The sequence below is a fragment of the Micromonospora sp. NBC_00858 genome (assembly GCF_045207365.1).
In the GTDB taxonomy this organism is placed as follows: Bacteria; Actinomycetota; Actinomycetes; order Mycobacteriales; family Micromonosporaceae; genus Micromonospora.
On sequence record NZ_CP108828.1, the window covers coordinates 912,098 to 1,141,526 of the forward strand.

Annotated in this window: 208 protein-coding genes and 17 pseudogenes (2 of these 225 cut by a window edge); 121 read left to right on the forward strand and 104 right to left on the reverse strand. The window is 69.2% G+C overall.

Annotation, left to right across the window (positions count from 1 at the left end; all coding sequences use genetic code 11):
- Together OG990_RS04220 and OG990_RS04225 are read left to right on the forward strand one after the other, a co-directional pair.
- A protein-coding gene (locus OG990_RS04220) for a S8 family serine peptidase (RefSeq protein WP_406079047.1) crosses the window boundary here: on the forward strand, nt 1-1,022 show its 3' portion. 448 nt of this gene lie to the left of the window's left edge; 1,022 of the gene's 1,470 nt are visible here — the last part of the coding sequence; the start codon falls outside the window, past its left edge; it ends in the stop codon at nt 1,020-1,022.
- 26 nt (nt 1,023-1,048) lie between these two features.
- Nucleotides 1,049-1,525, forward strand: a complete 477-nt coding sequence (locus tag OG990_RS04225) for a DUF6668 family protein (protein WP_406079048.1) — start codon at nt 1,049-1,051, stop codon at nt 1,523-1,525.
- Between the two features lie 229 nt (nt 1,526-1,754).
- Here OG990_RS04225 and OG990_RS04230 read toward each other — a convergent pair whose 3' ends face one another.
- The 4 genes and pseudogenes from OG990_RS04230 to OG990_RS04245 form a co-directional block, all read right to left on the reverse strand.
- Complete coding sequence (locus OG990_RS04230) at nt 1,755-3,416, reverse strand: ricin-type beta-trefoil lectin domain protein (protein ID WP_406079049.1); 1,662 nt, start codon at nt 3,414-3,416, stop codon at nt 1,755-1,757.
- A gap of 430 nt (nt 3,417-3,846) precedes the next feature.
- A complete protein-coding gene (locus tag OG990_RS04235) occupies nt 3,847-5,064 on the reverse strand; it encodes a family 16 glycosylhydrolase (RefSeq protein WP_406079050.1) in 1,218 nt (405 codons plus the stop codon).
- A gap of 516 nt (nt 5,065-5,580) precedes the next feature.
- A pseudogene (locus tag OG990_RS04240) lies at nt 5,581-5,842 on the reverse strand (IS5/IS1182 family transposase); the annotation flags it as partial.
- Between the two features lie 481 nt (nt 5,843-6,323).
- On the reverse strand, nt 6,324-6,524 hold the full coding sequence (locus OG990_RS04245; protein ID WP_406079051.1) for a hypothetical protein: 201 nt from the start codon (nt 6,522-6,524) through the stop codon (nt 6,324-6,326).
- A gap of 10 nt (nt 6,525-6,534) precedes the next feature.
- Between OG990_RS04245 and OG990_RS04250 the strand changes: the two genes are divergently transcribed.
- Nucleotides 6,535-6,783, forward strand: a complete 249-nt coding sequence (locus OG990_RS04250; RefSeq protein WP_406079052.1) for an AraC family transcriptional regulator N-terminal domain-containing protein — start codon at nt 6,535-6,537, stop codon at nt 6,781-6,783.
- 278 nt (nt 6,784-7,061) lie between these two features.
- On the opposite strand, the gene OG990_RS04255 is transcribed toward OG990_RS04250, so the two are convergent.
- Nucleotides 7,062-7,280, reverse strand: coding sequence for an MBL fold metallo-hydrolase (locus tag OG990_RS04255; RefSeq protein ID WP_406079053.1), 219 nt, complete (start codon nt 7,278-7,280; stop codon nt 7,062-7,064).
- Between the two features lie 254 nt (nt 7,281-7,534).
- On the opposite strand from OG990_RS04255, the gene OG990_RS04260 reads away from it, so the two are divergent.
- Both OG990_RS04260 and OG990_RS04265 read left to right on the forward strand, forming a co-directional pair.
- Nucleotides 7,535-7,846, forward strand: coding sequence for a hypothetical protein (locus OG990_RS04260; RefSeq protein ID WP_406079054.1), 312 nt, complete (start codon nt 7,535-7,537; stop codon nt 7,844-7,846).
- A gap of 204 nt (nt 7,847-8,050) precedes the next feature.
- Nucleotides 8,051-8,616, forward strand: a pseudogene (locus OG990_RS04265) (transposase family protein); the annotation flags it as partial.
- Between the two features lie 436 nt (nt 8,617-9,052).
- Here the strand turns inward: OG990_RS04265 and OG990_RS04270 are convergent.
- Nucleotides 9,053-9,913 (reverse strand): hypothetical protein, encoded by an 861-nt coding sequence (locus tag OG990_RS04270; RefSeq protein WP_328373126.1) that lies wholly within the window; start codon nt 9,911-9,913, stop codon nt 9,053-9,055.
- 707 nt (nt 9,914-10,620) lie between these two features.
- Nucleotides 10,621-11,469, reverse strand: coding sequence for a sulfurtransferase (locus tag OG990_RS04275; protein ID WP_406079056.1), 849 nt, complete (start codon nt 11,467-11,469; stop codon nt 10,621-10,623).
- Between the two features lie 213 nt (nt 11,470-11,682).
- On the opposite strand from OG990_RS04275, the pseudogene OG990_RS04280 reads away from it, so the two are divergent.
- From OG990_RS04280 to OG990_RS04290, 3 genes and pseudogenes are all read left to right on the forward strand, one after another.
- Nucleotides 11,683-13,051, forward strand: a pseudogene (locus tag OG990_RS04280) (IS1380 family transposase).
- 302 nt (nt 13,052-13,353) lie between these two features.
- On the forward strand, nt 13,354-15,270 hold the full coding sequence (locus OG990_RS04285) for a peroxidase family protein (protein WP_406079057.1): 1,917 nt from the start codon (nt 13,354-13,356) through the stop codon (nt 15,268-15,270).
- Between the two features lie 426 nt (nt 15,271-15,696).
- Nucleotides 15,697-16,452 carry a hypothetical protein gene (locus tag OG990_RS04290; protein WP_406079058.1) on the forward strand — a complete coding sequence of 252 codons (756 nt, stop codon included), beginning with the start codon at nt 15,697-15,699 and terminating at the stop codon, nt 16,450-16,452.
- Between the two features lie 199 nt (nt 16,453-16,651).
- Here OG990_RS04290 and OG990_RS04295 read toward each other — a convergent pair.
- A pseudogene (locus OG990_RS04295) lies at nt 16,652-16,897 on the reverse strand (transposase); the annotation flags it as partial.
- 49 nt (nt 16,898-16,946) lie between these two features.
- Here OG990_RS04295 and OG990_RS04300 point away from each other — a divergent pair.
- From OG990_RS04300 to OG990_RS04310, 3 genes and pseudogenes are all read left to right on the forward strand, one after another.
- Nucleotides 16,947-17,078 carry a hypothetical protein gene (locus tag OG990_RS04300; RefSeq protein ID WP_406079059.1) on the forward strand — a complete coding sequence of 44 codons (132 nt, stop codon included), beginning with the start codon at nt 16,947-16,949 and terminating at the stop codon, nt 17,076-17,078.
- A 27-nt stretch (nt 17,079-17,105) separates the two neighbouring features.
- Nucleotides 17,106-18,377: pseudogene (locus OG990_RS04305) on the forward strand (NF041680 family putative transposase); the annotation flags it as partial.
- 1,061 nt (nt 18,378-19,438) lie between these two features.
- Nucleotides 19,439-20,629: pseudogene (locus OG990_RS04310) on the forward strand (IS256 family transposase); the annotation flags it as partial.
- A 110-nt stretch (nt 20,630-20,739) separates the two neighbouring features.
- Here OG990_RS04310 and OG990_RS04315 read toward each other — a convergent pair.
- On the reverse strand, nt 20,740-21,576 hold the full coding sequence (locus tag OG990_RS04315) for an IS5 family transposase (protein WP_406079060.1): 837 nt from the start codon (nt 21,574-21,576) through the stop codon (nt 20,740-20,742).
- Between the two features lie 615 nt (nt 21,577-22,191).
- Here OG990_RS04315 and OG990_RS04320 point away from each other — a divergent pair.
- From OG990_RS04320 to OG990_RS04335, 4 genes are all read left to right on the forward strand, one after another.
- Complete coding sequence (locus tag OG990_RS04320) at nt 22,192-22,473, forward strand: SDR family NAD(P)-dependent oxidoreductase (RefSeq protein ID WP_406079061.1); 282 nt, start codon at nt 22,192-22,194, stop codon at nt 22,471-22,473.
- Nucleotides 22,389-23,060 carry an SDR family NAD(P)-dependent oxidoreductase gene (locus OG990_RS04325; RefSeq protein ID WP_406081649.1) on the forward strand — a complete coding sequence of 224 codons (672 nt, stop codon included), beginning with the start codon at nt 22,389-22,391 and terminating at the stop codon, nt 23,058-23,060. Before OG990_RS04320 ends, OG990_RS04325 begins: the two co-directional genes overlap by 85 nt.
- Before the next feature lie 226 nt (nt 23,061-23,286).
- Nucleotides 23,287-23,754 carry a sigma-70 family RNA polymerase sigma factor gene (locus tag OG990_RS04330; protein ID WP_406079062.1) on the forward strand — a complete coding sequence of 156 codons (468 nt, stop codon included), beginning with the start codon at nt 23,287-23,289 and terminating at the stop codon, nt 23,752-23,754.
- A gap of 106 nt (nt 23,755-23,860) precedes the next feature.
- Nucleotides 23,861-24,751 carry an alpha/beta fold hydrolase gene (locus OG990_RS04335; RefSeq protein ID WP_406079063.1) on the forward strand — a complete coding sequence of 297 codons (891 nt, stop codon included), beginning with the start codon at nt 23,861-23,863 and terminating at the stop codon, nt 24,749-24,751.
- Here OG990_RS04335 and OG990_RS04340 read toward each other — a convergent pair.
- The 3 genes from OG990_RS04340 to OG990_RS04350 form a co-directional block, all read right to left on the reverse strand.
- Nucleotides 24,673-25,434: a hypothetical protein gene (locus OG990_RS04340; RefSeq protein WP_406079064.1), complete on the reverse strand. Its 762-nt coding sequence runs from the start codon at nt 25,432-25,434 to the stop codon at nt 24,673-24,675. The genes OG990_RS04335 and OG990_RS04340 overlap by 79 nt on opposite strands.
- 548 nt (nt 25,435-25,982) lie before the next feature.
- Nucleotides 25,983-27,209, reverse strand: a complete 1,227-nt coding sequence (locus OG990_RS04345; protein ID WP_406079065.1) for a CapA family protein — start codon at nt 27,207-27,209, stop codon at nt 25,983-25,985.
- Between the two features lie 85 nt (nt 27,210-27,294).
- Nucleotides 27,295-27,435: a hypothetical protein gene (locus tag OG990_RS04350; RefSeq protein WP_406079066.1), complete on the reverse strand. Its 141-nt coding sequence runs from the start codon at nt 27,433-27,435 to the stop codon at nt 27,295-27,297.
- A gap of 516 nt (nt 27,436-27,951) precedes the next feature.
- On the opposite strand from OG990_RS04350, the gene OG990_RS04355 reads away from it, so the two are divergent.
- Together OG990_RS04355 and OG990_RS04360 are read left to right on the forward strand one after the other, a co-directional pair.
- Entirely contained in the window at nt 27,952-28,371 is a 420-nt protein-coding gene (locus OG990_RS04355) for a hypothetical protein (protein ID WP_406079067.1), read from the forward strand.
- A gap of 3 nt (nt 28,372-28,374) precedes the next feature.
- A complete protein-coding gene (locus tag OG990_RS04360) occupies nt 28,375-31,206 on the forward strand; it encodes an AfsR/SARP family transcriptional regulator (RefSeq protein WP_406079068.1) in 2,832 nt (943 codons plus the stop codon).
- Nucleotides 31,207-31,497: 291 nt separating this feature from the next.
- On the opposite strand, the gene OG990_RS04365 is transcribed toward OG990_RS04360, so the two are convergent.
- Nucleotides 31,498-31,971: a molybdopterin-dependent oxidoreductase gene (locus OG990_RS04365; protein WP_406079070.1), complete on the reverse strand. Its 474-nt coding sequence runs from the start codon at nt 31,969-31,971 to the stop codon at nt 31,498-31,500.
- Nucleotides 31,972-32,066: 95 nt separating this feature from the next.
- On the opposite strand from OG990_RS04365, the gene OG990_RS04370 reads away from it, so the two are divergent.
- From OG990_RS04370 to OG990_RS04380, 3 genes are all read left to right on the forward strand, one after another.
- Complete coding sequence (locus OG990_RS04370) at nt 32,067-35,057, forward strand: AfsR/SARP family transcriptional regulator (RefSeq protein ID WP_406079071.1); 2,991 nt, start codon at nt 32,067-32,069, stop codon at nt 35,055-35,057.
- The gene (locus OG990_RS04375; RefSeq protein ID WP_406079072.1) at nt 35,047-36,291 is read left to right on the forward strand and encodes a cytochrome P450; all 1,245 of its coding nucleotides are present in this window, start codon (nt 35,047-35,049) and stop codon (nt 36,289-36,291) included. Before OG990_RS04370 ends, OG990_RS04375 begins: the two co-directional genes overlap by 11 nt.
- A 195-nt stretch (nt 36,292-36,486) precedes the next feature.
- The gene (locus OG990_RS04380) at nt 36,487-36,657 is read left to right on the forward strand and encodes a hypothetical protein (protein WP_406079073.1); all 171 of its coding nucleotides are present in this window, start codon (nt 36,487-36,489) and stop codon (nt 36,655-36,657) included.
- Between the two features lie 234 nt (nt 36,658-36,891).
- Here OG990_RS04380 and OG990_RS04385 read toward each other — a convergent pair whose 3' ends face one another.
- Together OG990_RS04385 and OG990_RS04390 are read right to left on the reverse strand one after the other, a co-directional pair.
- Nucleotides 36,892-37,569 (reverse strand): transposase, encoded by a 678-nt coding sequence (locus tag OG990_RS04385; RefSeq protein ID WP_406079074.1) that lies wholly within the window; start codon nt 37,567-37,569, stop codon nt 36,892-36,894.
- Between the two features lie 80 nt (nt 37,570-37,649).
- Nucleotides 37,650-37,727: pseudogene (locus OG990_RS04390) on the reverse strand (transposase); the annotation flags it as partial.
- 57 nt (nt 37,728-37,784) lie between these two features.
- Here OG990_RS04390 and OG990_RS04395 point away from each other — a divergent pair.
- Together OG990_RS04395 and OG990_RS04400 are read left to right on the forward strand one after the other, a co-directional pair.
- Nucleotides 37,785-38,072, forward strand: coding sequence for a transposase (locus OG990_RS04395; protein WP_406079075.1), 288 nt, complete (start codon nt 37,785-37,787; stop codon nt 38,070-38,072).
- Nucleotides 38,069-38,959 (forward strand): IS3 family transposase, encoded by an 891-nt coding sequence (locus tag OG990_RS04400; RefSeq protein ID WP_406079076.1) that lies wholly within the window; start codon nt 38,069-38,071, stop codon nt 38,957-38,959. Before OG990_RS04395 ends, OG990_RS04400 begins: the two co-directional genes overlap by 4 nt.
- A gap of 49 nt (nt 38,960-39,008) precedes the next feature.
- Here OG990_RS04400 and OG990_RS04405 read toward each other — a convergent pair.
- Nucleotides 39,009-39,421: pseudogene (locus OG990_RS04405) on the reverse strand (transposase); the annotation flags it as partial.
- Nucleotides 39,422-39,698: 277 nt separating this feature from the next.
- Between OG990_RS04405 and OG990_RS04410 the strand changes: the two are divergent.
- Together OG990_RS04410 and OG990_RS04415 are read left to right on the forward strand one after the other, a co-directional pair.
- Entirely contained in the window at nt 39,699-40,634 is a 936-nt protein-coding gene (locus OG990_RS04410) for an IS110 family transposase (protein WP_406079077.1), read from the forward strand.
- Between the two features lie 670 nt (nt 40,635-41,304).
- On the forward strand, nt 41,305-41,661 hold the full coding sequence (locus tag OG990_RS04415) for a hypothetical protein (protein WP_406079078.1): 357 nt from the start codon (nt 41,305-41,307) through the stop codon (nt 41,659-41,661).
- 443 nt (nt 41,662-42,104) lie between these two features.
- Here the strand turns inward: OG990_RS04415 and OG990_RS04420 are convergent.
- Nucleotides 42,105-42,405: pseudogene (locus OG990_RS04420) on the reverse strand (transposase family protein); the annotation flags it as partial.
- Nucleotides 42,406-42,640: 235 nt separating this feature from the next.
- On the opposite strand from OG990_RS04420, the pseudogene OG990_RS04425 reads away from it, so the two are divergent.
- A pseudogene (locus OG990_RS04425) lies at nt 42,641-43,552 on the forward strand (IS256 family transposase); the annotation flags it as partial.
- Nucleotides 43,553-43,601: 49 nt separating this feature from the next.
- On the opposite strand, the pseudogene OG990_RS04430 reads toward OG990_RS04425, so the two are convergent.
- Nucleotides 43,602-44,864: pseudogene (locus OG990_RS04430) on the reverse strand (IS256 family transposase).
- Between the two features lie 275 nt (nt 44,865-45,139).
- On the opposite strand from OG990_RS04430, the gene OG990_RS04435 reads away from it, so the two are divergent.
- The 4 genes from OG990_RS04435 to OG990_RS04450 all read left to right on the forward strand — a co-directional run bounded on the left by OG990_RS04435 (nt 45,140) and on the right by OG990_RS04450 (nt 49,830).
- A complete protein-coding gene (locus tag OG990_RS04435) occupies nt 45,140-46,060 on the forward strand; it encodes a LysR family transcriptional regulator (protein WP_406079079.1) in 921 nt (306 codons plus the stop codon).
- A gap of 94 nt (nt 46,061-46,154) precedes the next feature.
- The gene (locus OG990_RS04440) at nt 46,155-46,706 is read left to right on the forward strand and encodes a hypothetical protein (RefSeq protein ID WP_406079080.1); all 552 of its coding nucleotides are present in this window, start codon (nt 46,155-46,157) and stop codon (nt 46,704-46,706) included.
- Between the two features lie 134 nt (nt 46,707-46,840).
- Nucleotides 46,841-47,941 carry a YeiH family protein gene (locus OG990_RS04445; RefSeq protein WP_406079081.1) on the forward strand — a complete coding sequence of 367 codons (1,101 nt, stop codon included), beginning with the start codon at nt 46,841-46,843 and terminating at the stop codon, nt 47,939-47,941.
- 191 nt (nt 47,942-48,132) lie between these two features.
- Complete coding sequence (locus tag OG990_RS04450) at nt 48,133-49,830, forward strand: amidohydrolase (protein WP_406079082.1); 1,698 nt, start codon at nt 48,133-48,135, stop codon at nt 49,828-49,830.
- Between the two features lie 369 nt (nt 49,831-50,199).
- Here OG990_RS04450 and OG990_RS04455 read toward each other — a convergent pair whose 3' ends face one another.
- Entirely contained in the window at nt 50,200-52,380 is a 2,181-nt protein-coding gene (locus OG990_RS04455; protein WP_406079083.1) for a serine/threonine protein kinase, read from the reverse strand.
- A gap of 316 nt (nt 52,381-52,696) precedes the next feature.
- Between OG990_RS04455 and OG990_RS04460 the strand changes: the two genes are divergently transcribed.
- Nucleotides 52,697-53,665, forward strand: a complete 969-nt coding sequence (locus OG990_RS04460) for an alpha/beta hydrolase (RefSeq protein ID WP_406079084.1) — start codon at nt 52,697-52,699, stop codon at nt 53,663-53,665.
- 239 nt (nt 53,666-53,904) lie between these two features.
- Here OG990_RS04460 and OG990_RS04465 read toward each other — a convergent pair whose 3' ends face one another.
- Genes OG990_RS04465 through OG990_RS04475 form a run of 3 tightly spaced genes read right to left on the reverse strand, consistent with a single transcriptional unit; the run spans nt 53,905 to nt 56,496 of the window.
- Complete coding sequence (locus OG990_RS04465) at nt 53,905-54,906, reverse strand: recombinase family protein (protein WP_406081650.1); 1,002 nt, start codon at nt 54,904-54,906, stop codon at nt 53,905-53,907.
- Nucleotides 54,797-55,174 (reverse strand): recombinase family protein, encoded by a 378-nt coding sequence (locus tag OG990_RS04470; protein ID WP_406081651.1) that lies wholly within the window; start codon nt 55,172-55,174, stop codon nt 54,797-54,799. The genes OG990_RS04465 and OG990_RS04470 overlap by 110 nt, the downstream gene beginning before the upstream one ends.
- Nucleotides 55,162-56,496: an integrase core domain-containing protein gene (locus tag OG990_RS04475; RefSeq protein WP_406079085.1), complete on the reverse strand. Its 1,335-nt coding sequence runs from the start codon at nt 56,494-56,496 to the stop codon at nt 55,162-55,164. Before OG990_RS04475 ends, OG990_RS04470 begins: the two co-directional genes overlap by 13 nt.
- On the opposite strand from OG990_RS04475, the gene OG990_RS04480 reads away from it, so the two are divergent.
- The gene (locus tag OG990_RS04480; protein WP_406079087.1) at nt 56,489-56,893 is read left to right on the forward strand and encodes a hypothetical protein; all 405 of its coding nucleotides are present in this window, start codon (nt 56,489-56,491) and stop codon (nt 56,891-56,893) included. The two genes, OG990_RS04475 and OG990_RS04480, sit on opposite strands and share 8 nt — an antisense overlap.
- Before the next feature lie 625 nt (nt 56,894-57,518).
- Here the strand turns inward: OG990_RS04480 and OG990_RS04485 are convergent.
- Together OG990_RS04485 and OG990_RS04490 are read right to left on the reverse strand one after the other, a co-directional pair.
- Nucleotides 57,519-58,538, reverse strand: a complete 1,020-nt coding sequence (locus OG990_RS04485; protein ID WP_406079088.1) for a coiled-coil domain-containing protein — start codon at nt 58,536-58,538, stop codon at nt 57,519-57,521.
- 61 nt (nt 58,539-58,599) lie between these two features.
- Nucleotides 58,600-59,982, reverse strand: a complete 1,383-nt coding sequence (locus OG990_RS04490) for a YibE/F family protein (protein WP_406079089.1) — start codon at nt 59,980-59,982, stop codon at nt 58,600-58,602.
- 558 nt (nt 59,983-60,540) lie between these two features.
- On the opposite strand from OG990_RS04490, the gene OG990_RS04495 reads away from it, so the two are divergent.
- The 8 genes from OG990_RS04495 to OG990_RS04530 are packed head-to-tail and all read left to right on the forward strand — an operon-like array spanning nt 60,541 to nt 68,782.
- Entirely contained in the window at nt 60,541-60,864 is a 324-nt protein-coding gene (locus OG990_RS04495) for an NADH-quinone oxidoreductase subunit A (RefSeq protein WP_328426721.1), read from the forward strand.
- Complete coding sequence (locus OG990_RS04500; protein WP_406079090.1) at nt 60,855-62,129, forward strand: hypothetical protein; 1,275 nt, start codon at nt 60,855-60,857, stop codon at nt 62,127-62,129. Before OG990_RS04495 ends, OG990_RS04500 begins: the two co-directional genes overlap by 10 nt.
- Nucleotides 62,122-63,060 (forward strand): NADH-quinone oxidoreductase subunit H, encoded by a 939-nt coding sequence (locus OG990_RS04505; RefSeq protein ID WP_406079091.1) that lies wholly within the window; start codon nt 62,122-62,124, stop codon nt 63,058-63,060. Before OG990_RS04500 ends, OG990_RS04505 begins: the two co-directional genes overlap by 8 nt.
- A gap of 3 nt (nt 63,061-63,063) precedes the next feature.
- Nucleotides 63,064-63,627, forward strand: a complete 564-nt coding sequence (locus tag OG990_RS04510; RefSeq protein ID WP_406079092.1) for an NADH-quinone oxidoreductase subunit J — start codon at nt 63,064-63,066, stop codon at nt 63,625-63,627.
- A complete protein-coding gene (locus OG990_RS04515) occupies nt 63,624-63,926 on the forward strand; it encodes an NADH-quinone oxidoreductase subunit NuoK (protein ID WP_406079093.1) in 303 nt (100 codons plus the stop codon). The genes OG990_RS04510 and OG990_RS04515 overlap by 4 nt, the downstream gene beginning before the upstream one ends.
- Entirely contained in the window at nt 63,923-65,866 is a 1,944-nt protein-coding gene (locus OG990_RS04520; protein WP_406079094.1) for a proton-conducting transporter membrane subunit, read from the forward strand. The genes OG990_RS04515 and OG990_RS04520 overlap by 4 nt, the downstream gene beginning before the upstream one ends.
- A 3-nt stretch (nt 65,867-65,869) precedes the next feature.
- On the forward strand, nt 65,870-67,360 hold the full coding sequence (locus OG990_RS04525) for a NuoM family protein (RefSeq protein WP_406079095.1): 1,491 nt from the start codon (nt 65,870-65,872) through the stop codon (nt 67,358-67,360).
- Between the two features lie 3 nt (nt 67,361-67,363).
- Nucleotides 67,364-68,782 (forward strand): NADH-quinone oxidoreductase subunit N, encoded by a 1,419-nt coding sequence (locus tag OG990_RS04530; RefSeq protein WP_406079097.1) that lies wholly within the window; start codon nt 67,364-67,366, stop codon nt 68,780-68,782.
- A 171-nt stretch (nt 68,783-68,953) separates the two neighbouring features.
- On the opposite strand, the gene OG990_RS04535 is transcribed toward OG990_RS04530, so the two are convergent.
- The gene (locus tag OG990_RS04535; protein ID WP_406079098.1) at nt 68,954-70,528 is read right to left on the reverse strand and encodes a multicopper oxidase family protein; all 1,575 of its coding nucleotides are present in this window, start codon (nt 70,526-70,528) and stop codon (nt 68,954-68,956) included.
- Between the two features lie 479 nt (nt 70,529-71,007).
- Here OG990_RS04535 and OG990_RS04540 point away from each other — a divergent pair, with 479 nt between their 5' ends.
- Complete coding sequence (locus OG990_RS04540; RefSeq protein WP_406079099.1) at nt 71,008-73,215, forward strand: heavy metal translocating P-type ATPase; 2,208 nt, start codon at nt 71,008-71,010, stop codon at nt 73,213-73,215.
- An 82-nt stretch (nt 73,216-73,297) separates the two neighbouring features.
- Here OG990_RS04540 and OG990_RS04545 read toward each other — a convergent pair whose 3' ends face one another.
- A complete protein-coding gene (locus OG990_RS04545) occupies nt 73,298-74,146 on the reverse strand; it encodes a F510_1955 family glycosylhydrolase (RefSeq protein ID WP_406079100.1) in 849 nt (282 codons plus the stop codon).
- A gap of 263 nt (nt 74,147-74,409) precedes the next feature.
- Here OG990_RS04545 and OG990_RS04550 point away from each other — a divergent pair, with 263 nt between their 5' ends.
- The 8 genes from OG990_RS04550 (at nt 74,410) to OG990_RS04585 (ending at nt 82,691) form a co-directional block, all read left to right on the forward strand.
- Nucleotides 74,410-74,805: a DUF2752 domain-containing protein gene (locus OG990_RS04550; RefSeq protein WP_406079102.1), complete on the forward strand. Its 396-nt coding sequence runs from the start codon at nt 74,410-74,412 to the stop codon at nt 74,803-74,805.
- 153 nt (nt 74,806-74,958) lie between these two features.
- Nucleotides 74,959-75,357 carry a hypothetical protein gene (locus tag OG990_RS04555; RefSeq protein ID WP_406079103.1) on the forward strand — a complete coding sequence of 133 codons (399 nt, stop codon included), beginning with the start codon at nt 74,959-74,961 and terminating at the stop codon, nt 75,355-75,357.
- A gap of 74 nt (nt 75,358-75,431) precedes the next feature.
- Entirely contained in the window at nt 75,432-76,073 is a 642-nt protein-coding gene (locus OG990_RS04560; RefSeq protein WP_406081653.1) for a DUF305 domain-containing protein, read from the forward strand.
- A gap of 313 nt (nt 76,074-76,386) precedes the next feature.
- Nucleotides 76,387-77,055 (forward strand): C39 family peptidase, encoded by a 669-nt coding sequence (locus OG990_RS04565; RefSeq protein ID WP_406079104.1) that lies wholly within the window; start codon nt 76,387-76,389, stop codon nt 77,053-77,055.
- A gap of 176 nt (nt 77,056-77,231) precedes the next feature.
- Nucleotides 77,232-77,558, forward strand: a complete 327-nt coding sequence (locus tag OG990_RS04570) for a BlaI/MecI/CopY family transcriptional regulator (protein WP_406081654.1) — start codon at nt 77,232-77,234, stop codon at nt 77,556-77,558.
- Nucleotides 77,555-78,475, forward strand: coding sequence for a M56 family metallopeptidase (locus tag OG990_RS04575; protein WP_406079105.1), 921 nt, complete (start codon nt 77,555-77,557; stop codon nt 78,473-78,475). Before OG990_RS04570 ends, OG990_RS04575 begins: the two co-directional genes overlap by 4 nt.
- A gap of 735 nt (nt 78,476-79,210) precedes the next feature.
- Nucleotides 79,211-80,572, forward strand: a complete 1,362-nt coding sequence (locus OG990_RS04580; protein WP_406079106.1) for an NlpC/P60 family protein — start codon at nt 79,211-79,213, stop codon at nt 80,570-80,572.
- Between the two features lie 691 nt (nt 80,573-81,263).
- On the forward strand, nt 81,264-82,691 hold the full coding sequence (locus OG990_RS04585) for an MFS transporter (protein ID WP_406079107.1): 1,428 nt from the start codon (nt 81,264-81,266) through the stop codon (nt 82,689-82,691).
- A gap of 595 nt (nt 82,692-83,286) precedes the next feature.
- Here the strand turns inward: OG990_RS04585 and OG990_RS04590 are convergent.
- Entirely contained in the window at nt 83,287-83,589 is a 303-nt protein-coding gene (locus OG990_RS04590) for a metal-sensitive transcriptional regulator (RefSeq protein ID WP_269683478.1), read from the reverse strand.
- Between the two features lie 150 nt (nt 83,590-83,739).
- On the opposite strand from OG990_RS04590, the gene OG990_RS04595 reads away from it, so the two are divergent.
- Genes OG990_RS04595 through OG990_RS04605 form a run of 3 tightly spaced genes read left to right on the forward strand, consistent with a single transcriptional unit; the run spans nt 83,740 to nt 87,226 of the window.
- On the forward strand, nt 83,740-83,949 hold the full coding sequence (locus OG990_RS04595; protein WP_406079108.1) for a heavy-metal-associated domain-containing protein: 210 nt from the start codon (nt 83,740-83,742) through the stop codon (nt 83,947-83,949).
- A gap of 39 nt (nt 83,950-83,988) precedes the next feature.
- Nucleotides 83,989-84,960, forward strand: coding sequence for a hypothetical protein (locus tag OG990_RS04600; RefSeq protein ID WP_406079109.1), 972 nt, complete (start codon nt 83,989-83,991; stop codon nt 84,958-84,960).
- A gap of 13 nt (nt 84,961-84,973) precedes the next feature.
- On the forward strand, nt 84,974-87,226 hold the full coding sequence (locus tag OG990_RS04605; protein WP_406079110.1) for a heavy metal translocating P-type ATPase: 2,253 nt from the start codon (nt 84,974-84,976) through the stop codon (nt 87,224-87,226).
- Between the two features lie 286 nt (nt 87,227-87,512).
- Here the strand turns inward: OG990_RS04605 and OG990_RS04610 are convergent, their stop codons facing one another.
- The 12 genes and pseudogenes from OG990_RS04610 to OG990_RS04665 all read right to left on the reverse strand — a co-directional run bounded on the left by OG990_RS04610 (nt 87,513) and on the right by OG990_RS04665 (nt 95,813).
- Nucleotides 87,513-88,127 carry a transposase gene (locus tag OG990_RS04610; protein WP_406079111.1) on the reverse strand — a complete coding sequence of 205 codons (615 nt, stop codon included), beginning with the start codon at nt 88,125-88,127 and terminating at the stop codon, nt 87,513-87,515.
- Nucleotides 88,128-88,129: 2 nt separating this feature from the next.
- Complete coding sequence (locus OG990_RS04615) at nt 88,130-88,585, reverse strand: hypothetical protein (protein ID WP_406079112.1); 456 nt, start codon at nt 88,583-88,585, stop codon at nt 88,130-88,132.
- Nucleotides 88,586-88,841: 256 nt separating this feature from the next.
- Nucleotides 88,842-89,825: pseudogene (locus tag OG990_RS04620) on the reverse strand (IS30 family transposase); the annotation flags it as partial.
- A gap of 36 nt (nt 89,826-89,861) precedes the next feature.
- Nucleotides 89,862-90,824 (reverse strand): transposase, encoded by a 963-nt coding sequence (locus OG990_RS04625; protein WP_406079113.1) that lies wholly within the window; start codon nt 90,822-90,824, stop codon nt 89,862-89,864.
- A gap of 38 nt (nt 90,825-90,862) precedes the next feature.
- Entirely contained in the window at nt 90,863-91,294 is a 432-nt protein-coding gene (locus OG990_RS04630; protein WP_406079114.1) for a transposase, read from the reverse strand.
- An 80-nt stretch (nt 91,295-91,374) separates the two neighbouring features.
- Nucleotides 91,375-91,569: pseudogene (locus tag OG990_RS04635) on the reverse strand (IS30 family transposase); the annotation flags it as partial.
- The gene (locus tag OG990_RS04640; protein WP_406079115.1) at nt 91,491-92,267 is read right to left on the reverse strand and encodes an IS3 family transposase; all 777 of its coding nucleotides are present in this window, start codon (nt 92,265-92,267) and stop codon (nt 91,491-91,493) included. The gene OG990_RS04640 and the pseudogene OG990_RS04635, both read right to left, overlap by 79 nt.
- Before the next feature lie 23 nt (nt 92,268-92,290).
- Complete coding sequence (locus tag OG990_RS04645; RefSeq protein ID WP_406077291.1) at nt 92,291-93,376, reverse strand: IS110 family transposase; 1,086 nt, start codon at nt 93,374-93,376, stop codon at nt 92,291-92,293.
- Entirely contained in the window at nt 93,348-94,220 is an 873-nt protein-coding gene (locus tag OG990_RS04650; protein WP_406081656.1) for a transposase, read from the reverse strand. Before OG990_RS04650 ends, OG990_RS04645 begins: the two co-directional genes overlap by 29 nt.
- Before the next feature lie 29 nt (nt 94,221-94,249).
- Nucleotides 94,250-94,795 carry a transposase family protein gene (locus OG990_RS04655; protein WP_406079116.1) on the reverse strand — a complete coding sequence of 182 codons (546 nt, stop codon included), beginning with the start codon at nt 94,793-94,795 and terminating at the stop codon, nt 94,250-94,252.
- Nucleotides 94,782-95,033 carry a hypothetical protein gene (locus OG990_RS04660; RefSeq protein ID WP_406079117.1) on the reverse strand — a complete coding sequence of 84 codons (252 nt, stop codon included), beginning with the start codon at nt 95,031-95,033 and terminating at the stop codon, nt 94,782-94,784. Before OG990_RS04660 ends, OG990_RS04655 begins: the two co-directional genes overlap by 14 nt.
- A 429-nt stretch (nt 95,034-95,462) precedes the next feature.
- Nucleotides 95,463-95,813, reverse strand: a complete 351-nt coding sequence (locus OG990_RS04665; RefSeq protein WP_406079118.1) for an SHOCT domain-containing protein — start codon at nt 95,811-95,813, stop codon at nt 95,463-95,465.
- Between the two features lie 91 nt (nt 95,814-95,904).
- Between OG990_RS04665 and OG990_RS04670 the strand changes: the two genes are divergently transcribed.
- The 4 genes from OG990_RS04670 (at nt 95,905) to OG990_RS04685 (ending at nt 98,946) form a co-directional block, all read left to right on the forward strand.
- Nucleotides 95,905-96,402 carry a hypothetical protein gene (locus OG990_RS04670; protein WP_406079119.1) on the forward strand — a complete coding sequence of 166 codons (498 nt, stop codon included), beginning with the start codon at nt 95,905-95,907 and terminating at the stop codon, nt 96,400-96,402.
- Nucleotides 96,403-97,059: 657 nt separating this feature from the next.
- On the forward strand, nt 97,060-97,278 hold the full coding sequence (locus OG990_RS04675) for an SHOCT domain-containing protein (protein WP_406079121.1): 219 nt from the start codon (nt 97,060-97,062) through the stop codon (nt 97,276-97,278).
- Entirely contained in the window at nt 97,275-97,892 is a 618-nt protein-coding gene (locus OG990_RS04680; protein ID WP_406079122.1) for a hypothetical protein, read from the forward strand. Before OG990_RS04675 ends, OG990_RS04680 begins: the two co-directional genes overlap by 4 nt.
- A gap of 25 nt (nt 97,893-97,917) precedes the next feature.
- Nucleotides 97,918-98,946 (forward strand): chromate transporter, encoded by a 1,029-nt coding sequence (locus OG990_RS04685; RefSeq protein WP_406079123.1) that lies wholly within the window; start codon nt 97,918-97,920, stop codon nt 98,944-98,946.
- 155 nt (nt 98,947-99,101) lie between these two features.
- Here OG990_RS04685 and OG990_RS04690 read toward each other — a convergent pair whose 3' ends face one another.
- Both OG990_RS04690 and OG990_RS04695 read right to left on the reverse strand, forming a co-directional pair.
- Nucleotides 99,102-99,386 carry a sulfurtransferase TusA family protein gene (locus OG990_RS04690; RefSeq protein WP_406079124.1) on the reverse strand — a complete coding sequence of 95 codons (285 nt, stop codon included), beginning with the start codon at nt 99,384-99,386 and terminating at the stop codon, nt 99,102-99,104.
- On the reverse strand, nt 99,383-100,045 hold the full coding sequence (locus OG990_RS04695) for an ArsR/SmtB family transcription factor (RefSeq protein WP_406079125.1): 663 nt from the start codon (nt 100,043-100,045) through the stop codon (nt 99,383-99,385). The genes OG990_RS04690 and OG990_RS04695 overlap by 4 nt, the downstream gene beginning before the upstream one ends.
- Before the next feature lie 81 nt (nt 100,046-100,126).
- Here OG990_RS04695 and OG990_RS04700 point away from each other — a divergent pair, with 81 nt between their 5' ends.
- The 6 genes from OG990_RS04700 (at nt 100,127) to OG990_RS04725 (ending at nt 104,853) form a co-directional block, all read left to right on the forward strand.
- Nucleotides 100,127-101,476: a rhodanese-like domain-containing protein gene (locus tag OG990_RS04700; protein WP_406081657.1), complete on the forward strand. Its 1,350-nt coding sequence runs from the start codon at nt 100,127-100,129 to the stop codon at nt 101,474-101,476.
- The gene (locus tag OG990_RS04705) at nt 101,473-102,720 is read left to right on the forward strand and encodes an MFS transporter (protein WP_406079127.1); all 1,248 of its coding nucleotides are present in this window, start codon (nt 101,473-101,475) and stop codon (nt 102,718-102,720) included. Before OG990_RS04700 ends, OG990_RS04705 begins: the two co-directional genes overlap by 4 nt.
- Nucleotides 102,721-102,919: 199 nt before the next feature.
- Nucleotides 102,920-103,213 (forward strand): ArsR/SmtB family transcription factor, encoded by a 294-nt coding sequence (locus OG990_RS04710; RefSeq protein WP_406081658.1) that lies wholly within the window; start codon nt 102,920-102,922, stop codon nt 103,211-103,213.
- Entirely contained in the window at nt 103,213-103,926 is a 714-nt protein-coding gene (locus OG990_RS04715; RefSeq protein ID WP_406079128.1) for a cation transporter, read from the forward strand. The genes OG990_RS04710 and OG990_RS04715 overlap by 1 nt, the downstream gene beginning before the upstream one ends.
- 31 nt (nt 103,927-103,957) lie before the next feature.
- A complete protein-coding gene (locus OG990_RS04720) occupies nt 103,958-104,083 on the forward strand; it encodes a hypothetical protein (RefSeq protein WP_406079129.1) in 126 nt (41 codons plus the stop codon).
- A gap of 26 nt (nt 104,084-104,109) precedes the next feature.
- Nucleotides 104,110-104,853 (forward strand): helix-turn-helix domain-containing protein, encoded by a 744-nt coding sequence (locus OG990_RS04725; protein ID WP_406079130.1) that lies wholly within the window; start codon nt 104,110-104,112, stop codon nt 104,851-104,853.
- Nucleotides 104,854-104,870: 17 nt separating this feature from the next.
- Here OG990_RS04725 and OG990_RS04730 read toward each other — a convergent pair whose 3' ends face one another.
- Nucleotides 104,871-105,002: a hypothetical protein gene (locus tag OG990_RS04730; RefSeq protein ID WP_406079131.1), complete on the reverse strand. Its 132-nt coding sequence runs from the start codon at nt 105,000-105,002 to the stop codon at nt 104,871-104,873.
- Between the two features lie 15 nt (nt 105,003-105,017).
- Between OG990_RS04730 and OG990_RS04735 the strand changes: the two genes are divergently transcribed.
- The 3 genes from OG990_RS04735 to OG990_RS04745 all read left to right on the forward strand — a co-directional run bounded on the left by OG990_RS04735 (nt 105,018) and on the right by OG990_RS04745 (nt 106,512).
- Nucleotides 105,018-105,692: a class I SAM-dependent methyltransferase gene (locus tag OG990_RS04735; RefSeq protein WP_406079132.1), complete on the forward strand. Its 675-nt coding sequence runs from the start codon at nt 105,018-105,020 to the stop codon at nt 105,690-105,692.
- The gene (locus OG990_RS04740; RefSeq protein ID WP_406079133.1) at nt 105,689-105,943 is read left to right on the forward strand and encodes a glutaredoxin family protein; all 255 of its coding nucleotides are present in this window, start codon (nt 105,689-105,691) and stop codon (nt 105,941-105,943) included. Before OG990_RS04735 ends, OG990_RS04740 begins: the two co-directional genes overlap by 4 nt.
- A 287-nt stretch (nt 105,944-106,230) precedes the next feature.
- Entirely contained in the window at nt 106,231-106,512 is a 282-nt protein-coding gene (locus OG990_RS04745; protein WP_406079134.1) for a hypothetical protein, read from the forward strand.
- A 2-nt stretch (nt 106,513-106,514) separates the two neighbouring features.
- On the opposite strand, the gene OG990_RS04750 is transcribed toward OG990_RS04745, so the two are convergent.
- The 4 genes from OG990_RS04750 to OG990_RS04765 all read right to left on the reverse strand — a co-directional run bounded on the left by OG990_RS04750 (nt 106,515) and on the right by OG990_RS04765 (nt 116,041).
- The gene (locus OG990_RS04750) at nt 106,515-109,253 is read right to left on the reverse strand and encodes a cation-translocating P-type ATPase (RefSeq protein WP_406079135.1); all 2,739 of its coding nucleotides are present in this window, start codon (nt 109,251-109,253) and stop codon (nt 106,515-106,517) included.
- 331 nt (nt 109,254-109,584) lie between these two features.
- Nucleotides 109,585-111,522 carry a heavy metal translocating P-type ATPase gene (locus OG990_RS04755; protein ID WP_406079136.1) on the reverse strand — a complete coding sequence of 646 codons (1,938 nt, stop codon included), beginning with the start codon at nt 111,520-111,522 and terminating at the stop codon, nt 109,585-109,587.
- Between the two features lie 103 nt (nt 111,523-111,625).
- A complete protein-coding gene (gene fdhF / locus OG990_RS04760; RefSeq protein WP_406079137.1) occupies nt 111,626-114,304 on the reverse strand; it encodes a formate dehydrogenase subunit alpha in 2,679 nt (892 codons plus the stop codon).
- On the reverse strand, nt 114,305-116,041 hold the full coding sequence (locus OG990_RS04765) for an NAD(P)H-dependent oxidoreductase subunit E (RefSeq protein ID WP_406079138.1): 1,737 nt from the start codon (nt 116,039-116,041) through the stop codon (nt 114,305-114,307).
- A 221-nt stretch (nt 116,042-116,262) separates the two neighbouring features.
- On the opposite strand from OG990_RS04765, the gene OG990_RS04770 reads away from it, so the two are divergent.
- From OG990_RS04770 to OG990_RS04790, 5 genes are all read left to right on the forward strand, one after another.
- On the forward strand, nt 116,263-116,532 hold the full coding sequence (locus OG990_RS04770; RefSeq protein WP_124772422.1) for a metal-sensitive transcriptional regulator: 270 nt from the start codon (nt 116,263-116,265) through the stop codon (nt 116,530-116,532).
- Nucleotides 116,533-116,673: 141 nt separating this feature from the next.
- Nucleotides 116,674-118,074, forward strand: a complete 1,401-nt coding sequence (locus OG990_RS04775; RefSeq protein ID WP_406079139.1) for a rhodanese-like domain-containing protein — start codon at nt 116,674-116,676, stop codon at nt 118,072-118,074.
- 132 nt (nt 118,075-118,206) lie between these two features.
- The gene (locus OG990_RS04780; RefSeq protein WP_406079140.1) at nt 118,207-118,809 is read left to right on the forward strand and encodes a rhodanese-like domain-containing protein; all 603 of its coding nucleotides are present in this window, start codon (nt 118,207-118,209) and stop codon (nt 118,807-118,809) included.
- On the forward strand, nt 118,800-119,696 hold the full coding sequence (locus OG990_RS04785) for a sulfite exporter TauE/SafE family protein (protein ID WP_406081659.1): 897 nt from the start codon (nt 118,800-118,802) through the stop codon (nt 119,694-119,696). The genes OG990_RS04780 and OG990_RS04785 overlap by 10 nt, the downstream gene beginning before the upstream one ends.
- Before the next feature lie 331 nt (nt 119,697-120,027).
- A complete protein-coding gene (locus tag OG990_RS04790) occupies nt 120,028-120,387 on the forward strand; it encodes a hypothetical protein (protein ID WP_406079141.1) in 360 nt (119 codons plus the stop codon).
- A 12-nt stretch (nt 120,388-120,399) separates the two neighbouring features.
- Here OG990_RS04790 and OG990_RS04795 read toward each other — a convergent pair whose 3' ends face one another.
- Nucleotides 120,400-120,561 (reverse strand): hypothetical protein, encoded by a 162-nt coding sequence (locus OG990_RS04795; protein ID WP_406079142.1) that lies wholly within the window; start codon nt 120,559-120,561, stop codon nt 120,400-120,402.
- A gap of 273 nt (nt 120,562-120,834) precedes the next feature.
- Between OG990_RS04795 and OG990_RS04800 the strand changes: the two genes are divergently transcribed.
- The gene (locus tag OG990_RS04800) at nt 120,835-121,860 is read left to right on the forward strand and encodes an Acg family FMN-binding oxidoreductase (protein ID WP_406079143.1); all 1,026 of its coding nucleotides are present in this window, start codon (nt 120,835-120,837) and stop codon (nt 121,858-121,860) included.
- A 150-nt stretch (nt 121,861-122,010) separates the two neighbouring features.
- Here the strand turns inward: OG990_RS04800 and OG990_RS04805 are convergent.
- The 3 genes and pseudogenes from OG990_RS04805 to OG990_RS04815 form a co-directional block, all read right to left on the reverse strand.
- A pseudogene (locus tag OG990_RS04805) lies at nt 122,011-122,469 on the reverse strand (DDE-type integrase/transposase/recombinase); the annotation flags it as partial.
- 676 nt (nt 122,470-123,145) lie between these two features.
- Complete coding sequence (locus tag OG990_RS04810; RefSeq protein ID WP_406079144.1) at nt 123,146-123,721, reverse strand: flavoprotein; 576 nt, start codon at nt 123,719-123,721, stop codon at nt 123,146-123,148.
- Nucleotides 123,718-124,599: pseudogene (locus tag OG990_RS04815) on the reverse strand (hypothetical protein); the annotation flags it as partial. The gene OG990_RS04810 and the pseudogene OG990_RS04815, both read right to left, overlap by 4 nt.
- Before the next feature lie 121 nt (nt 124,600-124,720).
- On the opposite strand from OG990_RS04815, the gene OG990_RS04820 reads away from it, so the two are divergent.
- From OG990_RS04820 to OG990_RS04845, 6 genes are all read left to right on the forward strand, one after another.
- Nucleotides 124,721-125,839 (forward strand): IS630 family transposase, encoded by a 1,119-nt coding sequence (locus tag OG990_RS04820; protein ID WP_406081661.1) that lies wholly within the window; start codon nt 124,721-124,723, stop codon nt 125,837-125,839.
- 214 nt (nt 125,840-126,053) lie between these two features.
- Nucleotides 126,054-126,347, forward strand: coding sequence for a hypothetical protein (locus tag OG990_RS04825; protein ID WP_406079145.1), 294 nt, complete (start codon nt 126,054-126,056; stop codon nt 126,345-126,347).
- The gene (locus tag OG990_RS04830; protein WP_406079146.1) at nt 126,344-126,994 is read left to right on the forward strand and encodes an FtsX-like permease family protein; all 651 of its coding nucleotides are present in this window, start codon (nt 126,344-126,346) and stop codon (nt 126,992-126,994) included. The genes OG990_RS04825 and OG990_RS04830 overlap by 4 nt, the downstream gene beginning before the upstream one ends.
- 185 nt (nt 126,995-127,179) lie before the next feature.
- Nucleotides 127,180-129,300 (forward strand): hypothetical protein, encoded by a 2,121-nt coding sequence (locus OG990_RS04835; protein WP_406081662.1) that lies wholly within the window; start codon nt 127,180-127,182, stop codon nt 129,298-129,300.
- A 270-nt stretch (nt 129,301-129,570) separates the two neighbouring features.
- A complete protein-coding gene (locus OG990_RS04840; protein WP_406079147.1) occupies nt 129,571-129,861 on the forward strand; it encodes a hypothetical protein in 291 nt (96 codons plus the stop codon).
- A 421-nt stretch (nt 129,862-130,282) separates the two neighbouring features.
- On the forward strand, nt 130,283-130,876 hold the full coding sequence (locus OG990_RS04845; protein WP_406079148.1) for a flavoprotein: 594 nt from the start codon (nt 130,283-130,285) through the stop codon (nt 130,874-130,876).
- A gap of 7 nt (nt 130,877-130,883) precedes the next feature.
- Here the strand turns inward: OG990_RS04845 and OG990_RS04850 are convergent, their stop codons facing one another.
- On the reverse strand, nt 130,884-131,105 hold the full coding sequence (locus tag OG990_RS04850) for a transposase (protein WP_406079149.1): 222 nt from the start codon (nt 131,103-131,105) through the stop codon (nt 130,884-130,886).
- A gap of 797 nt (nt 131,106-131,902) precedes the next feature.
- Between OG990_RS04850 and OG990_RS04855 the strand changes: the two genes are divergently transcribed.
- Together OG990_RS04855 and OG990_RS04860 are read left to right on the forward strand one after the other, a co-directional pair.
- Nucleotides 131,903-132,214, forward strand: coding sequence for a transposase (locus OG990_RS04855; protein WP_406079150.1), 312 nt, complete (start codon nt 131,903-131,905; stop codon nt 132,212-132,214).
- Entirely contained in the window at nt 132,211-133,137 is a 927-nt protein-coding gene (locus OG990_RS04860; protein WP_406079151.1) for an IS3 family transposase, read from the forward strand. Before OG990_RS04855 ends, OG990_RS04860 begins: the two co-directional genes overlap by 4 nt.
- Before the next feature lie 210 nt (nt 133,138-133,347).
- Here OG990_RS04860 and OG990_RS04865 read toward each other — a convergent pair whose 3' ends face one another.
- The 5 genes from OG990_RS04865 to OG990_RS04885 form a co-directional block, all read right to left on the reverse strand.
- Nucleotides 133,348-133,683, reverse strand: coding sequence for a hypothetical protein (locus tag OG990_RS04865; RefSeq protein WP_406079152.1), 336 nt, complete (start codon nt 133,681-133,683; stop codon nt 133,348-133,350).
- A gap of 495 nt (nt 133,684-134,178) precedes the next feature.
- Nucleotides 134,179-134,646 (reverse strand): helix-turn-helix domain-containing protein, encoded by a 468-nt coding sequence (locus tag OG990_RS04870; RefSeq protein ID WP_386983584.1) that lies wholly within the window; start codon nt 134,644-134,646, stop codon nt 134,179-134,181.
- Nucleotides 134,647-134,986: 340 nt separating this feature from the next.
- Nucleotides 134,987-135,952, reverse strand: coding sequence for an alpha/beta fold hydrolase (locus OG990_RS04875; protein ID WP_406079153.1), 966 nt, complete (start codon nt 135,950-135,952; stop codon nt 134,987-134,989).
- 508 nt (nt 135,953-136,460) lie between these two features.
- A complete protein-coding gene (locus OG990_RS04880) occupies nt 136,461-137,660 on the reverse strand; it encodes a low temperature requirement protein A (RefSeq protein WP_406079154.1) in 1,200 nt (399 codons plus the stop codon).
- A gap of 107 nt (nt 137,661-137,767) precedes the next feature.
- Nucleotides 137,768-138,178 (reverse strand): hypothetical protein, encoded by a 411-nt coding sequence (locus OG990_RS04885; protein WP_386983578.1) that lies wholly within the window; start codon nt 138,176-138,178, stop codon nt 137,768-137,770.
- An 87-nt stretch (nt 138,179-138,265) separates the two neighbouring features.
- Here OG990_RS04885 and OG990_RS04890 point away from each other — a divergent pair, with 87 nt between their 5' ends.
- Complete coding sequence (locus tag OG990_RS04890; RefSeq protein WP_406079155.1) at nt 138,266-138,490, forward strand: hypothetical protein; 225 nt, start codon at nt 138,266-138,268, stop codon at nt 138,488-138,490.
- A 430-nt stretch (nt 138,491-138,920) separates the two neighbouring features.
- Here OG990_RS04890 and OG990_RS04895 read toward each other — a convergent pair whose 3' ends face one another.
- Nucleotides 138,921-139,097, reverse strand: coding sequence for a hypothetical protein (locus OG990_RS04895; RefSeq protein ID WP_406079156.1), 177 nt, complete (start codon nt 139,095-139,097; stop codon nt 138,921-138,923).
- 27 nt (nt 139,098-139,124) lie between these two features.
- Between OG990_RS04895 and OG990_RS04900 the strand changes: the two genes are divergently transcribed.
- From OG990_RS04900 to OG990_RS04910, 3 genes are all read left to right on the forward strand, one after another.
- On the forward strand, nt 139,125-140,765 hold the full coding sequence (locus OG990_RS04900; RefSeq protein WP_406079157.1) for a RecQ family ATP-dependent DNA helicase: 1,641 nt from the start codon (nt 139,125-139,127) through the stop codon (nt 140,763-140,765).
- Between the two features lie 327 nt (nt 140,766-141,092).
- The gene (locus tag OG990_RS04905; protein ID WP_406079158.1) at nt 141,093-141,965 is read left to right on the forward strand and encodes a hypothetical protein; all 873 of its coding nucleotides are present in this window, start codon (nt 141,093-141,095) and stop codon (nt 141,963-141,965) included.
- Nucleotides 141,966-142,442: 477 nt separating this feature from the next.
- The gene (locus tag OG990_RS04910) at nt 142,443-144,113 is read left to right on the forward strand and encodes a phosphotransferase (RefSeq protein ID WP_406081663.1); all 1,671 of its coding nucleotides are present in this window, start codon (nt 142,443-142,445) and stop codon (nt 144,111-144,113) included.
- 527 nt (nt 144,114-144,640) lie between these two features.
- Here OG990_RS04910 and OG990_RS04915 read toward each other — a convergent pair.
- Nucleotides 144,641-145,006: a hypothetical protein gene (locus tag OG990_RS04915; RefSeq protein ID WP_406079159.1), complete on the reverse strand. Its 366-nt coding sequence runs from the start codon at nt 145,004-145,006 to the stop codon at nt 144,641-144,643.
- A 561-nt stretch (nt 145,007-145,567) separates the two neighbouring features.
- Nucleotides 145,568-146,161, reverse strand: coding sequence for a hypothetical protein (locus OG990_RS04920; RefSeq protein WP_406079160.1), 594 nt, complete (start codon nt 146,159-146,161; stop codon nt 145,568-145,570).
- Between the two features lie 345 nt (nt 146,162-146,506).
- Here OG990_RS04920 and OG990_RS04925 point away from each other — a divergent pair, with 345 nt between their 5' ends.
- A complete protein-coding gene (locus OG990_RS04925; protein ID WP_406079161.1) occupies nt 146,507-146,761 on the forward strand; it encodes a hypothetical protein in 255 nt (84 codons plus the stop codon).
- A 488-nt stretch (nt 146,762-147,249) separates the two neighbouring features.
- Nucleotides 147,250-147,513 (forward strand): hypothetical protein, encoded by a 264-nt coding sequence (locus tag OG990_RS04930; protein WP_406079162.1) that lies wholly within the window; start codon nt 147,250-147,252, stop codon nt 147,511-147,513.
- On the opposite strand, the gene OG990_RS04935 is transcribed toward OG990_RS04930, so the two are convergent.
- Nucleotides 147,488-148,573, reverse strand: a complete 1,086-nt coding sequence (locus OG990_RS04935) for an integrase core domain-containing protein (protein ID WP_406079163.1) — start codon at nt 148,571-148,573, stop codon at nt 147,488-147,490. The two genes, OG990_RS04930 and OG990_RS04935, sit on opposite strands and share 26 nt — an antisense overlap.
- Nucleotides 148,574-148,953: 380 nt before the next feature.
- Here OG990_RS04935 and OG990_RS04940 point away from each other — a divergent pair, with 380 nt between their 5' ends.
- Complete coding sequence (locus OG990_RS04940) at nt 148,954-149,232, forward strand: hypothetical protein (RefSeq protein WP_406079164.1); 279 nt, start codon at nt 148,954-148,956, stop codon at nt 149,230-149,232.
- A 344-nt stretch (nt 149,233-149,576) separates the two neighbouring features.
- Here OG990_RS04940 and OG990_RS04945 read toward each other — a convergent pair whose 3' ends face one another.
- Nucleotides 149,577-151,265 carry an LVIVD repeat-containing protein gene (locus tag OG990_RS04945; RefSeq protein ID WP_406079165.1) on the reverse strand — a complete coding sequence of 563 codons (1,689 nt, stop codon included), beginning with the start codon at nt 151,263-151,265 and terminating at the stop codon, nt 149,577-149,579.
- A 360-nt stretch (nt 151,266-151,625) separates the two neighbouring features.
- Between OG990_RS04945 and OG990_RS04950 the strand changes: the two genes are divergently transcribed.
- Entirely contained in the window at nt 151,626-152,330 is a 705-nt protein-coding gene (locus OG990_RS04950; RefSeq protein ID WP_328418402.1) for a DUF305 domain-containing protein, read from the forward strand.
- A 74-nt stretch (nt 152,331-152,404) separates the two neighbouring features.
- Here OG990_RS04950 and OG990_RS04955 read toward each other — a convergent pair whose 3' ends face one another.
- Nucleotides 152,405-152,671, reverse strand: coding sequence for an integrase core domain-containing protein (locus OG990_RS04955; protein ID WP_406079166.1), 267 nt, complete (start codon nt 152,669-152,671; stop codon nt 152,405-152,407).
- A 46-nt stretch (nt 152,672-152,717) separates the two neighbouring features.
- Nucleotides 152,718-153,386 carry an integrase core domain-containing protein gene (locus OG990_RS04960; protein ID WP_406079167.1) on the reverse strand — a complete coding sequence of 223 codons (669 nt, stop codon included), beginning with the start codon at nt 153,384-153,386 and terminating at the stop codon, nt 152,718-152,720.
- A 142-nt stretch (nt 153,387-153,528) separates the two neighbouring features.
- Here OG990_RS04960 and OG990_RS04965 point away from each other — a divergent pair, with 142 nt between their 5' ends.
- The 5 genes from OG990_RS04965 (at nt 153,529) to OG990_RS04985 (ending at nt 164,736) form a co-directional block, all read left to right on the forward strand.
- Nucleotides 153,529-154,188, forward strand: coding sequence for a hypothetical protein (locus OG990_RS04965; RefSeq protein ID WP_406079168.1), 660 nt, complete (start codon nt 153,529-153,531; stop codon nt 154,186-154,188).
- A 388-nt stretch (nt 154,189-154,576) separates the two neighbouring features.
- The gene (locus OG990_RS04970; RefSeq protein WP_406079170.1) at nt 154,577-157,693 is read left to right on the forward strand and encodes a hypothetical protein; all 3,117 of its coding nucleotides are present in this window, start codon (nt 154,577-154,579) and stop codon (nt 157,691-157,693) included.
- A gap of 90 nt (nt 157,694-157,783) precedes the next feature.
- Nucleotides 157,784-160,861 carry a TIM-barrel domain-containing protein gene (locus tag OG990_RS04975; protein WP_406079172.1) on the forward strand — a complete coding sequence of 1,026 codons (3,078 nt, stop codon included), beginning with the start codon at nt 157,784-157,786 and terminating at the stop codon, nt 160,859-160,861.
- Between the two features lie 21 nt (nt 160,862-160,882).
- Nucleotides 160,883-163,771 (forward strand): hypothetical protein, encoded by a 2,889-nt coding sequence (locus OG990_RS04980; protein WP_406079174.1) that lies wholly within the window; start codon nt 160,883-160,885, stop codon nt 163,769-163,771.
- A 143-nt stretch (nt 163,772-163,914) separates the two neighbouring features.
- The gene (locus OG990_RS04985; protein WP_328418388.1) at nt 163,915-164,736 is read left to right on the forward strand and encodes an IclR family transcriptional regulator; all 822 of its coding nucleotides are present in this window, start codon (nt 163,915-163,917) and stop codon (nt 164,734-164,736) included.
- 145 nt (nt 164,737-164,881) lie between these two features.
- Here the strand turns inward: OG990_RS04985 and OG990_RS04990 are convergent, their stop codons facing one another.
- From OG990_RS04990 to OG990_RS05015, 6 genes are read right to left on the reverse strand one after another with little or no spacing between them, the layout of a single operon-like run.
- Nucleotides 164,882-166,069: a mandelate racemase/muconate lactonizing enzyme family protein gene (locus OG990_RS04990; protein WP_328418387.1), complete on the reverse strand. Its 1,188-nt coding sequence runs from the start codon at nt 166,067-166,069 to the stop codon at nt 164,882-164,884.
- Nucleotides 166,066-167,031, reverse strand: coding sequence for a glycoside hydrolase family 88 protein (locus OG990_RS04995; RefSeq protein ID WP_406079177.1), 966 nt, complete (start codon nt 167,029-167,031; stop codon nt 166,066-166,068). Before OG990_RS04995 ends, OG990_RS04990 begins: the two co-directional genes overlap by 4 nt.
- Entirely contained in the window at nt 167,028-168,311 is a 1,284-nt protein-coding gene (locus OG990_RS05000) for an extracellular solute-binding protein (protein WP_328418385.1), read from the reverse strand. Before OG990_RS05000 ends, OG990_RS04995 begins: the two co-directional genes overlap by 4 nt.
- Nucleotides 168,312-168,337: 26 nt before the next feature.
- Nucleotides 168,338-169,183, reverse strand: coding sequence for a carbohydrate ABC transporter permease (locus OG990_RS05005; RefSeq protein WP_328418384.1), 846 nt, complete (start codon nt 169,181-169,183; stop codon nt 168,338-168,340).
- Entirely contained in the window at nt 169,180-170,127 is a 948-nt protein-coding gene (locus tag OG990_RS05010; RefSeq protein ID WP_406079179.1) for a carbohydrate ABC transporter permease, read from the reverse strand. Before OG990_RS05010 ends, OG990_RS05005 begins: the two co-directional genes overlap by 4 nt.
- Nucleotides 170,124-170,930: an IclR family transcriptional regulator gene (locus tag OG990_RS05015; protein ID WP_328418382.1), complete on the reverse strand. Its 807-nt coding sequence runs from the start codon at nt 170,928-170,930 to the stop codon at nt 170,124-170,126. The genes OG990_RS05010 and OG990_RS05015 overlap by 4 nt, the downstream gene beginning before the upstream one ends.
- Nucleotides 170,931-171,044: 114 nt before the next feature.
- On the opposite strand from OG990_RS05015, the gene OG990_RS05020 reads away from it, so the two are divergent.
- The 11 genes from OG990_RS05020 to OG990_RS05070 all read left to right on the forward strand — a co-directional run bounded on the left by OG990_RS05020 (nt 171,045) and on the right by OG990_RS05070 (nt 185,692).
- A complete protein-coding gene (locus tag OG990_RS05020; protein WP_406079180.1) occupies nt 171,045-174,302 on the forward strand; it encodes a hypothetical protein in 3,258 nt (1,085 codons plus the stop codon).
- Nucleotides 174,302-175,462: a mandelate racemase/muconate lactonizing enzyme family protein gene (locus tag OG990_RS05025; RefSeq protein WP_328418380.1), complete on the forward strand. Its 1,161-nt coding sequence runs from the start codon at nt 174,302-174,304 to the stop codon at nt 175,460-175,462. The genes OG990_RS05020 and OG990_RS05025 overlap by 1 nt, the downstream gene beginning before the upstream one ends.
- Nucleotides 175,463-176,359 (forward strand): dihydrodipicolinate synthase family protein, encoded by an 897-nt coding sequence (locus OG990_RS05030; RefSeq protein ID WP_406079182.1) that lies wholly within the window; start codon nt 175,463-175,465, stop codon nt 176,357-176,359.
- Nucleotides 176,356-177,078, forward strand: coding sequence for an SDR family NAD(P)-dependent oxidoreductase (locus OG990_RS05035; protein WP_386983523.1), 723 nt, complete (start codon nt 176,356-176,358; stop codon nt 177,076-177,078). Before OG990_RS05030 ends, OG990_RS05035 begins: the two co-directional genes overlap by 4 nt.
- Nucleotides 177,075-177,917, forward strand: coding sequence for an SMP-30/gluconolactonase/LRE family protein (locus tag OG990_RS05040; RefSeq protein ID WP_406079183.1), 843 nt, complete (start codon nt 177,075-177,077; stop codon nt 177,915-177,917). The genes OG990_RS05035 and OG990_RS05040 overlap by 4 nt, the downstream gene beginning before the upstream one ends.
- Nucleotides 177,918-178,054: 137 nt before the next feature.
- On the forward strand, nt 178,055-178,807 hold the full coding sequence (locus OG990_RS05045) for a DUF4386 domain-containing protein (RefSeq protein ID WP_406079184.1): 753 nt from the start codon (nt 178,055-178,057) through the stop codon (nt 178,805-178,807).
- A gap of 391 nt (nt 178,808-179,198) precedes the next feature.
- Nucleotides 179,199-181,928, forward strand: coding sequence for a LuxR C-terminal-related transcriptional regulator (locus OG990_RS05050; protein WP_406079185.1), 2,730 nt, complete (start codon nt 179,199-179,201; stop codon nt 181,926-181,928).
- Nucleotides 181,929-182,136: 208 nt separating this feature from the next.
- Nucleotides 182,137-182,424, forward strand: coding sequence for a hypothetical protein (locus OG990_RS05055; protein ID WP_074307876.1), 288 nt, complete (start codon nt 182,137-182,139; stop codon nt 182,422-182,424).
- A gap of 1 nt (nt 182,425) precedes the next feature.
- Nucleotides 182,426-183,196, forward strand: coding sequence for a DUF4386 domain-containing protein (locus OG990_RS05060; protein WP_386983515.1), 771 nt, complete (start codon nt 182,426-182,428; stop codon nt 183,194-183,196).
- A 234-nt stretch (nt 183,197-183,430) separates the two neighbouring features.
- A complete protein-coding gene (locus OG990_RS05065; RefSeq protein WP_386983513.1) occupies nt 183,431-183,880 on the forward strand; it encodes a hypothetical protein in 450 nt (149 codons plus the stop codon).
- 306 nt (nt 183,881-184,186) lie between these two features.
- Nucleotides 184,187-185,692, forward strand: coding sequence for a protein kinase domain-containing protein (locus tag OG990_RS05070; RefSeq protein ID WP_406079186.1), 1,506 nt, complete (start codon nt 184,187-184,189; stop codon nt 185,690-185,692).
- 72 nt (nt 185,693-185,764) lie between these two features.
- Here OG990_RS05070 and OG990_RS05075 read toward each other — a convergent pair whose 3' ends face one another.
- The 3 genes from OG990_RS05075 to OG990_RS05085 all read right to left on the reverse strand — a co-directional run bounded on the left by OG990_RS05075 (nt 185,765) and on the right by OG990_RS05085 (nt 189,504).
- Nucleotides 185,765-186,601 (reverse strand): DUF4352 domain-containing protein, encoded by an 837-nt coding sequence (locus tag OG990_RS05075; RefSeq protein ID WP_406079187.1) that lies wholly within the window; start codon nt 186,599-186,601, stop codon nt 185,765-185,767.
- Between the two features lie 180 nt (nt 186,602-186,781).
- Nucleotides 186,782-187,837: an ATP-dependent DNA ligase gene (locus tag OG990_RS05080; protein WP_406079188.1), complete on the reverse strand. Its 1,056-nt coding sequence runs from the start codon at nt 187,835-187,837 to the stop codon at nt 186,782-186,784.
- A gap of 371 nt (nt 187,838-188,208) precedes the next feature.
- Nucleotides 188,209-189,504, reverse strand: a complete 1,296-nt coding sequence (locus OG990_RS05085) for an alkaline phosphatase family protein (protein WP_386983505.1) — start codon at nt 189,502-189,504, stop codon at nt 188,209-188,211.
- Between the two features lie 56 nt (nt 189,505-189,560).
- Here OG990_RS05085 and OG990_RS05090 point away from each other — a divergent pair, with 56 nt between their 5' ends.
- The gene (locus OG990_RS05090; protein WP_386983503.1) at nt 189,561-189,821 is read left to right on the forward strand and encodes a helix-turn-helix domain-containing protein; all 261 of its coding nucleotides are present in this window, start codon (nt 189,561-189,563) and stop codon (nt 189,819-189,821) included.
- Between the two features lie 172 nt (nt 189,822-189,993).
- On the opposite strand, the gene OG990_RS05095 is transcribed toward OG990_RS05090, so the two are convergent.
- The 3 genes from OG990_RS05095 to OG990_RS05105 form a co-directional block, all read right to left on the reverse strand.
- A complete protein-coding gene (locus tag OG990_RS05095; protein ID WP_406079189.1) occupies nt 189,994-190,404 on the reverse strand; it encodes a hypothetical protein in 411 nt (136 codons plus the stop codon).
- Between the two features lie 281 nt (nt 190,405-190,685).
- Complete coding sequence (locus tag OG990_RS05100; RefSeq protein ID WP_406079190.1) at nt 190,686-191,402, reverse strand: IS6 family transposase; 717 nt, start codon at nt 191,400-191,402, stop codon at nt 190,686-190,688.
- Between the two features lie 160 nt (nt 191,403-191,562).
- On the reverse strand, nt 191,563-192,966 hold the full coding sequence (locus OG990_RS05105) for an alkaline phosphatase PhoX (RefSeq protein ID WP_406079191.1): 1,404 nt from the start codon (nt 192,964-192,966) through the stop codon (nt 191,563-191,565).
- A gap of 317 nt (nt 192,967-193,283) precedes the next feature.
- Between OG990_RS05105 and OG990_RS05110 the strand changes: the two genes are divergently transcribed.
- The 4 genes from OG990_RS05110 to OG990_RS05125 all read left to right on the forward strand — a co-directional run bounded on the left by OG990_RS05110 (nt 193,284) and on the right by OG990_RS05125 (nt 195,010).
- Nucleotides 193,284-193,580 (forward strand): helix-turn-helix domain-containing protein, encoded by a 297-nt coding sequence (locus OG990_RS05110; RefSeq protein ID WP_406079192.1) that lies wholly within the window; start codon nt 193,284-193,286, stop codon nt 193,578-193,580.
- Nucleotides 193,577-194,170, forward strand: a complete 594-nt coding sequence (locus OG990_RS05115; protein WP_406079194.1) for a CoA-transferase — start codon at nt 193,577-193,579, stop codon at nt 194,168-194,170. The genes OG990_RS05110 and OG990_RS05115 overlap by 4 nt, the downstream gene beginning before the upstream one ends.
- 39 nt (nt 194,171-194,209) lie before the next feature.
- A complete protein-coding gene (locus OG990_RS05120; protein ID WP_386983491.1) occupies nt 194,210-194,422 on the forward strand; it encodes a hypothetical protein in 213 nt (70 codons plus the stop codon).
- A gap of 120 nt (nt 194,423-194,542) precedes the next feature.
- Nucleotides 194,543-195,010, forward strand: coding sequence for a YkgB family protein (locus tag OG990_RS05125; RefSeq protein ID WP_406079195.1), 468 nt, complete (start codon nt 194,543-194,545; stop codon nt 195,008-195,010).
- On the opposite strand, the gene OG990_RS05130 is transcribed toward OG990_RS05125, so the two are convergent.
- Together OG990_RS05130 and OG990_RS05135 are read right to left on the reverse strand one after the other, a co-directional pair.
- The gene (locus OG990_RS05130) at nt 194,917-196,284 is read right to left on the reverse strand and encodes a S8 family peptidase (RefSeq protein ID WP_406079196.1); all 1,368 of its coding nucleotides are present in this window, start codon (nt 196,282-196,284) and stop codon (nt 194,917-194,919) included. The genes OG990_RS05125 and OG990_RS05130 overlap by 94 nt on opposite strands.
- A 160-nt stretch (nt 196,285-196,444) precedes the next feature.
- Complete coding sequence (locus OG990_RS05135; protein WP_406079197.1) at nt 196,445-197,188, reverse strand: MBL fold metallo-hydrolase; 744 nt, start codon at nt 197,186-197,188, stop codon at nt 196,445-196,447.
- Between the two features lie 384 nt (nt 197,189-197,572).
- Here OG990_RS05135 and OG990_RS05140 point away from each other — a divergent pair, with 384 nt between their 5' ends.
- Complete coding sequence (locus tag OG990_RS05140) at nt 197,573-197,713, forward strand: hypothetical protein (RefSeq protein WP_328415114.1); 141 nt, start codon at nt 197,573-197,575, stop codon at nt 197,711-197,713.
- Between the two features lie 632 nt (nt 197,714-198,345).
- On the opposite strand, the gene OG990_RS05145 is transcribed toward OG990_RS05140, so the two are convergent.
- A complete protein-coding gene (locus OG990_RS05145; protein WP_386983479.1) occupies nt 198,346-198,582 on the reverse strand; it encodes a hypothetical protein in 237 nt (78 codons plus the stop codon).
- 794 nt (nt 198,583-199,376) lie between these two features.
- Here OG990_RS05145 and OG990_RS05150 point away from each other — a divergent pair.
- Entirely contained in the window at nt 199,377-200,078 is a 702-nt protein-coding gene (locus OG990_RS05150) for a hypothetical protein (protein WP_386983477.1), read from the forward strand.
- A gap of 82 nt (nt 200,079-200,160) precedes the next feature.
- On the opposite strand, the gene OG990_RS05155 is transcribed toward OG990_RS05150, so the two are convergent.
- On the reverse strand, nt 200,161-200,433 hold the full coding sequence (locus OG990_RS05155; protein WP_406079198.1) for a hypothetical protein: 273 nt from the start codon (nt 200,431-200,433) through the stop codon (nt 200,161-200,163).
- Nucleotides 200,434-200,662: 229 nt separating this feature from the next.
- On the opposite strand from OG990_RS05155, the gene OG990_RS05160 reads away from it, so the two are divergent.
- Nucleotides 200,663-201,079, forward strand: a complete 417-nt coding sequence (locus tag OG990_RS05160; RefSeq protein WP_386983474.1) for an ASCH domain-containing protein — start codon at nt 200,663-200,665, stop codon at nt 201,077-201,079.
- Nucleotides 201,080-201,281: 202 nt separating this feature from the next.
- Here OG990_RS05160 and OG990_RS05165 read toward each other — a convergent pair whose 3' ends face one another.
- The 3 genes from OG990_RS05165 to OG990_RS05175 all read right to left on the reverse strand — a co-directional run bounded on the left by OG990_RS05165 (nt 201,282) and on the right by OG990_RS05175 (nt 203,307).
- The gene (locus OG990_RS05165; protein ID WP_386983472.1) at nt 201,282-201,647 is read right to left on the reverse strand and encodes a siderophore-interacting protein; all 366 of its coding nucleotides are present in this window, start codon (nt 201,645-201,647) and stop codon (nt 201,282-201,284) included.
- Entirely contained in the window at nt 201,631-202,995 is a 1,365-nt protein-coding gene (locus OG990_RS05170; protein ID WP_406079199.1) for an NAD(P)/FAD-dependent oxidoreductase, read from the reverse strand. Before OG990_RS05170 ends, OG990_RS05165 begins: the two co-directional genes overlap by 17 nt.
- Nucleotides 202,996-203,064: 69 nt before the next feature.
- Nucleotides 203,065-203,307: a hypothetical protein gene (locus OG990_RS05175; protein ID WP_406079200.1), complete on the reverse strand. Its 243-nt coding sequence runs from the start codon at nt 203,305-203,307 to the stop codon at nt 203,065-203,067.
- Nucleotides 203,308-204,126: 819 nt separating this feature from the next.
- Here OG990_RS05175 and OG990_RS05180 point away from each other — a divergent pair.
- Complete coding sequence (locus OG990_RS05180; RefSeq protein ID WP_406079201.1) at nt 204,127-205,056, forward strand: alpha/beta hydrolase; 930 nt, start codon at nt 204,127-204,129, stop codon at nt 205,054-205,056.
- A 102-nt stretch (nt 205,057-205,158) separates the two neighbouring features.
- Here OG990_RS05180 and OG990_RS05185 read toward each other — a convergent pair whose 3' ends face one another.
- Complete coding sequence (locus OG990_RS05185; protein ID WP_406079202.1) at nt 205,159-205,680, reverse strand: hypothetical protein; 522 nt, start codon at nt 205,678-205,680, stop codon at nt 205,159-205,161.
- A gap of 128 nt (nt 205,681-205,808) precedes the next feature.
- On the opposite strand from OG990_RS05185, the gene OG990_RS05190 reads away from it, so the two are divergent.
- Entirely contained in the window at nt 205,809-206,396 is a 588-nt protein-coding gene (locus tag OG990_RS05190; RefSeq protein ID WP_406079203.1) for a hypothetical protein, read from the forward strand.
- Nucleotides 206,397-206,473: 77 nt separating this feature from the next.
- On the opposite strand, the gene OG990_RS05195 is transcribed toward OG990_RS05190, so the two are convergent.
- From OG990_RS05195 to OG990_RS05205, 3 genes are all read right to left on the reverse strand, one after another.
- Nucleotides 206,474-206,632: a hypothetical protein gene (locus OG990_RS05195; RefSeq protein WP_406079204.1), complete on the reverse strand. Its 159-nt coding sequence runs from the start codon at nt 206,630-206,632 to the stop codon at nt 206,474-206,476.
- 399 nt (nt 206,633-207,031) lie between these two features.
- Nucleotides 207,032-207,811, reverse strand: a complete 780-nt coding sequence (locus OG990_RS05200; RefSeq protein WP_406079205.1) for an FkbM family methyltransferase — start codon at nt 207,809-207,811, stop codon at nt 207,032-207,034.
- A 328-nt stretch (nt 207,812-208,139) separates the two neighbouring features.
- On the reverse strand, nt 208,140-208,355 hold the full coding sequence (locus OG990_RS05205) for a hypothetical protein (RefSeq protein WP_406079206.1): 216 nt from the start codon (nt 208,353-208,355) through the stop codon (nt 208,140-208,142).
- A gap of 843 nt (nt 208,356-209,198) precedes the next feature.
- Here OG990_RS05205 and OG990_RS05210 point away from each other — a divergent pair.
- Nucleotides 209,199-209,678, forward strand: a pseudogene (locus OG990_RS05210) (site-specific DNA-methyltransferase); the annotation flags it as partial.
- 28 nt (nt 209,679-209,706) lie between these two features.
- Complete coding sequence (locus OG990_RS05215) at nt 209,707-210,024, forward strand: hypothetical protein (RefSeq protein ID WP_406079207.1); 318 nt, start codon at nt 209,707-209,709, stop codon at nt 210,022-210,024.
- Here OG990_RS05215 and OG990_RS05220 read toward each other — a convergent pair.
- The 3 genes from OG990_RS05220 to OG990_RS05230 are packed head-to-tail and all read right to left on the reverse strand — an operon-like array spanning nt 209,983 to nt 211,754.
- Nucleotides 209,983-211,098, reverse strand: a complete 1,116-nt coding sequence (locus OG990_RS05220) for a hypothetical protein (protein ID WP_406079208.1) — start codon at nt 211,096-211,098, stop codon at nt 209,983-209,985. The genes OG990_RS05215 and OG990_RS05220 overlap by 42 nt on opposite strands.
- Nucleotides 211,095-211,529: a hypothetical protein gene (locus OG990_RS05225; RefSeq protein ID WP_406079209.1), complete on the reverse strand. Its 435-nt coding sequence runs from the start codon at nt 211,527-211,529 to the stop codon at nt 211,095-211,097. The genes OG990_RS05220 and OG990_RS05225 overlap by 4 nt, the downstream gene beginning before the upstream one ends.
- 48 nt (nt 211,530-211,577) lie before the next feature.
- Nucleotides 211,578-211,754, reverse strand: coding sequence for a hypothetical protein (locus tag OG990_RS05230; RefSeq protein WP_406079210.1), 177 nt, complete (start codon nt 211,752-211,754; stop codon nt 211,578-211,580).
- Between the two features lie 120 nt (nt 211,755-211,874).
- Here OG990_RS05230 and OG990_RS05235 point away from each other — a divergent pair, with 120 nt between their 5' ends.
- The 3 genes from OG990_RS05235 to OG990_RS05245 all read left to right on the forward strand — a co-directional run bounded on the left by OG990_RS05235 (nt 211,875) and on the right by OG990_RS05245 (nt 214,461).
- Nucleotides 211,875-212,015, forward strand: a complete 141-nt coding sequence (locus OG990_RS05235; protein WP_406079211.1) for a hypothetical protein — start codon at nt 211,875-211,877, stop codon at nt 212,013-212,015.
- Between the two features lie 928 nt (nt 212,016-212,943).
- On the forward strand, nt 212,944-213,354 hold the full coding sequence (locus OG990_RS05240) for an FxLYD domain-containing protein (protein WP_406079212.1): 411 nt from the start codon (nt 212,944-212,946) through the stop codon (nt 213,352-213,354).
- 888 nt (nt 213,355-214,242) lie between these two features.
- The gene (locus OG990_RS05245) at nt 214,243-214,461 is read left to right on the forward strand and encodes a hypothetical protein (RefSeq protein ID WP_406079213.1); all 219 of its coding nucleotides are present in this window, start codon (nt 214,243-214,245) and stop codon (nt 214,459-214,461) included.
- Here OG990_RS05245 and OG990_RS05250 read toward each other — a convergent pair.
- The 4 genes from OG990_RS05250 to OG990_RS05265 all read right to left on the reverse strand — a co-directional run bounded on the left by OG990_RS05250 (nt 214,428) and on the right by OG990_RS05265 (nt 218,432).
- Nucleotides 214,428-215,957 (reverse strand): hypothetical protein, encoded by a 1,530-nt coding sequence (locus OG990_RS05250; protein WP_406079214.1) that lies wholly within the window; start codon nt 215,955-215,957, stop codon nt 214,428-214,430. The genes OG990_RS05245 and OG990_RS05250 overlap by 34 nt on opposite strands.
- Before the next feature lie 51 nt (nt 215,958-216,008).
- Nucleotides 216,009-216,389 carry a hypothetical protein gene (locus OG990_RS05255; protein WP_406079215.1) on the reverse strand — a complete coding sequence of 127 codons (381 nt, stop codon included), beginning with the start codon at nt 216,387-216,389 and terminating at the stop codon, nt 216,009-216,011.
- A gap of 353 nt (nt 216,390-216,742) precedes the next feature.
- Nucleotides 216,743-217,657 carry an aminoglycoside phosphotransferase family protein gene (locus tag OG990_RS05260; protein WP_406079216.1) on the reverse strand — a complete coding sequence of 305 codons (915 nt, stop codon included), beginning with the start codon at nt 217,655-217,657 and terminating at the stop codon, nt 216,743-216,745.
- Nucleotides 217,658-218,210: 553 nt separating this feature from the next.
- Nucleotides 218,211-218,432: a recombinase family protein gene (locus OG990_RS05265; RefSeq protein WP_406079217.1), complete on the reverse strand. Its 222-nt coding sequence runs from the start codon at nt 218,430-218,432 to the stop codon at nt 218,211-218,213.
- A 71-nt stretch (nt 218,433-218,503) separates the two neighbouring features.
- Between OG990_RS05265 and OG990_RS05270 the strand changes: the two are divergent.
- Nucleotides 218,504-219,016: pseudogene (locus tag OG990_RS05270) on the forward strand (glycosyltransferase); the annotation flags it as partial.
- Nucleotides 219,017-219,096: 80 nt separating this feature from the next.
- Here OG990_RS05270 and OG990_RS05275 read toward each other — a convergent pair.
- The 4 genes from OG990_RS05275 to OG990_RS05290 all read right to left on the reverse strand — a co-directional run bounded on the left by OG990_RS05275 (nt 219,097) and on the right by OG990_RS05290 (nt 222,303).
- Nucleotides 219,097-219,264: a hypothetical protein gene (locus OG990_RS05275; RefSeq protein WP_406079218.1), complete on the reverse strand. Its 168-nt coding sequence runs from the start codon at nt 219,262-219,264 to the stop codon at nt 219,097-219,099.
- A 52-nt stretch (nt 219,265-219,316) separates the two neighbouring features.
- Nucleotides 219,317-219,949, reverse strand: coding sequence for a TMEM175 family protein (locus OG990_RS05280; protein WP_406079219.1), 633 nt, complete (start codon nt 219,947-219,949; stop codon nt 219,317-219,319).
- 192 nt (nt 219,950-220,141) lie between these two features.
- Nucleotides 220,142-221,317 carry a zinc-dependent alcohol dehydrogenase gene (locus OG990_RS05285; RefSeq protein WP_406079220.1) on the reverse strand — a complete coding sequence of 392 codons (1,176 nt, stop codon included), beginning with the start codon at nt 221,315-221,317 and terminating at the stop codon, nt 220,142-220,144.
- Entirely contained in the window at nt 221,314-222,303 is a 990-nt protein-coding gene (locus tag OG990_RS05290; protein WP_406079221.1) for an SRPBCC family protein, read from the reverse strand. The genes OG990_RS05285 and OG990_RS05290 overlap by 4 nt, the downstream gene beginning before the upstream one ends.
- Nucleotides 222,304-222,775: 472 nt before the next feature.
- Here OG990_RS05290 and OG990_RS05295 point away from each other — a divergent pair, with 472 nt between their 5' ends.
- The gene (locus tag OG990_RS05295) at nt 222,776-223,072 is read left to right on the forward strand and encodes a hypothetical protein (protein WP_406079222.1); all 297 of its coding nucleotides are present in this window, start codon (nt 222,776-222,778) and stop codon (nt 223,070-223,072) included.
- A gap of 84 nt (nt 223,073-223,156) precedes the next feature.
- Here the strand turns inward: OG990_RS05295 and OG990_RS05300 are convergent, their stop codons facing one another.
- Nucleotides 223,157-224,014, reverse strand: coding sequence for a helix-turn-helix domain-containing protein (locus OG990_RS05300; protein ID WP_406079223.1), 858 nt, complete (start codon nt 224,012-224,014; stop codon nt 223,157-223,159).
- 139 nt (nt 224,015-224,153) lie between these two features.
- Between OG990_RS05300 and OG990_RS05305 the strand changes: the two genes are divergently transcribed.
- Nucleotides 224,154-224,837 (forward strand): SDR family NAD(P)-dependent oxidoreductase, encoded by a 684-nt coding sequence (locus OG990_RS05305; RefSeq protein ID WP_406079224.1) that lies wholly within the window; start codon nt 224,154-224,156, stop codon nt 224,835-224,837.
- Nucleotides 224,838-224,952: 115 nt separating this feature from the next.
- Here the strand turns inward: OG990_RS05305 and OG990_RS05310 are convergent, their stop codons facing one another.
- Genes OG990_RS05310 through OG990_RS05320 form a run of 3 tightly spaced genes read right to left on the reverse strand, consistent with a single transcriptional unit; the run spans nt 224,953 to nt 225,600 of the window.
- Entirely contained in the window at nt 224,953-225,156 is a 204-nt protein-coding gene (locus tag OG990_RS05310) for a hypothetical protein (RefSeq protein ID WP_406079225.1), read from the reverse strand.
- Nucleotides 225,132-225,281 carry a tetratricopeptide repeat protein gene (locus tag OG990_RS05315; protein ID WP_406079226.1) on the reverse strand — a complete coding sequence of 50 codons (150 nt, stop codon included), beginning with the start codon at nt 225,279-225,281 and terminating at the stop codon, nt 225,132-225,134. Before OG990_RS05315 ends, OG990_RS05310 begins: the two co-directional genes overlap by 25 nt.
- A gap of 13 nt (nt 225,282-225,294) precedes the next feature.
- A complete protein-coding gene (locus OG990_RS05320; RefSeq protein ID WP_406079227.1) occupies nt 225,295-225,600 on the reverse strand; it encodes a hypothetical protein in 306 nt (101 codons plus the stop codon).
- Nucleotides 225,601-225,742: 142 nt separating this feature from the next.
- Here OG990_RS05320 and OG990_RS05325 point away from each other — a divergent pair, with 142 nt between their 5' ends.
- The gene (locus OG990_RS05325; RefSeq protein ID WP_406079228.1) at nt 225,743-226,090 is read left to right on the forward strand and encodes a hypothetical protein; all 348 of its coding nucleotides are present in this window, start codon (nt 225,743-225,745) and stop codon (nt 226,088-226,090) included.
- A 488-nt stretch (nt 226,091-226,578) separates the two neighbouring features.
- Here OG990_RS05325 and OG990_RS05330 read toward each other — a convergent pair whose 3' ends face one another.
- The 3 genes from OG990_RS05330 to OG990_RS05340 all read right to left on the reverse strand — a co-directional run.
- On the reverse strand, nt 226,579-227,382 hold the full coding sequence (locus tag OG990_RS05330; RefSeq protein ID WP_406079229.1) for a patatin-like phospholipase family protein: 804 nt from the start codon (nt 227,380-227,382) through the stop codon (nt 226,579-226,581).
- 444 nt (nt 227,383-227,826) lie between these two features.
- On the reverse strand, nt 227,827-229,365 hold the full coding sequence (locus OG990_RS05335; RefSeq protein WP_406079230.1) for a bifunctional 3-(3-hydroxy-phenyl)propionate/3-hydroxycinnamic acid hydroxylase: 1,539 nt from the start codon (nt 229,363-229,365) through the stop codon (nt 227,827-227,829).
- Nucleotides 229,362-229,429: the end of a DoxX family protein gene (locus tag OG990_RS05340; RefSeq protein ID WP_328418371.1), read on the reverse strand. It continues 289 nt past the right edge of the window; the window shows 68 of its 357 coding nt (coding positions 290-357); the start codon falls outside the window, past its right edge; the stop codon is at nt 229,362-229,364. The genes OG990_RS05335 and OG990_RS05340 overlap by 4 nt, the downstream gene beginning before the upstream one ends.

The window sequence follows — 229,429 nt, forward strand, 5'->3', positions numbered from 1 at the left end:
TCGTCGCGGTCGTGGACACGGGAATCGCCGCGCACGTGCCGCAGCTCGCCGGGCGAGTGCGGCCCGGTGTGGACGTCACCAACCGCCGAGCGGGCGCGAACACCGACTGCGTTGGCACCGGTACCACCATGGCGAGGCTGATCGCGGGCCGGTCGACGAGCGACACCGCTCCTAGCGGCGTCGCTCCGGATGCCTCCGTGTTGCCGATCCGGATCACCTCCGCCGGAGCCAAGGCGACGGCCGCCCACCAGATCGCCGCGCTCAGGGCGGCGACGGCGGCCGGCGCGACCGTCGTGGCGCTGGGCCAGGCTGTGGACCTTGCGCAGCCGGGCTTCAGAGAGGCCGTTGCTGAGGCCACCAAGAAGGACATCGTCATCGTCGGCGCCACGGTCGGCGAGAAGCGGCAGCCCGGTCTGCTCCGAGCGGGCGGGGTGGGCGTCGAAGGGAAAACTGTCGTCGACTACGCCAAGGATGCGGTCGACGTCGTCGCACCCGGCGTCATCGGCTCCGGACCCGAGGGCGGCGGTACCCACATCGCCGTCGCCCATGTCGCGGGAGCAGTTGCCCTGGTGCGCGCCGCCTATCCGGATTTGACGGCTGAACAGGTCTGTGACCGCATCATGGCCACGGCGGATCCGCTCAGCGATGGTCTGTCCCCGGACGAACGTTACGGCTGGGGGATGATCAACCCCGGTGCGGCCGTGGCGCAGGATCCGCCGGACAGCGGAGGTCCCACGAGGTCGGCGGGATCGAGCGACGCGGAACTCTCCGGCCAACGTACTTTGCTCCTCTTCGGGGTCCTGCTCGTCATGCTGCTCGTCACGGGTCTGCTGGCCCGGTGCCTACGCCACATCTGGACGTCGGACCACGACCCGTTCAACGACCCAGAGCTCACGCAGATTCAGCGCATCCCGCTCGCGGTCGGTGGCGACGGCGGGGAAGGCCCCCACTGGACCGACGACGGGACCGGGCCGTTGCCCGCCGGGCCACCACCCGAGTACGCGGACTCCGCGCAGACGTGAGTCGATTCAAGAGTGAGGTGACTGACATGGAAAGCGGGTCCACCACCACCGCAACGCTGACCACCCGTAAATCGGCCCTATCGCGTACCGGCCTGAGCTGGGTTGCGGCCCACGGTGGTGCCGGTACCAGCACGCTGGCGGCGGCTCTGGGCGGTGACGACCTCGGGTGCCGGTGGCCGGACGAATCGCGCGCCGAGCCCGGCCGGATCCTGCTCGTCGCCCGTACCCACAGCGGCGGACTCCAGTCGGCCGCGCGGGCGATGGGTGCTCTGCGCGAGGGCCGGCATCCGCCGGGGATGGAACTTCTGGGCCTGGTTCTGGTGGCGGATGCGCCGGGATCACTGCCGCGCCCGCTGGCGCGGCGAGTCCGGGTCCTGCGGTCGGTCGCGCCGGTCTGGCGCGTGCCATGGATCGAGCCATGGCGTATCGGCGCGGAGGCCCGCCAGGTGCCGAAGGCTTTGCTGCGCCTGGCCGCATTCGTCGAGTCCGGCGGCAAGGTCTGATCGTTCGCGGAATGGGCGTCCGTTGCACCCCGGGCTTCAGCGCGAGGTGATGGGCCCGGTGCCCGGCGAGAAAGCCGGGGCACCGGGCCCATTTGGCCTTTCCTTCAGAGGCCCGGTCGCTCAAACGTCCGATTCAGCCTGCCGGATCAGCTCGTCGTGCGGTACGGACGACTCCCCCACGATGGCTCTATCATGGGGGAGTCGTCCGTACCGTGGCGGGAGCTTGGTGTCAACGACTCCACTTCTGGTTGTCGGTGCCGGCGCAGTCCCAGAGCTGAAGCTTGGCGCCGTTGTCGGTGCCCTTGTCGATGACGTCGACGCACCTGTCCGCGCGGACGTTCACCAGGTCGTGCGAACCGTTGAGCGTGAATCGCTGGGCGGCGCTGCCGGAGCAGGTACTCAGGATGACTTTCGTCTCGTTCTTGGTCGCCCCGCCTTTCGCGGTCATGCACCGCTCGAAGGCGCGAATAGTGCCGTCGGAGTAGAAGGTCCAGGCCTGGTTGGGCCCGCCGTTGCAGCTCCAGATCTGCAGCTGCGGATTGCTGCCGTACGCGCCGTCGGTGACGTCGAGGCAGCGGCCGCTGGAATGCACGACGATTTCGTGCGGCCCGCTTACCGGCTTGGCGGCCGGGGGCTTGGTGGGCGTGGGTTTCGCGGGGGCGGGCTTAACGGGGGCGGGCTTAACGGGGGCGGGCTTGCCCGCGGACGTGGTGCGATCCGGCGAGGACGTGACGATAGGGCCGGATGCCGGGCGGCGCCCCGGGCCCGCCGCCAGTAGCCCTGGGTTCGTCGGTGAGATGCTGACCGGAGGCCGGGGGGCCACCGGCCCGTGGAATTGCTCGACGGGGGCGGGCCCGGTGGGCGGGTTCTCGCTCAGTCGAGGATCGGCCTGATAGACGGCGGCGTAGGTGTAGACCTGAACGAGAAACTGGGGCAGCACGGCGGAATCGGGCACCTTCCGCGCGCGTTTGACCGCGTCCGGGCCTCGGCGAAACGCCGCCAGCGCGAGGTCGTACGAATCGACCCCGGGTTCTTTGAGCTGTGCGACCAAGGTGCACATCACCGCACCGAGTGCTTCGATCGCCGGCCGCGGTGTCCACGGGGACGACCCCGGGGCAGCCGGGACATATTGTTTCCAGATCGAGGGCAGGAACTGAGCGACACCCTGGCCGCCGTCCGGGCCGTGCAGGTTGGGATCGAACGCCGACGCTGCCATCAGCTGACCGGCGACTCGAGCGGGGGTCACTGCCTCGCACCGTCGACCGGCGGCCAGGACGGCCGCGACGTATTCCTCCGGCACGGGGACGGCTTTGGTGGCGGCGTCGCGCACCTCGGACGACATCCGGGGGACGGGAGCCAGTTCTGGCTGACGGGCGTACCATTCGGCGTAGGCCGAGACGCGCTTGACGTATGGCCGAGCCCGCTCCGGAATGCCCCGGACGGCACGAACGCTGTCCAGCCCGGACTCGTGCGCGGAGAGTGCCAGTTTCCAGCCGTCGCCGCTGATACCGGCCGCTCGCACCTGTCCGGACAGGTCGCACATGTAACGAGCCAGCGCGACGACACCAGCGGTCGCATCGGTCCGGCTGGAGGACGCCGCCGGGCGCCAAGCGCGCCAGGCATCGTCGGACAGCCCGGCCACGTCCCAGGGTGCGTCCGTCTTTCCGCCATTGAGGTCGAACCCGGACGCCTCCATCACCTGAGCGGCGAGCCTGGCCGGGGTCAGGACCGGGCAGGAAAGCGCCGCCGCCGGAATCGCCTGCACCAGACTGCGCGGCACCGGCACCGCGTGCCGCACGTCCCTCGGGGACGCTTGATCCGTCATGACCGACAACGAGATCACGGCGGTGGTCGCCAGGGCCACGACAACCACCAGCACCGCCGCGACCACAGCGCGGGGTCTGCGCCTGCCACCCAACATGTAAAGACGCCTCCTGAAATGCCAGATCGCACCAACGGGTGCGGAGATTTCCGGGACTGCTCGCCGGCAGCCGTTCGCACGAATGAGCGGACTTTCCTTGTTCCCGTTCCCCCGCAATCAGGTCTTTCAGAAGTCCCGACATCGCCACTGACGAGACGAATGAGTGTTCGTTCAACTTCACGCGATCAAATCGGGTCTCGCCAAAGCGGCCGTGTCTGTATGACCGGGGTCATGGAGGGCGAGTCGTCCGGTTGAATGTTCGCTATCTGCCCAACGCGACGGTGCTGGATCAGTGGTTGGCATTCGATTCCCATGTCCGAACGGTGCTCCGGTTCCCTCGCTATAGGTAGCGAGAGAACCGGAGCTTAGTTCACGGATTGTGCTGCGCACGATTTTCGAATCAGCCGCGGCGCCATTTCTGGTTGGCGCCGCCGATGCGCCGCCAGATCTGAGGTAACGCCCCGTCTGCGTTGACCCGGTCGCGGACGTCGGCGCACTTGCCAGACCGCAGGTTGGCCAGGTCGCCGGCCTCGTTGAGGAGGAACTGCTGGGTCATGCTGCCGTTGCACGTGGCGAGCTTGACGTCGGTTCCGTTGGTGGTGGATCCGTCCACAAGGTCCATGCATTTCCCGAGCGCCTGGATCGTGCCGTCGCCGGGCATGTTCCACGCCTGGGCGGCCGTGCCGTTGCACTTCCAGATCTGTGGTTGAACTCCGTCGGCGGCGATGGCTCCCGGTACGTCGATGCAGCGATCGCCGTACCCGAGGATGCGGTCGCCGACGGCCGTGCCGCCCTCGTGGCCGGACCAGACCCGGACGTAGTCGACCAGCAGGCGCTGCGGGAACTGCGTACTGTTGTCGGGATGTCCGGGCCAATGGCCGCCGACCGCCAGATTGAGGATCATGAAGAAGGGGTGGTTGAAGACCCATGGTGCGCCGCCGAGATCTTCCGGTGTCTTCTCGGCGTACGTGACCCCGTCGACGTACCAGCTGATGGATTTTGGCGCCCAGTCCACGCCGAAGGTGTGGAATTCGTCGGTGAAGGCGCGGTCACCGGGAAGCACATAGCGGGAGCTGATGGCGCCGCCGCCGGAGTAGCCGGGCCCGTGGAGCGTGCCGTGAACGTCGCGCGGCTCGCGGCCGATGTTCTCCATGATGTCGATTTCACCGCGGTCCGGCCACGACATGCCGCCGAGCATCCAGAACGCCGGCCACAGGCCCTGCCCGCGGGGCAGTTTCATACGCGCTTCGAATCGGCCATATTTCTGGGTGAACAGGCCTGCGGTGAGGAGTCGTGCGGAGGTGTATTCGCAGCGCCCGTAGTGGCATCGCAGATTGCCGGAGTTCTCCCGGCGGGCGGTGATCACGAGATTCCCGTCGCCGTCCATCGCGGCGTTGCGGTTGCTGTCGGTGTAGTACTGTCGCTCGTTGTTGCCCCAACCACTACCGCCGATGTCATGCCGCCATTTGCTGCGGTCAGGGCCGCTGCCGGCGGGTTCGTTGAACTCATCGCTCCAGGTGAGGGTCAGAGTCTGCGGCTCGGCGCGGGCCGTAGTGGGCGTGGGTCCGACCACCGCCAGAGCGGTGACCGCGCTCAAACCGAGCAGCGCGATGGCCACTGCAACTCGCTGCTTGCCTTTGTGAAGCATCGACGGAGACTTCCCCTCACGCTAGAACTCCCGGTGGGTACTCGGAACCCAAATGTGCAACGGGCAGGATCGGCATCCGGTTCACGGTTGTCGGAACAGTCCTGCGAGCTCGTGTATCGGACTATCCGAATTACACCGGATGCACTTGGGCTGTCGGCTCACAGTTCGTGCCGGGCCACCACGGACGTCAGCAGTGACTCCAGGCCAGGGTCATTGCGTTATAGCGCTACTGCTGGTCACCGTGTCGTGTGGTCGTGTGGTCGTCGATTGGCACGGGCGATGTTGGTTTCGCGTTTGATGCTGTGCCAGCCGATTGCGGTGTTACGCAGGGTGGCCATGGCGGAGGGGCCGGTACCGGTCCGGGCCTGATGTTGGTCTTCACGGAACGTGACATCTCTGACGTTATGTACCTGAGGGATGTCTCGTAACCCTGGCGTCTGTCTCGTGAGGATGGTCGGGCAGGATGCCCGGGGTGCAGGTGATCACCGCGGCCCGGTCTGAGTGGATCTTGCCGTCCAGGATGGCGTACGCCAGTTGGCGGATGCGCACCATCGCGGTGGCCAGGTCATCGGCGGCTGTGCTGAGCAGGATTATCGCCTCCTGAACGTAGCGCCGGCGGTAGCGACCCGATCTCGAAACCGGCCGCGAGGCGGGTGGAGGTGTCGCCGTTGCGCAGATGGGCCAGCTGCCGGCGCGCGGCGGTCGCCGCGGCTGGTCTGCGCGGTCGCCGTGAATGCACCCGCTCGCCGACGCACTGGGCGCAGATGACGGCGTGTATGACGTTCACCGCGCCGACGGCTCGTGCCTGGACACCGACGGAGGCCTGTGGGTGGCTGACGCCATCGGTTGACGTGTGATCCGGGTCATCGAGGGCGGGCAGATCACCGACGAGATCCGGCCAGGCGCTAACGCCTACGCCTGCGCCCTCGGAGGCGAGACCGGACGGACCCTGTTCATTTGCACGGCCCCCGACTTCGACGAGCACGCCCGGCGCGCCGCCCGCGAGGGCACAATCGTCGCCGCCGCAGGGCGGACGCCTGATCTGGTTCACGCACGCTGTGTTCAATGCAGCCGAGAGCGCCGAGAAGCTGGCGTAATCCGCGGCCGGCATGCGCCGCGCAGGGGTCGAACTAGCGGCCCTGCCGTCGGCTGACAACATCGTCCGGACCTGTCTGGACGTTCCACCGGTCGGGCTGAAGAAGGTCACCATCCTCGCCGACGGACCCGGCTCAGTCCTTGTGCTCGGGGCTGGCATTCAGGACGCGGGCGAGCCAGTCGGCCTGGGTACGCCGTGCCGCGGCCGAGACGCGGATGTGCGGGAACAGCGCCGAGATGCCGTGGAAGCCGCCGGTCCACAGGTGCAGCTCCGCCTGGCCACTGGCGGCCCAGAGTCGGGTCGCGTACGCGACGTCCTCGTCGCACCCGCCCACGATCGCGGAGATGCTGCTGCAGGCCGCGCCGGGCGACCTGCCGCCCCTGGCCGGCACGACGCGGTCGGGGATGGTGGTCAGCGACGCTCCCGACGAATCCGGCGATGTGGTGATCCGATTGCTGCGGCTGCTGGACCGGCCCCGGGACGTCAGGGTGCTCGCGCCCCTGATCAAACGTCGCCAGTTCGGCGCGCCTCCCAGCCAGGACGCCGCCCGCCTGCACGGCATCACCCGGGCCGAGGTGCCGGCGGTCGTCTGACCGCCGGCGTTCGCGCGGCCTCCACAGCTTCCCAGGCTCCGAAGCTGGTGCGGCGTCAGGGAAGGCCCGCCACCAGGGGGGCGACTTCGGGCGGGGTGCCGGCGTCGACGGGCCGATCTGCATCAGCGTCACGTCGAAAAGACCATGCCGCTCGCCGACGTCGGCGAGCCGTCGAAGGAACCGGAATCGCCGGTGTAGAAGACCAGCCGATGCTGCCGACGATCACCCACGAACTCCACAGGGTTTCGTTGCGGCCAATGAACGCGCGACCTGAGTGGCTAGACTCGGTGGCGGCGAGGGTGAGCCACGAGTATCGCCTCCTGAGTGTGGTTGAGTGCCCGGATCGTCGGCATGTCGAGGTAGCCGTAGTGGTCGTGCGAGATGACGATCGCGTCCAGCCGGGGCAGGTCGGCCAGCGCCACCGGCATCGGCAGCAGCCGCTTCGGACCGACGCCCGGGACCTGCGATCCCGGGTCGCTCCACAGTGGGTCGAGCACTATGCGGCGACGTTCGATCTCGACCAGAACCGTGGAGTGGCAGCGAAGGCGTCGGTCGGGTCGCCCGGCGCACGCGTGCTACGTATCAGTCAGATGAACGAGCCACTTGCTCAAGAGTGGCGGTCCCTTGCCCGTTCCTGCCGCATTTCACCGCAGCTGTGTCTTTGCCTCCAGAAGATTGCACAATCAACTGCACGTGGCGCGAACCCGTCTGCGTATGGATGTAGTGGAGGTTATCTATGACCAGGGCGTCAATGAGGATCGGGTCGGCGCTGATTGCGTCCGTCCTCGCCGTCACCGGGCTCAGTTTGGCAGCCTCGCCCGCCTCGGCTCAGCCGTCGGGCCTCACCTTCTACAGCGGAGCCTTCACCACCGAAGTCGCAAACTTCCCGGCAGCCCCCATCGCCTGTGCGGCGCTGCCTCTGACGGCGGACGGCCACATCGGTCGGAGCGGCTTCCGCGACGTCATCTTCTACCGCACCACAGACTGCACCGGTCAAGCGACCGGCGTGGGGACGCTCCGCACCTACGAAGCCGGGAGCTGGCTCAGCTTCCGCGCCTTCTGACTCACGACGACGGGGCAGGTGGTCGTCCGCGCCCGCCTGCCCTCGACGCGTTTGTCGTCCGACGGAATGACCCCGGGCGCTCAACCATGAGCCCTTTTCATCGTGATGTGCCTGGTCACGGTGGGCGCAGAAGATTGTTGGTGTCGACATAGGACGGGGCACCCGGTGAGACAGCAGTCCGATGCCCCAACCGGGAGCCTCGCTGTGCTGTCGTACCCGTCCGCGATCGCGCTGTCCAGCCGCGCCCTGAACCACCTGGCCGACCTCCTCCGCGCCGAACGCGCGCGGCGCCGAGGTCGGTGGTGGCGCCTCGACGCCGGCCGGCAGGCCCTGCTCGCCTTGGCCCAGCTCCGCAACGGTGACACCATCACCCGTCTGGCCTGCGGCTGCGCGGTCAGCGTCACCACGGCCTGGCGGTACGCCCGGGAAGCCATCGACCTACTCGCCGTACACGCCGAGAACCTGAACGTGGCCATACGGCGCGTAGGCCGGCTCGCCTACGCGATTCTCGACGGCACCCTGATCCCCATCGACCGAGTCGCCGACCAGAGGCCGTACTACTCCGGTAAACACCAGCGCCACGGGGTGAACGTGCAGGTCATCGCGGACTGCAAGGGTCGCCTGATCTGGGCCTCGCCCGCACCCACGGCCTGACCAACGCGCTGAGCAGCGCGAACGTCATGACCTTCGCCGACAAGGCATACCAAGGCGCCGGCGGCACCCTTCGCACGCCGTTCAAACGCTGTCCGCACCGGCCCCGACTGTCCCGACGGTCCCGACGGCCGGGCACGGTGGCACCCGCCGGTGGAGACGACAGGGCAGAGATCAGCGATGATGGTGACGCGGGCATGGCTCACTTCGGATAGATCAACAAGGCCTCGAGAACCTCGATGATCTTCTGAAACGGTCATGCCCGTCCTGCTGCCACCAGCAAGGGCGCGTCTTCACCAATCACCCCAAGCCGGACACGCTCACGACTTTGCCGAGGCCCTGACAATGCCGTCCATCCTCAGCGCCTACCGCCAGTCAACGTGGGAATAGCGCAAGGTTCACCGACGCGGGCACGTACCGACAACCCGGGCAGATGCCGACGAGCGCCGACAGGCTCGGTAGCACCTCGTCGTCCCACCGGCGGGCAGCAAACCGCCCCGGGTCCGAACACGATGCCTACTGCAGAAGAGCCAACCGGCCAACCTCGTGGGGGCCCTACGCGCTGGACGCGTTCCGCACCTCGTCGCGGGTGACGGCGTTACCGAGGTGCGGCCAGTCGAGGACCGCGCGAGCGGCATGCCGGTCGAAAGTCGCGAGAACGTCGACGACGTTGCCGAACGGCTGGGCAGGTCCCCGCAGGAGAGCGACGACGCCCCGCAGAGCGGTCGTGTCGGCCGACTCCCACAGCCGGCGCGCGAGGATCTGCAGTCCGAATTGGAACCAGACATAGTTTGTGCCGTCGCCTGCCAGCGAATCCGCCATACAGTGGAGATCACGCACCGGCCAGGGACCAGGCCCCGTCTCCCAGATCACGTCGTAGACGGTTTCCAGCACGGGCATCGATTCCGGCTCGACCTCCGCGACGTACCCGTGCAGACACAGATTCGCCGCAAGCTCGCGCAGCCAGAAGCCGACCGAATGGCCTGGCCAGCCCTCGCCGTGGGTCACGTGGCCCAGTTCGTGCACTACCAGTAGATCCGCGAAGGTGCCGAGATCCGGTGGCTCGCCGTAGACCGCGGCAAGCCGTTGCCGCGACTCGGCAGGCAGACCGGGAGCGGCAGCGTCGAGAAGGGTCTGCCAGAAAGGCCCCGGACGCTGCCCGACCACGATGCGCCCGTCCTCGACGTGCGGCATGCCGTACGGCAGACCGAGGGCGATCCCATCCCACTCCTCGGGGCCCACCACGAACAGCGCCGGAACCGACGGCGTGCCCACTTGTCCGTCGAGCCACGCCACAGCGCGTTCCATCCGCTGCGCTACCGCACGAGCACGCGTCTCACCGCCTGCGGTGCAGGAGACCGGAAACGCGAAGCCGTCGAGACCGGAAAGCCGGTGCTCTTCGCCACGTTGGGACACGAGATCTCCGTTCGACGTTGTGGAGAAGGCCGCTAATGGACACCAACGGACTTCGAGTTGGATGATTCAACCCGGCTGTCGGCAGCGGGGCGGGTGGCGGCCCTACGGGGATGGCCGCCACCCGATCTCTACAACGTCACCACGACCGGTGTCTTCAGTCAGGCGCTACGAGACGTCTATGAACGAGGTCACAGCCGCCGCGGTGCCGAGTGTTGGAGGTCAACGACTCCACGAGGGTCCCCAGCGTGGCGTTCGAAGCCACCTAGTCGAGGTTGAAAACAACCAGTCCTGCACCCAGGCACCGACGCACAAGCTCGCGAAGCACCCTGCGTCCGAGGCCACGTTGCTGCCATGCGTCGGCAACCATGACGGCAAAGCCGGTGACTGCGGGTTTGCTGGATCCCAGCCGCACTCCGCGAGCGCGACCAGCCGATCTCCATCGATCGCCACCTGCCCCATCCAACGGCGCCCGCGCTCGGACATCTGCCCCGACACCCTGAGATGGAGCGGCCGCAAGCGACGATCACCAGCAAGGAAGCGCCGAGGGTACGTCTCGGGCGAGAAGATCGACTCGGACGCCTGCAAAAGGTCCAGGTCATCGTGCCGCCACGGCCGTGTCTTCAGATTGTCAGCTCTGTCGATACAGAAGGATGGCGACGGCCCGAGCTCAGTCTGACCACCGAAAATGGACGTCGACGTGTCCGGCGTCACGCCTTCCCGGGCTCGTCACCGATGGCGATCGGTACGCCGATGAGCGAACCGTACTCGGTCCACGAACCGTCATAGTTCTTCACATTGGCGTGGCCAAGGAGTTCCTTGAGCACGAACCACGTGTGCGAGGAACGCTCACCGATCCGGCAGTACGCGATGGTGTCCCTGCTACCGTCCAGGCCGGCGGCGCCGTAGATCTCGGCGAGCTCATCGTCGGACTTGAACGTGCCGTCCTCGTTGGCCGCCTTGCTCCACGGCACACTGATCGCGGTCGGGATATGCCCACCGCGCTGCGACTGCTCCTGCGGCAAATGCGCCGGCGCGAGCAGCCGCCCGGCGAACTCGTCCGGGCTGCGTACGTCGACCAGATTCTTCATCCCGATGGACTGCACGACCTCGTCGCGGAACGCGCGGATCGACAGATCCGGCGCCGATGCCTGGTACCGCGTCACCGGCCGGCCCGCGACGTCCGTCGAATACGGGCGGGCGTCCAGTTCCCAATTCTTGCGGCCACCGTCGATCAGCCTCACGTCGCGGTGACCGTAGAGCTTGAAGTACCAGTACGCGTACGCCGCGAACCAGTTGTTGTTACCGCCGTACAGGATCACGGTGTCGTCGTTGGCGATCCCCTTCTCCGACAGGAGCTGGGCGAACTGCTCCTGGTCGACGAAGTCACGCCGGACCGGATCCTGCAGGTCAGACTTCCAATCGATCTTGATCGCGCCCGGAATATGGCCGCCGTCATAGGCGGTGGTGTCCTCATCGACCTCGACGAAGACGATCCCGGGCGTATCGAGATTCTTCTCGGCCCATTCGGCAGAGACGAGTACGGTGTCGCGGCTCATCAAATTCCTCCTCTAGCGGTCCCTACCGTGAGAAGACGTAAGGATGAAGCCAAGCTTCACCGGCGCCGCACGTCACGACCGATCTCCGGTCGGTGTGGGCGGAGAGCGAAGAAGAGCCTTCTGATCAGGGAAAATAGGGCTTGTCGAGAGTCCCATGTTCCTGTCACGGAAGGCACTTGCTGGGTGAAGGTTTCCGCAACACGTCCGAAGATCATGGTGACCGGAGACGGGCAGGGCGTGGTCGGTCACGCTGGTGCCCGGCTGCTCACTGATCTGGCCGATGCGACTGGTCTGAACAGCGCGTTCAGCCAAGCCTTCGCGGGGCTGCGGCAGCGCCCGCGTGGGCACGACCCGGGCCGGATCGCGGTGGATCTCGCGGTGATGCTCGCCGACGGCGGTGAGGCCATCGCTGACCTGGCAGTCCTGCGAAACCAGCAGGCACTGTTCGGGTCGGTCGCGTCGGATCCGACCGCATGGCGGCTGTTGTCACAGCTCGACGAGACAGTGCTGGCCGAACTGCGATCCGCCCGGGTGCAGGCGCGGGAGGTCGCCTGGGCCCAGCATGCCGAGGTCCGCAGCGGGCTGCCGCAGCCGTTGGTGGCTGGCCAGCAGGTCGATGGTCTGGTCCTGGACATCGACGCGACCATCGTGATCTGCCATTCCGAGAAGGAATCGGCGACCCGGGCCTGGAAGAAGACGTTCGGGTTCCAACCGCTGCTGTGCTTCCTGGACAACACCGGCGAAGCCCTCGCCGGCTTGCTGAGGGAAGGCCGGGCCTGATCCAACACCACTACCGACCACATCACCGTGCTCGACCAGGCCCTCACCCAGATCCCCGACGCCCACCGGCACGGCACCCCGATCCTGCTGCGTGCCGATTCGGCCGGTTCCAGCCACGGCTTCCTCGCTCACATCCGCAGCCCGCGCGAGCAGCACCTGGACATCCGGTTCTCCGTCGGCGCCGCGATCACCGAACCCGTGCGGGAGGCGATCCGGGCTGCGACCGGCTGGGTTCCCGCCGTCGACACCGATGGTGACCTACGAGAACATGCCGAGGTCTGCGAGATCACGGGCCTGTTCGACGCCACCGGCTGGCCGGAGAGCACCAGGTTCCTGGTCCGCCGGGAACACCCACACCCCGGCGCCCAGCTGTCCTTGTTCGACACCATCGAAGGCTGGCGGCATCAGGTCGTGGCCACCGGCACCCCATCCGGCGGCGGCAGCATCCAGTACCTCGAGGCCCGCCACCGCGCCCACGCCCGCGTCGAAGACCGCATCCGCACCGGCAAGAACACCGGCTTCGGCCGGTTCCCGTCCCGGGTGTTCGCGATCAACCAGGCATGGCTGCAACTCGCTCTCACCGGCATCGACCTACTCGCCTGGACCCAGGCCCTACTCCTGGACGGCGACCTCGCCACCGCCGAACCGAAGAAGCTACGTTACCGACTCCTGCACGTCGCGGCCCGGATCACCCGCACCGCCCGCAGGACACGACTCGCCATCGCCGCCAACTGGCCCTGGACCGACGGCCTGACCAGCGCATTCAACCAACTCGCCCGCCCTACCCCGGCCCGCCGGCTGACCTGCAGCCCACGCCCCGACCAGCACCACGGAGGAACCCGGCCCAGCGCCGGACCTTCGGGATGCCAACAAAGTAGCAGCAAAAGCCCGAATCAGCTTCATCGAACAACAGCTATGGACCCACACTCAAGTGAAAGACCGAGGTTAGGCCCCACCCACCGCGAGTAGAGATGGACTTGTGAACCCGTGACTGAGCGAGCCGGGCCCGGGCCCTCCGCAGGTTGACCATCAAGCTGTTGAAGGGACTGTGGAGTTATCCGTCGTAGTGGGCAACGTACTTCGATGGAAGGGGATCTCGTGTCCATGACGAGACGACGATGGACGGCCGCGGTGAGCGTGTCGCTCGTGGCGGCATTGCTGTGTTCGGTGCCTGGCTCGCCGGCCGCGGCGGACGACAACGCCGGCCGCCGGAGCCCGCTCGACGGGGTAGAACTGCAGACCCTGGACGGCAGCGGCAACAACCGGGCGCACACCCGCTGGGGACGGGTGGGGACCGAGTATCCGCGGGTGGCGCCGGCTCGCTACGTCGACGGTGTGGGGGAGCCGGTCGGCGGGCCGTCACCCCGGTACGTGAGCAACCGCATCTTCAACGACACCGGGCAGCAGTTGTACTCCGAGCGCGGCGTGAGCCAGTGGGCCCAGGTCTGGGGGCAGTACGTCCTGCACACCGTCGGCCTGCGGGAGGACAGCGACGAAGCCCTGAACATTCCGTTGGACGTCACGGATCCGCTGGAGACCGCCGAGACCAACATCCCGTTCGTCCCGGCCGGCCGCAGTAAGGTCGTTCCCGGCACGGGCGTCACCGGTCCGCGGGAGCCGGTGAACTTCAACAGTTCATACCTCGACGCCTTCGCGGTCTACGGCGGCACCGCGGAGCGGCTGGAGTGGATGCGGGAGGGCCCGGTCGACGGTGACCTGGGCAACAACGGCGCCCGGCTGCTGATGCCGGGCAACCTGCTGCCCAGACGGGACGCGCGGGGCGATGCCGGCTCAGCGCCCATTGTGGACTCGCCTGGCGCCCTCCTCCTCGAGAAGGGTGTGGTGGCCGGCGACATCCGGGCCGGCGAGAACGTCGGGCTCACCGCGGTGCAGACCCTGTTCGCCCGGGAGCACAACCGGATCGTCGCCGAGCTGCCGTCCACGCTGAGCGAGGAGGAGAAGTTCCAGATCGCCCGCCGCGTGGTGATCGCGACCGAGCAGTACATCACGTACCAGGATTTCCTTCCGGCGATGGGCGTGCGGCCGGCCGAGTACCGCGGCTACCGGCCACAGGTCAACGCAGGGCTCGGCAACGAGTTCGCCACGGTGGGATTCCGGGCACACAGCATGGTCCGTGGCGACTTCGCGGTTCGGGTTGCCGAGAAGCGCTACTCGGCGGCGCAACTCGACGCCTTCCGCGCACGTGGCCTGGTCGTCACCGCCGACCACGGCACGGTGACGGTGACGGTGACCGTGCCGCCGCAGGCCGCCGCGTTCAATCCCGAGTTCGTCGGTGAGCTCGGCCTCGGCCCCCTGTTGCAGGGCCTGGGAGAGCGGCCGCAGGGCAAGAACGACGAGCAGATCGGCGACATCACCCGCAACATCCGGGTACACAACCCGGTCGGGTGCGAATTGCCGTCGGCGGGCTGCCAGATCTTGATCTTCGACATCTCCGCGATCGACATCGCCCGGGGACGGGATCACGGCATGCCGTCCTACAACGAGCTTCGCCGAGCGTACGGACTGGCGCCGAAGCCGACGTTCCGGTCGATCACCGGCGAGGCGAGTGAGACGTTCCCCGCGGACCCGGAGTTGAGTCCCGGCGATGAGATCAACGATCCGGACAGTCTCGACTTCCTTCGTGTCCTCGACCGCGAGGGCAACGCGGTGCCGCCCGGCAGCGAGCGTGCGGTGGCCGGGGTACGGCGTACAACTCTTGCCGCCCGGCTCGCCGCCATCTACGACACGACGGCCGACCTGGACGCCGTCACCGGCATGGTCTCGGAACCGCACGTGCCCGGCACCGAGCTGGGTGAGCTGCAGCTGGCGATCTGGAAGCGGCAGTTCGAGGCGACACGTGACGGCGACCGGTTCTTCTACCTGAACGACCCCGCGCTCACCAAGATCCGGCGGGCGTACGGGATCGATTACCGCAGGACGCTGGCCGATCTCATCGTGCTCAACACCGACGTGCAGCGTGCCGAGCTTCCCCGCAACGTCTTCCTGACCGGCCGTCACTGAAAGGCCCCTTCCGGCTACTTCCCGGCGCCGCCCGAGGCGCCGGGAAGCGGACCGGCGTCGACGGATGTCAACCCCGAACACGCCCTTTCCGGGGGCCACCAGCGCCTGCGCCGGAGCCCGGTCGGCACCAGTCCGAAAGCGGCCGTGGTATCGCCGCACCCGGCGGGTGGCCGGGCAATCTTTCGATTGCTGCACCTCGTTGAGCCCAGTCGGTTTGAAGGCCCGCGCCCGTCTCGCGTTCGTCCAGTCGGGCGACACCGTCCACCTGTCGAGTCCGGGGAGTGAACTGCCGCTCTTCGTGGGCGGGTACTTCCTGGGGCCCCGGCTCGGACGGCCAGAACGATCTCCAAAGGACGCAACATATAGGCGGATCGACGACCATCAACACAAATTGCGTAAGGTATAAGCAGCAGCGAAGGGAGCGCCATGGACCCGCAGTATGGAGACTACGCCGAAGCTCCGCCACCCCCCATCCGCAGCGTTGCGGAGGTCACAAGCGAAATGATTGAGGACTTCCGTGTACACCGTCTAGAGATGTACCATGCCAACATAGCTGGAGATCCCTTTATCGGTAGTGGCGAACGGAGCCCTATCCAGTTCGAAACTCGCACAAAATTCCGAGAAAAACTCAAGGACCATGCGGTCGAGCTTGGCAATAGTCCGAACGGTTTCGTCCTTGCTGCCGCGCAGCTCGGCGCGCAAATCAAAGGAAAGCCGTTCGGTTTTCTCGGCGGTGAACCTACCCAAAAGTCGATTTTCGTCACTGAGCTAATGGCCGCCTTGGAATCCGAAAAGGTACGTGCCAGAGGGGAGGAATTTACGGAAGAATCGGACAAAACTTTCCGCAACGGACTGAAGGGAACTAAGCGTACGACTGATTTTGTAATGAAAACGGCAGGAATCCTGTCACAGCTAAACACTATGGTGAGACCGCGGAAGAATCAGGAGAGAGAGGCAGCAGCAGCCGTGAGCCGATATGAGTCGCAAACAGTAGAAGAAGCCGTGGCGAGACGGGGAGATCGCCGCTCAGCGCTACCCAACTATGGTCAATCACAAGCTGCGGCCTCGATGAGCACGCTTTACGAGGGAGCAAGCACCAGTGGTAACCACGGTCGCTCCGGAAATCGTCCCAGCCGCCGTGCTCGGGGCCAGCAACAAGGACAAGCGCCAAGCCAGAGTTAAGTACGTGAGCAAAGGTTCTGCGCGTAATGGCTCCGGCTGGAACATGCTCGGCTAGCCTTGGTCTTTCGCTTGACCGCCGATTCATAGCCGTCATTTGATGAATCGGGTTTGCGTTTTCGGTACCGTTTGTTGGCATGACGAGGGCCCGGCGCGGGGCCGGGTTTCCTCCGTGATCGCTGGTCGGAACGTGGGCGTAAGGTCAGCGGGCGGGCTGGGGCAGTGCGGCGAGTCTGCTGAATGCGCTGGTCAGGGCATCGGTCCACGGCCAGCCTGCGGCGATGGCCAGGCGGGTCCGCCGGGCGGTGCGGGTGATACGGGCGGCAACGTGCAGCAGCCGATAGCGCAGCTTCTTCGGCTCGGCGGTGGCAAGGTCGCCGTCCAGGAGCAGGATCTGGGTCCAGGCGAGCAGATCGATGCCGGTGAGGGCCAGTTGGAGCCAGGCTCTGGTTCACCAGCTGGCGGCGTTGCTCGCGGGTTGGTGGACGGTGGCGGAGGTGCGTGATGCCCTGGCCGACGTCGACGCGGGCCGGGCGGCGGACGCGTCCGCGCAGGAGAAGTTGTGGCGGGCCGCGCTGAAACGCGCCAACCGTGCCCGTAAGAACACGGCAGAGTCACACGGACCGTGACGGCAGGCGGCCGGGGTGGAGGTGGTCGGCCAGCTCCACCCCGGACTCGCGTGCGGGCGGCTGGACATCGATCGGCTGCGCACCGCCCTCGCGGCGGTGCCGTTGCCCAGGGCGGCTGACGGGCGTCTGGTCCTGGCGGTTGACATCACCTGCTGGCTGCGGCCGGACGCGCATACCTCGTCGCAGCGGATCCTGTGCCACACCTATGGGCGCGGGAAGGACCAGACGATCATGGTGCCGGGCTGGCCGTACTCGATGGTCGTGGCCTTGGAGTCGGGCCGCAGTTCATGGACCGCGCCGCTGGACGCGGTGCGGCTGGCCCCCGGTGCTGACGCCGCCACGGTGACCGCCGGGCAGTTGCGGAACGTCGTGGGGCGGCTGGTCACGGCTGGTCACTGGCGGTCCGGTGACCCGGACATCCTTGTCGTGGCCGATGCCGGCTACGACGCGCCCCGGCTGGCGTTCCTCTTGGCCGATCTGCCCGTGCAGGTCCTGGCGCGGATGCGCTCAGACCGGGTACTGCGCCGGGCGGTGCCGCCCCGACAGCCCGGGACGACCGGACGTCCACCCCGCCACGGCGGCGAGTTCGTCTTCGGCGATCCCGCCACCTGGGGTGAGCCCGACGCCGCCACCGTCGCCGACACCCGCCTCTACGGCACCGCGACAGCGCGAGCCTGGGACCGGTTGCACCCACGGTTGACCCACCGATCCGCCTGGATCGACTCGACGAAAGTGCTGCCGGTCATCGAGGGAACCGTCATTCGCCTGGAAGTCGAGCACCTGCCCAGCGGCGCGACCCCGAAGCCGGTCTGGCTGTGGTGGTCCGGCACCGACGCCACCAGCGCCGACGTCGACCGGCTCTGGCAGACGTTCCTCCGCCGCTTCGACATCGAACACACGTTCCGCCTGTTCAAACAGACCCTCGGCTGGACCTGCCCCAAGATCCGCACCCCACAAGCAGCCGACCGCTGGACCTGGATGATCCTCGCCGCCTACACCCAGCTCCGGCTGGCCCGCGCCCTCGCCACCGACCTACGCCGCCCCTGGGAGAAACCCGCACCACCGCAGCGTCTGTCACCCGCCCGCGTCCGCCGAGGATTTCGGCACCTGCGCGCGAAGGCCACCTGCCCGGCCGGTGCACCCAAACCCTCCCGACCAGGACCAGGGCGACCACCCGGCCGCCGCAACAACCACCCCACCCCGCGCCACGACGTCCACACCGCGACCACCACGACCGCCAAGACACCGGCCGGAAAAAAGACGAAATCCGTCAATCCCCGTCCACGCCGCACAGGTTAAAGATCAAGTTAGGTCTTGACTCGTGGTCTGTCGGCACATCGCCTTGACCTTCCGCGTGATGTTGGCCAGGGCCGTCTTCGACGGGTAGGTGTAGACGTAGCGCCGATCTGTGGTGCCTTTCTTGGCGTGACGCTGGATTTGCCAGCCAAGGAAGTCCAGACCATCCCCCCTTAAGTTCGAAGAGCCCACATCACGCCCCCGCGCGCTTATCGCCGGGTTACCTCGCGGGTCCCTCTGGGCCGCGTTGTTGCTGACGCGGCAAGTTCGCCTGGGCGCTCGGCCGCACGGACGCTCCGGACGCGGACGGCACTGGGACATATGTGGTGGTCGCTTGAGCCGCTGCAAATTGACTCAATGCGCGGGGATCGTTGTGCTGAACCGCCGCACCCACGGAAGATATCGGCAATGGGAGATTTCCCGAAGAATCAGGATAGGAGTTCGGCAACATGGAACGAGTGTAATCTCCCGATGCTGCCCAGGGCTGCGCGAAAGGATTGGTATCGGTGGAAATAGGGGGCGTCTGAGTCGCTTCCTGAGTCGCTTCCTGAGTCGCTAGATATCGCTTCCATGCGCCGGGATCGTTGTGCTCAACCGCCGCGCCCACGGAAACGTTAGGCCCTGGCCCGCCTTGAGCTACGGACTGAAACGGGGTAGCAGCCCAGGGCTGTGCGTAGGGGTTAGGAATAGGCTGGGCGAACGGATTAAGAGGAGCGACAGTATCACTAGATGAATTGTTGCCGGCTACTAAGCCGCCCGGTTCGGAATTTTCTGCTGAGTCGTGCGCATTCGTAATGCTTTGAACGTTACTGGGGTTCGGGAGGCTTGGCGAGCTCACGGCGAGTCCTTTCGAGACTGGCACCTTGATAGAGGTGCAACTACATCTCGGAACGGATGCCTGGCCACCTCGGTTCACCCGCCACAATTTCAGTGGGTGTTTTGGAGGGGTTGCGTCCACGGGAGTGGTGTACGACTTGCCCGTGATGGGCGTGTTGCGTAGATGAGAGACGGCCACCGCGCGATCCTTCGAGACGGCTAAGTCGAACGAAGGAGAGTGATGCGCGATGGCCGCATCTGAGAGTGCGAACCCTGTTGAGCTGCTGTGCGAGCAGATCGCGGGCGCGTCGCCTGATGTGTTGCAGGCGATGATCAAGGCGTTCGCGCAGGCGGTGATGTCCGCCGAAGCCGACGCGATCTGCGGCGCCGCGTATGGGCAGCGCAGCGACGAGCGGGTCAACTCCCGCAATGGATACCGAGCCCGGGAGTGGGACACCCGGGCCGGGACGCTCGACCTGGCGATCCCGAAACTGCGGCAGGGCAGCTACTTTCCCGACTGGCTGCTGACGCACCGGCGGCGGGCCGAGCAGGCCCTGGTGTCGGTGGTGGCGACCTCGTATCTGCTCGGGGTGTCGACCCGCCGGGTGGAGAAGCTGGTCGAGCAGCTCGGCGTCCGGCAGTTGTCGAAGTCGCAGGTCTCCGAGATGGCCACGCACCTGGACGCGCAGGTCGAGGCGTTCCGCAACCGGCCCCTGGACTCAGAGCACTACACGTTCGTGTGGATGGACGTGCTGACGATGAAGGTCCGCGAGCACGGGCGCACCATCAACGTCCACGCGCTGATCGTGGTCGGTGTCAACGCCGACGGACAACGCGAAGTCCTCGGCCTCGACGTCGCCTCCGACGAGGACGGCGCCGGCTGGCTGGCGTTCCTACGCTCATTGACCGCCCGCGGGCTGTCCGGTGTCCAACTGGTCATCTCCGACGCCCACGCCGGCCTCGTGCAGGCCATCGGCGCGGCGATGCCGGGAGCCTCATGGCAACGATGCCGGACCCATTACCTGCGGAATCTGCTGACCAAGGTGCCGAAGTCAGCGCAGCCATGGATCGCCACCCTCGTCCGGACCATCTTCGACCAGCCCGACGCCGACGCCGTCCACGCCCAGTTCCAGCGGGTCGTGACCACGATCGAGGCGAAGTTCCCCGCAGCGGCCGAGCACCTCGACGCCGCCCGCGACGATCTCCTCGCCTTCACCGGTTTCCCCCGCGAGATCTGGCGCCAAATCTGGTCAAACAACCCGCAGGAACGCCTGAACAAGGAAATCCGCCGCCGCACCGACGTCGTCGGCATCTTCCCCAACCGACCCGCGATCATCCGACTCGTCGGCGCCGTCCTGGCTGAACAGACCGACGAATGGACCGAAGGCCGCCGCTACATGGGCCTGGAACTCCTCGCCAAAGCCCGAATGATCGTTGTCCAGCCCGACCAACACGACACAGACCAGACCAGACCCGACCCCGATCGCCGCCTAACATCAAACCGGATCCGACGGTGGCCGTCTCTTAGAGCGTGTTTGAGAGGACTTGATCAGGTCCAGATGAAGGTGCGCTTTGCCTGCCGTCGGGCTGGCCGGCCGCGAGTGGTGCGGCGGGTCATGCCGGCGATGGCGGCCCACCTGACGATGCCTTCGGAGATTTCAGGGTGGCGTTCGTAATCGCGGGCCAGCCGGCGGCAGGCGGTGAGCCATGCCAGGGTCCGCTCCACGACCCACCTGCGCGGGTGCACGGCGAAGCCCCGCTGGTCAGCGGGCTTCCGCACGATCTCCAGCGTGATCTTCAAGGTGTCACGGGTCCAGTCGACGAGACGGCCCGCGAAGCCCTGGTCGGCGAAGACGTGCCGGATCGGGGTGGCCAGATAAGCGCTGAGCAGGGCGATCTTCGCGCCGTCGCGGTCCTGCCACGACGCCGCCATCACCGCCACGGTGACTAACAGCCCGGCGGTATCGGTGATGATGAACCGTTTCCTGCCGTTGACCTTCTTACCCGCGTCGTAGCCACGCGTCTGCCGCCCGACGGTGTCGGCGCCCTTCACTGACTGCGAGTCGATGATCCCCGCCGAGGGCTCCGGATTCCGCCCGTCCTGCACCCGCGCCTTGACCCGCAGCGTGGCCAGCAGGTTCTCGGTCACACCGGCGTCTTCCCAGCGCACGAAGTACCAGTACACCGTCTGCCACGGCGGCAGATCCGCCGGCAGGTACCGCCACGGACACCCCAAGCGGACCACGTACAAGATCGCGTTGACGATCTCCCGACGAGGGTGCTTCTCCCGCCGCCCGTCCGTGCTGGGCTCCGGCAACAACCCTTCGATCAACGCCCACTGGGCATCGGTCAGGTCCGACGGGTATCCACGACGAGGCGACGACACCCGGACACCCTGCCCGCCCCGGCGGCCATCGTCACGCCGCCACACCGTCCATATTGGGCCTTCTCAAACACGCACTTACACCACCAGCGCGGACGTGACCAGTTGAGTGCCGGCATCGGGTAAAGCCGGGCCGGCTTTTCCTACTGATCAGATCCCCCGACCTTTGCCCACCGACAGCTCTCCCGTGCTCGCGTCCCACGACTCGTGCCTGAAACTTCCCCTGATGAGCCGGGCCCTCAACCTTGGTTACGCCCAGCAGGTGACCGGAGCCGTGGCGCACCTCCTCGCGGCCCACGCCGACCATGATGAGTGACTTAGCCCCGCCCGGCCCCTGGCGACGTCTCCGACGTCCTCGGCACGCTCGACCCGAGGGTCAGCCGGGCCGTCCTGAAGTGGCCCAACCTCGCCCGGTGACATGAATCTCGGCCCGCTCAGCACGTCTGCATTGATGACCCCCCACCCCACCGTGCGGAGATCCACGATGATCAGCAACGATCCGGCAGCCGGAGCCCGGGGCGGCAGACGCTGGACGGCCCTGGTGATGGAGCCGACGTCGCGTCCGATCAGGTCGGCAGCCAGGCCGGCCCTCGCGCCCGACAACAAGGAGAACACCTCATGACCAGGCTTGCCCGGTACCGATTCGACGGCCGCACCGGGGTGCTCACCGGCGCCGCGAGCGGCATCGGTGAGCAACTCGCCTACCTTCTGGCCACCCGCGGCAGCGACCTCGTGCTGGTGGACATCGACGAGCGCCGGCTGACGGCCGTCACCCGGCGGATCCACGCGAACCACCCGAGCGCAACGTCGAAGCGATCGTCGCCGACCTCTCCGACCGCGCCGAGGTCGACCGCGTCGCCGTCACGGTCCTCGCCCAGTACCCGTCCGTGGGACTGTTGATCAACAACGCCGGCATCGCCCTCAGCGGCCGGTTCGACCAGGTGACAGTCGAGGAATTCGACAGGGTGATGAACGTCAACTTCCAGGCCCCGATGCTGCTCACCCACCAACTCCTGCCCGCGCTCACCGCCACACCCGGCAGTCACCTGGTCAACGTCTCCAGCCTGTTCGGACTGATCGCCCCGGCCGGGCAGAGCGCGTACAGCGCCAGCAAGTTCGCCCTTCGCGGACTCAGCCAGGTGCTGCACAGCGAACTCGCGGACAACGGCGTCGGCGTCACCACCGTGCACCCGGGCGGCATCCGGACCCGCATCGCCCGCAACGCGCGCATCGGCAGCGGCGTACCGACGGCAGAGATCGAGGCACACGGCCGGCGCGCGGCCGCGTTGCTCACCTATCCCCCGGAAAAGGCCGCGTGGCAGATCCTCGACGCCGTCGCCAGACGCAAGGCCCGCCTGCTCATCGCCGGCAGCGCGAAAATGCCCGATGCCCTGGCCCGTCTGTTGCCGGTCGGTCACATCTCGCTGATGCGGGCGGTCACCTCCACCTTCAGCCGGACCAGCAAGTCGGACACCCTCACTGGATGAGCCTGCGGGCGGCCCGTTCCGCGATGCCTACGACACGTTGTTGTTACACAAAATCAGTGGCCCATCACAGAATGCGACGTCACTCATTCATCACAAGAAGGTGTGTGCCTTCTCCTTAGCTTCTGCGGTGAGCCGCAATCCGTCGGCCGTTCACCAACGACAGGAAGCACCTTCGATGTCTTGTTTGGCAGCAGCTCAACTCAATCCCGATACCCGGATACGGCACATGCTGGCCGAGCACGGCACGCCATTGACCCGGTTCGTCTACGGCTTGACGCGGGGCCATCGTCAGACGACCGAAGACGTCGTGCAGGAGACGATGGTTCGCGCGTGGCGGAACCTCGACACGTTCCCGTCCGACGAAAACGGCAGCCGACGGTGGCTCTTCACGGTGGCTCGCCGCCTGCTCATCGATGAGGTACGCAAGCGCCAGGCTCGGCCCGCAGAGGTCGCCTCACTGGAGAACGACCTCGCCGGCACAGGCGACGGGACGGCCTCAGCGGCGCTGGCGAACCACGCCCTTCGCGAAGCAGTCGCGAACCTGAGCGAGGCGCACCGCGACGTGTTGCGCGAGGTGTTCTTCGAGAATCGCACGATTCCCGATGTCGCGGTCCGACTGGGCGTGCCGGTCGGCACCGTACGGTCGCGAATTCACTACGCTCTCCGGTCCCTGCGGGAAGCCGTATTGGCATGAGCATCGAACGTGGCGACTTGCGATACGTCGCCACCTGAGCATTACAAAAGAGAGAGGACTAGCGATGCCCAGCTGGCGCGACACCCTGATGACGACCGTCCGATTCATGACGGTGAAGACACTGCGTACGACATTCGGCATGCTCGAACGTCTCGCCCCGGCAACCGGCGCGGCGCTGGCCGAGCGCCTGTGGAGCACCGTCCCTCAGGGGCCGGTCCGGCCGACCGATCCGCCTGGTCACCGTTTCGAGATCCCGGTGAACGGCCACTCGGTGTCCGCCCAGAGCTGGGGCGACGGACCCGCGGTGTACTTGATGCACGGTTGGGGCGGCTGGAGCGGTCAGCTGGACGTATTCGTACCCCCGCTCGTCGGTGCCGGCTTCAAGGTGGTCGCCCTCGATGCGCCGAGTCATGGCGCGTCGGCGCCCGGAGTCCTCGGGCGCCGACGGGCGCTGCAGCCCGAGTTCAGCGACGCGCTCACCGCAGCCGTCCGGGCGGTGGGACCCGCGTACGCGATCGTCGGGCATTCGGCCGGTTCAGCCGCGACGGCGGTGGCGGTGCTCGACGGCCTGCCCGCCGAGCGACTGGTACTCGTCGCCCCGGTGGCGGATCCACGGACCTACACCCGGCAATTCGCACACCTGATGGGCTTCCGCGACCGCGTTCACGATGGCCTGGTACGGCGGCTCGAGGAGCGGTCGGGTCGCCAAATGTCGCACTTCGACCTCGTTGCCCGGGCGGCGGGCCGGACCGACCTGCCGCCCCTGCTTGTCGTGCACGACAGGAAGGACAAGGAGGTCCGGTACAGCGATGGACAGGCGATCAGCGGCGCGTGGCCCCATGCGGAGCTAAGGACCACCTCGGGGCTGGGCCACCGGCGCATCCTCCGCGATCCCGCCACGGTGGCGGCTGTCGTGGACTACCTGTCCAAGGCGCAGGTCACCAACACCGCTGTTGCCGAGGATGTCTCTTCACCCGCTGGCGGGCCGGTGCGCTGATCGAACGGGACGGGACCGGTCACCACCGTCACCAGGACAGCGGCGGCCGCGGCCATCAGCAGGGTGACGGTCGCGGCCGCGATGCGCGGCAGATACTTGGTGATCGACATAGCAGAGGCCCTTCCGGAGGAACGGGGTTCATGTGCGGTTCCGTACGGCGGCGGATCAGGAACGCTGACCCGGCGACGGCTACGGCGGCGACGCCGAGGGCCGCGCCGGCGGGCAGCGCCACCCGGCCGATCCCACCGGTCTTCGCCACCGGTCGTCGGCGGCTGTTCGCCGGACACGACAGCGCTCACCGCGGCGTCGGGGTCGACGGTTCCCCAGCCGATGCGGCGATCGGGTACGCCCGCCGAGGCGCCGTCGGCGGTGGCCTTGATGCGGTGCGCCGCCGCCGCATCGAGGTTGGGATAGGCCGACCGGACCAGCGCGGCCGTACCGGCGACGAACGCGACGGCGTACTCGAACCGCTGCGCGACCGCGGTTTGGCCGCGGCCGGGCGTCGAGGCCGGCGCCAGCACCGCCACGTCGTGGGCGGTCGCGGCCCGGACGGCTGCCGCCACCGCGACGTCGGACAGGTCGGCGAACGCACCGAGCGCGATGACCCGGGATCCTGCGGTCACCGCGATCTCGATGGCCGTGGCGACCTGGGCCGAATCGGCCCGCGGCAGATCACCGACCACTCGCAGGGGCAGGATGGTCGCCGCCGGCGCGATCCCGGGCGTACCGGCGGCGGCGATGCCATGGCCGTGCCCGAGCCGAGCGGTCGCGGTTGCCGGGAGCCGTCCCCGACGTCACGTCGGCACCGAGGGCAACCCGTCCGGGCATCCACACAGGAGTCGACGATCGCGACCATCACGCCTTCGCCCTGCGTCCTTGTCCACGCCTGCGCGGTGGTGATGCGTTCGCCTGCCAGTCGGAGCGCGGACCGGGTGCCGGGACCGGCGTTGCGCAGGCCGGTCCTCCGCCGGAGCGTGGGCAGGGGCCCGACGATCCGGCGGGCAGAGCATCGATCCGGACATCGTCGCCGGCCGCGTCCCACGGAAGCACGAGCAGCCACTGCGCCCGCAGTTGCCGGGTGTCCAGCAGCGCGCGCCCGTCCGGCTGCCGCCGCCCCGCGTTCAACCGGTAGACCTCCTCGGCGCGCGCGGGTGAGCCGAGCAGCCGCCCGGCGATCTGCGCCAGGCCGTCCGGGGCGGTTCCAGGTACGACGTGCGGCGGCGCGGCTGGTTCAAGGGAAGACGTCGGCTTCTTTACCCGTCGATCGGGTTGTCCCGTCCGGCGGCAGGAGTTGGACGCAGCCCGGCGGCAGCCCAGAGCTCGCCTCGGGTGTGCCGAACCTGACCCGTAGGCCCTGGCTCGTGCAGCATTCCTTCAGGTAGTCGAGGACTCGGCGTCCTTCGTCGCTGTCGGGTGCCACGGTGATGGGTTCATTGGCCTGGTTGATGACGGCCGGCGCGAAGCCCACGGCGCCCACGCCATCTCGACCGGCACGGACTATGGCGACGCCGGTGAGCCGGCCGTCGGGATGGAAGGGCAGCAGCGGATAGCCGGCGCGATGACCGAGCCGGTAGCTGCCCGAATACCGGTCCAATCCGGCGTCGTCGGCTGGCCCGATCGGGGGAATGGCGTCACCGTCTGCGGCTATCCGCTTCTCGATGTCGGGCAGGTCGAACAGGTGGTGGCCGAGGCCGTACCAGATCGGCTTGCCTCGATAGAACTCCATGCCGCGCCACATGTGGTGGTGGTGCCCGAGCACGACATCGGCGCCGGCGTCGATCACGAGTCGCGCGATGCGCCGCTCGTGGTCCCGCAGCACGAACGGCTTGTACATGTCGCCCCAGTGCACGCTCACCACGACCACGTCGGCCCGTTCGCGGGCGGCCGTGATGTCGTCGATCAGGGCCTCGGCGTCCTCGGGGACCTCCTCAGTGGTGATGCTTGGCGCGGCGCCCGGGTCCCAGAGATTGCCGGTCGGCGGGTTGTAGTGGGTATAGGAGCGGATCGGAGCCAGCCCCGGCACCGATCCCCGCGCCTCGTAGCCGTAGGGGAACACGCTGGCGTAGGCGAGGAAGCCGACCCGGATCCCGTCCCGTTCGACGATGGCCGGGCGGCGCGCCTCGGCGATGTCACCGCCGGCCCCCACAGTCGCTATGCCCAGGCCGTTGAGCGCTCGGATGGTGTCCCGCAGGCCCCTGTGACCGCCGTCGCCGATGTGGTTGTTGGCCAGGGACAGCACATCGAATCCGGCCCGCGCCAGCGGGTCCGCGTTGCTGGCAGGTGCTACCACCGGCGGTCCCGAGCTGGGCGCGCGATCCCAGTCGTCGCTGAACACCCCTTCGCAATTGCCGAACAGGATGTCGCCCCGTCGCAGATATCGGGCACCGTCGCGGTAGGCCTGTTCAGGGTCGGGCCGGTCGATGAAGACGTCACCGACCGCGAAGAGAGAGATGCTCATGTCGGGAGCTCCTTGCCGCGTGGGTAGGGTACACACCATAGGACGGACAAGGTTCCCGCAGGTTCATCTGACAGCCGGACCTGATTCACCAACGCACGCCGTTGGAAGCAGATTGCACGACACCCGAAATCCCGACTGGCCCGAGCATTTCGCGGGCGAACAGCTCGGCGCCTTCAGCAGTTGGTGACGTCCACGGCGCGGTCAGCCGCCATTCGACGTCGGGCACCACCGTTTCCTCGTGCCGTGGTGGCCGCGTGCTCGCCTCGCCTTGCTTGATGGCAAGGCGAGGCAAACCTCACGGCGGATGAGTTCGGCACATTCGCTGCCGGAGTAGCTAAACAGCCTCCACACCGTACTTGCGGAAAAGGCCCAACATGCGCTCGTCGAAACGCTCGGGTCCCCAGTTGTCTACCTGCACACCCGGCCGGGGTTCATCTCCCCCCTCTACGAAGAGTCCCTCCGCGCCGCCGGGCGTTCGGCCGCACCTCCGCGACCATCCGCACCGCCCGCTCCCGCAACTCCTGCGGATACGGCTTCATACCTGCCATCCCTCGAACCTTCCCAAACCGGGAAGTCTCAACAAGATCCGGGGCGGTTCAGTGCAAGCGACTCAGCCTTCGGTAGAGGCCCTCGATGGGTTCCCGGCTGACCGTATTTCGAGAGCCATCTGAAGAACACGGTCCTCTCTGCGTCAGCACAGGTGAGGGGTGCGCCGGGCATCCACCGTCGGGAGAGGTTGTCCGTGGCCGAGACGCGCGTTCTGGTGCAGGCGGCCGATGCGCTGGTGGGAGCGCCGATCGCGGTCCCGGCCGAGTACGCCCCGTCCGCCCGCGCCACGTCACTGTGGGAGCCCCTGCCCGCCATCGAGGCGCTCGGCGCGGTCATGTGCGCGTTCGTGGCGCAGCAGGCTCGGTCCGGCGCTGACGCGTACGACCTGGCGCTGGCCGCCTTCCGCTGGGGGCCGGACGCGGTGCAGCGGGCCGGGAAGATGCCGCAATCGGCGGCGCTGCGCGGTTTCGTCGCGCTGGACCACCGGTACGCCGACACCTATCAGGCAGACCCCCGGCTGGGTGGCCGGTCACCCAGCGGGCCCGCGGCCCCGGCACCGTCGGCCGGCCGTCCTGCGCCGGGCGGGCCGTCTGCCGGGTCGAGCGGGGGTTGAAACGTGCAAACGGCCGGGCGGGACGAGCTGCGCTTCGCGGTGCTGGGTCCTGTGCGCGCCTGGCGGGGCGCACGGGAGGTCGAGCTCGGGCCCCGGCAGGCGCGGCTCATGCTCGCCCTGCTGCTCGTACGGTCCGGCGGCACCGTCACCCGCGAGGAGTTCGCCACCCTGCTGTGGGGCGAGGACCCGCCCGAGACCGCGGCGAACGTGGTCTACCGCCACGTCGGTGCCCTGCGGCGGCTGATCGAACCGGGACTGCCGGCCCGGGCGTCCGGCCGGTGGATCACCTCGGAGGGCGGGGCCTACCGGCTGGACGCTCCGTCGTCGGATCTGCGGCAGTTCCACGCGTACACACAAGCGGGCCGGCAGGCGACCGCGGACGGTGACCAAGCGACCGCCTGTGCGCAGTATCTCGCCGCCCTGCGCACCTGGACCGGACATTGTGCAGCCGGGCTCGATCCCGGTCCGGAGCTAATGCCGGAGTTCGCCGCGCTGGACCACCAGCGCGCCGCCGTGGCCTGCGCCGCCGCGGACGTGGCACTCGCCCGCGACGACGTACGCGACCTCGTGCCGCTGATCCGGGAGGTCGCGGACCACCACTCGTTCGACGAGGCGTTGCAGGCACGGCTGCTGCTGGTGCTCGCAGCCGACGGCAAGCAGGCGGAGGCGGTCCGGGCGTTCGAGAAGGTACGGGCCGGCCTCGCCGAGCACCTCGGGGTGGACCCGGGCCCGGAGCTGCTGACGGCCTACGACCGGGTGCTGCACCAGGACACCGCCGCCGCCTCCGGACGGGGGGGCGGAAGCGCCGCCCGCCCGGCGCCGCCCGAGCCGTACGTCGTGCCGGCGGTGGTGCCGCCGGGCACGCGGTTCTTCAACGGACGGCGCAACGAGCTGGATCGGCTGTCCGCGCTGCTGCCCGACGAGGCGTCGCCGGCGGTCGTCACCGTCACCGTGGACGGACTGCCCGGGGTCGGCAAGACCAGCCTCGTCGTGCACTGGGCGCACCTGGTCGCCGACCGTTTCCCGGACGGGCAGCTCTTCATCGACCTCCAGGGCTTCGACACCCGGGAAGCGCTGGAGACCGAGCGCGTACTGATGTGTTTCCTCAATGCGCTCGGGGTCCCGCAGGCGGACGTCCCCGCGAGCCTGGGGGCGCAGGTCAACCTGTACCGGACCCTGATGTCCCGGCGGCGGATGCTGGTGATCCTCGACAACGCCCGCGACGCCGAGCACGTCCGTCCGCTCCTGCCGGCCGCGCCGGGCTGCTTCGTCCTCGTGACCAGCCGCAACCGACTCGCCGGCCTGATCGCGCAGGAGGGCGCCCACCACATCGCCCTGAATCCGCCGTCGGTGGACGAGGCACAAGCCGGCCTTCGCGTACGGCTGGCCGCCAGCCGGGACGCCGGCGACCTCGCGGCGCTCGACGAGATCATCGAGCGATGCGGCCGGCTGCCCCTGGCGATGGCCGTCGTCGCCGCCCGGGCCGCCGCCTTCCCGGAGTGGCGGCTCAGCGAGATCGCCGCCGAACTGCGCGACTCGCAGACCCTGGACGTGCTCAGCGGCGACGAGCCCCGGACCGACCTGCGCAGCGTCTTCTCCTGGTCCTACCGGATGCTGACCGAACGGGCCGCGCGGCTGTTCCGGCTGCTGGCGCTGCACCCCGGGCCGGACTTCGGTCTCGCGACGGTCGCCAGCCTCGCCGGTCTGCCAAGCGAGCAGGCGCGGGTGCTGATCGCCGAGCTGACCCGGACCCGGCTGATCACCGAGCACCGCTACAAACGGTACGTCTTCCACGACCTGATCCGACGCTACGCCATCGAGCTGTGCGAGGCGTTCGACAGCCCCGCCGAGCGTGACGAGGCGGAGGCCCGGGTGGTCGATCACCTGCGGCAGACGGCCCACGCGGCGAGCCGGCTGCTGATGCCGCCGGTGCTGGACACGCCGCCGCCGGTCCGGGACGGCGTCACCCCGGGGCGGCCGGACGACGTCGCCGAGGCCATGGCCTGGTTCACGGCCGAGCTGGAGGTGCTGGAGGCCACGATCGACCAGGCCCGGCCGGAGCTGCGGGCCTGGTCGCTGGCGGAGTGCCTGCTGCCGTTCTACCAGCGCCGGGGCATGTACCACTCGTGGGGAACGGTGGCCGGCATGGCGCTACGGGCCGCCCGCGACGGCGACGACCGGGAGGGCCAGGCGCGCATGCACCGCATGATCGCCGGCGCGAAGAACGCCTCCGGCCGCCGGATCTCGGCCGTCAACCACCTCGAGCGGGCGCTGATCCTCTTCGCGGAGCTGGGCCGGCCGATCGAGCGGGCGTACGTCTTCAGCAACCTCGGCTGGGTCCGGTACAGCCAGGGCGACATCGGCCGGTCCAAGGAGCACTACGAGCAGGCCGGCGCCGTCTTCGTCGCTGAGGGGCACGAGCCGGGACAGGCCCATGCGCTGCTCGGCATCGGCTACTGCCTGGTGCGCACGGGCGAACTGGCCGAGGCCGTACGCGTGCTGCGCCGCGCGTCGGAGATCTGCGACCGGCTCGGCGACTACAACAGCGGCGCCGACTGCGCGTCCGTGATCAGCGACGCCCTCGACGGCCAGGGCCGGCTCGACCAGGCCATCCAGTGGCGCCGCCGGGCCCAGCGCCTGTTCCACCTCGCCCGCAACGAGATGGAGGTCGCCGAGAACGGGCGGGCACTCGGCGACGTCTATCTGCGCGCGGGGCGCTCCGGCGAGGCCGCCCTGGCCTGGCAGGAGGCCCGGCGCATCTTCGTCGCGCTGGGCTCCGAGGAGGACGTGCGGACGATGGACACGCGGCTGGACCGGATCGCGCTGCCGCGGTGAACCGATCGGGGCCCGGTCCGTCAATGAGGGTATGAAAGATGTCATGCAGCAGGTGAAGAGTGCCGTCGACGTGGCCGCGCGTGGCTGGCTGGACGCCATCGCGATGTTCGCCGAGGTACAGCCGGGCGGATCCGCGCGGGTGACCGGCCGGGCGCGGCCGAGTTCGTCACGGGCATTCCGTTCCCGACCATGAACGGGGTCGTCGGCATCACCCGTGACCCCGACCCCGGCGAGTTCGCCGAGTTCGCCGCCTCGCACTAGTCGGTGTTCCTGCCGGAGGGGTGACGCGGATCAGGGACGCGCGCCGCCGCCGGGGAACGGTGCGCTGAGGTGGAGGCGGACGAGGCCGGCTACGTAACGGCCGCCGCACTTGTCGCCGGGCACGACGACGCGGGGGCGCCCGCCCTCGGCCGGCCGCCCGTCCTCGGTGAGGGCGACGAGCACCGCGCGGCCCGCGAAGTCCGGGTCGATCTCGGCCCAGGCGAGGGTGGCCTGCTGCTGGTCGCTGCCGGTGGCGGTGATGACGTACCGGACCGGGTCGGCCTTGATCCGCGGGTCGAACCGCGGCTCCGCCTGGTGCAGCACGTCGAGCAGCAGCGGTCCGGCGTACGTGTGGGTTCGCGTGCCGGAGCTGCCCCGGAAGGTGCAGGTGACGGTCCGCTGCGGCAGCCGGCCCAGGTCGTGGGCCGTCAGGCGCGACGGCCGGGTGACCGCGCCGTCGACGAGGACACCGTCCCGGCCGGGGTCGTTCGATGCGTGTTCCACACCACCCTCCAACGGAAATCCGGTCCCGGCGTTCAACCCGCGCCGACGGGTACTTTGGGGCAGGATCATCCGTCGGCCAGTAGTGAGGAGCGAGGGTGCGCTTCGCCGTGCTCGGACCGGTCCGCGCCTGGCGCGCGAATGAAGAGCTCGACCTGCGGCCCCGGCAGCTCCGCCTCATGCTGGCCCTGTTGCTGGTGCGCGCGGGCCGCCCGGTCGCGGTCGCGGATTTCGTGGCGCTGCTGTGGGGCGAGGACCCGCCGGCCCGGGCCGTGAACATCGTCCACCGCCACATCGGGGCGCTGCGGCGGATCCTAGAGCCCGGCCTCGCGCCGCGCGCGCCCGGCCGGTGGGTGGACGGGCAGTGCGGCGACTACCGCCTGCACGTGGACGCGGAGTCCTCGGATGTGATGCGGTTCCGCGCCCGGGCCGACGCGGCCAGGCAGGCCGCCCGGGCCGGTGACCGGGACGCCGCCGGAGCCCACTACCTCGCCGCGCTGCGCACGTGGCACGGGCACTGCGCCGCGGGCCTGGATCCCGCGCCGGCGCTGTTGCCCGAGTTCGTGGCGCTCGACCACGAGAGGTCCGCCACCGCGTGCGCGGCCGCGGACGTCGCCCTGGCCGGCGGGCGGGTGACCGAGCTGGTGCCGCTCCTGCGGCCGATCGCCGACCGGCATCCGTTCGACGAGGCGTTGCAGGCGCGGCTGCTGCTGGTGCTCGCGGCGGACGGCAAGCAGGCGGAGGCGGTCATGGCCTTCGAGAAGGTGCGGCTCGGTCTCTCCGGCCAGCTGGGCGTGACTCCCGGCGCGGAGCTGCGGGCGGCCTACGACCAGGTGCTCCGCCAGCAACGGGCGACGGCCGGGCCGGCAACCCCGCAAGAGCCGGTTTCCCGTACGCCTCCGACCCAGGTGCCGTTGAGCACCCGGTTCTTCAGCGGGCGGGAACGCGAGATCGGCTGGTTGTCCGACGTGCTGTCGGCCGCCGGCCGGGCGCCGGCCGGGCCGGTCACGGTGGCCGTCGACGGCCTGCCCGGCATCGGCAAGACCAGCCTGGTGCTGCACTGGGCGCACACCGTCGCGGAGAGCTTCCCGGACGGCCGGCTCTTCATCGACCTTCAGGGCTACGACGCCAAGGAGGCGGTGGACACCGAACAGGCGCTGACCTACTTCCTCGGCGCGCTCGCGGGCCCTCGCGCGGAGATTCCGGCAACGGTGGAGGCGCAGGCCGCGCTCTACCGGACGCTGACGGCCGGCCGCCGGATGCTCGTGATCCTCGACAACGCGCGGGACGCCGAGCAGGTCCGCCCGCTCCTGCCGACCTCACCCGGCTGCTTCGTCGTCGTGACTAGCCGCAACCAGCTCACCGGCCTGGTGGTGCACCAGGGCGCCCACCGGCTGGCGCTGGAACTGCCCACCCTGGACGAGTCGCGCGCCGGGCTGCGCACCCGGCTGGGCGCCGGGCGCGACGCCGACGATCCCGCCGCCCTGGACGAGATCATCGAGGGTTGCGGCCGCCTGCCGCTGGCGATCGCGGTCGTGGCCGCGCGGGCGGCGGCGTACCCCGACTGGCGGCTCGGCGAGATCGCACGGGAGCTGCGCGACGCCCGGTCGCTGGATGTCTTCGACGGTGACGACCCCCGCAGCGACGTGCGCAGTGTGTTCTCCTGGTCGTACCGCATGCTGACCGGGCCGGCGGCGCGCCTGTTCCGGCTGCTGGCGCTGCACCCTGGCCCGAGCTTCGGCCCCGCGACCGCGGCCGCCCTCGCCGGTGTTCCGCCGCGGGAGGCGCAGGCGCTGATCGAGGAGCTGACCCGGACCCGGCTGCTGATCCGCCACCAGGCGCGCCGGTACGTCTTCCACGACCTGATCCATCTGTACGCCGTCGAGCTGGGCGAGCAGGTCGACGGCGCGGCGGAGCGTCAGGCCGCCCTCGCCCGGTTGCTGGACCACCTGCGGCAGACGGCGTACGCGGCCGGCCGTCTGCTGATGACGCAGCTGCACTCCCGGCCGCCGGATCCGCGGGACGGGGTCACGCCCGAGCCGATCACCGGCCCCGCCGAGGCGATGACGTGGTTCGCCACCGAGCGAGCGGTGCTGGAGGCGGTCGTGGCGGAGAACCCGGTCGCGGACTTCCCGGCGTGGCGGATCGTGGAGAGCATGCTGCCGTTCTATCAGCGCTCGGGGATGTTCCGGGTGCTGGAGACCGTGGCCGCGTCCGCGCTGCGCACGGCGCGCTCCCGCCACGACCGCGAGGGCCTGGCGCACATGCACCGGATGATCGCCGGGGCGAAGGTGTTGCAGGGACGCGGCTCGTCGGCGATCAACCACTTCGAGCGCGCCCTGGCGATCTTCGACGAGCTCGGCAAGCCGTTCGAGCGGGCGTTCGTCCTCTGCAATCTGGGCTATGCCTGGCTCACCCACGGATCGACCGCCGATTCCCTGCGCTACTACGAGCTCGCGTGGGAGTTCTTCGCGCGTGAGGGTGATCGGCAAGGCCAGGCAATGACGCTCTTCGGGATGGGCGACAGCTTCGCCCGTGCGGGCGACGGACAGGAGGCTGTCGAGCGACTCCGCCGGGCGTCGGGCATCTTTGCGGAGCTCGACCACCCCAACGGCGTCGGTGGCTGCGCCATGGTGATCGGCAAGGCCCTGGAGGACATGGGACGCCTCGACGAGGCCATCGAGTGGCGCCACCGGGCCCGCCGCCGGCTCGGCGAGGCGCGCAACGAGTGGGACGTCGCGAACAACGAACGCGCGCTCGGTGACCTGTATCTGCGGGCCGGCCGGCCGCTCGAGGCGATCCGGGCCTGGCAGGAGGCGCGGCGGATCCACGTCGAGCTGGGCTCCGGCGGATGGTTGCTTTCGCCCATCGACGAACTGCTGTCCGCGGCCGGCGGGGGTAGAGCGGTAGCAGCCGCGCCAGTTTCGCTTCGACGTCCGAGGTCTGCGGCAGCGGCAACCGGCGCAGCATCTCGAGCGCGGATCGGCTCGTGTGACACCTGCCACGGCGGCGAATTCCGGCGGCCGCGTCCCGTCAGCCCCAATGACGGACGACCCCCGCCTGAACGAAGGAGACCCCATGTCGGGTGACGTGACATCCACGCCGGTGCTGACCTTCACGCCCGAGTTCAAGACCCACTCGCCCCGCCGGCTGGCCGAGCTGCGGGCGCTCGGCCCGGTGCACCGCGCCCAGCTCGCGAACGGGTTACAGGCCTGGATGGTGCTCAGTGAGCAGGAGGCCCGGCAGGCGCTGACGCATCCGGCGCTGCGCAAGGACGCGTCCCCGGCCGAGGAAACGCTCGCCGCCGTCGGATTCACCGCCAACCGGCCCGGAGTCGGGCTGGGCGGCAACATGCTGGAGTCGGATCCGCCCGCGCACACGCGGCTGCGGCGGCTGGTGGCCGGCGCGTTCAGCCCCGCGCGTACCCGGCAGCTCGCCCCGCGCATCCAGCAGATCGCCGACGAGCTGCTCGACGCGATGGGGGACGAGGTGGACCTGGTGGAGGCGTACAACGCGCCGCTGCCGATCGCCGTGATCAGTGAGTTGCTGGGCGTGCCGGAACACGACCGTCACCACTTCCGGGAGTGGACCGCCGCGGCGCTGAGCCCGCCCTCCGACGCGCAGCGGGCCGGCGCGCTCAGCCTCAACCGATACATGAGCGACCAGATCCAGCTGCGCCTCACCGAGCCGAGCCCCGCCCTCGAACGACGGCGCGCCGAACGGGGCGACGACCTGCTCAGCGCGTTGGTCGAGGCGCGGCTCCGGGGCGACGAGGCGCTGTCGGACGAGGAGCTCATCGGCACGGCCGTGCTGCTCGTGGTCGCGGGCCACGAGACCACGGTCAACCTGCTCGGCACCATCATGGTCAGCCTCCTCCGCCGGCCGGACCAGGCCGACCTGCTGCGCGCCCGGCCGGAGCTCATGCCCGGGGCGGTGGAGGAGTTCCTGCGGTTCGACCCCTCGGTGGAGCAGACCACCATGCGTTACGCCGCGGAGGACTTCGATCTCGGCGGCACCCGGATCCGCCGGGGCGACGTCGTGGTGGTCATGCTCGGCTCGGCGAGCCGCGACATCGCCCAGCCGGACGGCGGCGACCCGGATGTCCTGGACGTGGCCCGGGAGGGCGCCCGGCACCTGGCGTTCGGCTACGGCATCCATCACTGCCTGGGCGCGCCGCTCGCCCGGCTCGAGGCCCGCATCGCGATCGGCTCCCTGCTTCGGCGTTTCCCCGAGCTGCGCCCGGCCGTACCGCTCGACGAGGTGCCGTGGATCCCGGCGGGGATCATGCGCGGCCCGCGCAGCCTCCCGGTCCGGCTCCGCTGACGGTCCCGGCGCGGCCGCCCGCCAGCGGTCCCGCGGGCCGCGCCGGGAAGCCGTCTGCGTCGGTGACGACCAGCACGGGCGGTTGATGTTGCCTTCGACGGGGCCGGAGCTTTGCGGCAGGGTCAGGCCGTTGCGGACGGCGTCGAGGTCACGGCGGAGGTTGCGGGCGAACCCGGCCAGGGGTGTGAGGGTGTCGTGTTCGACGGTGCTGATCCACTGCTCGAGGCGCTCGCCGTGGCGGCCGGTCATCATGACGGCGAAGGCTCGCACGTGTGTGACCAGCCGGTTGAAGTCGCTGTCGCGGCTGCGAACTTCGCGCAGCTTGACCATGTCGCGGGGGTCGAGGTGGTCGGGGGTGAGTCATGATCCATGAGGTGACCTGGCGCACCGATGGTGGTTTCGGGCCGAGGTGCGGGGCGTGACCGAGGCCCTTGCGGAAGCGGCGCAGGTAACGCTGAACGGCGAGTTCTCCACCGGGATAGCCCTGCTCTTTGATCTCGCGAAACAGTTGGGTGGCGTTGCGTTCTCCCTCGTTCCAGCGCTGGTGCCGGTAGGCAATGTAGTCGTCGACCAGGTGCGCGCGTTGCTCGGTCACGGCGGTCAGCTCGGCGACACTGGCGAGCAGCCAATTGGTGAACGGCGGTGTGGTGTTTCACGAAGACGGGTAACGATTTTCTTCTCGGGTAGCGGCTGCACCTCGGCGGGCATGGTGTCGTCTGCCGGCGGCGGTGCTGGTGCGACGAGCCGGACCCGGTGCGCGTTTACGGTCTTCTCGACCGCCTGGCCCAGGTTCTGCCAGAGGTGGAAGCGGTCCGCGACCTGCACCGCGTCCGGGGCGCCGGTGCGGGCGCCTTCGCCATAGCCGCCGGCGCGGTCCCGGCAGATCACTCCAACTTCGGGGTGCTGCCGCAGCCACGCGGCGAGGCTGTCGCCGTCACGCCCGTCGAACATGTCGACCGGACGATGGCTGATCATGTCGACCAGCACGGTGCCGTAATGACGCCCTCTGCGGAAGGCGAAGTCGTCGACACCAAGGACCGTGATCAGCGTCTTCGGCGGGTCAGGTAATGCCTTGACCATACCTGGAGCAGCAGCACCATCCCCGCTACCGCGACATCCCGCAGCCGCCGCTGATACCACCCATGAATCCTGACCGCTGCTGGCAGCGGCCGCACGCGCAGTCGCGGCCCGAGCCCGACCCGACAGCACCACGACGCCGTCGCGCTGCTCTACAACTTCGATCGACAGACCCGACAGATGCGGCAGTAGCTGCTCCACAAGTGAACACGCTGAACATGGTCAACGAAGCTGGCGCAGCCGTGACAGGACCGTCCACATCACAAGATCAGCGACAGAGCCCGCACCTTGACCACGATGGCGTCGATGAACACCGCCGCGTAGATCTCATCCAGGGGCCGGTGGGACCAGTCGGTCATGAGGTTCCCCCGTTAGCGTGGAGGCCGGACCTAAGGGGATAGATGGTCATGGCTGAAATGAGGAGACGGTTCGACCGGGAGTTCCGTGACGGGGCGGTGCGGATCGTGCGGGAGACCGGTAAGCCGATCGCGCAGGTCGCTCGGGATCTGGGGATCAACGACGGCACCCTGGCGAACTGGGTGGCGCAGGACAAGCGGGCCCGGGGTGAGGCCGCCGCCGGCGGTCTCGGCGAGGACGAACGCGCCGAGCTGGCCAGGCTGCGCAAGGAGAACGCGGAGCTGGCGATGGAGCGTGACGTGCTCAAGCGATCCGTGGTCCTGTGGGTCAAGGAGGCGACGAAGTGAGCGTGGCCGGCTTCGTCGCTGCTCAGAGGACCGAGCACGCGGTGCCGCACGCGGTCGCCTGCCGGGCGCTTGGGTTGTCCGAGTCGTGGTTTTACAAGTGGCGCGACCGGCAGCCCACGGCGCGGCAGACCCGCCGCGATGAGCTCGATGAGGCGATCCGGATCTCCTTCGACGCCTCCGGGGGTACGTACGGGTCGCCGCGGGTGACCCTCGACCTGCACGCCGGCGGGTGGCAGGTGTCGGTCAACACCGTCGCGGCGCGGATGGCCGCGCTGGGCCTGGCCGGACGCACCCCACGGCGCCGACGCAGCCTCACCAAGCAGGGCAAACGCCCCGTGGCGCCGGACCGGGTGCGGCGGCAGTTCACCGCGGTCGCGCCGGACGTGTTGTGGTGCGGCGACATCACCGAGATCACCACCGACGAAGGCAAGCTGTACCTCGCCACCGTGATCGACCTGTACTCCCGCCGGCTGCTCGGCTACGCGATGAGCGCCCACCACGACGCTGAACTGACCGTCGCCACCCTGAGCATGGCCGCCGCGACCCGCGGCGGCGCCATCGGCGGGGTGATCTTCCACAGCGACCGCGGCACCGAGTACACCGCCGCCGACTACACCAAGGCGTGCCGGCGGTTGGGCATCCTGCAGTCGATGGGTCGCGTCGGCTGCGCCCTGGACAACGCCGCCGCCGAGGCGTTCAACTCCACCATCAAGGTCGAGTACATCCACCGGCAGCGGTTCCGCACCCGATCCGAGGCCCGACTCAAGATCGCCACCTGGATCGTCGACTTCTACAACGTCCGCAGACGTCACAGCGCCTGCGACGGTATGTCACCCATCGACTACGAACACTTCATCGCCGACGCCCGCCGGGCCCAGGCAGCTTAAACAACCCTCCACGGTTCCAGGGGATTGACAGTCATCTCCTCGATCACCTTGTCAGCAAACCTTTGGCATACAGCGACAACACCACCTCGTCGACCCCGGACAGGCGACGCTGACGCTTACGCACGATCCGCGGCTCGAACGTGCCGGCCCGGTCCCGCGGCACATCAATCTGCACCGGCACCGACGAGTCGGTCAGCACCGTCTTCGACCGGGCGCCAGTGCGGATATTGCCCGAGCCGCCACTAGCCGTTTGGTGTTTCTCGTAGCCGAGGTGCTCGGTCATCTCCTCGTTCAACGCGGTCTCCAGGACCGTCTTGGTCAACTGCTTCAGCAGCCCATCCGGGCCCGTCAGTGACAGACCCTGTTCCTGGCCGCCCGGACCAACTCGGCCGCGGCCTTCGCCTCCGCCGACGGCTCGGGCCGCTTCTTCCGTCCAGTCGCGTCGTTCAGTGTCGCGGTCATCACGGCACGCTCCTCACCAGGCACAACGCCCGGCAGGTCAGGCCAGAAACACCAACTTGTTGAATTGGCAGCGGAGGTCAGGGTCTGCAGCCATGATCTTCGAGGTTGTGGTCGGGGTCGCTCGGGAAACACCTGCCGCCCACGGGCTGGCCCTCGAACGGCCTGCGCCCCGGCCACGACCGCCGGCGAGAGTGGCTCGAGAGAGGTCTGTTTAGCCCGAAGTTGGTTTGCCCTCCTCGCCGGATCCCCCTTCCCCCGGCCCCCCGATGAGACCTCCGTGGCCCCCGCCCTGCCTTCAGCACCAGCTCCGGTCATCATCGCGGTTGATCCCCATAAGGCGTCCTGGACCGCGGTCGCGGTCGACAACCGACTCCAGCCCCTGGCCGCGATCCGCGTCGAGGTCAACCGCGACGGCTATCGGCAGCTGCGTCGCTTCGCCAGCCGCTGGTCACACGCCTCACGGGCAATCGAAGGCGCCACCGGCCTCGGCGCCGCGCTGACCGCCAAACTAGCCGCCGACCACATCGACGTGGTCGATGTGCCCGCGAAGCTCGCCCGCCGCGTCCGGATGCTCTCGACCGGACACGGCCGCAAAACCGACCAGGCCGACGCCCTGTCGGTCGGCATCGCCGCGCACACCGCCACCCGTCTCAACACCGCTGTCATCGACGAAGCGATCGCCGCCATGCGATGCCTCACCGACCACCGCGACGACCTGGTCCGCACCAGAACCCAGACCATCAACCGGCTGCACGCGCTGCTCGCCCAGCTCATCGCCGGCGGACTGCCCCGCGCGCTGACCGCCGAGACCGCAGCCGCCGCGTTGCGCAGCATCCGGCCCCGCGCCGCGCTGGCCCGCACTCTGCGGCAGGTCGCCGTGGACCTGCTCAGCGAAGTCCGCCGCCTCGACCGGCGCATCACCGAGGCAACAGCAACCCTGTCCGCCGCCGTCACCGCCTCAGGCACCACCCTGACCGAACTGCACGGCATCGGAGACGTGACCGCTGCGAAGATCCTGGCCCGCGCCGGCGCCGTCAGCAGATTCCGATCGGAGTCCGCCTTCGCCTCGTACTGCGGTGTCGCGCCGATAGAAGTCTCCTCCGGTGACATCCAACGGCATCGCCTCTCACGGGCCGGTGACCGGCAGCTCAACTACGCCCTGCACGTCATGGCCATGGCCCAGATCAAACGACCGACCCCGGGCCAGGACTAGTACCAGCGCAAAAGAGCTGCCGGCAAGACCCACAAAGAAGCCATGCGCTGCCTCAAACGCCGCCTCGCCGACGTCGTCTACCGAACCATGATCAAGGACACGGAGACCTCTCTGTTGCCAACGCCTTGACACAGAGAGGTGCCGTTAAATCCACAGACCCCCCAATCATCTAGAGTGTTCGATGAGTCGGCCCTGATGAAGTGTGGGAACTACGAGAAGACGATGATCGTCCTGGCCGCGAACCGCTTGGACTTCCGTTTCCTCCAGAGGGGCTGGTATGCGGGGCGGCAGTGCTCTGCATGGAGGCGACAGCGGAGACTGAAGAGACTCGCGCATCGTGGCCTTGCGGACGGTTCATCGATGACTGCTCCGCCGCGACTTGGCTCCAAACCTGCGCGGCAGCTTGCCAGGCGGTCGGCCGTTGGTCGGGCGAAGGCTGCGCCAAGTCGGGGAGCTCAGGTCGAATTCCGATGGTTTGCGAAATCGTGGCCCATTGCCTGAAATTGCTATTTGCTTCGGAGGTTCGCCCTGAATCGTAGAGCTCTATGCCCCGGCCGAGATGTTCGTTTGCCTCACGCTCATAGTGAACATTCCTCCAAACCTGCGCAGCAGCCTGCGAGGCGGTCGGCCGTTGGCCGGGCGAAGACTGCGCCGAGTTGGGGAGCCTAGGTTGAATTCCGTTGTCCTGCAAAATCGTGGCCCATTGCCTGAAATTGCTATCTGCTTCAGAGGTTCGGCCTTCATCGTAGAGCGCTATGCCCCGGCGGAGATTTGTGTTTGCCGCCTGGCGCGCCTCGAGAACGTTCTCCCAAACGTGCGCAGCAGCCTGCCAGGCGGTCAAAGGCTGGCCGGTAAGGGGTCGATCCAGGTCGATTCCGGGCCCAATCCCCTGCTCCTGAGACGTTACGGCCCAGTCGTGAAAGTGTTCTCGTGCCGCCTGAAATTGGTTTTGTTCATAGGCCGATACGCCTCGCTGAAGCGCATCCGCAGCAAGGTATTCGGCGTTTTGTCTGGCGAATTGATCTAGGCCTTCTTGGAAATTTGATGCGTTGCCATGCCGTCGCAGCATGGTAACTTCCGTCCAGATAGCATCAGCGTAGTACTCGACGGTTGGCTGCGAGTTGGGCGGAACTTCTTCTTGCCGAGGAAATGGCCGATCCAAGTTATGGTGCTGGCGATGTATCGCCCAGGCCAGAAGAGGCGCCCTCGCCCCTTGGGCGCCTCGACGTTCGAGGGCCCGTTCGGCTAGGGACCAAAGACGTTGGGAAACTTCTTCATTAGGATCTGTCGGCGCATCTATCGGCAAAGCCACTTCGCTGCTCCTCGCGGATGGGGTTGCGGTTGCCACTCAGCTATAGAACGGCTCTGTCCGCCAGGGCGTTCGCAAGGTAGAGGTATGTCCGTTTAGTCGAGTCCGAGTAGTTCTACGGATCGGTACGGGTTCCGGCCGTTTCGCCGTAGGGTTTGCGCGATCGCGATCTGCTCGACCGGCCGCTTACGCACCGGCGCCAGGGCCAGCAGCGGCGCGCGGGTATCGATGACCCGGTATGCCGCGGAGTGCGACACCCCGAACAGCGGGCCGATCTGGCGCATCGTCAGGTTCGTGGGCCAGTAGCTGGCCACCAGCAACACCCTGTCGGCGAGATCAAGGGCCCCACTGCCGGCCCGGCCGACCGTCGGCGATGCCGTCACCGCCACGCTCGGCCACCAGCCGGATCAGCTTCCGGAACTGAGCGGGCTGCCGCGAGGTCCAGCGGTCACGAGCGGGCACGGGTGGTAACCGGGACCGGTCGCCGCGAGCAGCCGTTTCGGGCATTGCGACCGGTTGAGCCTTCTCCCCGTCGAGGGTGACCCCGATCGCGGCGTAGAACGGGGTTCGGGGACTGTACAAATAGCGGCTGATCGACCGATCAAGGGAGAGACGCCAGATGACGACCGAGATCACCTCGGGGCAGGAGCCGACCGGCGGGTCGGTGGGTGCGGTCACGGATGAGCAGTTGATCGCGATGCTGGTCGATCGGGCTCGTGGTGACGGGCTGAACCTGACCGGCGAGGGTGGGCTGCTGCAGCAGCTGACCAAGCGGGTACTGGAGTCGGCTCTGGACGGTGAAATCACCGACCACGTCGGCTACGACAAGCACGACCCGGCAGGTCGGGGCAGTGGAAACACCCGTAACGGCAGCCGGACCAAGACCGTGCTCACCGACGTCGGACCGGTCGAGGTCCGCGTTCCCCGCGACGCGGCGGGCACGTTCGAGCCGCAGATCGTGCGGAAACGGCAGCGGCGCCTGACCGGGGTCGACGACATGGTCTTGTCGCTGTCGGCCAAAGGGTTGACGCACGGCGAGATCGCCGCCCACTTGGCCGAGGTCTACGGCGCGGACGTGTCGAAGCAGACCATCTCCACCATCGCGGACAAGGTCATGGACGGCATGGCCGAGTGGCAGAACCGACCCCTCGACCCCGTCTACCCGGTCGTGTTCATCGATGCCATCAACGTCAAGATCAGGGACGGGCAGGTCGCGAACCGACCGATCTACCTCGCGATGGCGGTCACCGTCGACGGCCACCGCGACATCCTCGGTATCTGGGCCGGCGACGGCGGCGAGGGCGCGAAGCACTGGCTGCACGTGCTCACCGAGCTGAAGAACCGCGGCGTCGCCGACGTGCTCATACTCGTCTGCGACGGCCTCAAGGGCCTGCCCGAGGCGGTCGAGACGGTCTGGCCACGCACCATCGTGCAAACGTGCGTGGTGCACCTGCTGCGCAACTCGTTCCGATACGCAGCCCGGCAGGACCGGGACAAGATCGCTAAAGCGCTCAAGCCGGTCTACACCGCTCCCACCGAGGACGCCGCCACGGAGCGGTTCATGGAGTTCGCCGACGTCTGGGGCAAGAAATATCCGGCGATCGTGAAGCGGGAGTGTGTCGATTTCCGTGTTTGGGCCTGTGATGTGATCGAGGTTGTTAGATGACGATCCGGTCGCCGTAGGCGAGGATCAGGGCGTTGAGGGCCTTGGCCCAACCGTAGACCCGGCCGGTGATGCTCCCGCCTCCCTTGCGTTTCTGCTGGACGACGAGGTAGAGGACCTTCATCGCGGCTTGCTCGGTCGGGAAGTGCCCGCGCCGGCGGGCGGCCTGCCGGAACCGCGCGTTGAGGCTCTCGATGATGTTGGTGGTGTAGAGGACCTTGCGGACCTCGTGGTCGTAGTCGAGGAACGGCACGAACTGCGGCCACGACTGGCACCAGAGCCGGATAACGGCGGGGTATTGGTCGCCGAACTCGGTGGCGAACGCCTCGAACCGGGCCTCGGCAGCCGCGACGGTGGGGGCGGTATAGATCTCCCGCAACGCCGGGGTGATCTTCTGCCAGTCCTTGCGATTCGTGTAACGCAGGCTGACCCGCACGAGGTGCACGACGCACTGCTGGTGCACCGCCTGCGGCCAGACCTGCTCGATGGCGTCGGTCATGCCTTTCAGGCCGTCGGAGCAGACCATGAACACGTCGGCGACACCGCGGTTGCGCAGTTCGGTGAGGTAGCCGGCCCACTGCTTGGCACCTTCCCCGCCGGTGCCAGCCCACATGCCCAGCACGTCGCGTTCCCCGTCGAGGCTGATACCGACCACAACATAGACGGGCCGGTTCGCGACCTGCCCCTAGCGGATCTTCATCACCAGGGCGTCGATGAACACCACCGGATAGACCCTGTCGAGCGGCCGCTGCCGCCAGGCTTCCATCTCCTCCACAACGCTGTCGGTGACCCGGCTGATCAACTCCCGGGACACGTCGGCGTCATACACATCCGCCAGATGCGCGGAGATCTCCCCGGTCGTCAGGCCTTTGGCATACAGCGACAGGATCGCCTCGTTGAACCCGTCCAACCTGCGGACGTGCTTGGGCACGATTCGCGGGGCGAACGAACCCGCCCGGTCCCGAGGAACCTGAATCCGCACCGGCCCCACCTCGGTCTGCACCGTCTTCGCCCCGTGCCCGTTACGAACGTTGGCCCGCCGGCCCGACACCCCGTCGACGCCCACCTCGTCGAGGTGCGCATCCAACTCCGCATCAACCGCTGATTCCAGGACCGTGCGGGTGATCCCCGCCAGCAGCCCTCCCGGCCCGACCAACGAAACTCCGTCGGCCTTAGCCCGCTCGACCAACTGCTGCGCGAACTCGACCTCAGCCGCCATCGGTTCAGGAAGCTGAACCGCCTTCTTCTTGTCTGCCATGACGTGGTCCTTCCCGGACAGGATCAACGTCCTGTCCAACGGACCACACCCAGGTCAAACACGGAAATCTACGCAGTCCCAGGCGGCGCCGTCGCATCGTCATGTGACCGCTTACGCAAATCTTCTGAGGTAACCGGTTGAACGGCCAGGGTGATCGTACGTTCTCCCAGGTAGAGGAGTGGGCGCTGTGCTGCAATGCGAGCCTCCGGATGTGAAATCCGAGGCCGACGTTCTCCTCATATCGGCTACTCCAGGAACTGGACGGAATCCTGATCGTGTTTGACTCTCGCCATATCAGGACGTTTCAAGAAGTGGTGCGTACTCAGTCGTATACGGCGGCGGCACGGACCTTGGGCTATACCCAGCCCGCGATCACTCAACAGATGAAGGCGCTCGAGCGCGCGGCCGGTACTCCGTTGTTCACCCGGGCCGGGCGAGGGCTTCGGCTGACCGACGCGGGCGAGACACTGGCTCGTCATACGGAGAACATCCTCGGCAGCATGTCAGTCGCATGGGAGCAGATGACGGCAATCGCACGGCTACGTACTGGCCGGGTCCGGGTGTGCGCGTTCCCCAGTGCCAACGCGACACTCATCCCGGAGGCCATGGCGCTGCTGGCTGTCGAGAACCCCGGGATCCGGGTGGAGCTGCTGGAGGACGAGCCGCCCGACTCGCTGCGGCGTGTAGCGCAAGGCGAGAGCGACCTCACGCTGGCCTTCACGTACCCCGGTCTTCAGGATGAGACGCCGGACGACCTGGTGGAGATTCCGTTGCTGGAGGACCAGCTCACAGTCCTGCTGCCCGTTGGGCACCCCATGCTTGAACGTCGTGCGGTCAAACTCGCGGACCTCGCTGAAGAGCGTTGGATCGCCGGGTGTCCGCGGTGCCGCACGAACCTTCTGCACGAGTGCGCCCAGCTTGGATTCGTACCCGACATCATGTTCACCATCGACGACATCCTCACGATCCAGTCACTGGTCGCTCATGGCCTGGGTGTCGCGATGATGCCCGGATTGACTCTCTCGTTCCTTCGCCGTGACACGGTCATGGGCCGCTCATTGTCGCCCACCTCCCGGCGCCGGGTGTCCGCTTACGTCCTGCGCGAGCACTTGCGCATCCCCGCGACAGCCCGAGTACTGGAGGCGTTGTCGTCGGTTGCCGGACGCAAGACCATTCCCTCGGACGGATTTTCGTGAGGTGGCGCGTTGCCGGGCATGCATAAGCAGATCTTCGCTACTGCCCAAGTAACTGTTGTTGGACGTAATCGATCGGAATGGGCAGGCTGGATTCATGACCGCTACGGAAGCCCTCTCAGGCACGTCCACCGCTACACCCCGCCTTGCCCGGTACATCGAAGAAGCCCGCAAAATCGTCGACGCCGGCATGCCACCCGGCTTGACGGCCCGCCTGGTGGGAGAACAACTCGCCGCTCACCTGGGGGCGGCCGATCTGCTCACCGCTCAGCAGAGTGAAGGTCATCCAGATCGATACCGTCAGCACCTGCTGCACACCGAGCGCGGGCTCTCAGTCGTGGCCCTTGTCTGGCTCCCCGGACAGAGCACCGAGATCCACGACCATCTCGCCTGGTGCGTCACCGGAGTCCATCAGGGCGAGGAGCAGGAGCAGCGCTTCAGCGTGGCCCCGGGCGACACCAGTGCGCTCGTTGCGACCGAAAAGGTCGTCAACCGGCAGGGCGACGTATGCGGCTTCGCACCGCCGGGCGACATTCATCGGGTCTGGAACGGAGGGAACGGCAAGGCGGTGTCTCTGCACATCTACGGAGTAGACATATCCGCCCGCGGGTCGAGTATCCGTCGGGTGTACGGACCAGCACACCAATGAGTCGCGAACAGAACCCGAATGCCTGCACAGAGCCGACAAGGGCGACCGTAGTCCAACCTCCGGGCAGGCGCGTATCTGCCGATGCCCACGGACAGGTGGACCCAGACCGCACCGCTACGGCCGGCGACGGCCGGGTGGCGGTCGCCGAGGACCCGATCGTCGCGACGGGCACCTCGATGAGGGCGTCTTGCCGGCGTACCTTCCCGGGTTCGATGACGCGCCTCGTGCCGGGGCTGACGGCCGCGTCAGTAGGCGCTGCTGCTGCCTGGGCGGTGCATTGGGCGCTGCCCGCCGTGCCGGCGTTGACCGCCGTTATGGTGCTGGGTGTCGCGGCCGCCCACCTTCCCGTCGTCCGCGACGGCGTGCGCGGCGGCGCTCGACCCGGACTGAGCGTCGCGAGCAAGCGGCTGATGCGGCTGGCGGTCGTACTACTGGGGGCCAACCTGAGCCTGCGGGAACTGCGCGAGGTGGGGCTGCCGACCACAGTAATGGTCGTCGGCGTGGTGGCTGTCACCTTCATCGGTACCTGGTGGCTGGGCCACCGTATCGGACTGCACGGTGACCAGCCGCTGCTGATCGCCTCCGGCTATGCGATCTGCGGGGCCTCAGCGATCGGAGCGGTCAGCGCGGCGACGGGCAGTGACGAGGATGACGCCGCAGCCTCGCTAGCTGTGGTGACGCTGTGCGGCACGCTGGCGATTGCCGTGCTTCCGTTGCTCCAGCATCCGCTTGGACTCGATGATTTACAGTTCGGGCGCTGGGTGGGGGCAAGCGTGCATGACGTGGGACAGGTGGTCGCGACTGCGAGCACCGCCGGACCGCTGGCCGTCGGCGACGCCATCGTGGTGAAAATGATGCGGATCGTGCTACTCGCTCCGCTGGTAGCCGTGGTGACCTTATCGCTGCGGCGCCGCCGGGTCCCGTACGCCAACAGGTATGTGCCGGATTCCGCCGGCACCGGACCGCACGGCAAGAGGCCGGCGCTCGTTCCCGTTTTCGTCATAGGCTTCGTCGCGATGGTTGGCCTACGAAGCACCGGTTGGTTGTCCGAAGGTGTGCTCGTCGGTATGGAAGTGGCGCAGCAGATCCTGCTGTCCGCGGCGTTGTTCGGGCTCGGCACGGCGGTGCACTTACCCACCTTGGCGCGGACCGGGGGCCGGGCAGCCGTTCTGGGGCTGAGCGCGTGGATTGTTGTCGCTGGGGTGTCGTACGCGGGTGTGTTGGTGACAACCTGAGCCCAGCCGAACCACCCGCCCGCGATGCGGGGGCAAAGAGGACACTTGGTTGAACTGAAGCCGCCTTGACATGTTGGGCTGAGAGGGCGGAGACCGCTCCATCTCTCCACGCCGGCAGTTTCGGTCCCGGTGGCCATTCTTTCCCCGGCGTGACGGCTGAACCCGGCCTGTCGGCGTCCGTCGATACGGGTATGAACGAATTTGGGACAGACCGCCGCCGGGTGCTCAAGATGTTCGGCCTGAGCGCCGGCGCGACGACGGCGGCGATGATGGCCGCCGATCCGGTGCTCGGTGCGACTCTCGGATACGACGAGCGGACCGGGTTCGATCCGGTCACCTACCGGGCGCCGACCGGACTGGCGAAGGCGGACCCGGCCAAAGACACCGCCTTGGGGTGGATCACCGCGAACTCCGCCGCACTGATCCGCCTCAGCGACCGGATCTGGGAGCTCGCCGAGCTGTCGCTGCGCGAGTGGGAGTCGTCGCTGGCCACCGCGGACCTGTTGCGTCAGCACGGATTCCGGATCCAATGGGGTGTGGCCGGGCTACCCGCGGCCTTCGTCGCCACCTACGGCTCCGGCGGCCCGGTCCTCGGCTTCAACGCGGAGTACGACGCACTACCAGGGCTCTCGCAGAAACGTAACGTCGGCAGACACGACCCGCTGGTCTACAACTACGACGCGTACGGCCCGACGGTGGGACCCGGCCACGGCGACGCCCACAACACCCTGGGTGCCGCGTCGGTAGCGGCAGCGATCGCCGTCAGCAAGGCCATCGCGGCGCACGGACACCGGGCCACCGTCAAGGTCTTCGGCTCGACCGGCGAGGAACAACTGGTAGGCAAGCCGTACGCGGTGAAGGCCGGCGTCTACGACGGCCTGGACGCCTACCTGGACTGGCATCCCTTCAACGTCACCACGGCGACCTGGAACACCACCAGCGCCCTGATCTCCGCCACCTTCACGTTCCTCGGAGCGGCAGGTCACGGCGGCTCGCCACTGGGTAACAAGAGCGGCCTGGACGGCGCACTGATGCTCGCCACCATGGCGGAGTACCTGCGCGAGAAGAACGTAGGCCCGGCCGGGCGCTTCCACTACGCCATCATCAACGGCGGCGGCGCACCCAACGTCACACCGGACACCTGCTCCGTCTGGTTCTTCGTCCGCGAGGGCAGTCCCGCCCGCGCCCGGGTGCTCTACGACAAAATCACCACCGCCGCAAACGCGGCAGCGACCGCCAGCCAGACACGCCTGCTGCACAAGTTTCATACTGCGACGTGGAACTCGCTCGGCAACAGGGCCGGCGCCGAACTGGCCAACGACAACATGCAGCACATCGGGCCATCGCAGTTCACCGAAGCCGACCAGAACTTGGCCCGACAACTGCAAGGTGCTCTTGGCAAGCCGCAGATCGGGCTCCCCACCGCCGTCGTCCCGTTGAGCCCTCCTCCGGCCGCGTTCCTGGGCGGCCCCTCCACCGACTCGGCGGACGTCAGCTGGCGTACCCCAACGGTCTTCATCCTGACGGCGGCCTTCCCGCCCGGCGTGCCACACCACAACTGGGCCGTCACGGCCGGCGCCGGTGCAGGAATCGGCCACGCAGCCGCTGTTGCCTCCGCGAAATACCTCGCCGCTACCGCGATCGACCTCATCACGCAACCCGACCGCTTGGCCGCCATGAAGGGCGAATTCACCAGCCGGACCGAAGGAACCCGTTGGGAGAGCCTGATCCCGGACGGCGCACAGCCGCCACTCTACGAACCTCCGGCGAGCTTCCTGAACGCCACCGGACAGCCATGGCCACCGCCCGGCGTCACCTGGCCGGTCGAGCGGGTCGTGGCCGAGGAACACCTGGGCAATCTCGGCCCGGACCTTCCCCCGGTGACGTAAGCGACCACCCGCGGGACCTGAGGCGTATGCGTGGTTGCTTCCGGCACGGGGGAGCCGGAAGCAACCACTACCGCCTACAACGAAACGATGAGGCGCGCGTTCACGCGAGCCGTGAGGTTTGTGACTGTGATCCACCTTGCCCGCGACAATCCATAGGCCGGCTCCCCAGCTTCCGGCTTCTTTCGACGACGCCGAAGACTGTGCTCGTTCGGTCTCTCGCTCGCTCGCACGGGCCGCGCCGACGCTTGACGGATCGGTCCGACGAACGAACCGAGAGGCTGATTCTTTTCAAGGTCCGTAGCCGCGAGGCGGACCCAAGAGACAGATTTCCTGGGTCACTACCTCCCCGCCCCGGCTGCCTACGCCCCCTTACCCACGCCGCCATTTCTGGTGGCCCGCTTGCATGTTGCAGGTCCACTGCTGAATCGGGGTGCCGCTCTGGCTCCCCCAGTCAGTCACGTCGAGACATTTCCCGCTGCCGCTGTTGACCAGTTGCCGTTCAACGTTGAGCGTGAACCTTTGGGCGGACCCGCCGTTGCAGGTGGTGAGCTGGATGACCGCTCCATCTTCGGTCGACGCGTTGGCCACGTCCAGGCACCTGCCAGCCAACCGGATGCTGCCGTTCGCGCTGAAGGTCCACCGCTGGCTCCGGGCTCGGGCATCGTCGCAGTCCATAATCCGGACGCGGAGTGTAACGGCCGAGTCCGGGTCACCGATGTCCAGGCAACGACCGCTCTCGACGCCGACGATCCGGTGCCCGGGCAGGCGAGAGGGCGCGGTACTCGGCGTCGTCGAGGGCTTGGCCGCTGGCGGGCTCGCCGAGGTGCTGCTCGGCCGGGGGGCCTCAGCGGGCCGGAAGCCATCGACCACCTTGCGGAAAGCCGCCTCGCTGACAGCCCAAGCCGACTCGGGCGTTGACCAGACTATCGTGTACGCCTTCCGCTCCCCGGTGATGAAGGAGCGCTGCCGTACGTGCGTCACCCGACCGGGGCCGGCGGTGTGCGTCCACTCCCAGTCGGCCGCACTGCGCTGGTAGTTCACCGCGACGATGCTGATCCGGCGATAGTCCCGGTACCGGCCGGAGGCCGACAGATCCTTCTCGCGGGCGGTCAACTCGGCTACTGGATCGGACGGTGGCGTGTCGGTCTGGCGAACGACGAGCACCCGGTCGCCGTTCGGCTCTCGAAACTCAGCCTGGCCGCCCTTGCGGGCGACCTTCCACCCCTTGGGTACCGGCATCGTGAATCCGCTGCCGTCCCGATAGTTGGACCAGCTTAGTGCGGTTGCCGGCGCCCTCGGATCGGAGACCGTAGATGCGGACACCTCGGGCAATGGTCCGCTCGCCAGGGGCGCTCCCTCGGTGCTGTCAGCGGCCTCGTCGCCGAGCAGGGGAACCCCGACCCCGATGCCGAGCGCGATCAGCAGAACCGCGAGCGCCGCAACCAGCCGGGCCCGTCGCAGCCGGTGGGACGAGGCACCCAGCGGCATGGCCACATCCGCCTGGCCGGGTGCACCACCCGCGGGCTCCTTTGCCTCCGGCACTGCGTTCCTTGTTGAAGACTTCGTCGAATGGTCGTCACGCCGTCCGCCTGAGGGGTCGGCCTCGCTCCCCGGTTCGACCCGGAAGACGGGCCCGCCGGGTGCCGGCGTCGCATGGGCTTCGGTATTGTCGGCGGCCACACGGGGTAGGGCACTGCCACCGGCCAGCCAGGCCGCACCGGCCGGACCGGCCTCGACCACCTCACGCAGCAACCGTTCGACGGTTTCGGCATCCAGCCGTTCGGCCGGATCCTTACGGAGCAAGCCTTCGATGACCGGCGCCAGCAGGCCGGCGCGCTTCGCCACCGGCGGCGGTTCGGTGACGAGAGCGGTGAGGCTCATCAGACTGGACGGTCGGGCGTACGGCGCCTGACCCTCGACCGCCGCGAACAGGGTGGCACCGAGCGACCAAAGATCCCCCTCAGGCCCTGCGGTGCCACCCCTTGCACGCTCCGGGGAGAGGTAGGCGGGCGAGCCCAGCACCATGCCAGTGAGGGTCAGGCTGGTGTCGTTGGCGGCGGTGGCCAGGCCGAAATCAGTGAGCACGATTCGGCCGTCGGAGCCGAGCAGGATGTTCGCGGGTTTGACGTCACGGTGCACGACCCCGGCGCGGTGAGCTGCCCGTAGCGCGCTCAGCACGGCCAGTCCGATGGCCCCCGCCTGGGTCGGCGAGACGGGGCCCTCGGCGGAGAGTTGTTGGGCCAGCGCCCGGGACGGTACGTACTCCATCACGATCCACGGGTCGCCGCTCTCGCCGATCAGCACGTCGAACACTCGGATGGCGTGGACGTGATCGAGCCGGGCGATCGCCCGTGCCTCGCGTAGCGACCGTACCCGCAACTCCTGCCGCGCCTCGTCGGTCAGTCCGGGTGGGGGAAGGATCTCCTTGACGGCCACGTCACGCTCGAGCATCGTGTCTCGGGCTTTCCACACCCGACCCATTCCGCCCTGTCCCAGCAGGCCGGCAAAGATGTACCGATCGGTATGAAGAGATGACAGATTCTCCGGCATGGCGCGCAGGTTATCCCGCTGACGGAAACCAGCAATGGGGCAGTCGTCGCTATTCCATCGTAGCCGGATGGTGGCGCGTGCACACCCGTAACAACCGCTGATCGGCGACTCTCGTTTACGCTACTTCGTCCGAAATGCGGGGTCCGTCAGTCGGGTCAATCCCTACGGCCATATCCACGGTGAACTCAACTCGCCGAAAGTTGCGGCTGTCACCAATGACACACCGTTGAACCGGCGGCACCGGGCCACGTTGTAGTAGCCGACGTACTCAATATGCGGCGAGCGCCGTCGCCTGCCTGCCGAACACCGGAGTCTTGTGTCCTTCCGTGCATCCCTCTTTGCCCGCCGACTGGTCATCACACTGGCCACCATTGTCGCGCTCGTCGCGATCGCCGCCGGTGCGGTATACACCTGGCCGCTCGACGATGACGAACTGACGCCGGCTTCGCAGCGTTTCACCTTCGCCGCCGCGACCGCACGTATCGCAGCTCAAGCCAGAGCGGAAGAGGCAGACCTCGGAATCCGCGCGGAGTGCCGTTCCCGTGCACTGCTACATCCCGAGGTCACTGCCAAGGCGGTTCTCATGCTGCACGGATATCTAGGCTGCCCCGCACAGTTCGCGGAGCTGGCGATGCGTTACCACGAGCACAGTTACAACGTGTACATGCCGTTGTTGCCTCGACACGGCACGGTCGATCCCGACGGGCACACGGCGCTGACCGCGCAGGAGCTGACGGCATTCGCGGGATCGGCCATGGACGTCACCGCCTCCCTTGGCAGCGAGGCCGGTGTGGCCGGTAGCTCTGCCGGCGCCCTCTTGGCGACGTGGTTGACGACCACGCGGCCGGAGCAGGTGCATCGGCTACTCGCCGTGGCGCCGTTCTACCGGCCGAGTTCCGAGCAGGCTCCGTCGGTGTTCGTCAAACCGATGGCGGTTCTGTATGGATTCCGCATCCTGCCGGATCGTAGACACCCGGTCGGCTTCTCCTACGCCGTACTGGCGCAGTTCATGCGCCTGTCGCTCCTGCTGGATATCAATCCGACGCTGCCCGCACTGCGCGACGTAGCGGTGGTGACGTCGCCACGTGACCGTTTCATCGATTTGAAACGCGCCACATCCGTGCCGGCCGCGATAGCCGAAGCGAACGGGATCTGCCTCCGGTCGTATGAAATTCCGCCCGAGGCGAACGTCGGCCATGAGGCGATCGACCTAGCGTCTCTCGGCCCGGCCAAGGACGCCTTGTACCTCCGATACATCGACCTCTACGAGGCTGCTGTTCGGTGATCCCTGAGGCTGGAGCGTGTCGGCGATGAGGCGGAGTTGTTCCCGGGACCGCTCACCTCCGTAGCGGCGGTAGGTGTGCGATCCAAGGCCGACGAGGACGTCGTCGAGGTTCGGTTTCGACGCGGTGCACGCCGGGGAGCGCGCCGTACCGGTGCAGGTGGTCGCCGTGGGCGAGGCGCCGTGACAGCGCATTCTCTGTGATGACCTCTTTGGCAGATCCGAAGAGGCCACCACCGCAGCTAGGTTTGCGTGAGCTTCAGCGTTGCGCCGAGCGTCAACGGCGGTGGGGCAGCGGTATCGATCGCCCCTCGGACACGAACGATAACCCCACGGTGCGCGCTGAGATCCACTGCAGCGCGCACCGTTTGCGTTTCTGTCTGGTAGGTCAGCCGGAGACCTAGCTGCCGGTATACCTCGGCTTTGTCGTCGGGGTCGGCGTCGCGCAGCACGGTGACGATGTCGCCGAGCGCTCGAACCAAGCCGGCGATCTGGGAGCGGCTCATCCGGCGTGGCTCCGCTCGCTGGCTCGATTGAAGATCGGCTTCGGCTCGTGCCCGTTCGGCCTGGGTCTGGGTGATCCAGCTGGTGACCACCATGGGATCTGCGCCGGCGTCGAGGGCAGACCGGTATTGCGCGAGCTTTGTGTCACAGGCCGCGATAGTGGCCCGGGCTGCGGCCGTAACTGGCGTGAGTTGATCCACGGGCTGGGCGTCGGCCATGGCGGTGATCGTTTGTTCGAGGTAGTCCGGGGCGAATGCGGACGCCAGCCACTGGTCAAGCGGGTCGCTGAGGGCGTCCTCGCGCAGGTAGACGTTGCGGGGGTGTTCCACCTCGTTGGCGAGGGCGTACTCCTGAGGAAAACGGCAGCGGTAGTAGGCGGCACCGTGGTTGTACTGGCCTTGCATACGGCGCTGGCAGGCGGCGCAGTAGATCATCCCGCGGAAGACATAGGGGTTGCGGGTGCGGCGTTGGCGTTCCTGACGGTCGACGGCTCGCGCGCGACGGCTGAGCAGGGCTTGGACTTGCCCGAAGGTGTCGTCATCGATCAGGGGTGGGTGTGTGATGTCTGTGGAGATCACCCACTTGTCACGGGTGTTCCAGCGCATGACCCCGGTGTGGCCCAGTGCTACGTCATCGACGTCGAGGAGGACTTCGCCGGTGCGTTGTTTGTTCCATACCTGCCGGCCGGTGTAGCGGGGGTTGGTGAGGATGACGCGTATGGCGCTCTTGGACCAGGCGATGCCGCTGCGGTGTGGATTCCGTGCGCGGTCGTGCCGAGGGGCAGGGGACGTGGTTGGCGGTGAGTCCTTCGGCGATGGCGAAGAGCCCGTAGCCGGCGAGGAACTCGTCGAAGATCCGACGGACGACGAGGGCGGTCTGGGGATCTGGGGTGAGTCCGCGAAGGTTCTTGCCGTCGGCCGCCTTGGCGGGGTTGGGGTGAGGGGCGAGTTCCCGCAGTGTGTAGCCTGTCCCGTTCGGAAACTCGTCGCTGCTGGTCAGGCCGCATATCTGTACTCGTTGATGACGCCGCCGAGTGTTCTGGTTCGTAGGAGTCGGTGAGAAGTCAGGTCGATCACGGGCGCCGGGTGCTCCTCGGCGAGGGGAGGGAGTTGTCCTCGAGCCTGATGCGGGCGATGGCGGTTGTAGTGGCGGGCGTAGGCGCCGAGGACGTGCCGGGCGTGGGTCTCGTCCCAGATCAGCAAGTGGTCGAGCGCTTCGCGCCGCAGGGTTCCGATGACTCGTTCGCAGTGGGCGTTCATCCGAGGAGCCCGTGGCGCGGTCCTCACGACCTCGATGCCGTCGGCCGCGAAGACCGCGTCGAAGGGCTCGGTGTACTTCGCGTCCCGGTCGCGGATCAGAAAGCGCAGCGGGTTGACCTGTACGCCCAACTCGGCGGCTAGGTTTCTCGCCTGCTGCACCGTCCAGGATGCCGTCGGATGCGCGGTCACCCCGGCGACGTGCAGTCGGCGGGTGCCGTGTTCGAGGAACACCAGCGCGTATACCCGGCGCAGGTCGACCAGGTCGATGTGTACGAAGTCGCAGGCGATGAGGCCTTCAGCTTGCGCGGTCAGGAACTCGCGCCATGTCGGGCCGTTGCGGCGCGGGGCCGGATCGATGCCGGCCGCGGTAAGGATCTCCCAAACTGTCGTGGTGCCGATGGGATGCCCGAGGCGAACAAGTTCTCCCTGGATCCGACGGCACCCCCAGCGCGGATTTTCCCGAGCCAGCCGTAGCACCAGCGCCTTCACCGCGCTCGCGGTCGGCGGCCTGCCGGGTTTGCCCCGGCGCATGCTGTAGTCCCACTTGTTCGCGATGAGTCTGCGGTGCCAAGCGAGCAGGGTCGCGGGCGTCGCCGGGAACACCTGCGCCCACCGGCGTCGGGGTATGAGCGAGGACAGCGCCGTGAACCACAGTCGGTCCGCCGGCTCGTACCGCACCGGTCTCGTGAGCTGCCTGCGCAGCACCGCGTTCTCATGCCGCAGCACGAGCAGTTCGGCATCCTTGGCCGTGTCCCGGCGTAGTAGGACCGCCGGGACCGCGACCAGCTTCCGCGCCACCTGGTACAGCAGTGAGATGATCACCTGGATAGAGTTGCAGCTGGCCGTCGTGGCGCGCCACACCAACTCCGAGCAGCAGCGATGAGTTTCCGAACAACACAGGGGCCGAGAGTCCGCCGCGCCGGTCACCGAAAGCCCCACCGCGGAAAGCCGCGGAAGCTCCGCTTTGCCGACGGCCAAGTCCACCCCCAAGGCGAAGGCGAAGGCGACGTCGAAGCCGAAGCCCAAGCGGGTCGTTCCGGTCGCGGGGCTGGACCAGGCCCAGATGAACAACGCGAAGATGATCGTGCGTGCCGGCGAGGAGATGGATGTGCCGCGCCGGGCGTTGGTGATCGCGGTGGCCACGGCGATGCAGGAGAGCAACCTTTACAACTACGCCAGCGGAGTGCTGCCCGAGTCGCAGAACTACCCACACCAGGCCATCGGCTGGGACCACGACTCCGTCGGGCTCTTCCAGCAGCGGCCCAGCACCGGCTGGGGTGCGGTGCGGGACCTGATGAAGCCGGAGTATGCGACCCGGCAGTTCCTTAGCGCATTGCTGGCGATTCCGGGTTGGCGGGACCTCCCGCTGACCGTCGCGGCCCAGTCCGTGCAGGTATCGGCGTTCGGGTGGCTGTACGCCCAGCACGAGTGGCGTGCCAACCAGGTGGTGAACGCCATCCTCGCCTGACCGTGGCTGCTGACGCCGGGCTCCTCAGCGCACGGGGAACGCGGTGTCGGGGAACGTTTGCGTCGCTATCGATTTCGGCGGTTGCGGGCGGTCAAGTCCGGTAGGCCAGCGTGGCGATCCCAGTCTCAGCGCGGTAAGCGTTGTGGCTGGGCCGAACCAGCGCACCGGGTGGTCAGGGTCGAAGTCAAGGGGTCACCGTCTGGTCGGGCACGACGATCACGGTGTCCTTGCGGACACCGCCGCCGACGACGGCGAGGGTGTGTCCGTGCAGGTGCATGGGTGGAACCTAATGTCGGTCGCCACGATCGTGGTGGCGCTCAACGCTCAGCTGCTGCGGCGGGTCCGCCTGACCCCGCAGCCTCGAAAAGGACGTGACGGCGGCCGGTTCGGGTGTCGAGGGTCAGCGGATGGGCGAGGGTCACGACAGCGAGTTAGAGCCGCTGGGTTCGCGGCCCTGCCGCGTACCCGCCGGGCTACAGCCGGCCCCGGCACAGGTGCCGCACCTGGGCGCCGTGGCCGGCAAGTCGCCAGCGCCCGTCCCGTTGATCATCCGCGGCTGACCGGGGCCGTATGCGACAAGGACGCGCCAACCGGCGGGCCAGTCCGGTGCTCGCCGCGGTTGTGGCTAGAGCAATGACACATGGACGTGGTCGGTGTGGTTTGACGGTCCGCTGTAGGACTTCCAGCCGGTTGCCGGGAACCAGATCTGCCGGTTCCAGATCACGTAGTAGACGCCGAGCCGGTCGGCGTTGCGGATCAGGAACGCGGCGAGGTTGTTCCCGTACATCCGGGTGTCCTTACTGCGCCAAGGGCTGAAGCCGCTGTTCTGCAGCGACCAGTCGCAGGCGAGGCCCTTGGGGTGCTCCCACGGACCGCCCGGCCGGTAGCAGCCGACGAACCGGTTGAAGCCGGCCCGCTTAACCTCCTTGTACATGTGCAGCGTGCGCGGTGTGACGCAGCCGGCGGTGGTGGGGTCCTTCTCGCTGCACCCCTCGGACTTCCAGTCGCCGTCGGAGGTGCGGCCAGGGGCGATCCGGGCAACCGGCGAGGTGGCCGACACCAGGCCACCGGTGAAGCCCTGCCCGCCCACGAGCGCGAGCGCCTTCTCCGCCTCGCGCTTGTCCCGGGCCATGTCATTGGTGAGCTTCTGCTGCTCACGCACCTCGGCGTCGAGCGCCAGCTTCGCCTGCTCGGCGCGGGTCTTGACGACGTTGACCTCGGCGAGCTTCTTGGCATTGACCATGTTCAGGTCGTCCAGCGCGACAGCGCGCTGGACGAACGAATCAGGGGCGTTGCTGTCCAGCAGTATGGCGGCCGCACCGAGCCGACCGGTTCGGTAGGACTGCATGGCGATATGACTCACCTGCGGCCTCAAGGCGTCCAGCTCAGCCTGGGCGCGGTCGACCTGCAGCGCGAGCTCGAGCTGGCGCTTCCTGGATTTCTCCAGCTTCGCCTTGGCCCGGGCGTAGGCGCGGTTCGCCCCCTCGATGACGTCGTTGAGCAGCCGCGGCTCGCCGTCATCCTCGTGACCCGATGGCGTCGGCGTCGAAGGCGCAGCCGTCGCCGGGGCGGGGCCGATGACGATGGCGAGAACGGTCAGCGTGGCCACCACCGGTGTCATCCAGCGGCGCAGGCGTGCCGTCACAGGTCTCCTTCCGACTGATCAGCGTTCTCATGATCAGGTGCGTCACGGATGATGGCGGTAATCACCATTCAGTATTCCGGCGTCCCTGCGGGTCGAGCCCACTCGGCGCTGGGTCGCTGCCTGGACCGGCTCGCCCATCGGTGGGATCACCCCCGCTCAGGGCCTCGAGCGCGACGTTCCGCCCCGACGGCCACTGCCTTGCGGACCGCTCCTGTGGGATACGAGATTGTGGAATGTTCCCACCATCGACGGCGTCGACTGCGGGGCCGCGCCCAGCCGTGGTGACCAGCGCCGCCAGTGCGGTGGTCAGCGGTACGGCGGCGATCAGGCCGAGTGTGGCGACCACGCTGCGGACGATCTCCTGGGCCAGGAACTCGCTGGTGATGATCTGGCTCACCGACCGGGAGTCGGCGGTGAGCAGGAGCAGCAGCGGCAGCGAGGCGCCCGCGTACGCCAGCACGATGGTGTTGACGGTGGAGGCGATGTGGGCCCGGCCGACCCGGGTCGCCGCGCGATAGAGCTGGAGCCGGGACAGCGCCGGGTTGGCGTGCGCCAGCTCGGTGACCGTGGCCGCCTGGGTGACCGTGACGTCGTCGAGAACGCCGAGGGAGCCGATGATGATCCCGGCCAGTAGTAGGCCGTGCAGGTCGACGTCGGCCTGGAACATCGACAGCGTGGTGGCCTCCTCACTGCCATACCCGGTCAGGTGGGCGGCGGCGGTGGCCAGGGTGCCAAGCAGGCCGGTCAGCACCAGGCTGCCCAGCGTGCCGAGCACCGCCACCGACGTCTGTGCGGTGACGCCGTGGGTCAGGTACAGCACCACGAACATGATCAGGGCCGAGCCGGTGACCGCGATCAGCAACGGCGAGCCGCCAGCGGAGATGCCGGGCACGACGAAGGCGAGCAGGATCGCGAAGGTCGCCCCCAGCCCGGCTAGCGCCGCTAGCCCCCGCAGCCGTCCGAACGCCACGATCGCGGCCGCAAAGAGCGCCACCAGCCAGATCAGCGGCTTGCCGCGCTGGTGCTCGGCGATGTTGTAGGTGCTTACCGTCGGGTCGGCCGGGTCCATCAGCTGAACAAGGACGACCTCATCCCCGACCGCGACTTCGGGAGCGCCCGGGCCAGACGGCACGGGCATCTCCACCTGCTCTCCGTTATCCGGGCCCTGCTCGACCTGGACGGCGACCGTTCCGCACGGCCCGTCCTGCGCGGCCGGGCTGCCCTCCGGTACCTCTGACGCTGGCGGGCAGGGTTCCGTCACCACCTTCGTGACCGTGCCGTGGTAACGGGGAACGGGGTCACTCTGCTCCCCGTCGGGGGTATCGCGCGGCCAGAGCACCAGGGTGGCGATCACGGTGATGACGAAGAGGGGGACCACCGTCGCGACGAGGATCCGTCGCACCCGCGGGGTGGACGGGGCGGGACGGCTGTGGTCAGCACCCACTGTGAGTCTCCCAACGGTTGAGGCGGCCGGTGTCGGCGACTGGCCTGATTCCTGGTTGGAGTGCCCACCTCGACGCGCGCGGCTCGCTGGGCATCACCTGTAGCGGCACTGCAGGCGGCGCCATCACACACCGCGACCGAGAACGCGCTACTCCTGCGCCGTCAAACAAGAGCCCCAAGGTGTGTTGATGTAGGCCGTTGGCCGACGGTGGCCCTGTGGCACCAACCTGCTGCGACACGCCGTCCTCGGATGCACTGCAACCCCCGTCTACCGCACCGCCTACTATCAGTAGATAGTAGGCGGCAGGAGCGTCAATCCGCGGCGGGGGTGGCACCTCATCGTTGCCGACAGAGATGGCGTCACCGGGCGAGCGCCGTCCGCTGTTTCTAACCGTGCTACCGGCTGTCCTTGCGCTACGCCTGCTTGTGGCAGCTCGGTGGCCGGCTGATGTCTCTGGCGCACGCCTCACCTTCGGGCGGATATGCGGCCATTGATCCTCCCGGACGGGCATGCTCGTAATGATCAGGAGGAGGCGAAATGTATGCAGGAGCCGCCGCGATGGCACTGGTGGCGGTTGTCTTCGTCGCCGGGTTGTACGGCCTGCACCGCCTGCTCGCCCTCGCGCCCGACCCCCTCGCGGTGCTGCCGTTCCAGTCCGGGTGGAGGCCCGAGGAACACGCGCTGTCCCGGTACCACGTCCGGTGGTACCTCTCGACCCTGCTGTTTCTCGCATTCGACGTGGAAATGCTCTTTATGTACCCCTGGGCGGTCGTCGTTGCCGAGATGGGCGCCACGGCGATCGTCGAGATGTTCCTCTTCCTCGGTGCGGTCTTCGTCGCGGTGGTGTGGGCCTGGAGGGAGGGGGCTCTGCGGTGGGTCTGAGCAACGCGCTGGCCAGGTACGCGGTTAACCACGCCCACGTCCTCCTCGTGGAGGTGCCGGGACACTGGCTGACGCGCGCCGCGGCCGAGCAGCACCTCCTTGCCCGGGGCTGGCTGTTCGCCTCGTCGCCCGCGGACGCGGACGTGCTGGCACTCTGCGGCACCCCGGGTCCAGAGATGGCAGCGATTGCCGCAAGGCTGTGGGAGCAGTTGCCCAGGCCACGCGCCCGGGTCCAGATCGATGCACCGCACCTCGCGGCGGCGGCGTTTGAGAGCGCCGCCGCCAAGCTCCTCGATCTGAGCCTGCAGCGCGACGACAGCCAGGATCGATCGGCCACGCCTGATGGCGAGCAGCCCCGTGACAACGAACCGGAGGGGCGCGACGGCGGCCACGAACACGGCCGCCATGGCACTCATGTCGGCAAGGGCGAGATGGACGACGGCGGTCACGCTGAACACAGCGCAATGGACCATGGCGAGGCCGGAGGTCATGGCGAAAGTGGCGATCGCGGTGGCATGGGCCACGGCATGGACATGGGCCACGCCGGCATGGGTCACGGCGGGATGAGTCACGGCGGCATGGACATGGCGCCGGCCGGGATCCCGATGGCTCGCGGAGGCGAGGACCGCGACGGCCTGGAGCTGGACGTCCTGCACCTTCGTCTGGGTCCGGTGCTGCCGTATTGGCCGACGGGCCTTGTCCTACGCTGCTCGTTGCAGGGCGACCTCATCGTCCACGCAGAGGTCACCCTGGTCGACGCCCACGACGCGCGCCACCACGCTGGCGTGAGGCGCACTCACCATCGTGCGGCGCGTCGCTGCGACAACGCCGCAGGACTGCTCGCCCTCACGGGTTGGCAGGACGCGGCCGGCCGCGCCCGGCGTCTGCGTGACCGGCTGTTGAGCGACGGGGACCGGCGGACGACGGCCCGGGACCTCGACCGGCTGCATCGCCGCGTCAAGCGTTCGTGGCTGCTGCGGTGGTCGCTGCGAGGAGTCGGGTACCTTTCTGCGGCTGACCTCGCGCGTCTGGATCTTCCCGGCCATCTGCGCGGAGACACCCACGACCGCCTGCTTTCCATGATCCAGCGAGCGGCCGGTGACATCGCCGGCTCTGACAGCGGGAGCAGCGACGCCAGCGAGCACGTGCCGATCGTCAAGGTCGGTGATGTGGTGCAGGGGCTGGACATCGCCACTGCGCGGTTGGTCGTCGCCAGCCTTGACCTCGACCCGCTGTCGGCGGCGAGCGGGGTGGCGCATGCCTGACTCGACCGTCACGACGATTTCCGCCGGGTGGGCACTCGCTGCGGCAGCGATCTTGGGTCTCCTCGTGGCCTTCGCCGCGGTTCTTGACGGGCTTTTCTCGGCGCGGACAGCGGGCGTCGGGCCGTCGGGGATGACTCGACCGCTGGGGGAGACGGCGCGGCTTGTTCGGCAGCGGCGCAGAACGACTGTCGCGGCCGACACCTTGCTGTGGCGGATCGGCAGTTCCGGTCTGCTGTTCATGGCGTTGATGATCGTGACGGTCGTGCCACTGGGGCAGTGGACGCTGTTCGACCTCGACGTGGGGGTGGTGTGGTTCAACGCGATGGACGTCCTGGCGTGGGCGTTCGTGTGGCTGACCGGGTGGGGCGCCAACTCCACGCACTCGCTGATCGGGGGCTACCGCTTCCTGGCTCACGGACTGGCCTTTGAACTCCCGCTGATGTTCGCGCTCGTGGCGCCGGCGGTCGCCGCATCGAGCCTCAACGTCGGGGCGGTTGCGGCAGCGCAGGCGGGCCTGTGGTTCGTGGTATGGATGCCCGTCGCGTTCCTCGTCTTCTGCACTGGGGTAGTCGCGATTGCGGTCTGGGGACCGTTCACGCCAGCGCTGGGCTCCGACATCGCTGGCGGCGTCACCACGGAGTTGTCCGGCGTCGACCGGCTGGTGTTCCAGGGCGGACGCTATGCCTTACTGGCCGCGGGAGCCGCGTTCGCCGTACCGATGTTCCTGGGAGGTGGCAACGGTCCGCTGCTGCCCGGCTGGGCCTGGGTGCTGGTAAAGACGGGCGCCCTGCTCGCTGTCTTTGTGTGGCTGCGCCGCCGGCTGCCCGCTCTCCGGCCGGACCTGTTCATGGAGGTCGGGTGGGTGGTGCTTCTACCCGCCGTGCTTGTCCAGGATCTACTCGTCGCCGTCGTCGCAGTGTGGAGAACCTGAACGATGATCACCGCCATCTCGTTCTGGGTGCTCGCCGTCGTCGCCGTGCTCAGCGGGGCCGCCGTTTTCTGGGTCAACTCGATGGCCCGGGCCAGCTATTCGCTCGCGCTGTCGTTCATCGCGGTCGGGGTGCAGGTGCTGCTGCTTCAGCAGAACTACATCGGTGTGGTGACGATCCTGATGATGGTGATGGAGATGGCCGTGATGGCCGTCTACATGGTGATGTTCATGGGCATGAACCCGGCGCTGATGCCGATGAGCATGGTCCACGACAAGCGATACGCCCTGGCTGTGGCCGTCGGTGTGTTTGTCGCCCTGACCGCCGGGGTGCTGCTCGTTCCGTGGCCGGCCCGCCGCGGCGCCCCTGCCGAGGACGTGACGGCCGCGCTCGGTGAGGAGCTGATGGGCCCGAAGATGCTGGCGATGATCACCGTCGGCGTGGTCATGGCGGTCACGATCGTGGCTGGCGTGGTGCTGGCAGCGCACCGTACCCGCTACGACCGCTTCGGTGACGATCTGCGCCGCCGTCCCGCACACGACCCGCAACCGGGTGGGGTCGGCCGATGACCCTGCAGACCGTGCTGCTGGTGGCGGCGGCCCTGTTCAGCGTGGGCCTGTACGGCGCGCTGTCCCAGCAGGTCGTGGTGATGGTGATGATGGGCCTCGAGCTGATGCTCAACGGTCTCATCCTGGCCGCCGCCGGTTTCTGGTGGTTTCTCGCCCCGGATCCATCCGGGCAGGTGCTGCTGTTGGTGATCATCGCGGCGATGACCGTGGAGATGGCGATGGGCTTCGCGGTGGCCACCCTGTTGCACCGGTTACGCCGGGCCGATATGACCGACATGGCTGCGGACCTTTCCGGATGAGGGATTTGGCGCAGGTGTGCCTGTGGCTGCTGGTGGTCCTGCCGGCAGGCGTCGGTGCTCTGCTCGCCGCCGCCCGGCGGGCGAACCGAGTCGCCGTCCCCATCTCCTTGGCGACCGCCACCGCGATGGTGGGCCTGTCGGCGGTGGTGGCAGCCGCCCGCCCGGCGGTGTCGGTGCCCTTCCTGGCCGGCACCGACCTCGCGCTGGCCGTCGACGGGCTCGCCGCCCTGATCCTGCCCACGCTCACCGTGGTGACCCTGCTGGTGCTCCTCGCCTCGACCGGGGAGATCCACGCGTCGACCGCCCGGTTCCACGGGCTGATGCTGATCTTCGCCGCCGCGGTCGCGTTCACCGCGGCGGCGGCGACACTGCCGGCGCTGCTGCTGGCGTGGGAGATCATGGGTGCCGCGTCGTACGCGTTGATCGGTTTTCGGTGGCGCGACGAGGACCGGATGTCAGCCGGCCTCACCGCATTCCTCACCACCCGCGCCGCCGACCTGGGCCTCTACGCCGCCGCCGGGGCAGCGCTCGCCGGCGGCGCGGGCCTGGCCCTGGCGGATTTATCACAGAGCAGCCCGGGATGGCGGCACGTGATCGCCGCCGGCATCCTGGTCGCCGCGTTAGGCAAGGCCGCGCAGCTGCCGTTCTCGTTCTGGCTCTCCCGGGCGATGGCCGGCCCGAGCGCGGTGAGCGCCCTGCTGCACTCGGCGGCCATGGTGGCGATGGGCGGCTACCTGCTGCTGCGGGTCCAGCCGCTGCTCGCCGCCACCGGGTGGGCGGGCCCGGTGACCACCGGGTTCGGTGCCGCGACCGCGCTGCTGCTCGCAGCGGTGGCGGTGGCGCAGCGGGACCTCAAGCAGCTGCTGGCCGCCTCCACCGCCGCCCAACTCGGCTTCGTGGTGATGGCCGCTGGCGCCGGAACGGTCGCCGGCGGCGCCGCGCACCTCGTCGCGCACGCCGCGACCAAGGCGCTGCTGTTCCTGGCCGCCGGGGTGTGGCTGACCGCGTTGGGCACCAAGCGGCTCGCCGGCCTGCGCGGGGTCGTCGGGCGGTGGCGGCTGGTCGGCTGGTCGGCCACGGTCGGTGCGCTCGCTCTCGCGGGGATCGCACCGCTGTCGCTGTGGGCGACCAAGGACGCCGTCCTCACCGCCGTCGGCGAGCAGTCGCCCTGGCTGTATGCCACCGGCCTCGCCGCGTCGGCGCTGTCCGCCGCCTACGCCGCGAAGATCCTCGTCGTCATCTGGCCGCGGGTACCCGCCGACCGCCGGGCCGAGGTGGAGGCCCACTTCGACGAGGAGGAGCGGGGCAACCGGCGCGTGACGCTGCTGCAGCGAGTACCTCTGGTGCTGCTGGCGGTGGGCGCCGCGTACGCCGGTCTGCTGGCGCTCCCGCCGCTCGCCAGCACCGTCGCCCGGGCCGTCGGCGAGGCCGGCGGCTTTCACGCCTCTGCCCGGGAGTTGGTCGTGTCGGCGGCTGTCACCCTCGGGGTCCTGATGGTGGTCCTCGCCCGCCGACGGTTGCCGGAGCCGCGCTGGGCGCTGCGCTGGATGGGGCTGCAGGCGGCCGCGTCAGTGCTCGTGACGCGCCCCACGCTGCGCTGCGCGAACGCCCTGGCCCGGTTCGACGACCGGGTCGTGGACCGCGCAATCACCGGCGCCGCTCGGGCCGTGGTGTCGCTGAGTCGCCGCGCCGCCCGCTTCGACGACCGGGTTGTTGACCGTGCCGTGACATCAACCTCCGAACTGTCGATGCGGGTCGCGGCGCGCGCGGCGCGGGCCGATGACCGGTGGCTCGACGAGGCGGTGGAACACCTGGCCGCCAGGGTGCGTCGGCTGGGTCGGCTGGCCCGCCGGCCGCAGACCGGCCAACTGCACCACTACTACCTGCAAGCCGTCGTGGTCCTCCTCGTCGGCGTCGTCCTCCTCGTGGCGTTGGGGTGAGCCGTGCTCAGCGTGATCATTTTTCTGCCCCTCGTCGCCGGTTTGATCCTGGCCGTCCTCCCGCGGCTGAGCGACCGGATCGCCCGCTGGGCGTGGGTGGCGGTCACCGCCGTCGACCTCGCGCTGATCGTCGGGCTCTGGCTGCGCTACGACACCCCGGCACCCGGTGGTCTGGCCTTCGAGGAGCAGGCGGCATGGATCCCCGGCGTGAACAGCAGCTACCACCTGGGCGTCGACGGTCTGTCCCTACCGCTGGTCGCGATGACCACGGTGATCTTTCTGGCCTGCGCGGTGTACGCGCTGCGCAACCGTCACCGCCCGCGCGTGCAAGCCGCGCTGTTCCTGTTCCTGCAGAGCGTCAGCCTCGGTCTGTTCATCGCCGCCGACCTGATCCTCTTCTTCGTCTTCTTCGACCTGTCCATCGTCGGCATGTACTTCGTAATCGCCGGATGGGGCCACGGCGACCCGGGGCGCTCGGCGATGAAGTTCTTCCTCTACACGTTCCTCGGCTCGCTGGCGCTGCTCGTCGGATTCATCGGCCTGTACGTCGCCGCCGATCCGCACACCTTCGACATGCCGGCGCTCGCCGCGGCCACACCGTTGGCCGGGCGGCCCCTCGCCGGCGGGCTGGTGCTCGCCGCGATCCTGATCGGCCTCGCGGTGAAGACCCCCACGGTTCCCTTCCACACCTGGCTGCCGCCGGCACACACCGACGCCCCCGCCGTCGGCTCGGCGGTGCTGGCCGGGGTGCTGCTGAAGATGGGCACCTACGGCTTCGTGCGCATCGCCATGCCGATGCTGCCCCAGTCGTGGCGCGCCTGGGCCTGGGTCATCATCGTCGTGGGCGTGGTGTCGGTGCTCTACGGAGCGCTCGTTGCCCTGGCCCAGACCAACCTCAAACGCATGATCGCCTACACGTCGGTCAACCACATGGGCTACATCGTCCTCGCCGTCGGCGTCGCGGGCCTGGTAGCCACCGACACCGCGCAGGCCCGGACAATCGCGGTGACCGGCGCGGTCACCCAGATGGTCAGCCACGGCCTGATCACCGCCGCGCTGTTCCTGCTCACCGGCGTCCTACGGGACCGCGCCGCCAGCTACGACATGCGGGAGTACGGCGGACTCGCCGCCACAGCACCCAGCTTCGCGGCGCTCTTCGCCGTCGGCGCGTTCGCCTCCCTGGGCCTGCCGGCGTTCACTGGCTTCATCGCCGAGTTTCAGATCTTCACCGGCAGCGTCGCCGCCGCCCCAGCCACCGCCGTGGCGATCCTCGGCATCCTGATCACCGCCGCGCTGTTCCTGCGCGCGCTGCAACGCGTCTTCACCGGCGACACCAGGGGCCATTCGGTCGGCTTCACCGACCTGCACCCCGCCGAGGTGTGGTCGGTCGGCCCGCTGCTACTGCTCTCCCTGCTGTTCGGCGTTCTGCCGCGTCCGCTGCTCGACGTCATCGAACCCGCCGCCGCCAGCGTCATCGACCTCGTCGGGAGGTAGCCGGTGGAGACGGAGATGATGCGGCCGCTGTTGCTGCTGCCCGAGATGCTGCTCGTCGTCGGAGCGCTCACCGCCCTGCTCGGCGGCTCGTTCGTCCCCCGACACCAGCAGTGGATGATTCGGGTCCTCACCGCCGGCGTCCTCCTCGCGGTCATCGTCACCGCCGCGATAGGGATGGCCGGGCCCGCACGGACAGCCTTCGATGACAGTTACACCGTCGACACCGCCACCGGCGTGGCCCGGATCCTCGCCTCGGCCGCGACGCTGCTGGTGCTCATGCTGGCCGCCGACGAAATCGCCGGAACGGCACGGGAGAGCGAGACCTGCGCGCTGCTGCTCTTCGGCGCCGCGGGAACCGTGCTGCTCGCCGGCGCCCACGACCTGCTCGTCCTCGCCGCGGGTTTCCTCCTCGCCACCATCCCGCTCTACGGGCTCATCGGTCTCGTGTTCACCGCCCGAGGCGCCGAGGCAGCGATGAAGACGTATCTCATGGGGGCGCTGTTCGGCATCCTGCTCCTACTCGGCGTGACGATCCTGTCCGGACTCACCGGTAGCACCGGCTACGCCGAACTCACCAACGCTCTGGCTGACGTGCCACCGGCGGCGGTGACCGGGGCCCTCGTCGCGCTCGTGGCCGGGCTGATGTTCAAAGCCGGCGGGGTACCCGGCCACTTCTGGGTGCCCGACGCGGCGCAGGGTGCCAATGCCACAGCGGCGACGTTCCTGACCACGGTGCCCAAGATCGGAGCGATGGTCGCGGTGTACCGCCTGGTCGGCATCCTGCCCGACGCGGTGCCCTGGCCGGCGTTGATCGCGACCGTCGCGGTGGCGAGCATGACCCTGGGCAACCTGGCGGCGTACTGGCAATCCGACCCGCGGCGGCTACTCGGCTGGTCGACGGTCAGTCAGGTCGGGTTCGTGCTCGTGCCCGTGGTGGTGGCTGGCAACAGCGACCTGGCGCTGCCGTCGCTGCTGGTCTACCTCACCGCTTACACGGTGACGAACATCGCCGCCTTCGCCGTCACCGCCGCCCTGCCCGACCGCCGGGATCTCGGCGATTACCAAGGCCTGGCGACCCAGCGCCCATGGCTCGCCGCCGCCCTGGTCGTGGCGCTCCTCGGACTGGTTGGCACCCCACCCACCGGGGTGTTCGTCGGCAAGCTCACCACCGCCACCGCCGCCTGGGACGGCGGCCACGGCTGGCTCGCCGTCGTCGTCTTCATCAACACCCTGCTCAGCCTGTTCTACTACCTGCGCTGGATTGTCCCCACCTACCGTCAGCCGCAACGAGACGCGTCCGCGCGAGGAGAGACCCGCTTTCGGCGGCAATGGTCTCCGATCACCGCGGTCACGGCCGCCGCCCTCAGCCTTGCCGCCGGTCTGGCCGGGGGAGTGGTGTGGACCGTGGCCAGCGGCCCATAGGGGCAAGCCGGCGGGGATCCACATGCGGCCGCCCGCGTCCCGGACGAGGATCGCCACGACTGCGGCAATGGTTGGCGCGGGGCGGGAAGGCCGGGGGTCAGGCGGTTTCTCATTGGCCTCGCCACGAGCAAAGGCCGGTGCTCCGCGTCCATCGTTGGGCGGGACGGGCTGTCACCGCCGGTACGCCAAATTCGCCATCATGCCCGCCTGCCCGTGGTAGACGTTGTGGCAGTGGGTCATCCACTGACCGGGGTTCGTGGCGTCGAAGTCCACGGCGACCGTCCGGTGCGGGGTGACGATGACGGTGTCCTTGCGGGCGCCGCCGCCGGTTACGGCGAAGGTGTGCCCGTGCAGGTGCATGGGGTGGAACATCGTGGTGCGGTTGACGAATTCGAGCCGCACCCGCTCGCCTCGCTCGACCAGGAGCGGGTCAGCGTGGTCAAAGGTCACGCCGTTGATCGTCCATCGGTAGGGCGTCATCGACCCACCCAGCACCAGCCGGTGCACCCGGTCCGGTCGCTGCCCAGTCAGCGCCACGCTGTCCGCGGCCCGCAGCGTGTGGGTGAGGAGCACACGCCGGTCCAGTTCGACCGGCCGGTCCATAGCCGAGGGCGGGTCCCCCGCGCAGGTGCGCACCAGGGCGAGCCCTCGCCCACGCTTTCCCTCCGCGGCGGCGACCAGCGGGAACACCCCGTCAGCGAGTTCCGCTGTGACATCGACCCGCTCGCCCATCCCGAGCACGAGCGCGTCGGTCGTCGTCGGGACGACAGGGAAACCGTCAGTGTGCGTCACGGTCATCCGATGCCCACCCAGCGCCACCCGGAACGCCGTGTCGGAGCCGGCGTTGACCACCCGGATCCGCACCCGCTGCCCCGGCCTGGCGCGGAAGGTGACCGGTGCGGCGGGGACACGGCCGTTGATCAGGTAATGGGGGTAAGCGACGTCCCCGGCGCCGCCCAGCAGCGGCGAGGTCATCGTCTCCATCCCGGCCATATCCCCGTGCCCGCCCATGTCGCCCGGGCCCGTGCCGTCCATGGCGCCGTCGCCCACGCCGGGCATGTCGCCCCGGCCGCCATGATCCATTTCCGGCATGTCACCGTGGCCGGACATCGCGGTTAGCGCGGCGAGCACCTCCTCCGGGGTGCGGCCGGTGCCGTCGACCCAGTCGTCGAGCACCACGATCCACTCGTGGTCATAGCCGCCGGCGTCGTGCGGGTCGTCAACGACGAGAACCCCGTACAGCGCCCGGTCGAGCTGCAGCCCGGAGTGCGGGTGGTAGAAGTACGTGCCCGGGTCGGGGACGATGAACTCGTAGCGGTGCTGAGCGCCGAGGGAGATCGGCGCCTGGGTGAGACCGGGAACGCCATCCATGTCGTTGCGCAGCGCGATGCCGTGCCAGTGAACACTGGTGTCGGCGGGCAGTCCGTTGAGCACATCGACCCGGATAAGGTCACCGGCGCGAGCCCTGATCAGAGGGCCAGGCAGGTCGTCCGTGTATCCCCAGGTCCGCACCCGCGGTCCGCCCAGGTCGACAGTGACCGGCCGTGGATGCAGCGTCGCGGTCACCGTGCCCGCGCCGGGCCGCCGACGGCCCACCTCGACGCGAGGCACCAGGTCATCATGCGGAGTCACGACCGGAGGGCCGACAGCGCCGTCGGCCCAGGCGGCGGTGTCGGTGCTTGCAGCCACCCCCACCGCGCCCGCCAATCCGACGAGCAACCGACGGCGGCTGATGGCGGGCGTCATGACAGCTCCTCGGTCCGAAACGGCGGCCGAGCGGTCGTCGGCCTGGGCCGTGATGTCATGTGCGAGTCTCGCCGCGGCGGCGCGGAACATGGGGGGATTTCACGAGTGTGTGCCCTGTTTGGGTGGCTATTTGGTGTCTCGGCGCCCGAAGCCGCCATCCCAAGAGTTGCCCGCCGCACTGAGTGCCTAGTGCCCTGATGACCACAACGGCCAGTGCAATGGCAGCAATGCCTAAGTGTAGGCCTGTCCCTGCCGTCCCGTTCGGCCGAGCAATTCAGCCCGCTGCACCGTGGATTCGTCAACACGCAAGGAGCCCGCCGGGCAAGGCTGCAGCATCCATACGGGTCCCGGGTAGGGGTACCTGTTCACACCCCACCTCACTGCGCAAAACTGCGTCGCCGCAGGTAGCGGCCCTTCGCCACGTGACTGGTTGCCGGATACCCCTAGGGGGTATATGGTACCGGTTGGAGGTGGACGGCATGAGACACGAACACACGACCCACACCGAACCGACGGTCATCCCCGCTGAGGCGCGACACGATGGACATCAGGTGCAGGTGAGCGAGCAACCCACGGGCGGATCGCATGGCGGGCATGCCGGCGGTGCCCGACCCACGGACAGCCACAAGGGCGGGCACCACGATCATGGGGGGCACGGATCCTCTGGGGGGCACGGGGGTCATGACAAGCACGCGGGGCACGACCCGGAGCAGTTTCGGCGCAAGTTCTGGCTGAGCCTCGCGCTGACGGTTCCGATCGTGGCGACCAGCCACATGGTGATGGACTGGTTCGGCTACACGCTCGACTTCCCCGGCATGAGCTGGGTTGGCCCGGTTCTGGGGTCCGTGGTCTTCTTCTACGGAGGCTGGCCGTTCCTGCTCGGCGGCGTCCGCGAGGTCCGTGACCGGGCTCCGGGGATGATGCTGCTGATCTCGATGGCGATCACGGTGGCCTACATCGCGTCGCTGGCCACCAGCCTCGGCGCGTTCGATCTGGACTTCTGGTGGGAGCTGGCCGCGCTGGTCACCATCATGCTGCTGGGCCACTGGCAGGAGATGAAGGCGATCGGCCAGGCACAGGGCGCCCTCGCCGCGCTGGCAGCACTGCTGCCCGACGACGCCGAACGGGTCGACGACGACGGCGCCGTGCATCGGGTGCCAGTGTCCGAGCTGAGGGTCGCCGACGTGGTACTGGTTCGCTCTGGTGCCCGGGTACCGGCCGACGGCCGGATCGTCGACGGGACCGCGGAATTGGACGAGTCGATGATCACGGGGGAGTCCCGGCCGGTGCCGCGGGGCGTCGGGGACCGGGTCGTGGCCGGCACGGTGGCGACCGACTCCGCGCTACGGGTCCAGGTCGACGCCGTAGGGGACGACACCGCTCTGGCCGGCATCGGTCGGCTCGTGGCGCAGGCACAGGCCTCCAGCGGCCGGGCGCAGGTGCTGGCTGACCGGTTCGCCGCGATGCTCTTCTACGTCGCCACCGCCGCCGCGCTGGTCACCTTCGCTTCATGGTGGGCGCTGGGTGATCTCGACCAGTCCGTGGTGCGGACGGTGACGGTCCTGGTCATCGCCTGCCCCCACGCACTCGGGCTGGCGATCCCGCTGGTGATCGCACTGTCCACCGCGGTGTCGGCGAAGGCCGGCATCCTGATCAAGGACCGCCTCGCCTTGGAGCGGATGCGCACCGTCGACGCGGTGCTGTTCGACAAGACCGGCACCCTGACAAAGGGCGCGCACACCGTCACCGCCACCGCCGCGGCCAGCGGCGTCAACGAGAACGACGTGTTGCGCATCGCCGGCGCGGTCGAGGCAGACAGCGAACACCCCCTCGCCAAGGCTCTGGTCAAGGTCGCTCAGGACCGCGGGCTGCGGGCGAGCGCCCGCGACTTCCGATCCCTGACCGGTAGAGGAGTCCAAGCTGTCGTCGACAACGCCACCTGGGCGGTGGGCGGCCCAGCTCTACTACGGGAGCTTGGCGCCGCGGTCCCCGACGAGCTGGCGAGCGCAGCGCAAGGTTGGTCGGCGCGCGGCGCGGCGGTGCTGCACCTGATCCGCCTGCCGCAGGCCGGTCAGGCGACCGCGGTCGGCGCGTTCGCCCTCGAGGACGAGGTCCGTCCCGAGGCTCGCGAGGCCATTGCCGAGCTACGCGAACAGGGCGTCAAGAAGATCGTCATGATCACCGGAGATGCACGCTCGGTCGCCGAGGCGGTCGCCGCCGACCTGGGCTTCCGGCCCGGGGTGGACGAGGTGTTCGCCGAGGTGCTGCCCGCCGACAAGGACCAGGCGGTCGCCGACCTGCAGGCCCGGGGTCTGACCGTGGCGATGGTCGGCGACGGCGTCAACGACGCTCCCGCCCTGGCCCGCGCCGACGTGGGCCTGGCCATCGGGGCCGGCACGGACGTCGCGATCGAGTCCGCCGGGGTGATCCTGGCATCCTCGGACCCACGTGGTGTCACCGGCGTGATCCGGCTGTCCCGGGCGTCGTACCGCAAGATGACCCAGAACCTGGCCTGGGCCGCCGGGTACAACGTGGTGGCCATTCCCCTCGCGGCTGGCGCGCTGGCCTGGGCCGGGGTCACACTCAGCCCGGCGGTGGGAGCGGTGCTGATGTCCGTCTCCACCATCGTGGTGGCGCTGAACGCGCAGCTGCTGCGCCGGGTCAAGCTCACTCCCGGGCAGCACTGACCAGGCAGAAACGGCGGCCCGATCGGAATCATCCGACCGGGCCGCCGGCACAACGGCGGGGGCAAGCCACCTGGGCCCCGGCTCAGGGCAGCATCGACTGCCACGTCACGCCCGCGTCGGGGCTACGCAGCACCCGGCCGTCCCGGGTGGCCAGGTAGATCACGTTCTCGTGCACGGTCAGAGCGGCCGCGGCACCTGGTGCCCGGCCAGGGGCGGACGACCAGGTCGCCGCCGCGTCGACGGAGCGCACCGGCGTGCCGTCCACCGTGATCGCCACCAGCTCCCGCGAGGACCAGTGCAGCAACACCGCAGGCGGGCCGCCGGCCGGCGTCCAGGTGCGGCCGCCGTCGATCGAGCGGCGCAGCCCCTGATCGGTGCTGGCCAGCAGGGTTCCCGGGCGGTGGGGATCGACCGCCAAATCGTGGGCCTCGAGCGTGGAGCGGTTCTCCCAGGTCATCCGGTCACTGCTGGCCATCAGGGCGCCGCTGCTCGAATCGAGGCCATACACCACGCCGCCAGAGAAGCGCAGCAGGTGAAAGTCGGCCTGCCCGGCCAGAGACAGACCCTGCCAGGAGCGGCCGGCGTCGTTGCTGTGGATCAGCCCCAGGCGCGCCGGCCCGTCCTCGTCTGGGGCTGGGTGACCGGAGGCGAGGAACTCGTTAGGGCCGCTCACCGTGAAGCCCATGGTGTCCTGTCGGCCGTCCCCGACCCGGTCCGCCGCCATTTCGGAAAGCCGGAATACTCCGTGGTGGGTGGCCACATACAGCTGCCCATCGGCGGGATTCACGCCGATCCCGTGCACATGACTGAGCCGGCCGTTGTCCGACGCCGTCGAGGCGGTCGACGGGGCGGGGTCGTCACGCCAACCGGCCGCAGTGGCCGCGGCCGTGACGAGCAGGAGGACGCCGACGGCGACGCCAATCCACGCCATCCGATTCTGCCCCTTGAGGGCCACACCCGCTCCCTTGCCTCGATTCGATGATCCGCGGCGGCAACGCATGCCGATCCCGCAGCTGCCCCCCGATCATAAGCCATCTACTATTGCCCGATAGTAGTAGCGTCGGGAGCGTCACGGTGCAGACGTGGCAGCGACGCTCGGGTGGGCGCCTTCCGGATGGCGCGGCGAGGAGGCTACCGGTGCATCAGGTCACGGCAGCACCTGACCGGACGATGCGGCGCGCAGCCTCAGTGGCGATGGCTGCGGTACTGGCCGCGGCGGCGGGATTCGTGCTGCGCTTCGATCCCACCGACCGGCTCGCCGACCCGACCGGACCGTGCCTGTGGCACTCCCTCACCGGCATCAACGGCCCCGGCTGCGGCGGCACCCGCATGGTCTATTACCTCCTGCACGGCGATCTCACCCAGGCCGCCCGCCACCACCTGGCCGCGCTGGTAGCGGTGCCATTCGTGGCCTACCTCGGCGTCCGCTTCGTCGCCTCGGCCTGGCTCGGACGCGAACTGCCCGCGCTACGCCTGCCCACCTGGGCCTACGGGACCTACATCGCCGGCTTCCTGCTCTACACCACCGTGCTGCGCAACCTGCCGTGGGCGCCGTTCTCCTGGTTCAACATCCCCAACCTGACGCCGTAAAACCCGCCCCTCACCCGCCCCGACCAGAGAAGCCGCCATCCCGCACCGCTTTCCTCCAGCACGGCTGGTCGCCCCTTATGCCACCTTCTATCCTGGATTGGTATGAACAGGACAGCACGCCAGCGCCCGGGCAGGTTCGTCAGCCTGCCGCGGGTGCTGCTGCTCGTCCTGCTGGCCCTCGGCGTCGCCGGAATGCACACCTTCGGCCACGGCGACGGCGGGCACACCACGAGCGGCCACGACGCCACAGCGGCGGTCATGCCGCACGACACGCTCTCCGGTCCTGGTCAGGATGTTTCCGGTCGCCTGAGTCTGATCGCCCAGATCCGCGAGCCGCGCCCCAGTGGCAGCGCGGATTTGGGCCTCTTCTCGGTCTGCCTGGCTGTGCTCGGCGCGTTCGGACTGGCCGTCGGACTGGCACTACTGCGGGTGCGATCCCACGGTGAACGCTGTGATGCACGGACGCATCTCGCAGTTCACGGCGGCGGGCGCAGCCCGCCCGCACTGTTGCTCGGCCTGCGCGTCGCCGCGGTGTCGGTGCTGCGGATATAGGAAACGCCGCCGGTCAACCGACCGTCGATCCCTTATTCGCACACCAACAACCTGAAAGGCATTCCTTCACCATGATGCGCACCATCGTGATGCGTCGCGCCCTGCTGACCGGCGTCACCCTGTCCGCTCTCCTCGTGACCACCGCGGCATGTGGCGACGATATGAGCGGCATGGACCACGGCAGCGGCAACAGCCCAACGGTCACCGCTTCAGCGTCGGCGCAGGCCACCGCCACCGCCAACGACGCCGACGTCATGTTCGCCCAGATGATGATCCCGCACCACCGCCAGGCCGTCGAGATGGCCGATCTGGCGCCGACCCGCGCCAACGATCCTGAGTTGAAGGAACTCGCGGCGAAGATCAAGGCCGCGCAGGACCCGGAGATCGTGACGATGACGGGCTGGCTGACCGCGTGGGGCAAGCCCACCGCCGCGCCCGAGGGGCACGACATGCACGGCACGAGCTCGTCCGGCACGTCCGCGATGGCGGGCATGGCCAACGACGGGCAGATGAACGAGCTCAAGGCCGCTAAGGGCAGCGAGTTCGACAAGATGTTCGCCCAGATGATGATCGCCCACCACAACGGCGCCATCGAGATGGCCAAGACCGAGCAGGCCAACGGCAGCAATCCGGAGGCCAAGGCCCTCGCCGCGCAGATCGAAGCGGACCAGGCCGCAGAGGTGCAGACCCTGCAGAAAATCCTCGACCGCCTGTAACCACGAAAGGACGGCGGCCGGACCCACATCGGGTCCGGCCGCCGCTCTGTGGGCCACGACACCTGGTGCCGGGAACGACTCGCCGTATCGGCCAGCCTGCGACGACTGCCCAATCCTGTACGGCCCCGGGACGTCGCCGCAGCCTTCCCCCGCCATGAACGCGGAATGCGGGCCGGCCGTCGCCGGTTGCGCCGGTGTACGCCGGAGCAGCACGCCCCGGCGTTCGCCATATCCGGCCCCTGGAGGCCAGATGGCGTGTCCCCGTGATGCCAGCCCGACATCGGTCTGGTCACCCCGAGGAAAGGTGACAACGATGAACACGCTCACGCAATGGACCGCGGCTCGTACCGCAGTCGCTCGCAAGAGCGCGCGCGCAGTGGCCGGAGTGGCCCTCGTCGCCGCCGGCGTCGCCGCACCGGCGACCAGTGCGCTCGCCGCGCCGACGCAGGTACCTGCGGTGCAGATGGCAGAAAAGCAGTCGGACAAGCGCGTCGACTACCGCTTCCAGGAGCAGCCGAACATCTACTTCTGCGGCCCGGCGTCGACCCGCATCGCGCTCAGCGCCCAAGGCAAGATCCAGAGTCAGGATGAACTGGCGGCCAAGCTAGGCACCACCGTCGCCGGGACGGCCTCGGCGTTCGACATCACCCGTGTCCTCAACCAGGAACTCGGCAAGGACGTCTACAAGACCGGCGAGATCCCCAACGACACAGCCACCACCGACGAGGTGCAGCGCCTCAAGGCTGACCTGAGCACCGCGATCGACAACGACCGCGTTGCCGTGGTCAACGTCATCGGATCCGGCACCGACGTCGACGGGCTGTCGCGCGACTTTCCGGTCGGGCACTACGTGACCGTCGTGGCCTACGACGGCGACCAGGTAAAGATCGCCGACCCGTGGCAGCCGGTGGGCGACGGCACCTACTGGATGTCCGTCGGCGAGCTGGCCGAGTGGGCTGCTTCCCGCGGCTACTCGGCCTGACGTGGGCACTTGAGCAACGCGGCGGTCCCTGAAGCACAAATCAGGGACCGCCGCGTTCGTCCTGACGCCGCGCTACCCGCAGACTGCGTCACGGCGACGCGGGCCCAGCGTAGGCTGGCGGAAATGTGGGAGGCGGTGTGTCGGTGAACGGTCTGGGTGAGCTGGAGGCCGCCGTCATGGATGTGCTGTGGCAGGCGGACGAGCCCCTGCGCGTACGTGAGGTGCTGGATCGACTGACCGGACGCACCCTGGCCTACACGACCGTCATGACCGTGCTGGACAACCTGCACCGCAAACAGTGGGTGCTGCGCGACAAGACCGGCAAGGCCTATCACTACCGGCCCGCCGGCAGCCGGGAGGAACTCGTCGCCCGGGCCCTGCGGCGCATGCTGGAGACCAGCCTCCAACCGGATGTCGTGCTGCTGCACTTCGCCCGCTCGGCCTCCGATCGGGAACTGGCGGTGCTGCGGCAGGTACTTGACGAACGGACCGACTCCCGGTGAGCCCCGCCCTCGCCCTCATCGTCGGGGCGCTCGCCGTGGCCTGGCTCGCACCAGCGCTGCTGGAACGGGTCGTCGGCCCGGTCCGTGATCCGATCGCGGTGCTGCTCGCCTGGTGGGGCACCCTGGCCGCCGTGCTGCTGACCTTCGCCGCCGGCGTCACCTTGCTGCTCGCACCGGTCGACCGTCTGGGGGACTGGGCGGAGCATGTGGCGCACCACTGTTGGTTCGCGGTCCGGCATGGCCAGCTGCCCGCCCAGGATGAAGTCCTCGGCGTGGCCGGCGCGGTGGCGGTCTGCGCGCTGGCCACACGATCAGTGGTCGTGGCGGTTCGGCAGTGGCGTGCCCAGCGCGAGTCTCGCCAAGCGCACCATGACCTGGTGACGCTGCTCGGCGAAACCGTTACACCAGAACAGGAACCGGTGCTGCGGGTTCCGCATCCCGCACCGCTGGCCTACAGCGTCGGTGGCCGCCGAGGAATGGTCGTCGTCAGTGCTGGCGTCCTGCGACTACCGCCGGCGCAACGCGCGGCCGTGCTGTGTCACGAGCGGGCGCACCTACGCGGCCGGCACCATCTGATCGTCGCCATCGCGGAGGTCCTCGCCGCGGCCGCACCGTGGGTACCACTGACCCGCCGCGCGCCGCGCGCCATGCGGCTACTGGTCGAGCTGTGCGCCGACGCGGCTGCCGTCCGCACTTGCGGCGTGCCTGCGGTCCGCGGAGCGCTGATCGCCCTCAGCGGTGCCGCGCACCCCGCGCACGCCCTGCCCATGGCCGGAGCCGACGTGCCAACGCGGCTGCACCGCCTGCAGACAGCCACACCGCACCAGCGGATCGCGGCCCGTGTCGTACTTCCGCTGGTCGCGGCAATCGCGCCGGCAATGATCGGCGCCGTCACCGCTGTCGTCTTCTGCGCCTGACTCCGGCGAGGCGGCCAGCGCGCCGGCGGTCAAAGAGGAGCAGGTGTCCATCGCCGATGCCGTCCCTGGCGCCACGCGATCGGTCCCTCAAACGGCAGAGCGACAGGTGGGCCCCAGAGCCACCGATCGCCCAAACGTGCTGTCCACAAGTGTGTCCCGGGCGCCGGGCGCCGGGCGCTGATGACCGACCTAGACCAGAGCCATCGATCGCCAAACGTGCTGTGCACACAAGTGTGTCCCGGGCGCCGGGCGCTGATGACCGACCCAGACAGGTGGCCCCACCGCCCGTGTTGGCCATCGCGACGACAGGGATGACCCTTCACCTGCGGCACCTGCTGGCCATCTCCCACGAATCCGTAGCCGGTGGCGGGTCGCCACCCGGCGGCGGCTGTCACCGTATGAGCCAGCGGTTGCGGCAGCGTTCATCCCCGCCGCGCCCTGCTGACCGGTCAAGCGCTCGTCGATCCGATGCGGACACGTGCTCCCACTGATCGGCGCCCACAATCTCCCACCCCAGGCCCCTTCTACTATCGCCGCATCGTAGATACCCGCTATTGTCGCTCCGTTACTGCTTGACGACAGGCCCCGAACACATGTCGCCGCTGTAGTTGATGCGGCGCGTACTCCGGGCGGGGAGCGAGATCGATGAGTAACGGGTCTAAGCGCTCCAGGCGGTACGAGGAGAGCTTGGCAGTCCTACGTCCGGTCGCATGGTCCGCTCTACTGGCCGCCGCGGTGACGGTGGCGTTCGCCAGCCCGGTGCACGCCGATCCGCCACTGCCCAATGTCGTCCCCGACACGGGGACGCGACCATCACCCGCTGGCTCTGTACAACTGCCCGGCGGCCAAGCGCCGACAGCGCCGGCCCCCGGCGGTCCGATCTCCTCGCCGCCGGCGAATCCGCTCGCAGGGCAGATCCTCGCCCTGGAAACCGAGGTAGCGACCCTCGGCGAGCAACTGCTTCTGCTGCGGCAGGACCAGACACGTGCGAGCCTCTCCCTGCAGGATTCCGAACGGCAGCTACGCGAGGCGCGCGACGGTCTCCAGCAGGCACAGCAGACCGTCGTGCCCGCTGCCGCCGACGCCCTCAAGCGAGCCGCCGCCGTGCCACCCGGCACCGTCGGCGCCGACCTGCACGAACTGGGCGAGCTGGCCCGCGCCTACCGCGGACAGCAGGACGACGGCGATATCGACGACGCCGCCCGCGAGCTACGCCAAGCGCAGGCCGTAGAACAGGTGGCCTACACCCGTCACGGTGCGGCAGTCGCGGCTGAAGAGGCGGCCCGCGGCCGATACGCCTCCTTAGAGACGACCTACAAGCAACGTGAAGCGGCGTTGCTCGCGCTGAAACGACGCAACGCTGATCAGCTGGCCGCGATCGAGCGGCAACGCGAAGCCGCCGAGCAGCGCCTCGGCGCTGATGTAACCGTAAGTCGCAGCATCGGGGGGAAGGCGGCGCACCCGCGGGCCCTGGCCGCCGTGCGGTTCGCCCTCGCCCAGCTTGGCAAGCCCTACGAGTGGGCCGCCGAAGGTCCGGATCGTTACGACTGCTCCGGACTGATCTGGGCCGCCTACCGCTCCAAGGGCGCCGACTACGACCAGCTGCCCCGGGTGTCACGCGACCAGTACAACGCCACTCGCAGCCGCACCGTCGACCGCAACTCCCTGCTCCCCGGTGACCTGGTCTTCTTCGCCTCCGGTACCAGTTGGAGCAGTATTCACCACATGGGCATGTACATCGGCAACGGCAAGATGGTTCAGGCGCCGACCACCGGTGACGTCGTCAAGGTCTCTACCGTTTGGTGGTCACGGTTCTTCGCCGCCACCAGGGTCATCCAGGAGGTGCCGGCCCCCACCACACCCCCCGTCAAGCCCACTCCCAAGCCCACGGAATCCAAGCCACCAACCCCACGGCCCACCCCCACCCCAACCCCACGCCCGACCTCGAGCACGACGCCGAAGCCCACTCCCACGAACACCAAGCCCGGTCCAACGGCGACGCCCAGCCCCACGACCACCCCCAGTGCGACCACCACCAGCACACCGAGCCCCACGCAGACCAGCGGTTCAATCACGGCGACTCCGTCCCCATCGTGATCCATGCTCACCGAAGATCCGGCCGGCCTGCAGCGCGTCCTCACCTCTGACCGCCCGACGGCATAGCTTGCGGCAGCATCGGGAGCAGTGACTGAAGGGCTCTGACGGCCCATGCCTGTCGAGTGCGCATGCACCCGCCGTCCTGCTCATCCCGCGCCTGGGTTGGCCACGTCTGCAACTGCGCGCCGAATTGAGCCATTGGCGTGAAGGAAGCCGCACCGCGATCCAGACTCCGCGAAACGGGACCGGCCCGGCCACGACGTGAAGCCGACGTCGACTTGCGCCGCGGTAGGCGTTCCTGCCAGCCGATGTACGCCGGTCGCTAAGTGAAGCTGCCTCTCGCCGGGTGAGGTGGCTCCGCAGGTCCTCATCCGTGGGCTCAACCCTCGGGCCACAGCAGCGTGGGCTTCGTCGGCGGCCGTGGCGCAGACGCCGGACCAGCGCTCAACCACCCGCGAACCTGTCCCTCGGTCCGCCGAACCTGCGGTGTCCCGCCCGATCCGCCCAGTGCCGGTGCGCCGTCACAGGCCGCCTTCCTCAGTGGACGAATGCCACACCCCGGGGGCGAGTGCACCGCGAGGAGGCGCATGTCCGGGCGTCGTAGACGTCGATCACTTGACACCACATACCCCCGGGGGGTACACATCTACCACTTACCCATACCCCCTAGGGGCATTAAGGAGTGGTTGTGATGTCACACGGATCCAAGCGGTGGTGGGCCCTCGGCCTCATCGCGCTCGCCCAGTTCATGGTCATCATGGACACCTCGATCATCGGCGTCGCACTACCTCGGATGCAGGCCGATCTCGGCTTCTCGCCGGAGAACCTGTCCTGGGTATTCAACGCCTACGTCGTCGCCTTCGGCGGCCTTCTGCTGCTGGGTGGCCGGCTGTCGGACTTGTTCGGCGCCCGCCGCGTGTTCACCGCCGGCTGGTTGCTCCTCCTGGTCGGCTCGGCCGCGGCAGGCCTGGCCGACAGCGTCGCCGTGGAGCTGGCCGCCCGCGCCACCCAGGGCGCCGGCGCCGCCCTCATCGCACCCTCAGCGCTGACCCTGCTGATGATGCTCTTCGGCGCCGAGCCGCGAGAACTCACCAAAGCGCTGGCCCTCTACGGGGCGGCCGCACCCGCCGGTGGCACTGCCGGCGTCTTCCTCGGCGGCGTCATCACCGAGTACGTCAACTGGCCCTGGGTGTTCTACATCAACATCCCGATCGCCCTGCTCGCCGTCCTCGCCACCCCGGCGCTGATGCCGGCCGGCGGCGCCCGCCGCGGCTCCCTCGACGTCGCCGGGGCGCTCACCGTCACCGCCGGTCTCGGCGCCGCCGTCTACGCCATCGTTCGCGCTCCCGAGGTCGGCTGGACCTCTGCCCAGACGTGGACGGTCCTCGCGGGCGCCGTCGTCGCGCTGGCGGCGTTCCTCGCCATCCAGGCGGCCCGTCGTGAGCCGCTGATGCGGCTATCCATCTTCCGCGCCCCGAACCTCGCCGCCGCCAACGTCGCCCAATTGCTGCTCGGCGCGGCGTGGATTCCGATGTGGTTCTACCTCAACCTGTATCTGCAGCAGGTCCTCGGCTACAGCGCTTTCCCCAGCGGAGCGGCGCTGCTGCCGATGACCATCCTCATCATGGTCGGAATGATCGGCCTGGCTCCGCGCGCCATCAACCGGTTTGGCCCCAAGCCCCTGGTGGTGACCGGCCTCGCGGTCCTCGCCGCCGGCCTCGGATGGCTCGCGCTGATCCGTCCCGACGGCACGTTCCTCGCCGACGTCCTGCCCGCGTCACTTGTCGCGGCGCTGGGCATGTCGCTCGCCTTCATTCCATCCCTGGGCACGGCGATTTCCAGCGCTCGCCCCGAGGAGGGCGGGCTGGCCTCCGGCATCGTCAACACCAGCTACCAGGTCGGCTCGGCCCTCGGTCTGGCCGCCATGACCGCGGTCGCCGCGTCTCACGGGGCCGACCGGCTGGATAATCTGACGGCCTTGACCGACGGCTACTCCGCCGCCTTCATCGGCGCCGGCGTCATCGCCGCCGTCGGAGCTGGCATCGCCGCGATCACCCTACGAACCGCCGCGCCCCGTCCGCAGAACATCGCCGACGCCGAAGCCGCCCGGGTCCACTGACGGCTCGGCTGTGGCACCCATCGCGATCGACCCGGCCTCGAGAAAGAGACCGCTATGTGCAACCTTCGGCCCGCACATACGACCACGCGACGAACGCCAGAACCGCCAACGGCGCCGCCGCCGTGAATGACAAGACCGGAGGGCAGTGCCGTCCTCGTCCCGCCGTCTGATCACAGTGCTGGGGCGCCGGCCCTTACGGCCGGCGCCCTAGTGTGTGCAGTGCACCGAAGTCGCAGCTCTTGTTGGACGACTTGGCAAGCTGGCTCTACTCGACGTTAGCGTCCGCCCTGCCGCAGCATCTCACGTCTTCCGGGCAGGGCGTTGAGGTGAGATTGCTAAGACGCACCCGCACTGCCTCACCTGACTTGGCGATCGACGCGGTGTCTCGGAATGCGCCAGGACGTGCCCCGTGCGGTCGTGGGCCCGATTGCATGCCCGGCTCCAGTCGGCCCAGGGAAGACCCACCACAACGAGCAGCGGCGACAGATGCCTGTTGCGGCATCTGTCCGCTGGTCCGCCTCCCTGCACAAGGCCGCCCGGTCGGCGCGGCGGCGGTCGGTCACTCAGGGCAGGTGAGGCCGACGGTCGGGCTCGATCAGCCGCGCTTCATCAGCCGGCCGACGGCGGCCATCATCTCACTGGCCATCTCGTCGGCGCGGCCCTCAGCCGCCCCCTCGTGCATGCAGTGCCGGGCGTGCCCGTCGAGCAGCCCCAGCGCCACCTTGTCCAGCGCGGCCTGGATCGCGGAGATCTGGGTGAGCACGTCGATGCAGTAACGGTCGTCATCGACCATCTTCTCGATGCCCCGGACCTGCCCCTCGACGCGGCGCAGCCGCGCGAGCAACTGGTCCTTGCTGGCGGTGTATCCCCGGGTCGGGGTCGGCGTGGGTGTGGTCATGCAGCCAAGGATAGCGTACCCCTTGGGGGTATGCTACGGTCGTCGGGACGGATACCCCCTCCCGGTATGTAGAACGTCAAGGGCGGGGAGTGTCCTTCCCGTAACTACCCCCCGGGGGTATATCGTGAGCGTGTGCGAGAGGGGAATTGCATGATCACCACCACGTACCAGGTGCAGGGGATGACCTGCGGGCACTGCGTCAACTCGGTCAGCACGGAGATCGGCGCCATCTCCGGCGTCAGCGACGTCACGGTGGACCTCGCCAGTGGGCAGGTCACCGTGACCAGCGAGGCGCCCCTGGACCCGGCGGCCGTACGGGCCGCCGTCGACGAGGCCGGCTACGACCTCGTCAACGCCTGACAATTCCCACCCACGCCGCAGAACCGAGGTGCCAATCACATGAACACGGCGACAAAGTTGAGTGGTTTCGCCCTCGGCCTCACGGTGGTGTTCGGCGCGGCGTACGGGGTCGGCCAGGTAGCCGACCCCGTCGCGCCGGCCGCCGAGAGCCGCCACGACACCGCCGGGCACGACGACGCCAGCCACGACGACACTGGATCCGAAGCTGCCCGGCAGACCCCCGGCGGGCTGCTGGTCTCCGACCGGGGCTACACCCTGACCCCCGTCACCGCCCCAGCGAACGAGTTCGCCTTCCGGATCACCGGCCCCGATGGGCGGGCCGTCACGACCTTCGACGAGGCGCACGACAAGCGAATGCACCTGATCGTCACCCGGCGTGACCTCTCCGGCTTCCGGCACGTACACCCCGAGATGGCCCCGGACGGCACATGGCGGGTCGCCTCGCCGCTCGGAGAGCCCGGCACGTGGCGCGCCTTCGCCGACTTCACGCCCAGCGGAGCCCAGCCGTTGACCCTCGGTGTGGACGTGCCCGTACCCGGCCCGTTCACCCCCCGCCCGCTGCCCGCCCCCGCGACCAGCAGCAGCGTCGGCGGCTACACCGTCACCATCGACGGCGCCCTCCAGCCCGGCCGCACCGCCAAACTGACCCTGACCATCAACCGCGACGGCGCTGCCGTGACCGACCTTCAGCCCTACCTAGGGGCATACGGGCACCTGGTCGCGCTGCGTCAAGGCGACCTGGCGTACCTGCACGTACACCCGGACGGCGAGCCCGGCGACGGGCGGACCACCTCAGGCCCGCAGGTCACCTTCTTCGCCGAGGTCCCATCCGCCGGCACATACCGGCTGTTCCTCGACTTCCAGCATCAGGGCACCGTCCGTACCGCGGCGTTCACCCTCACCGCTGGCGACGCCGCGGGTGCGGCCGGACCCGCCGCACCCGCGGCGCCTGCCACGCCAACCCCGTCAGAGAGCGCCGGGCACGGCGAACCCGGCCATGGCCACAACTGAAGCGGAGCTTGTCATGACCTCACCCGCCAAGCCGCTGAGCGTTGCGCCGAACCAGATCGAACTGGCTATCGGCGGGATGACCTGCGCCTCCTGCGCCGCCCGCATCGAGAAGAAACTCAACCGCCTGGACGGCGTGAGCGCCACCGTCAACTACGCCACGGAGAAGGCCACTGTCCGCTACGACGACACCCTCACACCGCAGGACCTGATCGCGACGGTCGAAAAGACCGGCTACACCGCGGTCCTACCCCCACCGCCCTCGGCCAAGTCGTCCGACGCCGCCGAGCCGGTGGACGAGCTGCACAGCCTGCGGACCCGGCTGTGGGTTTCGGTGGCGCTCAGCGTGCCGGTGATCCTGCTGGCCATGGTCCCGGCCTGGCAGTTCGACTACTGGCAGTGGCTGTCGCTGACCCTGGCCGCCCCGGTGGTGGTCTGGGGTGGGCTGCCCTTCCACCGGGCCGCCTGGACCAACCTGCGGCACGGCGCGGCGACCATGGACACCCTGGTCTCGCTCGGCACCCTCGCCGCGTTCGGTTGGTCGCTCTGGGCGCTCTTCCTCGGCGACGCCGGGATGCCCGGGATGACGCACCCGTTCCGCTTCGACATCACCCGCACCGACGGCGCCGGCAACATCTACCTGGAGGCGGCCGCCGGGGTGACGGTGTTCATCCTGGCCGGCCGCTACTTCGAGGCCAGGTCCAAGCGGACCGCCGGCGCCGCCCTGCGCGCCCTGCTCGAACTCGGCGCCAAGGAGGTGGCGGTGCTGCGCGACGGGGTGGAGACCCTGATCCCGGTGGAGCAGCTCGCCGTCGGCGATCGGTTCGTGGTCCGCCCCGGCGAAAAGATCGCCACCGACGGGGTGGTCGACGAGGGCACCTCGGCCGTCGACGCCAGCATGCTCACCGGCGAGTCGGTGCCGGTCGAGGTCGGCCCGGGCGATGGCGTGGTCGGCGCCACGATCAACGCGGGCGGCCGGCTGGTCGTCACCGCCACCCGGATCGGCGGGGACACCCAGCTCGCCCAGATGGCCAAGCTCGTCGAGCAGGCCCAAACCGGCAAGGCAGCGGTGCAGCGCCTCGCCGACCGGATCTCCGGCGTGTTCGTCCCGATCGTCATCACGCTCGCCGCCGGCACCCTCGGTTTCTGGATCGGCAACGAGGGTGGCCTCACCGCCGCGTTCACCGCCGCCGTGGCGGTACTGATCATCGCCTGCCCCTGCGCGCTGGGCCTAGCCACCCCGACCGCGCTGCTCGTCGGCACCGGCCGCGGCGCCCAACTCGGCATCCTTATCAAGGGACCCGAGATGCTGGAATCGACCCGGCGGGTGGACACCGTGGTGCTGGACAAGACCGGCACGGTCACCACCGGGAAGATGACCCTGGTCGACGTGGTCCCCGCCAACGGGCAGGACGCTGACGAACTACTGCGCCTCGCTGGCGCGCTGGAGGCCGCCAGCGAGCACCCGATCGCCCAGGCGGTCGCCGCTGGCGCCGCCAAGGCCGGCGCGCTGGCGCCGGTGGCTGGCTTCGCCAACGCCGAAGGGCTTGGCGTGAGCGGCACCGTCGACAGCCGCGAGGTACTGGTCGGTCGGCTTCGGCTGCTACGCGAGCGCGGCCTGGACGTACCGCCCGAGGTCGAGCAGGCCGCGGCCGACGCGCAGACGGCAGGTCACACAGCGGTTCTGGCAGGCTGGGGCGGTCGGGCCCGCGGGGTGCTGGTGGTCGCCGATGTGGTCCGGCCGACCAGTCGAGCCGCGATCGGCCAGCTCCGGTCACTGGGGCTGACCCCGGTGCTGCTCACCGGCGACAACACCGCCGTCGCCCGGACCGTCGCGGCGGAGGTCGGCATCGATGAGGTGATCGCTGAGGTCATGCCGGCTGACAAGGTCGACGTGGTCAAGCGGCTGCAAGCCGACGGCAAGGTTGTCGCGATGGTCGGTGACGGAGTCAATGACGCCGCCGCGCTGGCCCAGGCCGATCTGGGCCTGGCCATGGGCACCGGCACCGACGTGGCGATCGAGGCATCGGATCTGACCCTGGTCCGCGGTGACCTAACGGCTGCCGTGGACGCCATCCGGCTCTCCCGCCGAACCCTGCGCATCATCAAGAGCAACCTATTCTGGGCCTTCGCCTACAATGTGGCCGCTCTGCCGCTGGCCGCGGCCGGTCTGCTCAACCCGATGATCGCTGGCGCGGCAATGGCCTTCTCGTCGGTGTTCGTGGTGGCCAACAGCCTCCGGCTGCGCCGCTTCCAACCCGGCAGCTAGCACATCGCACACGAGGCGCAGCTGCCCGGCACTGTGCCCGAGATCAGCAGGTCGAGCTGCCCGAGGACCAGGGCGGCGTCGGCCCCGCCGATCCTGGCGTCCCAGGAGCCACGACCGGGACCCGCTCCGATGGTGACCGGAACACGGATACGGCCGATGTGGCAATTCGCCACATCGGCCGTATCCGTGCCTGGGTATCTCCGTGGGTCGCCACTCGAAGCGGGCCTTCCCGCCGTGTGCGCCAGAGAAGACTGCCGCAGCAGGCCGTTGGACGCTCCTATGTTTGTCAAGCTCCGTGCGGGAGGTTGGTGGAGGGTGTCGGCTGGCGGGTCGCGGCTTGGATGCGGCGGTAGAGCCGGCGGGCAAGGATGCGTTTGAGGCTGCGACGGACGTCGCGGTGGGTTTTGCCCTGGACGGTGCGGTTGGCTTCGTAGTCGCGTGACTCTTGGTGGCAGCGTAGGCGGGTGATCGCGATCGTATGGAGGGCGCGGTTGAGGTCACGGTCCCCGCCGCGGTTGAGCCGGTGGCGGGTGCGTTGCCCGCTGCTGGCCTCCAGAGGGGCGGCGCCGGCGAGGGTGGCGAACGCGGCCTCGCTGCGGACCCGGCCGCGGTGCGACCAGCTCACCAGCAGCTGGGCGGCGACGACCGGACCGGCGCCGGGTTCGGCGAGCAGGACCGGGCCCGCGGGGTGGCTCTTGACGAGGGCGAGCAACTCGGGGTCGAGCTCGGCGGTCTGGGCGAGTAGGAACCGGATCCGGGCGGTGATCGACTGCAGGGTCAGAATCGTGATCCGGTGCTCGACGCTCGCGCCAGCGGGGCTGCGGAGCTGTTCGACGCGGGCCAGTTGCTTGATCAGTCGAAGCCCTCGCAACTGTGCGCGTAGATGCTCGGGCGCGACCACGATCAGACTCTTGAGTTCGTTGATCGCTTTGGTTCGGCTGACCAGGACTGCCTGCCGGGTAACGAGAATCTGACGCAGCGCTTCACGCAGGCCCCGTTCACGGGGCGCGGCTTGGTCTTCCTGGCCAATGCGGTTCGAGCGGCCTGGACTGCGTCGATACGGTCGTTCTTCGCGCCGCGGGATCGCTTTCCACCGGTGATCTCCACGATGTCTTCGCCTGCTTCGGCCAAGACCATGACCAGTCCGGCGGCGAAGCTGCCGGTGCCCTCCAGCGCCCAGACCCGACGGCCGGGCGCGTGTTCGCGGGCCCAGGCCAAGAGCCGCAGGTAGCCGGGTCCATCCGCTCGGTCGGCGAGGTGGCCACGGACCCCGCCGGTGACCGTGTCGAGGATGGCCAGGTCGATCGTGTCGCGGTCGGGGTCACCACCGATGACGAAGTCGTAGTGCTCTGCCAGCATTACCATCCGGTTGTCCTTCCCGAGGGCGAGCGCCGGTCGACGCCGACCTGGGAGAGGTCACCTGTCGCGGCAGCACTGTGAGGAGTCACGCCTGCGGGCGGACAAGCTCCTGATCAAGCCAAGACGAGTGGGTCAGGCCGGTGTCGGCTGCTCGGGGGACGGGTCCAACGCAAGGCACACCTGTCGGTGGCCAGTGTTCTCGAGAGTCACCTCATGCAGCCGGCACCAGCCTGCCGGTCTGACCCTCCCGGGCCACCAACAGACTCACAGTGTTTTCGTTGGTGCCGCGTTGCCAGGGGCTGTGGGGGTCGGCGAAGAACACCGGGACTCCGGTTTCGACCGTGAAGCGTGCGTGCGCAGACAACTCTTTGCCCCGGTCCCAGGTCAGCGATCTGCGGAGCTGCTCGGGCAGCTGGTTGATCGTCGCCGCGAGGGCTTTGCTCATCGTGATCGCCCCATAGCCGGCGAGAGCAGGGCCGTTCTTCGTCCGCGGGATCACCCCCCAGCCGGCCTCGCGAGGCAGGTGGATCAGCATCGTGAACCTCGTCGTCCGCTCGACCAGTGTCCCGATCGCGGAGCGCTGCAACCCGATGATCAGATCCCCTTCCCAGTGCCCGGGGACGGCACGGTCGGCGACTTCAGCGGGCCGTTCACTGATCAGCGTGTCGCTCGTGACGTGCGCCCACGCGCGTTGTTTCGCGCGGGCTCGGGGGACGCGAAGCGCCCGCCCGGTCCGCAAGCAGGTGACGAGTTCGCGCTTGAGGGCGCCGCGGCTCTGGACGTAGAGCGCCTGGTAGATCGCCTCGTGGCTGATGCGCATGGACTCATCTCCCGGGAACTCGGCCCTGAGCCTGCGGGAGATCTGCTCCGGGCTCCACCCGGTCGTCCATGCCCGGTCGCCGCGGTGGGGTTTGTTGCGGCCCTTCCACTGCGGGCCCTGCGGCCCAGCGACCGGCCGGCCGTCCGCTGTCCGAATCACGCCCGCAAGTCGTTGCTGGACGTACTCTCGGAGCCGCTCATTGGCCAGCAGCTTCGCGGTCTTCGGCCGGCGGGCTCGACGCTCGGCGTGCCACTGCGCGATCGTGGCCTTGTAGTCCAACCGGTACGTCCTGGTCGATGCGTTGCGCCGCAACTCCCGCGAGATCGTCGACGGGTCCCGGCCGAGCCGGCGTGCGATCTCACGAACGCCCATGCCCTTCGCCCGCGACAGAGCGATGTCCTCGCGTTCCCTGAACGACAGACGGTAGTTGTCAAGTCAACGTGAGACAGGTTGTCGTTAGCGGGTGGGTTGTTCTTGCCGGGCCGGGTTGTTGATCCAGGCGATGTCGGGTGCCCGGGTTGCTTGTGGGCGGCGGGTGAACCGGTCGGGGTGGGTGGCGTAGGCCTGGTCGAGGGTCGTCTGGCGGTGCGCCCGGATCTGCTCGGCGGTGCCGAAGTGGACTGACGCCGGGGTGTGCAGGCCGATGCCGGAGTGGCGGTGTTCGTGGTTGTAGGCGGTGAAGAAGCTGTCGCAGAAGGCGCGGGCGTCGGCGAGGGATCCGAACCGGTCGGGGAAGTCGGGCACGTATTTCATCGTTTTGAACTGGGCTTCGGAGTACGGGTTGTCGTTTGAGGTTCGGGGCCGCGAATGCGAGCGGAGCACGCCGAGGTTCACGAGCATCTCGGAGACGGGTTTCGACACCATGACGCCGCCGCGGTCGGCGTGGATGGTGTGCGGCTCGACGCCGTTGCGGGTGACCGCGTCGGAGAGGAAGTCCCGGGCCAGGACCGCGTCTTCGCCGGCTGCGACGAGCCATCCGGTGACGTAGCGGGAGTAGATGTCGATGATGACGTAGCAGCGGTACCAGGTTCCGTTGACGGGTCCTTTCAACGCCGTGATGTCCCAGGACCAGACCTGCGACGGCCCGGTCGCGACGAGTTCGGGGCGCACCCGCGGTGGGTGCGTGGCCTGCCGGCGTCGTTCCCTGACCTGCCCGGCGGTGCGGGCGATGCGGTACATAGTCGACAGCGAGCACCAGTACCGGCCGTCGTCGAGTTCCCGGGCCCACACCTGCGGGATCGCCAGATCCGCATACGCGGGGCTGTTCAACACCTCGAGGACCCGGACCCGTTCGGTGTCGCTCAACGCCGACGGTGGAGGGGTTCGTGGCAGCCACGGCCCGTGCACCGACCCAAGACCATTCTTCCGCCGGTAGTGCGTCGCCCGTGACGTTCCGGTCAGCGCACAGCAACGCTGCACCGACAGCTCGGCGGACCGCAGGTCGGTGAAGGCGGTGGTCAGGATCTGCTCGACGGCGGACCGTTGTCCGCGCTCTCGGAGAGTTCTTCCAAGAGCGCGTGTGCTTTTCCCATAATGTCCAACGCCATCCGGGTCTTCTTCAAATCCGCCTGCAGTTTCTCATTCTCCCGGCGTAGCTTCTCCAACTCGACCTGCTCGGCGGTCTTCCGCAGCCGAGAAGCCGGAGACGCCTTCTCGCCGCCGCCGGTGAGGGCGCCCGCGTCACGGGCTCGGGCCCACTCGATCAGATGCGACGAGTACAAGCCCTCGCGGCGAAGGACCGCGGCCTTCTCCCCATGCGGGGCGTTCTCGTACTCGGTCAGGACCGCGAGTTTGAACTCCGGGCTGAACGCCCGCCGAGACGGCCTCGGCGCCGGATCAGACCCGCCCGGCACACCCTGCACGGGCTGGTCCTCAGAAGATGTCGACACGTACACCAGGATCTCCGATCCCGCCCTCGGTCAGCACCCCGCACTCACACGCGGTGTCTCACCCCATCCTGACCAAGAGGGAGATACCGGCCCGACACACTTGCGGGCAACGCAGGATTCACGCCGCCAGCGTGCCGGAACCACCGGAACCCGACCGGCGACGACACGCCCGCCGCCGCGGCGGCATCCTCGGTCATCACACCAGATCGGATCGCAGCCCAGAACTTGACCCGGTCCTCGCGCCACGCCACCGTCGGCCGTCCCGGCGAAGGCATCTGACCCCGATACTCCCGAACCCGCTTCTGCCCTGGCCCGTAAGCCATCGCTCCACCTCTCCGACAAGGTGTTGCGACGGCCGGTTGAATCCGCCCTGACAGCCGCGGTCGCTGTGAAAGATCACCGGCTGGTCGGGGCGGCGGCTGGTCACGGCGTTGGACAGCGCCTGAGCGGGCAGGTCGGTGCGCAGATGATCGGCGGTGGCCCAGCCGACGACCCGACGGGAGGCCACGTCGATGACGGTGGCCAGATACATCCAACCCTCCCACGTGTTGATGTAGGTGATATCTCCGCACCAGCGGGTGTTCACCGCCACGGCTGCGGTGGTGAAGTCCCTGGCGATCAGGTCAGGGCGCGCGGGCGCCGCCGGGTCGGGCACGGTGGTCGTCCGCCACCGTTTCGGCGCCCGACCGCACCGGCCGGCCGCTTGCATGAGCCGGGCGATCCGCTTGCGGGAGTGCCGGCGGCCCTGGGCGCGCAGTTCGGCGTGCACACGCGGGGAGCCGTAGGTTCCAGCGGAGGCGTCGTGCACCTCGATGATCTTCTCGGTGAGTTCGACGTCCTGACGGACCCGCGTGGACGGGCCGGCGCCGGGGTGCTGGTAGTAGGCGGACCGGGAGACCTCCAACAGCTCGCAGGCACGCTTCACATTGCCCTGCTGCGCCTTCTCCGCCTCGATGAACGGATACACGTTCACCGGGTCTCCTTGATGCTCCTATGTCAAGCCGCCGCCGTCATCACGGTTGTCAGGTTGGTAGGAGGCAACGGCGTGACGGTTCGGGCGGACTGGGATGCGCGGCGTTCGTCGGCGAGGAGGGCGGTGAAGACCCGGTCGGACAGCCTGCGGCGCAGCAGCCGCAGCGCTTCGGTGCGGGTCTTGCCAGCGGCGAGCTGCTTGTCGACGTAGTCCTTGCCAGGGCCGACGCCGCGGGCCTGCGTGACGGCGATCATGTGCAGGGCGGTGTTGACGACCCGGTTGCCGCCACGGTTGAGCCGCACCCGCACCGTGTTGCCTGACCAGACCGGGATCGGGGCCGTGCCGTTGAACCGGGCGTAGGCGTGCCTGGAACGGAACCGGTCGGCGCCGGCGGTCTCGCCCAGGATCATCGCCGCGCCGAGGACACCGCAGCCGGGAACTGCAAGCAGGCTCGGCGCCAGGACGCGGACCAGGTCGCGTAGTTCCCGCTCCAAGCTGTTGATCTGCACCGTCAGCTCCCGACACCGCACGAGGAGGTCCCGGGCGATCCGAGCCACCGTGCCCTCAGCCCCGGCGAGCCGGTCGTTGAGGTCGTCGATGACGCAGTAGCGGCGCAAACCTCGAGACGGGATGTGCAGGCCCGGGTCAAGTTCGTGCAGATGCCACCGCAGCCGGTTGACCAACTTGGTCCGCTCCGCGACCAGGTCCCGGCGGTGGTCAGACAGGAGTTTCACCTGCCGGGCTGGGCCGTCCAGCCGGGCCACCGGCAGGTCCGGTTCGCGAAGCGCCGCGTGCGCCACCGCGAGCGCGTCAATCGGATCGGACTTGCCGGCCTGCCGCGAACTCCGACGCGCCGCGGCCATCAGCCGGGTCGGCACCCGCACCACCTGGTGCCCGGCGCGCAGCAAATCGCCTTCCAGACGGCGGGTCAGGTGCCGGCAGTCCTCCAGCGCGAAGCGGACCTGCGGCCATTGCGCGGCCCACTGCACCGCCTGCAGATGCCCATCGCTGGTCGTTCCGACCGTTCGTTCGCCGAGCTTGCGGCCCAACTCGTCCGCCGCCACCAGCGTGTGGCTGCGCTTATGCGCGTCGACCCCGATCACGACCATGCCGTCTCCCTCGCCTTGAGCAGCTGAAACCTTCAGCCGGGCAGCGGGGGCACGCCTTCATCGAGCATCGGCACGCACCTATCAAGCCACACCGCGGCCCGGTGCAGGATCCGGCGGGGCCGCACATCAACGAAAAGCCACCAGCCGAAGGCCGGGGCAGCAAAGAAACGAGCGAACCCCGCCGGACCACGATCAGGCTGGCATGAACGCGAAGAAAGCCGTCTCGGGCTTGGTCATGAGCCAGGAGACCAGGCGGCGCGGTGACGGCGGGGCACATTCCGCGTCGGCGCGGCCCTGGTTGAGGTAGCGCACCAGAAGGTTGGCGCTGCCGGCATAGCCCTGTGCGCGGATCTCGGCCAGCAGCCGGGGTCACCGGAACCTGAGGGTCTTGGGCACGTCGGCGGGGCAGGTGAGCCCGGAACGGGTCGACCAGGGTTTCGCGGTAGCGCGGTGGCCGCTGCAGGTCCTCGGCGGTGGTCGCGCGGGCGTACCGCTTCACCGTATTCAGCGCCCAGCCCAGCCGACGGGCGCACTGCAGTAGCCCGATGCCCTGGTTGAGAAGGGTATGCACGGCCGTGTGCCGTTCGCGGGTGCGCTCATCCAGAGGCCGGTCCGGGCGGGCTGGACTGTCATGCCAGCAGCGGCTGTGCGCGATCACGGTCTTCTCGACCGCCTTGGCCAAGTTGTGCCACAGATGCCACCGGTCGCTGACCTGCACCGCATGCGGTGCGCCGGCGCGGATCGCCTCGGCATACGCGGCGGAGCCGTCGCGGCAGACCACCTCCACCTCCGGGTGCTCCCGCAGCCACGCGGCCAGGGTGGCTGCCTTGCGGTCCGGCAACACGTCGACGCGGCGGTGGGTGACCGCGTCGATCAGCAAGGTCCATACCGTCGGCCACGTCGCAGCGCGAAGTCATCCACGCTCAGCACCGCTGGCGCCGGCCCCGCCGGGGTGGGCATGGCCATCAAGACCCGCAGCACCGTGGACCGCGAGATCCGAATACCCAGCCGGGCCAGCACGGCTGCTCCGGCACGACCGGCCACGACCACCGCCAGGTCACCGATCAACCCGCCCAACTGGCAGGTCCGCCTCGCCCACCGACACGTCAGCGCGGGAACCTGTTCCCGGAACGTGCGCCGTGGACAGGACGTATTCGGGCAGCGCAGCCGCCGGACTTGCAAGTCGATGATAACGGCTCGACCGCCGACGGGCAGGTCAGCCAGCCGGCGCTGGTGATAGGCGTGCACCCGCTCGGTCGGCTGACCGCACTGCGGGCACGCCACCACCGTCCCCGGTGTCCGGGCGCGCACCCGCAGGACCAGCCCCTGCTCCACCACCTCGTCGATGACCAGCGAAGACAGCTGAGGGAACAAGGCCTTGATCAGGTTGCAAGTCACACCGGCGTCAGCCTTCCACATCACGACAGGCTACTGAGGACGGACCCACCACCGTTTCTGCGCCAGAGCCGTTCTTCTTACAGACCCCCATGTGGCCGTTGGTCATCACGGTGACGTGCTGGTGGTCGTGGTGCTCGCGGTGCCGGTTCGGTTTATCGGCCGTGACTTCGCTGATGGCGGCGCGGGTGGAGGACTCGCCGGCGATGGCCTTGCCGTCGGCGAACGCGGTGATCAGCGCTTGAATCGCGAGGTTGCTCACGGCGCGGGGGTGGCCGCGGCTGGATTGGTGGATCGCAGCGGCACGAAGTACACCGCCATGGCGATGCACGCCGCGCCTCGTCGAGGAAGTCGCACGAGGACATGGCTTCGTCGAGGGCTGGGGCATGGCACTGGACCATCTGGTCGAGGTCGCGAAAGTCTCTCTGACGGACGAACGCGTGGTCATCTGAGTTGACGGACTGCGGCCGGTCAGGGTCGTCGGATCGGGCAGCGGCGGTGGTGGTGGTTCGCAGCGGCGGCCCTGGGTTTGACGGTGTCTGCACCAGCGAGGGCGATAGGCGGCCGACCGCCCACGCGAATCCTCGCTTGGCACGTCAAGGTCGGCTATCGAATGTAGACGGCTGTGGTCGGGGCCGGCTGCGGGCACCCGTGATTCCGCGGCATCGAGTCGGCGCTCGCCGGCGCCGTGTCAGAGTTCGTCGAGGATCCGCTTGCGCTGTTCGGCGTACTCTTCGGCCGTGATCACACCCTGCGCTTGGAGCTCTTCGAGCTTCTTGAGACGTTCGGGAACGCCCGGCTCCGGGAGTCCGCCGATCTTCGTGCCGCCGAACCGGGCCGTGAAGCGGCCGACGACGGCGGCAACCAGGTAGGGCGCGCCCTGCACCGCGAGGTCGACGACCGTCTGCGCGACGGAGAGATCCTTGTATTCCATTGGCGGCTGGTAGTCGACCTGCAGACCCTCCGCGCGCAGCATCTGCGCGAGCGCACCCACTTGGGCGGGCGGGCCTTGGTAGGTCAGGTGCATCGTGTCGTCGTTCACGGAGGAAACTGTAGTAGCGCTGCGCCACGATCCGTCGCTTCAAGCGGGTTGCGCGGTTTAGCACCCGGTCTGTGCATTCGGCCCGCACGCTGTGGACGAACCGTTCCGCGTAGCAGTTCGCCCGAGGCGTCCTCGGTGGAGTCCTGACCACTTCAACCCCCTCGGCGGCGAACACGGCGTCGAAGCTTCCGGCGAACTTGGCGTCGCGGTCGCGGATCAGGAACCGAAACGCGGTGATCCGGTCGCCGAGGTCCATGACCAGGTTGCGAGCCTGCTGGTTAGTCCACGCAGCTGTCTGGTATTCGGTGACGCCGAGGATGTGTACGCGTCTGGTCGCGATCTCTATCACGAACAGGACGTACAGTCTGCGCAGGGTGATGGTGTCGAGGTGGAAGAAGTCGGTGGCGAGCAGTCCGGATGCCTGCGTGCGCAGGAAGGCGCGCCAGTTGGTGTCGACCTCACGTGGCGCTGGGTCGATCCTGCCGGCGGCGAGGATGCGGCGGATAGTACCGGCGCCGACGCGGTGGCCCAGGCCGACCAGTTCCCCCTGGATGCGGCGGTGCCCCCACCCAGGATTTTCCCGGGCTAGGCGCACGACGAGGTCACGTACCTCGTCGCTGATCCGTGGCCGGCCCGGCCGGTTCGGATAGGTCCAGTGCCGGCTGACGAGACGTCGGTGCCAGGCCAGCAGCGTGGCCGGGGTGACGATCCGATGCTTCCACAGCTCGCGTGGTACGGCACGGACCAGCGCGGACAGCACCGCCCGGTCCGGCCATGACAGGCGCGGTCTACCGACTTGGCGCCGAAGCACGGCGACCTCATGGCGCAGCACCAACAGCTCGGCGGCCATCGCGGACTCGCCGAGCGTGATCTGCGGCAACCAGCTGAATATCCGAATCGCGGTCAGGTACAGCAGCCGAACAACCCTGCAGGCATCCTGCTCGACAGCCACGAAAGGCCAGCTCACACCTTGTGCGAACAGTTCTGGCACGGCACACGCATGCTGGCCAGTTTCGCGGTTCTCATCAGCTCTCGGACGGCTCGGCGCGGTCGGTAGCCAAGGCTCGGGGCGGGTCGGCCCGTACACCGTGGCCTGGTGCCGCTGCCGCTGCCGCGGCTGCCAGAGGACCCCCGGAACGAGACCAATGCCCCTGACAGCACGCCGTCCGGTGAGTGACCATGGAGGCAAGGCGTACCCGTCGGAGGTGGCACGATGATGTGGGGATATGGGCCGGGTTGGGCTTGGATGATGCTGATGCCGCTGTTGTGGGTGGTGCTCATCGCCGTGATCGTCTGGGCCGTCATCAGGCTTGTCCGGCGTCCCGACGACGGCGAGCGTGGTCGGCAGGGTCGGGAGACGCCGCAGGAGATTCTCGACCGCCGGTTCGCCAGCGGCGAGATCGACGTCGAGGCATATAGGCAGGCCCGGGCCCACCTGGCCGGGCGGGAACCGGGCTCGTCATGACCTGGCTGGGGCGCAAGTGGATGCCCCTCTCGGTGCTGGTCGCTGCGACCGCCGCCCTGGTCGCTTCCGTCGTCTGGACCGCAGGCAGCGCCGCCTGGCGGCCGACGGCCGGGACGATGGGGCCCGGGCTGCGCGGTGAGGGGCCGGTGCGGAATATGGTCGATGCCGACCGCGCCGCCGGGCGGTTCGCCGAGCGGTGGGGGCTGCACGTCGGTGAGGTGATGCAGTTCGACAACGGCTTCTACGCCGAACTGGTCGACCCGGCCGGCAACGGCGCCACCGAGGTCCTCATCGACCCGCAAAGCGGCGCGGTCCAGATCGAGCTCGGGCCAGCGATGATGTGGAACACCGCGTACGGCATGCACCCGGCCCGCGGCGACCGCACCGCGACGGTCGGGCTGGATCAGGCCCGGAGCATCGCCGACCAGTGGCTCCGCGACAACCGCCCCGGCGAGCACGCCGACCAGGCCGAAGCGTTCCCCGGCTACTACACCCTGCACACCATGCGCGGGGATCAGGTCGTCAGCATGCTGTCCGTGCACGCCACCTCGGGCGCGGTCTGGTACCACAGCTGGCACGGACGCTTCCTGCGGATGCAGGAACACCCCGACTGAAACAGCTGTGCGTCGAACGCCGGCTTTGCTCGACGACACCGAGTTCGAGGACGCGGTCGCCGCGTGCAACCTGCTGCCCGGCCCGGTGTCCACCCAGCTGGCGATCTTCTGCGCCTGGCGGGTCCGCGGCCGGGTCGGCGCCCTCGTCGGCGGGGCGGCGTTCATCGTCCCCGGCCTGATCCTCATCCTCGCCCTGGCCGTCCTGTTCCTGGCCGGCACCCCACCGCTGTGGGTCAAAGGCGCCGGCGCCGGTGCGGGTGCGGCCGTCGCGGCGGTCGCCGTGCAGGCCGGGTCCAGCCTCATCCCCGCGAGCTGGCGGCGCGCCCCGCAGGCCAGCAACGGGCTGCGCTGGTCGCTGTACCTGGCCGCTGGTATCGCGGCCGCGGCCACCGTCGGCCCCTGGCTCGTGCTGGTCCTGCTCGCCTGCGGCCTGATCGAGACCGTCGCCGAGCGGGTCGGACGCAACGAGCCCGACACCGCCCCCAGATTCTCGCTGCCGCTGTTGGCCGCTGGCGGGTTCGGTGGCGGTGTGCTGCTCTCGATCGCGTGGGTCGCCCTGAAAGTCGGTGCCCTGTCCTACGGGGGCGGCTTCGTGATCATCCCGCTGATGCAGGCCGACGCCGTTAACCACTACCACTGGATGAGCAACGCCCAGTTCCTCAACGCCGTCGCGCTCGGCCAGATCACCCCCGGCCCGGTCGTACAGACCGTCGCCGTGGTCGGCTACGCCGCCGCCGGCATCGGCGGTGGCCTGCTCGCCTCCGCGGTGGCGTTCACGCCGTCGTTCGCGTTCATCGCGCTCGGCGCGCACCGTTTCGACCGTCTCCGCACCAACCAGCGGGTCCGGGCGTTCCTCGACGGCGCTGGACCTGCCGCGATCGGCGCGATCCTCGGCTCCGCGATCATCCTCGCCACCGCGTTGACCCGACCATGGCAGTACGCCGTGCTCGCCGGCGCGGCGATCCTGCTGCTACCGCTACGCCGACCGACCCTGCTCGGCGCCGGCACCATCGGCGTCATCATCGCCCTGGCCGGCGGACCGCTCCCACACTGACCAACCAGCCGGGGTAGCCGAAACGACGAGGTCCCAGCAAGCCGCCCCGCAGGTCACCCGGCAGCTAGCGGTCGGACCACGACGCCGGCTGATGGCGCTGTTCGCCGGGCTGCCGGCCACTCAGATGCTGCAGGTCCTCGCCACGTTGGACGTGCTCATGGCGCGGTTGGCGCCGGCCGCCATGGACGGTCCGGGTCGGTTGCGGCGGCGTCGGCGGTGACCTGGATCGCGTAGGTCGGTCGGGTGGTCGCGGGCAGCGGACCCAGGTAGGTGTGCCCGGTGAGGTGGCACCAGGCGGGCAGGTCCAACGGTGCGGCGGGGTCCGTGGCGATCAGATGCACGACGGTGCCGGCCGGTACCTGCAGGGTCAGGCGCCGCAGCTCGAGGAGCAGCTGCACGCAGCGGCGGTCGCCGCCGTCGAGCACGACCGGGGTGTTCACGTGGCGGCGTCGACGGGCAGGTTGGCCAGGCGCCATTCGAGCATGCCGTCGACCAGGCGAGCGGCGCGACGGCCGCGGGCGGCGAGGAGCCGGACGGCGTCGTGGGCGAGTACGCAGTACGCCCCGCGGCAGTAGGCCACGACCTCGACGTCGTCGGGGAGTTCGGAGAGCCGGTCGGTGAGCTGTTCCAGGGGGATGGACAGCGCCCCGGGGATGTGGCCGGCGGTGTACTCCTCGGCGGGGCGCACGTCCACGGCGATCACCTGCCCGGTGGCGAGTCGCCGCTGCAGTTCGTCGCGGTCGACGGCCTCGGTGTCATCGGCGCCGAGGTAGCTGTCACGGGCGGCGGCGGCCTGCGCCGAGTGTGTGCCGGCGACGTCGCGCAGCAGCGCGTACAGGGCGGCCACGTCCGCACCGGCGAGCCTGTAGTGGATCTTGGTCCCGTCGCGGCGGGTCGCGACCAGTCCCGCCTGCCGCAGGGTTTGCAGGTGCGCGGAGCAGGTCGTGATCCCGACGCCGGCAGCTCGGGCCAGAGCCTCGACGCTGCGCTCACGCTGGGCGAGCAGGTCGAGCAGCTCCAGGCGCGTGCCGCTACCGAGGGCCTTGCCGACGCGGGCGAGGGAGTCGAACAGCTCGGCCTTGGCGACCGCATCACCCATGACACTCCTCCAATATTCTGTGGAATATTGTAGTAGGAGTTGGGCGGGGAACGCGTCCCGGGTCGGAGGGTTGTGGTGCAGATGGAGCGAGAGCGGCTGGTCCCGCTGGTGGACGAGGGTTTGGGCAACAGCGCCTACCTGCTCGACGTCGGTGACGGCCGGGCCTTGGCGGTGGACCCGCCTCGGGACCTGCGGGCGTTGCGCGCCGCGGCCGGCAAGCGGCGGCTGACGGTGGCGTGGGCGGCGGACACGCACCTGCACGCCGACTTCCTGTCCGGGGCGGTACAGCTCGCCGCGACCGACGGCGCGCAGATCCTGGCCTCGGCCGCCGGGATGCGGGCGTTCGAGCATCGCGGCCTGACCGACGGCGACGAGGTGGACCTCGGCGGGCTCACCCTGCGCGCCCTGGCCACGCCGGGGCACACGGACGAGCACCTGACGTTCCTGCTGCTCGACGGCCCCACACCGGTGGGGGTGTTCACCGGCGGGTCGCTGATCGTCGGCTCCGCGGCCCGCACCGACCTGCTCGGCGAGGACCGCACCGTCGAGCTGGCCCGGGCGCAGTACGCGTCGCTGCACCGTCTCGCCGCGCTGCCGGACGCCACCGGCGTGTGGCCGACGCACGGTGCCGGGTCGTTCTGCTCCGCTCCGCCCGGCGCGGCGCGCACCAGCACGATCGGCGCCGAGAAGGCCGGCAACCCGCTGCTGGCCGCCCCGGACGCCGACGCGTTCGTCGACCGGCTCGTGGCGTCGCTGGGCTCGTACCCGGCGTACTTCCGGTGGCTGGCCGAAGCCAACCGGCGCGGCCCCGCCGTCGTCAACGGCCTGCCGCACCTGCCCGGCCTGTCGGCCGCCGAGGTCCGGCGGTTCCTCGCCGACGGCGCGGTGGTCGTGGACGTGCGCCCGGTGCCCGACGTCGCCGCCGGGCACATCCCCGGCGCGATCGCGATCCCGCTGCGGGCGCAGTTCGCGACCTGGCTCGGCTGGCTCGTCGACCCGGGCACCCCCGTGATGATCGTGCGCAACGGCGACCAGGACCCGGCCGACATCCTGTGGCCGGCGCTGAACATCGGCGTCGACCACCTGGTCGGCGAGCTCACCGGCGGGATGGCCGCCTGGACCGGCGAGGTCACCACCACCCGCCTGGTCCGCCCGGACCAGGTCGACGCCCCGGTGCTCGACATCCGTCAGGCCGGTGAATACACCGCCGGGCACCTGCCCCACGCCGTCCACCTCGAACTCGGCGACCTACCCGCCACCGCGCACGCCGCACCGCACGGGCCAGTGGTGGTGATGTGCGGGCACGGCGAACGCGCGATGACCGCGGCCACGCTGCTTGAGCGCACCGGCCGCCACGACCTGGCCGTGCTGGTCGGCGGAGCCGAGGACTGGGCCACCGCCACCGGCCGCCGCCTGCAGGAGGGATCATGAGCACCACCATGACCGGTACGCTGCGGCTCGGACTCGCCGCCAACGCCGCCCAGTTCACCCTGCTCGTGGTCGTCAACGCCCTCGTCGGCGGCGTGCTGGGCTCCGAACGCACCGTGCTGCCGCTGCTGGCCGAGCAGGAGTTCCACCTCACCGCCTACACCGCGGCACTGACCTACATCCTCGCGTTCGGCGCGACCAAGGCCGTCACCAACTTCTTCGCGGGCACCCTGTCGGACCGCTACGGCCGTAAACCAGTCCTGCTGGCAGGCTGGCTGGTCGCCATTCCGATCCCGGCCATGCTGATCTGGGCACCCAGCTGGGGGTGGATCGTCGCGGCGAACGTGCTGCTCGGGGTCAACCAGGGCCTGGCCTGGTCCACCACCGTCATCATGAAGATCGACCTCGCCGGGCCGGGCCGGCGTGGCCTGGCGATGGGCCTCAACGAGGCCGCCGGGTACGTCGCCGTCGCCGCCACGGCGATGGCCACCGGAGCCCTCGCCGCCGCCAACGGGCTGCGACCGACGCCGTTCCTGCTCACCGCCGCCTACATCGCCCTCGGCCTCGGCCTGTCCGCGGTCTTCGTGCGAGAGACCCGCGGCCACGCCCGCCACGAAGCCGCCATCCACACCATCGGCGAGCACCATGCGGGCCTGTCGACCCGGCAGGTGTTCGCGTTGGCCAGCTGGCGGGAACCCGCCCTGTCCTCGGCGAGCCAGGCCGGCATGGTGAACAACCTCAACGACGGCCTGGCCTGGGGCCTGTTCCCGATCCTGTTCGCCACCGCCGGACTGTCGCTGACCGAGATCGGCGCCCTCGCCGCCCTGTACCCGGCCGTGTGGGGCCTCGGGCAGCTCGCCACCGGCCCGGCCTCGGACCGCTACGGACGCAAACCGTTCATCGTCACCGGGATGCTGCTGCAGGCGGTCGCCCTGGCCGTCATCGCCCTCGCCGACGGCTTCACCGCCTGGGCTGTCGCCGCGGTGCTGCTCGGCGCCGGCACCGCGATGGTCTACCCCACCCTGCTCGCCGCCATCAGCGACGTCGCCCACCCCGCATGGCGGGCCCGCGCCGTCGGCGTCTACCGGCTCTGGCGCGACGGCGGCTTCGCCGTCGGAGCCCTGCTCGCCGGCATCGTCGCCGACCTCGCCGGGATCCGCGCCGCGACCTGGGTCGTCGCCGCCCTCACCGCCGCGTCCGGCCTGCTCGCGTGGGGGCGCATGTACGAGACACACCGCCGGGCCTGACAGTCCGCAGTCTCTCCCTGCTCGCCGGAATACTCGCCCGGGCCATCATCCGCTGATCATCCGGTGGCGCACCGCCGAACCACGGCATGACCCCGACAACGCGCTGCACCGCCCCGGCACATCGGTCACCACGGACCACCGGCACCATGCACACACCCTCGCCAGCGCGAGAGACATCGATACATCATAGGCTGAATACATTAGCCATGCCCTGTCCGATCCGCTGCGGGCCCGGCTGCTGCTCGCGCTGCGCGAAGGGCCCGGGTATCCGGCCGACCTCGCTGAGCTGCTCGGCACGAGCAGGCAGAACCTGTCCAACCACCTCGCCTGCCTGCGCGGCTGCGGCCTGGTCGTCGCCGCACCCGAAGGCCGGCGTACCCGGTACGAGCTGGCCGACGCCCGGCTGGCGCACGCCCTGGGCGACCTGCTCGGCCTGGTCCTGGCCGTGGACCCGGCCGCATGTCCCGATGTCGCGGACAAGGACTGCTGCTGATGAACCTCCCGCTGCTGCCGGTCACGCCGGTCGGACCCTCGCCGCAGCGACGGGCGACCCTCGCCCGTCGGGTGCGGCTGCTCGTCGCCGCCACGATCGCCTACAACACCGTCGAGGCCGTCGTCGCGATCACCGCCGACACCCTGGCGTCCTCCACCGCGCTGATCGGCTTCGGCCTGGACTCGGTCATCGAGGTGTCCTCGGCCGCCGCCGTGGCGTGGCAGTTCTCCGGCACCGACCACGAGAAGCGCGAACGCACCGCGCTGCGCATCATCGCTGTGTCGTTCTTCGCCCTGGCAGCGTACGTGACGGTGGAGTCGGTGCGGGCACTGCTCGGCGCGGAGCGCGCCGATCATTCGACGATCGGTCTGGTGCTGGCCGCCGTATCGCTCGCGGTGATGCCGGCGCTGTCCGCGCTGCAACGCCGCACCGGCCGTGAACTGGGCTCGGCCTCGGCGGTGGCCGACTCCAGGCAGACCCTGCTGTGCACCTACCTGTCCGCAGTGCTGCTCGGCCTGGCGGTCAACGCACTATTCGGGTGGTGGTGGGCCGACCCGGTCGCCGCGCTGGTCATCGCCGCCGTGGCGCTCAAGGAAGGCCGCGAGGCCTGGCGCGGCGACGCCTGCTGCGCCCCGACCGCCGCGCTGGCCACCGGTGCAGCGGCGACGGACGGCTGCGCCGACGGGTGCTGCATCCAGGAACCACCCCGGTGACCGCAGCCCTCGCCGTCCACTGCTGCGGATCATGGTCACGATCCTGGCGGCCGAGCAGGTCCTGCATCGTTTCGAGGTCCGCACCGGCCTCGTGGGCAAACCCTTGGCTCGGCTGTTCGCCGACCCGACCTGCACCCCCAGACCGCCTATTGACTGACCCGGTCGGTCGGTTATTGTGGAGATGTGGCTCGCTCGATCCCTGCCGACCGGTTCGCCGTCGTCGTTGACGCTGCTGCGCGGGTGTTCATCGCCCACGGCTACCGTCGCACGCAGGTCCAGGACGTCGCGGACGCGCTGGGCCTGGCCAAAGGCACCCTCTACGGGTACGCGCAGAACAAGGCGGCCCTGTTCGCCGCCGCCGTCCGCTACGCCGACGGTCACGAGCCCCTGCCCGCCGTGACCGACCTGCCGGTGCCCGCACCGGCCGACGCCGAAGTCGCCGCACTGGTCGCGGGGCGGCTCGGCGCCGAGATCGCCGACCTGCGCCTGCACGGTGCCCTCGCCGAACCGGCGCACGGCACTGCCGACACCGATCCCGACGAGCTGGGTGGGATCGTCACGGACCTCTACCAGCGGCTCGCCCGGCACCGGGTAGCGATCAAACTCGTCGACCGGTGCGCCCCCGAACTGCCCGACCTCGCCGAGATCTGGTTCGGCACCGGCCGCCGCGCCCACGTCGACGCGCTCGTCGAGTACCTCACCCGCCGCGCCGACACCGGCGCGATCGCCCTGCCCGGCCCGGCGACACTGCTCGCTCGTACCATCGTGGAACTCGTCACCCTGTGGGCCGTGCACCGCCACTTCGACCCCGCACCGCCCACCGCCGGCGCGGCAGATCCGGCAGCCGACGACGCGACCGTCACCGCCATGCTCGCCGCGCTGCTCAACCGAGCCACCGCACCCGCATCGCCGCACCGTTCAAGGTGACCGCCGTGCCACCACCCTCAACCCTCCGCGCCGGGCGTTCCGCCGGTCGCGAACCGGTCCATTAGCAGCTCCAGCGTCGTGGTGAACCGCTCCACATCACGCAACGACAGATCGGCGAGCAGCCGCGCCGACGCCGCCGCACCACCCACCTGAAGGGATCACTGATGTCGCCGCAACAGCCCACACCGCGGGTGTCGCACCCGATCTTCGCCCGCGTCTACCAGCGGCTCAGCGTCACCATGGACCGGGCCGGCGGCGCCGAACACCGCCGGGCCCTCGTCGCCGGCTTGGCCGGCCGGGTGATCGAGGTCGGCGCGGGCAACGGCCGCATGTTCGCCCACTACCCACCCACGGTCACCGAGGTCGTCGCCGTGGAGCCCGAACCGCGGCTACGCGCCGCCGCACTCGCGGCTGCCGCGAGCGCCCCGGTACCGGTCCGGGTCCTCGACGGCGTCGCCGAAGCGCTACCCGGCGGCGACGGCGAGTACGACGCCGCAGTCACCGCCCTCGTGCTGTGCACCGTCCCGGACCAGACCGCCGCCCTGGCAGAGATCCGCCGGGTCCTGCGCCCGGGCGGGCACCTGCGGTTCTTCGAACACGTCGCCGCCGAACACCCCGGGCTGCTGCGCCGCGTCCAACGCGCCGCTGACGCCACCCTCTGGCCGCTGCTGCTCGCCGGCTGCCACACCAGCCGCGACACCGCTGCCGCCATCACCGCCGCCGGGTTCGTCGTCGACGAGCTGTGCCGGTTCACGTTCCCGGCCACCGGACCGAGCAGTCCCGCGGCCCCGCACATCCGCGGTACGGCCACCGCGCCGGTGGAAGCGGCGAAACCGTGAGCACCGCGCGACCGCACGCACCGGTCACCGTCTATACCCGGCCCGGCTGCCCGTACTGCTTCCTGCTGCGTCGTGGGCTCCGCCGGCGCGACATCACGTTCGCCGAAATCAACATCTGGGCCGACCCCGACACTGCCGCCGCCGTCCGCGCGGTCGCCGACGGCAACGAAACCGTCCCCACCGTCCACGTCGCCGGACAATGGCTGGTCAACCCCAGTGCGGCGGTGGTGGACCAGCTCGCCCGCAACTGACCCTTCACGACCACCACCGAACCGAACAACACCGCCCCTGGCACGGAGCCGACGCCCTTCCCTGCATCGCCGCCATCCGAGGCACCGTCCCTTCCGGCGCCACATCCTCCACGTGCGTGGCAAGCCGACAGGACGCCGGGCCAGCTCCGCCAGCTGCGACACGATCGGCGCAGCGTGTACCGGCCGAAATCCTCGCCGCGGGACTTGCATCCGGTACCCAGGTACAGGCTTACCGTCGAGAGACAGCGCCCGATGGGGCGCTGCACCGCCTGCTCAAGGAGCCTGTGATGTCGTTCGTGGTCCCTGATGCCTGCACGCTGCCGACCGTCGAGCAGCCGCTGCGGCTGGCCGAGTTCGACGAGCTGTTTGCCACCGCCGTGCGCCGGGTCGAGACCCTCACCGCGACGCACGCCCGCATGACGCTGATCGGCGAGGCCGGCCTGACGGCGGCGGCGGTCCGTGACCTGACCGCCCGGGAGACGGGGTGCTGCTCGTTCTTCACGTTCACCATCACCGAACCGGCCGACGACGGTGAGGCGCTGATCCTGGTGCGGACCACAACGAGCTGACTTCAGCGTCTTCGGGTGTGGCGTAGTAATGCTCGCCGTAGCTCGTCCGGTGCCCATACGAGTATCGGAAAGGCGATCAGGATGGCAAGCATGAGGGGGTCGGGCGGGGCGGTGCCGAAGATCGCCTGTAGCGGCGGCACGGTGATGATGGCGGCGGCGAAGGCGAGTTCGAACGCGATTCCCCACAGCAGGAGTCGGTTGGTAAGGAGGCCGACGGAGCGGAGTGAGGCGCGGTCGGTGCGGGCGGCGAGGGCAGTGCCGATCTGGCAGGCGACGATGCCGAGGAAGGTCATGGTGGTGGCCTGTTGGTAGGTGTGGTGTAGGGGGGTTCCGGGGCCGGTGGGGTCGCCGGGTTGCCAGCCTGCTCGGTAGAGGGTGAGGAAGAAGCCGGCCATGACGAGGATGGCGGAGATGATGCCGAGGTAGCCCCAGGCTCTGATCAGCATGTGTCTGTCGATGATGGTGCTGCCGTGTTTGCGGGGTGGTCGTTTCATGAGTCCGGGCTCGGGGGTTTCGCGGCCGAGTGCCAGCGCCGGGAGGGTTTCGGTGCCGAGGTCGATGGCGAGGATCTGCATGACGGTCAGTGGTAGGGGGACGGTTCCGCCAGAGAGGGCGAAGATGAGGAACGGTACGACCTCGGGTGTGGCGTGGGCGAAGATGTAGAGGATGAATTTGCGGACGTTGTCGTAGACCTGTCTGCCTGATTGGACGGCGGCGACGATGGTGGCGAAGTTGTCGTCGGTGAGGATTAGGGTGGCGGCTTCGCGGGTGACGTCCGTGCCGGTGCGTCCCATGGCCACGCCGATGTCGGCGCGTCGCAGGGCGGGGGCGTCGTTGACGCCGTCGCCGGTCATGGCCACGACGTGGCCGGTGTCTTGCAGGGCTTTGGCGATGCGAAGTTTGGCCTCGGGTGAGGTACGGGCGAAGACGAGATCCGGGGTCCGGACGAGGAGTTGGGTCAGTTCGTCGTCGGGCATGGCGTCGACGCGGTCGCCGTTGACGACTGTTGGGTTGGGCTGTGTGATGCCGACCTGGGTGGCGATGGCGGCGGCGGTGAGTCCGTGATCGCCGGTGATCATGATGATGCGGATACCGGCGGTGTGGCAGCGGGCCACCGCGTTGGCGACCTCGGGACGAGGCGGGTCAAGCATGGCGACCCAGCCGAGGAGGCAGAGGTCGCGTTCGACTTCGTCGCGGGTGGCGGGGACTTCCGGGACGCGGCGGCGGCCTGCCGCGATGATCCGCGTGCCCTTCGCGGCCTGCGCCGTGACGGCCTCTGTCAGCTGCTGCCGGGTGTTGTCGTCGAGGGGATGCTCTGCGCCGTCGGCCTCGACGATCGTGGTGGAGTGGGCGATGACTTCTTCGGGGGCGCCCTTGGTGTGTATCCACAAGCCCTGTTCGTCGGTATCGACGGTGGACATGAGCCGCAGCTTGGGGTCGAAATGGAACTCGCCGCGCCGGCATCGGGGGCGTTGATCTGGTGACGTGTCGACACCGGCGCCCTTGGCGAACCGCATCAGGGCTATTTCCGTCGGGTCTCCGCTCGCCTCCGCGCCCGGCCCGGGTTCCAGTTGTGCGTTGCTGCAGAGCACCACGGTCCGCGCGAGGTCCCGGACGGCGGCGGGCTGGTGTGGGCTGGTCAGGTCAGCCTCCGGGATGAGGCGTCCGGCTGACCATGCCGTCACGACCCGCATCTTGTTCTCGGTGATCGTTCCCGTTTTGTCGGTGCAGATGACGGCGGTGGCTCCGAGGGTTTCCACCGCGCTGAGCCGTTTGATGACGGCTCCGCGTCGGGCGAGTCCGCGCACCCCGATGGCGAGCGCGAGGGTGATGGTGGGGAGCAGGCCTTCGGGGACGTTGGCGACGAGGAGTCCGATCGCGAAGCTGAACGCGTCGGAGATGGGCATTCCGGCCGCCCACACCCCGATGGGAAAGAAGATCGCACCGGCGATTCCGGCGACCGCCGCGATGAGCCGGGCGACGCGCTTGATCTGTTTCTCTAGCGGGCTTTCTTCGCGGCCGGCGCGCTGGGACAACGCGGCGATATGCCCTAGTTCGGTGTGCATGCCCGTGGCGTAGACGAGGGCCCGGGCGTCTCCGCCGAGGCAGACTGTGCCGCTGAATGCGAGGTTGGACGCCTGGATCAGTGGTTCGCGGGTGTCGGTGTCGCCGGCGGTGCGGTAGACGGGTTGCGACTCGCCGGTCAAGGCGGACATGTCAGCCTCGACCGAGCCGTCCAGGAGCCGGGCGTCGGCGGAGATCCTGTCGCCCTCGGCGATGACCAGGATGTCGCCGGGCACAAGCTGTCGAGCGTCGATCTGCTGCCGCCGCTGGTCGCGCAGGACACTGGCCTGCTGGGGTAGGTATTTGTTCAATGCCTCGACGGCGTGTTCGGCGTGGCGTTCCTGGGCGAAGGCGAACACGGCGTTGATGAGGATGACGGCCACGATCGCCGCTGCCAGTACGGGTGTGCCGGCGATCCAGGCCAGGGCGGCGGCGAGCCACAGCAGCAGGGCGAGCGGGTGGATCAGTTGCCGGACGAGGTCTCGCCACCAGCGGGTCCCGCCTTGCCGGCGTAGCTCGTTCGGCCCGTACTCTGCCAGGCGCTGGTGCGCCTGCGCCGTCGAGAGGCCATCGAGGCTTGTCTTCAAGTCGTGGAGGTGTTGTTCGACCGGCTGTCGGGGGTCGTGCCCGGCAGGCAGCGCACTGCCACGCGCATCCCGAGGTGATTGCCGTGCCATGGTTTCAGGCTGCCGTACCACCCGACCACGGGCGGGCGTTTCGGTCTCCGGCCTCGCCGGTGGCAGCGACGGTCGACCTCCTTGGGGCGGCGTTATCGCTCGTTGTCCGTATCCCGGGCGGGCCGTTGAGACGTGGGTGTCGCGGTTAGGGGCCGAAGTGAAAGGGAAGTGGCTGACCAGCGGATTATCGGCGGTGGCAGCCAGCGAGCCTGCCTGGTCCCGGCGGGGTGCGTCCTGGCGCCGTGGACGAAGGTCGTCGCCGTCAACGTCAGGGAGCCGTTCTTCATCGTCCAGCAGGGTTTGGCCCGCATCCGCGACGGCGGCCGGATCCTCACCATTTCCTGGTTCCGCGCTCAGCTTGTGTCGGAGACAAGTGCCTTGTCTGCCCCGGTTGTCCGGCCAGTGCCCCCCGGCGCACGCCGCCACGCAATGCGCGTAGGGCGTTGAGGATGACCACGACGTCGATGCCTTCCTGGAGGAACGCGCCGATGACTGGGGGAAGCAGCCCGACTGCGGCCAAACTCATGGCGGTCAGCGCCAAGCCCATTCCCACTGTCGCGCTTTGGATGGCGATTCGGCGGGCATGACGAGCGATCTCGACGGTGTCGGCAAGCCGGTCCAGCCGGTCAACGGTCAGGACGGCGTCGGCAACGTCAGCCGAGGCTGTCGCACCGGTCGCGCCCATCGCCACGCCGACGTCGGCGGCAGCCAGGGCGGGTGCGTCGTTCACTCCGTCGCCGACCATCACGGTGGTCGCCCGTGTCGACTCGGCGCGTACTCGGTCGACCTTCGTACCCGGGGTGCACCGGTCCACCACGTCGTCAGCGCCCACCACCCGGGCGACCTCGGCGGCGACGCGCGGCCGGTCGCCGGTCAGCATGACGACGCGGGTGAACCCGGCGTTCCGGAGCCGGCATACCGTTTGTCGCGCGTCGGGCCGGATCGGGTCCTGGAGCAGCAGAGCGCCGGAGGGGACGCCGTCCAGGCTTACCCACACGGTCGCCGCCCCCTTCTCCTCGGCCCGCTGCCGCACTTCCTCGGCCCACGGCGAGAGCTCACCGGTCAACTGCCCGACCTGCACCCGCCGTCCGTCGACCCGGCCAGTGACCCCTTTGCCCGGTTCCTCCGTAACGGCAGCGGGTGTCGACAGCGTCAGTCCGCGGCTGGTCGCTTCCTGTACGACCGCAGCGGCGAGCACGTGTGGGGAGAGCTGCTCGACCGACGCTGCCAAGCGGAGCATCTCGTCGCAGTCCGTGCCCGGCGCGGTGACCGTCTCGGCCGCCTTGGGCCGGCCCTTCGTGAGCGTGCCCGTCTTGTCGACCAGCAGAGTGCGGGCCCGGCCGAGGGTTTCCAGCGCCGCACCGTCGCGGACCACGACCCCGCGGCGAGCCGCCCGGGACAGCCCGGAGACGATCGCGACCGGGGTGGCCAGGATCAGGGGGCACGGGGTCGCCACGACGAGCACGGCAACCGCCCGCAGCAGCTCGCCGGAGGCGAGCCAGCCGACGCCGGCCAGGGCGAGGGTGAACGGTACGAACGCAGCCGCGTACCTGTCGGCGAGCCGTACCATCGGCGCCTTGCGGGCCGTCGCCTCCTCGGCCAGACGTACGATCCCGGCGTAGGTGCTCTGCGCCGCCGTGGCCGTGGCCCGCATGCCGAACGCCGGCCCGGCGTTGACTACGCCGCTGGTCACCCCTTCGCCCGGCTTGTGATCGACCGGCTTTGATTCGCCCGTGATCGCCGACTCGTCAAGCACGGCTGGAGCCTCGGTCTGGCCATCCACGGGGACCACCTCGCCGGGGCCGACGAGCAGGCGGTCATCCGGCTGTACCGCGTCGAGCGGCACGGTTTCGATGGCACCCTGCGTGGTTCGTCGGCGTGCCGATCGGGGGGCCCGTTCGAGGAGTCCGCGCAGGTCCCGTGACGCTCTCCGTTCCGCGTACGCCTCCAGGGTGCGGCCGGTCGCCAGCATGAGCGCGATCACCGCGCCGGCCAGGTACTCGCGTACGACGAGAGCCCCGGCCAGTGCCAGGACCGCGATCACGTCGACCCCGACCCGCCGGTGCAGTAACGACCGGACGACCCACGTGATCGCGGGTAGCAGGGCGACGGCGGTTGCCCCGGCCCATAGCAGGTCTGCGGCGCCGCGCCGGTCGGCGAACCACAGTGCTGCCCCGGTGAGCACCGCTGCGGTGACGGCGATCAGCAGCGCCCAGTCCCACCACAGCCTCGGGGTCTTCACCTGCCCTTGGCTGGGGCTCTTCCGCATGCGAGCCTCCTGTCACCATGGGTGCCGGGCGGGCCGGCCGGCACCGCCTGCCGGTGTGCGACCGGCGGCGCTGCTCAATGTGCCGCCTCCGGCCGGCTGGGAGTCAGACGGGACGCAGTGATACTGCGGTCAGCTTGTATTCGGGGCATCCCGTCACCGTGTCCGTGACGTCAGACGTGAGGGCGTTGGTGGGGGTCTCGGGGAAGTTGAAGGCGGTGAACATCTGGCCGGGGGCGACCGTGTCGGTCAGGTGGACGGAGAAGGTCACGGCTGCGCGGCGGCTGCTCGCCTCGACGAGGTCTCCGTCGGTGAGCCGGAGCCGGGCGGCGTCGTCGGGATGGAGGTCGAGCACCTCGCGTGGGCGAAGCTCGATGTTGGGGGTGCGGCGGCTCATCGAGCCGCTGTTGTAGTGCACCAGCCGGCGACCCGTGATCAGGACGTACGGGAAGGCGGCGTCGGGTTGTTCGCCCGGCGGCAGGTACGGTCGCGCGGCCAGGGCAGCACGCCCGTCGGGGGTGGCGAAGGAGTCGAGGTAGAGGCGCCCCTCCCCTGGTTGGTCCGCTGCGCGGCACGGCCAGTGCAGCGGCCCGTCCCGGTCGAGCCGGGCGTGGGAGATGCCGGCGAAAGTCGGGGTCAGCGTGGCGCACTCGGTCATGGCGTCGGCCGGGGTGGGGCAACCGAGGTCGGCGCCCATCGTCCGGGCAAGCAGGTGCAGGATGTCGAAGTCGGGCTTGGCCTGTCCGGGTGGCGTCAGTGCGGGGCGGACCCGCTGCACCCGCCGGTCGAAGTTGGTGAACGTTCCGTCCTTTTCGAGGAAGGACACGGCCGGGAACACCACGTCGGCGAGCTGGGCCGTGCGGGAGAGAAACAGGTCGTGGCTGACGACCAGGTCGCAGGCCGCGAGGGCCTTGCGCACGTTGCCGCTGTCGGGGTCGGTCTGCGCGATGTCCTCGCCGATGACGTACATCGCTCGCACCCGGCCGGCAATGGCCGCCTCGAACATCTCGAGGATGCGTAGCCCGGGTCGGTCGGGCACGTCCACGCCCCAGGATTGGCCGAAGCGGGCACGGACGTCCGGGTCGGTGACGTGCTGGTAGCCGGGCAGCATGTCCGGCAGGGCGCCCATGTCCGACGCCCCTTGGACGTTGTTCTGCCCGCGCATCGATAGCACGCCGCAGCAGCCGGGGGTGCCGACGGCGCCTTTCAGGATGGCCAGGTTGGCTAGGGTCCGTACTCCGTCGGTGCCGTGGGCGTGCTCGGTGATGCCGAGCCCGTAGACGATCGCCGGGCGTCGCGCGGTCCCGTACAGGCGGGCTGCCATGGTGAGTGTCTCGGGCTGGACCCCGGCCAGGCGCGCGGCCTGCTCCACCGGGTAGTCGCGGAGCAACTCGGTGAGTTCAGCCAGCCCGCTGGCTCGCGTGCGGAGGAACTCCTCGTCGGCGTAGCCCTCGTCGAGCAGTACTCGGGCGATGCCGTTGAAGACGGCGACGTTCGACCCGGGTGTGGCCTGCACGTACACGTCGGCCATCTCGGCGAGGTCGATGCGACGCGGGTCGATGACGACGAGCCGGGCTCCGCGCAGTACCAGCTGCTTGATCCGCGCCCCGATGACCGGATGAGCTTCGGTCGGGTTCGCCCCGGCGATCAGGATGCAGTCGGTGCCGTCGAGGTCGTCCACGGAGTTGGTGCCACCGGCGTAGCCGAACGAGGCGGTCAGCCCGACCGCCGACGGGGCGTGACAGAGCCGGGAGCAGTTGTCGACGTTGTTCGTGCCGAGGACGGCACGGGCGAACTTCTGTGCGAGATAGTTCTCCTCGTTCGTCGCCCGCGCCGACGAGATCATCCCGATCGCGTCCGGCCCGTGCCGGTCCCGGATCTCGGCCAGCCGGGTCGCCACCACGGTGAGCGCCTCCGCCCAGGACGCGGGCTCCAACGGCGAGTCCCGGCCGCCGCGACGCATCAGCGGTGTGGTCAGCCGGTCCCGGGACCGGGTGAAGGCATGCGCGAAGCGACCCTTGATACAGGCGTGGCCCCGGTTGACGGGAGCGCCGTGCACGGGGGTGATCGCGGCCACCTCGTCGTCGCGTACGTGCACTTGCAGGGTGCATCCCACCCCGCAGTATCCGCAGGTGGTGGTGGTCATCCGGCTGATCGGGCGCGGGTCCAGCAGCCCCGGCTCGGACAGGGCACCACTCGGGCAGGTGTCGACGCAGCCGCCGCAGGCCACGCACGGGGAGGACACCCAGTCGCCGTCGGTGCCGGCCGCGACGACGGTGTCGAACCCGCGCCCGGCCAGGGAGAGCGCGAACGTGCCCTGCACCTCCGCGCACATCCGCACGCACCGGTTGCAGGCGATGCACAGGTCCCGGTCGAGTTTCACGTACGGGTGGGAGTGGTCGACGCCCCGCGTTCGGATGGCGCCGTCGAAGCGGCTCCCGGTCACGCCGAAATGTTGGCAGACGCGGACCAGTTCGCTGCGGTCGGCGGGAACGTCGAGCGCCCGGGCGGGCAGTTGGGAAACGAGCAGTTCCAGCGACAGCTGCGCCGACCTGCGGGCGGCCGGGTCGTCGGTGTGCACGACCATGCCGTCGGTGGCGGGTGTCGTGCAGGCCGGCATCGCCCGTCCTTTCACGCCGACCAGGCAGACCCGGCACGACCCCTGTGGGGTGAGCCGTTCGTCGTAGCAGAGGGTCGGCACCACTGCCCCTGCCGCCTTGACGGCATCCAGCACGCTGGCCCCGTCGGCCACCTCGACACTGACGTCGTTGACGGACAGCCGCATCTACTCGCCCGTCCGGCGCAGCTCGTCCGAATAAATGCGCAGCAGACTGCGGACCGCGCACGACACCCCGCGCCCGAAGGCGCACAGGCTCGCCACAGTCAGCACCTCGAGCAGCGGTTCGTGGGCGGCAAGTGCCGCCTCGGCCTGGGCCGGTTCCCGGATCCGCTCGGCAAGTTCGACGCCACGGCGCGTGCCCACCCGGCATGGCGTACAGGCCCCGCAGCTCTCCGCGGCCCCGAACGCCCACGCGTGCTGCAGGATCGCGGCGGCAGGTATCGCCGAATCGACCGCGACCAGACTGCCGTGTCCCAACGCGACACCAGCCTGGGCGAGCGGCCGGGACAGCAGCGGAAGGTCCAGCTGATCCGGGGTGAGGAACCCGCCGATCGGTCCGCCGACCTGCAGCGCCCGCAGGGTGTGCGGCTCGCGCAGCCCGCCACCGAGATCCTCGACCAGATGGCGCAGCGGCACGCCGTACTCGACCTCGTACACCCCGGGGCGGCGGAAGAGTTGGCTCAGGCAGACCAGCTTGGTGCCCGGCTCGTCCGGATGACCGAGGCGGGCGTACCCGGCCCCGCCGTGCCGGACGATCCAGGGCACGGCCGACAGCGTCTCTACGTTGTTCACGGCGGTCGGCTGCCCGAGGTACCCGTGGCTGGTGGGGTAAGGGGGCCGGGCCCGGACATCGGCCCGCAGGCCGGCCACGGCGTGCAGCAACGCCGTCTCCTCCCCGGCGACGTACGAGCCGGCGCCCCGCACAACTTCCACGTCGAAGTCGAAGTCCGAGCCGTGTACCCGCTTGCCCAGGTGGCCGCTCTCCCGCGCCTCCGACACTGCGGCGCGCAACCTCTCGGCGGCCGTCGGGTACTCCGACCGGACGAGGATCAGACCATGCCGCGCTCCCACCGCGAAGGCCGCCAAGGCCAGGCCCTCCAGGATCCGGTGCGGATCGCTCTCCATCAGCAGCCGATCGCAGAACGAGCCCGGATCCCCCTCGTCGCCGTTGGCCACCACATACCGCGGTCCGGGTTCCTCAGCGGTCGCGGACCACTTCTTCGCCACCGGGAAACCGGCCCCACCCCGCCCACGCAGGCCCGACGCGGCAACCTCAGCCATCACCTGATCGGGTGAACCGGAAGCCACGACGCCCGGCCACACCTCCCAAGGGCCCTCGTCGCCGACCAACCCGGCCAGCACCACCGGACGATCTACCACGCTTGCGTGCGGTATCTGCGCGGCCCGCATCTTCAACGGCTCCGCCCAGCCGGGCCTCGTCCGCCGCTCGGCGGCGCGCGGATCGCCGAACAGCCCGCCGAGCTGCTCACCACTGCCCGGTTGCTCCCCGTCCAGAACAGCCGGCGAGTCGTAGCAGTACCCGAGACACCGCACGCCCTGCAGCGACACCGACCCGTCCGGGGCGCATTCACCCAGACGAACGCCGAGCGCCCGCTCGAGACGTGGGATGTGCTGACCCTGAGTGCTGACGAAACACGAGGTTCCCTCGCAAACCCGGACATGACGCTGGCCACGGCGCCCCTCGGCGAAGTCGGCGTAGTAGGACGCCGCCCCCGTCACGGCCGCCACAGGCCAGCCGAACTCGCCGGCGGCCCGCTCCAGGTCCTCGGCGTCGACGCGACCGTCCTCCGCCTGCGCCTGCCGAAGCCGATCCAGCATCCGTGTTCCCGGCCTGCGCAGGCGTTCCTGCAACTCGACGAACGCCTCGCGTGGCTCGCCCACCGCACCTACCCCCGTGCAACGCTGGCTCTGCCCCCGGCAGCAACCATACGTCCGCCTCGGTCCACCTCGCGGCCAAACGTTTGCCTTTTCCAAGGGGCGATCACCTGGTCACGTGAGTGACCCCGGCAGAGTGTGGGCGACGTGGGCGATCGGCCGATTCGGTACGGCAGGTGGCAGGTTGATACCCGGGGGGGTATGGTCGTGAAACAGGAGGTGGCGAGATGAAACTTCGACCCGAGATGACCGGCGAGGCGCTGACCCGGCTCAAGCGGGCCCGTGGGCAGCTGAACGCGGTGATCGAGATGATGGAGGAAGGTCGGGACTGCCGGGAGGCGCTGACGCAGCTCGCCGCCGTGTCGAAGGCGATCGACCGGGCCGGCTACAAGATCATCGCGTCTGGCATGCGGCACTGCGCGGACGCGCGCGATCGCGGCGAGCAGCCCGAGATGACCGAAGAGGAACTGGAGAAGCTGTTCCTGGCCCTGGCGTGACCCGCCACGGCTGAAGAAGCGCAAGCCCACGCTGCGTGTCCGTGGCGTGGGCGGGTAGGCGCGTGTCGAATTCGACCAAGGGTAAACGCTGTTCCTCGCATACCCCCCCGGGTATATGGGTTTCGGAGAAGGAGTGGGTAAATGGCAGTGCAGGTGTCCGTCATCGCGACGTCGTCGTTGGGTGACCGCAGCTACCTGGCCACCGATGGCCAGGTGGCCGTGGTGGTCGATCCGCAGCGTGACGTCGACCGGGTGCTGGCCCTGGCCGGCGAGTTCGGGGTGCGCGTCACGCACGTGGTGGAGACGCACATCCACAACGATTACGTCTCCGGCGGGCTGCAACTGGCCCGACTGACCGGCGCCGAGTACCTAGTCTCCGCCTACGACGAGGTGGGCTTCGACCGGATGCCGGTGGCCGACGGTGACGCGGTCGTTGTGTCGGAAGAGCTGCGAATCCGGGTTGTCGCCACGCCCGGACACACCTTCCACCACCTGTCGTACGTCCTCGACGAGGCCAGCGACGGCGGCTGGTCCCCGGTGGGAGTGTTCACCGGCGGGTCGCTGCTGTTCGGCACCACCGGGCGTACCGACCTGCTCGGCCAACAGCACGCCCACGAACTGGCCCACCACCAGCACGCCTCGGCCCGCCGGCTGGCGGACCTGCTGCCCGACGGCGCAGAGGTCTGGCCCACCCACGGCTTCGGCAGCTTCTGCTCGGCCAGCCAGGCCGACGCCCCCGAGTCGACCATCGGCCGGGAGAAGCAGGCCAACCAGGTGCTCCGCCTCGCCGCGGACGACTTCGTCACCGAGACCCTCGCCGGCCTCGACGCCCACCCGGCGTACTACGCCCACATGGGAGTCGCCAACGCCGCCGGCCCGGCGCCGGTCGACCTGAGCCCGGTGGCCCGCGCCGACGCCGGACAGCTGCGGGACCGCATTGCCGCGGGGGAGTGGGTGGTCGACCTGCGCCACCGCAAGGCGTACGCCGCCTCACACCTGGCCGGCACCGTCAGCCTCGGCCTGGACGGGCCAATGTCGACCTGGCTCGGATGGCTGATCGACTGGGGAGTGCCGATCACCCTGCTCGCCGAGACCCCGCAGCAGGTCGCCGACGCCCAGCGGGAACTCGTCCGCATCGGCATCGACCGGCCCGCCGCCCGGGCCACCGGAACCCCCGACCAGTGGGCGACCGACCACGCCGACCTGCGCGAGCTGACCGTCGCCGACTTCCCGGCGCTGGCCGCCGCCCAAGCCGGGAACACCCCCGCCGGGCTGCCCGCCCCGCAGGTCATCCTGGACGTGCGGATGACCAACGAGTGGCGCGCCGGCCACATCGACGGCGCCGTGCACATCCCGCTGCCTGATCTGCCCCAGCGGCTGGCCGACGTGCCCCCCGGCACGGTGTGGGTTCACTGCGGCTCCGGCTACCGCGCCGCAGCCGCCGCGTCGCTGCTGGCCAACGCCGGGCGTGAGGTCGTGGCCATCGACGACATGTTCGGGCAGGCCGAGCAGTCCGGCGTGACCATGGCCCCCACCGCCTGACGACCCGCCGTCCCCGGCGCCACCCCAGGGACGGCTTCCCCTTCCGACGTACGCGACGGGCCGTGACCTGGCCGGCCGGCCGGCACACCGTGTTGCCCGTTTCCGTGCGACCCCACCTGAACGAGGAGAGACATGAGCACTTCCCCGACGACCACCGCCACCCTCGACGCGGCGGCCCTGTGCGAGCTGATCGACTCCGGCCGTGCACCCCGGGTGCTGGACGTCCGCACCGCGGCGGAGTTCGAGACCGCCCACATCCCCGGCTCCTACAACGTGCCTCTAGACATGCTCAAAGAGCACCGCGCCGAGTTGCGAAACCACCTGGACGAGGACGTGGTGCTGGTCTGCCGCTCCGGCGCCCGCGCCACCCAGGCCGAGCAGGCCCTCGCCCAGACCGGCCTACCGAACCTGAAGGTCCTCGACGGCGGCATCCTTGCCTGGCAGGCGGCCAACGCTCCGGTCAACCAGGGCAAGCCGCGCTGGGACCTGGAACGGCAGGTCCGTCTCGTCGCCGGCTCGATCGTGCTGGTCAGCGTCCTCGCCTCGGTCGCCGTGCCCGGCGCCAAATGGGTTGCCGGGTTCATCGGCGCCGGCCTGACTTTCGCCGCGGTCACCAACACCTGCGCCATGGGCATGCTGCTGGGCAAGCTGCCCTACAACCGGGGCGCCAGCTGCGACCTGGACACCATCGTCGGGCAGCTGCGCGACGGCACACCGACCGCGAGCTGGTCGTGACCGGCCTGGTCCTGACCGTCGCCGGGGCGGTACTGATCGGCGTTAGCCTCGGCCTGCTCGGCGGCGGCGGCTCGATCCTCGCCGTCCCGCTGCTGGTCTACGTCGCCGACCTGCCGGCCAAGGAGGCCATCGCCACCTCGCTGCTCGTCGTCGGCGCCACCAGCGCGGTCGCCGTCCTCCCGCACGCCCGCGCCCACCGGGTCCGCTGGCGTACCGGACTGATCTTCGGCGTCGCCGGGATGACGGGCGCCTATGCCGGCGGCCGGCTGGCCGAGCTCGTCCCGGCCACCGTCCTGCTGACGGCCTTCGCGCTGATGATGCTCGCCACCGCAGTCGCGATGATCCGCGGCCGGCGCAGCGGCGAGGTCAAGCCGGTGCCGCACGAACTGCCGGTGCTGAAGGTCATCCTCGAAGGCGTGGTGGTCGGCATGGTCACCGGGCTGGTCGGCGCCGGCGGCGGCTTCCTCGTCGTCCCCGCCCTCGCGCTGCTCGGTGGGCTGCCGATGCCGGTCGCGGTCGGCACCTCGCTGGTCGTCATCGCGATGAAGTCCCTCGCCGGGCTTGCCGGCTACCTGTCCAGCGTCAGCATCAACTGGGGGCTGGCCGCCGCCGTCACGGCTGCCGCGGTCGCCGGCAGCCTGCTCGGCGGCCGGCTGGTCGGCCGGATCCCGGAGGACGTCCTCCGCAAGGCGTTCGGCTGGTTCGTCGTGGTCATGGGCGTGTTCGTCCTCGTCCAGCAGGCGCCCGCCGGCCTGCGCAGCAACCCGCTGCTGTGGGCGCTCGCCGGGTTGGCCGCCGCCGCGGTGGTGGCCACGATGCTCGTCCGGCGCGGTAAGCGGGCCGGACGGCACGCCGAGCGGGGCGTCCTGGTCACCGGCCGGCGGTGAGACCGGCACGGACGTGATATGCGGGGGTGCGCGAGCGCCGGGCACCCCCGCACGTCATCTCCGGCGGCCCGGCCGTACGACCGGTGGGTCGCCCTGTTCCGGGTGGTTTCGCCGCCGCCACCGGATCGCGAGGACTGTGAGCGCGATCGCCGCGACGGCCAGTAGCACCACCGCGTGCGGGACGGACCCGAGGGTACCGGTCAACCTCTCCTGCGCGGCGCCCTCGACGTCGGTCAGTCCGAGGCCGCCGAACAGTCCGGCGGTGCCGTCAAAGGCCAGGAACAGCGCGCCGAGAGCGATGTGGGGCAGACCCGGAGACCAGGGAGGTGCTGTGCCAGGCCCGGCCTGCCGTCAGGACCCGGCCGCGCAGCCAGCGCCGCTCGCCGCGCTGCGTCCCTTCTGCGACAGCGACGACGCCGGCCTGCTCCCGTCGGCCAGCATCGGCATCGCCGAGTACGGCCCGCAGCACGCCACCCACACCGACGGCTCGGCGCCGACGGCGCCCGGCGCGTGCGCCACTGTCACCATGGTCAACAGCCCGGAGGGCGCAGTCGACCTGCGGGTGGTGGCCGAGGGCGTAGAGAACGACCGGCAGCACGCCGCGATTGCCGCGATCAGCTGCGCCCAAAGCCAGGGCTTCCTCTACGGCCATCTCGGCAGCCTCGTCGACTTGCGCGCCACCGTCACATAGGAGGGAGCCCTGTCATCGTTTTCCGGGTGGACCGTTGAGCACCCCCACCTCATACGCGATGGGCAGGATGTCGGCGAGCATCACCGCGGCCTCGTCGGAGACGCCGTCTGGCAATCTGTACGTGGACAGGTCCGCGAATGGCACCCGGGTCAACTCCGCCTGCACCCCGTCCACCAGGTAAGTCCGGGACTGTGGTAGACCAGCGCCCTCACTTCTGTTCCTCCTCGCCTGTTCCGGGTCGGAACGGCAGCGGGTGCACCCAGCGTCTCAATCGCCTTGTCACGCCGCCGGAGAACCGGGAAATCCACCGGGCGACGGGCGGAACGCTCTGTCCGGCTGGGGCCCGTTGGCCGGTGTGCCGACGTCGTCGAGCGCAAACTGGCGCGGCAAGTAACCGCGGATCAGCGCCTAGTGCGGCACGATGGCAAGGGGTGGAAAGGTTGTGAGATGACAGACGAGACGCGGCAGCCCGACCGGGCGTTGACCACTGCGCTGGCGCAGGTCGCCGCGGTGGCCGGGCGCGCGCCCTCGGTGCACAACACTCAGCCGTGGTGCTGGCGGGTCCTGCCGGACGGGCTGGAGCTGCTCGCCGTCCGCGACCGTCAGCTCGCCGCCATCGACTTCGATGGCCGGCTGATGACGCTCAGCTGCGGCGCGGCCCTGCACCACGCCCGGTTGGAGCTCGCCGCCGAGGGCTGGGCGATGCGGGTGGACCGGCTCCCCGATCCGGCACACCCGGATCTGCTGGCCCGGATCGTCGCCAACGGCCGGGCCCCGGCGTCGCGCGAGGCGATGCGGCTGGTGCAGTGCATGCAGGTACGGCACACCGACCGGCGGCCCGTCAGCGACGAACCGGTATCGGACGAGTCCGTGAAGGCAATCGTTCAGGCCGGCCACGCCGAGGGGGCGCGGTTGCAGATCCTTAGCGCCGACCAGGTGATGGGGCTGGCTGCGGCCGCCTCTAGGGCGGAGGCGGTGGCGGCCGCCGACCCGCAGATCCGCGAGGAACTGCGGTACTGGACCGGCCGGGCCGGACCGGCGGGCACCGGAGTTCCCCCGGAGGTGCTGCCCGAGCAGCCGCCGCAGGCCACCGTCCCGGCCCGCGACTTCGCCCGGCCCGGCACGCTGCCGGTCGGACCGGGGCACGACCGGGCCGCGGTCTACGCGCTGCTGTTCGGCGACGAGGACGAGCCGGAGAGCTGGTTGCGGGCCGGGGAGGCACTCTCCGCTGCTTGGCTGACCGCCACCCGGCTGGGCGTGTCGGTCGTGCCGCTCAGCGGGGTGATCGAGACGGTCGGCACCCGCCAGACGCTGCGGCAGATGCTCGCCGGCCTGGGCTACCCGTACCTGGTGTTGCGGTTGGGGATCGCCGGCCCGGCGCACGCCGGCCCGCCGCACACCCCGCGGATGCCCGCTGAGCAGGTCGTGGACACCTCGGCAGTACGCGGGGCGCAGCCGTCGCGGGGTGCATAGGCGAAGGGGCGGCGTTGCGTTGTGGGATCGACGGACGCGTTGAACGCGTGTCGGGTCCGAGGTCAGATCGCGTGGGCGGGTTCGGTAAAACGCCGCAGACACCCGCGTTGCCGGCGGGGCGTCGACGGCGAGTTCGTAGTGGCCGCGGCGGAGGTTCTGCATGAACGCGTGGCCCGCGATGACCACCTGTGCCTTCTTGTCCGTTCGCAGCCCGCGCATCGGTCTCAACCGGTGTTTCCGCTGGCTGTGATCGGCTGGGATCGGATTGTTGGCATACCGTTCGACGTGGTGCCACGCCTGCGGGATCAGCTCATCCAGCACGCCGGGTAGACCGGTGCGGCGTCGGTGACCACCTCGGCGGGCGCGGCGAGATACCTTCACCACCCGGAAGACGGTGAAGCGGCCGAGGCTCCCATGGTGCTCGGATGGTGATCGGACGTCGGCGAACTGACGCGGACGCGCCGGGTACCTGACCGGACTTCCGTCTCTTCGAGGGCAATTCGGAGCCGTCGTCTGGATAAACGATCCGCCCGACCTGCTGGTGTGGGCCGGGACGTACTTGGACCGAGTGGGACTGGGTGGGCTGCCGGAGACGACCTTGCAATGCATAGACAACCATCTGTCTACGGATCAGAAGGCTGCCGCTTCTGCCTCGCCGGTTGAGGTGCCCTCACCAGTCTCGCCACGTTACGCGGCCGGGCGGCATCTGCTGGCTGCCAGACACACCTGATCCAGGAGCCCTCATTCTCGCAATGGGCATGCCGCTCCAACCGTCAGGGGCCGGCGGGCTGCGGAAGCAATCTGGGAACGCAGGATTGGTCACCCCGCCCAGGCGTTGGCCCGATCCGATCCGGCCTGGGCCTGGGCCTGGGCCTGGGCCTGGTTGCACGCGTTCGGACGACCTGCGGGCCGACCGGCAACAGCCCGGTGCCGGCCCGGTTTGGGGGAGCGGATTGGGAGCATCCGGGTGCCCTGAACGGCTCCGAACGGCATCCAACCGCAGTGAACAGCACTCAACTGCACCCACCCCCACCTGCGGCTTAGCGTTTCCGCAGGTCAAAGTCGGTGCGGCGTCCTGTTTCACACCGTAGAGGTCACTGGCTCGATCGCAGTTTCGCCCACCATGAATATTTGCAGGTAGCGAGCCCGTCACCGGAACCACCGGTAACGGGCTTTCGCGCTGTTGCCCTTAAATTGGGAGCAGATTGGGAGCATGCAGCTTCCTGGCGGCACCTGCCTACGCCCAGCCGGCCTCACGGTGAACCGCTTTGCCGTTGAGAGATGTCTAGCTGCAATCGCTGCTACCGCCCGGCGCTTTAGCGGCCAACCGGATTGCTGCTTCGAACGCCGTAGCCCAAGGGAAGGCCTGCTGCCGGCTGTTGCCGCTGCCGGGCGGGTGTGGCTCCCATCCGTCGCCCGTCCCGAGGAGGACCCGGACGCGCTCGTTGCGGAGGTCCGCTATGGCCCGTTGGAAGGGGGCGCGGGCGGCCAGTGCTGCGTTGACGAACGGAACGACCACGGTGGGCACATGCCGGCCGATCAGTTCGGCGATCGTCGTCATCGCGTAGTTGTCGGCGATGCCGAGGGCGATCTTGTTGACGGAGTTGTAGGTGGCGGGGGCGATGATGAGCGCGTCTGCGGCGGGGAGGGATCGGCGTGTGCCGGGGGACGACCGGTAGGCGGACCGGACCGGGTGCCCGGTTAGCCGCTCTATCGCTTCGGCGTCGATGAAGTCGAGGCCGCTGGGGGTGGCGGTGACCGCCGTTGTCCACGACTGTTGCGTCGCGGTGGTGACCAGTTGTGTCACGTCTGCGGCGGGCCCGGCAGCGCAGACGACGATCTGCAGGTGGGCGCGAGTCATGCGCGGATCCCAGCGTGCTGGGCGAAGTCAAGGACAGCGCTGCGAACGTGCCCCCGGCTAAGGACTGCCAGGTCGCTGGCGATGTGCTGGACCGTTGGCCGGCACCGAATCTCCCCCGGTGCCACCTCATACGCGCTACGAAGCGCGTTCAGGCCGTGCTCGTAGCGTCCCCACTGCGTGTAGGCCCGGGCCACGTCGACGAACAGGGAGGCCTTGCGTTCGGTAAGGCCGATCTTGTCCAGCGGCACCTCGCGGGCCAGTGCGATGGCGGTGCATGCGTCGCCCAGGGTCAGCGTGATGTTGACGCGGTGCAGCAGGACGTTGGTGGCGCCGAAGCCGGTCCATCGGTCGTTGCCGTCGTAGCCCAGGCGGTCGGCGGCATGGGAGGCCTCATCGAGCATGGCCTGTGCGCTGTCGCGGTTGTCGTCGCGGGCGGCGGCGATAGCACCGCGCAGCAGCAGCGCGCCATAGACGGCGACCGCGTCGGTCGAGGCGAGTCGGGTGCCGCGTCGGAGGGTCTCGGCCGCGTCTTCAGCGAGCTGCTGTGCCTGATTGCTGTGGCCGTTGCTCATCAGGGCGTGGGTCATGATCCGGGCGCTTGCAGCCATCGCCACCGGGTCCTGACTGATCGCAGCGGCGCGGGTGCTGCGTTCTGCGGCGACCAAGGCCATGCCTTTGTCACCGACCTTGAGGAGCACACTGCCGACGACATGGTAGAGGTCGCTGGCCAAGGCATCGACCTGTGCCCGCTGCTCACCCTCGGCGTCCGCACGAGTTGGTTCCAAGGCGGGCAACAGAGCCACGAGCCCGGCGAGAACCTGCTCGTAACGGCACGCCTGATAGTCGATTTTCGCGGCGGCGACGTCCCGAGCGAATTGCCGGAGCGGCAAGGTGATTGGCTCGGCGTTGCTAGTGCCCTGACCACAAACGTTGGCCGGGTCGGGTGACACACCGGGCCGGGTCCGCGACGTGGGCTCGGTGGCGGTCGAGGCTGTGGGGGTGGCAGAACCTGTTCGAGTACGCCGATTAAGCGATCCTGAAGGTCAGAAGCTGCAACGTCTCGTCCGTCGGGGGACGGGCTCAGCGGTGCGACTTCGCCGGGCGATGGTGGTGCTCGCCTCGGCTGGCGGTAATAGCGTGCCGGTCATCGCCCGTCTGGTCCAGGCCGACGAGGACTCCGTCCGCGGTGTCATTCACCGGTTCAACGAGATGGGCATGCCCAGCCTGGACCCTCAGTGGGCGGGTGGCCGTCCCCGCCAGATCAGTCCTGACGACGAACAGTTCATCGTCTCGACGGCTAACACCCGCCCGACGAAGCTCGGGCGACCGTTCACTCGGTGGAGTATCCGCAAGCTCGTCGACTACCTGGCCGGCAACCCCGACCGGACCGTAGTCGTGGGCCGCGAACGGCTGCGGCAGCTCCTGCGCAAACACGAGATCACCTTCCAACGGACCAAGACGTGGAAGGAGTCGAACGACCCGCAGCGGGAAGCAAAACTGGCCCGGATCGAGCACGTCATGCACCATTTCCCGCAGCGGGTGTTCGCGTTCGACGAGTTCGGGCCGCTGACGATCCGTCCGCAGGCCGGCTCGGGATGGCAGCCGAAGAACCATCCGGACCGGCTCCCGGCGAACTATCACAAGCTGCACGGCGTCCGGCAGTTCCACGGCTGCTACTCCGTCGGTGACGACACCATGTGGGGTGCCATCCACCGGCAGAAATCCACGGTCAACACCCTCGCTGCCCTCAAGTCGATCCGCGCGAAACGGCCGGACGGTGCGCCGATCTACGTCATCCTCGACAACCTGTCGGCACACAAGGGCATCGCCATCCGGCAGTGGGCGGCCCGGAACAAGGTCGAACTCTGCTTCACCCCGACCTACGCGTCCTGGGCCAACCCGATCGAAGCCCACTTCGGGCCGCTACGCACTTTCGTGGTCGCCGGATCCGACCACCAAAACCACGTCGCACTGGGCCGTCACCTGCACCGATACCTGCGCTGGCGCAACGCCAACGCCCGCCACCCCGACGTCCTGGCCGCTCAACGCCGCGAACGCGCACGCGTCCGCAGCGAACGACAACACCGCTGGGGCCACCCGACAACGAAAGCGGCGTAACCAACCCGGCCAACGTTTGTGGTCAGGGCACTAGGTCGTGGTGCGACCAGTGCTTCGAGCAGGGTTGCGACGGTCGGCAGGGTGATGCCGCTGATCGTCACGCCCGTCAGGAGAGTTCTGCGCCGCACGTCGCCGTCCGAGTCGAAGTCGTGAATGCCGCCTTCGCCAGTATGAGTGTGCGTGTCCGTGACAGGTAGCGTCGCTGGATCCGCAAGTGCACCGCTGGTACCCGCTTTCACCAGTGCTTCGAAGCGCTCGCGGACGTCCGGGGTGGCCCGCGCCAGCACTCGCGCTGTTGGCCGAGTACCAGGACGCGCCGGTGAGCCTGTTCCTCTATCTGGCCGCCTGTCTGCACGACGCGATCGACGATCTGCACCGGCTCAACCCGAGCGTGACGGGCAGCGCCGCGGACATGTTCGACCGGTTCCTCGGCTGGCCCGCCCGGCACACCCGCGCCTACCGCGTCACCATCATGAAAGGCACGCCGGCCGAGGAACCGTCACCGTGAACGGCATCGGTGTCGTCAACGCGACCGGCCGTCCGGCGATCGCCGTAGTTTCCACACCCTGGTCGTGCAGCCGACCAGCTTTTGCGGACGGTGACCTGCTCCTGCCCCGGACCGCCGTACGGGCGCACGACTCCTCGGCGCTGACGTCGGCGGTCTACCTGGCCGAACCGGTCGACCCGCCGCCCGGGGCGCGGGTGGTCGACGTGGCCGCCTGGGCCGCCGAGGCGGACCAGGCAGAGGACCGGCTGGTCTGGCTCGCCACCCTGCTGCTGATCGGGGTGTCGGCCGGTTACGGGGGCATCGCGGTGGTCAACACGCTGCTGATGGCCGCGGCCGGGCGGGCCGCCGACCTGCGGCTGGTCCAGCTGGCCGGGGCGACCCGGCGGCAGGTCGTCCGGCTGGTCGCGGCGGAGTCGGCGCTGGTGGTGCTGATCGGCGCGGTGCTCGGCGGGTCCGTGGCGTTCGCCGGTCTGCTGAGCATCCGGGCCGGCCTCGCCGAGCAGATCGGGACGCCGATCGACCTGGTCGTGCCGTGGCCGGTGATCGGTGGCGTCGTCGGCCTGTGCCTGCTTCTCGCGCTCGCGGCGAGCGTCGCGCCGACCTGGCGGCTGCTGCGCCGCCGGGCAATCACCGAACCCGCCGGATGACTCGTCTTCGTGACGCAGCTGTGACCTGGGGGGCCTGCGCAGTCACCGCCCGAAGTGGTCTGCTGAGCCCATATTCCCTGGTCAGGCGCGGTTTTGAGGCAGCGTCGCAGGGCTCAAGAGTGTTACATCGACGACTGGGCGGCCCGATCTGCCCAGCCTCACCCGTAGGAGGCAGCCGCGTGCGAATGAAACGAGCGAGCCGGATCGCGGCCGCGATGGCGGGCGTGACCGCGCTCGCCTTCACGGTCTCGGCCCCCGCACAGGCGCACGACCACTTGAACCTTCCCGGAGAGCCGACCATCACGCTGCCGATCAACGACAGCGCGGCAGGTGGGACGTACAACCAGGACCTGACCCGGGTGTACGCCAACACCACCCCCGACGGCACCCCGGTCTACATCTACGTCCCGGAGGGCACCCCGCTGGACGGCTCCGCGCCGGCCGGGGTGGCCAGCCTGGACCCGCAATTCGACCACAACCCGGGCGACGGGTTCACCCCCTGCGCCACCGCCACGGCGGCCCAGTTCGCCCTCACCCAGGGGCAGATCGACTACGTCGGCGACAAGCTCGCCGGCCAGATCGTCGCCGTGGACGAGGAGCACTTCGGCCTGATGGACGCGGCCGACCCGGACGAGCCGGCCAGCGACTCGCTGGTGATGGTTCTCTACAACATCCAGGACGAGGCGTACTACGACTGCGCGCAGACGTCCTACACGGCGGGCTACTTCGCCCCGGACTTCATCGACAGCAACGGGATGAACGTCATCGTGGTCGACGCCCTCGACTGGGCCAACCGGGTCGGGCCGAACGACGCGCCGTGGCGCGACGCCGACCCGGCCAACGACCGGCCCGAGCTGTACGAGGGCACCGTCGCCCACGAGTTGGAGCACCTGCTGCACAACTACAGCGACCCGGGCGAGCTCTCCTGGGTCGACGAGGGGCTGGCCGACTTCGCTATCTTCCTCAACGGGCTCGACGCCGGCGGCTCGCACCTGACCAACCACCAGGTCTTCTACGAGGAGACCTCGCTGACCCGGTGGGGCGGCACGCTGGCCAACTACGGCGCCGCGTTCACCTACTTCCAGTACCTCTGGGAGCAGGCCGGCGGCAACGGCGACGGCACCTACACCCCGGACAAGCAGTACGACGCCGCCGGCGGTGACCTGCTCATCAAGACCATCTTCGAAGAGCAGGCCGACGGCATGGCCGGCGTGCAGAATGCCATCAACACCTTCAACGCGGCGACGGGCGCCAACCTGCGCAGCGCCGAGGCGCTGTTCCGGGACTGGTCTGTGGCGGTCTACCTGGACGACGAGGACTCGACGGTCTACGACATCAAGGCATTCAACTTCGGTGACCCGGCCGACACGTCGTGGACCATCGACATCGCCGACGGTTCCTTCTGGGCGGGCCGGGGCAGCTACCAGGGAGCCACCCCGGAGGCGAAGTGGGCCCGGCTGAAGAACCGGCCGGACACCACCGCCGTGCCGTTCGGCATGTCGGTCGAGCGGTTCCGGAACCCGGGCCCGACCGTCGCGCTCGCCTTCGACGGCGAGGACGAGACGACGATCGCCCCGCACACCGGCACCACCCACTGGTACGCCGGCTACGAGAGCCAGTCCGACAACATCCTCGACGTCGACAGCGCCGGCCCGGTCACCTCGCTGGACTTCTGGAGCTGGAACTTCATCGAGGAGGGCTGGGACTACGGCTTCGTCGAGGCCCTGGTCGGCGGCGACTGGGTCACCGTGCCGCTGCGGAATGACGCGGGGCAGGTCGTCACCACCGGCGACAACCCGCACGGCAACAACACCGAGGGCAACGGCCTCACCGGCACCTCCGGCGGCGCGTACTTCGTGGACGACCCGGTCTACGTGCACCTCACCGCCGCCGTGCCGGCGGGCGCCACCGACGTCCGGTTCCGCTACTCCACCGACGCCGCCTACCTGGACACCGGCTGGTTCGTCGACGACGTGCGGGTCAACGGCGCCGACGCCGCCCTCTCCTCGGCGACCGGTGACTGGTTCACCACCACCGGCACCCAGGACAACAACTGGACCGTCCAGGTGGTCGCGCACTGTGACCTCACGCCCGGCACCACCACGGCGGGGGAGACCACCGACGGCGCGGGCAACTGGGTCTACCGGTCCACCGGGGACCAGTTCACCGCCAGCAACCTGAAGACCAGGTGCGCCAACGGCAACCAGGACGACTTCGCCGTCCTGGTCTCCAACCTGCCGACCGGCGACCTGACCTTCCTCGACGCGGACTACACGTTCCGGGTCAGCAACACCGGAAACAAGTAGCCGCCACGGCGGCCGACGGCGGGCCCGTACCGGATCACCGGTGCGGGCCCGCCCGCCGTATCCGCTCCCGCCACCGGCCGGTCGCGACGGCCCGTGGCGGTTCGCCCTCGGCGCCGCGGCCGGTTCCCGGCGCGTACACCACCAGCCGAGGGGTGGCTCGCCCACCTGCTTGCCGGCCAGCAGTGGGTCAGCATGGTTGCCCGGTTCAGCGAGGGTGGCCCGAAGCCCGTCGGCCTGGCCGCGGACCCGAGGCCGGGTGGCGTGTCGGTCATGGTGCAGATGGTCCGCGGCGGGACGAGCGCGGGACCGGCTGCGGCGGACGCGCCCGGGACCTGGCCAGGGAGCGAAGCTGAGGTCGCGCAGGTTGCCGTGCCGCAGGCGCCGGAGGCCGCCGCTGAATGGGCCGAAGCCATCACCGCCGTCGTGGCCGGCGCGCACCACCCCGACGTCAAGGACGTAGCGACGTACGGTGTCGCCGCCGATGGAAAGAGACGCCCCGGAGTGCGAGTCTCGTTCACCGACGGATCCGACATCTTCACGTCCGTGCTGGATCCCCGGTAGACGACCCCGGACACCGCTGGAGCCGGGCCCATGCTGCCGAGGACCACACCACCCAGCTGCGGCTGCTGGCCGAACGCCGTGACGACCTGGCCGGTGAACGCATTCGCGTCCTCAACCGCCTGCACGTCCTGGTCCGCGACCTGATTCCCGGCGGCGCGCCGCCGACTCCTCCACTTAAGGACGCCCGGCCGACCGCTCGGTCAGCTCCTCGGATGGAGCGGCGCCACATCCATCCAGCCGGTTCACTGGATAACGGCTCGCGTTCGCAGCCGGCTCGATACTCTCGGCTTCGGGATCCACACGGACATCCGGAGCCACTCGATCGGCGAGATCGCCGGTGACGCGGGCGATCGACGTCCCGGCGCGCAGCCGGCTCTCGCCACGACTGGCGCCGGGGACCTCTCAGGCCGATAGGAGCGCCATGCCCGGGAAGTTACGATCGCCTGTCCTGCACCTCGTCGTTTGCCACGCCGAGCCCGCTGTCGAGCTCGGACCGTTCATCACGGCCTGCCAGGAGTTGAGGTGGGAGGTCCACCTCATCGCCACCCCGGACGCGGTCGACTCGATCGACCGGGACGGGCTCGCCTATCTCACCCACCATCCGGTACGCGAGGACGACCAGCCGGAGACGCTCCATCCCCTGCCGCCGGCCGACGCCTTCGCCGTCGTGCCGGCCAGCTTCGACCTGGTGAACAAGTGGGCGTACGGCCTCAACGACAACCTGGGCCTGCGGCTGCTCAACGAGGCGATCGCCGTCGGCCTGCCGGTCGTCGCCGTGCCGGCCCCGGATCCGGCGCTCGCCCAGCACCCCGCCTTCCTGGAGAGCCTGGAGCGGCTGCGGCACTGGGGCGTGACGGTGACCCGGCCCGCCGAGCCCTCCGAGGTCGCCGACCCGGTTCCGTGGCACGCCGCCGTCCAGGTGATCTCCGCCTGGACGCGGTTCGCCCGGGTCCCCGGACAGCCCACCGGAGAGCGACAGCGCACCGCCGACAACTTGGCGCGGCAGTCCGGCTAGCGCCTCATCATGGAGCCTTGAACGGGTAGTCCGGGTGGCGGATCTTGGAGTTGATGGCGAATCCGGATTTCGGTTGGGCGCGGTAGCTGCGCCAACGGATGTACGCGCCGATGGCGGTGTCCTGCTCGGCGTGGGTGCGGTGGTCGGTGCCGTTGAGCGCGAAGTATCGGGCGGCGGCGAACTCGGCTTCGATCCAGTTCAGCCAGGACGCGTAGGTCGTTAGGAACACCAGGTCGACATGGTTGGCTGCGCACCAGGTGCGGACCTCGGGGAAGAAGTCGCACGCCAGCGTCGTTGCGGCCTGTGTGCGCAGGAATTGACGCCGGGTGGTGCGGTCCTGACGGACAGGCGCTGCGGGGATGCCCGCACGGGCAAGGATCCGGCGGATCGTGGAGGCGCCGAGGCGCCGAGGCGGTGGCCGAGGCCGCGCAGTTCGCCTTGGATTCTTTGGTAGCCCCAGCCTGGATTTTCCCTGGCAAGGTGCTCCACCAGTGCTACGACCGTCGGGTCGGTCGGCGGTCGACCGGCCGTTGCGGGTAGGTACAGTGGCGGCCACAAGCCGGCGATGCCAGGCCAGAACCGTGGCCGGAGTGACGAGCCGGTGCGCCCGCAACACCCGGGGCAGGTGCCGGATCAAGGCCGCGAGGACAGCTCGATCCGCCCAGTTCAGTCGTGGCTTCGGATGCTGCCGTCGCAGGACCGCGTTCTCGTGGCGCAGGACAAGGATCTCCACCTCCTTGGCCGACGGTGTCCGGGTGAACAGGATCAGCCAACCCGCGACCCGGCAGATTGGGAGCAGGGCGGTTGGCTCTGCGTCCAAACCGCCACCAGCCGCCCGGCTGAGTGACCTGATTTGCGGTCCAGAGCGGGGCCCGCTGGCTCATCGAGGAGCTGGACCTACCGCTACCGGTGCCCGCGTGACGAAAGGGTGCCCCCGGGCTATGGCTCACGGCCTGACCGTGAGCCACCCCCGCTTTCATGGAGCTTCTTGATCATGGTCTGATGGCCGTGGGGAGGAAGTCGTCCGTGGCAGCACCGAAGAAGTACCCCGACGAGCTACGTCAGCGCGCTGTGCGCTTGTACCGCGAGTCGGACCCGAAGCCGGTGATCCGGCGCCTGGCCGAGCAGCTCGGCGTGCATCATGAGGCGTTGCGGAACTGGATCCGGCAGGCCGAGGCCGACGCGGGTGAGCGTTACGACCGGCCCACCAGCGAGATGGCCGAGGAGAACCGGCGGCTGCGCAAAGAGGTCGCCGAGCTGCGTCGGGCGAACGAGATCCTGAAGGCGGCGAGCGCGTATTTCGCGGCGGAGCTCGACCCGACCCGGCGACGGTCATGACGTTCATTTATGAACACCGTGACCAGTTCGCGGTCGCGCTCCTGCTACGGGTCCTGAACATCGGCGCCTCGACGTACTACGCGTGGGTCAAGCAGGCCGAACGGCCCTGCGACCGCGATGTGGTCGACTTGGGGCTGATCTCCAACATCCACGAGATCTGGGCCGCGTCCGGGCACACCTACGGCGCGGACCGTGTGCACCGGCAGCTACGCCGTGACGGCATTCGCGTCGGCCGCAAGCGGGTGGAGCGGCTGATGGCCGACCAGGGCTGGCAGGGCGCGTTCCTGCGCCGCGGCTGGCGCGGCGGCTCCACGAAGCAGGATCCACGGCACACGCTGGCGCCGGATCTGGTCAACCGGCAGTTCACCGCCGCCGGGCCGAACCGGCTCTGGGTCGCCGATGCCACCCGCATTCCCTGCGGCGAGGGCGTGTTCTGGCTGGCCGCGGTCCGCGACGCGTTCTCCCGCCGAATCGTCGGGTGGAAGACCTCCGACCGCTGCGACACCGACCTGATCCTCGCCGCCCTCGAATACGGCATCTGGTCTCGCGACGTCCGTGACGGCCAGTTGATCCATCACAGCGACAGGGGATCGAACTACACGTCTTTCCGCTTCGGGGAGCGCTTACAGGACAACGGGATTCTGCCGTCGATGGGCTCTGTCGGCGACTCGTTCGACAACGCGCTGATGGAGAACTTCTGGTCGACGTTGAAGATCGAACTCGTCTACCGCACGAGCTGGCGGACCCGCGACGAGGCCGAGAACGCGATCTTCGCCTACATCGACGGCTGGTACAACACCCGCCGCATCCAGAAGGAACTCGGCTACCTCAGCCCCGACGAATACGAGACCGCCTGGCATACCCGCCAGCACGACCCAGCCGCGCCACCTATCGTCACCCCTGCGCCAGCCGGCAGCAGGTAACCACCGCTCCATCAAAGCGGGGGGAACTCAGGTAGACCGAGGTGGGCAATTTGATCTCGTAATGCGTAGGTCGCCGTGCCATCCACTGGCCCATGGTGAGCAACTTGATCTCATAAGTTCTCGGTTGGTGTGGGGATCGGCGACTGGTCGCATCGCCGGCGTGGACGGGGGGCGCGACGGCGGCGGATGTCGCAGGTTGCGCGGCCAAGGTCAGGCGGCTCGCGGTGACGAAGTCTGCCGCTGCGGTGGCCTTGCCAGGATTTGTTGGGGTCCGAACCAGCCGGCGATCCGTGCCGCCGCGGCGGCGGCCGGTGCGAGACCCGCCCGGCTGCGGGCGAGCAGCGTGGGTCGGGTCGCGGCCCGGCCGGCATGCTGGGCGTCGCGTGCCGGCGGGCACGGGTATGCCTCCTCGTGGCAGCGCAGGTTCGCGCAGTGGCCGGGCCGTTCGGGGTCGGCAAGATGTTGGGCGGCGACGTCGGTGGCGAGGAGCCACAGCAGGACGTCGGTGACGTGGTGCGGTACGGCGCGGCGGTGCGGCTGCGACATCAGCTGCTGCCCTTCCGGTGCGGGTGCGACTCGGGTGGCCGCCACCCCTGGCCAGCGGTGTGGGGACCCGCTGTCGGGTTCGCCGGGGCGGCGGCCGCGACGAGTGACGCTCGACTTTCCGGATAGATCAAGTCGCCGTCGTGACGTTGGGCGGATTCCCTCGTCCCCGCGCCGCGCGGCCTCCCAGCAAACCCGGCCGCCGCCGGAAGGGCTGACCGTAATGCTGATCAGCGCAACCGGCGGAGCCGTGAACTGGGGAGTAGTCGCCACGGGCTGCGTCGGCCGATCCGGTAGCAACGCACGGGGAGCACCCGTCGGAACTCCGGCACCGGGGACGCCGTGCCAGGCCTTCTTCCCCCTACTTTCGCGACAGAGAGGTCCTGGCCAACGCAAGAGCGGGGCCGCGGCCGTCGGGCATCGCGGCCCGGGCTGGTGGCAGGGTGGGTTTGGTGAGAGCAGGCACGTCCTCTGTGTGCCAGCACGAGGGATACGAGATCACTCTCTCCCGGCGAGAGCAGCAGCGGCGTTCAGGCCCACCACGTCGCGGATCTTCGCCTCCAACCGTGGGTCGGTGGAGAACTTGAACGTCTCGATCCGGTGCGGCTGTAGGCCCCAGTCCCGCCAGATCCGGGCCACCTCGGCGAAGCTGACCGGCCTGCCTTCTCGGCGCAAGTGATCGGACATCAGCCGGGCCGACCAGTGCGTGATCCCCAGCCCGGCCGGCGGCGGGTTGAGCGTGGCCACCACCACGGCTGCCTCATCCACGACCGGCGGCCGACCCGAGCGGGGTAGATCGGCCAGAGCGTCGATGCCGCGGGCCCCGTACCGGGCACGCCACGAGATCACCGTCTGCCGGGTCATTCCGACCTGCCGGCCGATCTCGGCGTTCGACAGCCCTTCCGCCGCCAGCAACACGATCCGCGCCCGCTGCACATGCCCGGCCAGCGCCGTTGACGAGCGCACCAGAGCCCGCAGACGAGCACCGTCACCAGTACGAAGAACCAGCGGCGTGGCAACAGACATGCCCCACTGTCCCACACCCCATCCGTCAAATCACTTCAGACACGCGACGCTAGCCTGATCGTCTCGGCCGCATATCGCATCCGTAGAAGACCCTGGCATTCCTCTCACAGACGCGGATCGATCGTGTCGCTTTGCCGTGTCTACTCATGTTGATCGCGGCATTCGGGGCCCGGACCTTGCATCGCTCCGACCGCCTTCACCGACGTGCGCGGTAACCTGTGCATCGGCCGGCGACCTCCGTCGAGCAAGCGACGCGCTTCCCGGACCGCACCCGACAGGCTCAGCGCGGATTGCGGGCCGCGAGCCACCCGTCCCGGTACGGGGCCAGGAACCCGATCAGGGCGGCGAGCATCGCGTCCGGAGCCTGCTCGGCGACCCAGTGTGCGCAGTCGGGCAGGACCACGGTTTGCACGTCGTCCCCGACGAGTTCCATCGTCTTGCCGACCTGTTCGCCGAAGCTCTCCGCTCCGCCGATCGCCAGGACGGGCATCGTCAGCCGCCGGGTCTTGCGCTGCTCGTTCTGCGCCTGGGTCACCGGGAAAGCGCGGTAGAGCTCGAAGCTGCCGCGCAGCGCCTCCGGGTCGGCCGCGAGGAGGTCGACGTAGTACTTGACGGCGTCGGTGGACAGGTTCTTCTTTCCGGCCGCGGCCGAAAACTTCGCGCCTAAGAAGATGTCCTCCCGCCCGCTGACGAGCTTCTCGTTGACCTCTGGAAGTGCGTTGAACGGGATGTGCCACAGGCGTTCGTTGAGCGGCGCGGGAAGGAACAGTGGCGGCGTGGGAGACACACCCGGAAGAGGGGCTTCCCCGAGGGCCAGGCGGTCGACCCGGTCGGGGTGATCAGCGGCCAGGGCGTAGCCGATGAGCAGTCCGGTGTCGCAGCCGACCATGGCGAACCGCTGGTGGCCGAGCGCGTCCATCAATGCCACAAGGTCGTTTGCGACGGTTGCGGTGTCGTAGCCGTCCCGGGGCTTGTCGGACAGCCCCATACCACGCTGATCGACCGCGATCACCTCGAAGTTCTCGGCCAGCGCCGGCATCATCAGCCGCCATGCGTACCAGGTCTGGGGCCAGCCGTGTACCAGCAGCAGCGGCGGCCCGTCGCCTCCGATGACCGCGTGCAGACGCAGTGCCCCGGCCTCGACGTACCGGCTGGTGAACGTGTCCGTGAACCCGTTCGGCAGGTTCGGAGCCTGCGAGACGGAGCCGGGGCCCTCCGCGGCGAGCAGGCCGGTGGACGAGCTCATGTGGGGATCCCCTCTCACCGCAGATCGCGGCACTGGAATGCCGCTTCCGTCACGCCCTCTCTTGGGTGACGCTGCCACAACGCCGACGGCCATGGACGTGGTTGTCGTTGACCTTCCTCTGTTCGGCTGACAGCCGGCGGGTCTGCGACGCAAAAGGACCACTGCTCCGTTACGTCAACCCCACCGAATACTCGGCGGAGTGCGACTCATCATGTGGAACCGACGTGTTGGCCACCGATGTAGCCCACTGTGGCGTGCGGCCGAGGTAGGCGGGTTCCAGGCCGGGTCGGACATGCCCCACTGTCCCACACCCCATCTGTCAAATCACTTCAGACACGCGACACTAGATTGCACCGGCTCCTGGTGCGCGTTCTAGCTTCACCTCACACATGAGGTGTGGGCGAAGGTTGTCGTACTCCGCGCTTGATGGGTTACAGATTGGTTCCGCATGATGCGCGACGCACCCGCCGATCGTGACGATGACGGGGAGAGTGGCGCAGCGGTCTTGTCACGTGTTGCTGGGGCGGTGGGGACCTGGTGGGGAGATCGGTGCGGGGTGCCGTCGTACGCGAATGTTGTCGGCGATGACGATGCCGGCGAGGACTGCGCCGGCAGCGAAGGCGTTGACGAGCGGTGGCAGGAACAACATCGGCGGCAGGAGACAGGCGAGGGCGAGTAGCCCAATAACACAACTTCTATAATGGCGGCTGAATACCAGGTACGACAGGAGGGTCCGACCGGCGAGGAACAGCGCGGTCCCGCCGAGGATGGTGACGGTCGCGGTCGCGCGTGGACGGCCGAGCGGGTCGTCGATGACCAGTTCGGCGCCGACCGAGCCGACGACGAGGCCGGCAATCATGACCAGATGTGCGTAGGCCACCAGGATGCCGAGACGGTCGGGGGCAGCTGAGGCCTGGATGGCCGGCCCGACGTCTTCGCCGGCACGGAAAATGTAAATCCGCCAGACCAACGCCGCGACGGCGAATGTCACCACGAACGCCACGGTCTCGTCGGTAGCAAAGCCACGACCGGTGAGGCTCGATCCGATGGCCAGAATCACCTCGCCGAGGGCGATGACGAACAGTGCCCGGTTGCGGTCGGCCAGATACTCGCCGCTGACCGGCACCTGCGCACCGGCCAGGCGACTGAGCCGTGGCAGGGGGTAGCTGAACCACCGTGCGACGTAGATGAGAACAACCGCGAGCGTCCACAGCGCCGTGCGTACTCCGCTTGAGGCGACCGCCCCGGCCAGCCAGGGCACCCCGGTCGCGGCATGCCAGATCACCGCCCGTCCAGCAACATGCTGCAACTCCTGGCCCCGCAACAGGACCACGAGGAACAGACTGCGGCCGATCTGGATGGCAAGGTAGCTGACCGCGAAGATCAAGCCGGTCTTGCCGAACGCTTCGGGGACCGCCGCGGAGAGCACCAGGGCGCCCACCATGGTGGCGAGGACCAGCAGTTGTACCGGCGGCCGCCGCGGGTTCAACTCTCCGGTCACCCGCGCGGTGAGGGCCCATACCCATCCGATGGCCAGCAGTAGCACCAGGGTCTGGAACGCGCCAGACCAGGTCAGATTGTTGAGCAGCTGCTGGGCGAGCGCGCGGAGCGCGAAGACGAACACCACATCGAAGAACAGCTCCAGGAACGACGCTCGCGCGATGTCCTCGAGCTTGCGAACCAGTCTGTTGCTTCCACTCGTCGTCACCGGCCCGCCCGCTCCTACCGATCTTGGATCGGTATCAGCGTATCCGTCCGCTTTTGCTTATGCGACCAAGTCCCGAGCTCTCCCTCAAGATCGTCTAGCCGGCATGGTTACGGATCATGTGACATCGATCCGTAACGCATCAACTGAAGCCTGACAGGTGTGGGCGGAGGTCGACGGCCGAGGGTGGGTCTAGGTGCGCGACTTATGTCCGCTCCTGAAGGTGCGGAGCCGGCGACGGCGGCGTCGCCGGTGTCAGGAAGTCTGGGGGCCGTGCCTCGCTGGGCGAGGGCGCGGGTGAGGATGTCGGCGACGCGGTCGAGCCGCTGGCGCAGGGACATGACCGTGGCGGCGTCGCCGCCGGCGTGAACGTCAGCGAGCAGGTTCGCGGCAGCGGTCAGCACGGCGATCTGCGCGTCGGCGGCAGCGATGGTGCAGGCGGCCGAGATCAGCGCGCACACGGCGTCTGGATGCTGCGCGCAGGTCTGGTCCAGCTCGTCCGCGTCGAGGGCATAACCCACCCTGCGGTGTCACCGGCCTGGCTGGTGCCGTGACCGGTGATGTTGGCGCACGCTGGACGGCGCTGTTGGTGGGTTGGGGTCAGCGGGGTGACGGGTGACCTGGGTGGCACGGTGCACGGTGTCACCGGCCTGGCTGGTGGCGTGACCGGTGATGTTGGCGGCACGCTGGACGGCGCTGTTGGTGGGTTGGGGGTCAGCGGGGTGATGGGCGACCTGGGTGGCACGGTGCATGGTATTGGCAGCGTCTCGGGGGACCTCGGTGTACACGGCGACGCGTACACCAGCGTGGATGGTGGGTTCCTGGGGGCCTGACCGGAGGCTTGCTTTGAGCTGGGGGGCCCCTGCCTCATGCGGAGGCCGGGATCGCGTTCCATCGCGCGGTTCCTGGCCTCCGCCTCGATCTTGTTCCGCCTCGTTGAGTTGCGTCAGCGCCAACTGGCGCCGGACCCTGTTGAGCCCGGAACGCAGGAGGCCGCTAACCCGGGACGGGCCTCTTGTTTCGCGGAACTCTCAGCCGACGATCCGCACCACCACGTCACGCTGCCAATCAGGATGTTCGGACCTGCACGGTCCCGTGAAGCAGCCGGCCGCTGGCCGGGGCGGCCACGGTGGTCACCGACCCGGGCATCGTTCAGGAGGTGCCGCTGCGCGCCGCGCGTTGGCGTCGGTCACCGCCACCCCCCGTGACTTAGTTGGTGAAGACGTCGAGGTAGTTGTCGCTGGTGGAGCCGGATGGCACGGATTACCCGTCGACGTGTACCTTCCGGGCGCCCACCGCCGGGTTGGCGATCGTCACCGACTCCTCGGAGTAGCTGTCGGCGTTCGGCGCGGGACGCGGTCTGGCCGGGGAGGGCATGTCTTGCCCGGCGGCGTCGCCGAGGACGAGGCGTGCGAACGCCTTGGGGTGATCCAGGTTCATCTTTGCTGTTGGTTAGCATGCCCGGCGATGATGCTGATCTTTCGCTCGCTGCGGCTACGCCGCGCGGCCCGTAGACACTTCGGCTGGCAGAAGCTGCGCGCTACGCAGTTGCACGCGATGCGTGCGCTGCTGGCGGGCCGAGACGCGCTCGTCGTGCTGCCCACTGGGGGCGGGAAATCTGCCGTGTACCAGGTCCCTGCCACGCTGCTGCGCGGCCCCACGGTGGTGATCTCACCGCTGCTGGCGTTGCAGCAGGACCAGATCGGCAACCTCAACGAGCGGCGTGATCCGGCGTTGCGGGCGGTCCGGATCAGCTCCGCGGAGAGCCCGAGCAAACAGGCGGCAGCGCTGGCCGAGCTGCGTTCGGGCGCCGCGAAGTTCTTGTTCATCACGCCGGAACAGCTCAGTTCGCCGCAGCGGCTGGCCGAGATCCGCGCGCTACACCCGGCGTTGGTGGCGGTTGACGAGGCGCACTGCATCTCGTCGTGGGGGCACGATTTCCGCCCTGACTATCTCGCTATCGGCCATCTGATCCGCGGCTTGGGCCGCCCGCCGGTTGTGGCGCTGACCGCCACGGCATCGCCGCCGGTGCGCGACGACATCACCGCGCGGCTCGGCATGCGTAAGCCGCGGCTCGTTCTATCCGGGTTGGACCGTCCGAATCTCTTCGTCGCGGCTACGCACTGCCCCAGTGAGGACCAGCGCTGGCGCAAGCTGCTCGCCATGCTTAAGGCGGCCGACCCGCCCGGCATCGTGTATGTGCCGACTCGCCGTGCCGCCGAGAAACTCGCGGAGCGGCTGTCCGACGCGGGTTTCTCCGCGCAGGCCTATCACGGCGGCATGGCGGCCGGCATGCGTCACCGCCGCCACGACGATTTCCTTGCTGACCGGGTGTCGATCATGGTCGCCACGTCGGCGTTCGGCATGGGCATCGACAAGCGGAACATCCGGTGGGTGGCGCACGTTGCGCTGCCCGACTCACCGGACAGCTACTTGCAGGAGATCGGGCGTGCAGGGCGCGACGGTGAGCCAGCACAGGCGTTGCTGCTCTACCGAGCCGAGGACGTCGCCCTGCAACGATTCTTCACCGGTGGGGCACCCGAGCTGGAAGAGCTGCGGGCTGTCGCAGCGGTCCTGCACAGCGGCTCGGTGACGCGCACCGCGCTGGCAAAGGTCACCGGTCTTGGCCAGCGCAAGGTCGCCAGCCACATCGCTCTGCTTGAGCAGGTCGGCGCGGTGACGACGGGGCCAAGGGGCGAACTGAACGTCGCTCGATACGCGCCCCTGCCCGATCAGGCGGCGCGGGAGGCACTGGCCGAGTACGGCCGCTATCAGGCCGGGCAGCGTTCCCGCACCGACATGATGCGCCGCTTCGCCGAGAGTCGGGGTTGCCGCATGCAGTCGCTACTGGGTTACTTCGGAGAGCAGATGAGCCGCCCCTGCGGGCACTGCGACAACTGCCACGGCGGCACCTCAGAAGTGCTACCGGATGATGGGCCGTACCCACTCCACAGCACCGTGCGGCACGCCAAATGGGGATCAGGCATGGTCCTCGGCTACGAGAACGACCGCATGACCGTGCTCTTCGACGATGTCGGCTACAAGACCCTGTCGCTCCCCGTCGTCCAGGCGCAGGGCCTGCTGGCGATGGAGGCGAAAAGCCGCTGAAACACCACCCGGGCAGCCCTGGTCCCCGGCTCGGCTCGCGCGGCAAGACAGGCGTCAGCCTGAGATGTGTGTCCTGTCCGAGCGGCGCCCCGGCACTCAGATCTGGGAGATGACCTGCTGCGCGAGTTCGGCGAACTTGCTTTGCGGCACGATCGTTGGGCCGGTGAACAACAGCAGTCGCAGCTCCTTCTCGTAGGGCACGGCGACGGCCAGCACCCGAGCGCCGTCGCTTTCATAGGAAACGGCGTCCGTACCCAGATCTTTGATCCTGGTCGTCTTCGCGCCGCTCCCGTTGGCGATAGCGTCGATCGACTCGGCATCAGCGAGATGCGCGGACTCGCCCGTGCTGACTGGATGGCCGGCAACATCAGTACCGCCGGCCTCGGCATCGTGGGGGCGATCGTGGCGCTGGCCACGGTACGTTCCTGGGGAATGCGCATCCCACTTTGGCTGATCGCTGTGCCGATGTGGGTCGGCGCCGGGCTGCTCGCTCCGTTCATCGTCCTCATGCCGGCGGCCGCGGTATTCGTGGCTGCCGGTTGGTGGGCACCCCCAACCACGGCTGCAGATGGCACTGAACCGACACTCGAGCCGTGGACCTTCGTCATCGTCTACGGCAGCTTCATCGTGCTGGGCGCCGGACTCGCGGTCGCCTTCCCGGTCTACGCGTGGGCCCGGTTCCGCACTGCTCTGCTGGGCACCGTGGGGCAGGTGCCGGCGGGTTCAACGCACCTGGCGCAGGTTCCGTTGGCGTGGGCAGCCGCAGTATTGGCCACCGGCCTGGCCGGCCTGCGGCTGTCCTGGGCGTTCGGCGCTACCGTCGGGCTGCACCCCGGGCCGCGGGACGTCTGGCTGCGGCTCGGCGACGTTGTGGCGGCGATGCAGATCTTGTGCGCTGTCCTGGGCGTACTCGTGCTCGTCCACAGATGGGGCAAGGAGCGGCGGTTCACGCTGCCCCTGATCGCGACGTGGCTCGGTGCCGGCGGCATGGTCGGCACCGGTTTCCTCAGCATGCCCACCATCCTGTCCGGCGATCAGTGGGCGCCCACCGGCCAAACCTTCGCCGCCCACGCAACCGGCACGTTCCTCACCTGCGTAGCCGGGGGGCTGATCAGCCTCGTGGCGCTATTCCTGCTGGTCGAACGTAGAGCCGCGGCAGCCGAGAACACGGCCGCACGGGCGCCGGCGGCAGCCGGGTAGCCGGACCGTTGCCACACCATCGGCGGCGCCAGCCATCCGCTGCTGCCGCCATGTCGGCCGGCAGCCCTGAGGCGCCGGATGGCCGGGGGTCTCGAACCCTCAACCTCCGTCGAACGCCGGTGCTCTGCCTGTTGAGTGACGGCCACCGACCTCGTGTCGGACGACGTCCGAGATCTCTGGGCGACGGCATCCGGATCCGCCGCGATCCGCTCGGTCATGCCGATGTGCGGACGTGCGACCGGCCGCGTCAAAGTCCTGACGAGGCACCCGGCTGTGTGGTGCTGCTGCGAGGAGAAGGCAACGGCACCCGGTCGGGCTCGAGCTGTTCCGCTGTGAGTGGACCTTTGGGGTGGCGGCATCGCGGCCTACCGGACGCATTCGTCAACACGCTGGTCGCCAGATCGCCGAGTTGTTCACCGCCTGACCGGCCGGCCACGCCGTCTCTGGCCGGCGTGCGACAGAATCGGGGCCGTGCGGATGCTGCTGACCTCGAACGGACTGGCCAACGACACACTGCGACAGGCGTTTGCGGAGTTGCTGGGCAAGCCCTGCGCCGAGGCCCGGGTCGCCGCGATCGTGACCGCCTCGCTGGGCGAACCCGGCGACCACGGCTGGTTCGTCGAGGCGCTCGCCGACCTGCACGGCATGGGCTGGGGCGAGCTCGACGTGCTCGACCTCAACGGCCTGACGCGGGACGTGCTGGAGGGACGTCTGGGCCGGGCCGACGTCTGGTGGGTCACCGGCGGCAACCAGTTCCATCTCGCTCAGAGCATCGCCCGCGCCGGCCTGTCCCAGGCGTTCCCGAGGCTGCTGCGCGAGAAGGTGTACGTCGGCACCAGCGCTGGCTCGATGATCTTCAGCCGGCGCTTCGACGAGCGGGCGGCCGACCTGCTCGGTGACCTAGCCGACCTCCACCTCGTCGGCGAGGAGCGGATCAAGCCGGCCTGCCCGCTGTTCGACTGGTACGTCAAGCCGCACCTCGACTCCCCGTCCTTCCGCAACCGCGACGAGCATGGGCGGACCGGCTGGCGGCGAGCGTGGACTTCCCGCTCTACCTGCTCGACGACGACTCCGCGATCCGGGTCCGCGGCGACAAGGTGGACGTCGTCTCGACCGGGCGCTGGCGGCGGGTCGGGCAATGACGGCGCCGAGCCTGCCGCGCGAAAGTCGGAGGACACCCGCGGTCGCCGACGGGAGGATGGCGGCATGACGATGCACGCCGACCAGCTCCACGTAGACGCGCAGACCGTCCGCAGGCTGGTCGAGGTGCAGTTCCCTCAGTGGCGCGGACTGCCGGTCACCGAGCTGCGCACGCCCGGGACCGTGAACGCGATCTTCCGGATCGGCGACGACCTGGCCGCCCGCTTCCCGCTGGTCGGTCACGACCCGGCGCAGGCCCGCGCGTCGCTGGCGGCCGAGGCCGAGGCCGCGCGTGAACTGGCCGACGCCGCCACCGTGCCCACCCCGGAGCCGGTGGCGATCGGGGAGCCGGGCGCGGGCTATCCGCTGCCGTGGAGCGTCCAGACCTGGCTGTCCGGCCACGACGCGACGGTCGAGGACCCCGCAGGGTCGAACGCGTTCGCCCATGACCTGGCCGAGCTCATCGCCGGGATGCGCGCCGACGACATCCGTGGGCGACGCTTCGACGGCGTCGGTCGCGGCGGGCACCTTCCGGACCACGACGAGTGGCTCGAGACATGCTTCCGGCAGAGCGAGGACCTGCTCGACGTACCCCTCCTGCGGCGGATCTGGGCGGAGCTTCGGACGCTGCCCGAGGTCGACGAGGACGCGATGTGCCACCGCGACCTCATCCCGCCCAACGTCCTCGTCGAAGACGGCCGTCTCGTCGGCGTCCTGGACGGCGGCGGCTTCGGCCCGGCGGACCCGGCGCTCGACCTCGTGGCGGCCTGGCACCTCCTCGACGAGACCCAGCGCGGCATCCTCCGCCGTGAGCTCGGATGCGGCGACGTCCAGTGGCGGCGCGGGATGGCTTGGGCGTTCCAGCAGGCGATGGGGCTGGTCTGGTACTACCTCGACTCCAACCCGACGATGAGCCGGTGGGGCAGGCGCACCCTGGACCGCATCGTCGATGCCTGGGCCGCCCGAGCGAGGACGATTCCCCTCCTAGAGTCTGACCGAGTTCGGTGAGTGTGAACGCACTCATCTGCCGCGAAGCGCGCTACGCGCCGCCGATGCAGCGGTCACTCAGTGGCGACGGAAACAGCGGACGTCGTATGGCGGTGCTCGCACGGTCCCGGGGACAAGGTCAAGCCGTCCTGGTGGGGTCAACGCGAGAAGTCAGGGCCACCCAACGGCCTGCACGGCGTAGATCCACTTCTGCGGTGCCTGCGGCTGCGCCCGGCATGCAGGCGAGAACAACGTTCCGCCAAGGATCAGTAGACGCGTATCCGGCAACAACCCGCACCGTCACGCTGCACGCCAACTGCCCCCGACGCGTACGCACCGCTTTCTGCGTGGCACCGCGACGAGCGGTAGGAGAACTCTCGCGCCCGACCGGGCGCGCAGCTCAGTGTTAAGTCGGACCGGAGGTCGGCACACAAGGTCGGACCGCAAGTCGGCATTCCCAGCCGCTGCGCCCTGGGAGAGTCTGAGCGCACGGAGTGATGACCTCGGATCCGTGAGTTCCGCAGGTTCTGCGGAGGGCACCGTCGATGTCACCTCCCGGCCCGCGGTCGAGAGCGCGACTGGCTCGGAGTGGTTCCGCGCCGGTTATTCGTTGCATGCATGAAGCCGCCGTGGGCGCGGATCGCCTCGTCCCGGAATGGGTGGTCCCAATCGAGTCGCTCGATCGCATCGCGCAGGACTGCTCGGGCGTCGTCGTCGTTCGGGTCGGCCTGATCAACGATCACCTTCATGATCGTGTCCCGGTTGTAGGGGAACCGGCTGCTGCGGGCGGCCATGACATGCAGCCGTAGCGCCTCGGCGTTTTCCAGCCCGTAGAGCACTTCGGCGTATGGTCCGTGCAGACGCTGATCCTCGAAAATCATGTTGGTCATGGCCTGTGCGGCGTCCCAGGGCATTCTTGTGGCCTCGTTACACAAATCCCGCACCATGGCCTCGTTTCTAGTGGGAGAGAGTGAGAAGCCCCGCCAGGAATCTCCTGGCGGGGCTTCGCAGCAGCCGCTCACCGGCTCTTGTGCTAAGGATTATGCTGACGTTCCTCGCCGCGTTGGTGCGCCTCATCCTGTTTACCCGCTTGGGGTGCGCGGCGGCATTGGGCGCGCGGACCGGTCCATGGCTTTTGGGCTACGGCCAATCTAAGCTGTCTCCGCCATCAATGTCAGCTAGAACTGAGGCGCCATCTTAGGGCTCAGAAACTGGCGCCGTTAGCCCTTGGGCTTCCACGAGACCGCGAGCAGGCCCACGGGCGACGAGGAAGAGGCAGGCAAATCCCGCACAGAGCAGCATGCCGACGCTGGCGAAGGTTCCGAATTTTACGAGCCGACTGTAGGTAGCCGGGTTTGATCGATGCCGCCAGAGAGGTGGCTTAGCGATGTGGCGCGTACGGGCGACGCAGGCATGTGGGACGTGGTTGGCCAGTCCCAGGCGCTCTAGACGTGAGGGATCATGGGCTAACGATGTCAGGTGGTCGGGCGTTCTAGCTCGTTGCGCACTGTGAGGAAGTCGGCGGTGGGGTCGCCTTGTGGGAGGTCGGAGACGAAGGCAACGATTCCGGTCGTTTCCTTGTCTGCCCAGCCGCAGATCGTCATGTAGCCGCCGAGTTCAGCGCGTCCTTGCCCGCAGCGGGCTTTCCCCCCGATCTGGCCTGCGTCAACCGCCGTGGTCTCGACGGGCCCGTACAGGGTGAGTACGCGTCTCAGGGTTGCTGCCGGGTCGGCGACGGTTCCCGACGCGCCGGTGACGAGCACCGCGTCGGCGGTTTCGGTCTCGCCCCCATACGCCCAACCGACCGCGCTGGTTGGTGTTCCGACCTCTCGCTTCAGCTTTTCCAGCAGCGAGATGGGTCTGTCAGTCAGACCTCGGGTCATATTCTTGGGCATCCCGAGGAGGGTCTCTGGCGTGTGCAGCTTTCGAGGCGATGGGGTGCTGGGCTGCGTCGGCGGGGTGGGTGCTGCTGCCGTGCACGCGGTTGACAGCAGGAGTGCTGCTACCGCGGGCAGCGAGGCAATCGCGGGGGCTATCCGGGCGGTCCGGTTGCGGCGGATCGTCGCCATGCTGCTCCTCTGAATCAAGAAGATGTCGCGGCAGCCTAGCCCAGTTGATCTCCAAGCGTGGACGCCCAGCTGTTGAGGGCCGAGCCCGGGGTTCAGGAGGATCGCCTCCGTCGCAACGGGCTAGTACGCCATCGGCAGTAGGCGAGCCGAGTTCGGCTCGCGTTCGTTGGTCCTCCTGTGACCGGCGTCGAGTTTGATCGGTGGCATGGGGAGTTGGACCGCCGGTATGCCGGGATCGGGCCTCGGTTGCGCCGCCGAAGTCGCGGCTGTGGGTGCGTCAGCCTTTGTGGGCGGGTCTCGGGTCTGTGGGGAGCGGGCGGCCGGCGGTACGCGGACAATGGGGGGATGAAGCGAGAGGTACGCCTGATGCGATTGACCGGGACGCGCGCCAACGGCGCGGTGGCGACGGGCGCGGCGGCGACAGGTGCGCGGGCTGCGGGGGCGGCGTCGCTCGGTGCCCTCGCCGTGGGGGCGCTGGCCGTCGGGGCGCTGGTCATCGGGCGGCTAGCGATCCGCCGGGCGGTCGTGCGGGAGCTGCGCGTCGGACGGTTGGAGATCGATGAGCTGGTGGTGCATAGCCGACCCACTGCTGAGGGATGACCCACTCCGGCGACGGGCGAGACCGTCGTTGGCGCCGCGCGGGGACGGCGCCGGTAGGCATGGCACCACGAACGTTGCGAGTTACTCAAGGGTGCCGGCGAGGTCGGCGCCCTCCGCACCCGAACCACAGTCGACCGCTGCCTCGGCGTGTGCCGCAAAGACGGACAAGGATTCAACCCGCGGCGAACTCGGCCGCTGAGCGTTCCCGCCGCATCCTGCGTACGCAACCTCGACCAGTCCAGGGGGCAGGAGCGGCGTCGATCCATGCATAGCGGTGTGGGTGGCCGTACTGGTGTCGGCGGCGGTTCCGCCTGTCTGGAACGCTGCTCCCCAAGCACCTGATTAGGCCCTTGCTTGGTGACCTCCTCGGCGGCGCCAGGGAGGTCACCAACGCAGCTAAACTTGCCTGATCTTCAGAGTCGCGCCGAGCGCCATCGGCGGTGGGGCAATGGGTCGTGTCGCCCTCGGACACAAACCATTACGCCACGGTGCGCGCTGAGATCGATTGCAGCGCGCACCGTTTGCGTCTCGGGTTGGTAGATAAGCCGGAGTCCGAGTTGGCGGTAGACCTCGGCCTTGTCGCCGGGGTCGGCGTCGCGGAGTACGGCGGCGATGTCACCGAGTGCCTGGACAAGGTCTTTGATCTCGGTTCGGCTCATGCGGCGTTGGCGGTTGTTCGAGTGGACGTGGAGATCTTGTGCCGTTTCGGAAACTCGTCGCTGCTGGTCAGGCTGCGTATCTGTACTCGTTGATGACGCCGCCGAGCACTTGGGTTCGTAGGAGTCGGTGAGCGGTCAGGTCGGTCACCGGCGCGGGGTGCTCTTGGGCGAGGGGAGGGAGCTGTCCTCGAGCCTGGTGCGGTCGATGGCGGTTGTAGTGGCGGGCGTAGGCGTCGAGGACGTGCCGGGCGTGGGTCTCGTCCCAGATCAGCAGGTGGTCGAGCGCTTCGCGCCGCATGGTTCCGATGACTCGTTCGCAGTGGGCGTTCATCCGAGGAGCCCGCGGCGCGGTCCTCACGGCCTCGATGCCGTCGGCTGCGAAGACCGCGTCGAATGGCTTGGTGTACTTCGTGTCCCGGTCGCGGATCAGGAAGCGTAGCGGGTTGACCCGTACGCCCAACTCGGTGGCGAGGTTTCTTGCCTGCTGCACCGTCCAGGATGCCGTCGGATGCGCGGTCACCCCGGCGACGTGCAGTCGGCGTGTGCCGTGTTCGAGGAACACCAGCGCGTACACCCGGCGCAGGTCGACCAGGTCGATGTGTACGAAGTCGCAGGCGATGACGCCCTCGGCCTGTGCGGTCAGGAAGTCGCGCCAGGTCGGGCCGCTGCGGCGCGGGGCGGGATCGATGCCGGCCACCGTAAGGATCTCCCACACTGTCGTGGTGCCGATGGGATGCCCGAGGCGAACAAGTTCGCCCTGGATCCGACGGCAGCCCCAGCGCGGATTTTCCTGAGCCAGTCGTAGCACCAGTGCCTTCACCGCGCTCGCGGTCGGCGGCCTGCCGGGTTTGCCCCGGCGCATGCTGTAGTCCCATTTACTCGCGATGAGTCTGCGGTGCCAAGCGAGCAGGGTCGCGGGCGTCACCGGGAACACCTGCGCCCACCGGCGTCGGGGTATGAGCGAGGCCAGCGTCGCGAACCACAGTCGGTCCGCAGGGTTGTACCGCACCGGTCCCGTGAGCTGTCTGCGTAGCACCGCGTTCTCATGCCGCAGCACGAGCAGTTCGGCATCCTTGGCCGCGTCCCGGCGCAGCAACACCGCCGGGACCGCGAGCAGCCTGCGTGCTACCTGGTACACCAGTGAGACGATCACCTGGACAAGCTTCCAGCAGGCCCTCGTGGCGCGCCATACCCACTCCGAGCAGCAGCGATGAGTTTCCGAACGACACAGGGCCATCTGGGCGTGAGCTGTAGGTCACCATGAACGACGACCATGGACTTGTGGTCGACGTCGCCCCACGGACTTGAATTCCCACGTCACCATGCGGGAGGTGCGGAGGACTGTCCGCGTCACCGGCGGCGAAGCTGCAGGATAGTGACCCCTTATGTTCCTCGGCGTCGAGGACCAGCAGCCCGTAGACCACCGAGGCGAAGCCGTTCGGCCCGAACCACATGGCGGCGCTCCCGCCTGCTCAGCCCCGGACGTGGACTTCGTCGACGTGCAGGCCGTGGCCGTCCCACCGGAGGTGGACCGTGGGTACCCAGTTCCGACCGCGTAAGGGCCACGAGCAGGTCGTCGCCCGCCGGGTGCAGGCGATCACCGAACAGGTCGCCGATGTGGCCATGGACAACGCCCCGCCGACGAAGACTTGGCGCAGCAGCGGCGACGACGAGGCTGGCCCGAGCGCCGCGACGCCGACGGGCGGGAGGTGCCGGCGAACCTGCGGCCCCGACTACTACCGGGCGCACTACGGGCGCCTGGGCGGCAGCAGCTGCGCTACCCCCGCGACCGAGACGCGACGCCGGGCCTGACCGCTCAGTGCCGGTGCACCGAGACCGAGGACCCGCAGGGCGTCGCCCGCGGGATCGACGCGCACCCGGTCGAGGTGCGCGGCGCGGTGGTCGTCGGCTACGTCACGTCGGTCGGGCCCCGCCTGGCGGACGCCGAGTTCGGCACCGACCAGGACGACACCGGTACATGGGCTGCGCGGTGCAGGACGTCGCCGCGCCCGCGTTGGCGATGACGGTGGGCTCACTGCCCTCGAGAACGCTGACGCAGGCCCGGTAACGGTGGTGACGGCGTCGCCTCGGAGACGGGCTCCGGCCCGGCGGAGATCCGCCGGGCCGGAGCCGTCATGCTGTTGACGGGCCGTGCTTCAGCTCGTCGTCACCGAACCGTTGACCTTGCTGTCCCGCACGGTGCCACCGAGGGCGTGCACCGAGCCGTTCACACGGCTCTCCACGATCGACACTACCGAGGCGTCGGTTGCGGTGACCGAGCCGTTGAGGGTCGCGTTGAAGGCGATCAGCCCGGCGCCCGGAGCGACCTTGATCCTGCCGTTGACGGTCGCACCGTCCAGGCAGGTGATGCCGGACGTGACGGTGAGTCCGCCGTTCTGGCGGTTGCGCAGGACGGTGGTGCAGGCCGGGTAGCTGGGCTGCGTCTGCACGTTCAGCTCGGCGAAGGAGACCGCCCGGGCGTTGTTCGTTCGCGGGTCGTCCAGCTTGAGGACGTCGAAGCCCTTCTGGATGTCGTTCGAGTAGATGTACCCGTTGTGGTAGTACGTCGACCACGCCCCACCGAGGATGCGGCGGGTGTCGGAGAGCGGGCCCCGCTCCCAGTAGGCGATCTCGACCGGGTTGGCCGAGTCGGTGAAGTCGATTACCGAAATGCCGCCCTGGTACCAGGCCTGGACCATGACGTCGCGGCCCATGGCGGGGATCAGCGAGCCGTTGTGCGCGACGCAGTTCTCCAGGGTCGTGTTCAGCCGTGGGATCTTGAAGTAGCTCTTGAAGACCAGCTCGCGGTCGGCACCGGAACCCACGATGTCGTAGATCGCGTCCGCGCCCTGGTTGGCCCGGTAGGTGCTGGTGCAGATCGCGCTGCTGCCACCGCCGAGCTCGTCGGTGAAGACGACCTTGGTGCCGGCGTTGTTGAAGGTGGCCGAGTGCCAGAACGCGAAGTTCGTGTCCCGGACCTGGCTGAGGATCACCGGGTTCTCCCGGTCGGAGATGTCGAACAGGACGCCGTCACCCATGCAGGCGCCGGCGGCCAGGTCCAGCTCCGGGTAGGCGGTGATGTCGTGGCAGCCGCTGGTGGAGCCGGCGCCGTTGGTTCCGGGGAAGAGAACCGGGGTGGCGACCACGGAAGCGCTGGCCGGGTTGTCCACCGGCACCTTGATGATCGAGATCTTGTCGTGCGGCGGCTTGCAGTAGAAGGCGCCGCTCGACGGGCCGTACGACTGGACGTAGACGTAGACGCTCTTTCCGTCCTTGCTCGGCACCAGCGTCTGGGTGTGCGAACCGCAGTCGGTCCGGACCGACTTGACGTACCGCGGATTCGCCTTGTCGCTGATGTCGAAGATCCGGACGCCCTCCCACGAGCTCTGCTGTGCGGAGGAGCCGCTCGTGCTGTTGCACGAGTCGTTGCTGCGGGGCGCGTCGACCGCGAGGAACAGCAGGTTGCCCATGACTGACGGGTCGCCCTGCGAGCCCGAGCAGACCACCTGGCTAACCACCTGAGGCGAGCTGGGGTTACTGACGTCGAGAACGTTGAAGCCTTCGTAGTTGCCGGCGAAGACGTAGTTGCCCTGGAAGGCCAGGTCCGAGTTGTACGCCCCCTCGCTGGCGAACCCGCCGAACTTGGGGATGTTGGCGATCTGCCGGATGTTGGGGCTGCTGGCGATCTCGTCGACGCCCGGAGTGGTGTTCGCGGCGGCCACGTCGTTGGCCGCCTCCTCGGCGATGCAGTATTCGGCGAAGTTGTCGCCGGCGGCCTCAAACGATTCGCAGATGTCTGTGCTGCCGCTGGAATCGGTGGCGCCGCTCGCCGGCGCCGCGGCCACGACGGCCGTGAGGAGAAGGGCGCCCGTGGCGGCCAGACCGATGGCCAGCCTCCGGCTCTCTTGTGGAGTTCGTCTTAACATTGTGGACACCCCTCGTTCATCGGGTCGGCACAGTAACGGGACGATAACCCGGTGTCCGGCGCCAAGATTGTGACCCAGCTCACAAATTGCGTGGGCCTCTGATCACGGTTGCGTTAACCTGGTGGGCATGCGGCGGCACGAATAACCGCAGGTGGGGCTAATAGAATCTTTTCGCTGCCGTGATCTTCCCCGTGCAGGTCAGGCTCGCGCTAACATCCCGGCCAACCTCGGTCAGATGGCGGGAGTCGAGTTGTGCTAAGTGTACGGATCCGAGCGCTTTTGGGACGCTCGCGGGCGATTGTCCTCGTCGAGCTGGCGGTGCTCGCCGTGCTGGCCGTCGGGGCAGCGGTGGTCGTCTGGTGGCCCGAGGGCCGCCCGGAATCGGCCGCGACAGCCAGCCCCCAGGCATCTCTCGACCTGCCCGGTCTGCCGGATGCGACCGCGCCGGTGCTGATGCCCGCGGCGCCCGGCGAGCCGGCGAAGACCGTCCGGGCGAACGAGAAGTCGCCCGCGCCGCGTCCGACGTACAACAACGCCGACATCCGGTTTGTCACGATGATGATTCCGCATCACGAGCAGGCGCTCGTGATGGCCCGACTGGCGGCGGACCGGGCGGCGAACCCGCAACTCAAGATCATTGCCGACCGGATCCTGGCGGCCCAGGAACCGGAGATCAAGACACTGGAGACCTGGTTGACGGACCGAGGCCTGGACCGGAACTCCGGCGGTGGCGGCCACCAGCACAGCATGGCCGGCATGCAGACGGCGGAGGCGCTGGAACTCCTCACCGCCGCCCGAGCCGCCGAGTTCGACCGGATGTTCGTCGACATGATGGTCGAGCACCATCAGGGCGCGATCGACATGGCGGGCGAGGTACTGGCGCTCGGCGTCAACGTCATCGTCAACGAGACGGCCAGCAGCGTCGTCGTCGAGCAGGGCGCCGAGATCAACCGGATGCGGCAGGCACTCACCGGCGCGAAGTAGCCCTTCTCCGACACAGTGCCAGGTGCCATCCCTGTGCTGGTCCAAAACGTAGCCGCACGGTCTGATTAGGGCTTCTAGGCGGCTGGCTCGTATTCGTTGATCAGGCCTCCGAGGATCGTTCGGCGCCGGATGCGGTCGGTCGGAGCGGGGAAGGCGATGACGTTGTTGCCGTCGTCGGGAGCGCGGAGGCTGATTCCGTCGCCTTGATGGCTGCGGCCTCGGTTGTAGTGCTGCACATACGTGTCGAGGACTATTCGAAGGTGTCGCTCGCCAGCGATGAGCATCCGGTCGGTGCATTCGACTCGGACGGATTTCACCCAGCGTTCGGCGAAGGCGTTCATGCGGGGTGCTCGCGGCCGCTCTTGCCGAAAACCTCGTCCGTGCAGGTCAGGCGGCATGCTCGTACTCGTGGAGAATGCCGCGGAGGCGCTCGCGTCTTCGGACGTTGAGACGGGCCAGCCTGTCCGGGTCGGTGATCTGTGTGGGCAACGGGTATAGCGGGCGTGCGTGCGCGATGCCCTGGTGTGGGCGGTGTCCGTTGTAGAACTGTTCGAACTCGCGTAGGGCGTGGAGCAGGTGCCGCTGGTTCCAGATCAAGGTCCGGTCCAGTAGTTCGCGGCGGCAGGTCTGGACCCACCGTTCCATGATCGAGTTCATTCTCGGCACCTGGATGCCGCTGAGCACGACGTCGATGCCCGCGTCGGCGGGGATGGCGTCGAACAAATCGGGGAACTTGCCGTCCCGGTCACGGATCATGAACCGCGCCCGGGAGCCGTTGTCTTCGAGGCCTATGACAAGGTTCTTCACGGCCTGTACCACCCATGCGGTGGTTGGGTGCGGGGTGGCGTCCAGGATGTGGATTCGGCGGCTGGCGTGCTCGATCACCGCGAGCACGTACATCCGCGCTCCGGTGGGGGTGACCGTCTCGAGGAAGTCGCATGCCAGCAGGGCGTCGGCTTGGGAGCGCAGTAAGTCGGCCCAGGTGTTGGAGGCCCGCTCGGGCGCCGGGTCGATGCCTGCCTCGTTCAAGATCTCCCAGACCGTGGACGCGGCCACCCTTCACCCCCAGCACCAGCAGTTCGCCATGCAGGCGCCGGTAGCCCCAGGCAGGGTTTTCCCGCACCAGGCGCAGCACCAGGGCGCGGACGGAGTGCACAGTGCGCGGCCGGCCCGGGCGCCTGGGTCGGGAAACGGCCGCGTGACGACGGGCGACGAGGTCGCGGTGCCAGCGCAGCACCGTGTCGGGGCGCACCAGCAGCTGCACTCGGCGCAGCACGTCCCGCGGCAGCCGGTGCAGCAACGCCGCCAGGAACGCCCGATCACCCGCGTCGAACCGCACTTTCTCCTTGCCCAGCTGGCGCTCCAGCACCATGATCTGGTGGCGCAGGGCAGGGATCTCCACATCCTTGTCCCGATTGCTCATCGGCAGCAGGCGCAGCATCGCGAACGCGTTCGTCACACCCAGGTGCGCCAGTCGCAGCAGCACGGCAGCCCATCATGCCGCATCGATCACCAGCTACCCATGCCCAGCAACCGGACCAACATCTCCGAAACCCCCACGCCGGCCCTAACCAGGGCGGATGGGGTTTTCGGCAGGGTCCGGCTCACCTTCGGCCTGTACCGGTGGCGGCTGCCCCTGAGCGCCATCACGGCAGCGGAGGAGACCCGCCTCGACGCGGCCACCTGGCTCACTCGCGGGATGCTGCGCGGAGCCACCGACCAGACGCTGCCGCTGCTGCCCGGCCGGGTGTTGGCCCTGCGTCTGACCGACGGCACCCGCCGGCTCGTCACCTGCCGCGACGTCGCCACCGCGGTCGACACCGTGAACGCCCTGCGCGCCCGGGCGCGCGCCAGTTGAGCCACCCGGTGACCCCCTGACGAAACGGAAGCGGGGCCGAGCCGTCCGAAGACGGCTCGGCCCCGCCGAGCTATTAGCGCCGGCGCGGCCGCTCCCAGCCGCCCCACCTGGTCTGAAATGGACGCGGCTGAGGACCACGATCTACGTCTCGGCGCGCTCAATCCTCACCCGGGCTTCCCCTGGGTGGTTGACCGCATGCAGCATGCGGGATATCTTTCCGTACCAGGCAAGTGGATTCCCGTTTGGATGCTCGTAGGTCCCTCGCACCGAAAGCTGCACCCCACACGCCGGCACAGCCCACCGTCGCCGTCCTACCGCAGCCGACTTCCCACCACGCTCGGCGTGAACCCGCCCTGCCGCATCGCGACGCTCTCAGCTAGGAGCCACCATGCTGAAACGCCCCGCACTGTCGGTTCTCCTCGTCGCCGCGGTCACCGTTGGGTCGGGCCTGGTCGGGGCGGTCCCCGCTGACGGCCGGACCGGCGGCGACCCGCCGCGCCAGCGAGTGGTGGACACCGGTGACAGCATCGTGATCACCGGCAAGACCTACCGGATGCGGATCATCAAGGACGGCTTCCGATACTCGTTCGACAATTCCTCCGGCGCCACGGTTGCACCGGCCCACCCGGACTCCGGTCTGCGGATCAGGTACGCCGGCGGGCAGGACGTCAGCGACGCCCAGGACACTCGGCTCGTCTCCGGTCCGAGGTCCGGCACAGCCGTGCTGGACGTGAGGATGACGGACGGGTCGCAGGTCAAAGTGCACGTGCTTCCATCCGACAGCTACGCGCGGATCCTGGTGCCGAACCTGCCCGGATCCAGCAGCACGATCGACTTCCGTACCGGTGCGGTCGCCCCGGCCTACGGGCTCGGGGACTACGGGTCGTTCGCCGACGGCCAACCCGAGCAGGGGACCCCGTGCAGTGGAAACGTCGAGGCCAGGCCGAGTACCGAGCTGACGGGGCTGGTACTGGACAACCTGACGAACGAGGGCAGTTGCAAGCGCTTCGTCAGCAACTTCACCGTGTTCCCCAAGCAGCGGTTCGCTCAGGTGTGGTTCGAGGACGGACGGAAGCGAGTCGGCCTCACCGGAACCGAGAACCGGCTCGGCGCCGCCGACGTGGACTCCGTCGACAGCCTGTACTACTTCGTCGGCCGGGACCTGCCGCAGGTGTACGCCGACTACAAGCAGGTCCGCAACCGGCACGGCTACCTGGACTCCCGGCCGGACGAGTCGTTCTTCGGACTCGGCTGGGAGGCGTACGGCGCACTCGGCTGGGACACCTACCAGTCGTCCGTCGTCGAGACGGTGCAGGACTTCCTCGCGCACGGCTATCCGCTCAATTGGGGCGTGGTCGGATCCGGCTTCTGGCCAGGCCCCCGCGGCAACAACGTCGAGGGCACCACGAACAGCTTTGGCATGTGGGACGACACCGCCGAGGACGGGCGCGTGGACGGACTGCCGAACCCGCGATACCCGGATCCCGACGCGTTGAAGCGGCTATTCGCCGACAACGACATCAAGCTGCTGCTGGGGGCGCGAAACAACATCAAGGCTCTGCCAGCCGACGGCGGCAACTACAACCTGCGGTACGACGGGCCGTTCCTGCAGGAGGCGCTGGAGCGCGGCTTCCTGCTACGCGACGGCGACGGCACGCCCCGTGTCGTGACGCGGGCGCAGTTCCCCGCCGGCGCCAGCTACGTGCTGGACGGATCCAACCCGGCGGCGGTGCGCTGGTTCGTCGAGCGGCTGCGCGCCTGGGGTGTGGACGGGTGGAAGGAGGACACGATGCTCTACGACCCGAACCTTCACCTCGACGGCAACTGGAACCCGGTGCAGACCGCGATGCACGATGCTGGCGACCTGGTGATGGTGCGGAACGCCGCGTACTCCGTGCCGGGCGACATCGTCCGGATCAACGACACCATCTACGGCACCGGCGAGGTCTACCACGAGGACCCGGACCGGATGCCGGTCAACCTCCTCAACTACGCCGCATCCGGTGCCGGCAACCTGTACGGCGACTACGTGGGTGGCACGGCTGGGCCGTCGATGCGGGACCCGGCGTACCAGCAGTACTTCGTCCGCAACGCGCAGTTCAGCGCCATGTTGCCGGTGATGGCGTTCGGCAAGGGCCCGTGGGAACTCGGCCGCGGCGACTACGCGGCAGCGGTGAAGAAGATGGCGTTGTGGCACGAGGCGCTGCGCCCGTACATCTACGACGCGGTGCTGGACGGGCACGAGAGCGGTTTCCCCACCGCCGTGACCCCGCTGCCACTGGCCTATCCCGACGATCCGAACACCTACGGGCTGGCGAACGACACCACCCGCCAGTACGAGTGGATGTTCGGCGAGTCCCTGCTCGCCGTGCCGGTGTTCGGCGCCGACTTCGAGACAGCGCAGGCCCGGGACGTGTACCTGCCGGCCGGCAAGTGGATCGACGTCCAGAGCGGCGCGGTGTTCCACGGGCCGACGACGCTGCGGAACTACGCGATCGGCACCGACCGGATCCCCGCGTTCGCCGGTGGCAAGGGCGTTCTGGTGACCACGCAGGCTGGAGCGCTGACGGCCGAGGTGTACCCGGTGTCGACCGGATCCCGCTACACCGCCGGGCGTGGGGATGATGCGATCACCATCGAGAATGCCAACACCGGCTGGGACACCGGCTCCCTCGCCGTCGTCGACCGCACGAGCGGGCAGCCGGTCGCGTACCGGGTCGACCAGGTCACCGGCGCGTTGCGGTTCCCGGTGACCGTGGGCCACACCTACCGCCTTGTCGGCGGTGGGACCGCTGAGCACACCGTCGGGCTGGACACCACCGCTCCCGGGCAGGTCACCGGAGTCGGGCACCACACGGTCGACGGAATCACGACACTGAACTGGGACGCCACCGACAACGCCCGGGGCTACGTCGTGACCGCATCGCTGAAGCAGGCCTGCGCCGCCGCCCCGGAACGGATCATCGGCTCCTCGTCCGGCACGAGCCTGGTACTGGGCAGCGACGGTGTGGCGGGCACGTACCGGGTGACGGCAGCGAACAGCGCGGGCAGCGGACCGCTGTCCGCGCCTCACGTGATCGCGCCGACGACCGGTGGTGGCGGTGTCGCGGCGCTCGTCGTGACGAACGAAGGCACGCCGCCGACCTGCGATGCCGAGAATCCGGCCTACAGCGAGCAGGGACGCTGGCTGTCGAGCAGCTTGAAGGGCTTCGACGGCTCCGGCACCCGCTACACCTCGACCGCCGGCCTGACCGTTACCTGGCGAGCCGACCTGCCTGCGGGGACCTACCAGGTCGACGTCTGGTCACCGAAGCACACCAGCTGCAGCACCAGCACGACGTACACCGTCGCCGGCACGAGCGTCCCCGTCGACCAGTGCGCCACCGGCGGCGAATGGCATTCGATCGGCACGCATCAGCTGACCGAGGGGATCACGCCGGTCACCCTGACCTCCGGCTCGGGCACCACCCGCGCCGATGCGGTCCGCTTCACGCCGACCGGATGACCGCGGTAGCCCATCGCCCGAGGATGGAGTAAACAGATGTTCGCCCGTCCACCACGTCGCGTCCTTCTCACGATGATGACGGCGCTCCTGGTGCCATTCGCAGTCGTCGTCCCGTCGTCCCCGGCAGCGGCCGCCGAGGCAGTCGTCGTCACCCCCTCGACTCCCGGCGCCTACTCCGAGACCGGAACCTGGGCGAACGCCAGGGACCCCGGTTACGACGGCTCTCCCTCGCGGTACAGCCGGACCCCCGGTTCCACGGCCACCTGGACCGTCGTCGCACCCGCCTCCGCCAGGTACGACCTGGCCGTCTACTACAGCGCGAGCGTGGACAACGCCAAGGTGGAGTACACCTGGACCGGCGGACCGGACACCCCGACGGTGGTCAACCAGGCCGTCGGCGGCAACGCCTGGCGCCAGATCGGCTCCACCTACCTCGACGAGGGGCAGACCTACACCCTGACCGTCACCGCGACCGCGGGTCCGGCGGTCACCACCCCCAACCTCAACGTCATCACCCGGGCCAACGCGGTGCGGTTGCTCGAGGTGGCCGACGACGAGGAACCGGTCGCCGACTGCGGTACGGACGACACGGCGGCACCGATCGTCGACGCGGCCGAACAACGCTTCCCCTCCTACCGGCTGTCGCAGCACGGCACCATGGTCTCGCTGGCCGGTGACGGCTGGACCATGTCAATCGACCGTCGAGGCTTCCGCTACGGACTCCAGGTCGACGGCGCGCCGGCCGCGGCGCCGCATCCGACAGCCGGGTTGCAACTGGCCGTCCCGGGCCGCGCCCCGTGCGACGCCGTCGCGGCGACACTCACGGCCGCGGACGCGTCGAGGGCGCGGTTCTCCGTGACCTTCTCCAACGGCCGTCGGTCCGACGTCACGGTGGTACCGGCGGACCATTCCGTGAACCTGCGAGTCACTGCCGCGGACGCGAGCACCGGCAGCGTGCGCGCGCAGGTGGCCGGCGGCATGAACCCCGCGTACGGGCTCGGTGACCTGGGCGGATTCCGGACCGACCTGAACGTCTACGGCATCCGCAACCTCGACTACTACGCCCAGAACAGCGCGGGCACGACGAACCAGCGCTTCGTCTCGACGTTCACCGTCTTCCCCGGCCGGAAGCTCGCCCAGGTCGTGCTCTCGGACGGGAGCCTGGCCGTGCAGGTCGACAATGCCGCCACCCTGCTCGGAGTCAACGGCCCGCAGATGTCCGGGCTGCACTACTTCTTCGGGGACATGCAGACGATCTACCGGCGCTACGCGGAAGTCCGGCGCAGCGCGGGCTACGTCGACTCCAAGCCGGACTACACGCTCTTCGGCGTCGGCTACGAGTCCTACGGGGCGCTCGGCTACAACACCAACCAGCAGACCATCACCGACTCGGTGACGACGTACCTGGACAAGGGCTTCCCCCTCAGCTGGGTGGTGACCGGCTCGGGGTTCTGGCCGTACGGTTCGGGCAGCGCCCAGGGCACGACATCGAGCTTCGGCCTCTGGGGCGCGAAGTACCCGGATCCCGACGGCTACAAGAAGTTCCTGCACGACAACGGGATCAAACTGCTGCTCGGAGCCCGGCAGTCGTTCCGCGCGCTGCCGGCCGACGGCGGCACGTACGACCCCGCTCTCGACGGTGACGGCACCGCCGTGGGCATCGAACGGGGCTACTTCATCAAGGACGCGAACGGCGAGCCGCGGGTGTTCCGGCCGGTGTCGTTCCCCAACACCGCGATGTACCTGATCGATCCGCACAACGAGGAGGCTGTCCGGTGGTTCGTGACCCGCAGCCGGGAGTGGGGCGCAGACGGGTACAAGGAAGACCACATGTTCGACGGCACCGCGAACCGGTACGTCAACAACGCGCTGGTGAACCCGATCAATGAGGGCCTCGAGGACGACGGCAAGCTCATGATGGTGCGCAACAGCGCCTTCTCGGTGGCGGGCTCCATCCTGCGGATCAACGACACCGACTACAACCACGGGCCGGGGGACCGCGACCGCACGGTCGTCAACGGCCTCGCCTACGCCGCCAGCGGTCAGCCCAACTTCTATCCGGACATCATCGGCGGTCGGATCATCGGCGACCTGGAGACCAACACCTCGAAGCAGCGGTACCTGACCCGGAACGCCATGATGGCCGCCATGTCGCCGGCGATGTCCTTCGGCAACGAGCCGTGGCGGATGAATGACCCCGCCCTGGTGGCGGCGACCCGAAAGGCCGCACAGTGGCACGCCGAGTATCAACCCTACATCTACTCGGCGGCCGTCACCTCGTACGAGACCGGCTTCCCCTCGACGGCGACGCCGCTGCCCGTGGCGTTCCCCGACGACCCCCGGGTCCGCGACCTGGCGTCCGCAGCCAGGAAACAGTACGAGTGGATGTTCGGTCCGTCACTGCTGGTAGCGCCGCTGTACGGCGGCGACACCGACACGGCCATGTCCCGTGACGTCTACCTTCCGGCCGGTGAGTGGATGGACATCGAGACCGGTGAGCGGTTCTCCGGCCCCATCACCCTCACCGCCTACCAGCAGCCGTTCGGCAAGATTCCCGCCTTCGTCGGCGGTACGGGCATCCTCGTGCACGATCCCGGAGCGCGGGATCCGGGCGACGCCGTCGCCGCCGGGGACGTGCGGGCCAGCGTCTACCCCGTCGCCGCACCCGGCGCCACCTTCACCTTCACCAGCAGCGACGGACACGCCCGAAGCCGGATCACCGCGAAGAACACCTCGTGGTCGGCGGAGGACATCGTCGTTCGCGACTCGTCGGGCGCCGACATCGCCTTCAGCAGGAACCCGGTCACCGGGGCGATCGAGTTCTCCGTCGAGGCGGGGTTGGACTACGTGGTCTCGGACGCTGATTCGCCCGAGTGGGGCCTCGAGGTCATCGACGTCCGGCCGGCCGGGCCGGTCGTCACCGGCCGGGCAGTGCCCGTGCGGTTCGGACTTGTGGATCAGTCCGGGTCCCCCGCCGGCCGCGTCGTCACCGAGGTGGTGCAGGCGGCACCGGACGGCGCCGAACGGCAACTGGAGTTCGAGACCGACGACCAGAACCGCGTCCACACCGTCCTGAGGACGCAGGCCGGCGTCGCGGGAGCCTACATCGTCGTCGTGAAGGCCGCGGACGGGCGCCGGTTGGCGCATTTCACCGTGAAGGTCACCTGACACGCTGACAAGGAGATTCTGTTGACGACACCTGTGCGAGCGTGGGCCGGTGCGGCTATGGCGTCGGTGCTGATGGCGACCGTGGGTCTGACGGCGGCGCCCGCCGCGGCCGCCGCCCCGGAAGCGCCAGCGGCACCGGTGTTCACCGACGACTTCACCACCGGGCTCAGCCGGTGGCGGGAGCTGACCGGAGCGCTGACGGAGTGGACGACCACCACCGCCGAGTTCCCCTACGTCTCGATCGACAGCCGCACCCAGCCGTCGGGCCGGTACATCACCCCGGTCACGCGGGTGGGCCTGCCCGACGCGTACGAGCTGCGCACCAGGGTCCGCGTCGATGCGGCCAGCGACTCACCCGCAGTCTCGGTGCTCACCGACTTCCGGGAACCGTACGCCGTCACCCAGAACAACTTCGCTGCGCAGCTGACCGGCTGGTCCGGAGTGCAGATCTCCCGTCCAGTGACGCAGACGGTGTGCCGAGGCCCCGCCCCTGTGCGCCAGGGGGAGTGGCACGAGTTGGTCATCCGCCGGGCCAACAACATCTCGGTCGTGGAGATCGACGCCCAACGCGTTGCCGTGGTGGCCGCGCCCGCCGCCGGCGGGACGATCGGCCTCGGCGTGTACCACGCCCAGGCGTCGTTCGCCGCCGTCGCGGTCACCGCGCTGCCCACCGTGCCCGCCGACCACCCCACGACCGCATCGGGCTGTTCCTGGACCGAGCCGGGCGAGCCCGAGGTCGACCAGCCGATCCTGGTCAACCAGAGCGGCTACAACCTCGGCCAGGCCAAGCGGTTCACCGCACCCCGCGCCGTCGACGGCGAGCACTTCCGGATCACCGACGCCGCCGGCAACGTTCGCCACGAGGGCACCGTCCGCGGCCAGGTCGGCGACTTCACCGACTTCGACCCGGCCGAATCCGGGCCGTACACGGTGGAGGTCCAGGGCGCTGCCGGGACCGGCCGGTCCGATCCGTTCGGTATCGGCGCCGACTGGATCGAGCGCGTCTCCTACCGCCGTGCGGTGCAGTTCATGACCGACGTGCGCTGCTACTACGGCGACTTCAGCAGGATGGTCTACGGTGGCACCGATCCGCAGAACTGCTACCTCGGCGTCGGCTGGCGCGACTCGCACCAGATGTCCTTTGAGCTGCCGTCGCTGATCGACATGTACCTGGCCAACCCTTCCGCGTTCGCGCAAATCAAGGACCCCGAGGCGCGGTACGTCGGGCTGCCGGTGCAGCTGCCGACGGACACCCCGGAGATCGTCCGGCTGATCCACTGGGCCGTCGAGGTGTACCTGGGCGGACGGGTGAACCACACGCTGCTCAAGGAACAGCTGGCCGCCTTCCTCTACGCCTATCCGTACCTGGCGGACTACATCCCCCACAGCGTCTACGAGCGGGCGCGCGACTACCTCTTCCCGATCTGGGACAACCCGGCGAAAGATCGCTTCGCCTGGTACGACACCACTTCCCACACCGCCGACCTGCTGCAGGTCTACACCCAGGTGGGTTCCGGCAAGGGGGAGCTGCCACCCGGCCATTCGGTGTGGCCAAACGTGATGATGTACGAGGTCGCCAAGCGGGAGGGTCGCGCTGACGCGAACCGGTACCTGGCCGCCGCGAAGGCCCAGGCCACCTGGCTGGTCGGCAACCTCGACGTCGCCGACCCAACCGTCACGAAGGGTCAGCGGCAGGGCGAGTACCACCTGGTCACCGGCCTCGCACGGCTGCTGCTGTCGCACCGCGACCAGGCGCCGCCCGGCACCCGGGACTTCATCCGCCGCTGGGCCGAGGTCGTCGCGGAACGCTCGGCGAACCTGTGGGACTTCCGCAGGTACTCCGCGGACCGGTGGACCATCCCGTCCTTCACCGGCGGTGGCTCGGCCAGCGACCCCAACGAGACGGGCAACGTGGCCGGCTTCGCCGCCCCGGCGCTGGCCGCCGCGCAGGTGCTCGGCGACGATCCGCTCGCCGCACGGTTGCGGCAGATCGCGGTGGCGCATGTGGACAACGTCTTCGGCCGTAACCCCACCGGACGGCACGCCTCGTACCGCGGGCCGACGGAGCAATGGGGCTTCGAAGGCGTGGATCGCGGCTGGTACTCGGAGTTCCAGGGCGGGGCGGGTCGCCTCCAGGGCGCCCGCGGAGTGCTCGACGGCAGCCCCAAGAACGGGCACTACCCGTACAACCCGGGAGCCGGCAACATCGGCCACTCCGAGGGCTGGGTCACCTTCAACACCGCCTGGAACGAGACACTGGCCTGGCGGGCCGCCGACACCACCACGGTACGGGTGGTGGACACCGCCGGAGGGCCGGTGGACCGGGTGCCGGAGGGCAGCCGCGCGAGCGTACGCCTGACCGCGCCCCTGAACCTCGACCCGGCCGCGCTCGACCACGGCGACCTTGAGGTCCGGGTCGGCGACCGCGCACCGCAGCGGCTGGTCGCGGTGCAGGACGGGCTGAACGCCACCACGTACACGGCAGAGTTGGAGCTGGCCGCTGTCGGCGCGACGCTCGGCGACACGGTGACCGTCTCCTACGGCCTCGGTTACTTCGCGCGCCAGGTCACCGTGACCGTCGCGGCGCCGCTGTGCGCGGGTCGGGAGCCCACCATCATCGGAACCGACGGCCCGGACCGGCTCGTGGGCACGGCCGGGGCCGATGTGATCGCCGGCCGGGGCGGCGACGACGTGATCGTCGGTCTCGGCGGCGATGACGTGATCTGCGGCGGTGGGGGCGCGGACCGGCTGGTCGGCGGACCCGGCGGCGCGACCCTGCTCGGCGGGCCGGGTCCGGACGTCGTCGTCGGTGGCCCCGGTGACGATCGGCTCCACGGCGGCGCTGACCGGGACGTGGTCGTCGGCGGCGGCGGGAATGACCAGATCGACCAGGACGGTCCGGACGCCTGACCCGCTCGCGGTGCCGGGCGGCTGGGCCGCCCGGCGCCACGCCCGTCTCGCGTCACCCGTTTCACCCCGTATCATGGTCAATCTCGTGCACGGTGCAGAATTAGGTGCCACATATCGCAAGCAGCTTCCAGGGAGGGGTTGGCATGGCGGCCGAACCGGGCAGTAACCAGAGCGTCGAGCGAGCCCTGACCGTGCTCCGCGCCCTCGCGGCCGGCCGCACCGAACTCCGCGTCTCCGACGTCGCCCGAGCCACCGGACTCGGCCTCTCCACCGCCTCCCGGCTCCTCGCCACCCTCGAAGGGATGGGCTTCGTCGACCGCAACCCCGTCAGCGGCCTGTACCGGCTCGGACTCGACATGGTCTCGTTTGGCGGGGCGGTACTCAACAACCACCCCGTCCACCGAGAGGCCCGGCAGACCGCCCAGGACCTCGCCGCTGAACTCGGCCTCGGTGTCAACGTGGCGTTACGCCGCGACGACCGGCTCTTCTACCTGCTCAACTTCGAAGGCCGGCAGGCACCCCGCCCGTTCCTCCTCGCCGGACAGTACAACCCGCTCCACGCCACCGGGCTCGGCAAGGCACTCCTGACCGGGCTGACCGGGGACGAGCGGCGCACCCTGCTACCCGACACCGCCCTGCACGCCTACACCCACCGCACCATCACCACCCACGAACAGCTCGACGAGGAACTCACCCGCACCCTCGCCCGGGGCTACGCCACCGAAATCGAGGAACTCGCCCTCGGCCGCGCCTGCATCGCCGCCGCCATCCGCGACGGCTCGGGCGAGGTGGTGGCGGCCCTCTCGGTGTCCGGCCCGCTCTCCGCCATCGACCTGCCCAACCGCGAGACCGAACTCGTCCAGTCGGTGATCGAGGCGGCCGATTCCGTCAGCATCAACCTCGGATACGTCGGGCCAGCCCACGTCGTGCCCCAGCAGGCCGTCGCCGCTGAGGTCGTGTCCTGACCGCCCAGCTTGGCCGCGTCATCGCCAGCATCCGGCTCCCCGGCCCCGGCTGGCCGGGAACTCGCCGAGGCGGGGCAGGTTAGATCCCCGGCCGGATTCCGTCCCCCTGGGGTCTCAACGGGACCGGCGGACAACGGGCTTGTCGTCAGGCGCCCGCCAACGCCCGTACGACGTCCTCGTCGACCGTGATGCCGAGGCCAGCGCCGCCCGGCACCTCGAATCGCCCGCCAACCGGGGCGACCGCGTCCGGGGCGACGGCGGTGAGCGGGTTGGTGCCGATCCAGTGTTCGAGCACTGCGAAGTTCGGCATCGCGGCGGCGCACTGCACGCTGGCGTACCAGTGCACGGCCGAACCGATGCTGACGTGCGGGGTGGCCTGCGCGCCGAACGCGTCGGCGAGCGCGGCGATCCGCATCGTCTCGGTGATGCCGCCGGCCCGGCACACATCGGGCTGGAGCACGCGGAGCGCACCGGCGCGGAGGAACTCCAGCGCCCGGTGCCGGGTGGCCAGGGAGTCCAGGGCGAGGGGGATGTCCAGGCGGGCGGCGACGGTGGCGTACCCGTCGAGGTCCTCCGGCGGCAGCGGCATCTCGAAGAACCCGACGCCGGCGTCCTGGAGGGCGCGGCCGACCCGCAGCGCCTGCGGGACTTCGTACTGCCCGGCGGCGTCGGCGTAGACGGCGGCCTGGTCGCCGAACACCTCGCGGACGGTCTGCACGGACGCGATGTCGTCCTCGGGGCGGGCGCCGATGGCCACCTTGACGGCGTCGTACCCCAGTTCGCGCAGCCGCTCGGCCTCCTGGCGCACCCGGCGCTGGCCCTCGGCGCCGGAGCCGGCGGGTGCGGCGGGCACGCCGGAGGCGTACAGCCGCAGGGTGGTGCGGTAGCGGCCGCCGAGCAGGGCGTGCAGGGGCTGGCCGAGGGTGCGGGCGAACGCGTCCCACAGAGCGATGTCGAGGCCGGCGAGGGCCTCCAGCCAGAAGCCACTGTCGTGACCACGGACCCGCATGCCGGTGTAGACCCGGTCCCAGGTGCGGCCGATCTCGTCGAGCCGGGAGCCGACGGCGAGCGGTGCGATCAGGTCGTCGAGGATGGCGGCGGTGGCGCGGGCCCCGACGGGTGCCTTGGCCTCGCCCCAGCCGACGACCCCGTCAGCAGTCTCGACCCGCACCAGCACGGCGTCGATGGTCTCGCTGTAGACGTAGCGGCGGCGTTCTCTCGGCGGGTACTCCACCAAGGCGCTGCCGTGCTCGGCGCTCCACGCCCGGGCGCCCCAGTACGTCTCGGCGGGCTTGGCGCGTACCGCGAAGCTGCGGACGTCGACGACCTTCATCCGTTCTCCTTGGCTGTGGTTCGCTCCAGGGCGGCGTGCAGGAGCGGGGCTTGGCCCCAGGGGAAGACGCCGAGGGCCCGGTGGTGGTAGTCGAGGGCGGTGCCGACGGGCGTCGCCTCGGACACGGTGAGGGCGCCGCCGGTGAGTCGGCGGAGGGTGCTGTGCCAGGCCCGGTCGGCCATCGCCCGGTGGGCGGGGTCGACCAGCCCGGCGTCGACAGCGCGCGGCACGACCCAGGCCAGGTACGCGGAGGTGCTCGCCTCGACCGGGGTGTCCGGGTCGTCGACCACCGTGGTCCACTCGCCGTCGCGCTCATGCGTGGCGAGCGCGTCGACCAGGCGGGTGAGCCGCTCGGCGAGCCCGTGGTCGGGGGCGTGGATCAGGGTGTCGGTGAGGCCGAGCAGCGCCCACGCCTGCCCGCGTCCCCAGGCGACGCCATTGCCCCGTTCGGCCCGGGTGTCGTAGCCGTGCTGGAACAGCCCGTTGGGCAGTTGCAGCGCGTTGGCGTACTCGGTGGCGTAGGTGACGGCCTCATCGGGGTGGCCCAGTGTGGCGAGGCCGGGTCCGTCGGTGTGCATGCAGTCGACCCAGACCGTTGACGACCAGGGTGGCAGGTCGGGACGGTGCAGGCGAGGCCCGCCGGGGCGGGCCGGTCGGGCGTGCCGGACGGCGGCGAGCCAGCGGCGGCAGGCGTCCGTCACGTCGATGTCGGGTCGGCGGTCGGTGAGGGCGAGCAGCGCCTCGACCGCGATGAGGTGGTCGGTGCGGTCCGGCGGTGCGGTCAGCGACGGCGTCATGAGGTCGACCACCCGTTGAGTGAGGTCGGGGCGGTGCAGCGCGTCGCCGGCGCGGAGCAGGGCGGTGAGCGTGCCGCCGATGCCGAAGCCCCAGATCCGCGGCGTGGTGGCGGCGGTCGCGTCCGCGATCGCCGCCACCAGCCGGGTGCCGGGCGCGCTGGTCACTTGATGAGGGCCTGCACCGCTGCGCCGGCCTCGCGCATCGCGTCCGCCGGCTTGCTCTTGCCGACCAGCACCGCCTGGACGTGCTCCGAGATGGCGGTCTCCATCTGGGCGTACTGGGGGTACTTCCAGAACGGGTTCGGGGTGGCGGTGGCGGTGATCCGCTCGCTGAACTGGGAGGTGAAGGCGTCCGTCTTCACCTGCTCGGAGGCCAGCGCCGCCGTGGTGGTGGGCGGCAGGGACAGGTCCTTGAAGTAGCCGAGGACGGTCTGCTCGTCGGACGTGAGCCACTTCGCGAAGTCGGTGGCGGTGTTGGCGCCCTCGCCCTCGACCACGACGACGGCGTGGCCCCACTGCACGGCGCGCGGCTTGTCGCCGGCGTTCTTCACCGGCCGGGCGACCGGGTCGAGCTTGTCGGCGATGGACTTGTCCGGGGAGCCCTTGACGACGAAGTCGCGGCCGACGATGGCGTCGTCGTAGATGGCGGCCTTGCCCTGGGCGAACAGGGTGCGCGCGTCGACCCGCTCCACGTCCGGAGCGATGAGCTTCGCGTCGTACAGCTTCTTGTACCAGGCGACCGCCTCGATGCTGGCGTCGTCGCCGACGGCGACCTTGTCCCCGTCCAGCAGCGGGCTGCCGAAGGTCTGCATCCAGATGAGGATGTCCTTGAGCTGGGCGACCTTGGTGGACGCGGCGTACGGGATGACGCCGGTGCCCTTGAGCGCCCGCAGCGCGGCCTCGAAGTCGTCGATGGTGGTCGGCGCGGTGGTGATGCCGGCCTTCTGCATCAGGTCCCGGTTGGCGATCAGACCGATGGCGGCGGTGGTCCAGGGCAGGCCGACCTGCTTGCCCTCGACCTGCCCCGAGCTGAGGGCGGCCGCGGTGTAGCCGGCGTCCTTGGCCACGTCACCGAGGTCGCGAAGCTTGCCGAGCGCGGCGAGGCCGGCGAGCCAGGCGATGTCCATCTGCGCGGCGCCGGTGAACTGCCCGCCGCGCACCTGGAGCGTGAGCTGGTTGAGGTAGCTGTTGTACGCCAGCGGCACGCCGTTGACGGTGATGCCCGCTTTGCTGCCGTATCCGGTCATCAGCTGTTCGATCTTGGCCTTGGAGGCGTTGTCGGCCAGGCTCCAGGACGCGAACGAGAAGTTGGTGGCGGACTTGGCGGTATCCGCCTCGGGGGCGTCGGCGCTCGGCGCGCAGGCGGCCACGCCGCCCAGGCCGAGGGCGCCGGCGCCGAGTCCGACGAGGCGGAGCATGTCCCTGCGGGAAACGTTGCTGTTCATTGCTGGACCTCCGGGACGGGTGGTGGTTATCCCTTGATGGCGCCGGCGGTGATGCCGCCGACAAGGAACCGCTGCAGCGCGATGAACGCGAGCACGACGGGCAGGGACGCGATCAGCGACGCGGCCATGAGCTCGGCCCACTGCGCGGTCGCCTCGCCGAGGAAGGCGTTGACCAGGCCGGGTGGCAGTGTCGTCTTCTCGCGTCCGGCGAGGGTGAGGGCGAAGATGAAGTCGTTCCAGCCGCGGACGAAGGCGAAGAGCCCGGCGGCGATGAGACCGGGCGCCGACAGCGGCAGGATGACCGAGTGGATGGTGCGCAGCCGCGATGCGCCGTCGACGCGGGCGGCCTCGACGAGGCTGTCAGGGATGGTGTCGAAGAAGCCCTTGAGCATCCAGACGCAGAGCGGCAGCGTGAAGGTGGTGAACGACAGCACCAGCGCGGTGTAGGTGTCGAGCAGGTGGTAGGCGCTGAACAAGGCGTAGAGGGTGACCAGCAGAAGGGCCTGGGGGAACATCTGGGAGGAGAGCACGAAGTACATCAGGCTGCGCCGGCCGCGGAAGCGGAACTTGGAGAACGCGTAGCCCATGTAGGCCGACACCACGACGCTCAGCACCGCGGTGACGATCGAGACGATCAGGCTGTTGACCAGGTACCGGGCCAGCGCGGGTTCGTCGGCGAGGCGGGTGAAGTTGTCGAGGGTGAGCTCGGTGGGGACGAACGACGGCGGGTAGCGGAAGGTCTGCTGAGCCGGGGTGAACGCGGTGACCAGCATCCAGTACACCGGCAGCAGCCCGAATCCGCCGAGGACGACGACGGCCGTCCACGCCGCGGCGCGGGAACCGCGGCTCTCCCGAGCGGAGCGCTTCCTCACAGCTGTCCCTCCCGCTCGGACCGACGGACGTAGACCGCGACCATGACGAGCAGCAGCACCATCCAGAGCAGGCCGAGCGCACCGGCACGGCCGAGGTCGAAGCCCTGGAAGGCGGTCTCGTAAACCGCGGTGGCGAAGGTTTCGGTGGTGCCGGCGGGGCCGCCGCCGGTCATCACGTAGATCAGGTCGAAGTGCTGGAAGTTCCAGATCAGTTCCAGCAGCAGGACGATGCCGATGATGCCGCGCAGGTGCGGCAGAGTGACGGCGAAGAACCGCTGGACCGCGCCGGCGCCGTCGGTCTCGGCCGCCTCGTGCAACTCGACCGGTACGGTCTGCAGCCCGGCGAGGATCATCACCATGATCCACGGAAAGCTCGCCCAGGTCTTGGCGACGATGACCGCGGTCATCGCGGTGCCCGAGCCTGCCAACCAGGCCTGTGGGGCATCGATCAGGCCGAGCGCCTCCAGCGCGCCGTTGGCGAGGCCGTAGTTCGCATTGAAGATCCACATCCAGAGGAACGACACGACGACGCTGGGCACCAGCCACGGGATGAGCAGCAGGCCGCGGAGAGTGGCGCGGCCGCGGATGCGGGTGTTCAGGGCGAGTGCGAGGGCCAGGCCGACGAGGAACGGTGCGATGGTGGCGCCGACGGTGAAAACCAGCGTCTGGCGCAGCAGCCGCCAGAAGTCGCCGCCGAGCAGGTCGGTGATGTTCTGCAGGCCGACGAAGGTGCGGCCGGGTTCCACCAGGCTCTGCTCGAAGAACGCGGTGATCAGGGAGGCGACCAGCGGGTAGACGACGATCGCGGCGAGCATCGCCAGGGCGGGGAGCATCAGCAGCGCGGCGAACGCGCCGTCGCCGAGCCGTCGCGGGGGCCGCTCGCCGCCCGGCGGGGACGCCGGCACGCGGCCGGCGGTCCCGCGACGGGTCGTCTCGGTGCTCATCGGCTGGCCTGCAAGCGGGTCAGGACGCGGTCGGCGGGGCCGAGGTAGCCCAGGTCGGTGCTGATGGCGTCGGCGGCTTCGATGACCATGCGGGACAGGTCGGCCTCCCGGGTGTCCAGGGCGATCGCGGAGAGCGGTCCGGAGACCGACAGCGCTGCGCAGACGGTGCCGGTGTGGTCGAGGATCGGGGACGCGATGCAGGCGCGGCCCAGCGCCAGTTCCTCGACCTCGGTGGCGTAACGGCGCTCGGCGGCCTGAGCGATGGCCTCGTCCAGCGCGGCGTGATCGGTGATGGTGGACGGGGTGTACGCGCGCAGATCGGGCAGGAGCGCCCGGCGCTCTTCGGGGTCGGTGCCGATGAGCAGGCACTTGCCGATGCCCGTGGCGTGCAGCGGGTTGTGCTGGCCGATGAGGACGAACGACCGCGGGGCGAGGGTGCCCTCGAAGTTGCACAGGTAGAACAGCGTGGCGCCGCGGCGCACGGCGACGTTGGCGCCGAGGCCGAGTTCGGCGGCGAGGTTCTGCGCCCGCTGGCGGGCCTCGCGGTGCACCGGGTGGCTGTTGAGGGCGACGCCGGCCATCGTGATGAGCGCGGGGCCTAGTTGGTAAAGGCCGCTGACCTGGTCGCGCTGTACGAGGTCGCAGGCCTCGAGTGTGGCCAGTAGGCGGGACGCGGTCGACTGGCCCAGGCCGGCGTGACGGGCGACATCGGAGACCCGCAGCGCGGGCTGGCCGCCGAGGAAGGCGTTGAGCACGGCGGCCGCCTTCTCGACGCTCTGGTTGGTGCCCTGATCACTCGCCACCGGCAGCTCCTTCTGGACGTCCCATCCATTGCTGTGCCAGAGTGACCCCCATGCTGCATCGTGTCAACCGCCGATTGCATGCGAGTTGCAGAACCGCGCCACGGGGGCGGTCCTATGACATTTGAGCCTGCATTCCTGCCCTTCGAGGGCCCGACGGAGGTCGACGGCCACGGCCACCCGAACGGGCGGCACCTGCTCAGCGCGGCGCTGCCGGCGATGACGGGCAACTACGTGGTCCGCACCGCCGTGCGGGTGCCGGAACCGCGCCACGGCACCGGTGTCAGCACCGCCGAACTGCGGGTCAACGCCAACGCCGAGCGCTGGTACGCGATCCGGCTGCGGATCCGCACCGGCGTGCGGTACCTGTCGGTGCTCCGGCACGCCGGCGGGCGCGACGATTTGCTTGCCGACGACATCGTGTCCTTCGACTTCGGGCGGTATCTGCCCGTCGAGGTCACCGTCGTCGACGGCCGGCTCACCATCACGGTGGACGGACGCACCCCGGTGACCGTCACCGACCCCGAGCCGCTCGACGGCGGCGGGGTCGGCGTCGGGGCCACCGGAATGGCCGCCGGGTTCGCCCCGGTGCAGGTGGTCGACCTCGGCCCAGGTACGCCGCCCGCCGCCGACCGCGCCGACACCGCCAGCCCGGACCTGACCAAGGCGGTGGTCGAGCCGTACGCCGCCGTCGAGGGGGCCGCGCACCGCCTGGAGATCGCCGCGCTGCGGTGGGACGGCGGGTCCGGGTACGCCGCCGACCTGTCCATCCGGGCGGACGGCGGCTGGGAACCGGTGGGCGGCGACCGGTTCGGCGAGCGGTGGCTGGTGCTGCACGGCGGCGGCGGCAGCCGCCGGAATCCACAACGGACGCTCGATCGGCACCCGGTGGTGCTCGACCAGTTCGAGCTGCTCGGCCCGGACGCGGTCCGGCTGAGCGGTGGCAACCCAGAGCTGTTCTCCCTCACGGTCACCTGGCGGCTGTCCGGACCGCACCCCACGGTGGACATCGAGCTGACCACGCAGGTCGACGGCAGGTTCGTGATCGCCTACCGGGCCTTCGCCGCCGCACCCGTCGACGAGATCGACGAGGTGCTGTGCGGGCCGCTGCAGCACGCCCGGATGGTGGGCGGACCGGCGTCCGTGGGCCGCGACGAGCTGTTCGCGCCGCTGTGCCTGTTGCAGCGCGGCCCAGTCACCACCGGGCTGTTCGCCCCGGCCGCGGAGCTGCCGTTCGAATACGAGTCGGCGCGCGGCGACGACGACCAGCCGTTCGGGATGAGCCTGGGCACCCCCGAGGGCACGGTGCAGCCCACTCTCTACGCCCCGCAGTACGGCCGGCGCGCCGACCGGCGCGCCGGCGAGCCCTACCGGTTCACCGTCGGGGTGTACGCCGCCCATGCCGAGCTGTACGACGCGTACCGCGACCTGCTGCGCGGCGAGTACGGCTACACCGCGTACCGGCGCAACGTCCACGCCTCGCTGACCGACACCGTGCACAACCTGATCGACCTGATGAAGGCCGGCCCGGACACCGACGACCAGGTCGACTACCAGGGGTCACCGAGCGGCTGGTGGAGCCGGGCGAAGGGCTTCATCGACATCGAGAACGACCAGGCCGTCCGCGCGACCACCACCGGGGTGCTGCTCGGCGCCTACCAGCTGACCGGCGACGACGAACTGTACGACACACGGGCGCTACCGACGACCGAGTTCCACCTGTCCCGCAACGGGTACGGCTGGACGCCACGCGAGGACGCCACTGTCTACGGTGACCCGACGAAGCACCAGCTGTGCGGCACCCCGTTCGGCGCGCCCGCCCTCGGCCCCCTGTACGCGCTGTCCCGGGGCACACTCACCGCCGCCCGAGAGCTCGCGCTCTCCTCGCTCGACACACAGGACTACTGGCTCAAGCGCACCCCGATGAGCGAGCCGCTGGCCGCCTACCGGATGACGCGGGATCCGAAGCTGCGGCAGCAGGCCGAGGAGGCCGCCGAGCGCTACATCGCCGAGGAGCTCGACCAGCCGTACGGCGGCGCGGCCGACCCGCACGACTTCGCCATCTACTACTGCCGTGCCTGGGTCGAGCTGCTCGAGATGTTCGAGGAGACCGGCCGGCGGCGCTACCTGGACGCCGCGTACCGGGAGGCGAAGCGGTTCGTCACCATGATCTTCGCCCGCCCGGTGCCGGACGGCCCGGTGCCCGTGCCGCAGCGCCCGCTCTTCGTCGACCGGCAGATCGAGCTCACCGGCTGGTGGGACCCCGCCGCCCTGTACGACTACCCGGCCCGCGACGTGCCCGACGAGGTGGTGCCCGCCTGGCAGGTGTCACCGACCGGGCTGAGCATCGAGGCGGTGAACACCTACCGGTTCAACGGGTTCACCCTCAACCCGGCGTGGGCGCCGTTCCTGCTCCGCCTCGCCGCGCACACCGGCGACGACCTGCTGCGGGACGTGGCGCACAACGCGCTGGTCGGCCGGTTCACCAACTACCCCGGCTACTACTACCGGCAGCTGACGGTCCACCATCTACGCCCGGACTTTCCCTGGACCGGCCCGTTCGGCAACACCACCATCTACTACCACCACGCACCCGCCCAACTCGGCATGGCCATCGACTACCTGATCGCCGAGCACGAGACCCGCTCCGGCGGCGCGATCGCCTTCCCGGCCCAGTTCGAGCAGAACTACGTCTGGTTCGTCTACCACGTCTACGGCCATCGGCCCGGCCGCTTCCACGGCGAGGACGGCGTCTGGCTGTGGCTGCCCAAGGGCCTGGTGCGGCTGGACACCGAGCAGGTCAACTGGATCGCCGCCGAAGGCGGGGACCGGCTCTGCGTCAGCCTCACCAACGCGTCGGCCACCCCGACCACGGTCACCGTCACGCTGGACCCGGTACGGGTGCCCATGGCGGCCGCCACCCCGTACCGGGCGACGGTGATCCGCGACGGCCGCGCACCGCAGGAGGCGACCGTGCTCGACCACCAGCTCACCGTCCAGGTGTCCGGGCACGGCATCACCGCGATCGTCGTACATGGCGTCGGCCCACTGGACGTACCGCTGCACCGCACCGACGCGGCCCCCGTCGGCGCGCACCACTTCGACGACGGCCCGGTCGGTCCGGTGCGCGGCATCTTGATCCCCAAGCCGGACGGCAGCCGCTACCACGCCTACGTGCAGGCGACCCGGCGCGAGCCGGCGACCCTGCACTGGTCGCTCGACGACGGCACCACCTGGCGGCAGCTCGACCGCACCGTGCACCCCAACGAGTGGACCGTGCCCGTGGACGACCTGTCCGCGGCGTTCACCTACATCGTGCAGATCGGCGACCGGCGGTCCCGGCCGGTGCGGCTGTCCTGCGTGAAGGAGGCGTGATGCGGGTCCGCGAGGTGCGCACGCACGTGCTGAAGGTACGCGCTGACGAGGCCTACCTGGGGCCGAAGAGCGACGGGAGCGCCATCGGCGGCGGCTACGAGGTCCGCGAACCGTGGCGCAGCCTCTACTCGTCGCGCTACGAGACGCTGCTGGTGGAGGTGGTGGCCGAGGACGGCACCACCGGCTGGGGGGAGGCCCTCGCGCCGGTGGCGCCAGAGGTGCCGGCGGCCGTGGTCGACCTGCTGCTCGCGCCGGTGCTGGTCGGCATGGACGCCACCGCGCCGCGCCCGGCCTGGTACCGGCTGCGCGACCTGATGCGCGAGCGCGGGCACCTGGTCGGCCACCAGGCCGACGCGCTCGCCGCCGTGGACATCGCGCTCTGGGACCTCGCCGGACGGCTGACCGGGCTCGGCGTCGCCCAGCTGCTCGGCGGCGCCTTCCGCACCCGGCTGCCCACGTACGTCTCCGGACTGCCCCGCCCCACCGACCCGCAGCGCGCGGCGCTGGCCCGGAACTGGGCCGAGCGGGGCGCCGCCGCGGTCAAGCTGCACCTCGGGCACGGCGTCGCCGCCGACCTCGCCACCGTCGACGCGGTCCGCGAGGCCGCGCCTGGCCTGCGCATCGCCGTGGACGGGCACTGGGCGTACGGGGTGGACGAGGCAACCGCGCTGGCGCGTGGTCTCGCCGATCGCGGCGCGTGGTTCCTGGAGGCGCCGCTTGCCCCAGAGGACATCGCCGGGCACGCCGAACTCGTCAGCCGCGCCACCGTGCCGATCGCCGTGGGGGAGACGCTGCGCAACCGGTACGAGTTCGCGCAGTGGCTGGACGCGCGGGCGTTGCGGATCGCCCAGCCGGACGTGGCCCGTACGGGCATCACCGAGGCGATGGCGATCGCCGAGCTGTGCGCCGCCCGGCACGTGCCCGTCGCACCGCACCACTCGGTCGGCATGGGTGTCTCGCTCGCCGCCGGCCTGCATGTCGCTGCGGCGGTCGCCGACCTCGCCGCGTTCGAGTACCAGCCGACCTCCACCGAGGTCGGATCCCGCATCCTCACCGGGCCGGTGCCTGTGCACCCGGCCGCGTTCGATCTGCCCGCGGGTCCCGGTCTCGGCGTCGATGTCGACGCCGAGACGGTTCGCGCCCTGGTCAAGGAGTCCTGAGTGCCCCACACCGTGCACGGCCTCGTGCCGATCCTCGCCACCCCGTTCGGGCCCGACGGCGCCCTCGACCTGCCCAGCCTGCGCCGGCTCACCGAGTTCCAGCTCGCCAGCGGCGTCACCGGCGTCGCCGTCTTCGGCATGGCCAGCGAAGGCTTCGCGCTCACCACCGAGGAGCGGGCCCGGATTCTCGCCACCGTCACCGAGGTGGTCGCCGGCGCGGTCCCAGTTGTCGCCGGGGTCAACGGCACGTCGACGGTGACCGCGATCGAACAGGCCGGTGCCGCGGTGGCCGGCGGCGCGACCACGCTGATGGTGCTTCCTCCGTTCATGGTGAAGCCGACGTCCGACCAGCTGCTCGCCTTCTACGGCGACGTGGCCGCCGCCGCCGGGGCCGAGGTCATGGTCCAGGACGCGCCCGGCGCCACCGGCGTGACGATGCCGCCCACCCTCATCGCCGAGCTCGGCAAGCTCGACGGCGTCACTTCCGTCAAGGTGGAATCGCCGCCGACCGCGCCCAAGGTGGTCGCGGTGGTCGCCGCCCGCGCCGACGACCGCTTCGCCGTGCTCGGCGGCCAGAACGCCCAGTTCTGCCTGGAGGAGTACGCCCGCGGAGCGATCGGCACCATGCCCGCCTGCGAGTTCCCCGACCTGCTCGGCCCGGTGCTCGCAGACTGGCAGGCCGGCCGGCACACCGACGCCCGCGCGGGCTTCACCCGGCTGCTGCCGCTGATCCTGTTCGGCCTCCAGCAGGGCATCGCCTGGGCGGTGCACAAGGAGGTGCTGGTGCGCCGTGGCCTCATCGCCGACGCCACCGTCCGCTCGCCGGCCCGCCCGCTCGACCCGGCCAGCCGCGACTCACTCGCCACCATCCTCGCCGACCTTGGGCTTGCCCGGTGAGCGGACGCGGGATCCTCGTCATCGGCGCCTCCTCGCCGATCGGCACCGCGATCGCCCGCGCCTTCACCGAATCCGGCGATCGCGTCGTGGGCGTCTCCCTCGAACAGCACAGCGACCCCGCCTTCGCGGCCGAACTGGTGGCCGACTGCGCCGACCCGGACGCGGCAGCCCGCGCCGTCGCCGATGCCCACCGCACACTCGGCCGACTCGACGTGGTGGTGCCCGCCGCCGCGGTCATGCCCGTCGCTCCGGCGACGCGGACCACCGACGCGCAGTGGCGGGCCGCCCTCGACGTGACCCTCGGCTCGACGTTCTACGTCGTCCGCGCCGCCCTGCCCCTGCTGCCGCGCGGCGGCGCGGTCGTCGCGGTCAGCTCCGTCAACGCCAGCCTCGCCGCGCCCGGCCTGCCGGGCTACGCGGCCGCGAAAGCCGGCGTGGAGGGACTCGTCCGCCAGCTCGCGCTCGAGTACGGTCCCGCCGGCATCCGCGTCAACGCCGTCGCCCCCGGCATGATCGGCAAGGCCGACCTGCCCTCCGTCACCGAGGGCTACCCGCTGCGGCGGGTCGGCCGACCCGACGACGTCGCCGCCGCCGTGACGTTCCTCGCCTCGCCGGCAGCGGACTTCATCACCGGCGTCGTGCTGCCCGTCGACGGTGGCCTGTCGATCGCCTCACCAGCGGCGTGGCTCCGCCCCGACCTGCGAGCGAGATGGCTGTGACATCCAGGGACTGGGCGGTGCTGGCCGACGTGCGCTGTGAGCTGGGGGAGTGCCCGGTCTGGGACGAGGCCTCGGCCCGCCTGCACCTGGTGGACATTGACGGCCGACGCCTCTGGGCCCTCGATCCTGCCTCCGGCACCGCCTCCGGCGCGACCTGCGACCGGCCGGTCACCGCCCTGGTGCCGCGGGCCGACGGGGGATGGCTCGGCGTGTCCGGGCGGGACATCGGCACCCTCGACCCGGACGACGGAACCTTCCAACCTCTGCTGTCCCTGCCCGGGCCGCCCGACCTGGCACTGAACGACGCGGTGTGCGGACGCGACGGCAACCTCTACGTCGGGTCGATCGACCGTACCCGGGCCAATCGCGCCGCCCTGTACGTGATGGAGCCGGACCTGAACCATCGCGTCCTCGCCGGGCACGTGGGCGCATCCAACGGCGTCGACACCAGCCCGGACGGGCGCCTCCTCTACCACGCTGACAGCTTCGCCGACACGGTCACCGCGTACGGGCCCGACGGCCGCCCCGTTGCCGCGGTGCGGGTTGCGCACCCCGACGGGATCGCCGTCGACGCCGACGGCGGGGTCTGGGTGGCCTCGTGGGGATCCGGCATGGTGTTCGGCTACACGCCCCACCTCGCTCCGGACCGCACGCTACGCCTGCCCACGCCGCTGGTCACGAACATGTCGTTCGGCGGTCCCGGCTATCGATGGCTCTTCGTCACGACCGCGCGGTCGGACGGCGCCGAGCTGTCCGGAGCCGTGTTCACCGCGGACGTCGGCGTAGCCGGTCTTCCGGCCGCCCGCTTCGTGGTCGGGTTGGATCACCGCGTCCGTTGAGCGGACGACCGTGTTCCTGTCGCTGCTGTCTGCCGCGCTGATCGCCCTGTCGTTGAGGCAACATCTGCCGCAGACGTTCCCGGCCCACCACGACGACCCGGTCCGGGTTGCCCGGCGAGGTACTCGGTGAGTTTCGGATGCTCCACCTACGCCTCGCGAGAATCGCGGGCGCCTACTACCTGGTTGTCGCGATCTTCGCCGGTTTCGCGCACATCGTGCGCGAGAACGTCTACGTCCCGGACGATGCGGTAGCCACCGCGGCCAACGTGGTTTCGAACGCCGATCTGGTCAGGCTCAGCTTCGTGGCCGACCTGGTGCAGGCGACGTTCGCGCTGTTCCTCGTCCTGGCGCTGTCGCACCTGCTGCAGCACGTGAACAGGAACGTGGCCCGGGCGATGGTCCTCTTCGTCGTGCTCCAGGTCGGCATCACCTGCCTCAATCTGGTCCACCAGCTCGCCGCGCTGCTGGTCGCGACCGAGCCCTCCTACACGAGCGTCTTCGCCGCCGACGAGTCGGACGCCCTGGTACTGCTGCTGATGGACATGCAGCACAGCGGCTTCCTGGTCGCCCAGATCTTCTTCGGGCTCTGGCTGTTCCCCCTCGGCTGGTTGGCCTACCAATCCGGCATGTTCCCCCGGCCGCTGGGTGTCATCTTGATGGTCGCCACCGCCGCGTACCTGATCGACGTGCCGCTGCAGTTCCTCGCGCCCGGCTTCGCGGCGGCGGTCTCACCGATCGTTGTCGTGCCGCTGGTGACCATCGCCGAGGTCTCGATGGTCGGCTACCTGCTGATCAAGGGCGCCCGGACGCCGGCCGACCCGAAACCACCGGTCGACACGAACGCACCGGTCGGCATCGCGCCGGCGAACCATCCACTCGTCACACCCTGAGCCACACCCGCGACCGGGGACGGTAAGACACGAGGCAAGGTCGCCATCACCATCTGAGCGCGAACCACGGCACGTCGAAGCACTGCCCACTGGATCGATCTTCCGTACGCCCAAAGCACCCTGTTTCGCTTCGCGGGCGCCATCGGATTCACGTAGCACAGCGTCGCACTCACCCAGCGAACGACCAACCGTCCGAACGCAGAGGGAACCGGGCGGCCTCGCCACCACCTACCCGCGCAGGCCGGTGGTGGCGAGCCGGCGTTTGCGGTCGGTCTTCAGGCCTTCCCCCTCCGGCTCAACGGCGGTGTAAGCCCTCGAGAGTGCCGTGCGGCACGGCTGGGTGCTCTACTCTCGGGCGCATCCCCGCCGAGGGCCCACGAGGGGAGCTGTGATGGCAAGCCCCCTGGTCGAGACCAAGCTGTACATCCCCAAGCTCCGCCACAGTCTGGTGGCACGCCAGCGACTGAGCGAGCGCCTGAGCCGCGGGGCAGAATCGCGGCTGACGCTCATCTCCGCCCCCGCCGGCTTCGGCAAGACGACACTGCTGAGCGCGTGGCTGGCCTCAGGCGCTGAGCAACGGTCCGTGGCGTGGCTCTCCCTCGAGGAGAGCGACAGCCAGCCCGGCCTGTTCTGGACCTACGTGATCACCGCCCTGCAGAACGTCGTGCCAGGCGTCGGCGCCGGCGCGCTGCCGCTCCTGCAGTCAGCCCAGACGCCGATCGAGACCGTCCTCGCCACCCTGCTCAACGAGCTCAGCGCCGTGCCGAACGAGATCCACCTGGTGCTCGACGACTATCACCTCGTCGACGGGCCCGACGTCGAGACCGGCATGGTGTTCCTGCTGGAGCACCTCCCGCCACACGTGCACCTGGTGATCAGCAGCCGGGCTGACCCGGCGCTGCCGCTGGCGCGGCTGCGGGCTCGCGGCGAGCTGGTCGAGGTCCGCGCCGCCGAGCTGCGCTTCACCCTGGACGAGGTCACGGACTACCTCAACGAGGTCATCGGGTTGAACCTGACCGCGAACGACATCGCAGCCCTTGAGGGTCGCACGGAGGGGTGGATCGCCGCGCTCCAGCTGGCAGCGCTGTCGATGCAGGGACGAGCCGATGTCGCCGGCTTCATCGCCGGCTTCGCAGGCGATGACCGATACATCGTCGACTACCTGGTCGAGGAGGTTCTGAGGCGCCAATCCGACCATGTCCGGACCTTCCTGGTCCAGACCTCGATCTTGGACCGGTTGAGCGGTCCGCTGTGTGACGCCGTCACCGCGCAGCACGGCGGCAAGGCCATGCTGGAGTCGCTGGACCGCGCCAACCTTTTCGTAGTCCCGCTCGACGACAGCCGCCGGTGGTACCGCTACCACCACCTCTTCGCGGACGTCCTGCGGACGCATCTGTTGGATGAACGCGCCGACGAGGCCGCGGACCTGCACCGCCGCGCGAGCCAGTGGTACGACCAGAACGGTGAGCCGTCGCCCGCAGTTCGCCACGCCCTGGCTGCCGGGGACGTCGAGCGCGCAGCGGGACTGGTCGAGCTGGCGATGCCGGCTCTGCGCCGGAACAGGCAGGATCCCACGATCCGTGGCTGGCTCGACGCCATCCCCGACGAGGTGGTCCGGGTCAGGCCAGTGCTTGCCGTCGGCCTGATCGGGGCGTTGATGTCGGGAGGCGAGTTCGAGGGCATCGAGGACCGACTGCGGGACGCCGAGCAATTGCTGGACAAACCCCCCACCGACCGCGCGGAGATGGTCGTCGTCGACGAGGAGGAGCTCCTCCGCCTCCCGGGGGTGATCCAGATGTACCGAGCCGCGCTGGCACTGGTTCGAGGCGACACACCCGCCACCATCAGGCATGCCCATCGTGCGATCGACCGGACGGCGGTCGACGACCACCTCACGCGGGCCGGGGCATCGGCCCTCCTGGGGCTCGCGTTCTGGGGCAACGGAGACCTCGAGGCCGCGCATCAGGCCTACTCCGCCTGTGTCGAGGGGATGCGGCGGGTCGGGCACATCTCCGACGTCCTCGGCTGCTCGATCACGCTGGCGGACACCCGCATCACGCAGGGACGCCTCGGCGAGGCGCTGCGCACCTACGAGCAGGCTCTGCAGCTCGCCTCCCACCACGGCGGACCAGTGCTGCGCGGAATGGCGGACATGTACGTAGGAATGAGTCAGATCGCCTGCGAGCGCAACGACCTGGATGCCGCCACCCAGCACCTTCGGCGCAGCCAGGAGCTCGGCGAGCACACCGGGTTGCCGCAAAACCGCTATCGCTGGCGAGTCTCGATGGCCCGGGTCCTGCAGGCCCAGGGCGATCTGCGCGGCGCACTCCAACTGCTCGACGAGGCACAGCACGTGTACGTGGGTGACTTCTCCCCGAACGTGCGGCCGGTCCCGGCGTTGACGGCACGCCTGCTGGCCATGCAGGGTCGGATCGGCGAAGCGCTCAGCTGGGCGCGAGAGCAGGGTCTGTCCGTCGACGACGACGTGTCCTACCTGCGCGAGTTCGAGCACGTCACCCTGGCCAGAGTGCTTCTGGCGCAGTACACGGCGCACCGCGCAGGAGCCTCCGCCACCGAGGCGGCCCGACTCCTGGAGCGCCTCCTGACGGCTGCGGAAGCGGGGGAGCGGACGGGAAGCGTCATCGAGATCCTGGTGCTCCAGGCGCTCACCCACCACGCCCGCGGCGACACCCCGGGTGCCCTGGCCCCGCTGGAACGTGCGCTGACCCTGGCCGAACCGGAGGGCTATGTCCGCGTGTTCGCGGGCGAGGGACCACCGATGGTCTCCTTGCTCAAAGCGGTCGCGAAACAGCGGGTCTCCTGGGACTACGTTCATCGACTCGTGAACGCCTGCGGCCACGCCGACGAGACCCCGGTCAACCAGCCCCGGCGCCTCACGCAGGGCCTCGTAGAGCCCCTCAGCGAACGCGAGCTGGAGGTGCTCCGGCTGCTCGGAACCGACCTGGACGGCCCAGCCATCGCGCGTGAGCTTGTGGTGTCCCTGAACACCCTGCGGACCCACACCAGGAACATCTACGCCAAACTCGGCGTCAACAGCCGACGGGCAGCGGTGCGTCAAGCCGGGGAGCTCAACCTGTTGTCGCGCACCCGTGAGCGGTGACCTCGGCACCACACGCTCCAGGAGCCCGGCCGCGCGTCGTCGCCTGCCGGGGCGCCCACCTCGCGGTGGCCTCGATCCAATAGTTCACCACGCTCGTCACCACACGTGGTGATGTCCGCTAATCAGGTCCGCTCCTAACGTGCGGTTATCCCGAAGGTCCGCCAAGCCGGCGGAGACCCCTGCGGACCAGCACGGCAAGAGGAGCACCATGAGCGACACATCAGCCGGCCACCCGGACAAGCCGGGGCGGTACGAGATCCGCATCAAGGGACACCTTGCCTCCCGCTGGGCCACCTGGTTCGACGGGATGACCCTCACCGCCAACAGCGACGGCACCACCGTCCTCGACGGCCCCGTCGCGGACCAGGCCGCGCTACACGGACTGCTGCACAAGGTGCGCGACATCGGTCTGCCGCTGCTCTCGGTCGCCCAGCTCGACACCGATCAGCCGACGTGCCCGCCACCGAACCCCGACGACTCACACCCAGGAGACTGACATGACCACGACCGTAGGAATCGTAGCGCCAACGCGAGTCCCGGTGGACTCGACGAGGAAGACCTCCCTGGTAGCGGGCGCGCTCTACCTGATCACCTTCGCCAGCTCGATCCCCGCGGTGTTCCTTCTCAGTCCCGTGCTGAGCAACCCCGACTACATCGTCAGCGCCGGCGCCGACACCAGCGTGCTCCTGGGCTGCTTCCTCGACGTGGTCAACGCCCTCGCCTGTATCGGCACCGCCGTCGCCCTGTACTCGGTGGTCAAGCGGCAGCACGAAGGCTTCGCGCTCGGCTTCGTCACCACCCGCCTCCTCGAAGCCGCCATCATCGTGATCGGCGTCGTCAGCCTTCTGTCGGTCGTGACACTGCGGCAGAACCTGGCGGGAACGGCGAGAGCGGACGAGGCATCGCTCGTCGCCGTCGGGCAGTCGCTCGTCGCGGTCCGTGATTGGACGTTCCTGCTCGGACCCAACCTCATGGCAGCGCTGAACGCCCTCCTGCTCGGCACCCTGATGTACCGGTCCGGACTCGTGCCACGCCTCATCCCCACGATGGGACTCATCGGAGGCGTCCTACTCCTCGCCGACGTCACCGCCATTTTCTTCGGCAGCTACGAGCTTGGCACCGTGTGGCATGGGATCGCGGCCGCCCCGATCTTCTCCTGGGAGCTGTCGCTCGGCGTCTGGCTGGTCGTCAAGGGCTTCAAGCCCTCCCCGATCACCACGAACACCGTCCCGGCAGGCGCCGCGCACCCCTCCCTCCCGGTCGCCTGACAACCCGCACCAGCGGGTGCCGCGGCGCTCCCGACACGGCAGCGCAGATCGCCGGAGCGGCCCACCGTGAATCGGTGGGCCGCTCCGCGCCCAACCAGAAGGTGCACGTCGCCCGCCCCCAGGGTCGGGCACCCCCACGACCGCCCCGACCCGCCGACCCCGTGAGGAAGTTCCCCCGTCGAAGGTGGACCGTCCCTGGCGCCGGCCGCAACGCGACCGGTCCGCGAATGGATCGTGCTGGCTGCGGGCATCGCGGCCGTCATTGGCTCGTTCATACCCTGGGCGAAGGTCACCGCGCCGATCTTGGGCAGCATGTCGTTGTCCGGTACGGATGGGAAGGACGGCTGGATCGTTGTTGTACTCGGCCTCGTGGTGGCTGCCTACGGCGGGTTGAGTCTGCGGCGCCAGAGCGTGCCCATCGTCGCGCCGATCTTCGCTGGCCTCGCCGCCCTCGCATTGTTCGGAATCGGCGTGTGGAAGATTGTGGATCTGCAGGCGACAGAGGCGCAGATGCGGGAGAGCATGTCCGGTGAGGATGACCCGCTGGGAATCGGCAAGGCGATCAGCGCCGCCACCCAGGTGAGCGTCGGTGCCGGGCTTTGGCTGGTCACGCTCGCTGGACTGTTGGGCGCCGCCGCCACGGCGCTGGTCATGCTCAGCCGTTACCGCGCCGCTGCCAGCTGATGTGACAGTTGCAGGTGGCGTCGCCAGCGGCACGCCTGGGTGACCTGCCAACTTCAACCCGGGGCCGAGAACCGCAGCTCAGGGCCCCGGGTTGTTGTGCCAGCAGTCCCAAGCCCGACGCTCAGGACCCCATTCCTCCAAGCTGTCGGCGACGCCGGTCGTGTCCTCGGTGCCGATGGCGCGTTGACCAGAGTGGGGGATCGTCCACCACGAGGAACCCCTGAGGGTTCGTTCAATGACCCCGATGCCGGCCGCCACGTCATCGCCCCCGTGTAGCGGCGCGCAGGGTTGGAGCAGTGAGGCCCCGTGCTGGGACGTCTGCTGGATGGCCGCTACCAGGCCGAGGAGCTACTGGGCAGCGGCGGCATGGGTGAGGTGTGGCGCGGTCGCGACCTGCGCCTGGACCGCCCGGTGGCGATCAAGGTGCTCGCCGAGGCCGGCCTGAAGGAGCCGATGGCCGCGGAACGCTTCGACCGCGAGGCCCGTGCGGCGGCCGGGCTGACCCATCCGCACATTGTCGCTGTCCACGACTTCGGCGCCGAGGAGAACGACTCCTACCTGATCATGGAGCTGGTGGAGGGGCGGACCGTGTCCGCCCTGATCGCCGACGGCCCGCTCCCCGTCCTGCAGGCGTTGTCGATCGCCGTACAGACCTGCGACGGGATCGCAGCCGCGCACGCGGCCGGGGTGGTGCACCGTGACGTGAAGCCGGGCAACCTGATCGTCACCGCCACCGGCACAGTGAAGATCTGCGACTTCGGCATCGCCCGACTTCCTTGGGCAGAGGGGGAGAAGACCCTCACCGAGCCGGCGACCAAGCTCGGCACCAGCTCGTACATGTCTCCCGAGCAGGCCCTCTGCCGGCCGGTGGACCACCGCACCGACCTGTACGGGCTGGGCTGCACCCTCTACGCCATGCTCGCCGGCCGTCCGCCGTTCGTCGGCGAGCAGCTCAGCGTGCTGCATCAGCACGTCAACGAGCCACCCCCGCCGCTGCGCGAGCGCCGGCCCGACGTACCCGCCGAGCTCGAAGCGCTGGTCGCCGAACTGCTGGCCAAAGATCCCGCCGACCGGCCGGGCGACGCGGCCGACGTCCGGGACCGCCTCGCAGCCCTGCTGCCCCGGGCCGGCACTCCGGTTCCCCTCGTGCCGGTCACGCCGGCGGATCCGGGCCAGCCGGGACGGTCCACGCCGGTGATCGCTCCTCCGCCCAGGCCGGACGCAGTCGGCCCGGCACGCCCCAGGCCGGGCTACCGCCCGGCACGGCGTCGCCGCGAAGCGCTGCTGGCGGCGGCCCTGCTCGGCGTCGCGCTGCTCGCCCTGACCGGCTTCACGCTGCTCGACCGCGACGACCACACCTCGGTCGCGGGACCGACCACGCCGCCGGCATCGGCCACCACCGTCGTGGCGCCCCGCGTGCCGGCTGTGCCGGTCACCGTCGCGCCCGCTACGCCGACCGTGCGGGCCGTCGCGTCCGCCACCCGCACCCCGGCCAGCCCGACACCGAGCCCTCGGGCCACCTCCCGAAGGCCGAGCCCCACCCCACCCGCTGACCCGATCGCCGCCACGCGCCAGTCGATCCGGGAGCAGGTGGAAGCCGGCCGGTTGAACCCGGATGCCGCGAAGGACCTGCACACCAAGGTGGACGCGATCGCGAAAGAGATCGCCGAGAGCGACACCGACCATGCCGAGGACCAGCTCAAGAAGCTGCTCGAGAAGCTCAGCGAGCTGCGACGCGACGGCAAACTCACCGCCGACGGCTACGACGCCCTGACCGCCGACGCCGACCGGATCGCCGCCGATCTACGGTAAAACAGCGACAGCTCGGGGTTTTCCGGGCTGTCGCTGCTGTCGCCAGTCACGCATTTCGCGGCTGGGGGCCGGTCACAGGGTGACGACGGCGTCCTCGGCGAAGGTGAACAGGCCGGCGTCAAAGGTGATCGTCTTCAACTTCGTGCCCTTCGGCACGTCGAAGTAGACGTTCGCCTTCACCGAGTTGCCCGGGTTGATCTCGTCGAGGAAACCCTGCCCGTCGGTGTTGCCGTAGATCCCGGCCTCGCCGTCGGCCTCGTACTCCCGGCCGGTGGCGTCCTGGGCGGTGAGGGTGCCGTCGGCGTGGAAGGTGTGCGCGCTCTTCGTGACGTTCTTGACGGTCACGTTGACCTTGCAGAAGGTGCCCTGCGCCTTAGTGTTCAGGAACTGGCTGCCCACCTGGGAGATCCCGCACTTCACGCCGTTGACGGTGAACTCGAAGTCACCGCCGCGCACCTTGTCGCCGACGCCAAAGGTCTTCGGCTTGGCCGGGGCCGGCACCGCGGTCGTCTTCGCCGGCTCCGGCTTGGCCGGCGTGGGGGCCGACGTGCTCGGGGCGACGGCCGCGGGGGCGGAGGTGCTGGGGCTGGCAGCGGGGATGTCGCTGCTGACGGACACATCGGTCTTCTTGTCGTCGCCGCTGACCAGGCCGATCACCATCGAGCCGCCGCAGCACAGCACCACGAACGCGCCGACGCCGATGAGGGTGGGGATCAGCCAGGGCCGCTTGCGGGCGGCGGGCGCTGGCGCGCCGGGCGGCGGCGGGAACTGGCCGGGCTGCTGAGGGAACTGCCCGGGCGCCGGCGGCGGGAACTGGCCGGCGGGCACCTGCGGGAACTGAGCGGTGGGCGGCATCGGCTGCTGGCCGGCCGGCGGCTGGTTCTGCGCAGGGTCGTAGGGGGTGGTCATTGAGTGGTGTTCTCCCAGGTCTTGATTCGCGCTGCCCCGTTAGTTGAGCGCAATACTTTCCACCCTGACACATTTTGCCTCAGGCAACGGTCCTCCGGCTGGCCTGACCCACACGCCCGGTCAGCTCGAGAAACACCCGATCTGGCAACCCGGCCGTCAGCCGTTGAGCCACCAACTTGTTCACGCTCCGGCCGCGGCGTCCCAGAACGGGTCGGCCTCGTCGCCGAGCAGCAGCGGCACGTCGTACACCGACAGGTCCAGCCGCGGACGCACGCACCACACCCGGTGGCGCCATCGCCGGTGCTCGAAAGCGGTGTCCACTTCGATCTCAGCCACCACCGTCGGCTCCACCTGCACGTAGCGCAGCGGCTCGGGCCGGTCCAGCTGCCCGCTCCAGCTCGACGGCAGCGGCTGCGGCCAGGGGTGCGCGACGATGCCCCGGCGCTGCAACCGGAGTGGGGACAGCAGCGGCGCGAGCTCCCGACGCTGGGGCATCGCCAACGGATGCGTCCTTCCCGTGTAGCGCAGATGTCCCCGCCGATCGAATCGACCGAGGAGCAGCGTGCTCGCATTGACGAGGCTGCCGGTCACCCCGCCGACGATCGCCTCGGTCACCGCACGCACCCGGAACTTCTGCCAGCCGCGCCGGCCGGGCTCGTACCGGCCGTCCAACCGCTTGACGACCACACCCTCGATCCCGGCCGCCGTGTACGCGGTCAGCCAATCGCCCACCTCGTCCATGTCGGTGGTCTGCGGCGTGAGGGTCAGCTGCGCGGGCGCATCCGCGAGCAGCTCCGCAAGCCGGGCCCGTCGCTCAAACAGCGGCGCGTCGATCACGACCTGGCCGCCGACGTCGGCAAGCAGATCCCACAGGACGTAGTGCGCCGGGTACTCCCGCGCCATCATCAGCAGGCCCCGTCCGGCGGTGACCCGGCGCTGCAGCCGGGCGAAGCTGGTCCGCCCCCGCTCCCACACGATCAGCTCCCCATCGAGGATCACCCCCTGCGGGAGGGCCTGGCGGATCGCCCGGGTGATGTCCGGGAAGTACGGGGTCAGGTTCTTGCCGGCGCGCGACTGCAGGTAGACGCCGGCCGCCTCGACGAAGGCGAGGGCGCGGAACCCGTCCCACTTGGGTTCGTACGCCAGGCGCGGCCCCTGCGGCACGGCGTCCACCGGCGCGGAGAGCATCGGGGCGACCGGCCGACGCAGCACCGGCTCGGCCCGGCCGAGGCTCACCCCGGCCGGGCCGAGCCACCCACGCAGCGCACCACGCTCATCCGGCCCCCCTGCCGCGATCGTGCCGGACCGGCACGGCGCCGCGGGCGCAGATCGGGCAGGGCGAATGGCTCAGCGCCCTTCTACCCCTGAACACGGCCGGCCCCCGCGCACGAACCGGGGGCCGTCGCCGTGTTGTTGGGGGATGTGCGTCAGCTACGGGTGTAGCCACTTCCAGCCGGCGAGGCAATTGCGGGTGTCGAAGATCGCGCCCTTGGGCACGTCGACCTCCATCTACGACGTGGCGTAGCCGCCGCCATCCAAGCCGTACTCCGGCGGCAGGGACCGCCCCACCTGCAGTCGGCCGGGCCTGAGCCTCCGACGCTCCGGCGTCAGTCGCGGACCGACTCGCTCAGCACCCGACCCTGCGCGCCCGACGGCGGCTGAATGCCGAGCAGTGCGGCGATCGTCGAGGCGATGTCGACGTGGTGCGGGTCGACGGGGTGCACACCGGGCAGGACGCCGGCGCCGGAGAGCACCAGCGGGATGTGCAGTTCGGTCGTGGCGCCGTGACGGCCGGCGACGCCGCCCGCCGGGTCGCCGCCGATCGACCAGCCGGGCTCCGGCTCGATGACGAGCTCACCGAAGCGGGGGCTCATGTGCATCGCCTGCTGGGCGGCCTTGTCGAACACCTGGCTCACGTGCGGGGTCGCCTCGAGCGCGGCCTTGATCTTCGCGACCGCCTGCGGGTCGTTCTTCGCGGCGCCGATCAGGTGCAGGCTGCCGATGCCGCCGACGACGATGACGGCGTCGGTGTCGGGCTGCGGCGTCTTGCCGGTCCCGAGGAGTTCGGCCTTGTAGCCGGCCTCGGCGATCGCGTCGATCACCTGCGTGCCGAAGCCCTTGGTGAACGTGGTCATGCCGTGGTCGCCGGTGATGACGAAGGTGGTGCGACCGAAGATGTCGGCGTCCTTGGTGGCCTGCACGATCCGGCCGATCTGGGCGTCGAGATCCGCCAGAGCGCCCGGGATCCGCGGGTCGTGGTCGCCACCCTCGTGCCCGATCGCGTCGAGCGCGTCGCAGTAGACCGCCATGAGGTCGGGGATCTTCGGGGCCGTGACCATGGTGGCGCCGCTCTTGACGGGCTCGCCCTTGATCACCTTCACGATGTCGTCGACGCGACGCGAGCAGTCACCGCCGGGCTGGGTGTAGATGCCCTCCGGGTCGCCGAACGCTGTCCCGTGGTTCTGCACGATGAACCACTGCGACGACATCACGGTGCCGCCCTGGGCGCGGACCGCCTCCGCGATGGTGGGCACCGCGAGATCGCGCTCCTGGCCGCGGGCGGTGTGCGACACCGGGTCGTAGACGTAGGCGGTGTTGAGGTGCCGCTCCGGCCAGGCGCCGGTCGCGATCGAGGACCAGGACGGGTTGGTGATCGACTGCATGACGCCGGTCGACTCGGTGACGCTGCCACGCTTGACGAGCTGGTCGATGTTGGGCGTCGGCACCTCGCCCAGGTAGTCGTAGTCGAAGCCGTCGAGGCCGATGAAGATCACGTGGTCGGCCGCCGGCGCCGCCTGCGCCGGTAGGGAGTCCGGCACGGCGGCGTACGCCGGCAGCGACGTGAGCAGAGGGAGGGCGAGGACCGCGGTGACGCGGCCCAGGCTGCGGAGAGTTCGGATCATGGAGTGCACTGAATCGAGTCGGGTTGGCGCCCCAGTGAGCCCAAGGTGGCGACGTCGTGAACGTGCAACGTGGTTTCGCGTCGTTCATACCTCGTCGCCCGGGAGCTTCGCCGGGCGCCCGGTCGGCAGGCCGCGGGCCTGCTTGGCCGGGCGGGCGCCGGCGGCACGCTCCAGCCGGAGCCGCCCAGCGGATCAAGGACGGTGCGATCCCCGAGCAAGTCGCCGCCGACCTCGGCATCAGCCGCTCCACGCTGTACCGAGAACTCCGCAAACACCGCGAAGGCTCCGCTACCGAAACCATCGTCGAGGAAGGCTGACCAACGGGCAGACCATCATCACTGTTGGTCAGGGATATCCGTTGTTTTGCGGCCATTGCTACGGCGACCCCGAACATGCCGCAGGTGGCGCCCAAACAAGCTAACGATCACTCACCGTCGATCAACCCCGACCCAGCCTGGCGCCCAAAGAACCTGCCCTACTGGTGCCCGATCAAGGTGCCGAATTCACCCGGTCATCGTGGCCGCCCGTCTGGATCCGGCATGCCTCGGCGAGCAGTGCTGAGCGCGTCAGGGACCACTCGGCCTCGGGGATGGCTGGCGTGGCTGCCGGATGCTCGGGCAACGAGGAGATCACCCTGCGGACGAGTGCGCTGGCGATGTGCCGCCGTTCCACCCGGAGTCCTGTGTTGTGGCAGGTCCGGCAGCGTATGAGACCGGCGGCGCACTTGATGGCGCCGAAGCAGTGAGGGCAGCGGTTGAGGTCGGCAAGGATGTCGTCGGTGAGGACGTCGGGCAAGGTGTGGGGACCGGTGCCGCCGTAGCCCCAAGCGAACAGGCCCCGGGCGCCTGCTTCGCTGTCGCGCAGGAGCCGCCGGCTGCCGTCTGGTTCCTCGACCACCACGAGGTATGAGCCATCACGTTCTGGTAGGCCGTGGTAGCGCCGTTCGATGATGTCGGACGCTGCGAGAAGCTTCCGAAGGCTGTCGTGTAGGCCTAGCGCACGCGGCCCCGATAGAACCACCTCACGTCGACCGGTTTCAGCACTTGCCGACCAGTCGATAGACGACCTGTTCGCTGAGCTGCTCGCCGATGCGGCCGCTCCGATCAGGACGCCCATTAGCGCGGGTGGTGCCGTTGCATTATCTGATCGGGAGACGCGTTACGCCCGGGTCGGGTCCGCGGTCAGATCACCCGGGCGAGCTCACTGAAAGCCGAAGCGACTCGAAGCTTGGGCTGACTGTCGAGCCCGAGTTCGTAGTGCCCGCGGCGGAGGTTCTGGATGAACGCGTGTCCGGCGATGATCACTTGTGCGGTTGGGTCGGTCCGGAGCCCACGCATGGGTCGTAATCGGTGCTTGAGCTGGCTGTGATCGGCCTCGATCGGATTGTTCGCGTGCTGCTCGACGTGGTGCCACGCCGAGGGGATCAGGTCGTCGAGCACCGCGGGGTAGACCGGTGCGGCGTCGGTGACGACCTCGCTGGGCGTCACCTTCAGCATCCGCAGCGCACGCCGGAAGAACCGCCGGGCCGCGGCGGCATCACGGCGGGCCGAGACGAGCACGTCGATGACCTGCCCGTGCTGGTCGACCGCGCGGTAGACGTTGCGCCACACGCCGTTGACCCTGACGTAGGTCTCGTCGACGAACCACCGGTCACCTGGTGAGTGGCGAGCGAACCGGGCGGCGCCGGCCAGCAGCGGGGTGAACCGTTGCACCCAGCGGAACACGGTGACGTGGTCAACCTCGGCACCGCGCTCAGCCAGGAGTTCCTCCACGTCCCGGTAGGACAGGTTGTAGCGCAGGTACCAGCGGACCGCGAGGACGATCACCTCCGCGGGAAACCGGAACCCGGCGAACGCCGACTTCGGCCGAGACCAGCGACGACGACTCGACCGCTTCACCCGTCAAGCCTGCCTCAGTCCCCGGACACGGGCTACGCAACGGACCCGCCGACGGCGATTTCTGACCCGCCGGTACGTGTGGGTTGATCTCAGGCCCGCCGGCTGGCGCGGTGCCGCCCCGGTCTGCCGAGCGGGGCGGCACCATGCTGTCATGCGGTGATCACTGCTCGGCGTTGCTCGGCCGACCCCACGGCCCGGTGATGGCGAACACGTAGCCAGGGGTCTGGATGTTGGCGTAGAGGATCTTGCCGTCCTCGCTGAACGTCGGGCCGGTGAACTCGCTCGTGTTGAGCTCGTTGCGGCCGATCGGGTAGGCCTTGCCCTCGTCGGTGACGCCGACCAGGTGCGAGAGACCCTCGCCGTCCTCGGCCAGGATCACCCCACCGTACGGGGAGACGGTGATGTTGTCCGGACCATCGTAGTTGGTGTCCTGGTCCGGGTCCGAGTTCACGCCGAAGATGGTCTTCAGCGTGATCGTCTCCGACTTCGGGTCGTAGAACCACACCTGCCCGTCGTGCTCGTTCACGCTGCCGTCGTCGTGCCGGGCGAAGCTGGCGACGAAGTAGGCCCCACCGTCAGACCACCAGGCGCCCTCAAGCTTGTGGCTCCGGGTGACCTGGTCGTCGGTGAACTGCTTGCGCACCGAAACGGCTGTCCCGTTGCGGTCGGGCACCTCGACCCACGTCACGTTGTACCGGGTGCCCGGCTGGGTAGCCTCGGCCAGATCGGCGATGTGCTTGCTGCCCTTGAAGCAGTTCATCGCCTGCAATGTACCGGCGGTGTCGCCGCCCAGGCTGAGCGCGAGCGCCCGCAGCGCGCCCTTGCCACCGCGGAAGCCGGCCGGCGGGGTCCAGCGGAAGTACAGCCCGTTCGGGCCGCCCGCGTCCTCGGTCTCGTAGATCGCGTGGGTGTCCGGGTCGACCGCGACGGCCTCGTGCGCGAACCGGCCGAGGAACTTCAGCGGCACCGGGTTCTTGTTGGCCTCGCGATCGAACGCGTCGACCTCGAAGACGTACCCGTGGTCCTTCTGGAACGCCCCGCCGGCACGCTGCTCGGTCTCCTCGCAGGTCAGCCAGGTGCCCCAGGGGGTAATACCACCGGCGCAGTTCTGCACCGTGCCAGCCACGCTGACGTACTCGCGGACCCGGTTGCCGTCGGAGTCCACCTCGATGTTGGTGGTGCCGCCGCGCGCACCCGGGTCGTAGGTCAGGCCCGGCAGGGCTGGCACGCCGTAGGGCTCGTCGCCGCCGATCTCGTGGTTGTTGACCAGGACGCCGCCGTTCTGGCTGCGAAAGAAGCCGGTGCCGTCGGCGTCGCTCGGGGTCGGCTCGCCCGATTCGAGCAGCGTCACCCCGGCCTGGGCGACGATTTTGTAGGAGAAGCCGGGCGGGAGGGAGAGCAGCTTGGCCGCGTCCGGAACGAGGGCGCCGTAGCCCACCGACCCGCGGGCGGCCTGGGCGGCACCGGAACCGGCGATCGCCTCGATACTGCCGGCGAAGACGATGCCGAGGCCACCCGCCGCGCCGGAGCGCAGCAGGTTGCGACGGGAGATGGAGGAGGTCAAGGGAGAACGTCCTTCCGCTGAAGATCCATACGTACGACCCGACCCAAGTCCTCCGGTGCGAATGCCTCGCAGGTGGCGGTAGACATTTGCGCGAACACGCGGCAAACTCCCAGGTCGGATGCCGCGTCGCGGCTCCACGCGGAAGGCATCGTGGCGTCCTCTCGGCGACGCGGCATTCACGATGCTGATGAGGGCGAGGGCCGTCAGGCGGCGGGTACTGCCGCCTACGCGGCGAGGCGGACATCGACATTCGGTGGGTCCGCAGCCATGTCGACGTTCCCGACCCTACAAGCGGGCGGCGGCTGTTCAGCCGCGCCGTGCTGTCCGCGCTGACGCGGTTGCTGCCCCGCGCACTGCTTGCGCACCGGATCGTCACCCCGGCCACGCTGCTGGCCTGGCACCGCCGCCTGCTAAAGCGGCACTGGACGTATCCGAACCGGCCGGGCCGTCCGCCGGTCAGCGACGAGGTTCGGGATCTCGTCGTGCGGCTGGCTCGGGAGAATCCGGGCTGGGGGCACCGTCGCATTCAGGGTGAACTGGTGGGGCTCGGCCACCGAGTGGGCGCGGGAACGATCCGGCGGGCCGGTGCCGAGCCGGTCGGAGCGGGTCAGTGACGGGGGAGAGGCGGCGCGGGCTCGGCAAGGACGAGCTCGCCGCCCGCGTCGCGCGCGACATCCCGCGCGGAGCCTTCGTGAACCTCGGGATCGGGCTCCCGACCCGGATCAACAACCACCTCTCCCCGGGCAGCGGCATCGTGCTGCACACGGAGAACGGCATGCTGGGCATGGGGCCCGAGGCCCAGGGCGATGCGGTCGACCTCGACCTCATCAACGCCGGCAAGGTCCGCCGCAACAGTGATCGCTGTATCTCAATGGGCGTTGCGCTCTGCGGCGGCATGCCACCACGCCGGTGGGAATGGCCCGCTAACGGTCGCGGTCGGTTGGCTGGGATGCAACCCGAGGCGGCGGAGAGCAGCAGCCGGGATACGGATGCTCACCCAGCCGTGCCAGTGACCGTCAGCGCCGACGCCGCAGGCCAGATCCCAGCGAATCTCGGCCAGCTCGAGAGGCATCCAATCGATGCCCCGATCACGCAGTCAAGCGCGGACGGCAGCCATCGGCTGCAGACAGCCGGGTGTGTTCTCGTAGGCCACGATGGTGACCCAATCTGCGCTCGGGGCGTTCATGGTCACCATGATGCCTGACCGCCATCAACAAATGGCACCGGCGGCGTGCAGGGGATCATGCTGTCGACCCGTACCCGGCACCACAAGGCGCGTCTGATTCATGACCTGTCGAAACAGATCGCGATGATCCTCGACGGTCGGTGGTGGCGGACTGCGGCCCGGGTGCGCGTCGTATGGGAGTTGGATCGGCTGGTGAAGCGCAGCCAGGATCAGGACGGTGATGAGGAGCCGGTGGGTGAACGGCAGGAGAAGGCGGCAACCGCCAGCTGAGGAGCAGCTCACTGCTGTACGCGGATGCCCACCTGTGAAGCCCTTCGGTGTGTGTGGCGGGTCCCAGCGGGTAATGGTCCCCGGCACGCCAGCCGTCGACACAGCGACTAGGAGCGAGCGATGGGCACACGACACGCCTCGGCCGATGACCTCGCTTCCGTCGGCTTCTCGGTCCTGCGCTCCGCACTGGCGACGAACATCTTGTGGATCGGTGCGCTCAAATTCAAGCAGTACGAGGTCGAAAACGACGAGCCCCTGGTCACCTCGAGTCCGCTGTTCTCGCGGTTTCGAGAGAAGCTGGGCGCACAAAAGCTCAACCGACTCATCGGGGTCACGGAGATCACCGTGGGCTCTCTGATCGCCGCGAAGCCGTTTGCGCCCAAAGCGTCGGCGATCGGTAGCTTCGGGGCGGCGGGGATGTTCCTCACCACGCTCAGTTTCCTGGCTACGGCGCCCGGGACTCGGCAGGAAGGGCAGGGGATGTTCAGCCTTTCTCAGCTGGGGCAATTCCTGTTGAAGGACACAGTGCTCCTCGGTGCCGCTCTCCTGACAGCTGCCGAGTCGCTGCGCGTCGCCCGCCACCGATAATGCCCGGCAGTGCGCTCGGAGCGCTGGACGCGTACGACAATGACAGCGCCTGGGCCGACGCAGGGCAGCGAGAAGGCAGCAGCACCGCGCTCCCGGTCGGCTGTGTCAGCCACACTGTTACGTGCCCCGCCGCTGGACGTCTCCTCGAAGCCGGCGAGTTTCGGCACCGGGTTGTAGACGCCCGCCGGGCACGGCAGCGCGTCAGCGGTGCGCTGCAGGAACGACGCCAGCGTGGCAGGCTGCATATTCGGGTGCGCCGAAAGCGCGAGCGCCGCGACACCGGCCGCGTGCGGGCCGGACATCGACGTGCCCTGCTTGTAGCCCCAGCCGTTGGTCTTCGTCACGGTGTTGAAGGTGGTTGACAAGATGGCGTCGGGCAGCGTCGAGGGCGAACCGCCGGTGCGGAATCGCGTGTCCCCACCGGGAGCGGTCACCTCCACGACTCCCTGCCCGTAGGAGGAGTAGTAGCTCTTCTGCTGCGTCGGGCCAACCGCTGACACGGTCACTACGCCCGGCGCCTCAGCCGGCAGGTCGACGCAGGCACCCGTGATGGTGCGTTCCTCGACCGGGAAGCTGCCGTCGTTGGGGCTTCCGCTGTCGATGAACTTGTGCTGCAGGTCGACGTTGGAGTTGCCCGCGGAGGCGATGTTCAGCACGCCCTTGTTCTGCGAGTAGCGGATCGCCCGCTGCACGGCCTGCCACACCGGGCGCTGGCGCGCGTCGTTGCGGCAGTTGAACTCCCAGGGGTCGATGAAGTAGCTGTTGTTGGTGATCTGCATGCCGTGCTCGGCGGCCCAGATGAAGCCGCACACCGCCGCCTCGGGGTAGATGAAGCCGTCGTCGTTAACGACCTTCACCGAGGCGACCTTCACGCCGGGCGCCACGCCGGCGACACCGACACCGTTGATCGCGGCGGCGATCGTGCCGGCGACGTGGGTGCCATGGTCCGATGTGGTGGGATTCCACGCGGCCTCAGCCGTGTCGATCATGCCGCCGAGGCAGGAAGTGCTCTTGTCCTTCGCAATCTGCGTGGCCAGATCAGGGTGGGTGCTGGAGATGCCGCTGTCGAGCACGCCCACGACCACGTTGGGGCTTCCGGTGGTCACTGCGTGCGCCTCGGGCAGGTGGATCTGCGGCATGTCCCATTGCAGGCCCCACAGTGGCTCGCCGGTCGGGTTGCCCGTCGCCGCCTGGGCCGTCGCGTCCACTGTCTCGAGAGTGCCGCCGTCGTCGAGCTGGGTGCCGAGGCCGGTGGTGGAGGCGACGGACTCCACGCCTGCAAGGATTTCCACTTCCTCGCGGAGGCCCTCGGCCAGAAGATGCCCCGGCTCCGGCCGTGGGACGAACTCACCGAGGGCCTCTTCACCGCGGCCAACGGCTTGGCCGCAGGTCAGGTAGACCTGCGTCGGTGCAGGGAGGCCCGGATGCCCAGGTCTAGGGAAGATCCACAATCATGTCCGCGGTAGCGACAGCGACCTCACCGTCGTACTCGTCGCGGGCCGCGGCTCGGGCGGTGGCATGGTCCGTACCCGGCCGCAGATGCGTCAGGAGCAGGCGTCCGGCGCCGGCCGCCGCAGCCTGCCGACCCGCGTGAAGCGCGCTCGACTGGTAACCCTTCGAGTCCTCCGGCACCTCGTGCACGTAGGTTGCCTCGGCCACGAGCAGGTCAGCGCCGCGGGCCAGGTCGACCACGTCGGAACTCGGGCCGCTGTCACCGGTGTACGTGAGCACTCGGCCGCCGGCGGCCAGCCGCACGCCGGCGTTTGGCACCCAGTGCGGCAGCAGCCGGGTCTGGGCGCGGAACGGGCCGATCTCGAGTTCGCTGCCGGCGGTGAACTCGTGCAGCACGTAGCCGTCGTCCAGCATGCCGGGACGGTCCAGCGCCAACACCGCGTCCAGCGCACGCGGCAGCGCGTACACGGGTAGCGGTGGGGGACGCGCGTCGCGCAGCGTACGTGCCCGCAGCAGGGGATTGAGATCTGCGCAGTGATCGGGATGGCCGTGGCTGATGAACACCGCGTCGACCTGGTCGACGCTGAGGTGTTCCAGCAGCCGCGGCATCGTCGCGTAGCCGACGTCGACGAGCAGCCGGAAGTCGTCATGTTCCACGACGTAGCCGCTGCATGCCTGGCCCGCCTCGGGCCAGACACCACAGCCGCCGAGAACGGTGAGCCGCATCCTGGAGACTGTACCGACCGGCCTGTCACAGCCGAACCACTTTGTGCCACTGCGTCTATCTGAGGGCCCACCCGGAGGTACACCGCGGTGCCGGCCGACTGCCGCATCGGTGTCCGCGGTTGCGCTCAGCGTCGTCTGGCAGCCGCAGGCCGAGCCACCGGCCGTGCGGGTGGAGCCGGACGAAGCGCCGGACAGCCGGCCGGTCCCGTCCGGACCGCCTGCCCGCCCGCCCGCTGGCCGAGTTCCTGGTACCAGCGCAACTCGTCCCGGGTACGAGGCGGTCGTCGCCCTCGCCACCGCCGCCCGCGCATTGGACCGGCTGGTCAGCGCCCGACCCGACGCGGCCGACCCCCGGTCGAACCGGCGCTCATCCAGGGCGCGCCGATGGTGGCCGAGGCGCTCTCCGGCATCCGCGACGCCCCGGTACGGCCGTCGGCGGACCGGTACGTATGGCTGTTCGCCGGCCTCGACCCGGAGTACCTGGCCGCCGCGCGAGAGGCCTGCTGGCGGATCCTCGAGGCCTGAGCTGGCCGTCAGCGTACGGCGAGGATCGTCACCAGCGCGGCGGCAAGCGGGAGGTGTAACAGCCTGGAGGTCGTCGTGATGATCGTCAAACTCGACGAAGACCGCGAATAATATGTGCCAAGACGCGTGTTCGAGGACATTGTCGAATCGGCGCCTGCCGGGGGGCTCAAGGACAGCGGCACCTGGAACCTTCCCGTAACCGCGCGTTGCATATTCGGCCGTCGGCGCGGGTAGAAGGACGTGACTGCGCCGGAGCGGGTAGGGGTGCCCTGTCTGGCCGTAGTCAGGTGAGCGGGAGCCTGTTCCCGGGTTCAGCTCGATCAGTGCTGGGGACCAGGGCAGGATCCGCGGTCGCGGCGGGCGTGACGCCGGTACGGCGCAAGGCGTACGCCGCGAAACGGATCCGCTGAAACGCCGGCGGCTGACGTTTGGACGGAAGGGCCGGGGTCGTTGCCCTTGGCGGTCGACTGCCTCGAGCGGCTCGGGAGCGGCCGTCCTTCGGACCCCGACCTTCCGCGCGGTGAAGAGTATCGGCGCCCACTGACCCCCGGGCGCCGCTTATGGCAGATTTAATCCGCAAATAAGCCGTCGATTGGCCATACGCACTTGCTCACGGAGGGGGTGCGGGTCGGTCAGTTCGCCGACGTCGATGCCGCCGGGGTCGAGGGCAGCGGGGTGGCGGGCAGGTTGTTCGGCCGGCCGAGGAAGCCGTTGATGAACGACAGCTTGCGCAGCTCGGCGAAGGCCGTGTCCTCCTTGTTGTCACCGGTCCGCCGAGTCACCGAGCTGCGCTCGGTGTCGGCACCGGTCCGGTGGAAGGCGTCCTCGCAGGTCGGCTCCGTCGGCAGCGTGATTCCGGAGTCCTCCAACGCCTGGCGTGCCTTCTCGCCCTGGCGGTAGACCGCGCCGATGGCAGCCGGTCCTGGTTCTGGTCCTGGTCGAGGATGTCGTCGAGTCCGCCGCTGGAGAGCACGGCGCCGCCGAGCAGCAGCACCAGGCAGACAGCGGCGGCGTGACGGCGTCCACTGCTGCGGCGAACTCGCCACGTCGCTCCCACGCCGTGAACAGGTCAACGTCCTCGCTCGGGCGGTCCAGGATGCCGTGGGCCTGCGCGGCGTACCCGCCGGCCAACGCGAACCCGTAGCGGCAGCGACCCGCAGCCCGATCTCCGCCAGGCGGAGGTGAACCGGCCAGCGCCTGGGGCGGCGTGGTCAGCTCAGGGAAGCGTGCCTGCCATAACGCCCGCAGCCGGGCCGGGAGCCACAAGCTTGGCCACAAGCGCTGCAGCGTCGGACCGTGCAGCCACCGGCACAGGTCCGTGGCCGAATTAGCCTGGTTCAGCACCGTCTGGTATATCAGCTGCAGATCGCCGGCCCGGAGTACCCGTGGGGTGAGAAGGAGTTGGCGCCGGGCCGGTGCGTTCGTGGCTGGATCACCTTCCCGGTACCCGCGAAGAAGCGGCCGGTCTTTGTGGAGTACGCGGCAGAGAGCGAGACTGTGCCGCCGCGCTGGCGGGTGAAGTAGCCCGAACAGCAGGAAGCGCCCCCACCGGCCGGAGCTTCGACTACCTGCCGGCCTGACGTAACGCGGCGAGGCGCGGCGACGCAGGTGGACTGGGGCCCCCGGGCGGGCCCGGTCCACCTACGGAAGGAAACGTCCCGCGATGCGTCGCCCTGTTGTGCCGATCATTCTGTTGCTGCTGGTCGTAGGCGGGCTCGCAGCCTGTGGCGCTGCGGAGCCGGCCGGGGCGCGGTGGCAGGCGGCGGCGGCCCCCGCTTCGCCGACGGCCAAGCCGGCGCCGCCACCGCCTCGACCCGCGCCGAAGAACAAGGAGGAGGCGGGCCGGCAGGCGCGGCTCGCGCTCGCGGACCTGTCGACGTTTCGCCAGGAGACTGCGGAGCACACCAGTGAGAACTCCGACGACTGGCGGCTGCGTTCGCTCTGTCGCGACATCCTGCCGTCGGATCGGCTCGCCTCCGCTGGTCGCGAACGCCGCTGGGTGAAGTCGCCGATCTGGATCCGCCAGTACGTCATCGGCTACCTGACCGTGCCCGGCCGCAAGCTGATCGGCGAGCTACGAACGGTGTTGCAGACGTGCCGGTCGTATCGGACGGGCGAAGGCCGGACCGCGACGATCGTGCCATGGACCCCGGCCGGGGTACCGGCGAATCCGGACGTGGTGACCTTCTGCGAGCGCCAGCAGACGGACGACGGCCCTCTCAGCCAGTGCACGATCATGATGGCGCGCGGTTCCTACGTGCTCAACCTGGATGCCTCCGACGGCGACGGGGACCTCAAGAAGTCCCAGGCGATGGTCGCCAAGCTCTATCCCCTCGTCACCGAGGCGTTCGTCAAGGCCACCTGACCAGGCATCCCGCGGCTGTGCCGGTGAGCCGAGCCGTGACGTGTCGCCACCGGGCGGTCGAGGCCACCGCCACGCCACATCCTCACGCCTCCCGCCGCAGCTCGGTCTTCGGAGCGGCGGCCAGCGGCGGGAACACCTGCTGGAAGAACGCGTTGACGGACGGCACCGCCAGCACGCGGGTGATCGCGCCGGCGACGGCGAGGATCGCCGCTAACCACGCCACCCGCTCGACGCCGGCGGCCTTCGCCGCCTCGGGCAGCATGATCGCGACCGGCCCGACTCCCAGCGGCCCCAGTGAAACCTGGCGCTCCATCCGCTCCCGCACCTCGGCCGCGTGCTGTTCGGCCACCGCCATGTCGGCGCCAGCCGACGACCGTACCCAGGAAGGTTTCCCGTGGTAGATCCGAGCACCACTCCTCAGGCGCGGCATCCGTGGCGGGCGGTGTTGCGCACCATCGTGGCGTACGTCCCGTGGGGCCATCGGCTTACATATCAGGTGTGCTGTGAAAGTGCTTGCTGTGGGTGTCGGGGCCAGCGAGGCGATGAGCATTGATCAACGCGACCGGGCTTCGTACCCTCTCCCGATGGGACATGACGATCTTCCGACTCTTGAACTCGCTTTTCCCGGACCAGAACGTGACCGTGGCGTGGCGGCGATCGTGAGCGGTCAGAAGACCGCGCTCACGGGCCTCCTGGAGATCTATGAGCACGCCGGAGAGGTAGTGCCGCAGACCGGCCAGCGGTTCTCAGTGCTCGATTCCGAGGGTCGTCCGGCCGTCACGATCGAGCTCGTCGACGTACGGGTCGTTCCCATGAAGGAAATTGACGATGATTTCGCGCGAGCCGAGGGGCGCGGCTACTCCGACGTTGCACAGTGGCGGGCAGCCCACGAAGAGTTCTTCCAGGGTGATGGCGTGAGCGAGTTCCTGGGTCGCACCCCCGTCATTGACGATGACACTCTCGTCGTTGCCGAACGATTCCGAGTGGTCAAGCCCGTGTGATCGGTGGCTGGCATCCGGCACGACGAGAGTCCGGGAGGATCAGCTGGACAGGGTGTACCCGCCGCAGGCCGATTGGCTAAGCGATCCTAAGTGTTAGGTTGTCGGCCATGTCATTGCTGCGTCTAGCTCCGGCTGCGGAGTGCAACGGTTCAAGCCGGGCCCACTGGCCGTTCGGAACCATGTATCGCTGATACAAGGCTGGTCAACGGCGGTGCCAGCCGCTCAGCTTGGCCGGGTTGAGCACGATCCAGAGGACGGCGACCCTGGCGTCGGCCGTCTTGATGCCGACCACCGCGATAGCCTGGCCGGAGCGGCGCAGGGCCAGCCCGGCACGGCCGTTGACGGCCTCGATGGTCAGTTCGGCGTCCGGTTGCCCGGCCAGCAGGACCGCGGCCATCTGGGCAACGTCTTCCGCGCCGTGAATGGGACTCATCGCGGCGGGCAGCAGCCCGCCGCCGTCGCACACCGCGATCGCGTCAGCGCCCAGGGCCGCACGGAGGGCGGCGATGTCTCCTAGTCGGCAGGCCTCGGCGAACCTGCGCATGACATTGTCATGCCGATTGAACATGCTGGGACCGGATAGGCGGGTGCGCGGGTGGCTCCACCGGGTCGTCGCCGGTGACGAATGCGCGGCGGGGATCCTGCAGCGAGGCCAGCGAGACGATGTCGCGGCCGAACACCGCGGCGGTCAGCCAGACCGCCAGCACCCGGGTCTTCCGTTCCCAGCTCGGTACGGCGAGGACGTGGTATCCCCGGCGCATCAGCCAGGCCGGCAGCCCCTTGATAACGATGCCCCGGTACTGGAAGATGCCCCGACCGAGGCCCAGCGTGGCGACGGTGCCGAGGCTGCGGTGCACGTACTGCTTCGCCGTCCGCCCGCGGAGGGTGGCCACGATGTTCCTCGCCAGAAGCTTTCCCTGCCGCACGGCGTGCTGGGCGTTCGGCACCGTCACGGCGCCGGGTCGGCTCACGGCAAGGTCCGGAATCGCCGCGTCGTCGCCGGCACCCCAGGCGTCCGGCACTGGTTCGCTCTCGGTGCCGACCCGCAGGTCGGCTCGTACGATCAGCATCCCGCGCCCGTCGATGGGCAGGTCGGTGTGGCTGCGCACCATCGGATTGGCGGCGTTGCCGACGGTCCACACGATCAGATCGGAGTTGAACTCCTCCCCGGTCGACAGCACCACGTGACCGTCGCGCACAGAGATCAATTGGGCATTGAGGTGTATGCGTGCCCCGCGCTTCTCCAGCGACCGCACTACCCATTGCCCGGGTCCGTCGGAGACCTCCGGAAGGATCCGGTCCCGGGCCTCCACCAGGTGGAACTGCAGCTCGGCAGGGTTCAGCTCGGGGTACGCCCGCATCAGCGACGTCGCCAAGGACAGCAGCTCACCGAAGCCCTCGACGCCGGAGAACCCACCGCCCACGAACGTCACGGTGAGCAGCCGCCGGCGCAGCGGCCCCGGCTCGAGCGTCGAGGCCCGGTCGAAGGCGGTCAGCAGCCGATCCCGGATCGCCACCGCCTCCTCGACGTGCTTCATACCGATCGCCTGCTCCGCCACGCCGGGAATGGCCAGCTTGCGGGTCGCCGCGCCGGCGGTGACGACGATGATGTCGTAGCCGAGCGCGAACTCCGGACCCTCGGCCGGCTGCACAGTAGCCGTCCGGTGTGCATGGTCGACCGCGACGACCGTACCCGAAATGAGCGTGGCCCGGCGTAGGTGCCGGCGCAGCGACACCGCGGCGTGCCGCGCCTCGACCGATCCGGCCAGCACCTCGGGGAGAAACGGCTGATACGTCATGTACGGGCGCGGATCGACCACGACGACCCGTGCCTCGTCCCGCCGAAGCTTCTCCTCCAGCTTCCAGGCCGTGTAGAAGCCGGCGTAGCCGCCGCCGACCACCAGAATCGTTTGCACGGTGTCCTCCGTTCCTCTCGCCGTCGCCAGCTATGACCGGATAGCACGCTGGTTTGTGACGTCGGCGGATCAGGCCGGTCCGGACACCGCTGCGGTCTTCGCGGGGTTCGTCATCCACAGTACGTGATTGATGCCGTCGGTCGAGGCGCTGACCGTGAGCACGTACACGTTGCCGTCGCGCCGCAGCACGGCGGACGTCTGGCCGTTCGTGTTCGCCCACTGCACGTCGACGCCGTCCCAGAACCAGGTGATCGCGTTCAGGTACTTCGCCACGCACACCACTCCCGCCAGCAGCCGCCGGGCGACGCCCACCCAATGCGCCGTTGCCGTCGGACAGGCTGGTCACGTTCGCCGCGAAGAGCCGCTCCAACGCTGCCCTTGCCGAAAACCCCATCCGCACAGGTCATCGCATCAGGCGGCATGTTGGTACTCGTGGAGGACGCCGCTGAGCCGATCACGTCAGCGTATGTCGATATGGATGATCCTGTCTGGATCGGCGATCGGCGCGGGTAGCGAGCGGAGTGCCAGAAGTTCGGTTCCAACGGCGCCCCGGCTGCGCGTGCGGCGGGGCTGATCGTCGGCCCGGGGCTTGGTCGGGTACGGTACCGCCCGAGCTTCGCTTCGCACTCGGCGACGGCGACGCGACGCCGCCGGGCGGGAGCCAGTCAGTCGCCGAATCCGCCAAGTAGACCTGGACGGCTCACGGCCCCCGCTGGGACGCGGCGACGAGGACAAGGCTCCACGACTCGCGTACGGCGCGAACAAATGTGAGTTAACGCTCCGGTGGGAAGCGGCCAAATGTGCGGGGCGCACCGGGATACAGCTCGTGGCGCGTGGCCTACTTGGTACATTGCCAGCAGAGAAGCAGGATCAGCGCGTGGCAGCGCGGTCTACGGCGACTGACGGGCGTTCAGTGCGCTGGTGACCGGTTCGGGTGGTTCAGCCTGCTGGTGTCGTCGGTGAGAACGGAAGCTTGACCACGGCTCAGGGCTGGAAGTTGGTTCAGCGTGAGCAGTCCGATCTGCGCGAGGACCGGTGCCTGGTCCGTCTCTGCGCCAGGAACGTCAACGGCAGTGGCAGGGCCGGGTTGCCCCGTAGGACACTGTCACCAGTTGGCAAGGGGGTCGCAGCGTGTACCTGGATCCCGAGCTGGCAGCAGCCCTGCCCACGCTGCCGGACCTGCACATCCACGACCTCGCCGGGGCCCGCGCCCGGATGCGGGAGCTCGCTGCGGGCGCGCAACGGCCCCCACGGGGCGAGGTCATCGTTGCCGACCACGAGGTGCTTGGTATGGATGGCAACTGCGTGCCAGTCAGGGTCTGCACGCCGCCCAACGTCACTGGCCCACTTCCCGCTCTGCTCCTGCTGCATGGCGGCGGATTCGTTATGGGCGACCTGGAGACGGTCACCGCACAGGCCATGGACTTGTGCACCCAAGTTCACGCAGTCGTCGTGGGGGTCGGCTACCGGCTGGCCCCTGAGCATCCGTACCCGGCTGCCCTGCATGACTGCGAGGCCGTGTTGCGCTGGATCGCCTCCGAAAACGATGGACTCGGCGTCGATGCCGCACGGATCGGCGTGTACGGCATGAGCGCCGGCGGCGGCCTCGCCGCAGCACTGACGCTGCTCACCCGCGACCGCGGCGGACCACCTCTGTGCTTCCAACTGCTCGACGCCCCCGAGGTTGATGACCGGCTGGACACAACCTCGATGCGTACGTTCGGCGACACCCCGCTATGGAACCATGGTGACGCGGTGCTGAGCTGGCGGCACTACCTGGGGGGCCGTGACGGGGCCGTTCCTCCCTACGCGGCACCGGCCCGCGCCGACGATCTCTCCGGCCTCCCCCCGGCGTACGTATCGGTTTACGAGAATGACCCGCTGCGTGACGAGGGCTTGGCCTACGCATCCGGCCTGCTGAATGCCGGCGTGTCGGTTGAGCTGCACCTGTTCCCCGGCACCTTCCACCGATCGGCCACCATCACGGGCGCGGCCGTATCCCGGCGCCAAGCCGCCGAAACAGTCGATGTGCTCCGGCGCGGCCTTAACCCAGTCAGGTAACCGACGCCAATCTCGCCGGCAACGCATTGACCAGGGCCTCCTGCTCGGTGACTACTTCGGCGGGCCCGAAGAGGCCACCAAGCACCTAAAGTTGTGTGAGCCTCAAGGTCTTGCCGATCGTGATCGGCGGTGGGGCAACGGTTCGTGTCGCCCTCGGACACAAACCATTACCCCACGGTGCGCGCTGTGATCGACTGCAGCGCGCACCGTTTGCGTTTCAGGCTGGTAGTTCAGCCGGAGTCCGAGTTGCCGGTAGACCTCGGCCTTGTCGGCGGGATCGGCGTCGCGGAGCACGGCGGCGACGTCGCCGAGCGCTTGGACCAAGCTCCTGATTTCTGCTCGGCTCATCCGTCGCGGGCTGTTGCCCGCGTTCGCGTAGACGTCGGCCTCGGCGCGAGCGCGTTCGGCCTGGGTCTGCGCGATCCATGCGGTGACGACCGCTGGGTCGGCCCCGGCGTCGAGGGCTGCCCGGTAGCGTTCCAGCTTGGCGTCGCATTCGGTGATGATCGTTTTTGGGGCGATGGTCGGAGCGGGTGGGTGCTCCAGGGGCTGGGTGTCGGCCATCGCGGTGATCGTCAGTTCGATGCGCTCGGGTGCGAAGGCGGAGGTAACTGCGGCGGGCACCTGGTCATCCAGTGCCGCACCTGCGCCGATGTGCGCGCGGAGCCGCGGGTCGGCCCGGACTGCGATACGCGGTGAAACCCAGTCAGCGCCGGGACAGGACGAAGGTCACCGGCGTGCACCCGCTTTGCATGCAGGCCCCTGACCACTCGGGCTTTCGACCGTGTTCGCCCCCGGCTGGAATCGAACCAGCGGCCCCGGCGCTCGGTCAGCGCCCCGGACGCGGCCAGGGCGATCTGTTCGTCCTCGTCGGCAGCCTCGATGCTGCGCCGCAGCTCGGCACCACTACCAGCGCCTTCACCTTCGAAGGCGACCTCGAGCGGTCCGCCACTACCACTCACCGTGGTGAGCAAGCCCTGCTGCGCCAACGCCTCTTCGGCTCAGCCACCGACGCGGCCTGCGCGATCTGCGGTGAGATCTACCCCGCCCGGTTCCTCCGAGCCGCTCACATCAAACAGCGCTCGGTCTGTAGGGAACAGGAGGCCCGCGACCTCGACCACATCGCCATGCCGGCATGCCTGTTCGGCTGCGACGCCCTCTTCGAGGCCGGATATATCGCCGTTGACTCCACCGGCGACGTGATCGCCACCGACCATCCGGGGCATCCGCCCGGGCTAGTTGAACGGCTGGCACTGCTGGCTGGCCGGAAAGTGGACGCCCACACAACCCGTAGCGCTGCCTACTTCACCTGGCACCGCGAGAACATCTACCACGGCTAACGAGACACTCCATCGACGACCCTCGTGCGTTAGACGACGACTAACGATCTACGCCAGGAGGGGTCGCTGCTGGACCGCTAGCACACCCCTCTGGGCTTCTGCAGCTGTCGCTCGAGGACGGTGATCTGGTGGCGCAGCGCCAGGATCCCGACGTCCTTGTCCCGGTCGCTCATCGAAAGCAGCCGCAGTAACGCGAACGCGTTCGTCACACCGAGATAGGCCAGTCGAAGCAGCACAGCCGATCATCATGCCGCGGGTGGGAGAGACAGTCGGGAGAGGAACGGGCTCCTGCGCCCGCCGTTAGGGTCCGCTTACAGCTGGTCCCACCATGCCATTAGGTATTCGGCAAGGGCAGGGTGCAGACCTGTCGGCGTGAGTTGCTGGACCGCGCGTTGATCTGGAACCAGCGCCACCTTTGCCAAGCCCTGCGGGAGTTCGAGCGGTTCTACAACTCCCATGGGCCGCATCAGCGCATCGCGAACGCCCGACCGCTGCACCCCTTGCCTCGGGCGATCACCGATCTAGGCCAGATCGCCCGCCTCGACTTACGTAGGCGTGAACGCCTGGGCGGCATCCTTCACGAGTACGAACATGCCGCGTGACCTGGGCGGACGAGGTTTCCGGCAAGAGCAGGGTCAGGCGGGCCGGGCGCGGGCGTAGACGTCGCCCGAGTTGGCCTCGTGGGGCAGCGCCCGCAGGTACGCCGCCACCTCGCCCGCCGGCCGCCAGCCATCAAGAGCGAACGCCATCTCGTCGCCGAGCGCCACGGTGAACGTGGTGAAGCCCAGCCGGGTGAGCCGGTCCAGGCAGTGCGCGGCCAGGTCCCGTTCGATGGTGGTGAACTCGAAGGACAGCGCTGGCAGAGGACGGCTCAATCCGGCCAGCACGGCGTCCTCGAACCCCTCCACGTCGATCTTCACGAAGCCCGGCACGCCGTGCGCCGCGACCAGGCTGTCGAGTGTGGTTCCGGCCACCTCGATCTCGACGTCCCAGATCTCGTCCTCCCAGCCGCCGGCCCCATCGGCGGCCTGCAGGAAGCCCGCCGACGCCGTGGAGATCGTCGGGTTCGCCGAGTTGACGTGCAGCCGCACCGGCCCGGTACACGCCCCGCACGCCGCCTCCACCACGGTCACCCGGTCGTCGTGCGCGTAGAGGGCGCGCAGGGCCCGGGTGCAGAGCGGTTGCGGCTCGACGGCCACCACGCGGGCGCCCAGCCGCCGGAAGCTGCCGAGCCGGTCGCCCACGTGCGCGCCGACGTCGAAGACCAGGTCCCCTGGGCGGACCAGGGGCGCGTAGAACGCGTCCATCGCCGCCTCGCGGGCCGGGTTGCCGTAGTACGCCTGCAGGGAGCGGCGCAACCCGGACAGGGCCGGGTCCGCCTTGAGTGCCTCCACCGCGCTGAGGTCATCGACCACTGGTCTGACCGTAGTCGCGTCCGGAGCAACGCGAGGGCGATTCGCGTCCATTGCCGGGCACCCCTGGATACCCAGCCTCCTAGGACGGTGTAGACGGGGACCGTAGCCATCGTTTGGCGACGGCTCGGGTCGCCGTTGACGGCCCGCTCGAGTGCGCGACGTCCAGCGACGCTGCGGCCGTAGGCCACCACGGCGATGGCCTCGGCGAGTGCCTGTCGGCCTGTGTCGTCGCGGTCAGGCCCCTTCGCTGCTGTGAGCCACCGGTCCGGCCGGAACGAGCTAATGAGCTTCGTCTGGTGGTTACCGACGTACTCCCAAGACGGCGCGGTCAAGGGAAACGTTGACCACCGCCCCCGCCGGAAGCCGCTGGGTCCAGTCGGCGTGCAGCTGCCATCGCCAAGTCTTCGGGCTTCGTCTGGCGGCGCATCGTGACACCGACGAAGCGCAGCTTCCGCCGGACGACATCCCAGGGCTCGCGAACCTCGACGATCCAGTCGTTCAAAAGGTCGAACAGCTCGGCAAACGTCGAGCCTGCGTCGACCACGTCGACGAAGGTGACCGGCCGAGCCCGACGGGCCAAGGCGTAAGGGGGTCACGCCCAGGTCTCTCAGCACTCGACGTGTCACCGCCCGCTGTTCAGCGGCGAGAGCTGGCAAGCGCCAGGTCCGCCGACCCGGATGGGTCGCCGTTGGAACAAGAGCGGCAGCCGTAACAGCCGACTGGCGGTGGGGGTGTTCGTCAGGCCCCGTTGAAGAGGTCGAACATCGGATCCAGCGACCGTGCCTTGGATCGGTCGCTTAACGGACATATTTACCGGAAGGCAGTCGGCAGTTAGCGTCGGCAGGCAATGCGGAACTCGCGAGGATGCTGATCGGTGCGGTGGTAGGGCACTCCACCAGCTCGGCTGGATGGCGGCCGTCGACCGGTCCATCGTTGAGGGTGCGGTCGTAGACGAGCCGGAAGCAGTACGGCAAGGCCCGTCCTCTCCGCTGCGCCGGTTCCACGAGTCGACGATCGGCGTCCGGCCGTGCACGCGAATCACCAGCACTATGCCGCCGGCCGGGTCGGATGTCGATCCGCGGATCAGCATGACCTCGACGCCCTTTACCCGTCCGGCAGTGCGGAGGAAAAGATCCGCCCGGTCGGGACGGTAGTACTCGATCATTCGCTGCACGTCGCTCATCTGCAGTCAGGCGTCGTCCCTGATGCGCTCCTTTGCCTGGGCCAGGTCCTTCCAGTCCTGCCAGCCACCGCAGCCGGCCCTGGGGGCTGCCGGGCTGGCGTTGTTAAGGGGTAGCGGGCTGAGACTCGAATCCCGCCAGCATCGTGCTGAACAGCGTCTCCAGGTTGGTGACCTGGGCGCGATCCATGTGGTGACGACTGCGGGGTCGGCACCTCGCCACCGTATGGGCCGACCGTGCACGGCCTCGTCCGCCCCGGTACCGACGGGGTAGCCAAGTTCGACAACCGCTACGGCGACGACAAGGGCAATCTCGCCTACCGCTCGTCCCTGGCCGGGCTGGTCGACGGGTTCACCGACATCCTGCGCGGCTGCCGCGCCCTGCTGCACCCCGGCGGAGTAGTCGTGGTGACCGCCCGTCCGTGGCGCAAGCGAGGCGACCTGGTTGACCTGCCCTCAGCGGTCCTGGCGGCCGGCACCGCCGCCGGCTTCATACCGCTCGAGCGGTGCGTCGCCCTGCTCGCCGCCGTTCGCGGTGGGCAGCTCGTCGCCCGGCCGTCGTTCTTCCAACTCCAACAGGTCCGCAAGGCCCGCTCGTCCGGGGTGCCGATGCACCTCATCGCACACGAGGACGTCCTGGTCCTCGGCAAGCCACAGAGCGACCCGACCCGGGATCAGGCATCATGAAAAACAGCTGTGCGGGCGGGGTGGTCGCGTGAGTGCGCCCGCCCACCGTTACCTGAGTCTCGGGGCTGGAGTGCAGAGCTCCTGCCTTCTGCTGTTGGCCGTGCGCGGTGAGATCCCCACGTTCAACGCGGCGGTCTTCGCCGATACCGGCTGGGAGCCCACCGCCGTCTACGCCCACGTGCGCCGCCTCGAGCGGCTCGCCGTCGCGGTGGGGATCCCGGTCGCGCGGGTGTCGGCGGGCACCATCCGCGCCGACGCGCTGGACCTCACCCACCGGTTCGCGTCACTGCCCGCCTCCGGGACGCTACTCGTCGTCCACGCCGTCGGTAAACGCCCGAAGCCCTAGGCCCGGTGCCAGCGCCCCGGCAAGCCAGGTGAAACGGTGATCACCAGCGGCCAGCCCAGCGCGGGCGACTGCGGACCAGTCCTCGCGATTCAGCAGGGAAAGGTAGCCGCCCAGGATTCGTTCTCGTCCACCCTCGGGCCAACCCATTCGTCCCGCTGCTGACTGATGCAGATACGCAGCCAATTGCGCGGCGACGACAAAACGCTCCACCGACGGCTCCAGACGACCGGCGTGTTCGTAGTGGGCCTCCAAGACAGCGGCGGCGGGCGGATAATGATCGAGTGTGATGCCCATGCCTCCACTGTCAGCCATGATGGTCAGCAGCAGACCAGTGTGATCGACCAACTCGCTGTCGGGACTCGCCGCGGTGATCGCCTCATGCAGGTGCGCCGCGGTTGCGACCTGTCCGGCGAAGTAGCGGTTGAGGTAGTCCCCATCACATGCACGCCGCAGCATCCACGGTCGCGCCGCAGCGCCGCCAACCTTGCACAAGGCCTCCACGACATACACCCGTCCCCAGCCCGTGACCCGCTCGGCCAGCCACAGCAATGCGTCCGAGCCGCCACGCCGCCGTTCCAGCGCGCGGGCGGCCAATGGACCGAAGCGGTTCGACAACAACCCGATCGTCTTGATCAACGCGATGTCGTCGTCATCCCACAGGGTGGCCAGCAAAGCCAGGCCAACAGTCGCAGCGCAGCGATCGGTGGAATGGCGGACAAGCCAGCGACCGGTTGCCCGGACACGTTCAGCTTCCACGCGACAAGCCGCAGCCGCGATGTGCTCATTGGGATGGATCGGAACATAGACGTCATGGAACGCCTCGGCGAGATCGCCTGGTACGGCAGACGGCTCGGCGAAATGCGCGTCCAAAACGGCGGCGACGTCAGCGCCGCCGCAACGCTGATCCTCCGGCGCTCGAGGACGAGACTTCCGACCTCGATGCTGCTCGTGATCCGGATAGGGCTCACCATCACGGAAAAGAGGCGAGTCGGGATCCTCGCGATGCAACCGCAACGCGTAATCAAACAACGATATCTGAGGTCCGAGCAGTCCAGGCTCGGGTGTCACGCTCACCGGCGGACGAAGGACTCGATTCTTTCGATCATGCCCAGATCATGCCAGGCACTCCAGTCAACCAGCAACGGGCTCCCGACGCTGATCGGGGTGCGGTCGTCCAGCAGTCCGTGGAGCAGCTCCACGGTGATGGCATCCACCCGGCCGTGGAGCCGGGCGGTGTGCATCAAGGCAAGCAGGCTCTGCCGGCGGGTCTCCGGATTCGGCGACAACCCCCGGGCAACCCTGGGCAGGACTGCGTCCGTGTCGGGGTTGTTGTGGACCAGAGCGATCAGCGCGACCCCAACGTGCTCTTCCCCGCGGTCGAAGGCCGCGTCGACATCCCCGGGCTCGCGACAGCGGTTGAGGTTGCCGCCCCGCTCCCAGTCGAGGTTGACGGGCTCGGCGTCGTCGCCCTCCGGTGCCGAGTCGCCCGCTGCCGCATAGATCACCGGCCGAGTATCGGCCGAGCGGCACGTCACCGCCAACCAGCACCGAGGTCAGGGGTTGAGATCGGCCCATTGCGCCTGCGTCAGTAGGCCTCCCAACTCCAGCCGGTGGGTGACCTCGGTCTTCGCGGCCGCGTCCAGGGTCTCGGGCAGGTCCTCGAACGAGGCGGGCAGGACATCCAGTAGGGATAAGACCTGCTGGCCGTCGCGCGTCGTCAACAACAGCATGCACCGCCAGTGCGGCGAAACTCGGGCCGGTGCCCGGCCGGGTGCACCAGCACCGGCCGCAGATAGTGCACCGCTTCGGGATCGGCGGACTCCACTAGCCATCCGGCACCGTGATTGCGGTTGAGCCCGCACTCGATCGCCTTGCGGCATCAACCAACTCAAGCAACACCGCGCCATGGCCACCGCTACGACAAGCTGGCCGTGCGCTACGAAGCCACCCTGACCATCGCGGCCATCAACCAGTACCTCCGCACCTTATGAAACACGGGCTAGTCGCGGCCGTCGAGCCCGGGGGAGCGGGGTCAGCCCGTGGTCGCCAGCTTCGCGCGGTACCCGATGTCGAAGCCCTCCTCAATGCCGTCATCACGCGCCCGTTGCAGGGCTGGCCCAGACGGTTCGGTCATTCCGTCCACCGTGCCCGGTGGAATGTCGACGGTGTCGCCCGGGCTGGCCCGCGGCGCGTAGATCCTCGCGGGCATTTGACCGCGGAGCGAACTTTGACCGTGGCGCGGCCAGCTCGTCGAGCTGCGCCTGTATGGCGTTCGCCGTGCTGGCCAACTCCGCCAGCCGGTGCGCCATCGCCTGAAGGTCGTCCTGCACCATGCCTCGTACGCGCGCTTCCGCTCGATCGATGGACCAGAGGACCGTCCAGCCGAGCCCGCCGATCACCATGAGGCCCGCCGCCCTGGCGTAGGGGCCGCGGGCGAAGGGAACCTACCCCAGTACCCGACGGCGGTTGCCACGCAGCCGAACACCTGGTGCTGGTGCTGAGGGCGCCGTAGAACAGTTCGGCGTGCGGGGCGGTGGCTGGCGGCGGGTCAGATGGTTACTTTTTGGTCCCTTTTGGATCACTGACCGCTACGTTCCCAGTTCGCGCAGAATTGTCGAGGTCTCGATGAGCTGAACGGCCAGCGGTCCCTCCGGAGGAAACAGCCGGCAATCCTGACGACTTCGCTGGCGGAGTTGACGGGCCATTTCGCCAGCGCTATGTTCCCTGACGCTGTACAGACGTTCCTTGGTGCTATACACCGAATTTCGTCGATGACGGCCGCCGCAGCGCACTGCCAGCTGGACCCTTCGGCCTGTTAAGGCTCCGGAAGGTCAACCACCACGACTGAGAGGCAAGCGAATGTCGAACCAGAGCCCCGCGCCGGGCCACGTGCCTGCGCCGCCCCCGCAGAAGAAGAGGATGTCGACTGGGCTGAAGGTCTTCCTGATCATCGCCGGCCTGTCGGTAATCCTGTGCGGCGGCGGCATCGTCGCGTGCACCGCCCTGGTCGGCAAGGCGGCGAGCGACGTCAGCAAGGATCAGGAGGCCAAGGCCGGGCACGTCGCGCTGAAGACGTGCGAGATCGACTCGGCCGACAGCGACCTCCTGCCGAACGTGAAGTTTGACCTGGAGGTGAACAACTCCAGCGAGAACCAGAACACCTACTTCATCGACGTCTTCGTGTACGACGCCAAGGGCACCCGGGTCGGCAACACCAGCAGCATCGTGTCCGACGTGCGGCCGGGCCAGAAGGCCGTCGAGGAGGGCTCGATCCTGCTGAGCCAGAAGGTCACGGGCAAGATCACTTGCAAGGTCGACAAGGTGTCCTGATGCGGCTGCGCCGGATCGCGCCGATCGCGCTCGCCGGGCTCGCGCTCGGCGGGTGCGTTCGGCGGCGGTGACGCGAAACAGGCGTCGCCGACGCCGTCGGTCGCGCCCGCATCGTCGCGGCCACGCCGGCCGCGCCAGCCTCGGCGAACCCTTCGCCGACCCGCGCGCCCGCGCTGACGTTCGGCAAGACGTTCGCATTCCCGGACGGGTAGGGAGCACGGACGACCCGAAGACGGTGTACGGCGCTCGACATCCGGTACTGCCTGAAGAAGCTCCCGCCCGGCTATACCGAGGCCGAGATCAGCGGCTACCCGTGGTCGATGAAGTTCGGCGATGGCGGATACGCGTCGACGGGAACGAGCGGCCATGCGGCCCGAGTGCCCCGAGGGCAAGAAAGATCGGAGTGGGCGAGTGCGTCCGCGGTTGGCTGTACTTCGAGGTACCCAAGGATGAAGCGCTGACCGAGGTCCAGTACGCACCAGACGCCGAGATTGGCGCCATCAACTGACTACCGCGCTATGCGCGGAGCAAGACGGAGCCCCGGCGGGGATGGGGAGTGGTCCCCCGCCGGGGCTCTGCTTCCCTCGGCCCCCATCACGGTTACCGGACCCTCGCCAGCAACGTACGGCGCGCCCGTGTTGACCATGGCCGGACGGGCGTTCCCCTTCTGAGCCGGGAGATGGCCACTCGCCCCTACCCCACCTGTATCGGCCGACGCCAAAACGCAACGGAGGTGGGCGACATGCCAGACAGGTGTCAGTTCCGCGCGCTGGTGGCCGGAGGGCAGGTCGTCACATCGCCCGTACCGATGTCCACCGACTCTTCTGGGTCTAGGAGCACGCGACCCGTACCAGCGGCCCGAGTCCGGGTGCACCAACCGACGGCAGCATGTCGAGCAGGCGCTCGATCCTCATGCTCAAGCGGGCGCACCTCGTCGGCGTGCCGCTCGGCGAGCTCGACTTTGCGGCGATCACGGAAGCCGAGATCCGCGTCAGCTTGTCGCCGCCTCGTCAACCGCGCATCCATCGACCGGCCCCCAGCCGGCTGCTGGGGGCCCTGTTGAGGTATTTCTGCTACGCGGTGCCGGGGTCGCCCTCGGTGCGCTGAGGCGTCCGGCCGTGCCTCAGAGCGCTGTCGGCCACGAGGCTGTCGAGGACCGGGATGGACTCATCCTCAGGCACCTCGATTGGGTCAGCCAGGGGATCCCCGGCCGGCTGCTCGCCGGGTTGAGCCGGCCCCTCCCCCGGCTCACCTCCGCCGATGCCTTCCTGCGGCTGACCGGTCGACCCGTCACCCGCCGGCTCGTCCGGCCCGGTGGGCTCGACTACCGGATCGATCGGCCGGCCCGGCTCGTCGCCACCCCCATTGCCAGGGGCCTCATCCTCGGGCACGTCGGCACCGGGCGTCTCGTCGCCGGGCGCGCCACCCGGAATTTGGCCACCGGGCTCACCGTCGGTCGGCGGCTGGTCAACCGGCGCCTCGTCGCCGGGACCGGTGGCCGGCGGTGGAGTTGGCTCGGTGGCCGGCGGTGGAGTTGGCTCGGTCGTTGGCCCGGTGGCGGGCGGGGGCGGGGAGGCCGGAAGGGGAGCGGGCGTCGGCGGCGGCTCGGCCGGAGTCGCCGGCGGGGGCGGGATTACCCCGGCCACCGGACCTTCCTGGACTGGCGTCAGCACCACCTCATCCCCGCCCTGACCCGGCATGACGTCGACCGGGGTCGTCGTAGGGATCGGCAGCGACTCATCGCCGACGAGAATCCGAGCCGCCGTCTTGCGGATCATCTCGTCCACGTGGGCCATCTCGCGGGCGTTCGACTCTACCCGGTCTGGGGCGGGCAGCAGCCCCATCTTGAAGGCCACCTCGGAGATATCCGCCGGCAGGATGACGTCCTCGCTCAGCCGCTCGGCCCACCGCTGTAGCCGGTCCCGATCGCTGCCATACATTAGCCACCGGTCGCCGACGACGAGGTCCGGCAGCAGGGCCTTGTCCGTTGGGATCGTCTTGACCCACGCCTGCACGCCACCCTCGGAGGCGAAAACCTTGAGGGTGTTGCGGTGCTGCAGGCCGGTCTTGGCGTCTCGGTAGGTGAAGATAAAGGTCAAGGAGTTCGGTCCAACCCACGCCTCGGCGTGCATCACCGTGCCGTCCGGCGTGGTGCAGGTAGCCACCAGGTCGGAGTTGTCGGTGCCCTGGCAGTCCCAGGCGGACCCGACCTCCACCCGACTGAACACGGGGTTCTGCCAGGCTTCGGCGGCGGCCACAGGCGCTGCCCGCGTGCCCTGGACGAGCGGCACGACGACCACCCCCAGGGCGGCTGCCGCAGCCATCGACGTCAGCTGCATGCCGGCACGGCCGACCCTGCTGGCGGCGTGCCGGCCACTCTTGGCCCGGCGCTCCCGCCGGTTCAGTTGAGGGACGGCGAGGGGGGTCGTGGAGGGCATCGCGGCCTCGACCCAGTGCCCGACGGCGTCGGGGTGGACCTTAGGCAGCGCTGTTCGAATGGCCTCTGCCATGCCCTCGCGGGTCAGGGCTGGGTCGACGAAAATTACCTGCTCATCGGGCAGGGTCACACACGTCGAACCGGTCTTCAACCGGACGATCTTCAAGGTGCAACCTCGGGGAGGAGGGAAATGGGACGGGGGCGGTGCCGGCGAGCCTTACTTCCTGGACCGCAGGTACGCCTGAACAACAGTTGCTACTGCCTCCAGCTCGTGTGGCTCCAGATCTTCGATGTTCGCGATGATCATTTGTTTGGTCGGGTCGTCCGGTAGCGCCCGCTCCCAGACGTGGTAGCCGCACGCTGACTGGGCTGCTCGGGTCACAATTGCCAGGTCCAGGTCCAAGCCGCGGGCCAGGCCCTCCAGCGTGCCCGCCTCGGGCATCGCCTTCAGCGGCTTGGTCGCGAGGTTGTAGACCGTCATGTGACTTTTCAGGCCACCGCTCTCGGCGATCGCCCGGTAGCTCGGGCTGCTCAGCTGCCTTCGGCGTTCTTCGATCAGGTTCGCGAGCGCCATGCCGGCGACCGTCTGATCTGGCATCAAGTCCTCTTCGCAGGGGGATGGACGATCGAGCTGGGGGTCGGGACCGGCGCATGCGGCGCGGGTAGCGAACTGTTCATCGGGACTGTACAAGATATTCCGAAAGTTTCCACTCTGAGCCGTTGCAGCTTGCCGCTGGGCAACAGTGGCGGCTATTGCCGAACATGGATCGAGCCTTTTCCCACCTGCCTAGGGGCTGTCTCGCTAACGGCACCTCTCATGTCAACCTGCCGGCCCCAGAGAGGTCCCGGGCGTCGGGGGCCGCACCTGCGAGACCGACGAGTCAGCCGACCGCTCGTGCCGATGTGCGGATGGTTGATCATGCCGCCTGTCGGACGCAGTGGCGAGCGGGGTCAGCGGGTTGTGGCGATGAGGCGTTGCAGGGCGGCGTGGGCGGGTGGGCCCCAGGTGGGCTTGCCGCCGGGGCGGCCGTGGATGCCGGCGTCGCCGATGAGGATGCCGCCGAGGGCGCGTGCCATTGCCCAGCCGCGGGCGCGGCGCATGGTGGCGGTGTCCGGGATCGGCTGGTAGGCCGTGTAGAAGTTGTCGGTGGTGCCGTCTGGTAGCAGGAGCCACCCGGCGGCGAGGGCGTATGCAGGGTCGCCGGCGCAGAGGTCGCCGAAGTCGATGACGCCGCAGAAGGTGCCGTCGGCGGTAAGGACGTTGGCCGGGTGCAGGTCGGCGTGGAGCCATAGCGCCGGGCCCGTCCATTGAGGCGCGGTGACCGCGTCGTGCCAGACGGCGCGGACGGCGTCCGGGTCGTTGATCAGCCCTCGCTCGGTGGCGGAGGCCAGCGCCTTGGCGAATCCTTCGGCGCGATCTGCCAGTGGCCCGCCGCGGTCTCGGCCGGCGGGCGCGCCGCCGGGGGCGGGTTGGTGAAGAGCCGTCAGGAAAGAGGCCAAGGACTTGGCCGCGTCTGCAGCACGTGTAACGGGGTTCCGGTCGGCGGGTGTGCCCGGAACCCAGGTGGTGATGAGCCAGGGCCGAGGGAATCGTTCGGAGGGCTCGCCGAATCGCTGCGGGACGGGGATCGGCAGCGGAAGGCGCGGGGCAAGCAGGGGTAGCCAGGAGTACTCCTTGCGCAGCAGCGCGTCCGCGGATCCGGTCGCCCAGGGAAGCCGGACGGCCAGGTCGTCACCGAGCCGCCACAGTTGGTTGTCCCATCCACGCGCGCCTAGCCGAACCGGGCGATCGGCGAGGTCGGGATGCTGGTCGCGTACCAGATCCCGGACCAGTTCCGCCGTAACCTCGATCTCGACGTGGGTCATGCGGAGCAACGGTAGTCCCGCAGAACCGCCTATTCACCCAGCAGCGGTAGGGGCGCTTCAGAGCCGGGGCACCGGTTGACGTCTACACCGCAGCCCACGGCGAGTTGGTGTCAACTGTGCCGCACAGCAGCGAAGCCCCCGATATGGTGCCGGTGTTCGACAGGAGATCACCGATGCAGTTCAAGATCGACGGCGAAACGGTTGACCTCGACCGGCGCTTGATCGCCGCACACCTGCGCGACCGGGTTCCCGAGCAGGTACTTAAGCACTGGGTGGACGTCGATGGCACACGCTTCCCTGTCAAGCAGGCGCTGGAGGCAGGCTCCGGGATCGCCCGAAAACGGTTCACATCGCAGACCGCTCGTTCGTTGCTAGCCCGGCTCGGGTTCGCAACCGGCCCGTCACAGGTCTCGCGGCCCAGCACCCCGGGTCCGGCGCTGCGGGCACGGCTGGCACCGCTCGTCAGCGCCGAACAGGCCGGCGCCGCGTTCACCACCCTGGTCACTTTCCTTCGCGGGAGTCCCTTCACCGACGGAGTCAGCACCCTGGAACATCAGCTCGTCGACGCTGACCGGCACACCGTGACCAGCGGTGGGTGGGCGATCTGGCGGGAGATGACCCAGTCCGGGGCGGTGTTCCAGCGCTGGATCTCATGGTGCCTGGTGATGGTGCCCTCAGGCTCGATGTCGTCGTGGTCGGTGCGATGCCGGTTCCAGATCTGCCGGCCGGTGTAGCGGGGGTTGGCCAGGATCGCCGCGACGGTGGTCAGCAGCATCCAGCGTTGGCCGCTGCGGCGCGGGTTGCGTGCCGGGTCGGCGCCGGACGGGCAGGGAAAGCTGCTGGCCGTGGAAGGCGCGTTCGTACTCACCGACGACGATGGCGATTCGCGCGTGTCGGGCGGCCGGGGTGCCGCTGCTGCTCGCGGGCAAGTGCAACGAGCCGGCCAAACGCCGGTACTACGACGAGGTGGTCGAGCCGATGCTCGGCGAGGACATCACCGTGGTTTTCAACGCCGATCGGGAGGCCGCCCTGCGGATGCTGGTGGAGGCCCGGTGACTGATCATCCTCATTCGGTGGGAGGAGCCGTTCGGCATGGTGATGGTGGAGGCGATGGCGACCGGTACGCCGGTGGTCGCGCTCGCCCGAGGTGCGGTGCCGGAGGTGGTCCGCTCCGGGGTGACCGGGCTGGTCTGCGAGCGGTCCGAGGAGCTGCCGGACGCGCTGCGCGCCGTGGAGCGGCTCGACCCGGCGGACTGCGAGGCGCACGTGGCGGAGAATTTCTCGACCACCCGGATGGCGTACAGCTACGAGGCGCTTTACCGGCGATTCCTCGCTAGTGCCACGCCGGGTCAGACGTAAGCGAGCCGGCCGGTGGGGTTGCCTGTCTACCCGACCACCGCAAAGCAATGGTCGGGCGCCGCTGCAGCCAGGGATGTGGCCTAGGTGCCGACCCGGCGGGTCTCGAGCCGTCCCGACCCTGGCCCGGTCAGCTGCCAGAACTCAGCCGGCAACTGGTCGACAGAGTCCCCGTACTCTTTCGCGCTGGCCGCCTCACGAAGGGTGTGCAGCACGGCCCGCGCTCCGTAGGAGGCCACCTGGCGATCCATCCCCGCCCGTGACTGCACCCGTTCGAAGAATTCGGCGAGCCCGAACTCGCCCTCAATCGGGTGGTGGCGAAGAACGATGGGTGATCCGGTGGGTCACCCGCAACTGGTACAGGCCGGCGCTGGTGATCGCGTAGAAGACGGGCAGGAGAAGAAAAATGACCAGGCCGATCAAGGGGGCCACCAGGTAGCCGACGATCCCTGCGAGGACGTACAGGACGACCCCGGCAATGGCCCGGACCCGCTCGACCGGAAAGAAGCCGTCCTTGGCCTGGTCCTTCAGCAGGTCGGGGTTCCGGGCCAGGTAGTGGTAGAACGCCAGCCACGTCGCGCACAGCAACGCACCGATCAGCGCGTAGAAGGCGATGGCTACACGCTGGTCCGCGTTGTTGTGCTCCTGCAGCGCGTGCGACACGACGATGGTCGGAAACGGGAGCAGCGCCGTGCTGAACAGCACGAACAGGTTCATCCAGTGCAGGCCGCGATCGACCTGCTGAATGCGGTTGAACGCCGCCTTGTGGTTGAGCCAGACGACGGCCACGTACGAGTAGGACGCGAGATACGCGACGTACGACGGCCATTGACTAAGCAAGCCGGACAGGAGGCGGCCAGGCGGGACGTCCGGCACCCGGAGGTCCAGGATCAGCAGCGTAATAATGATGGCGAAGATGGCATCGCTGAAAGCCACGGCACGGCTGGTGTCCGATCGGGTGCCTAGGTCCGTGTCTGGCCCGCTCACCGAGTGCGCCTACCCAGGGTCGTCTGCGGCAAACAGCTGGGCAGCTCGGTTTGCGAATGCACGGGCCTGCAGATCGATGTCTCCCGATACGCTGCATCCGGCCACCCGGCGCGCGCCGCGGTAGCCGGATGCGGGTGGTGGTCAGGGCTTGAGGACGACCTTCTCGCAGTGGTCCTGCTTGTTCTTGAAGATCTCGAAGCCGCGTTCTGCCTGGTCGAGCGGCAGGGTGTGGGTGATGACCCGGGTCGGATCGATCTCCCTGCGTTCGATGCGCTGCAGCAGCGGTTTCATGTAGCGCTGCACGTGGCATTGACCGGTACGCAGCGTCAGCGCCCGGTTCATCCACGCGCCGGCGGGGAACTTGTCCAGCAGACCGCCGTACGCGCCGATCACCGACACGATGCCACCGCTGCGGCACGACAGGATCGCCTGCCGCAGCGCGTGCGGGCGCTCGGTCTCCGAACGGACCGCCTGCTTGACCCGGTCGTAGGCGTGCACGTGCGCGCTGCCGTGGCTGGCCTCCATACCGACCGCGTCGATGCACTTGTCCGGTCCCCGCCCACCGGTCAGTTCCAGCAGCCGGGACCGCACGTCCACTTCCTCGAAGTTCACCGGGGTGTGGCCCGCCCGTTCGGCCATCTGTAGCCGGTAGGGCTCCTTGTCGATGGCGACGACCTTCGCGGCGCCGAGCGCCCGGGCGCTGTCCATCGCGAACTGGCCGACCGGGCCGGCGCCCCACACCGCCACCACATCGGTGGGCTGGATGTCGCATATTTCGGCACCCATGTAGCCGGTGGGCAGGATGTCGGAGAGGAACAGCACCTGCTCGTCGGTCAGGTCGGACTCGATCTTCAGCGGGCCGACGTCGGCGAACGGCACCCGCGCGTACTGTGCCTGACCGCCCGCGAAGCCGCCGGTCAGATGCGAATAGCCGAAGATTCCGGAGACCGGGTGACCGAACATCTTCTCCGCGATCCCGGCGTTGGGGTTGGAATTCTCGCAGCAGGAGTACAGCTCGGCGGCGCAGGCGCCGCACGCGCCGCAGGCGATCGGGAACGGCACGACGACCCGGTCCCCGACGCGCAGCCGACCCGGATCGACGCCCCGGCCGACCTCGATCACCTCGCCCATAAACTCGTGACCCATGACGTCGCCGTCCTGCATCGTGGGCACGTACCCATCGAGCAGATGCAGGTCCGAGCCGCAGATCGCCGTGGAAGTGATCCGTACGATGGCGTCGCGCTCGTTCAGGATCTTCGGGTCCGGCACGTCGCGAACCTTGACCTTGTTGCGGCCGGCCCAGGTGTTCGCCCTCACGCATCCGGCCCCTTAGCGAGCTCGGCATCCGACAGCGGTTGCGCCGGACGCTGCGGGAACTCCTTGCGGGCCCGCTTGCCCCACGGGGCGCCGTCGGACCGGACCACCTCGCCGGTCTCCAGCACCTGCTTGAGCCGGCGCAGGTCGTCGTCGAGCTGCTGGTGCGGTTCCTCGCCGAAGTACCTGGCGACCGCCTTGCCGATCGCGCCGCCCGGGATGTCGTACGACAGAACGACGTGCACCTCGGTGCTCACACCGTCCGGGGCGGGCACGAACCGGACCGTGCCAGCGTTCGGCACATCCGCGTTCCCGGTCGACCGCCACACGATCTTCTCGCCGGGTGCCTCGTCGACGATTTCCGCGTCCCACTCGACGTTCTTGCCGAACGGAGCGCTGGCGGACCAGTGGCTCGTGCGGTCGCTGGTGGGGCGGATCTCCTCAAGGTGGGCCATGAACGTCGGGAGGTTGTCCAGGTCGCGCCAGAACGCGTAGACCTTGGGTGGGGGTTTGCGGATGGTTGTCGTGGCCGTCAGCTCCATGGATCCTCCTTCGCGTGAGCCTCGTAGCGCCCCGATCCTTTTCGCCCGGGTGGCCTGCACGGCGGTCAGCAGGTCCACCACCGTGATCCCGACGACGGCGCCAGTGACACCGACGAGACGACGCCGGCGGCGCCCGCCCCGGTGGGCGATGGCCACCCCGAGAGAGGCCAGGTCCATCGCGTCGCCCGCGACCCGGGTCCACGCCCAGATGCTCTTCCGCCGGCTCGTCAGGAGCCCGGCTGCGTGTACCAACTCCCGCGCCCCGACCAACGGCACCACCGTCCGGGACGTCGGCGAGTCGTCCACGCCGCTGATCCGGCGCACCGCGTCCGGTGCCGCCAGCTGTGCCACGCCCAGCCCGAGACTCACCCAGCCGAGCCCGCGCCCCCGCCACTGCACCTCGTCCTGCCTGCCCTTTACTGCCTCTCGGGTTGCTAGTTGAGTCACGGGTAGCCTCCGTATCCGGTCGCACCGGCCGCGCATTCCCGTTCACGACGGTCCGGGCGCGACCCGTAGGGGCCCGGATACCCCTCGGAAACCACCTCAAGCCGCCCATCGACCGCTGCATGGAGGTTCCTCTGCGGCGATCCCTATCCCGCTGCTCAGCACGATGTCACGGCCGCGAACACCAGCAGCGGTACGGCCAGCCAAGCGACCAGGTGCGTCGAACACATACCTGCCGTGCACCCGTACCAAGCGCGCCAGCCGCCGGAGGACGGCCCGCCGGCTGTTGGGCACCGTATGGCCGCCGCTTTGGTTGGTCTAACAGCCGCTGCTCGGCGGGAGCGGCGGCGTTTCGGCCGGCAGGATAGCCGCCGCGGGGCTCAGGCCCGGCCTGATCCTCCCGACCCTGAGCCCCATCGGTCAGGCCGTCGCCATCTGGCGGACGTCTTCGCCTTGGGCGAACTCCTCGACCATCTTGGCGCAGAAGGCCGGAAGGTCGCTGGGGCTGCCGTATGCCGACGATGAGGTGATCACGAGTATTGCGGAGCAGACACTCGCGGGTCGCGAGAAGTCCGGCGAGATCGTCATCCCCGTGGCGAAGTGGTATTCCCATGTGGAGAAGGAGCAGCACCGGCTGACGAGCGAGTGGGTGTCGCTCGCCCGCTTTCCCGTGGCCGACGAGTTCTACTACGGGAGTTTTGTGATCCGCCACGACGACCTGGCCGCCGGTCGGCTGGACAAGGCGCTTTCCGTGACCGAGTTCAGCGAGTAGAGCACCGGCGGCGCCGAATGCGGCCGCGGACTGCACGGGCGATCTGGCTACCCACCTCGCCGGCGCCGATGATCCCGATAGTCGTCATGCATGCTTCACGACCTTGTCCTTCGCACCTGAAGTGGGCAGGACGGCAGAGGCAAGTAGAGCCAGCTTGTCCGCATCGCTGGAGCCGGCGTCCGGGTGGTAGACGACCAGCATCAGGTCCTCGGTGCCGTTGATCGCCAGTCGCTCCCGGTTGAGGGTCATCTCGCCGACCTGCGGGTGGTCGAGCCGAAGTGGGGTCCCGCGCTGTCCGCGCACCTCGTGCCGGGCCCAGAGCTGTCGGAACCGCGGACTCGCCAGCGAAAGCTCGCCGGTGAGTTCGATGAAGCGGGGATCGTCGACGTGGGTTCCCACGGCCTGCCGCAGGTTCGCGATGAAGCACTCCGTCACGTTCTCCCACTCTGGATGCAGCGCCTGCTCGGCCGGGTCCAGGAACAGGTCGCGCAACTGATTGCCGCCGACGGCAAGGCCGGGTGAGAGCGCTGTGGCCATGCGGTTCACGGCCAGGATGTCGAAGTACCGGTCTTCGATGAAGGCAGGCTGCACGAGGCTCTCCAGGAGCTTCAACGCTCCTGCCGGCGGTGTCTGCTTGCGCGGTCGGCGTCTGCGCCGCCGGGGAACCTCCGCGACCAGGGTGAGCAGGTGGGCGAAGTGGTCGTCGTCGAGCTGCAGCACGCGTGCGATCGACTCGAGCACCTGGACGGAGGGGTTGCGGTCACGGCCGCGTTCGAGCCTCAGGTAGTAGTCAGCGCTGATGCCGGCGAGCATGGCGACCTCCTCCCGCCGCAGCCCCGGCACACGCCGCACACCGATGTCGGGGATGCCTGCCTGCTGCGTCGTCACCAGCTCGCGCCGGGCTCGCAGGTAGGCCCCGAGGGCGTTCGTCGACTCGCTCATGAGGGCGACCCTAGCTCTCTGCGCAGCGATCGGAGGGGGTCCTGTCGCACCCCAGGCTGCAGAGGGCTCTGGGTGAGTCGGCGTGCCGCTCATAGCGTTCACGACGGCCCGTCCGGGCCACGTAACCCGAGGGGGAGTCATGACCGTCACACTGATCACCGGAGCCAACAAGGGCATCGGTTACGAGACCGCCAGGCAGCTGCGGGAGCTGGGGCACGAGGTCTACCTCGGCGCGCGTGACGCCGAACGCGGTAAGAAGGCCGCCGCCGAGCTCGGGGCGCGGTTCGTCCAGCTCGACGTGACCGACGACGCCTCGGTCAGCAGCGCACTGGCGACGATCGACGCGGCCGAGGGCCGTCTCGACGTCCTGGTGCACAACGCCGGCGTCCTGGAGACCGCGCTCGACGGCCCCGCGGCGCTGCGTTCCTTCGACACGAACGCGGTCGGCATCGTGCGTGTCACGCAGGCGGCACTGCCCTTGCTCCGCAGGTCCCCGAACGCCAACGTCGTCACCATCTCCAGCAGCGCCGGGTCGTTTTGGGCGGTGAACAACCCCGAGCGGCCGGAGTTCGGTCTGCCGCTCGCGCTGTACTCGGCGTCGAAGTCCGCAGCCACCATGCTGACGGTGCACTACGCCAAGTCACAGCCGGGCATCAAGTTCAATGCCCTTGAGCCGGGCACCACCGCCACCGACATGACCGCCGCCTTCGGCATCGGACGACCGGTCGAGGAGAGCGCCCGAGTCGTCGTACGTCTGGCCACCCTCGACGCGACCGGCCCGACCGGCACCTTCCAGGACGAGGCAGGACACCTGCCGTGGTGAGCCCGCGCACAGCTCGAAGCTGCGGACACACGCCCGCGCCTGTCGACGGGCGCAAGCGGCGAATCCACGGCAGGTCCGTCCTGGGCCGGCGTCGTCTCGGTAGGGGACGCTTCGATCACGGGAGCTGAAGTTTGGCGCGGACGGTGGCGGCGTCCGGGTGGTTCAGGGCCGTGAAGATGTCCAGCGCCCTATGCCAGTCGGCCCGCGCGGAGGTGGGGTCGCCGAGGGCGTCGCGGGTGTCGCCGAGCCGGCTGAGAGTATCCGCCTCGCTCCAGCGGTCGCCGAGATCGCGGGTCAGCTGAGTGTGCGTTCGTAGCACTCCACGGCCTCGCCGTACTGGCCAAGGTGGTGGTGGGCGAAGCCGAGGCTGTCCCAGGTGGCGGCCTCGCCCGCGCGGTCGCCGAGTTGTTGGAGAAGTTCGAGCGCCTGCTCGCAGTACGCCAATGCCCCGATGTGCTCACCGAGCTGGGCATGGCACCGATCGACCGGTCTCGCCGGACCACCGGTCCCGCGCTTCCAGATAGTCATCGCCCTCGACTTGCAGGAACCTGATAGCGGACGTCTCGTCGAGCATCGTGACGCCTTCATCGGGCAGAGAGGCGACTGGTGTCGCATCGGATCCGAAGATGAAGGCCTTGTTGCCGCCTGCGGCGGCATCCCATTCGTCACAGAACCCCGGCTCGTTCTGGCACATGAAGACCGACAGCAGGCCGGCACTGCCAACTTCGGCGTCAGCAAGGCGGATCTGAGCGAGGAACTGCATGGACCCGCCGCACTCCCGACACCGAGGCCACTCGAACTCCCCTGGGGCGGTGCGAGGTGATCGTCGTCGAGCACCACCGCTTGGGCAGTTCGCCATCGCAGCGAACAGAATGAGCAGACCAGAACACGCAGGGAGAAGTGACATGCAGCCCTACACCCTCGGCGAAGTAGACCGATGGCTGGACTGGATCCACGAGGCGCACGACGAGTTCGACTACCGGTACATCTACTTCGCCTACCTGGCGGCCAGCAGCGGCCAGCCTGGCGGCGGCGAGACCACCCTGAGCAGCAATCCCGACGGAAGCTACCTCCTGCGGGCCGGGCGTGACGATCGTGGACTACGACTGGGCAACGACGACGAGCGGCGCGAGTTCACCACACATCTGCGCCAGCGGTACTGCGGCGACCGCTACGAGAGCATGAGCGAATGGGAGGCCGCTCAGCATGCCGGCTACCTGGAGGACCAACGAGCATGGCGTTCGGGCTGGTAACCCGGTCAGGCCGGCTGCGTCGCGCCTTCATCATCAGGTGAATGGCCTGCGCGGCGTGCCGGTCCGGCTCTGATCCACGCCTACAGCGCTTCGGCATGTCACCGGCTAATTGAGCAGGTCGTGTGTGGCAACGTTGGTGGTCACGCGGCGGCCTGGCCGGCTCGGCGGTGGGGATGTGCAGTCGGAGCAGGCACGGCCTGGTCGCCATGGATGGTGCTGAGCCGAGGCAGTCAGCTGGTGGAAGGCTCGGCCGGCGGGTGCGCAGCCGGCCGTTGAGCTGCGCGCTGCAGCGAGGGGCTGACCCACCCATTCTCGACGGGCTTGAGGGCGTGGGTCGCGAGCTGACCTCTTCGGCGGACCTGACGAGGTCACGCAGCAGTTAGCCTTGTGCTGCAAGGATGGTGACGATGCAGGTGTAGTCGATGCGCGGCGGGTCTGACGAAACACCAGCGGCGCTGTCCTCACCAACCGCGAAGGGTCGCGAAGGGTCAGGGGAACGGCCTGGACGCGAGGGCATCCAGAGCCGCCCGCCGGCCGACCTCGATCATCTCGGCAGCGCGGTGGAACTCATACGTCCGGGCGGCGTCCGTCGGTACCTCGATCAGCAAGTCCGGCGGGTATCCGGCCAGCTGGTAGCGGATGAGGAGGTCCGCCACGGCATCCAACGACAGGCTCATGACATCAAGCGCGCCCAGGTCGACGGGGAGGTTCGCAGACTGGCCACCCCGGACAGGCGCCATCGGCTGGGCCCGGGCCCCCTTGAGGGACACGGCGACGACCGCGTCGGCCGGCATGAACGTGGTCGGCGCCATCGGCAGCGGCTCCATCAGGCCACCGTCGGCGAGGAGCCGACCGTCGACCATGACCGGGGTGATGGCGGGTGGCAGGGCGATGGAGGCCCGCACCGCGACGTCCACCGGACCGTGCCGGAACCATACGGCTCGACGGGCCAGCAGGTCGGTCGCGACCGCCGTGAAAGGCACGGGCAACTGTTCGAAACGTACGCCGTCGAGCAGTTCCCTGACCGGAGCCATCAGCTTCTCGGCCCAGATCGCCCCCGGCGCGCCCACCGCCGGATCGAGCAGGCGCAACACCTCGCGGTGGCCGATCGTACGCACCCAGTCGGTGTAGGCGCCGAGCTTGCCCGCCGCGTACAGCCCCCCGATCAGGGCGCCCATGGAACACCCGGCGACGGCGACGATGTCGAACCCGCGCTCCTCCAGAACCTGGATCGCGCCGATGTGCGCATAGCCACGCGCGCCGCCGGCGCCGAGTGCCACCGCGATCCGCACGTAACCACCGTCCATCGCTCCGACCCGGATCGGGCCACGAGGCTTTGACGTCGAGAAGTCGAGCCCAGTCGTAGGACATAGCGGGCGGGCTCATCGACGCGTCGGTGCGGACACTCAACCACGAAACCGGGGACCAGATGCCCGATTCATGACCTAGTCACCCTGCACGGGCGACGCCAGCTCAGGGAAGGCGGGACAGGGCCGCGGCGGCGGCTGCCCGGTAGCGCTCCAGCTTGGCGGCGCATTCGATGATGATCATCTTCGCTGCGATGGCTGGAGTGGATGGGTGCCCCGGAGGGCTGGGCGTCGGCCATCGCGGTGATCGTCTGTTCGATGCTCTCGGGTGCGAAGGCGGAGGCCAGCCGGAACCGGCCCGGCCGGGCTGTGATGTCGTGCCAGGCACTGGAAGGGCTATACCCCTGGCACACAGCTGATGTCTGACGGCTACTCGCTGGTGCTGGTCGTGGGGCGGGGGAGTTTCCCTCTGAAGCCGGGCAGGATGGCAACGAGCGCGGGCAGATCTCGGCCGGCACTGAGGACGGTGCCGTCCGGGCGGACGACTGCTGCGTGGGCGCGGCCGTCTCTCAGCCATCGGTGTAGTTCGCTTCCGGGCCGAGCAGTGATGAGCACTGCGCCGCACCGTTCGACGTCTGACTGTAGGGTGGCGGGCGGCTCGGTGGACGTGACGATCGCGAAGCGCCCAGCGGCCACGTCGTCGTGGCGGCGCTCGCCGTCGAGGATGGCGTTCGGGCACAGTCGACCCGCGAGGGCGCGGCGCAGACGTGGCCGCAGCACCAGAGCGGAGCGGCGCAACGCAGGTGTCTCACTGTCCGTGGCCAGGGCCGTGAGGCCAGGCACAAGATGCAGCCGTGGCGCCACCGCGCGGCGGATGATGTCGCCCATTCTGCCGCCGGCCGTCATCGCGGTACCGATCAACTTCGCCAGCCTGATCATGGCGCGGGTATGGTGCTTGCGCTCGATCTGGTAGGTGCCGAGCACGGTCTCGGGCAGGGACCCGTCGAGCACGCCGGCGAGTTTCCAGGCGAGGTTCATCGCGTCGCGCAGCCCGGCACCCATTCCCTGGCCGATGAACGGCGGGGTGAGGTGGGCGGCGTCGCCGAGCAGGAACACCCGGCGGTCGCGCCACCGGTCGGCGACCTGCGCCCGAAAGGTGTATTCGGCCGCACGGACCACCTCCAACTCCCCAGCGGGGATGTTCCCCGTCCATCGCGAGATCAACGGATGCAGCCGGGTCATTTTGCGGAAGTCGTCCGCGGTCTCACCGGGCGCCAGCCGGAACTCCCAGCGGTAGCGGGTCTTCCCGATCCGCATGTACGTGCCAGCGCGGGCCGGGTCGGAGAGCTGGTGCACGCCTTCCCACTGGCCGAGTTCGGCGTTGGTGACCACATCGACGACGAGCCAGCGTTGCGTGAACCCCAGGTCCTGAATGCTGGCGCCGATCGCGGCCCTCGTCAGGCTGTTGGCGCCGTCGCAACCCAGGACGTACGCCGCGCGGACGACCTGGTGCTCGCCGGTGGCCGTGTCGGTGACGTCGAGCCGTACGCCCTCGGCGTCCTGGGTCAGCGCGGTGACCTCGGTGCTGCCACGCAGGGTGGCGCTGCCGTACTGCGTGAGATTCCGACGGAGGATTTCCTCCAGCTCCGGCTGGTCGAACATGCTCCCCTGGGGGTAGCCGTGCCGGCCCGGCGCCACGTCGCGCTGAAACTCGGCCAGCACCCGCATCCTGCGGTCGATGAGTCGAAGGCCCCGGTGTGGCCTGGCGATGGCGGCGAACTCGTCCCGGAGCCCGAGGCGCGCCAGGATGCGGTGGACCTCGTCGTCGAGGGCGACGGCGCGGGGCAGGGGATAGACCGACTCCCAACGGTCGAGGATCAGGCACTCCACGCCGTGCTGGGCGAGCAGCGTCGCGGCGGTGAGCCCGGTGGGGCCTGCGCCGACGATCACTACCGGAACGACGCTCATTGTGTGGCCAGGACCCGAAGAACGAGGTAGCTGGCGACCAGGATTCCGCAGACGACGGCCGGGG

What these genes read in the sequence shown, in the direction of transcription:
- OG990_RS04700 (WP_406081657.1), top strand. Translation starts at nt 100,127, where the DNA reads ATGGAGCGAGAGCGGCTGGTCCCGCTGGTGGACGAGGGTTTGGGCAAC.
- OG990_RS04260 (WP_406079054.1), top strand. Translation starts at nt 7,535, where the DNA reads ATGAGGATCGGGTCGGCGCTGATTGCGTCCGTCCTCGCCGTCACCGGG.
- OG990_RS05155 (WP_406079198.1), bottom strand. Translation starts at nt 200,433, where the DNA reads ATGGCGGTGGCCGAACAGCACGCGGCCGAGGTGCGGGAGCGGATGGAG.
- OG990_RS04680 (WP_406079122.1), top strand. Translation starts at nt 97,275, where the DNA reads ATGACCTGGCTGGGGCGCAAGTGGATGCCCCTCTCGGTGCTGGTCGCT.
- OG990_RS05085 (WP_386983505.1), bottom strand. Translation starts at nt 189,504, where the DNA reads ATGATCCGAACTCTCCGCAGCCTGGGCCGCGTCACCGCGGTCCTCGCC.
- OG990_RS05335 (WP_406079230.1), bottom strand. Translation starts at nt 229,365, where the DNA reads ATGAGCGTCGTTCCGGTAGTGATCGTCGGCGCAGGCCCCACCGGGCTC.
- OG990_RS04600 (WP_406079109.1), top strand. Translation starts at nt 83,989, where the DNA reads ATGAACACGGCGACAAAGTTGAGTGGTTTCGCCCTCGGCCTCACGGTG.
- OG990_RS04225 (WP_406079048.1), top strand. Translation starts at nt 1,049, where the DNA reads ATGGAAAGCGGGTCCACCACCACCGCAACGCTGACCACCCGTAAATCG.
- OG990_RS04335 (WP_406079063.1), top strand. Translation starts at nt 23,861, where the DNA reads ATGACGGTGAAGACACTGCGTACGACATTCGGCATGCTCGAACGTCTC.
- OG990_RS05050 (WP_406079185.1), top strand. Translation starts at nt 179,199, where the DNA reads ATGGCAAGCCCCCTGGTCGAGACCAAGCTGTACATCCCCAAGCTCCGC.
- OG990_RS05140 (WP_328415114.1), top strand. Translation starts at nt 197,573, where the DNA reads ATGGTGGCCGAGGCGCTCTCCGGCATCCGCGACGCCCCGGTACGGCCG.
- OG990_RS05075 (WP_406079187.1), bottom strand. Translation starts at nt 186,601, where the DNA reads ATGACCACCCCCTACGACCCTGCGCAGAACCAGCCGCCGGCCGGCCAG.
- OG990_RS04615 (WP_406079112.1), bottom strand. Translation starts at nt 88,585, where the DNA reads ATGCTGGCAGAGCACTACGACTTCGTCATCGGTGGTGACCCCGACCGC.
- OG990_RS05060 (WP_386983515.1), top strand. Translation starts at nt 182,426, where the DNA reads ATGACCACGACCGTAGGAATCGTAGCGCCAACGCGAGTCCCGGTGGAC.
- OG990_RS05045 (WP_406079184.1), top strand. Translation starts at nt 178,055, where the DNA reads ATGCTCCACCTACGCCTCGCGAGAATCGCGGGCGCCTACTACCTGGTT.
- OG990_RS04585 (WP_406079107.1), top strand. Translation starts at nt 81,264, where the DNA reads ATGTCACACGGATCCAAGCGGTGGTGGGCCCTCGGCCTCATCGCGCTC.
- OG990_RS04320 (WP_406079061.1), top strand. Translation starts at nt 22,192, where the DNA reads ATGACCAGGCTTGCCCGGTACCGATTCGACGGCCGCACCGGGGTGCTC.
- OG990_RS05260 (WP_406079216.1), bottom strand. Translation starts at nt 217,657, where the DNA reads ATGACCCACGTCGAGATCGAGGTTACGGCGGAACTGGTCCGGGATCTG.
- OG990_RS04395 (WP_406079075.1), top strand. Translation starts at nt 37,785, where the DNA reads ATGAGGAGACGGTTCGACCGGGAGTTCCGTGACGGGGCGGTGCGGATC.
- fdhF (WP_406079137.1), bottom strand. Translation starts at nt 114,304, where the DNA reads ATGCGGCTGTCCGTCAACGACGTCAGTGTCGAGGTGGCCGACGGGGCC.
- OG990_RS04750 (WP_406079135.1), bottom strand. Translation starts at nt 109,253, where the DNA reads ATGGCACGGCAATCACCTCGGGATGCGCGTGGCAGTGCGCTGCCTGCC.
- OG990_RS04720 (WP_406079129.1), top strand. Translation starts at nt 103,958, where the DNA reads ATGGTCACGATCCTGGCGGCCGAGCAGGTCCTGCATCGTTTCGAGGTC.
- OG990_RS04520 (WP_406079094.1), top strand. Translation starts at nt 63,923, where the DNA reads ATGAGGGATTTGGCGCAGGTGTGCCTGTGGCTGCTGGTGGTCCTGCCG.
- OG990_RS04590 (WP_269683478.1), bottom strand. Translation starts at nt 83,589, where the DNA reads ATGACCACACCCACGCCGACCCCGACCCGGGGATACACCGCCAGCAAG.
- OG990_RS04705 (WP_406079127.1), top strand. Translation starts at nt 101,473, where the DNA reads ATGAGCACCACCATGACCGGTACGCTGCGGCTCGGACTCGCCGCCAAC.
- OG990_RS04905 (WP_406079158.1), top strand. Translation starts at nt 141,093, where the DNA reads ATGCGCGGACTCGCCCGTGCTGACTGGATGGCCGGCAACATCAGTACC.
- OG990_RS04920 (WP_406079160.1), bottom strand. Translation starts at nt 146,161, where the DNA reads ATGGCGACGATCCGCCGCAACCGGACCGCCCGGATAGCCCCCGCGATT.
- OG990_RS04695 (WP_406079125.1), bottom strand. Translation starts at nt 100,045, where the DNA reads ATGGGTGATGCGGTCGCCAAGGCCGAGCTGTTCGACTCCCTCGCCCGC.
- OG990_RS04745 (WP_406079134.1), top strand. Translation starts at nt 106,231, where the DNA reads ATGTCGTTCGTGGTCCCTGATGCCTGCACGCTGCCGACCGTCGAGCAG.
- OG990_RS04755 (WP_406079136.1), bottom strand. Translation starts at nt 111,522, where the DNA reads ATGCGGAAGAGCCCCAGCCAAGGGCAGGTGAAGACCCCGAGGCTGTGG.
- OG990_RS04535 (WP_406079098.1), bottom strand. Translation starts at nt 70,528, where the DNA reads ATGACGCCCGCCATCAGCCGCCGTCGGTTGCTCGTCGGATTGGCGGGC.
- OG990_RS05305 (WP_406079224.1), top strand. Translation starts at nt 224,154, where the DNA reads ATGACCGTCACACTGATCACCGGAGCCAACAAGGGCATCGGTTACGAG.
- OG990_RS05240 (WP_406079212.1), top strand. Translation starts at nt 212,944, where the DNA reads ATGTCGACTGGGCTGAAGGTCTTCCTGATCATCGCCGGCCTGTCGGTA.
- OG990_RS04835 (WP_406081662.1), top strand. Translation starts at nt 127,180, where the DNA reads ATGAAACGAGCGAGCCGGATCGCGGCCGCGATGGCGGGCGTGACCGCG.
- OG990_RS04780 (WP_406079140.1), top strand. Translation starts at nt 118,207, where the DNA reads ATGAGCACTTCCCCGACGACCACCGCCACCCTCGACGCGGCGGCCCTG.
- OG990_RS04450 (WP_406079082.1), top strand. Translation starts at nt 48,133, where the DNA reads ATGAACGAATTTGGGACAGACCGCCGCCGGGTGCTCAAGATGTTCGGC.
- OG990_RS04275 (WP_406079056.1), bottom strand. Translation starts at nt 11,469, where the DNA reads ATGAGCCGCGACACCGTACTCGTCTCTGCCGAATGGGCCGAGAAGAAT.
- OG990_RS05055 (WP_074307876.1), top strand. Translation starts at nt 182,137, where the DNA reads ATGAGCGACACATCAGCCGGCCACCCGGACAAGCCGGGGCGGTACGAG.
- OG990_RS04955 (WP_406079166.1), bottom strand. Translation starts at nt 152,671, where the DNA reads ATGAACGCCTTCGCCGAACGCTGGGTGAAATCCGTCCGAGTCGAATGC.
- OG990_RS05275 (WP_406079218.1), bottom strand. Translation starts at nt 219,264, where the DNA reads ATGGATCGCCAGGTGGCCTCCTACGGAGCGCGGGCCGTGCTGCACACC.
- OG990_RS05025 (WP_328418380.1), top strand. Translation starts at nt 174,302, where the DNA reads ATGCGGGTCCGCGAGGTGCGCACGCACGTGCTGAAGGTACGCGCTGAC.
- OG990_RS05300 (WP_406079223.1), bottom strand. Translation starts at nt 224,014, where the DNA reads ATGAGCGAGTCGACGAACGCCCTCGGGGCCTACCTGCGAGCCCGGCGC.
- OG990_RS04480 (WP_406079087.1), top strand. Translation starts at nt 56,489, where the DNA reads ATGAACAACGCGAAGATGATCGTGCGTGCCGGCGAGGAGATGGATGTG.
- OG990_RS04290 (WP_406079058.1), top strand. Translation starts at nt 15,697, where the DNA reads ATGGACCCGCAGTATGGAGACTACGCCGAAGCTCCGCCACCCCCCATC.
- OG990_RS04845 (WP_406079148.1), top strand. Translation starts at nt 130,283, where the DNA reads ATGCCCGGGAAGTTACGATCGCCTGTCCTGCACCTCGTCGTTTGCCAC.
- OG990_RS04510 (WP_406079092.1), top strand. Translation starts at nt 63,064, where the DNA reads ATGATCACCGCCATCTCGTTCTGGGTGCTCGCCGTCGTCGCCGTGCTC.
- OG990_RS04775 (WP_406079139.1), top strand. Translation starts at nt 116,674, where the DNA reads ATGGCAGTGCAGGTGTCCGTCATCGCGACGTCGTCGTTGGGTGACCGC.
- OG990_RS05230 (WP_406079210.1), bottom strand. Translation starts at nt 211,754, where the DNA reads ATGCTGTTGTTGACGACGCGCGACGGCCAGCAGGTCTTATCCCTACTG.
- OG990_RS05165 (WP_386983472.1), bottom strand. Translation starts at nt 201,647, where the DNA reads ATGTTCAATCGGCATGACAATGTCATGCGCAGGTTCGCCGAGGCCTGC.
- OG990_RS04570 (WP_406081654.1), top strand. Translation starts at nt 77,232, where the DNA reads ATGGATGTGCTGTGGCAGGCGGACGAGCCCCTGCGCGTACGTGAGGTG.
- OG990_RS04455 (WP_406079083.1), bottom strand. Translation starts at nt 52,380, where the DNA reads ATGCCGGAGAATCTGTCATCTCTTCATACCGATCGGTACATCTTTGCC.
- OG990_RS04505 (WP_406079091.1), top strand. Translation starts at nt 62,122, where the DNA reads ATGCCTGACTCGACCGTCACGACGATTTCCGCCGGGTGGGCACTCGCT.
- OG990_RS05150 (WP_386983477.1), top strand. Translation starts at nt 199,377, where the DNA reads ATGCGTCGCCCTGTTGTGCCGATCATTCTGTTGCTGCTGGTCGTAGGC.
- OG990_RS04560 (WP_406081653.1), top strand. Translation starts at nt 75,432, where the DNA reads ATGCGCACCATCGTGATGCGTCGCGCCCTGCTGACCGGCGTCACCCTG.
- OG990_RS05255 (WP_406079215.1), bottom strand. Translation starts at nt 216,389, where the DNA reads ATGCCAGATCAGACGGTCGCCGGCATGGCGCTCGCGAACCTGATCGAA.
- OG990_RS05190 (WP_406079203.1), top strand. Translation starts at nt 205,809, where the DNA reads ATGCAGGCCCCTGACCACTCGGGCTTTCGACCGTGTTCGCCCCCGGCT.
- OG990_RS04895 (WP_406079156.1), bottom strand. Translation starts at nt 139,097, where the DNA reads ATGAACCTGGATCACCCCAAGGCGTTCGCACGCCTCGTCCTCGGCGAC.
- OG990_RS05125 (WP_406079195.1), top strand. Translation starts at nt 194,543, where the DNA reads ATGGGCACACGACACGCCTCGGCCGATGACCTCGCTTCCGTCGGCTTC.
- OG990_RS04860 (WP_406079151.1), top strand. Translation starts at nt 132,211, where the DNA reads ATGACGTTCATTTATGAACACCGTGACCAGTTCGCGGTCGCGCTCCTG.
- OG990_RS04715 (WP_406079128.1), top strand. Translation starts at nt 103,213, where the DNA reads ATGAACCTCCCGCTGCTGCCGGTCACGCCGGTCGGACCCTCGCCGCAG.
- OG990_RS05160 (WP_386983474.1), top strand. Translation starts at nt 200,663, where the DNA reads ATGGGACATGACGATCTTCCGACTCTTGAACTCGCTTTTCCCGGACCA.
- OG990_RS04565 (WP_406079104.1), top strand. Translation starts at nt 76,387, where the DNA reads ATGAACACGCTCACGCAATGGACCGCGGCTCGTACCGCAGTCGCTCGC.
- OG990_RS04735 (WP_406079132.1), top strand. Translation starts at nt 105,018, where the DNA reads ATGTCGCCGCAACAGCCCACACCGCGGGTGTCGCACCCGATCTTCGCC.
- OG990_RS04440 (WP_406079080.1), top strand. Translation starts at nt 46,155, where the DNA reads ATGACCGCTACGGAAGCCCTCTCAGGCACGTCCACCGCTACACCCCGC.
- OG990_RS04595 (WP_406079108.1), top strand. Translation starts at nt 83,740, where the DNA reads ATGATCACCACCACGTACCAGGTGCAGGGGATGACCTGCGGGCACTGC.
- OG990_RS04330 (WP_406079062.1), top strand. Translation starts at nt 23,287, where the DNA reads ATGCTGGCCGAGCACGGCACGCCATTGACCCGGTTCGTCTACGGCTTG.
- OG990_RS04345 (WP_406079065.1), bottom strand. Translation starts at nt 27,209, where the DNA reads ATGAGCATCTCTCTCTTCGCGGTCGGTGACGTCTTCATCGACCGGCCC.
- OG990_RS05325 (WP_406079228.1), top strand. Translation starts at nt 225,743, where the DNA reads ATGCAGCCCTACACCCTCGGCGAAGTAGACCGATGGCTGGACTGGATC.
- OG990_RS04770 (WP_124772422.1), top strand. Translation starts at nt 116,263, where the DNA reads ATGAAACTTCGACCCGAGATGACCGGCGAGGCGCTGACCCGGCTCAAG.
- OG990_RS04495 (WP_328426721.1), top strand. Translation starts at nt 60,541, where the DNA reads ATGGCACTGGTGGCGGTTGTCTTCGTCGCCGGGTTGTACGGCCTGCAC.
- OG990_RS04605 (WP_406079110.1), top strand. Translation starts at nt 84,974, where the DNA reads ATGACCTCACCCGCCAAGCCGCTGAGCGTTGCGCCGAACCAGATCGAA.
- OG990_RS04545 (WP_406079100.1), bottom strand. Translation starts at nt 74,146, where the DNA reads ATGGCGTGGATTGGCGTCGCCGTCGGCGTCCTCCTGCTCGTCACGGCC.
- OG990_RS04900 (WP_406079157.1), top strand. Translation starts at nt 139,125, where the DNA reads ATGATGCTGATCTTTCGCTCGCTGCGGCTACGCCGCGCGGCCCGTAGA.
- OG990_RS04985 (WP_328418388.1), top strand. Translation starts at nt 163,915, where the DNA reads ATGGCGGCCGAACCGGGCAGTAACCAGAGCGTCGAGCGAGCCCTGACC.
- OG990_RS05000 (WP_328418385.1), bottom strand. Translation starts at nt 168,311, where the DNA reads ATGAACAGCAACGTTTCCCGCAGGGACATGCTCCGCCTCGTCGGACTC.
- OG990_RS04675 (WP_406079121.1), top strand. Translation starts at nt 97,060, where the DNA reads ATGATGCTGATGCCGCTGTTGTGGGTGGTGCTCATCGCCGTGATCGTC.
- OG990_RS05120 (WP_386983491.1), top strand. Translation starts at nt 194,210, where the DNA reads ATGCTGTCGACCCGTACCCGGCACCACAAGGCGCGTCTGATTCATGAC.
- OG990_RS05320 (WP_406079227.1), bottom strand. Translation starts at nt 225,600, where the DNA reads ATGCAGTTCCTCGCTCAGATCCGCCTTGCTGACGCCGAAGTTGGCAGT.
- OG990_RS04285 (WP_406079057.1), top strand. Translation starts at nt 13,354, where the DNA reads ATGACGAGACGACGATGGACGGCCGCGGTGAGCGTGTCGCTCGTGGCG.
- OG990_RS04925 (WP_406079161.1), top strand. Translation starts at nt 146,507, where the DNA reads ATGAAGCGAGAGGTACGCCTGATGCGATTGACCGGGACGCGCGCCAAC.
- OG990_RS04645 (WP_406077291.1), bottom strand. Translation starts at nt 93,376, where the DNA reads ATGGTCGTGATCGGGGTCGACGCGCATAAGCGCAGCCACACGCTGGTG.
- OG990_RS04540 (WP_406079099.1), top strand. Translation starts at nt 71,008, where the DNA reads ATGAGACACGAACACACGACCCACACCGAACCGACGGTCATCCCCGCT.
- OG990_RS04990 (WP_328418387.1), bottom strand. Translation starts at nt 166,069, where the DNA reads ATGAAGGTCGTCGACGTCCGCAGCTTCGCGGTACGCGCCAAGCCCGCC.
- OG990_RS04655 (WP_406079116.1), bottom strand. Translation starts at nt 94,795, where the DNA reads ATGTGGAAGGCTGACGCCGGTGTGACTTGCAACCTGATCAAGGCCTTG.
- OG990_RS05265 (WP_406079217.1), bottom strand. Translation starts at nt 218,432, where the DNA reads ATGCTGCTGACCACCGTCGCGGCGATCCTGGCCAACCCCCGCTACACC.
- OG990_RS05020 (WP_406079180.1), top strand. Translation starts at nt 171,045, where the DNA reads ATGACATTTGAGCCTGCATTCCTGCCCTTCGAGGGCCCGACGGAGGTC.
- OG990_RS04515 (WP_406079093.1), top strand. Translation starts at nt 63,624, where the DNA reads ATGACCCTGCAGACCGTGCTGCTGGTGGCGGCGGCCCTGTTCAGCGTG.
- OG990_RS05245 (WP_406079213.1), top strand. Translation starts at nt 214,243, where the DNA reads ATGTCGAGCAGGCGCTCGATCCTCATGCTCAAGCGGGCGCACCTCGTC.
- OG990_RS04970 (WP_406079170.1), top strand. Translation starts at nt 154,577, where the DNA reads ATGCTGAAACGCCCCGCACTGTCGGTTCTCCTCGTCGCCGCGGTCACC.
- OG990_RS04550 (WP_406079102.1), top strand. Translation starts at nt 74,410, where the DNA reads ATGGCTGCGGTACTGGCCGCGGCGGCGGGATTCGTGCTGCGCTTCGAT.
- OG990_RS04800 (WP_406079143.1), top strand. Translation starts at nt 120,835, where the DNA reads ATGACAGACGAGACGCGGCAGCCCGACCGGGCGTTGACCACTGCGCTG.
- OG990_RS04865 (WP_406079152.1), bottom strand. Translation starts at nt 133,683, where the DNA reads ATGTCGCAGCCGCACCGCCGCGCCGTACCGCACCACGTCACCGACGTC.
- OG990_RS04915 (WP_406079159.1), bottom strand. Translation starts at nt 145,006, where the DNA reads ATGCCCTGGGACGCCGCACAGGCCATGACCAACATGATTTTCGAGGAT.
- OG990_RS05010 (WP_406079179.1), bottom strand. Translation starts at nt 170,127, where the DNA reads ATGAGCACCGAGACGACCCGTCGCGGGACCGCCGGCCGCGTGCCGGCG.
- OG990_RS04375 (WP_406079072.1), top strand. Translation starts at nt 35,047, where the DNA reads ATGTCGGGTGACGTGACATCCACGCCGGTGCTGACCTTCACGCCCGAG.
- OG990_RS04910 (WP_406081663.1), top strand. Translation starts at nt 142,443, where the DNA reads ATGCTGCTGACCTCGAACGGACTGGCCAACGACACACTGCGACAGGCG.
- OG990_RS04810 (WP_406079144.1), bottom strand. Translation starts at nt 123,721, where the DNA reads ATGACTCGCGCCCACCTGCAGATCGTCGTCTGCGCTGCCGGGCCCGCC.
- OG990_RS05135 (WP_406079197.1), bottom strand. Translation starts at nt 197,188, where the DNA reads ATGCGGCTCACCGTTCTCGGCGGCTGTGGTGTCTGGCCCGAGGCGGGC.
- OG990_RS04250 (WP_406079052.1), top strand. Translation starts at nt 6,535, where the DNA reads ATGCTGCTGCAGGCCGCGCCGGGCGACCTGCCGCCCCTGGCCGGCACG.
- OG990_RS04840 (WP_406079147.1), top strand. Translation starts at nt 129,571, where the DNA reads ATGGTGCAGATGGTCCGCGGCGGGACGAGCGCGGGACCGGCTGCGGCG.
- OG990_RS04875 (WP_406079153.1), bottom strand. Translation starts at nt 135,952, where the DNA reads ATGAGCTCGTCCACCGGCCTGCTCGCCGCGGAGGGCCCCGGCTCCGTC.